Genomic DNA, 226939 nt, shown 5'->3' with positions numbered 1-226939 from the left:
GGTGGCTGCGCAAGAGGTCGCAAATGCGCCGAAACACCACGCAGATTTTGCCGTCGGTGAGACGAACCATGTTGCCGCTCCGCCCAGCCCGGTACAGCAAATTTCGCAGTTGGCCTCTGAAAACTCAACGCTAAGACAAAATGCAGGCTCGCCCGAAGCGGCTGCCCCAAGGCCTGACGCAAACGTGCTTCGAGCGCCAACCCAAGTTCCGATCCCTGATGTTAGCGGAAATGGATATCTACACCATAGGCCGGCCTCACACGCGCTAAATGCTAGCTTTTTGGGGGATACGTTTTCGAAACTGGAACCGCCAAGTCCCGAACCAGAGGTGCCACTCGTCGCACGCGCAGTTGAGCCTGTAGAGGCTCGAAAAACCCGGCAAACTGTCATTTCTGCCGCCTTGAAACCGCAGACAACAGCTTGGAATCTCGACCGGGCTCCGGGCGATGCTATTGCTGAAACGGCGATCAGCGCGGAAGTTGATGACCTCTTTGCTGTCAAAGACACAGCGGTGGGCCACACGATACGCGACACGACGCAAGCGATGCCCATCGCCGCAGCCCGCGCGGAAACGGCACGCACGATTGCGGGGCAACTGGCCGCTTCGATTTCGACCCGACCAAATACCGGTGGCGTTGAAATAGCCCTGAACCCCGAAGAGCTTGGGCGCGTATCAATCGCGCTCAACGGTCGAGAAGACGGGTTTCATCTATCGATCGCGGCCGAACGGCCCGAAACACTGGACCTGATGCGGCGACACATTGCGGTCCTGTCGGCTGAGTTGGAAAAGCTGGGTTATGGGGATCTGTCGCTTGACCTTAGCATGTCCGGGGACTCGTCCCAGCATGGTGACCCATCAGAGCCTGACCCTTCCTCAGAAACGGTCGAAATGGTTCGCGACGCGGACCATAAGGCACCCACACTTCCGGCTGGCCCTGAACGGGGTCTTGATATGAGGCTTTAATTGATGATTTCAGCGACCAATTCAGTGACCGCAACGGGTGCAAATCCCGGCGCAAACAACAATTCGGAACGCTCGGCACTGACGTCAGATTTCGAGACCTTTCTGCGCATGCTGACCGTGCAGGCGCGCAATCAGGATCCGCTTGAGCCACTGGATTCCTCCGAATACGCCTCTCAGCTGGCGCAGTTTTCGATGGTTGAACAACAGGTCAAAGCCAATGAGCTTCTGTCTGATCTGGCGCTGACACTTGGTGCTGTCAATCTGAACCAGCTTACCGGCTGGGTTGGGATGAATGTCAAAACCGACGCACCGTTTCGCTTTGAAGATCAGCCTGTTCCGATCTTTGCGCAGGCCGAAGCAACCGCAGATCGGGCCGAATTGGTCATTCGCAACGACCAAGGCACCGTTGTCGACCGCGTCCCTGTGCCTCTCGATAAGGCCGAATTCGAGTGGGCCGGGGTCAGCAGTGCCGGTGATCCCTTTCCCGCTGGCAGTTACTCAGCCACATTGGAGAGCTTCAAAAGAGGTGAGTTACTAACCAGCACGCCCGCATCTGCCTTCGGTCGGGTGGTAGAGGCACAGGTCAGCGAAGGTGGCATCATCCTGAAACTGGAGAGCGGTGCAGAGGTGTCCGCCGAAATGGTCACGCAAATCCGCACGGGCGCTTGATCTGGAAGGCAAGGCAGGCCAAAGCTTGGCGCATCGCGACTCGCCCCCTAACCCGGTATCTGTCCTGTCTGATCATCACCAACCTCCCCCGGGTCTTGTTGCCCAGCTCAGCACCCAAGGTTTGATCCGCCACGACGTGACCTTCGAGGTGTTGTACGGTGGGCGGACCAATCATGTCTGGAAGGTTTTGTCCGGCAATAGTGATGCCGTTCTGAAGTTATACAGCACCGGGTTTCAGAACCCCTTGTTTCGCAACGATGCCCGGCTTGAGTCAGAATGTCTGCGCACGCTCAACAGCTTTGGCTTCGTGCCCAATTTACGTGCCACGGGTTCCTTTGGAGACGACAGCTGGGTCTACTATGACCACGCACCGGGCGTCCCTTGGCAGGACGATGTTTCGGGCGTAGCCCATCTGCTTGGAAGGTTGCACCAAATTCCGGTCAATCTGGACCTCCCTAACGGCTGCAATGGCAGCGAAGATCTGGAACAGCAAGCGTGTCAAATTCTGGCTGATTGCCACGCGGAAGAGCGGCGATCGTTGCTTGCAAAAAAACCTCAGGCCCAAGTACCGCCATTATCCGCGCGGTGCTTGATCCATGGCGATCCGGTCGCGGGAAACATCCTGCAATCGAAAAATGGGCTGACGCTGATCGATTGGCAATGCCCGGCCTTCGGTGACCCATGTGAAGACTTGGCGATATTCCTTTCACCTGCGATGCAGCAACTCTATCGAGGCGCGCCCTTGTCCGACGCCGAAGAGACGCTGTTTCTTAAGGCCTACGACCAACCCGATATCACCGAACGCTATCTGTCATTGAGGCCTTGGTTTGCGTGGCGCATGGCCGCTTATTGTCTTTGGCGGGCCGAAAACGGTGCGGCTGATTATGCCAATGGGTATGAGTTGGAAGTTGAGGCCTTATAGGTCCGCCAGACCCAGATACGCATAGGCTGGCGGCATGACAGCGCGACGCCAACGGCCAAAGGGAAACCGCCCCGGCGCACCCGCAATAGGGGACGGAATGTCTGCGGATTGCCCCAGCACCAGTCGCGCCAAAGCACGTCCGCAATAGGTTCCCATCGCCACACCATTGCCGTGGTAAGCAAACCCTGCATACATCCCCGGATGCTCAGGAACCGGGCCCACAAAGGGCACAAGGTTCCGGGCAAGGCAAACCATGCCGGACCACTTATGTGTGACATCGACCGTGTCCCAGGCGGGGAACATCCGCCTGAAATCCCCGAAGGCCTTTTGCCGAATGCGCGCCTCAGCCCCAGGGGATGAAAGCAGCCCCCCTCGTGTCCCAAACAGAAATCGTCGATTGGGCATCAATCGGAAATAGTGCAGCAAATTACGCGTGTCATAGGCCATCTGATCCGACGTCCAGCCTTGCGCCTGCAGCTCGACATCAGTCAGAGGCCGCGTCACAAGAACCGTTGACTGTGCAGGCATATAACGCGCGGCCAACCAGGGCGGCAGATCCTCGCTTGAGTAGCCATTTGTGCACACCAGAACGTTCGAAGCACGAACGTGACCCGCAGGCGAGGTCAGCACGAAACCCGAGGCGGCCTGTTTGATCTGCGTGATCGGGCTGTTCTGGAACAGAGTTGCGCCCTTTGCCTGGGCGGAGCCAGCCAAACCGAACAGATACTTTCGGGGGTTCAGGGCAAAGCCAATTGGCGTTGTATAGCCGCCGAAAAACGCCCCACCCAGCCCGAGGCCCTGCAGATCGTCAATCTCATGTAATTGTCCGGCCGGATCGGCCGACCGGCGCAATCGTTCCATCGCGCGCCGTGAATGGGCCAGTTGAGTTTCACCCTTGGAATGCGTTTCGGCGTCGATTTGGTTATCACGCAGAAGGTCAGCAACCAGTGAAACGGCGTCTTCTTCCGCTTGGTAATAGGCCTGCGTTGCCACCTGACCATAGCGACGGGTCAGGCCAGCCTTGCTGAGCTTTGACCCGCCCAGACAACAAAAGCCCCCGTTTCGACCGGACGCCCCCCAGCCCGGTGTTTCCGCCTCGAACACAGCGACCGAAACCCCTGCCTCGGACAGATGCAATGCGGCGGACAAGCCGGTAAACCCGCCCCCGATGACGGCGACATCAACGCTGATATCGTCTTCGAGCTTTGGCCAAGCAGGGGTCGCGATCGTCTCATCCCACCAACACCCCGCGCGTGGCGCGGGGCCGTAGGCATAATCAGGAAATATACGCCTCATTCAGCGCTTGCCGCGGCCAACTCATCCTGTTTCTGCCTAACCATCGCCCGCTTGGTCACCAGGGACGCGGTAATAACACCCACCGTGACAACCGCGATCATTAATGTTGACAGCGCATTGATCTCGGGACTGACGCCCAAACGCACAGCAGAGAAAATCTTGATCGGCAAGGTGGTGGCAGAAGGCCCAGATGTAAACGAAGCAATCACTAGGTCATCCAGCGACAGGGTGAAAGCCAGCAGCCATCCTGAAATCACCGCCGGAGCGATGATCGGCAGGGTGACCAAGCGAAACGCCTGCGCAGGAGAGCAGCCCAGGTCCAGTGCGGCCTCTTCCAACGACCGATCAAAGGTCACAAGACGCGAGGATACGACGACCGAGACAAAACACATCGAAAACGTCGTGTGCGCCAGAACGATGGTCAAGATCCCCCGGTCCAATCCGATGCCAATGAACAACAACAGCAGCGACAGACCCGTGATCACTTCGGGCATCACGAGCGGGGCATAGATCATCCCGGAAAACAGTGTTCGCCCAAAGAACCGCCCACCGCGTACCAGAACATAGGCCGCTGCGGTGCCCAGAATCGTGGCCAGCGTTGATGAGAATACGGCAACGCGCAGCGTGACCCAGGCTGCATCAAGAAAGGCTTCGTTCTGCATCAACTCGCCGTACCATTTGGTCGAAAAACCGGCCCAAACGGTGACAAGCTTGCTTTCGTTGAAGCTGAAGATGATCAGGATGATCATCGGGATATACAGAAAGGCAAATCCCAGCGTCAGTGAGACAGTGTTGAACCAGCTCAGCCTGTTCATTGTTCTGCCTCCGTCTGCTTTTGCTGGTTGCGCTGGAACAGCACAATCGGGATCACGAGGATGAGCAACAGAACCACGGCCACCGCGCTGGCGACGGGCCAATCGCGGTTCGAGAAGAACTCTTCCCACAGCACCTTACCGATCATCAAGGTCCCCGATCCGCCCAGTAGCGAGGGGATTACGAATTCCCCAATCACCGGAATCATCACGAGGAAGCAGCCCGCGATAATACCGGGGCGCGACAAGGGGATTGTGATCAACCAGAATGCCTGCAGACGCGAACACCCAAGGTCTTCAGCGGCTTCGATCAGCGACCCGTCCATCCGTTCAAGCGACGAATAAATCGGCAGGATCATAAAAGGTAGGTAGGTATAAACGATACCGATATAAACTGCGGTATTCGTGTTCAGAATGGTCAGCGGCGCTGAGATGATGCCTGTCCAAAGCAAGAGCTGGTTCAGATAGCCTTCGTTGCTGAGGATACCCATCCATGCGTAAACCCGGATCAGGAACGAAGTCCAGAACGGCAGGATGACCAGCATCATGAATGTAGGTCGCCACTCTTCAGGTGCGCGCGCCATCGCATATGCGATCGGATACCCGACAATCAGCGTCAACACCGTTGAGATCAGCGCGATCTTTACGCTGGACAGATAGGCCTTCCAATAAAGATCATCTTCAGTCAGCCAGACAAAGTTTTCCAGATCAAGCTGGCTGAAGAAATCCCTGATACCCGCCCAACCTGCGGACAGGTCCAGCGTCGGAGTGTAGGGCGGAATGGCAAGTGCGGTGTCTGAAAGCGATATCTTTAGGACGATAAAGAACGGCACCAAGAACAGCGCCAGCAACCAGACATACGGGACAGCGATAAGAACAGCGCGGCGCATCAGTTTTCCAGCAGAACTGCGGCAGTCGCTGTCCAGGACAGCCAAACCGGGTCTTCCCAGGTGAACGAGCGGCGCGAGATGCGGCGGGTATTCGCTGTTTGCGCTTTGATAATCGTGCCGTTTGGCAGTTCGACATGATAGGTCGACAAGTTGCCCAGATAGGCGATGTCATGCACCTTGCCTTGAATGGCGTTGATCGCATCGACCGGGCGCTCGGCAGAGATCGCGACCTTTTCAGGCCGGATCGCCAGATGACAGCTCTGACCATTGGAAAGTTGGGTCGCGGAAGACGCCGCTAACGGGGGTTGCCCTTCTGCCCACTCGATCTGATAGCTTTCGTCGCCTGCTGCGGTGGCGCGTCCCTCAATGATATTCACATCCCCAATGAAATCAGCAACATAAACCGAGTTTGGCGTCTCATAGATGCGATCTGGAGTTGCCACTTGCATCAGTTTGCCCTGATCCATCACGGCCACTCGGCTGGCAACGGTCATCGCCTCTTCTTGATCGTGCGTCACGATGACAAAGGTCGTGCCGGTTTTTTCCTGAATGTCCATCAACTCGAACTGAGTATCCTGACGGAGTTTCTTATCCAAAGCGCCCAAAGGTTCGTCGAGCAATAGCAGTTTTGGTGCTTTGGCCAATGACCGGGCCAGCGCAACGCGTTGGCGTTGACCACCCGAGATCTGGTGCGGCTTGCGGCGTGCGAACTGTTCCAGCCGGGTTAGGCGCAGCATCTCATCGACCCGCTCTTCCAGATCGCGTTTGGGCATGTTGTCCCGGCGCAGGCCAAAGGCGATGTTGTCCCAGATGCTGAGATGAGGAAACAGCGCATACGACTGAAACATCATGTTTACCGCCCGTTTGTTGGGCGGGATCGGGTCGATATCCTGTCCACCCAGAAGGATGTGACCATCGGTAGGGGTTTCGAATCCGGCCAGCATCCGCATCATCGTGGTCTTGCCGCAGCCCGACGGGCCGAGCAGCGCAAAGAACTCACGCTCGTAGATATCCAGTGAAAGATTGTCGATTGCGGTGAATGCGCCAAAACGCTTGGTGACGTTCTGGAACTGGATCAAGGGTTTCGCCTGCGGGTCATCCCACGGCGCAAAGACTTCAGAATTCAAGGCGGCCCCCGTTTATCGGTCAGGATAAAAATGGCGCAAGGCAGTGGGCCCGCCTTGCGCTATGATCAGATCAGGTGCCTGATTTCACTTTGGTCCAGAGACGTGTCACCACTCGCTGGGTCTTTGCCGGATAAGGTGTGGTGATGTAGAGGTTCTGCATGGTCGCATCATCCGGATAGATCGCCGGATCACCGATCACGTCCTCTTCAAGAAACTCCTGCGAGGCCTTGTTGCCGTTGGCGTAGTACACATAGTTCGACGCCGCAGCCATGTTGTTGGCATCCAGGATAAAGTTCAGGAACTGGTGCGCGCCTTCGGGGTTTGGTGCGTCGACCGGAATAGCCATCTGGTCAAACCACATCAGCGAGCCTTCCGCAAAGGGATGGTATTCAATTTCCACGCCGTTATCCGCTTCCGCCGCACGGTCGCGTGCCTGCAAGATGTCGCCCGACCAGCCGACAGCAACGCAGATATCACCATTGGCGAGCGCATTGATGTATTCCGAACTATGGAATTTCTGAACATACGGGCGCACACTGGTCAGAATCTCTTCGGTTTTCCCAATTACGTCTGTGTCGTGGCTGTCAGGGTCTTCGCCGATATACTGCAGCACCATCGGAATGATCTCAGACGGTGCGTCGAGGAAATGCACCCCACACGAGGCCAGCTTTTCCATGTTCTCGGGCTTGAGCACCAGATCCATGCTGTTAAGCGCAACATCGTCGCCCAGCACTTCTTTGACCTTGCCGACATTCAACCCGATACCTGTCGTGCCCCACATATAGTTGATCGAGTAGGCGTTGTTGGGGTCATACCCTGCAGTTCGTTCCTGGATCACATCCCATAGGTTGCCTGCATTCGACAGCTTGGCGGCATCCAGTTCCTGGAATGCGCCGGCCTGGATCTGGCGTTGTAGGAACGTGCCTGAAGGCACAACCACATCATAGCCTGACCCACCGGCCAGCATTTTTGTTTCCAGAACCTCGTTGCTGTCGAACACATCGTAGATCAGGGTTAGCCCTGTTTCTTCTTCGAATTTGCTCAGCAGATCTTCGTCAATGTAGTCGGACCAGTTATAGACGCGCACTTCTTCAGCAAACGCGGCCGAAGTCCCCAATGCGACGATCGCTGTCATCCCCAGCGTTTTCAGTTTCATATTTTTCTCCCTGCAACTGTGCGGCCATTTTGACCTTTTTTTGGATTTGATCAAGTTTTGCGTTTCACGACGGTTTCACCTATGGTCGGAATAGGTGAAGATTCTGGCAAGACAGAAACACATGGATTGAGGCAAACCTTTTGGATTTGATCAAAAATAAAGCAGATACACCTCCGGTAGATGAAGAAAAACGCCCAGCGCACGAACAGGTCTATCGGACACTGAAATCCCAGATTCTGTTTGGCGATCTCGTGCCCGGGCAGCCGGTCACGATCCAGGGCCTGACTGATTCGCTTGGTGTCGGCATGACTCCGGTGCGCGAGGCAATACGCCGTCTGATTTCCGACGGCGCGCTCATTTTTCAGGGCAATCGTCGCGTGAGCGTCCCGCTGCTTTCAGCCAACGACATCGAGCAGATGATTTTCGCAAGAATTTCAATAGAAACAGAGCTTTCCAGGCGATCCACAAAGAACATATCTATAACCGAGATCGACTATCTTGAGCAGCTGGATCAACGATTGGACAATATGATCGCGGATGGGGACGTAGGGGGTTACCTGCGTTTGAACCACGCCTTTCACCAATCTTTGTATTCCCATGCGGACGCTCCGATACTTGTTGATCTAGCCGAACGGCTATGGCTGCGATTCGGCCCTTCTTTGCGCATCGTTTGCGGTCGCTTCGGCACTCAAAGCCTGCCCGACAGACACAAAGACATTATTGCCGCGCTACGTGAGCGAGATGCAGAAAAGGCCGCGTTAGCAACAGCGCAGGACATTGAGCAGGGTATGGGAATGATGGGCGATGCTTTGCCAAGCACCTAGAAACCAGCGATTCGATTGACAGCATAAAATTTGATCATATTCTATCTGGCAACGACGCTTGCTGGAGAATCCGAGATGTCCACCATCACCAATCACATGCCCACTGCCGAATTGCAGGCGCTGGACGCAGCACACCATTTGCATCCTTTTTCAACCAATGAGGCGCTGGCAGACGAAGGTGTCAGGGTCATCACCCGTGCCAAGGGCGTCTATCTGACCGATAGCGAAGGTCATGAAATTCTGGATGGTATGGCCGGATTGTGGTGCGTGAATATCGGATATGGCCGCGATGAACTGGCCGATGCAGCCGCACGTCAAATGCGCGAGCTGCCGTATTATAATACTTTCTTCAAGACGACCCATACGCCCGCCATTGCGCTGGCTGCAAAGCTGGCTGAGCTTGCGCCAGGTGATCTGAACCATGTCTTCTTTGCCGGAAGCGGGTCCGAGGCCAACGACACCAACATCCGTCTAGTGCGCACCTATTGGGCCGAAAAAGGTCAGCCGGACAAGAACATCATCATCAGCCGCAAGAATGCCTATCACGGTTCCTCTGTTGGATCGGCGTCGTTGGGTGGCATGGCAGGAATGCATGCGCAGGGCGGAATTCCAATCCCGAATGTCCACCATATCAACCAGCCGAACTGGTGGGCGGAAGGCGGCGATATGAGCCCCGAGGAATTCGGCCTTGCCCGCGCGCGCGAGCTGGAAGAAGCCATTCAGGAACTGGGCGAAGATCGCGTCGCTGCCTTTATCGCCGAACCTGTGCAGGGCGCAGGCGGCGTCATCATCGCACCCGACACATATTGGCCCGAAATTCAGCGCATCTGCGACAAGTACGATATACTGCTGATCGCGGATGAGGTGATCTGCGGGTTTGGCCGAACCGGCAACTGGTTTGGCTCGCAAACCGTCGGGATCAAACCGCATATCATGACAATCGCCAAGGGCCTTAGCTCAGGCTATGCACCTATTGGCGGGTCGATCGTCTGCGACGAAGTCGCCCGTGTCATCAGCGCCACCGAGTTCAACCATGGCTACACCTATTCCGGCCACCCGGTTGCCGCAGCAGTTGCGCTCGAAAATCTGCGCATCCTCGAAGAAGAAAACGTCGTCGATCATGTGCGCAACGTGGCCGCGCCCTATATGAAAAAGAAATGGGACGCATTGGTCGAGCATCCGCTGGTCGGAGAGGCAAAGATCGCAGGATTGATGGGGTCCATCGCATTGACGCCTGAAAAGGCAAGCCGAGCCAAGTTCGCATCAGATCCCGGCACGATCGGATATATCTGCCGCGAACATTGCTTCAAAAACAACCTGATCATGCGTCATGTGGACGACCGCCTGGTCATCTCTCCGCCGTTGGTCATTACCCCGGCCGAAATCGACGAGATGTTCGTGCGCATTCAAAAATCGTTGGATGATGCGTTGGTTGAAATCAACGAAAAAGGTCTGATGAAGCCTGCGTCCTGATCATTAGATCATGGGCGACCCAATTGGGCCGCCCTAATTATCAGCGCATCCTTTCCAGCAGGCCGAGCGACGGGTATCCATCCGGGATCAACCCCTGAGCAACCTGAAACGCGCGCACCGCGTTAATCGTATTTGGCCCGGTGCGCCCATCGATCCCTTGTGTATCGAAGCCCGCCTGAGTCAGCCGACGCTGTAGTTCTTTCTTTTCAGTAAAGCTCAATACGCGATCGCCACGCGGCCAATCGGCCTCAAACGGAGAGCCTCCTGCAAGCCGGTCGGACAGATGCCCGATGCCGATCACATAGGCATCGGCGCCGTTGTAGGCCTCGATCACTTTGAAATTATTGAAGATCATCAGGGCGACACCCCGACCACCCGCCGGTAACAAGATTGCTGCTTGCCCGTGATCGGGCACTGCCTTGCCCGAGTAAGCAAGAACCCCTCGGGCCGCCCATTCCGACGGCATCAGAGTGAAATCTCGCCGCGCGTTGGCGTAGTCAAAGTCGGATGGTAGTTGCACTTCGACCCCCCAAGGTTGGCCTTTGGTCCATCCATGTTTTGCCAAATAAGAAGCGGCTGATGCTAAGGCATCAGTTGGATTATCGGACCAGATCTCGCGACGCCCATCTCCATCGAAATCAACCGCGTAATCAAGAAACGAGGTCGGCATGAACTGTGTATGCCCCATCGCCCCAGCCCAACTGCCAACCATATTCTTAGGGTCGACATCCCCTGCCTGCAGTATCTGCAACGCGGCGATCAGCTGTTCCTCAAAAAAGCTTGCTCGTCGAGCATCAAAGGCCAAAGTCGCCAGCGACCGAATGGTTTGCTTGCTTCCTCGGTAGGTGCCGAACGAAGTCTCAAGACCCCAGATCGCGGTCACGACCTCTTTTTCGACGCCGTACTGGGCTTCGATCCGGGTCAAAGTCTCTCGGTGCTTGTCTAGCCCAGCGCGACCGTTGGATATCCGCGTTTTTGAAACCGCTCCGTCCAGATATTCCCAAATCGGTTTGGAAAACTCCGCCTGATTGCGATCACGTTTGATGATGTCACTGTCATAGGTCACCCCAGCCAACGCCCGATCCAGCGTATTGACCGAGATGCCCTGCTCTTGCGCCCGCTTGCGAAATGCCCCCAGCCAAGCCTGAAATCGGGCATTCCCGTCTGCCGATACACGTTGCACCTCGACCTTAGGCCGCAGCACGGGCCGTACCGAGACCGTCACGTCCGCCGAGGCCAGTTGCACATTGTCGACCATAGGTCGGGCCAGAGGCCGTATCGAATTTTCTGTTGTATCCGCCTGCACGATGGATGCCCATAATGCGGCGGTCATAACGCCACCTACACACTTACGCATTCCGTTTTATCCTGATTACTGCTCAGAGCCGATGATAGCGCACAATCGGGATTTCTCAAAACGCAGAACGTCAGGTTTCCTGATCCTGTTCCTCACGTTCCGCGCGAATACGCGCAATGGCATCACGCAACAGCGATACGCGATTGGGTCGGAAGCTATCCTCGGTCACATCCAAGCCGTGCATACGATCCAGCCGAAACACTCGGAAATCCTGTCGCAGGTGGCACCAACTCAGCAATACGCTGGCACGGTCCATATAGACGATGCTCAGCGGATTGACCCGACGACGGGTGTCTGCGCCTTTGGCATCGGTATAGGCGAACTCGATCACGCGTTCGTCCCACGCGGCTTGGCGCAGTTCGGCGACATCGATGGTTGGCACGGCCGGCCTGTCAAATCGCGTGGCGGTCAAAACGGCGTGGCTCAATCGGTGCGACTGGCGCTGCGGCAATCGGCCCTGCAGCTTGCGTAAGGCTGCGCTTGCGGCATCCGACAGCGCCGGGTCTCCGATCAATTGCACCTCGCGCAAGCCCAACACCAGCGCTTCGAGCTCATCATTGGTGAAACCCAACGGCGGTAGGGTGGCATCCTCGATTAGGGTGAACCCGAACCCGGCCTCTCCGTCGATTATCGCCCCGAGGCCACGCAATGCATCGATATCCCGGTGCACTGTGCGCGGCGAAACGCCTAAATCCTGCGCCAATTGAACCGACGTCCTGGGCGAGGGGCCAGATCGTAGGGCCTGCATCAACTGAAAAAGACGGGCGGTGCGGGACATAGTATATTCTACTCTAAGCCTAATGTCAGAATCTGTCATCAGTCCGGCGTATCCATCAGGCGTCCCAACTATGGAGCTGATGATGCTGACCCTTCTCACCTTCCCCTCCGCCTTTGGCCTGTTCAGCGCCAGCCCATTCTGTGTGAAAACGGCCCTGATGCTTCAAAACGCGGGCCTGCGCTGGCAACGGTCCGATCTGCTGGACCCACGCAAGATGCCACACCAGAAGCTGCCGGTTCTTCGCACGCCTGAACGTCTGATTCCGGACAGCGACCTGATCCGCGACTGGCTTGAGGCTCAGGGGGCCGATTTCGATGCTGGCCTGACCGACCTGCAAAAAGCCCAGTCCCGCGCACTGGTCCGCATGGCCGAGGAACACCTTTACTTTCATGTCGTGCAGGACCGTTGGGCCAATGATGAGGTTTGGCCAATCCTGCGCGATACATTCTTTACCGTCATTCCCGCACTGATCCGCAAGCCGGTTTCGAATTCGATCCGGAAATCCGTTCTCAAGGGGCTCGCTTTTCAAGGTGTATCCCGCTTTTCGCCTGTCGAACGACAAGACCGGCTGGAGCGCGACTTTGAGGCGATCTCGACCTATCTTTGGCAATCGCCCTACCTGATGGGAGAGAAACCTACCTCGGCGGACATGAGCGTTGGTCCAATGCTGGCGGCGATGCGCGCGACACCGTCAGACACCCCCTGACCCGACGGATTAAACAAGATAAGCTGCTCAACAGCTATATCGACCGAATGGAGCAGGCGATCCCGCTATCATGACAGCCTTTGAGGACAAAAAAGTCGCTGCAGCCTATGAGGCGCTACCGGAAGAGACGCGCAATGGGGCACTAGCGCTGCGCGAGTTGATCTTCGAAACTGCGGCCTCGCTGCCACGCGCTCAGCCTCTGGAAGAAGCGTTGCGGTGGGGCCAGCCCGCCTATCTGGCGCCCAAAGGCTCGACGATTCGTTTGGGCGGACACAAGGCTGCCTGCTTTGCGTTGTTTGTACACTGCCAAAGCCGACTGATGGGGGATTTTACTTCCGCCTTTCCTGGTGAGGATCGGATCGACGGCAATCGCGCAATTCTGTTCGACCGGCCCGATCAGATTGATCCTACGCGCCATGGCTGGCTGATTGCGCGCGCGCTTACTTATCACCTCTGACGGCGTTTGCGTTCGACCTTGCGCTTGATCTTGTCCTTCTTGCGTTTGGTGCTGGCGGCCTTGCGCCGCGTTCCGCGCTTGGCGGGGCCACGGCCGCGCGGCAGCGCCTGATCATCGATGGACAACAATTCCAATTCCAATCCGCCCGTCACCGGCGTCGCCTCGGTCAACCGCACCGTGACACGCTGGCCAATGGCGATGATCAGCCCGGTGTCCGAGCCCATCAGCGTCCCGGCCTCTCGGTCGAAATGGAAAAACTCTCGCCCTAGCGAACGCACTGGAACCAGACCGTCCGCTCCGGTCTCGTCCATCTTCACGAAGGCGCCGAACCGGGCAATACCGCTGATCCGGCCAGAAAACTCATTGCCGACCCGCTCGCTGAGATAGGCCGCCAGATAGCGATCAGTCGTATCGCGCTCGGCCATCATCGAGCGGCGCTCGGTATCCGAGATATGGGTCGCCGTTTCTTCCAACCGTGCAACCTCATCCTCGGTCAATCCGTCCTTGCCCCAGCCATGGGCTGAGATCAGCGCGCGATGCACGATCAGATCAGCATAGCGCCGGATGGGAGAAGTGAAATGTGCATAGTTCCGCAGAGCCAGCCCAAAATGGCCGAAATTTTCGGGGTTGTAATAGGCCTGCGCCATCGACCGCAGGGTCGTCAGGTTGATCAGCTCCGCATCCTCGGTACCAGCGGCGGCGTTTAGCAGCGCGTTCAGATGTCGGGTCTGCAATACCTGCCCTTTGGCGAGGTTTAATCCCGCCGCCTGCGCCGTCTCTCTCAGGCTTTCCAGCTTTTCGGGCGCGGGCTCTTCGTGGACGCGGAACAGCAGCGGGCGGCGTTTGGTGATCAGGGTCTCGGCAGCGGCGACATTGGCGAGGATCATGAATTCCTCGATCAGCTTATGCGCATCCAGCCGGTCACGGAACGCGACGCTGGTCACCTCACCCGCATCGCTGAGTACGATTTTGCGTTCAGGCAGGTCCAACTCCAGCGGCTGCCGCACGGAACGCGCCTTTTTCAGCGCAGCATAGGCGGCGTAAAGCGGATTCAGCACCGTATCCAACAGCGGCCCGGTGCGGTCGTTCGGGTTGCCGTCGATCGCCTCCTGCACCTCGTTATAATTCAGCGAGGCGGCAGAGCGCATCAGAGCCCGTACAAAACCGTGGCCGACCTTGTTGCCTTCGGCATCAATCTGCATCCGCACGGCAATACAAGCGCGCGGTACGCCTTCGTGCAGGGAACACAGATCGCCGGACAGGCGATCCGGCAGCATCGGCACTACGCGGTCCGGGAAGTAACTGGAGTTGCCCCGCTTGCGCGCCTCGCGATCCAGAGCCGTACCGGGTGTCACATAGGCAGCGACGTCAGCTATGGCGACCCAGATCACATGGCCACCCGGGTTCTTGGGATCGTCATCAGCATGGGCATAGCAGGCGTCGTCGTGGTCCCGTGCATCCGCAGGATCGATGGTCAGCAAGGGCATATCCCGCAGGTCTTCACGCCCTTTCAGTCCAACGGGTTTGGCCTTGTCGGCTTCTTCGATCACCTTGTCCGGGAAGTCGTCGGGAATACCGTGTTGGTGGATGGCGATCAATGAGACAGCCTTGGGCGCGGTCGGATCGCCGAGCCGTTCAACAATACGCGCACGCGGCAGACCCATGCGGTTCTTGGGTCCGGCCTGTTCGGCCTCAACCAACTCACCATCCTTGGCCCCCAGAACGGCCCCGTCCGCGACCAGCCATTCTGTCGGACCAGCCTTGTCGATGGGCACGATCCGCCCGCCTTCGGCCCCTTTGCGGAAAATGCCGACGATCTTGCGCGGGTTGGTGCCGATGCGGCGGATCAAGCGGGCTTCGTAATTGTGATCTTCCTCATGCACCACGGTCAGGCGGGCCAGAATGCGGTCACCCTCACCCAGCGCCGGATCGCTGGCACGCGTTACGAGCAGAACGATGGGCTCGACTCCCTCACCGTGCCATTCCAACGGGCGCGCAAACAGGTCGCCATCTACGTTCGGGGCCTTCACCTGCAACACGCTGACCGGCGGCAGACGATCCGGATCGCGATAGCTGCGGTTGCGTTTTTCCAGATGGCCGTCGGCCTCAAGTTCTTTCAGGATACGCTTCAGATCGATCCGATCCGCGCCTTTGATGCCAAAAGCCTTGGCGATATCACGTTTCGAGGTCAGGGTAGGGTTCGCCGAGATCCAGTCGAGGACCTCTTGCTTGGTCGGAATGCGTGTCATGAGTTTGGCCTAGCACGGGCATGCGACCGCGTCATGGTCAAAAAGCGGTGCCTCATGTCAGCCGTGCAGATCGGCCACGGTATCCACATCGCGCAGATTATCCAGCAACGCTACTCGGCACCCGCGAACCGAATTCAGTGTGTCTTTCAACGAGTGTTCCGTTGACCAGCGCACATCGCGGAATAACCCCGAAGGCAACGCGCCATAACGCTGAGCACCAACCAACCAATAGCCGCCATCCGGGGATGGCCCGAAAACCATCTCAGCCCGGCCCAACGCGCGAAAGGCCCGCGCAATGTGACCCCTTGTGATGCCCGGAATATCCGCACCGATCAGGCACACCGGACCATCGGGAGCACCGCGCAACATCCGCCCCATACGGTCGCCCAGATCTCCGCGCCCCTGAGGCTTCCGGGGTAAATCAACGGGCCAGACCCGACTGTTCATTCCCTCCCTATCCGGAGAGACCGCCAGTACAATCTGCCAGCGCGGATCGCGCAAACGCAGGATCAGGGAACGCGTTTGGTGCCGAAACCACCAAGCAGCTCCAACCATGCCGATATTGCGCCCCAAACGGGTCTTGACCCGCCCTGGACGTGGCTCTTTCACCATGATGACCAGCGTTTTCTGCATGGATCAGGCGAAGTAATCCGTCAGAATACGGGTGTAGATCGCCTTGAGTTGATGAATTTGCGCCACTTCGACACATTCATCGACCTGATGCATGGTGCGCCCGACCAGACCAAACTCGACCACCGGGCAATGATCTTTGATGAAGCGGGCATCCGAGGTCCCGCCGGTGGTCGAAAGCTCGGGGCGGATATTTGTTTCTGCTTCGACAGCGCAAGCTACCAGATCAGACAATGCCCCCGGAGGGGTCAGAAAGCTTTCACCCGAAATCTTGATCCGGGTCTCGACATCGACGCCAAACGCCTCGGCAACGGTGTCTGCCTCGGATTGCAACCAATCGCTCAAACTGGCCCCGGAATGCAGGTCATTGAACCGGATGTTCACTGTCCCAGAACATTGCGCCGGGATCACATTTGTCGCCGGATTACCGGTGTCGATCGTGACAACCGCCAAGGTCGAGGCGTCAAAGTGGTCGGTCCCCTGATCCAGTTCGTGACTGGCCAGCCGATCCATCAGCCGCGCCATCGCGGGCACCGGGTTCTTTGCCCGATGCGGATAGGCCGAATGCCCCTGCACTCCGGTCACAGTGAACCACGCGGTCATCGAGCCGCGCCGACCGATCTTCATCATTTCGCCCATCGTGTTCGGACAGGTGGGTTCGCCCACCAGACAAACCGACATCCGCTCATCCGTTGCGGCCATGTGATCCAGTAAAGCAACAGTGCCATCCAGTGCGTCGCCTTCTTCATCACCTGTGATCGTCAGGATCACCGCCCCATCCGGGGGCGTGTCACGCACAAAATCGATAGCCGCTGCCGCAAATGCTGCCACGCCCGATTTCATATCCGTCGCGCCCCTGCCGTACATCACCCCGTCCCGGACCTCAGCGCCGAAAGGGGGCATGGTCCAGGCCGCCTCATCCCCTACCGGAACTACATCCGTATGCCCGTTAAAGCCAAAGCTGCATGCATGACCCTTCTGCCCCCATCGGGCGAAGAGGTTGCAGATTCCACCACGATCTACGCGAGTGCAATAAAATCTGGCCTCCTCCAGCACTTGCTGCAGCAAGACCAAAGCCCCGCCTTCATCGGGTGTGACCGATGGGCAACGGATCAGATTTGCTGTCAGCTCAACTGGATCGGTCATATTGGGCCTCTTGTCCTTAGGGGTGCCTGTGTTCGTGCACAGATTCAACGAATTGCCCGGATTGCCAACCCCGAATAGTCGAATTCCGAGACCGAATGCCCAAGCGGCTTGATTTTGCACCCCAACAAAACATGAGCGTTGACCCAGCGGCTGCCTTGCCGCGCTGCCCTTAAGTGCGTTAGAGGGCCGCGAAACAGGTGATTCCACATGAAGCGTGTCTTCTTCGCATTGATCTGCCTGACTTTCGCGACTCTTGCGCAGCAAAGCCAGGCCCAGTCTCTTACGGTTACAACGGTAACCCGTCCTCCGTTCTCATTTGTCGAGGACGGTGCCCAGACCGGTTTCTCGATGGATCTTCTGGCGGCACTGTCTGAATCACTCGGCTGGGAATACTCGGTCAACGGCGTCGAGACATTTGGAGAAATGTTGGGCGCGGTTCAGGATGGTTCTGCCGATCTGGCGATCGCTAATATATCGATCACCGCCTTGCGCGAAACCCGAATGGATTTCACGCAACCGATATTTGAGGCCGGATTACAGATCATGGTCCCGTCAGAGGCCGCTCGCCAGCCATCGCTGTTGCACGCTTTGCTGTCTCGGGAATTGTTCATCGCCATCGGGCTGGCCTTTGCGATCCTGCTTGGTGGCGGCATGCTGATGTGGAGTTTTGAGAAACGCGCGCAGCCCTACTTTGATCGCAAATTGAATGAGGCGTGGTTCCCCTCGTTCTGGTGGGCCCTCAACCTGGTGGTGAACGGTGGCTTTGAAGAGCGGATGCCGCGCACCCCGTTTGGCCGCCTGTTGGGTGTAGTACTGGTGGTGTCATCCCTATTCATCGTCTCCGTTTTCACGGCCCGGATCACCTCGGTGATGACGGTGGACGCAATCACCGGCAGCGTCAATTCGGTCAACGACCTTTACGGCAAACAGGTCGGGACGATTTCCGATTCAACCGCCGCCAGTTTTCTGAACCGGCGCGAGATCGACTATACCGGCTATGGCGATCTGCAGGACATGCTGAACGCGTTTGAGAATAAGGATTTGGATGCGGTCGTTTTCGACGCTCCGATCCTGTCCTATTATGCAAGCCACGAAGGGCGCAGAATGGCGACAATGACCGGGGGCATCTTCCTGCGTGAAAACTATGGGATCGCATTTCCAACCGGATCGCCATTGGTCGAAGACGTCAATCAGGCGCTGCTGTCCCTGCGCGAAGACGGCACCTATGACGAAATCTATCGCAAGTGGTTCGGGGTAAGAAACTAAGCAGTTTCCTCGTCGCCGAAGAATGGCGTCATCTGTGCCACGATAACCGCGTTTTCATCCAGCGCCCGTTGCATCAATGCCCGCTCATCCGGATCGATATCATGTCCTTGCGCCTCACGCTCGGCCAGGGTGCCATAGCCGGTGACATCCAGCGGTGCAGTATCGGCCTGCTTCAGGATCGCTACTGTCTCGCGCACGGCTTCGGCCTCGTCCACGCCGCTGGCAAAACACATCAACGCCGCCCCGGTCGCGCCTTCGGGCAGGCCGTCGCCATCTTTGCGACCGATCTGAACCAACAACGTATAGACTTGCTGGCGCGAAGGTTTTTTCTGCTTTTCCATAGTGCCCGCAATACGCTGGCCCGATGGCACGGTCAACTCAGTCGCAGGTGCTGTCGTATAGGTGGTCCAACAGCATCTGCGCTGCCACGCGCTGCGTGTCGCGCCATTCCGCCCGGGGTCGCAATGGCATCACAGCATCCGTATTGAAATAAATTGCGGACATACCCGCTGCCACGGCTTGGACCCCTTGCATATTGGCAGCAGGCAGTTCGTTCATGATTTCAGCAGCGATCCTTGCCTCGAAGTCATAGACAAACCCAAGCAAGGGTTCTCGCAAATCCGCGTGTCTTTCTGAGGCTGCGACCAAAGCGGCAAACACCGCAGCACTTTCCGAAGAATAGGTGCCGCGTCCGAACAAAGCGTCCAGCATCGCTGCAACCCGATCAGTGCACGGCAGAGTGTCGAAGAGCGCCTCAACCTGATCCGCGAAGACTTTCAGGACGTGATCCAGCAGCTTGCGAACCATCTCATCCCGGTTGCCCAGATAGTGGCGCAGCAATGGCCGCCCGACGCCTGCCTCTTCTGATATGCGCGCCAGGGTCGAGCCATCCAGCCCGTACCGCGCGACACAACGCATAAATGCGTTCAGGATTTGCTCGGATCTGGCGTCTTTCATACTGGGACGGGGCATCAGAATCCGTTCGCAACTGGTGGAAAAACATCCGCCAGAACGTAGAGAACGCCCAAACCGATCCACAAACCCGTCAGCGACCAGAACAGTGCCGGATCTGTCGCGCGGTTTATCGGTTCGATCAAGAAGGCCTGCCCCGAGCGCACCGCCAAGAGCCCCCAAAATATGAACAACAGACCCCAAAGGCCGTAATACCCGGCGAAGGTCGAGACAAGAAGCGCCGCCAGAATTAGCAGTGTCATCCACCTTTGATTCCTCAGGGTTTGAATAAAAGTCATCCTGCCTCCAAGCGGGTTCAGAAAAATCTTAAGGTGAAATCTGGACATTCGAAGGTTTATTGTCAATATTGATGATTATCATTTTTGACAATAAACGGACTCGACAATGCCGCCTGACGCACTTCCGGATCAACCCAAGCAACAACTGCCGCGTGAGGCATATGTCTCGGACAGTTGGTATGAGGCCGAACAGAAAACCCTGTTCAGCAAGTGCTGGAGTTTTGCCGGCGTGACTATGGATTTCACCGAGCCTGGCGATTTCAGGACGATTCAGGCCGGGGCCTACGCTCTGATTGTCATAAGGGACGCAAATGGCGACTTGCGCGCCTTCCACAACCAATGCTGCCATCGCGGAACCGAGTTGTTGGAAGGTTGCGGCAACGCAGGCAAGACCATTGTCTGCCCTTATCACAACTGGGTCTACAATCTGGATGGCGCATTGCGCGGAGTACCAGCCCAGCGCGAGTGCTTTCCGGATCTGGACAAGAAGGCAACCGCGTTGTTCGGTGCCTCAGTCGGTGTCTTCCGCAACCTTGTTTTTGTTCACCCAGAACCGGATCAGAGCTTTGACGCGTGGCTTGGCGCTCTGGCTCAAATACCTTGGCCTCATGATCTGGCATCAAGCGAGCTACAAGAGAACCCCGACGACGTGGTCTATGAGATCAACTGCAATTGGAAGGTCTTCTTTGAAAATGCAATCGATGGCTATCATCTGGCCTATCTGCACAAAGACACGTTGGGCGGGCCAACCCATGACAAGAATCTTTGGGAGGTTTCTGGCCACAACATGGTCTGGTGGTCGACCGAGCGCGAAGGCGTCAAACATCGTATCCCTCAGTTTGTTGAAAACTCGGCCAAAGGGTCCGGCCTGAAAACGGTACGGAATGCCGAAACGCCGGGCTATGGCGGGGTCTACATGCTGTTTCCGACCACGATCCTGACGCCAAACCCCTGGGGGTTTTCGATATCGACCATGGAACCGGTCGACGCCAACACAACTCTGCTGCGGGTCAGAAACTGGTCGCCTAAAGGCTGGTTCACCTATACGCATCGCGCGGCGGACATACCCGGATACGACCCGGAATCCGGTCGGATCAAATCCTCTCACTGGACCCAGCACCCACTGGAGACGGGGGATTTTCAGACCGAGGATGTCTGGGTGTGCGAAAAGATGCAGCGCGCCCTTCAATCGCCCCGATATCAAGTCGGCCCTCTGGCCAAAGGGGCCGGAGGTGAGGCGGCGATTGATTTCTTTCAGCAAACAGTGCTGGAGTTCATGCCAAAATAAGAAAGGCCGCAGAGCATGCACTCTGCGGCCTATTCAAACTGAAACGAGGGGATCAGTCGCGCAGTAGCTCATTGATCCCAGTTTTCGAACGGGTCTTTTCATCGACGCGTTTCACGATGACCGCGCAATACAGGCTTACATTGTTCTTGGACGGCATCGAGCCCGCAACAACCACCGAATAGGGCGGAACCTCGCCATACATGACTTCACCGGTTTCGCGGTCCACGATCTTGGTGGATTTACCGATGAATACGCCCATGCCCAGAACCGAACCCTCGCGGACGATGCAGCCTTCGACCACTTCCGAACGCGCACCGATAAAGCAGTTGTCCTCGATAATGGTCGGACCGGCCTGCATCGGCTCCAGTACGCCTCCAATGCCGACGCCGCCCGACAAGTGCACGTTCTTGCCGATCTGCGCGCAGGAACCAACGGTGGCCCAGGTATCAACCATCGTGCCTTCATCGACATAAGCGCCAAGGTTCACGAACGAGGGCATCAGCACCACACCAGGTGCGACATAGGCCGACTTGCGGACCACACAGTTTGGCACGGCGCGGAACCCTGCCGCGCGCCACTGGTTCTCTCCCCAGCCGGCGAACTTGCTGTCGACCTTATCCCACCAGCCGCCGTCTTGCGGGCCTCCGGTCTGGATTTCCATGTCCTTGATGCGGAACCCCAGCAGAACTGCTTTTTTCACCCACTGGTTCACGTGCCAATCACCACTGTCGAGCTTTTCAGCCACCCTCAGCGAACCGCTGTCCAGCGCGCTCAGCGTGTCTTCGATTGCTTCTCGTTGCTCGCCGGTGGTCGCAGGGGTGATTGTGTCACGTACTTCCCAGGCGGATTCGATGGCGGCTTCCAGTTGCGCATTGGACATGGGGCGTCTCCCTAGAGAATCTGTTCACGTTGATGTGGCCTATACGCAAGCGAGACCCATGGCGCAATGCGACGCGGATACCTCGGTTTGCGTCAATCATCGGTAAGTGCGCTGAGTGCGGCAAACATATCCCGGTCATTTTGGGTTCCGGCATTGGGTGCGGTCAGCAACACATCGCCGTAGAAAACCGAATTTGCACCAGCCAGAAAGCACAATGCCTGCTCGGCAGTTGAAAAGTCCGACCGTCCTGCCGACAGGCGCACCCGTGTTTGCGGCATGGTGATCCGCGCGGTCGCAACCATGCGCACCAGATCAAAAATGCCTACTTTTTCTAGATGCGCCAGCGGCGTGCCTTTGATCGGGATCAGCGCGTTTATCGGTACGCTTTCGGGATGCGGGTCAAAATTCGCAAGGACCTGCAACAGCGAGGCACGATCCCGCAGGCTTTCACCCATACCGATAATGCCGCCGCAACACAGATCAATACCTTCGTCCCGGCAATAGCTGAGGGTCTCAAGACGATCCTGATAGGTACGAGTTCCAATAATCTCGCCATAGAATTCCGGCGAAGTATCCAGGTTATGATTGTACGCCGTAAGTCCCGCCTCGGCCAATCGTTTGGCCTGATGTGGCTTGAGCATGCCCAGGGTGACGCAAGCCTCCATGCCCAGATCACGCACGCCCCGCACCATGTCCAGCACATTGTCGAATTCTTCGCCGTCGCGCACCTGACGCCATGCAGCACCCATGCAAAACCGTTCAGCCCCCGCATCGCGCGCCCGTTTGGCAAGCGAGATGACATGCGCAGGGTTCATGAGCTTTTCCTTGGTCAGCTCGACCTCGCGATGATGGGCGGATTGCGGGCAATAGGCGCAATCCTCGGGACAGCTTCCGGTTTTTATCGACAGCAGGCTGGCTTTTTGGATGTCGTTTGGATCGTGATACGTCCGGTGAATTACATTTGCGCGACCTACCAGATCCAACATTGGGAGGCGCATCAGCGCCTCCACTTCATCCACGGTCCAATCGCTGCGGATATCTTGCCCGGTATCAAGCATCTGGCTGCGGCCCACGGATTTTCTGCATCAGACCCGTCGGCAGGCCAATCACGAGAACGGCTGCCAATGCAATCTTCACGAGATCACCCAGAATGAAAGGGCTGAAACCGTAAACCAGAACCTTGTCTGCAGGCACGAACTGAGCCAACCAACCCAGACCCAGCGCATAGATCACCGCAAGCCCAGCCAGCATCGCCGGAACCAGAAACAGTTTGCGCAGATTGTCCGCTGCCCATCCAACCATGACCGAGGCGACCACGAAACCCAGTAAATAACCTCCGGTTGCACCCATCATATAGGCCAGCCCGATGCCTTTTTCGGGCGTTCCGGCAAACACGGGCAAACCCACTGCCCCGGCGACCATGTAGCCGATCACGGTTGCAGAACCGAGACGCAGCCCAAATGCCGCGGCGACAGCCATGACAGCGGCGACTTGAAGGGTCATGGGCACAGGCCAAAATGGCACCTGGACTTTTGCACTGGCGGTCAAAAGAAGAATACCCAACGCGACACGAAGGATCTGACCCGCAGGGGTTATTACTCCGGCGGCCGGGAGGGTGGATTGCAGAGTGGCTTTCATCGTCATTCTCTTTTTATAGATAATATTGCATAGATTCGGAATTAATCATCATTTTTATCTATTAAAAATCAAGTCAAATCTTCTGAGGAGGCACAGATTGTAGTTTCAAAGGCAGAAAGTATCAGCTTGCACGACGGATATGGCGCAGAAGTATCGAGGTTGCGGCGGAAACGTCTTTGCTCTTCAGTGCCTGAATGATCGCAGCGTGATCCGAATCGACGCGCTGCACCCATTTGGGCCGCCAATGTGCAAACAGGTGCCTGGCACTGGCAATGTGCAGATCATCGACAGAATGCAAAAGACGGGGCAACCCGCAAGGTGTCAGGATGGCACGATGAAACACCCTGTTCCGCGCCTCCCACTGAGGCATGCTCTCTGCCTCATCACACGCCTTTCGTGCATCATCAGCAGCCTTCAGAGCAGCTGGGGTCATGTTTTGCACGGAATGCTGCATCGCCAGCGTTTCCAGCGCGACACGCATTTCGATCACCTCACGCACTTCGGCAGGGTCCAACGCGGTGACGCGCATGCCCTTTCGCGGCTCGCTTTTGGCCAATCCATGCGCCTCAAGCCGCAGCAGTGCTTCGCGCACCGGAACATGGCTGGTCTCAAAGTCGCGCGCGATATGGTCCTGACGCAGCTTTTCACCGGCAGGAAGATCGCCGGTGATGATTTTCTGGCTCAGGGCACTATAGATTGTGTCGGCAATGGTCGCGGTCATGAATTATAGATAAAATCCATGAACAACATCTACAAGCCGTATTCTCAACCTGTTAGCGGATCTGGCGCGATGTTCCCGCCGCAAATCAGCACTGCGACACGCTCACCCGGCTCCGGCTGGTAAGCGCCCGAAATCAGTGCGGCAAGCGCAGCAGCCCCTGCTGGTTCAACCAGTATTCGATGCGTCTGCCACAGAGTATTCTGGGCTTGCGCTATCGCATCATCAGAAACCAGAACCGAACTCATACCTTGGGCCAGCCCAAAGCAAATCTCACCAATTCTCCGTGCGCCCAGTGCGTTCGCTGCAATGCCCGAAACGGAAACATCAACCGGTTCGCCCGCAGCCAACGCAGCATTCAGCGCGCAAGAGGTTTCCGGTTCGACCGCCACGACTTTGCACGCACCCTGAAACCATGCCAAAGCTCCGGCAATCAGCCCACCGCCGCCCACGGCCACCAATACTGTGTCCGCCTGCAAGCCCTGCGCGTCCCATTCAGCAAAACATGTCCCCTGCCCTGCCACCGTCGCTGGCGCATCATAGGCGTGGATTTGCATGGCGCCGGTGCTTTCCTCATGCGCCTGCGCCATGGTCAGTGCATTGGCGTATTCACCCGAAACAACACTCAGATCAGCCCCAATCCGCTTGATCAGCGCAATCTTGGAGGGACCTGCAAGTTCGGGCACAAAAATCTTCGCTGGGTAGCCCAGTGATTGCGCGGCATAAGCCGCTGCCGCACCGTGGTTGCCACCGGAAGCCGCCACGACGCCTGCCGCAGGCACATCCATGCTGAGCAGGGTATTGAACGCCCCGCGCGCTTTGAAGCTGCCCGTGTGCTGCATATGTTCAAGCTTCATTTCAATCGGATAGCCCGGAATGTGGCTTTCCATCACCGGTGTGACCTGCGCGTGTCCGGCAATGCGGTCCCGCGCTGCCAATATTTCACTTTTCCAATCCATTCTTGTCTTTCCGTGACTGGCACTCTGCCCGCGAACCCTATAGCTGTTTTGGAAACACGCAAGCAGGGAACCCCGCATATGAGAGAAGATCGCCTCAGCCCCTTTCGCGACGCACAGACCGACCGCTCGACCGCAAGCGAGGTACCGGATACCCCGCAGACGCGGTCTTCGGCCTATCGCCTTGCCTTCGCTGATGATGACTTCCTGTGCCGGGATGAACTGCGCCCCGTGCGGCTGCAACTGGAGCTGCTGAAGCCCGAGATGATCATGACCGAGCGTGAGATCACCTCGACCATCGTCATGTTCGGTGGCGCGCGCATTCCGGAACCCGCTCAGAAACACACGGCACGGACCGAGACCTTGGCCGGGCTGTCGAAATACTACGATGAAGCGCGTGAGTTTGCGCGGCTGATGACCGAGAAGTCAAATCAGACAGGCTGCCGCGAAAATGTGATCGTCACCGGTGGCGGCCCCGGCGTGATGGAGGCGGGTAACCGTGGTGCACAGGATGCGGGCGGGTGTTCAATCGGCCTGAACATCGTGCTTCCGCACGAGCAGGCTCCGAACCTATACGTGACGCCTGATCTCAGCTTCAATTTCCACTACTTCGCCATCCGCAAGATGCACTTCCTTATGCGCGCTCGCGCCATCACCATCTTCCCCGGCGGCTTCGGCACCATGGATGAGCTCTTCGAGATCCCTGACTTTGATCCAGACCGGCCGCATGGACCGCGTCCCTTTCCTGCTGTTCGGGCGTGAGTTCTGGGAAAAGGTTATCAACTGGGAAGCGCTGGCCGATGCGGGCACGATCTCGGACGAGGATCTTGACCTGTTCCGCTTTGTCGACACTGCGCAAGAGGCAGTCGAGATCATCGAGAACTGGGAACCCGCGCCCCCACGCGATGAAATACCGGGGCGCTGAGCCATGAGCCCGAAGACCGGAGAAATGTTGCACCTGCGCGGGAATGCGCTGAACAAGGGCGAGCCTGTGGCCCTGCCGTTGACCCAAAGCAGCATGTACCATCTGCCCGGCGCGCCGGATGGGCATGCCAGCTATGGCCGGGTCGATAACCCGACCTGGGTGCATCTGGAACACGTTCTGTCGCATCTCGAAGATGCACCCTGCCTCAGCTTTCCTTCGGGTATGGGTGCGATTTCGGCGGCCTTGTTTGCGACGGTCCAAGCCGGGTCGCGGCTGCTGATCCCGTCCGACGGGTATTATGTGACGCGCCTTTTGGCTGATCGGTTCCTGTCAAATCTGGGCGTCTCGGTTATCGAACGCCCAACCACCGACTTTGCCGAAGGTGGCTTTGATGAATTCGATGTGGTGTTTCTAGAAAGCCCCTCGAACCCCGGTCTGGACATGCTTGATCTGCCAGTAATCGCCGAGGCCGTGCGCGAGGCCGGCGGCATCACCATCGCCGACAACACAACGATGACCCCACTGGGTCAGCGCCCATTGAACCTTGGCGTCGATGTGGTTGTGAGTTCAGATACCAAAGCGATGGGTGGGCATTCGGACCTGTTGATGGGTCATTTAGCCAGCCGCAATCCGCAAATCATGGAGCGAGTTGAGGAATGGCGCCGCGTCTCCGGTGCGATCCCGGGGCCACATGAAGCGTGGTTGCTACATCGGGGTTTGGAGACTCTGGATGTGCGGTTTGATCGGATGTGTAGCTCAGCACAAATACTGGCTGAACGGCTGGCGGCGCACCCGGCCGTGAAACAGATCCGCTATCCCGGACTGACCGATGATCCGGCGCACACATTGGCGACGGCTCAAACCACGCGCTTCGGGTTTCTGCTAAGCATCACGCTTGAGACCGAGACCAAAGCCGAACAGTTCATCAATAGCTGCCCACTGCTGCGTCCGGCTACATCCTTCGGCGGCGTCCACAGTTCGGCCGAGCGGCGCGCCCGTTGGGGGGATGCTGTCGATCCTGCTTTCATCCGCCTGTCCGTGGGGTGCGAACCGGTGGACGAGTTGTGGCAGGCCATCGAGGCCAGTTTAGACGCGATATGACTATTTCTTAGGGTCGCGCAGTTCGGGAAACACGTAGATCGGCAGCACAATACTGCCGATCAGAGCGCCCAACCATACAAGCAAGGTTGCGGCCAATAGATTTGAGATACCGCCAATGGTCAGACCCGATGTGATCAGATCGGTGACCAGAAGGCCAACAAAGGTTACGATCAAGGCAATTCCGCCCTTCAGCGCCGGCGCCTTCTTTTCCCCCAGCTTCAGGATCAGCGGTTCGGCTATCACCTGGACCAGGGTGAACACGACTACCACCACGATGAAGGAAATCGGTCGGATCGCAAACTCTGACAGCAGCAAACTGGCCAATAACAGCCCGATGGCGTTCCCAGCCAGCAATGCCAGCACCGATTTGAGCCTGCGCGTCATGGGGTGATCTCCGTCAATGATCAATCTGAAACATCTTAATATTAGCAGAGCTTGACAGATTTACGAGACAATTTAGCCACCTCTTCTTTTTGACCTGTTGAAATCAATTGATAAAATACCTTCATCAAGGCCAAACCCCACATAGACGAGAGGCAAGATGAGCGACGACCCCTATTCCGTACTTGGCGTCGCCAAAGACGCCAGCGATGCCGAGATCAAGAAAGCCTATCGGAAGATCGCCAAAGAATGCCACCCGGACCTCAAGCCGGGCGATGCCGAGGCAGAGGCCAAGTTCAAAGCCGCTGCTGCTGCTTATGACCTGCTGAAAGACCCCGAGACGCGCAAACGCTACGACAATGGCGAAATTGATGCGTCGGGTCAGGAACGTCCGCAGCAGCAGTATTATCGCGAATATGCCGAGGCTGCTGGCAACCCTTATCGCGGTCACGCGGCTGAACAGGACGATATGTCCGACATCTTTGCCGAATTCATGCGCGGGCGGGGTGGATATGGACAGCGCACGCAGGAGTTCCATGCACCGGGCCACAACCTGAACTACTCGCTGCAGATCAGCTTTCTTGACGCCGTTTTCGGAGCCAGCCAGAAATTGACCCTGCCAGATGGGAACCGGATTGAAGTGAAGATACCTGCGGGTATCACGACCGGGCAAACCATCCGCCTGCGTGGCAAAGGGGCCCCGGGGTACGGCGATGGGCCTCCCGGCGATGCGCTTGTGACGATCTCGGTTGCGGATCACCCGGTGTTCGACCGTCAGGGCGATGACATCCACATCACGCTGCCCATCACCATTGATGAGGCCGTTCTGGGTGGCAAGGTTCCCGCCCCCACCATCGACGGTGGCGTCAATGTCAGTGTCCCAGCGGGGACCAGCAGCGGCAAAACCCTGCGCCTGCGTGGCAAAGGGGTCAAGAAACGCGGCTCGTCCGAGCGGGGCGATCAGTTCATAGAACTGACCGTCGCAATGCCAGACAAGGTAGACGATGAATTGAAGCACTTCATGGAGACATGGCGCGAAACCCACGGCTATGATCCGCGCAAAGGAATGCCGTCATGAGCCGCACATTGACCGAAGCCGAACTGATCGACGCCATCGCCCGCCTGACTTCGGATCGCCTGACCGAATATCTGGCCGCTGAGATCGTGATCCCCGAGCAATCGGAGCAAGGTCTGCGATATCAGCGTATCGACGTTGCACGTCTGGAACTGGCATGCGAACTGCATGACCAGTACGACATGGAGGCCGATGCCCTGTCGATGATGATCTCTCTGATCGACCAGATGCATGGGCTGCGCGCCGAACTGCGCGAGGTATTAAACGCGGTCGAGGCGCAACCGGAACCGGTTCGCCAACAACTGATCGAAGTGATCGGAACAGCGCGATTCCGTCGCAGTTAACGGGGTTTTGGGAGCCGGGATTTTGGCGTAGAAGGCGCCCTTGATCCTTAGCCCGGTATCCCCATGACCCAGTCCAGATCCGAATTGCTGATGCCTGCGGGCAATCTGCGTAAGTTGAAACTCGCCATCCTCTATGGCGCGGATGCGGTCTATCTGGGCACACCGGATATGTCGCTGCGGACAAAGTCCGAGTTCTCGCTGGAAGAGGTGATAGAGGGAGTCGAGTTCTGCCACAACCATGGCCGGCGCGCGTACCTGACGCTGAACCTGTTCTCGCACAATAAGGACATTCCGAAGCTGGAGGAATACATCGACACTGTCCGCACGGTGAAACCTGACGGGCTGATCATCGCCGACCCCGGAGTGTTCCAATACGTCCGCGAACGCGCGCCGGAACTGCCGCTGCATATCTCGACGCAAGCCAATATCTGTTCGTGGTTGTCGGTGAAGTTCTGGCAGGATCAGGGGGCCGAGCTTGTGGTTCTGGCCCGCGAAGTCTCATACCCCGAATTGGTCGAGATTCGCGAGGAATGCCCCGATATCAAGCTTGAGGCGTTTGTGCACGGGGCCATGTGCATGACCTATTCGGGCCGCTGCCTACTGTCGAACTTCATGGCCGAACGCGGGGCCAATCAGGGCAACTGCACCAATTCCTGCCGCTGGAACTATGGTCTGAAACTGCGTCTGAAAGACGGAACGCATCAGGAGCTGCGCATTACCGATGAAAACGCCGACCTATTCGAATTCCTGCTGGAAGAAGGCTGTCGCCCCGGTGATTTGATGCCCATCGAAGAGGATGATCGGGGATCCTACATCCTCAATTCCCGCGACCTGTGCATTATGCCCAAGCTGGATGAATACTTGAAGATCGGTGTCGACAGTCTGAAAGTCGAAGGGCGCGGCAAATCGGAGTATTATGCCGCCATCGTCGCGCGCGCCTATCGTATGGCCATCGACGACTATCACGCCGACCCCGAGAACTGGGACCCGAAGCCCTATATGCGTGAACTCGAAACAGTCGGGAACCGCGGCTACACGCTGGCTTTCCACGAAGGCCGCCTGACCAATTATGCACATGATTACGAACACACAGCCTCGATTGCGCAGTGGGAATATGCCGGGATCGTCACCGAGGTGACCGAGGGTGCCTTTCTGGTCGAGGTGAAAAACAAGCTGGAACCGGGGGATGTATTGGATTTCGTCTCTCCGATTTCGCGCGAGACGGTTCTGCTGCGGGTCTATGACTTTGAACGCGCTCATGATGAGGCGCGGCTGGACGTTGTGCATGGCAGTACCAAAACCATGATCCGCCTTCCCTTCACCCTGTTCGATCACGAGGATATCGACGATCTGCGCGCCCGTTTCCCGGTCTACTCCGTCCTGCGCAAAGAACGTGCCCTGACCGACGAACATTGGAGTCGCATTCGGTTTGACAAGCTGGTTCAGGGGCTGGAAACCTCAGGTCGCGACAACCCTAAGGCCTATACCCGCCGCCGTGACGATCTGGTCGAGAAAATCGGCGAAGACGGCAATGAGCGCCGCTTCAAAACCAATCGTACCGGAACCGAGGGATGTTGCGGCAAAGGCTGCAACGGCTGTTTGATCTTCTGGCAGGATGAGAAATACGCGCTCGCCCGCGAGGTCCTATCCAAACGCAAACAGGGTGAGCAGCTGAGCCGTCAGGAAGCGACTGAGCTGAAGCTGCCTGATCCTGCGGCCTGAAGATCACTCTGCGACACGATACTCTTCGGGTACGTAAAACGTATAGTCCCGGTCCGCGACGGCCTCGTGGCAGACATGGCAATAATCGACCTCTGACGCGCGAAAGCCCATCGTATCACCGAACAGCGAACCGTCCGGCATCACCATGATATAACGCCAGTCGGCTGTTTCCGGGTTGGTGCCTTCTGGCAGTTTCTCCATCACGAACAGGGCACCGGGATGGATATTGCCCTCATCTGTGACAGTCATACTGTCTTTGGCCAGGACCGAGCCTGCAGGCAGCTCTTCGCCTTCTTGCAATGTGCCGTAGTTGTGGGCCATGCGGTTCGCATAGCTGTTGACATAGCGCTGCCCATGCGTGGCCGAGATGTAGGGCGCATCGTTGAACAAAGGCCAGTTCTGATAGTTTCGGATCAAGTCCATCTGTGCCGCCGCATAACCCCGCGACATGCGTCGTATCAATGACTGATAGTGTTTCTGCGCTTGCTCCTTGGTCAGATCGGCTGGGTTTTCAATCGCCAAATGCGCATCCTGATCTTTGGTCTGAGCAGATGCCGCGTGGAGAACAAATCCCGAGATCGCCAGAACAGCCGCGATACCCAAGAACTGCCGGTGACTTACAATCATATTGTGGCCTCCCTGACTGATCAGTTCGCCTAAATGCCGCTTTGCTTCAGAAAAATGGTAGCGGCCTTAATTGGTGTTACCAGCACCGCCCCGGCAATCTCACCACCTTGTGTCTGTCGGTGAGTTCCCCATCCAGAGCGGGTCTGCGCCGAAGATACCAAATTTTGAACAAGGAAACAGCACTCAATTCATTAAGTTTTTCGCGTGAAGCCACGGCGCATGCCCTTAGCGGTTTAGCCCGGCTTCAGCCTCGATCTGCTTTCGCGATTTCCGGGCCCGTTCGGTGGCCGATTTTAACTGGCCACAGGCCGCCATGATATCCTCACCCCGCGTTTTGCGGATGGGTGAGGCATAGCCCGCCTGATAGATGATGTTCGCAAAGGCGCGAATACGATTGTTCGAGCTGCGCTTGTAGGGCGCGCCCGGCCATTCGTTGAACGGGATCAGGTTGATCTTGGCCGGGATGTTATGGCGCTTGATATGTGCGATCAGGCGATGCGCGTCTTCGTCGCTGTCGTTCACGCCATCCAGCATCACGTATTCGAACGTGATCCGTTCAGAATTCGACGCGTTGGGATAGCTGGCCAACGCCTGCAGCAGTTCCTCGATATTCCAGCGCTTGTTGATCGGAACAAGTACGTCGCGAGTTTCATCAGTGGTAGCGTGGAACGAGATCGCCAACAGGCATCCAATTTCTTCAGCCGTGCGCGCGATCTCGGGTACCACACCCGAGGTCGACAGCGTGATGCGGCGACGGGACAGAGAAATCCCCTCGGGGTCCATCGCAATCTTCATTGCGTCACGGACGTTTTCAAAGTTGTAAAGCGGCTCGCCCATACCCATCAGCACAATATTTGACAGCAGGCGTGTTTCATCTTTGGGCGCACCCGGTGTTGGCCATTCCTCAAGATCGTCCCGCGCCATCATGACCTGCCCGACAATTTCGGCCGCTGTCAGGTTGCGCACCAATTTCTGCGTGCCCGTGTGGCAGAAGGAGCAGGTCAGAGTACAGCCCACCTGAGATGAAATGCATAGAGTTCCGCGATCATCTTCAGGGATATAGACAACCTCAACCTCATGCCCGCCCGCGATGCGGCACAGATACTTGCGGGTGCCGTCCTCTGAAACCTGACGGGTCACGACTTCGGGGATTTCGATTACGAACTGCTCGGCCAGTTGCGTGCGATAGGCCTTGGCCAGATTGGTCATCTCACCAAAATCACGCACACCCCATTGGTAGATCCATTGCCAAATCTGCCCTGTGCGCATCTTCGCCTGCTTTTCGGGCGTGCCGTGTTCAATTAGCGCCTCACGCAATTGATCGCGGGTCAAACCGACAAGGTTCATCTTCCCCTCGGGCAGTTTGCGGGGGATGGTCATGACGTCTTGAGTGATCGGCGCTTTGGGCGACATTGGCGTATCTCGGTGGATTCTGGCTTGGGATGCGCCTCTATATAGGAACACACGTAAAGATCAAAAGAATTCGTGCTTCAATTTGCGTAACGCAACAATTCGTCAACCCGCGCCCGGCCAAGGTCAACCCGACAGGCTGTGATGGCGATCCCCGTACCCGATCCTCCGCCGAACGAAGCACCTACCGCTTCGCACTGCGCATCGCGATAGGCCACCCACGCGTTTTGCGAGGCCTCCAGCGCAGGCACAGCCACGACCCGTCCGGTGACCTCGTCCAGTTCTTGTGCGGAGCCGAGCGCCAGCGAATAGCTGGAGTCTATCGCAGCGTTTACCCGCAATTCCATATCCGAAACACAAGATCCAATTTCCACCTGCGAAGCGGCGTCAATACACTCCATAGTTGGATCCGCACTTGCGGATATCGGAAACATCAAAAAAACAAACGCCCATCGCATCCATCAATCCTCCAGACAGAGATATCTGTCTATCACAGATCAAGATGCGCGCCCAATCAAGATGGGCCACTAAAGCAGAAACTTAAGCGGCCCATTGTTGTTAGTTTACTGCGGGCGGGATGTAGCAATCTTCTGCATCCAGGGTCTTTACGGGATCTTCCGGACCACATTGCTCACCCGTTATCGGATAGGTTTCCGATCCTTTCTCACAACCTGCAAGGATCACCGCAGACGTCATCAAGAGCACTGCCAGGTTTTTGCCTAAGTTCATTGCCGACTCCTCAACAAATTCTGAACTAATTAGTTCAGAAAACGGGGACGCAGGCTTTGACACGGATCAAGAAACACCGCTCTACGTGGCGTAAATTTCTGAAAACACACAGGATCGGACCAAACAAATAAAACCCCGCCGGAAAGCGGGGTTTCGGAATTTGATCTGCTTGTGGCTTAGTTCGTGCAGCGCGTTTCCGCGTCTTCAATCGCGGCCGTAAAGCCCAGCAACGAGAAGGTGTCCTTGGTCTGCGTACCACGTTCCGAACGGGCGGTCAGCACCGCCTCACTTCCGCGCTTCATCGCTGTGACGATCTTGGCATCGTCCGAGGCGGTCGCAGGCCATGCCCACTCACCATCGGTGAACAGCTCGAACTCGCTGCCATCGACAACCAGATTGACAGTAGAACCAGACGCAAACGGATAGCCGCCGGTAAAGGTCACCTGCCCTTTAACCTCGGCATTCGGGCGATAGAACACAAACAGCAGGATATCGCTGCGCCGAACGGAAACGACCCGGCCACCGCGTGTGTTCACGGTCTCTTTCGGGGCAGATACGCTCCAGCATTCGGTTGGGTCGTCCTCGACAAACACGCTCCAGTCCGTTTTTGCAGCGACGCGATTGGTACTGGTCGCCTGCTGCGCAATTGCCGTTGTCGCCATTCCTGCCATGCACAGGCCCGCGATCACGCGGACGAGCTTTAATCCCATCGGTTCAGCCTCCTAGCCCGACCTATTACCTCATACCCATCGGAAATACGTGCGAACTCTGCCGGTTCGTCTGTTCAGTTGCGTATTCCGATGATTGTCGACATACACACACTAACGCAGGTTTCGCCACAGGCGAAAGGGCGATTGGCAGATTTTTGCGCATGATTGATGGGGTGGACATGACACAAGCCGTACCAATGACAGAACTCTGGCGCGGGTCACTGTTGGAAAGCCTGCATATGGGCCATGCAGTGGTCTGTGACGATAGTGGTCAGATCGTGCGCAGCTGGGGTGATCCAAACGCGGTGATCTATCCCCGTTCCTCGGCCAAAATGATCCAGGCCCTGCCGCTGATTACCTCGGGTGCGGCTGCAAAATACGGTTTGAACAGCGAGCATCTGGCTCTGGCTTGTGCCTCGCACAATGGTGCACAAATCCATACGGATCGTGTTTCCGCCTGGCTGGATCACCTCGGTCTGTCCGAACCTGACTTGCGCTGTGGCCCGCAGGAACCGCAGGACATGGCGGCCCGCGACGGGCTGATACTGGCAGATGACACGCCTTGCCAGATTCACAACAATTGCTCAGGCAAGCATTGCGGTTTCCTGACTTTGACGCAGCATATGGGGGCCGGGCCGGAATACCTGGAAATAGATCATCCTGTTCAGCAGGCCTGCCTGTCTGCCATCGAAGAAACCACAAGCGAAACCAGTCCCACCTACGGAATCGACGGGTGCTCGGCGCCGAATTTTGCGACGTCTCTGGTGGGACTTGCGCGATCGATGGCCTGGTTTGCCTCTGCCGCAGACCGTTCGGACCGCTCCAGCGAAGCAGCGGTACAGCTCACAGAAGCAATGGTGAAACATCCCGAACTTGTCGCAGGTGAAACTCGCGCTTGCACCGAGTTGATGCGAGCGATGAACGGGCGCGTTGCAATCAAGACAGGGGCCGAGGCCGTCTTTGTTGCCATCATCCCTGAACAGCGAATGGGCGTTGCGCTAAAAATCACTGACGGCACTACCCGCGCCAGCGAATGCGCCATCGCCGCGATTCTAGTGCATTTAGGTGTGCTAGAGGCCGATCACCCGGCCACCCGCAAATTCATGAACGCCACGCAATACAGCCGCCGCGGGTTGGAATGTGGTGTAATCAAACCCTCACCGGGATTCCCCGGCTGAGGCTTACATCTCGATCTCGTGCACCTCGGCCACTTCGACCGAGCCCGAGCCATTCACGACCATCGGGCAGCCTTTGGCCATCTCGGTTGCAGTCTCAATGCTGTCGGCCTTCACCACCGTGAAACCTGAGGCCGGATTTGATCCGCCATTGTCTTCAACCCCTCCGCTGCTGACCGTGTAGGACTGGCCTACAGGATTTCCCGGAATCTCTAATGAGCCGCCGATTTCCTGAAACCAAGCGCCCCATGCGGCCATGGTCGCCTCGATCTCGGCGGGATCGGTTGGGGTGTGACCCCCGTGATAAACAAACAAATATTGGGGCATATCGCTCCTCCCTGATGAAAACCTATTTGCAAAGTGCTTCGAGTTTGCGCAGCGACGATGTCCAGCCTTCGTTGTGGTTCGTGGCCGATTCGGCATCGACAAGTTCACGGTGATCAACCACCAGCCGTGATCCGCTGTTGGTCGCGGTAACCGAAAAGGTCACATGGCTTTCCGCACCGCGCTGGTCCTGATCGTCATGCCAAGCCCACGTAAATCCAACAGATTTTGGTCGATCGATATGGGTAACGTGACCCGAGACTTTGAACTGCTGACCCTCGCCATTCTGCATAACCGAATACCAGGGACCAATGCGCGAAAAGTCGAGATCATGTTCCGGTACATGCAACCCTTCGGGCCCCCACCACTGCAGAAGTTTCGCACCATCGCTGACCCATGCGAACAGGACCTCGGGACTAACGGGAAAATCTCGTTCCAGTTTCAGGTCGGCCATGAATTTTCCCTTTCAATAAGCTCTTCCAAACGGTCGAGGCTGCTTTCCCAGAAATGTCGTTTCGAAATCGTCCATTCGGCTATCGCGCGCAGACCCTCGGGCTGCACCGAGTACATCCGTTGCGTGCCGTGTACCCGCTGCTGCACCAACCCGGCCTCGCGCAAAACCTTCAAATGGCGCGAGATCGCGGCCCCTGACATGCCCTTGCCTTCTATCAAATTACCGGCGGGCAGTTCGCCTTCGTCCATCAGTTGCTCGACAATCGAGAACCGAGTGGCATCAGACAAAGCGGAGAATGTGACCAGAAGCGTATTCATGGCTTTATTTAACACAATAGTTAAATTAAAGGAAGCCCCTTAGAGGCCTTGAAATTCTGACCTGCCATAGCCCTGCAAATACAACAACGCTGTCAGATCGCCGTGATTTATGCGGACATCACATTCGGCAGCGACCGAAGGCTTGGCGTGCAACGCGACACCCGTCCCCGCCCGACCCAACATTCCCAGATCATTCGCTCCATCGCCAACGGCAATCACGTCAACCTCGGAGATACCTAGGCGTGTTGTGATCTGCTCCAATGCCTCTATTTTGGCCTGTCGCCCAAGAATGGGCCGCTTCACGTCGCCGGTAAGCTTGCCATCCTCAGCCAGCAATGTATTCGCCCGGTTCTCATCAAACCCAAGCTCTTCGGCGACCTTAGCCGTAAAAGCCGTGAACCCACCCGAGACCAGCGCTGCATAGACCCCATTCGCGCGCATCGTGGCAAGTAACGCCTTGCCGCCGGGCATCAGCGTGATCCGTTCATTCAGAACCTTGCCGATCACGCTTTCATCCAGCCCTTTCAATAAGCCCACACGCTCAGTCAGCGCACCTTCGAAATCCAGCTCGCCGTTCATTGCTCGCGCGGTGATGTCCTTGACCCGATCACCGACACCAGCCTCATCCGCCAGTTCATCGATGCATTCCTGTTGGATCATGGTGCTGTCCATATCGGCCAGCAGCATCTTTTTCCGGCGACCGTCAGCTTTTTGCACGACCAGGTCCACGCCCATCTCTTGCAACTCGCCCCAAACGTCCCAGCGATTGTAGGGAATTTCTGGCAGGGAAAACTCGGCCGCCTCATCGAGGCTCAGCCAGTTCGCATCACCCCCGCCCCATGCATTCCGCAACGACTCAACCAGCGTCGCCTCTAAAGAAGGGGCCGCAGGGTTGGTCAGCAGAGTAGCTACATACATGTCAGGCCTCCGATTAGCGCACCTGCGGGATATCGCAGGTGCAGCATTTTCACCAGAGGCAGATTGATCTAACCGAGAATACCAGGCAGGCGCAGCCCATGTTCGCGAGCGCAGTCTTTCGCGATCTCATACCCCGCATCTGCGTGACGCCAGACCCCCGAGGCAGGGTCGTTCCACAGAACACGCTCCAATCGCCGCGCGGCATCTTCGGTACCATCTGCACAGATCACCACACCCGCGTGCTGACTAAAGCCCATGCCCACGCCGCCGCCATGATGCAGCGAGACCCAGGTCGCACCGCTGGCCGTATTGATCAGAGCGTTCAACAGCGGCCAATCCGATACTGCGTCCGAGCCGTCCAGCATCGCCTCGGTCTCACGGTTCGGGCTGGCGACCGAGCCCGAGTCCAAATGATCACGCCCAATGACAACAGGCGCTTTCAACTCACCATTGGCCACCATTTCGTTGAACGCCAACCCAGCGCGATGACGATCGCCAAGGCCGATCCAGCATATACGTGCGGGCAGACCCTGAAACGCAATGCGTTCCTGCGCCATATCCAGCCAACGATGCAGGTGTTCGTTCTCGGGGAATAGCTCCTTCATCTTGGCGTCGGTCTTGTAGATATCCTCGGGGTCACCCGACAATGCACACCAGCGGAACGGGCCGATGCCCTTGCAGAACAGCGGCCGGATATAGGCGGGCACAAAGCCGGGGAAGGCAAAGGCATTCTCCAAGCCTTCATCCTGCGCCACCTGACGGATGTTGTTGCCGTAATCCAGCGTCGGAACGCCCGCGTTCCAGAAATCGACCATTGCAGCGACATGCTGTTTCATCGAGGCACGGGCGGCCTTTTCAACCGCTTTAGGATCAGTTTCGCGCTTGTCCTTCCACTGCGCCATGCTCCAGCCAATCGGCAGATACCCATTGATCGGGTCATGGGCGCTGGTTTGGTCAGTGACGATATCGGGGCGCATGCCACCGGCCTGCATCCGCGCATAAATTTCGGGGAACACCTCAGCCGCATTGCCTAGCAGACCCACAGATTTCGCCTCGCCCGCCTTGGTCCAGCTGTCGATCATCTCAAGCGCTTCATCGAGAGTCTCGGCTTTTTCGTCCAGATACTTGGTGCGCAGGCGGAAATCGATCGAGTCCGGATTGCACTCGACCGCCAAACAACTGGCCCCGGCGAACACCGCCGCCAGAGGCTGCGCGCCACCCATGCCGCCCAGACCGCCGGTCAGAATCCATTTGCCAGTCAAGTCGCCGCCATAGTGCTGACGGCCAGCCTCGGCAAAGGTTTCATAGGTGCCCTGTACGATGCCCTGCGTACCGATATAGATCCACGAACCGGCCGTCATCTGGCCGTACATCATCAGCCCCTTCTTATCGAGCTCGTTGAAGTGATCCCAATTGGCCCAATGAGGCACGATGTTTGAGTTGGCGATCAGAACCCGAGGCGCATCCTTATGGGTGCGGATGATCGCCACCGGTTTGCCCGACTGGACGATCAGGGTTTCATCCTCTTCCAGATCTTTCAGCCCTGCGACGATCCGGTCGAAATCGTTCCATGTCCGCGCCGCGCGACCGATGCCGCCATAAACCACCAGTTCGTGCGGGTTTTCGGCCACGTCCGGGTGCAGGTTGTTCATCATCATCCGCAAGGGCGCCTCGGTCACCCAGCTTTTTGCGTTCAGTTCGGGGCCGGTGGGCGGATAGATATCGCGGGTATTCTTGCGAGGATCGGTCATGTCAAAGCTCCAATGCAGTGTCTTGGATGGCGTCGAGAATATCCACCAACCAGCGACGCAGGCGCTTGGCTTTCGCCTCGTCAAACGCCCACGGAGGGGTTTCGGCGGACAGATAGGTAGATTGCGCCAACTCCATCTGGATCGCGTGTTGGCCTTCATCAGGACGGCCATAGTGGCGGGTCGTCCAACCCCCTCGGAATCGCCCGTTCAGGACGGTGCTGTAAGGGGAGGAATGCGAAAATTCATAGGCCGCGGCCTCAATGCCGGGGGCACAGGTCGCGCCACCATCGGTGCCGATGTTCATATCCGGCAGGGTGCCTTCGAACAGGAACGGGATCTTGCTTCGGATCGAGTGGCAGTCAAACAGGATCGCAACACCGTGTATTGCCCGCACCCTTTCAAGCTCTTGCTCAAGCGCGTTGTGATAGGGCGCGTGGTAGGCGGTTCGACGTACCTCGATCTCATCGACTGAGGGCTCCTGCCCCTCGGTCCAGATCGGCTGACCGTCAAAATCGGTCAACGGCACCAGAGTTGTTGTGTTCTGCCCAGGATACAATGATACGCCCGCAGGGTCTCGATTAGCGTCAATGACATAGCGGTGGATATGGGATTGCACGACCGTCGCGTTGGCAACGAGCCCATCGTAGAGCTGATTGATATGCCAATCCGTATCCGCCAGCGCCTGCCCATTCGCATTCAGTCGCGCAGCAATGTCGTCGGGCACATACGTGCTGCCATGCGGCTGTCCCAGCACGATGGGCCCATCGCCACGCTGAACACTGAAAACCTGCATCACGACAGCTCCGGCATGGGCATTGCAGCTGCCTGCAAAATAGTTCCGCTTTCGACTAGGGACTTTGCGGTTTCCAATTCAGGCGCCAGATAGCGATCATCGCCAAGCGACGGGATATCGTCGCGCAAACGCCCAACCACGCTGGTCAGCGCTTTGCTGGTCGCAAGAGGTGCGCGGAACTCGATGCCTTGCGCGGCGCAGAGCAGTTCGATCCCCAGAATATAGTTCAAATTATCAACCATCCGGCCTAAACGCCGCGCCCCGTGGGCAGCCATCGAGACGTGGTCTTCTTGATTGGCCGATGTAGGTGTGCTGTCGGTCACACATGGGTTGGCCAGATGTTTGTTCTCGCTCATCAACGCAGCCGTCGTGACCTCGGCGATCATCAGACCCGAGTTCAGCCCCGGCTCGGGCGTCAGGAAGGGCGGCAGATCAAAGCTAAGCGCCGGGTCGACCATTAATGCGATCCGACGCTGTGCGATCGCCCCGATCTCTGACAGGGCCAAAGCAATCATATCGGCGGCAAAGCCTACCGGTTCGGCGTGGAAGTTCCCGCCCGAGACAATGGCATCCGGATCGGTCAGAACCAGCGGATTGTCGGTGGCGGCGTTGGCCTCAACCACAAGCGTTGCGGCGGCCTGCCGGATCACATCCATCGCAGCACCCGCGACCTGCGGCTGGCATCGGATGCAGTATGGGTCCTGCACCCGCGTATCCTCATCGCGATGGCTTTCGCGGATTTCCGAGCCATCCAGCGTGGCCCGCATTGCCGCCGCTGCCTCGATCTGGCCGCGATGGCCACGCAGCGCGTGAATTTCGGGCTGCAAGGGGGCGGTAGAACCCATGATCGCATCCGTCGATGCCGCCGAAATTACCAACGCGTTTTGCGCCGAACGCCATCCTTCGAACAGACCGGCCAGCGCATACGCGGTTGAAAACTGTGTGCCGTTGATGAACGCCAGACCTTCCTTGGGTCCGAGCTGTATCGGCTCTAACCCGGCGGTCCTCAAAGCATCAGCACCCGGCATGACGGTGCCGTTTACTTCGGCCTCGCCTTCACCGATCACAACCGCGGTCATATGGGCCAAGGGCGCCAGATCACCAGATGCACCAACCGAACCCTGCGCCGGGATCACCGGTGTCACACCGCGCGCCAGCATCTGCTGCAGCAATTCGACAAGCTCCCAACGGACACCTGACGCGCCGCGCCCGAAGGACAGCAGCTTGAGCGACATCATCAGCCGCGCCAGACGACGCGGCACAGCCGGCCCCACCCCGCAACAATGGCTGAGGATCAGGTTGCGCTGCAGGGTCGAGGTGTCTTTGGCCGCAATCTTGTGACTCGCCAGTTTGCCAAAGCCGGTGTTGACGCCATAGACGGGCTCGCTTCCTTCGGCAGCCTGCGCAATGCGTGCAGCAGCGACCTCAACCTTGGGTCGGCAGGCGGCGTCCAGCGAAATGGCGGCTTCGGTCCAGTAGATCTGAGCAAGCTGATCCAGCGAAACCTGACCGGGGACAAGCAACAGAGGTGTCATTCCTGACCTCCAAAAATACGTTTATGCAGAGGGTTGAAACCGATGCGATAGGACAGTTCTGCAGGATGAGTAGCATCCCAGACGGCCAGATCAGCGCGCAATCCGGGCGCGATCACGCCGGTATCATCCAGACCCAAAGCGCGAGCCGCGACGTGGGTAACACCTGCCAATGCTTCTTCAGGCGTCATGCGAAACAAAGTGCACCCCATGTTCATTGTTAGCAGCAGAGAAGTCAGGGGTGAGGACCCCGGATTGCAATCGGTCGCCAGTGCCATGGGAACATTCTTCTGGCGCAACAATTCAATCGGCGGAGCTTGCGTTTCATGCAGCGTATAGAACGCGCCGGGCAGCAGGACCGCGACCGTTCCGGCCCTGGCCATGGCGGCAACACCGTCGGCGTCCAAATATTCGATATGATCAGCGGATAGCGCTCCGTAAGCTGCCGCCAGCTTAGCCCCACCTAGATTTGAAAGTTGTTCAGCATGCAGCTTCACCGGTAGGCCAAGCTCTTGCGCGACAACAAAAACCCGTTCGATCTGTGTTGGATCAAATGCAATGCCTTCGCAGAACCCATCCACCGCGTCCACCAGCCCTTCGGCATGGGCCGCGCGCAGTGTCGGAATGCAGACCTCGTCAATATAGGCGTCATCCCGACCCGCATATTCTGGCGGAACGGCATGTGCGCCAAGAAAACTGGTGTTGACCCGAATAGGGCGCTCCCGCGCAATTCGGCGCGCCGCGCGCAACATACGCAGTTCGGTTTCGGTATCGAGCCCATAACCCGACTTCACCTCGATGCAGGACACACCTTCGGCCAGCAATGCGTCCACGCGCGAAAGCGCGCCTGCAAGCAGCTCTTCTTCTGTTGCTGCCCGCGTGCCGTTTACGGTCGACAGGATGCCTCCACCCGCGCGGGCAATTTCTTCGTAGGTCGCGCCCTTCAGGCGCATTTCGAACTCAACCGCGCGGTTGCCGCCAAACACAACATGAGTATGAGCATCAATCAGAGCAGGCGTGATCAAGCGGTCACCATAGTCGTTCTGCGGCCACTCGGCATATGACGGCGGCATTGCCGACCGAGCGCCAACCCAAACGATTTCCGACCCATCGATGGCAATCGCACCATCCTCGATCATCCCATAGGATTGGTCGCCCCCCATGGTGGCTACATGTTTGCTACGAAGAACAGTTTTTTTCGTCATGGCGATTCTTTTGGGCTCCCCCTGCGCTTGATTTTTTCGTATACGGCTAAAAATATAAAGTCTACACAAAATGGAATTACGATGACGGTTCATGCTAAAACGGCCCTGTTAGGCTCTGAGTGGGTGCACAACCTACGAGTCGAAATCGAAGACGGTCGGATCGCTGCGCTGAAATCAGGGACCGAGCCAAAACCCGAAGACACTCGGGTCGACGTGTTGCTGCCCGCTTTGGCGAACCTGCACAGCCATGCCTTTCAACGCGCCATGGCGGGCATGACCGAAACGCGCGTAGCAGGGCGCGAAAGCTTCTGGACCTGGCGTACCTTGATGTACCGATTTCTGGACCGCCTCACTCCTGCACAGATCGAGGCCATTGCTGCATTGGTCTATATGGAGATGCAGGAAGCCGGGTATGCTGCGGTCGGGGAATTCCACTACGTCCACCACCAACCCGGCGGCACGCCTTATGCGCAGTTGTCTGAGCTGAGTCAGCGCATCTTCTCGGCAGTCAGCCAAACCGGGATTGGATTGACACATCTACCGGTGCTCTACACCTATGGCGGCGTCGCGCAAGAGCCTCTGACCGGTGGTCAATTGCGGTTCGGCAATGATGTGGAAAGGTTCCTGCAGCTTGTCGAGGACTGTAAGCCGCTGATGCCTTATGCAGACAGCCAGATCGGCATCGCGCCGCACTCTCTGCGTGCGACCTCGCCTGATGATCTACGGCAAGTGCTGAACGCTACCCCACGAGGCCCGGTGCACATCCACATCTCTGAACAAGAGAAGGAGGTCACGGATGTAGAAGCCGCTCTGGGTCAACGACCGGTAGATTGGCTGCTGAGCAACGTGGATGTGAACGAACGATGGTGCCTGATCCATGCCACTCATATGACAGACGATGAAACCCGCGCTCTTGCCCGATCCGGGGCTGTGGCCGGTCTTTGCCCGATCACAGAGGCCAATCTGGGGGATGGTATTTTCAATGGTGCCGTCTACATCGAGCAGGGCGGTGCCTTTGGTGTCGGTTCAGACTCGAATGTGCGTATTTCGCTGCCCGAGGAATTGCGTACGCTGGAGTATTCTCAACGTCTGCGCGACAAGGCCCGCACTGTGCTGGTACGTGGCGAAGGCTCGGTCGGTCAAACGCTGTATACCGGAGTCGCCCGCGGTGGCGCACAGGCGCTGGGGCGCGACGCCGGAGAGATCGCAATAGGTCATCTGGCCGATCTGGTTGCGATCGATCGAAGTCACCCCACCCTGTGTACTTTGCGCGACGATCAATTGATTGACGGCCTGAGCTTTGCCGCGCCTGACGGAACAGTGACCGACCTTTGGTCTGCCGGGCGACATCAGGTGCGCGGCGGGCGCCATATCGCCCGCGATGCGATCCTGAACAATTATCGTGCCGCGATAAATGACCTTTTGGAAGACATCTGAACTTATATGACCCAAACCAGCGACACAACCAGCTACAAAGACATTAAGCAAACCGTCCTGCGCCGGATCCGCTCGGGCGAGTTGCAGCCCGACGCTCTGCTTCCCAATGAGCAAGAATTAGCGGTCGAGTTTTCGTGCACCCGCACCACAGTCAACAGAGCACTGCGGGAACTGGCGGATGAAGGGTTTCTTGAACGGCGCCGAAAGGCAGGCACCCGGGTCCTTAGCGCACCGCAGCGACAGGCGCGCTTCACAATTCCTCTGGTCCGAGATGAAATCGAAGCGGCGGGCGGAACCTATCGCTACGCTCTTGTGTCATGTGAAACGCAGATCGCCCCAGACTGGCTGGCGGCCCGGTTGGCCCTACGTGCTGATCAAAGTGTGATGCACGTGCGATGCATGCATTTCTCCGGCAATTCACCGTTTCAGTTCGAAGACCGCTGGATCGTGATAGACAGCGTACCTCAGGTCACGCAGGCAGATTTCACTAGCGTCGGACCCAATGACTGGCTGGTGCAAACAGTCCCGTTCACCAATGTCGAGTTGACCTTTCTGGCCAGCCGCGCAGATACCACTTTGGCCGGATTTCTGGACGTTCCCGAGGGTGAACCCGTTTTTACTGCCGAGCGTATCACATGGCTGCAGGGTCAGCCGGTAACGTTTGCCAAGATGTATTTTGCAGCCGGATATCGGATGACAACCGAGTTCTGATTGTCCGGGCTTTACGCTTCCCCAATTCCACGACAGATTTGCTGCAGAATGTGCGCGTCTGCTGGAAAGGATATCGGGATGGGCAACCCGCTTTATGATCGTTTGCTGGGCATCCATGCAGGCAAGGATACGCCGTTTTTGCACCTTCCGGATGGTCAGACTTTGACCCATGCCACGTTTCTGGACACGGCGGCCCGTCTGGCCAACACCATGACAGGACTGGAAATGGAACCGGGCGACCGCGTGGCGGTGCAGGTGGAGAAATCCGTTGAGGCACTGGCGCTTTATGCCGCCTGTGTCCAAGCGGGGCTGATCTTTCTACCTCTCAATACGGGCTATACGACGCAAGAGCTAAGCTATTTCATCGAAAACAGCGGAGCCTCACTGGTGGTGTGCGATGAGGCAAACGAGGCAGGGCTTGCCGAGATCGTGCAAAAGAACAATGCCCGGCTTGAAACGCTAAACGCCGACGGTTCAGGCAGCCTTATGCGGCGTGCTCTGGGGATGCTTCCGGCCTTTCAGCCGGCCCACCGATCCGAAGATGATCTGGCTGCGTTCCTATATACTTCAGGCACGACGGGGCGTTCGAAAGGGGCAATGCTGACGCAGGCGAATCTGCTGTCGAACGCGGAGACCCTTGTGCAGGAATGGCGTTTCACAGATGATGACGTGCTGTTGCACGCGCTGCCGATCTTTCACACGCATGGACTGTTTGTTGCGACAAATGTCGTCCTCGCATCGGGCGGGTCGATGATATTTCTGCCGAAGTTCGACTTGGAAGATATGTTACGCCTGATGCCACAGGCAACGGCGATGATGGGGGTGCCGACGTTTTACACCCGCCTGCTAAGCGACGACCGCTTCGCCCAAGATCTGACTCAGGATATGCGGCTGTTCATCTCAGGTTCAGCGCCTTTGCTGGCAGATACCCACGTTGAATTTGAAGACCGTACAGGTCATCGCATTCTGGAACGCTATGGCATGACCGAGACGAACATGAACACTTCTAACCCCTATGACGGCGAACGCCGGGCGGGAACGGTCGGATTTCCCCTGCCGGATGTTGAACTGAAGGTCACAGACCCCAAAACAGGTCAAACCCTAGCAGATGGTGAGATCGGCATCATCGAGGTGCGCGGTCCCAATGTGTTTCAGGGCTACTGGCAAATGCCCGACAAAACCGCCGCAGAACTGCGTGAAGACGGGTTCTTCATCACTGGCGATCTGGGTCGGATCGACGAGGACGGCTATGTCCATATCGTCGGGCGCGAGAAAGACCTGATCATCTCGGGCGGGTATAATATCTACCCCAAAGAGATCGAGCTGCTGCTAGACGAACAACCCGGCGTGCTGGAAAGCGCGGTAATTGGCGTCCCGCATCCGGATTTCGGAGAAACCCCGGTTGGCATTCTGGTCCCTGCCCCCGGTCACACGCCAGACATCGAGGCCATCATGGGTGCGGTCCGGGACGCGCTCGCCCGGTTCAAACATCCCCGCCAGTTGATCCTGCTGGACGAGCTCCCCCGCAACACGATGGGCAAGGTGCAAAAGAACATCCTGCGTGACCGCTGCAAAGACCTTTTCACCAAGACCTGATATTCAAGGCAAAAGCGCAACGCGACCCTTGTCTGTCAACAACCAGCAATCCTGTCCTTCGAACACTGCAACGCCAACCGGGCGGCCATACCCTGCGCCGCTATCCAGGTTGATGCGATTGCCGTAATGCGTTGATTGATCCACCGGCGTATGCCCATGGACGATCAGTTTCGGATGCGGACCTCGGTGGTTGTGAAAGGTTTGCCTGATCCAGACCAGATCATTTTCCCGTTGTTCGCTCAGCGGAATACCGGGCCGAATGCCCGCATGGACAAAAGCAATCTCGCGCGTTTGATGCATGGCGATGAGCCCTTGCAGAAATATCCGATGCGCATCGGGAACCGCACCCCGCGCCGTTGCATGCAGATCCTCGAGCCGTGTCTGCTGATCGAAGAACACGCCATAGCTTTGTAGTGTTTCGACACCACCCAACCGCTCGTGCAGCCAATGATACCCGACCAACATATGCGGATCGTGACGCGGGACATCTTCGAGGAACCATGAAAACATCCGGTCATGGTTGCCCAGCAGAGTGATCCACCGCTTGCCCGCATCGCGACCAGCGATCAGCCGATCCAGAACGCCCCGGCTGTCGGGGCCCCGATCAACGTAATCGCCCAGATACACGATCTCGGCATCGGGGCCGCCATCGCGTTCGATCAGCGCCAAGGAGCGCTCGAACTCATCCACGCGGCCGTGCAAATCTCCAATTGCGTAGATCGGATTGGTCATCAGCTTTCCCTCGGGCAATGGTGATTGCCGCACTTCTGGCGCAAAATCAGCACTTTGAAAAGGCGATGCCCACGCTTTGGACAAGCGCGGGCATCAATCTGTCACAGAAGTTCAACAGCGACCGTCAGGCCACGTCAAACTCCAACGGTTTGATCTGAGTAAACAGACCTGTCTCGGCGAGTTTGGCGCGCGCCTCGGCTGGTACCGGTTCATCAACATAAAGCAACGCAATCGCCTCACCGCCGGCTTCGGATCGTCCAAGAGTAAAGTTCGCGATGTTCACATCGTTCTCGCCCATGGTCTGTCCTAAAGCACCAATGATGCCCGGCACGTCTTCGTTAGTCGTATAGAGCATATGCGCCCCGATCTCGGCATCGATATTGATGCCCTTGATCTGAATAAACCGCGGCTTGCCGTCGCTGAACACCGTGCCACCGATTGAGCGTTCACGCTTTTCAGTCACCACAGTGACCTTGATATAGCCTTCGAACGCACCGGATTTGTCCTGATTGGTGGTCGATATCTGGATGCCACGCTCTCTCGCGACAACCGGGGCCGAGACCATGTTCACCTCGGGATTGAATTTCTTCATGATTCCGGCAACGACCGAACAATTCAACGCAGCCAGGTTCATGTTCGCAGCGACACCGTCATAGAGGATGTTGATTGCCTTGATCGGCTCATCCGTCATCTGACCAATGAAGCTGCCCAGATGCCCGGCCAGCTTGATCCACGGCCCCATGACCTTGGCCTCCTCTGCCGTCACACTGGGCATGTTCAGTGCGTTCTCGACCGCTCCGGTCAGCAGGTAATTCGAGATCTGCTCGGCCACTTGCAGCGCCACGTTTTCCTGCGCCTCAGTCGTGGCCGCACCCAAGTGCGGTGTGCAAACCACATTGGGTAGGTTGAACAGGGCGTTCTCCTTGGCCGGTTCCTCACTGAACACGTCAAAGGCCGCACCGGCGACATGACCCGATTGCAACGCCTCGGCCAGCGCGTCCTCGTCGACCAGACCGCCACGGGCGCAGTTGACAATGCGCACGCCTTTCTTGGTATTGGCCAGATTCTCACGGCTGAGGATATTGCGCGTCTGATCGGTCAGCGGCACGTGCAGAGTGATAAAGTCAGCGCGGGCCAGAAGCTCGTCCAGTTCGACCTTTTCCACACCCATCTGCGCGGCTTTCTCTTCGCCAAGATAGGGATCATAGGCGACGACCTTCATCTTCAGACCCAAAGCACGCTCGCATACGATGCCACCAATGTTGCCCGCGCCGATCACGCCCAGGGTCTTGTTGGTCAGCTCAATCCCCATGAACTTGGACTTTTCCCACTTGCCCGCATGGGTCGAGGTACTGGCCTCGGGGATTTGCCGCGCCACGGCAAACATCATCGCGATGGCATGCTCGGCGGTGGTGATCATGTTGCCGAACGGTGTGTTCATCACGATGACGCCTTTTTTCGAGGCCGCATCCTTGTCGATATTGTCGGTGCCGATCCCGGCACGACCAATAACTTTTAACTTGTCTGCCTTCTCCAGAATGGTTGGCGTGACTTTGGTGGCAGAACGGATGGCGAGGCCGTCATAATGACCGATCACCTCGGCCAGTTTGTCTTTGTCCTTTCCCAGATCGGGCATGAAATCCACGTCGATGCCACGGTCGCGGAAGATTTGTACGGCGGTTTCGCTCAGCTTGTCAGAGACGAGTACTTTGGGAGCCATATTTTTGGTCCTTGAACATTGTGGAAGGTCCGGGCCGGATGCGGCCCGGTAGAAAAGGTCAGGCAGCTTCGGTTTGCGCTGCAATCTCGGCTTCAAAAGCCCATGCAAGCCAGGGCAGCATCGCCTCGATATCTGATGTCTCAACCGTGCCGCCGCACCAGATGCGCAGACCCGCAGGCGCGTCGCGATAGGCACCGATATCAAGCGCAATGTTTTCGGCCTCAAGCCGTTTGGCGACGGCTTTGGCAAAAACGGCACCATCTTGAATGCGCGTATCGGTGAACTTCAGACAGACCGACGTATTTGATTGAGTTGTCGAGTCTTCGGCCAGATTGGCGATCCAGTCATTTTGGTCGCAGAACGCATGAACCGTGCCAGCATTGGCATTCGCACGAGTAATCAGCCCCTGCAAACCTCCGACTGAACGCGCCCAATCCAACGCGAAAAGGTAATCCTCAACCGCTAGCATTGAGGGTGTATTGATCGTCGCGCCGGCGAATATCCCATCAATCAGCTTGCCACCTTTGGTCAGGCGGAAGATCTTCGGCAAAGGCCATGACGGGGTGTAACTCTCCAAGCGCTCGACCGCGCGCGGAGACAGGATCAGCATCCCATGAGCCGCCTCTCCGCCTAGTACCTTCTGCCAACTGAACGTTGTCACATCCAACTTGTCCCATGGCAAGTCCATCGCGAACGCAGCGGATGTCGCGTCACAGATCGTCAGACCCTGACGATCATCGGCAATCCAGTCGCCATCTGGGACCCGCACACCCGAAGTCGTTCCGTTCCATGTGAACACCACATCGTTGGCGAAATCGACGGACGCGAGATCAACGATTTGCCCGTACTCGGCGGTTTTCACTTCAGCGTCGATTTTCAGTTGCTTGACCACATCAGTCACCCAACCCGCGCCAAAGCTTTCCCAGGCCAGCATTTCAACTTTGCGCTCACCCAGCAAAGACCAAAGCGCCATCTCAACCGCACCGGTGTCCGAGGCTGGTACAATGCCGATGCGATAATCCGCTGGAATGCCTAGAATCTCTCGCGTGCCTTCAATGGCCGCCTTCAGCTTGTCCTTGCCGACCGCAGCCCGATGCGAGCGGCCCAAGGCGGCATCCGCCAGTTTGGTCAGATCAAATGTGGGGGTTTGGCACAGGGGCCCGAGGAAAAACGCGGGTTGGCCGGCCGCGTCGCCGGTTGTTCGATAGTCATGTGTATTACCCTTCCAGATACACGCCCCTCGTTGGGGAGGGGTGTCCCACGCACAGAGGTATGGGTCGTTTGCACCTGCAGCAAGCGTAAAAGACGCTTCATCAGCGGAAAACGACACTGGAAATGGGCTCAGATCGGAACACAGGTTTCCGATGGGCGAAAACCCCCGCCAGTTGGCGGGGGTTTATTGATTGAGGTTTATTCTGCTGCGTCCATGTATTCGGTCATTGGCGGGCATGTGCAGATGAGGTTTCTGTCGCCGTATGCGTTGTCGACGCGGTTGACGGGGGACCAGTATTTGTCGACGCCCATGGAGCCTGGGGGGAAGCAGGCCTGTTCACGGGTGTAGGGACGGTCCCAGTCGCCGACCAGATCGCGCACCGTGTGGGGGGCGTTTTTCAGCGGGTTGTTTTCCGCGTCGATCTTGCCGTCGATGATGTCCTGTGCCTCGGAGCGGATGGACAGCATGGCGTCGCAGAAGCGGTCCAGCTCATCCATGGGTTCCGATTCCGTGGGCTCGACCATCAGGGTGCCGGCCACCGGCCAGGACATGGTGGGCGCGTGGAAGCCGCTGTCCACCAGACGTTTGGCAATGTCATCGACGCTGACATGGGCCGCCTCGTCCAGCGGGCGGGTGTCGAGGATGCATTCATGCGCCACGCGACCCGTTTCCGAGGTGTAGAGGATCGGGTAGGCATCCTTGAGCCGCGCCGCGATGTAGTTGGCGTTCAGGATCGCCACTTTCGTGGCCTGCGTCAGACCCGCGCCGCCCATCAGCAGCACATAGGCCCAGCTAACCGGCAAGATCGAGGGCGACCCAAAGGGCGCCGCCGAGACCGGACCCACGGCAGTGCCGTATTCCGGGTGGCCGGGCAGATGCTCGGTCAGATGCGCTTTGACGCCGATCGGACCCATGCCGGGGCCGCCGCCGCCATGGGGGATGCAGAAGGTCTTGTGCAGGTTCAGGTGGCTGACGTCACCGCCGATGTCTCCGGGACGCGACAGACCCACCATGGCGTTCATGTTGGCGCCGTCGATATAAACCTGACCGCCATGATCATGGGTGATCTGGCAGACCTCCTGCACGGTGGTCTCAAACACGCCATGGGTCGAGGGGTAGGTGATCATGCAGGCGGCCAGATGGTCCGAGTGCTTTTCGGCCTTGGCGCGGAAATCATTCAGATCAATGTTGCCCTTCTCATCCGCCTGCACAGGCACAACCTGCCAGCCCACCATCTGGGCCGAGGCCGGGTTGGTCCCATGCGCCGAGGTCGGGATCAGGCAGACATTGCGCTGCCCTTCGCCCCGGGCGAAGTGATAGTTGCGGATGGTCAAGAGGCCTGCGTACTCACCCTGCGCGCCCGAGTTGGGCTGCTGGCTGATCGCGTCATAGCCGGTGATCTGGCACAACTTGTCGTTCAGATCATCGATCATCTCATGATAGCCCTGCGCCTGATCTTCGGGGCAGAACGGGTGCAGGTTGCCGAACTCGGGCCAGGTGACCGGGATCATCTCGATCGTGGCGTTCAGCTTCATGGTGCACGAGCCCAGCGGGATCATCGCCCGGTCCAGCGCCAGGTCGCGGTCGGCCAGACGGCGCATGTAGCGCGTGATCTCGGCCTCGGCCCGGTTCTTGTGGAAGATCGGGTGGGTCAGGTACTCGCTTTCGCGCAGCGCGTAATCCGGCAGGCGATAGGCCACGTTCGAGCTGTCATCCTTGCGGTCGATGCCGAAGGCCCCCCAGACCGCCTCGATGGTCTCGGGCCGGGTCTGTTCGTCCAGGCTGATGCCCACTTTCGTGTCGCCGACCTTACGCAGGTTGACGCCCCGGGCCACAGCGGCCTCCATGACCGTTTTCTGCAGATGGCCAACCTCAACCGTGATCGTGTCGAAGAACACTTCCGGCTCCACAGCAAAGCCTGCCTCTTCCAGACCGGCGGCCAAACGCGAGGTCTTGCGGTGCACCGATTGCGCGATGGCCTTGATGCCGTCGGGGCCGTGATACACGGCATACATCGAGGCAATCACCGCCAGCAGCGCCTGCGCGGTGCAGACATTCGAGTTGGCTTTCTCACGCCGGATGTGCTGTTCGCGGGTCTGCAGCGCCAGGCGGTAAGCCTTGTTGCCCCGGCTGTCGATGCTGACACCGATGATCCGGCCCGGCATCGAGCGCTTCAGCTTGTCGGTGGTCGCCATATACGCGGCGTGCGGGCCACCATAGCCCATCGGCACACCAAAGCGCTGGGTCGAGCCGATGGCGATATCCGCGCCCATCTCACCGGGCGACTTCAGCAGCGCCAGCGACAGGATATCGGCGGCGACGATGGCAATCGCCTTGTGTTCATGCAGGGCCGCAATCTCGGCGGTGAAGTCGCGCACATGGCCATGGGTGCCGGGGTACTGGAAGATGGCGCCAAAGACCGCGCCCGCATCCAGCGTGTCCGGATCAGCCACCTGCACCTCGATGCCCAGAGGCTCGGCGCGCGTTTTAATCACCGCGATGGTCTGCGGGTGGCAGTTCTTGTCGACAAAGAAGGCTGCATTGTTGGCCTTGGACCGGCCGCCGCGCTTGGCCATCGCCATGGCTTCCGCCGCAGCAGTCGCTTCGTCCAGCAAGGACGCGTTGGCCACGTCCAGCCCGGTCAGGTCGCTGACCATGGTCTGGAAGTTCAAGAGCGCCTCAAGTCGGCCCTGGCTGATCTCGGGCTGATAAGGCGTGTAGGCCGTGTACCAGGCCGGGTTTTCCAGAATGTTGCGCAGGATCGGCGCCGGCGTGGTGGTGCCATAATAGCCCTGACCGATCAGCGAGGTCAGAACCTTGTTCTTGCTCGCCACCTCTTTCATGTGAAAGAGCGCATCGCGCTCGGTCATCGCCGGACCCCAGTCCAGCGGCTCTTTCTGCCGGATCGCCGGCGGGACGGTGGCGTCGATCAGCTCGTCCAGCGTCTTGAAGCCGATCACCTTGAGCATGTCGCGCATCTCGGTCGGGCTGGGCCCGATATGGCGGCGGTTGGCGAAGTCATAGGCTTCGTAATCGGTCAGTTTGAAGGCCATGTGTGCGCTCCTCAAGGATAGGTCAGGCCCGGCGGAGACGGCAGGAGCCTCCGGCGGAAGTATTTGGAAACAGATGAAGGGGCGGGGCCGCGCACGGACCCGCCGCCTGAGTTAACCGATGAAGGCCTTGTAGCCGGCCTCGTCCATCAGGTCTTCGAGCTGCGAGGCGTCCGCGATCTTGATCTTGTAGATCCAGGCCTCGCCTTCGGGGTCTTCGTTCAGCGCGCCGGGATTGTCGGCCAGTGCCTCGTTCACCTCGGTGATCTCGCCGTCGACCGGTGCGTAAAGCTCGGACGCCGCCTTGACGGATTCAATCACGCCGATCTCGCCGCCTTTTTCGAACTCGTCGCCTGCTTCCTGCTGTTCCACGAACACCACGTCACCCAACTGCTCGGCGGCGTGTTTGGTGATGCCCAGCGTGGCGGTGTCGCCGTCAACGCTCAGCCATTCATGCTCTTCGGAATAATAGGTTGCCATGTCTCTCTCTCCTGACTTCAACGCTTGTAATTCTGTTTGACGAAGGGCAGCGCCACGATCTCAGCCGGTTGCGGCTTGCCCCGGATGATCAGGTTCACCTTCTCGCCCGGCTCGCCATGGCCTTTGCTCACATAGCCCATCGCCACCGGTCCACCCACCGTGGGGCCAAACACGCCCGAGGTGATCTGACCGATGCTGTTGCCCTCAAGGCACTGCACTTCCACGCCCTGACGCGCAGGCGCACGGCCTTCGGGCTTGATGCCCACCAGCTTTTTGGCGGGACCTTCGGCCAGTTCCTTCTGCACGCGGTCCGCGCCCGGGAAACCGCCCTCTTCCTTGCGGCGCTTTTGCATCGCCCAGCCCAGCGAGGCCTCGACCGGCGAGGTGCTTTGGTCGATGTCATTGCCATAAAGGCACAGACCTGCCTCCAGCCGCAGGCTGTCGCGCGCGCCCAGACCGGCCGCTTCGCAATCCTCATGCGCCAGAAACGCCTTGGTGATCTCGATCGCCTTGTCCTCGGGGATCGAGATCTCGTAGCCATCCTCGCCGGTATAGCCCAGCCGCGAGATACGGCACTCAACACCGTTGATATCGGCCACCGTGGTTTCCATGAACTTTAGATCACGCGCGGCGGGGCACAGTTCGCCCACAACGTTTTCCGCCGCAGGGCCCTGAACCGCCACCAGCGCGCGGTCGAAAATCTCGATCACTTCAACGCCTTCGAGGTGCTCACGCATATGCGGAATGTCCTGATGCCGCAGCGCCGCGTTCACCACCACAAAGTAATGATCCCCCGCGTTCGACACGATCAGGTCATCCATGATCCCGCCTTCTGCGTTCGTAAAGAACCCGTACCGCGCCTTGCCTTCCTTCAGCGTCGCATAAGCCTGCGGGCAAAGCGCTTCCAGCTTCTCACCCACATTCTCGCCCCGCAAAATCACCTGACCCATATGGCTCACATCAAACACCGCCGCCTTCTCACGGCACTGCTTATGCTCCCCCATAATCCCCAAAGGATACTGAACAGGCATCTCCCATCCCGCAAAATCAACCAACTTACCCCCCAACTCAACATGCAAAGCGTAAAGAGGCGTGCGTTTTAAGGATGAAGTCATGGTGGCCACCTGCTTTGTATCAGTTACCCAGAAACGTTCCTGTCAGTCTGACCCAAGCTGCACAGATTGCAACGATTCAGCCCAGGATTTCAGCGGATCGCCTCGATTACGGCAGAACAGTATACGGGTGCATGCATCAATAATGTTCCTATAGGAAACTTTTTTCCGTTAGGCAACACTCCTTGTTCGGAGTCAGTAAAACTGTGCCGAGCACCCGCCCATAGCTGGTGGACATCCCCGATAGTAACTTGGTTTCGCGTGGAAAATCATGAAATGGTCTTCAACTTACCTTCATTCCTCAAGGGAATGAACTGCGCGATCAAGCACCCTGAGACCCGCAACCAAATCCTCTTCGGCTGTGTCTTCGGCAAAATCGTGGCTGATTCCGTCAATCGACGGGACAAAGAGCATCGCAACCGGCATCAGGCGCGAGACATTGGTGGCATCGTGGAGCGCTCCGGATGGCATATTGCGCCAACGCCCAGGCGCAATGGCCTGCGCGCCGCTTTCCAGCGCACCGCGCAAAACCGGGTCCATGCTGACGGGCTCTAACCCCAGCATCGGGCCGTAGGTTAGTGTTATGCCCTGCTCTTCGGCAATCTGCTGTGCGGTCGCGCGAATGATGTCTTCCATACGCACCAGACGCTCAGGATCGCCGTCGCGCCATTGCATCGAAAACCGCACCCGTCCCGGCACGATAGAGGACGCATTGGGGTGAACATCAACACGCCCGATGGTCCAGACGGTTTGCGGCGTGACCACATTACGGAACCGGTCATTGAGGCGCGTGTTGAACAGCGACAGGGCCTGAAACGCGTCACGTCGCAAATGCATTGGCGTGGTTCCAGCATGGTTTTGCTGGCCTTGGAAGGTGATGACCATATCGCGGATGCCGACGATATCGGTAACAATGCCGATCTGTTCACCGGCTGCATCCAGTGCCGGGCCCTGTTCGATGTGCATTTCGATGAAGCCGCTGAACCGGACTGGATCAACAAAGCCTTGCGACTTCTTTGCCATTTCAGCCCGCGCGCTGCCAAAGGTGACGCCTGAGCCATCAATCAGCACGTCCGCCTGTTCCAAAGATAATCCACCTGACCAGACCGCCGATCCGGTGGTGACGCCGAACCGCCCCTCCTCGTCCTGAAAACTGACGATCGAGATGGGTCGATCACTGGAACGCGCGATTTCCAGTGCCGCAATGACGCCCAGGGCTCCGTCCAGCCAACCGCCCTCGGGCTGGCTGTCGGAATGCGAGCCCATCAGCAGCGAGGGTCCATCAGCCAACCCGAACAGGTTTCCAACCGGGTCGACATGCGGAGTCAGGCCAGCCTCGGTCATGCGCCCGGCGAGCCACTGGCGCGCGGCGATATCAGCTTTGGAATAAGCGGGGCGGACGACGCCCTTGCCGACGCCCGAAGCCCCGAATGAACGCAGCGTGTGTAGATCGGTCAGAAACCGTGTGTGATCGACAGCCATGGGTCCTCCTTGTCGGGGTGACCATAGCGGTAAACTTCGCCTGATATAGGAGTTTTTCGGGCCCGCGTGAAAGCCCTCTGGTCCCGGCCCCGAACCTGCCCTAAGACGTCAACGCAAGAGGGATCATCATGTCACATATCACATTAGTGCGCCACGGGCAGGCCAACACAACCGCACGGGATGAGCTGAGCTATGACCGGCTGAGCGAACTGGGTCACCAACAGGCCCGTTGGCTGGGCGCGCATTTGCGCGATACCCGCCTGCATTACCCTCGAGTCTATTGCGGCACACTCAACCGGCACGTGGAAACTGCGGCCAGCATGGGGCTGCCGCAGCCAACTCGGGATGCGCGGCTGAATGAGATCGAGTATTTCACCCTCGCCCAGTTATTCCAACAGCAGCACGGGGTTGAAATACCAACCGACCGCGAAGGCTTTGTCGAGCACTTGCCCCGCACCTTTGCCGCCTGGTCCCGGGGCGAGATCGAAGATACGCCGGAATCCTTTGAAGAGTTCGAGACTCGCGTTCGCGACGCTCTGCGAGAGATAGGTACCGAAGGCGGTCCGGCAATTGTCGTGACCTCGGGCGGGCTGATCTCGATGGTGGTGCGGCAGGCGATGGGCTTGGATATCCCATCAATGGCGCGGGTGGCGCTTGCCATCATGAACACGTCGATGCATCGTCTGCACCCGATTGGCGCGCAGCTAAGTCCGGTTCTGTTCAACGCAGTGCCCCATCTGGAAGCGCCAGACCGTCAGTTCGCGCAGACCCATCTGTAAGGAGGCTACAATGCAACTTTATTATGCCCCCCGCACAATCTCGGTCGCCGTGGCAATTGCGCTGGAAGAGGCCGGGCTTGAGTATGAGGCCATCCAACTGGACTTTGCCGGAGGTGAGCAAACCAAACCCGCCTATAAGCAGATCAATCCAAAAGGTCGGGTCCCGGCACTGGTTGTGGATGGTGGCATTCTGACCGAAACCGGAGCGTTGCTGGAATACATTGCCGCTAAAGCGCCCGAGGCGGGATTGGTGCCATCAGATCCGGTTATGGCAGCGCGGATGCGAGAGGTGATGTTTTATCTCGCCTCGACAATGCATGTGAACCATGCCCACAAGATGCGCGGGCCCCGTTGGGCAGACAAGAAATCCAGCTGGAAAGACATGAAGGACAAAGTCGCGCAAAACATGACTGAGTCCTGCGCATATATCTCGTCGAACGGGTTGCGTGGGCCGTTTGTTTTGGGCGAGGCGTTCTCGCTGGCCGACGCGTACCTGTACGTGGTTTGCAGCTGGCTGGAGGGCGACGGTGTTGACGTCTCGGCCTTTCCAAAGATCATCGCCTTCCGCGAAGCGATGGAGGCGCGTCCCTCGGTACAGGCGGTACGCGCTGCCGGTATGCTCTGACAAAAGGAATTGGAATGACACATCTCTGGGTCCGGGCAGAACAGCGCCCGAACGAGGAACGGGTCGGGCTGACCCCCGAAGGCACTGCCGCGTTGATCGCGGCAGGCATCCGCGTGACGGTCGAGGAAAGTTCCGTCCGCGCCATCGCAATTGATGGCTACAAGGACGCGGGCTGTGAAATCGCGGCTGAGAATTCCTGGCCCAATGCCCCGCTGGACGCGATCATCTTTGGCCTCAAGGAGCTGCCCGAGGACGGCACGCCCCTGCCCCACCGCCATATCATGTTCGGCCATGCCTATAAGGGGCAACATGCAGGACGCGCGCTTTTGCAGCGGTTCAAGGCTGGCGGCGGCACACTTTATGATCTGGAGTATCTGGTCGAGGAAAACGGCCGCCGGGTTGCCGCTTTCGGCTATTGGGCTGGGTACGCGGGGGCTGCCGTGACGCTCAAGACATGGGCGGCCCAGCAACGAAATGAAGAATGCCCGCCGGTTGGTGTTTATAAGAACAAAGACACGTTGAATGCCGAATTGCTGGCCGAGCTGGACTCCACCGGCGCCGACCGTCCCCGCGCCATCGTCATCGGTGCGTTGGGCCGTGTTGGCACAGGCGCGGCTGATCTCTGCGAGGCAATGGGCGTCAGCGTTACCAAGTGGGACATGGCCGAAACCGCCCGCGGCGGACCATTCCCAGAAATCCTCGACCACGACCTGTTCCTGAACTGTATCTTCGCTCGTCCCGGCACACCGGTCTTTGTCCCACGGTCAGCGCTGACCACCTCGCGGAACCTTACAGCTATCGGCGATGTGGCCTGCGACCCGGATAGCGATTACAACCCAGTGCCGGTCTATGACCGCGCGACCACATGGGATGCCCCCGCCTTGCGCGTGGCCACCGATCCGGTGATGGATGTTATGGCGATCGACAACCTGCCGTCGATGCTGCCTGTCGAAAGTTCCGAGGACTACGCGGCGCAATTACTTCCGTCGTTGTTGACCCTCACCGATCTGGATAGCGGCGTCTGGGGCCGGGCAGAAGCAACTTACAAAACTCATATTGAAGGGATCTGAGCGATGACGATTCACTGGTGCGGCACCGGCCTGTCGGCCATCCCCGGCCTGCGCCGTCTTATTGAAGGCGGGCACAAAGTCACTGTCTGGAACCGGACCATTGAGAAGGCCAAGACAGAGGTCGGTGACCTCGCCGACGACATCCGCGCCTTCGACATCGATGCATTGGGTGAGGCGCTGGGAAAAGGTGACGTCATCGTATCGATGCTGCCTGGTGACTGGCATGTACCTTTGGCAGAGTTGGCAATCACGAAAGAAGCCAACTTTGTCTCTTCCTCATATATCGCACCTGAGATGCGCGCGCTGGACGGCAAGGCCCGCGAGGCCGGGGTTGCACTGGTTAACGAAGTTGGGTTGGACCCGGGCATCGACCATCTGATGGCGCACGCTCTGGTTGCCGATTACCGCGCCTCGGACGCGTTTGATCCCCAAAACCACCTGAGCTTTATCTCTTATTGCGGAGGCGTTCCCAAGAATCCCAACCCGTTCCGCTACAAATTCAGCTGGTCGCCTCTGGGTGTGCTCAAGGCGTTGCGCTCTCCATCCAAGTCAATCCGGGACTACGCGCCGCTGGATGTCGCCCGACCTTGGGACGCGATCACCAGCTACATCGCGCCGCTGCCCACTCCGGAAAGCTTCGAAGTTTACCCGAACCGCGACTCGATCCCCTTCAAGGCCGAGTACCAGTTCGAGGATCACTGGCCGGTCAAAGAATTTGTCCGTGGCACCCTGCGCCTGAACGGCTGGGCTGAGGCGTGGTCGGATGTGTTCACCGAAATCGAAACGCTGTCCGGCCCCGAAGGCGATGCGCGCTTGAAAGAGATGTCGGATCAGTTCTGGGCCGAGAACGCCTATGACAAGGGCGAGCCTGACCGCGTGGTTTTATGTGTGGGCCTGAAGGCGGAAAAGGACGGCGTTGAAGTTTGGCACAAAACCTATGTCATGGATGCCTGGGGCGACGCGCGCGGGACGGCGATGGCGCGGCTGGTTTCGATCCCGGTTTCACTGGCCGTCGAGGCCGTGCTGAACCGCGCTATTCCCGCAGGAGTTCACGCTGCACCCAGCGACCCGAAGCTGGTGCAGGACTGGATGCGTGAGATCGACACGCTGGCGCAGCACCTGCAGATCGTGGACCACACGGCCTGAAACACAAACAGCCGCTCCGGTATCTTCGGAGCGGCTGCGTTCTTAATGCGGCTTAACCCGCCATCGTCAGATGTATTGCGCAATCACCGCTTCAACATCACAGCGGTTGATGCCCAGTTCTGACAGATCGGAATCAGAAAGCCGGTTCAGTTCCTGGGCGGCGCAAACGATATCCGCTCTGATGGCGTGTATTCTCATCGCCCGGTCAAACAGCATCAATGCGCTTTTTGAAGGGGTTTGTTTCGGGGTTGGGTTGGCATCTAGCATACTCGTTACCTCAGCAAAATTTAAAATGGACCGATATCCGTTCAGCGCCGGAAAGGCTTAAACGCCGTTCAGATAGGGTATGTTCTGATAGACGTTCCGATATACGCGCCGCCTGATCTCACCACGCGGAATGCCGATATCAAAAAGCTGACGATCGCTGAGTTCTTCTAGCGCCCGGATCGTGTTCTTGTAGACCTTGCGGCGCTGCCATCCTGACTTTGGCACTGTTTGGTTCACAAGTTGGCCAAAAAGCAGATCCCGATGATCTGCTCCGGTTGCATTGACATGTGCCATGACGGTTCCTCCTAGATTCATCGCTGTGTTTGATGAACCTGATCAAAGAACTCGACATTAACCCCGACGGAAGGCCGCATTAATTTTGATTCATACGCTAGGATAAGCTGACCCGTCGCCAAATCACCGACTACATCAGATCGTTTTCAACGTCCTCGGCTGAAATTCCCAGCGCATCCAACCCGTTTTCCAGATGGTCCGACAGATGCGGTGTTCCGATCAGATAATCCGCGCAAGGCGTCGAGGCTTCGGACTTAGCCGTCGCGATCGCTTCGGCCAAATCCTCGGCAAAAAAGCTTTCTCGGCCGATCCACATGACGGCTACCAGCTCTGCTTGCTCATCCTCACCCATACGGTCGATGAATGCGCGCAATTCGCCCTCGGCCCGGTCCAGTTCACGCCCCATCATGGCGACCTGGGCGATCTTTCTTGCCGAGATTTCCAACATCTGTCTCAACTCCTCGTGTTCGCGGTCCAGGCATTTCTGCACGATCCCACAGGTGACCGTCTTTGATCTTGCGCAAAGCGGAGGGCTTTAGTGCCGCGACCGGGATACAGGCTGATCGGGAACCGGCGCGGTGCGAAACGGGCTGAACCGCGCCCGTTTGAACCACAGCTTCACCGCCTGCCAGTGGATCAGGAATACCGCCCGGCGCGCGCCGAACGGACGCCGCCAGAGAGACTTTAGAATGATCCGGTTGCTGTACGGCTGGCGCGGACCGGTCAGCGTGGCAATCAAACCGCCTCGGGCACGCCCATAATCGATCCAGACACCAACACGTTCGTCCTGATAGTCAAAGCGGAAGGTATAGGTGCCCTCGATCTTCTGAAACGGAGAGACATGCATCAGCTTGTCCGCAAGTATCCGATCGGTAGGTGCAATCGGTGAAAGATCGGGTTTGTGGCACAAGTAGCTATGGCGTGTGCCATAAGTGTTGGTCACCTCGGCCACCACAGCATAAAGCTGGTTATCTTTATCAAAACAGAACCAGAAACTGACCGGATTGAACACATGCCCTAACACACGGGGTTGTGTCAGCAAGGTCATCCTGTCCGGTTGTGGAATATCTTGCGCCTCAAAGCATTCACGCAGCCAGATCGCCCCGCGACCCTGACCAGGTTCACCCCCATGATCGCAATCTCGCCAGCTTGTCAGGTTCGCGCCATTGATCGAAAACAGGGATGGAGTCTTGGGGTGGGCCTCGGGGTCTAGCAAGATGTAATCGACGGAATAGCGAAACGCATTCTCGACCGCACCTTTGCGCCCGTGAAAGGTATGGCCCGCGATATAATCAATTCTGTTCATGAAACAGATTTTCCGTCCTGCCCGCAAATCATTCAATTGACATGCATTTCCGCATATCTGGTATCTCACAATACGATATTCAGCCGGTTTTGGATGAAATTTATCCAACCGACTGATCCACCTTGGGTGTCCCCACGTATTGTGGTTATGTTTACCGAGACTGACACCGCGACATTGGACGAACCGGCGGCAGAAGCTGCTGGAAGAATTGTTTGGCGCGGACCTAAGCGTTTTAAGGGCAACTCGGTGAACGGACAGAATAATACTTGCGACGCCAGAAAGGATTGGGTGGAACACGTCCGTCGAATCCGAGACGCTCAGGATCAGGCGGCCTTCGCCGAACTGTTTCAGCATTTCGCGCCTCGTATCAAGGCGTTCCTGATCAAGTCCGGTTCGGATGCCGCCCTGGCTGAAGAATGCGCGCAGGAAGTCATGGCGACCTTGTGGCACAAGGCGCATCTGTTTGACCCGACAAGGGCAACGGTTGCGACCTGGGTGTTCACGATCGCAAGGAACAAGCGCATTGACGTATTGCGCAAGCAACGCCGCCCCGAACCCGAAGACCTCGGGTGGGGGCCGGAGGCGGAGCCGGAACAGGAAGACGTTCTAGCGCTGCAACAGGAAACCGCGCAGCTGCGTGATGCCATGGCGGCATTACCTGAGGCGCAAAGACAGCTGATCGAGAAGGCCTACTTCGGAGATCTGAGCCATCGAGAAATCGCATCTCAGACCGGGTTGCCCTTGGGAACGATCAAATCACGGATACGGCTGGCGCTGGACCGCTTGCGCCACGCGATGAACTGAGATGACGAGCATGAAAAACGAGATTAAACATCACCTGACAGACGACCTGCTGATGGCCTATGCCGCAGGCAATCTGCCCGAAGCGTTTGACCTGATGGTCGCAACGCATCTGTCTCTGTGCGACCACTGCCGCGCCCGCGCTGAAAGCTTTGACGCAGTTGGCGGATGCGTTTTGCATGAACAAGATGCGTCAGCAAGCATGAGTGACGGCTCACTGGCGGCAACAATGGCATTGATTGCTCAGGGCGCACCAAAGGTGAAACCCGCGCACCCGTCTTGTGCAGTTCTTCCGACTCCGCTGCAGGACTATGTCGGTGGCGACGTGAACGCGATCAAATGGAAGCCCGTCGGCATGGGTGTCAAACAGGCAATCCTGCCCACGACCAGCGAAGCCACCGCCCGGTTGTTGTTTATCCCCGCCGGGGCAGCAGTGCCGGATCACAGCCATAATGGCATAGAACTGACGATGGTCCTGCAGGGTGCATTCTCTGACGAGATCGACCGCTTCGACCGCGGCGATGTCGAAATCGCTGACCAGTCTATCCATCATACCCCTACGGCAGATATCTCTGAAGACTGCATTTGCCTGGCCGTCACTGATGCTCCACTGAAGTTCAGCAAGCTGATGCCACGCCTGTTCCAGCCATTCCTTCGAATCTGATCCGTCGTGGTAGGGTTGTTTATCGACGCTAACTAAATCGGGGTTTTAAATGTTCTTAAGGATGGCAGTCACAGCGCTTTTGCTGACTTTTGGAGCCAGCGTTTCCGCACAGATGTCCGCAGACGTTAAATTCCAACCGGGCAATTTCGGCACGATGGTTAACGGTACTGTCACCGGCGACGAATATTTCGACTATAAACTGGGCGCCAAAGCGGGACAGGAGATGTTCGCCGACCTTACGGTCAGTGACACCAATGGCAACGGCGTGATCTACTTTAACATCTTGCCGCCGGATAGCGACGGCGTCGCAATTTATAACGGCTCAATCGATGGAAATACCGCCCGGATCGAGCTTCCCGATGATGGCGACTACACCATACGTGTTTATCTGATGGGTAACGATCGCGACACAGGCAAGACGGTTGGTTACAATTTGGACCTGTCGATCCAATAACGCTTACCCTTCGGTTTTGCCCAGCGGTACGACGTTTGTTTGGTCATCCGGCGCAAGCTCTTCGAAATCGAAATTGTCCAACCGTTGCGCCCGGCGACCCGCCTTCTCCGCGCTGATCTTGATTTCCGAGATATCCTTTGCAGCCTGCCCGAAATGACGGTCGAGGTTCGACACCCGGTCGCCTAAACGTTCCACATCCTTATGCAGCAGCCCCAATTCCTTGCGGATCGCACCGGCCTGTTCGCGCATATGCGCATCTTTAAGGATCGCCCGCATGGTGTTCAGCGTCGCCATGCAAGTTGTGGGTGAAACGATCCAAACGCGTTTCGAGAAACTCTCTTGCACCAATTCAGGGAACTTGGCGTGCAGCTCGGCATAGACTGCCTCAGAGGGTAGAAACATCAGCGCACCATCTGCAGTTTCACCGTCCAGAATGTACTTCTCGGCAATATCGTTGATGTGCTTGCGCACGGTACTGCGGAACATCTGTACCGCTGCTTTCAGCTCCATGTCGTTGGTCGATCCGATCAGCGCCTCATAGGCTTCCAGCGGGAACTTACTGTCGATCACGATCGGTCCGGGAGGGTTCGGCAGGTTGATCAGGCAATCAGCGCGCCGTCCGTTCGATAACGTGGCCTGCAGCTGAAAACTATCTGATGGCAGCGCCTTTGAAACGATATCGTTCAGCTGGATTTCCCCGAATGCCCCGCGCGTCTGCTTGTTCGACAGAATATCCTGCAATGACAGCACGTCGCCTGAAAGCTTGGTGATATTGTCCTGCGCCTTGTCGATGGCTGCCAGACGTTCCTGCAATTGCGTCAGCGAGGTCGCCGTCTGTTTCGACGAACCATGCAGCGATTCCTTCATCCGCTCCTGCATCTCAGCCAGAGCGCACGCCGATTTCATCGCGTTATCGGCCAGCCGGTCATTCATCTGCTGTTGCACCGATGACAGGCGGGATTCAACGGTCTGGATCACCTGCACCTGCGCGTTGGCTTGCGTGTCCGAGACATGCTGTAGGCCACCCCGCAGTTGTTCCTGCCCCTGGCCCAGTTGCTGCACATGCTGCCCAAGGTGCGCCATCTGCCGGGCCAGCGGCTCCGCCATCCGAGCTGAACGCTGTGACGCTCGAAGTGACAGAAACAGAAGCAGCAGAATCAACACCACCACCCCGCCTGCAATCAGGATGATAGGGTCATTCAATGCATATTGGGTTCCAGCAATCTCGATCATATCGCCTCAGATGTTCTTGTTTTATTCTTCATAGCCCGAGCGGGCCAGCGGATCAACTGCGGCCGAACAGGCGTTCGATATCGCTCAGCTTCAGTTCCACATAAGTTGGCCGCCCGTGGTTGCACTGCCCGGAATGGGGCGTCGCCTCCATCTCACGCAGCAGGGCATTCATCTCTTCGGCCCGCATCCGACGGCCAGACCGAACCGAGCCATGGCAGGCCACGCGGCTCAGGATCGCCTCGATCCGCGCTTGCACCATCTGGCTTTCGCCCTGATCGGAGAGCTCATCAAGGATATCGAGGATCATCGCGCGGGCATCGACCTCGCCAAGAATGGCCGGAGTTTCGCGCACGGCGATTGCCCCGCCACCAAAGGGTTCGATGGTCAATCCAAAGCGCGACAGGTCCTCTGCAACGGCCATCAGACGTGTGCAGTCACCGTCTGTCAGTTCGACGATTTCGGGGATCAACAACGCTTGTGCGGCAACGCCATTTTCGGCCAACTGGGACTTGAGCTTTTCGTAAACCAGCCGTTCATGTGCAGCGTGTTGATCCACGATCACCATGCCGTCTGCCGTTTGGGCGATGATGTAATTCTCGTGCACCTGCCCGCGCGCCGCCCCCAAGGGCAGGTCTTGCGGCTCATCCACCGGTGCAGTTTCGGGCACCGGTTCCATGATGCGTCCGCTATAGTCCTGCGACAGTTCCGCAAAGCCCGGAGACTGCGCCCGATAGGCCGCCTGACGCGCCGCGGGTGACGGGCGATCCATTTGATACACCCGCGCCGGGGTTGCAGGTGCCGGCTCGGGCCGCATCGCACCCAAGGTTGCGTTGGCCACGGTCGAAGATGCCCGGTGCCCGGCCTCGGCCAACGCGTGACGCAGGCTGGACACGATCAAGCCACGCGCGAGGCCCGGATCGCGGAACCGAACCTCGGATTTTGCCGGATGTACATTCACATCCACCAGCGTTGGATCGCAATCTATGAACAGCGCCGCCGCCGGATGCCGGTCGCGGCTGAGGAAATCGAAATAGGCCGCTCGCAGCGCACCGGTCAGCATCTTGTCCCGCACGGGTCGCCCATTGACGAACAGATACTGCGCCACTGCAGCCCCGCGCGAATAGGTCGGCAGCGCGGCATAGCCATAAAGCCTGAGCCCTTCGCGTGTGGCATCGATCTGCAAAGCATTCTCAGCGAACTCACGGCCAAGAACGCGCGCCAATCGGGCATGCAACGCATCAAACAGATCGCCATTCTCGCGGTCGGCGCGGAAGGTCACGCGCCCCTCTCCCCCGCCCGAGACATCGCGCAGGGTGAACGCGACCGAAGGCTCGGCCATCGCCAAACGTTTCACAATGTCTGAAATCGCCTGCGCCTCGGCCCGGTCCGTGCGCATGAACTTCAGCCGTGCCGGGGTGGCGTAAAACAGGTCTCGCAACTCAACCACAGTCCCAGCGCGCAAGGCTGCTGGCTTCACTGCATCCATTTTGCCACCGGACACCTGGATCGAGGCCGCATCAGCACCCGAGACACGGCTGGTGATGGTCAAACGCCCGACAGCCCCCAGCGAGGGCAGTGCTTCACCGCGAAATCCAAATGTGTGGATATTCAACAGATCTGACCCGTCGATCTTCGATGTCGCATGGCGCGACAGCGCCAGAGGCAAATCCCCCGCTGCGATCCCACACCCATCATCGGTGACACGAATCAGGGTCTTGCCGCCATCCGCGACCTCAATAGCGATACGTGTGGTCCCGGCATCGATGGCGTTTTCGACCAGTTCCTTGACGGCAGAAGCAGGCCGTTCCACGACTTCACCCGCCGCGATCCGGTTGATCGCTGCGTCATCCAGCTGGCGGATTACCGGACGATTGTCGCTGATATTGGGGTCTGCATACATCATACCGCTAGACCTAGCATATGTGCACGCGATTCGACCACCGGTTTGAATTGTGAAGAGCGGGCTTTAAACGAGGTATCCGGCCAGTTTGACCGCGCCGTTAAGGGGGTAGCGACTAAGGTCAAAACTGGCCGGATATACCAGAGTGAGTGGTGGTCTTGTGGTTTCCAATTGAAAGTTTGGTACCACCGAAAATGGAATAAATCTTGTTAAGAATTCGTGATTGTTTCCATTTGGCGAAGTTCAGCCGAAACTGCGTGATGGGCGTTGGCGTGAATACGCCAAGTCAAGCCTGACTGGGCGCTCCGCTGCGGGTTCGGCATGGGCCAAAAGCAGCGGTCAGCGCCAGAATCAGGCCTGATATCGTGGCGATCATTCCTGCGGCGCTGACAGCATCCGCAGCCCCCAACCACAATGGGCCATAGCCCGCTAAAACATAACCGGACACGGCGGAAAGGGTTGCGAACAGGACACTCCAGACGATCTGGACTTCCAACCGGTTGGTCATCATCCGTGCCGCAGCTGGCGGGCAGATGAACATTGCAATCACGATGATCGACCCCACTGCATCAAATGCCGCGACAGCAGCAATCGCAGCTATGATCACCAGAGCCATCCCTAACGCACCAGTGCGGATACCAATTGTGCGCGCAAAGCCTTCATCGAAGGTCGATATCTTGAGCGGTCGCCAGAACAACCACGTGAACAGCAAGACCCCCGTCAGTGTCAGCGCAATGCGCGGCAATTCAGGTGGCAACCCTGCCAATGCCTGTAGATCCAGCAGCGACGACCAGTCCGTTGCATCCAGCCAGATCAAGCTTTCCAGATTGCCGTAAAGCGCATGTTCAACGTCCAAATGGACGGTCGAAGTGTCAGTCTGCTCAAGCAGTAGGACACCACCGGCGAACATGGTCGTGAATACGACACCCATCGCTGCCCCCGGCTCGATCTGACCCAATCGCCGGATCGCTTCGATCATAACCACGGCGACCACAGCAGCCCCTGCTGCGCCAAGCATCATCGGCCAAGTTGAAATTGCGCCTGTGAGCAGAAACGCGACGACAATACCGGGCAACACCACATGGCTGATCGCGTCGCCAATCAGCGCTTGCTTGCGCAGCACCAGAAAGTTGCCGGGCAGAGCGCATGCGATGGCCGCGAATGTCCCAATCAACAAAGGCGTCAGCGACAGGGGTACGAACTCTTCTCCGCTCATGGCGTGACCTCCTGCGGACCGCCGATACGACGATCGATCTCGGCGATCTGATCGCGAGTCAGCACAGTCTCGATATCGCGCAGCCCATCGTACAGCGCCGCAGTGGCCTCATGCGCCTGATCCGCGCGGACGATCTCCCACCGCTTTTCGTCTCGTAGGGCCTTGGCCGCACGCGCCCTCCCTTCCTCCGTTGCAACTCCATCGGCGCGCACAAGGCCGGTGCGGCGTAACAGGCGAATGGTTAGGGGTTCATAGATTTGCTGCCCCTGCGCCAGTGCAAGCAGTCCCTGCCGAATGTGCACTCGACGCTGGAACCGAAGGTGGCTGAGAATAGCTGCCAACACACCCCGAACCGGCGCGAACAGGAGCGACAGGGCAAAGAACCCAAAGCTGACCAGAACGATGATCGGTCCGGTCGGCAGGTTCGGAGCCGAGGCCGAAATGCCTGCCCCCAGATACCCTGCAAGACCTCCGGCCAAACCGGCCAGAACGACCACGCGGTCGGATCGCTCCGTCCAGAACCGCGCTGTCACAGGCGGGATGATCAGCAGAGCAACAATCAGGATCAGACCAACGATCTTTAGCCCGACCACGGTCACCGCCATCACGAGCCCCATCATCGCCAGATCAATCCGATGCACGGGCAACCCGCGCGCAGCGGCATATTCAGGATCGAAGGCGACCATCGTCATCGGGCGGCGGATGATCATCACCAGTACCAACGTTGCCACGCCACCGATCGCGATGACCAGAGCATCAGCCCATAGCATCCCAGCAGTAGAACCCAGCAAGAATCCTTCCAATCCTGCCTGGCGTCCAACCCCCATGGTTTGAATAACGGTCAGCAGTACGACCCCAAAACCGAAGAACACCGATAACACTGCGCCGATCGCTGCATCTTCTGCCAAACGTGTGCGACTGGTCAGCCAGTTCATACAGAGCAAACCAACCCATGCGGATATTGCCGAACCTGCAAGCAGTCCGATCAAGTTACGCCCATCACCACCGAGGGCCACCAGCACCATGAAGGCAAGGCAAACGCCCGGTAGGGTCGCGTGGCTGATGGCATCGCTAACCAGCGCGCGTTTACGCAGGAATAAGAACGTGCCCGTCACACCTGCTGATACGCCCAGTAACGTCGCACCAATAGCAACCAGCGTGGCGTTATAGCCAAGCTGTAACGTCAAAGCCTCCCAAAGCATGACTACCCCAGCGCGCGCGAAATCTGATCGATTTGAGCCGTTGCAAGACGTCCGCCATAAGCGGCCTGCAGCGTTTCAGCGGTAAAGGCCTGCTCCACCGGTCCCTCGGCCACTTTGCGGGTGTTGATCAGGAACACATGATCGAAATAGTCGGTGACCGTGGCCAGATCGTGATGCACTACAACAACGGTCTTGCCAGCCTCTTTCAACGATTTCAGCACGGCGATGATCGCCTTTTCAGTCGCGGCGTCCACGCCTGCAAAAGGTTCGTCCAACAAATACATGTCGGCATCCTGTGCCAAAGCGCGCGCAAGAAAGACCCTCTGTTGCTGACCACCAGAAAGCTGCCCGATCTGACGGTTGGCAAATTCCCGCATCCCGACACGGTGCAGACAGTCCATGGCACGGGCGGTATGGCGGGCACGAACACGACCCAGCAGGCCCAATTGACGCGACAAGCCCATCAGCACCACATCAATCACGCGCGTCGGGAAATCCCAGTCCACGCTGGCGCGCTGTGGTACATAGGCGATGCGTGCCCGCTGGTCCTCGAGCGGCTGACCAAACACGGTCACATGACCCGACAACGGAGACACGATCCCCAAAGCAGCCTTTAGCAAGGTTGATTTGCCCGCCCCATTTGGCCCGATAATTGCCGTCATGGCGCCGGGCTGCACCGTCATATCGACCGAGAAAACCGCTGGCTTCTGACCGTATGAGACTGTCAGACCACGAATGGCGAGAGGGCAAAGATCGATGTCCTGCCCGTCGACAGAAACGCCCTGAACTGTTGCGAGTTCAATCATGGTTTAGAACCCCGCCGACAGTTTGCCGTTCATGCCACGCTCGGGAACATCCGCGCCCAGCGCGCCGGCGATAACGGTAATGTTGTGATCAAGCATGCCGATATAAGTACCCTCATATGTGCCCGGCTCGCCCATCGCGTCGGAATACAGCTCTCCGCCAACACCCACTTTGTGACCTTCGGCCGAAGCACCCTCGATCAAGGCACGCATGGATCGATCTGAAACGGAACTCTCCACAAACACGGCGTTCAGCTGACGCTCTACCAGAGTTTCGACCAACTCACCGATCCGGTTCAACCCTGCCTCGGATTGGGTCGAGATGCCCTGAATACCCAGCACCTCATAGCCATATTCATCACCGAAATAGCCAAATGCATCATGCGCAGTCACCAGCACGCGGTTGTTTTCGGGAACGGCCGCCAAAACCTGCTTGCCATAGGCGGCCAGCAGATCGATCTCGGCCAGAAAAGCTTGTGCGTTGGCTGCGAACTCATCTGCCGCTTCGGGTCGGGCTTCGGTCAGAGCTTCCTGCACTTCGATCACGACATCGCGCCACAGAACCGGGCTCATCCAGACATGCGGGTCAAATTTGTCAGCGTAGTCGTCATGGGCGCGCAGTTTCGATGTGTCGATGCCATCCGCCACGGCAACCACTGTCCGCTTGCGGCCCAGATCGTCAAAGAAACCTTCCATCTGAGCCTCTAGATAGAGGCCGTGCCACAGCACCAGATCAGCTCGGGTCATCGCAACAATATCGGTGCGGGTCTGGCGATAAGCGTGAGGGTCGACACCGGGTCCCATCAAGCCCTTCACGTCGACCTGTTCACCGCCGACCTGGCGCGCAGCGTCTGCAATCATGCCGGTGGTGGCGACGACTTTCAGCGGCGCTTGAGCGATTGCGGCAACGGGCCACACAAGCACGAGAGCCAATGCCGTAAGTAGCGATCGACGAATCATTTCAGACTCCGAACGGTTATCCTGTTAAGTCAAAATATGAGAACCATTCGCAACTAAGTCAATGCAAATGCGAATTACTCGCAAGAAAACGACTATATTTGTCCATTTGGTCAAAAATTTGCCCCTTACGACGCTGGCACACCTTCCCTTTCGCTGCGACCCATGCGATTTTGACGCGAACCTCCAAAAGGACGGAATAATGGAAACGCAGAGCTCAGAAAGCACCGTGCGCACCCCGCATCTGCCGCAAGTGACCGAGCCCCGGAACCCAGGAATGGATCTGGATCTGGATTGGGTGCGGGCCGTGCAGGCCAACACTTCGGCCATCGAGCGCCGCGCAGCGACGCTGCCCGGTCGGCGGTCAGTGAAAAAAGAATACCAGGCCGCATGGCTGCTCAAAGCGATCACAATGATCGACCTGACCACGCTATCGGGCGATGACACGGTTGGGCGGGTTCGTCGCCTGTGCGCAAAGGCTCGTCAGCCTGTCGCGTCTTCAGTTCTGCAGGCGCTGGACATGCCGCCGATCACAACCGGAGCGGTGTGTGTCTACCATGACATGATCGAAACGGCTGTGGACGCATTGGAAGGCACTGGTATTCCGGTTGCGGCGGTATCCACTGGCTTCCCGGCTGGGCTCTCTCCGTTTCATCTGCGTGTGGCAGAGATCGAAGAAAGCGTGAAGGCCGGAGCCGAGGAGATCGACATCGTCATCTCGCGCCGTCATGTGCTGTCTGGCGACTGGCAGGCCCTGTATGATGAGATGAAGGCCTTCCGCGTCGCCTGCAGCGATGCACATGTCAAAGCCATTTTGGCGACCGGAGAGCTGGGCAGCCTGCGCAACGTCGCGCGTGCTTCGCTGGTATGCATGATGGCGGGCGCTGATTTCATCAAGACCTCGACCGGCAAAGAAAGCGTCAACGCCACCTTGCCTGTGTCGCTGGTGATGATCCGAGCTATTCGCGACTATTATGACCGTACCGGCTATCGCGTAGGCTACAAGCCTGCGGGTGGGATTTCGAAAGCCAAGGATGCGCTGGTCTATCTGTCGCTGATCAAGGACGAGCTGGGCGACCGCTGGCTGGAGCCGGATCTGTTTCGCTTTGGTGCCTCATCATTGCTGGGCGACATTGAGCGGCAGTTGGAACACTATGTCACCGGCGCATACTCCGCCGGTTACCGTCACTCCATGGGCTGAGGACAAAAACAATGACAGTCAAAGAGATTTTCGAGACCATGGACTACGGCCCTGCCCCCGAAAGCGCAGCCGAGGCACTGACCTGGCTGGTCGATCAGGGCGACAAGTTCGGCCACTACATCGATGGCGCGTTTACCAAACCCGGCAAAGGATTCGACAGCCGCAACCCATCAACCGGAGAGGTTCTGGCCAAGCTGACACAAGCCAAACAGGCTGACGTGGACGCCGCCGTTTCTGCGGCGCGCAAGGCGCAGCCGAAATGGGAGAAGCTGGGCGGTGCCAGTCGTGCGCGCTACCTCTACGCGATTGCGCGCCTGCTGCAGAAGCACTCGCGTTTGTTTGCCGTGCTCGAAAGCCTCGACAACGGTAAGCCGATCCGTGAATCCCGCGACATCGACATCCCCCTGGCACAGCGGCATTTCTACTATCACGCGGGCATGGCGCAGTTGATGGAAAGCGAATTGCCCTATGCCGAAGCACTGGGTGTTTGCGGCCAGATCATCCCGTGGAACTTCCCGCTGCTGATGCTGGCGTGGAAGATCGCGCCTGCAATTGCAATGGGCAACACGGTGGTTCTGAAGCCGGCCGAGTACACCTCGCTGACCGCGCTGCTGTTTGCAGATATCTGCTCTCAGGCCGGGTTGCCGAAAGGCGTGGTCAACATCGTCACAGGTGATGGTGCCGTTGGTGAGATGATCGTGTCTTCGGACGTCGACAAAATCGCCTTTACCGGCTCGACCGTCGTGGGCCGTCGCATCCGTGAAGCGACCGCTGGCTCTGGCAAAGAACTGACGTTGGAACTGGGCGGCAAGTCCGCCTACATCGTCTTTGACGACGCCGATATTGATTCAGCGATCGAAGGCTTGGTCGACGCGATCTGGTTCAACCAGGGCCAGGTCTGCTGTGCGGGCTCGCGCCTTCTGGTGCAGGAGGGTATCGCTGATCGCTTCCACGACAAATTGCGTGCCCGGATGGACAATCTGCGTATTGGTGATCCGCTGGACAAGTGCATCGATGTGGGCGCGGTTGTGGACCCCGTGCAGTTACAGACCATCAAGGGCATGGTCGAAAGCAACACGGTTGGGCATGTTCATCAGGCGGCCTGTGAGCTGCCCTCGAATGGCTGCTACTATCCACCAACTTTGATTTCAGGACTCGAAACCTCCGATCCGCTGATGCAGGAAGAAATCTTTGGCCCGGTTCTGGTTTCTTCGACCTTCCGCACCCCGGAAGAAGCGGTCGAGTTGGCCAACAACACCCGCTACGGGCTGGCCGCGACTGTGTGGACCGAGAACGTGAACCTCGCGCTGGATATCGCGCCCAAGCTGGTTGCGGGCGTGGTCTGGGTGAACGCAACTAACCTGTTCGACGCTGCTGCCGGGTTCGGCGGTGTACGCGAAAGCGGCTTTGGCCGTGAAGGCGGTTGGGAAGGGCTGACGGCCTATACCAAGCCCAAAGCCAAGGCCAAACCGCTGGCGAAGATTGAGGCGGCAATGGGCGAAGGCGCTCCAGTCGATCCTATTGACCGCACCGCCAAGATGTATGTCGGCGGTAAGCAGGCGCGGCCCGATGGCGGCTATTCGAAACCCGTCTGGGGCAAATCCGGCCTACTTGGCCATGTGGGTCTGGCCAACCGTAAGGACGTGCGCAACGCGGTTGAGGCTGCAGCGGGTGCAAAAGGCTGGTCCAAGACCACCGGCCATCTGCGGGCTCAGATTCTGTATTACATCGGTGAAAACCTCTCGGCACGTGCGGGTGAGTTCGCTGCTCGTATTGATGCGATGACCGGTAAGAAAGACGGCGCGAAAGAGGTTGAGGCCTCGATCCAGCGACTGTTCACCGCCGCCGCCTGGGCGGACAAGTATGATGGTCAAGTACATGGTGTTCCGATCCGGGGCGTCGCCATTGCCATGAAAGAGCCGGTTGGCGTGATCGGCGCCCTGTGTGCTGACGAAACACCCCTCTTGGGTCTAGTTTCGGCCATGGCGCCAGCGATTGCGATGGGCAACCGGGTGGTTCTGGCGGCAAGTGAGCCCTACCCGCTGGCAGCAACGGATTTTTACCAGATCCTAGAAACCTCGGACGTGCCCGCCGGTGTGGTCAACATCCTGACCGGCAGCCACGCAGAGCTGGCAAAGCCGCTGGCCTCACATCTGAACGTGGATGCGGTCTGGTCGTTCTCGTCCACCGATCTGTCTAAAGAGATCGAGGTCGTCTCGGCCGGAAATCTGAAGCGGACTTGGGTCAATAACGCGACGGCATTTGACTGGAGCGTGGACCATTCGCGCCGCTTCCTGCAGGCTGCGACCGAAGTGAAAAACATCTGGGTGCCCTACGGAGAGTAAGGCCCCCGTACCACCGGAGGCCTAAATGGATTTTTCAGGTAAGACCGTCATCGTCATTGGTGGCACCAGCGGTATCAATCGCGGCATTGCCGAGGCCTTTGCGGCCTCGGGTGCTAATCTGGCTGTCGCCAGCCGGTCGCAGGAAAAGGTCGATGATACCGTGGCTGCGTTGAAAGCAGCAGGCGCATCCGACGCCATCGGCGCGGCGTTCGACGTTCGCAATCCAGAGGCCGTAGCCGAAGGCCTTAAGCAATTCCACGACGCTTTTGGAGATTTCGATGTCCTGATTTCTGGTGCTGCCGGCAACTTCCCAGCGCTGGCATCTGAAATGTCGGTCAATGCATTCAAGGCGGTCATAGATATCGATCTGATGGGCACGATCCACGTCATGAAAGGGGCCTACCCCTATCTCAAACGTCCCGGTGCCAGCATTATCAACATTTCGGCCCCGCAATCCTATCTGCCTTACGAAGGGCAGGCCCATGTTTGCGCCGCCAAGGCGGGCGTTGATCAAATCACCCGAACCCTTTCAATGGAATGGGGCGTCGAAGGGATCTCGCGTGAATTCGGTCGTTCCGGGTTTTATCGAAGGAACCGAGGGCGCAAAACGGCTGGCCCCTACCGAAAATGCCCATGAAGAGCTGCGTCGGGACGTCCCGCTGGGTCGCTGGGGTCAACCCCAGGATGTGGCAAATGCCTGCCTATTCCTTAGCTCTGATATGGCGAGCTATATCAGCGGAACAGTCATGGCCGTTGACGGGGCTTTGTATCAGCGCGGCTCGGGCAAGTTTGGCCAGATGATGGGTCAGATGCTGCGCGCAGCGAAAAAGGGCCAGGCTTAGGTTAGAACACAGGAATCCGATTGGTGGCAAACTTTTCAGTCGCTGGGCTTTATTTCCAACCCACCAAATTCAAGAGCTTCTGAAATAGATACCCGCTGCTAACAAAAGCGATGTCAGCGTACCGGCCACCACGTAGAGTGCAAAAGCGCTGAGCAGAGATTGACCGACAATCAAAGCGGCAGCAAAGGTTAACAACCCTGCAAGTATTCCCGATCCCATTATCGCAACTATCATGGTGCCGCTATCCGTCCCAAGCCTCGTCTCAGGAGATGTTGATCTTCTGAATCCCATCTCCGTTCCCGACTAACATAGAATTCTCGACATTTCTGGCCAAAGTATGGCCAAGACGAGTTAACGATTACTTAAGGCGGAGAATTGCCGATCTTCTGTCTGGCGCTGCGCCCTGCAAGAGGTCACAAACTCATTGTTTTCGCCAGTGGTTCGCATCACCCACTGCCGTCAATTCCAAGAAAAATTATTCAATAACAACGAATAATTCTGTTCGGCAGCGGGTAGATGGACGACGTCAGCCGTCCACCCCTTCCGGTTTGCCGACGATGGTGAAATGCAGACCCTCGGGGTCCAGCAGTTCAGACGCCACCCGGTTCACATCCTCCAAGGTCACTGCATTCACCTTGTCGTTGCGAGTCGCAATGTAGTCGATAGGCAAATCTTCCATCTGCATCCCGACCATGATTCCGGCAATCTGGCCATTGCCGTCAAAACGCAGCGGATAGGCCCCGGTCAAATAGGTCTTGGCGTCATCCAATTCTTTCTGCGTCACACCTTCCGCAGCCGCGCGCGCCCATTCCTGTCGGATCACTTCGACCGCTTCGGCGATACGGTCATTGGCAGATGAGACCGAGCCCAGATACACTGACGCCAGATCCTTGGGTACCAGATAGGTCGCCACGCCATAGGTCAAACCACGTTTCTCACGTACTTCCTGCATCAGGCGACTTTCGAAACCGCCGCCGCCCAGAATGTGATTCAGGATATAGGCCGCAAAGAAATCGGGATCATCGCGATCAATGCCACTTTGCCCGAACAGGGCGACGGATTGCGGAGTGTTGAAGTCCACTACGCTGACACCGCCGTCAATGGTGACCTTCGCCTTCTCTGGAATGGGTTTCCCGGTTGCTGGCAGATCCAACAGCAATTCGTCCAACAGTACGCCCAGCTCTTCTGCCGTGATGTCGCCAACAGCCCCGACATACAGTCTGTCCTTGGCAAAGACATTGTCGTAGGCAGCGACGATGTCGTCGCGGGTCAGGCTTGAAACGCTTTCAATCGTACCTTTACCGTCCGACGCATAAGGATGATCCCCATATGCCATTTCAGCAAAGCTGCGTCCGGCAATATCGCTTGGATCAGTCTGGTCGGACTTCAGACCCGAAATCACCTGAGCGCGCACCCGATCGATCGCATCCTCATCGAAACGCGGTTCATGAATTGTGGTCTGCAGCAAATCAATCACTTCATCCCGGTTCTCAGTCAGGAACCGCGCCGAAATGGAGACCGTATCATCTGTTGCCCTGTAGCTGAAGGACGCAGCCAGAGATTCAAGTTCGCGTGCATAGGTGCGGGCATCCATGTCGCCGGCGCCTTCCTCAATCAGGCCGCTCATCAGATAGACCGCGCCGCGTTTATCGGGATCATCCAGCGACGTTCCTCCACGAAACCGCAGTTCCAGCGCAGTGAAGGGGATCGAATGATCTTGGACCAGCCAAGCGGTAATACCACCGGGCGAGGTTACCTCTTTGATCTTAATCTCGGCCCAGGCGGGAAGGGCAATGATCAGCGCAATTAGCGTTGCGGCAAACCGTTTCATTGTGTCACCTCATCGTCACGCATCAGCCAGCCAGTGACCGAGGTTTCAGGTTGCAGCACTTCACGGGCAGCCGCGATGATCTCGTCACCCGTCACAGCCTGCAGGATGTCGGGCCAGGCCTGCACATCCTCGACCGTCAACCCGCTGGTCAACGCACGACCATAGCGGTTTCCAATACCGTCCACGTTATCGCGCGCATAGGTCTGCGCGGCGCGGAGCTGCATCTTAATGCGCTCCAGGTCTTCATCCTTGACACCTTCCGCGATGAAATCCGCAACGGCCTGATCCATGGCATCCTCCGCATCCTGAAGCGAAACGCCCTCAGCCGGCACAACGATCAGATCAAAGGTCGTGTCATCCAATGAGACCCCCTTGTAGAACGCACCGGTATAGACCACCTTCTGCTGCTCAAATTGCAGCTTTTCATTCAGATATGAGGTTGTGCTTCCTCCCAGCAATTCCGCCAAAAGGAACAGGGCGGCGGCCTTCTCCTGCTCACCGGCGTCCCGTTCAGGGGCCAGATAGCTGCGCTGCACGTAGGGTTGTGCGACACGCGCATCCTTGAAGGTCAGGCGACGTTCGGCAGTCTGGGGTGGTTCTTGCGAGCGTACCCGCTCGGGCAAATCAGGGTTGGCTGGGATAACACCGTAGTACTGATCGGCCAACGCCCTGACTTCGTCCGGGTCAACATCTCCGGTGACGACCAATATGGCGTTATTGGGTGCATAATGGGTCTGGTAGAAGGACAGGGCGTCGTCCATATCCAACGCCTCCATCTCGTGGCGCCAGCCGATAATCGGCGCTCCGTAACGGTGGTTCAAATATTGCGCTGCATTCATCTGTTCTCCGAACAGAGCGCGTGGATTGTTTTCGGTCCGCTGATTACGCTCTTCCAGAACCACGTCGCGTTCAGTGATGATATCATTCTCAGTCAGGCGGATGTTGCGCATGCGATCTGCCTCCATCCGCATCATCAGTTCCAACCGGTCAGCGGCGACGCGCTGAAAATAGGCGGTGTAGTCGTAAGAAGTGAAAGCGTTGTCATTGCCGCCATTGGCCGCGACAGTGGCTGACAACTCGCCCGCCTCCATTGTGTCGGTGGCTTTGAACAGCAGATGTTCCAGGAAATGCGCAACGCCAGAGGATCCGATCGGTTCATCGGCGGATCCGGCCCGGTACCAGACCATATGCTGCACAACAGGAGCGCGATGATCCTCGACCACTACGACGTCCATGCCGTTTTCCAGCGTAAATGTGGTGACAGCCTCTTGCCCCTCTTTCGCGAACAAGGGGGTGGCGGCGATCAGGGCAGCCGACAATGCCAGGGCCCGAACCATGGGGCATCCTCCGTTTCATTTCTGATATTCAAACTACGGTGGTGCCGCCGGGGTTCAAGGCCAATGACGGAAAGTTAAGAAGAATTCATTCCAGCGGCGGGGCCGACGGCGTTTCGATCCCACGACGACGCGCCGCTTCATTGGTCGCGTTCGCATCGATTGACTGACGTTCATAGACCTGCGAGTACCGATCAACCGGGAACAGGCGCAGACGGGTCCAGCGACCGCGATTTTTGCGGAAAGCCGCATCCTCTTCGGCCGTTATCTGACGCGTATTGGCAGGAACGCCATATCTGCTTGAGGCCGTCACAAGCGCCGCATCGCTGGCCGGTATTGAGGTATTCGGGTTCAGCGCTGCCTCACTACCACCCAGCGCCACAACGGCGTCCGCTTTGGGGTTAGGATCGGTCAGGTTTGCACCGCCGGGAGTCGGCGCTGGAAGAAAGGCGTAGTCCTTGGGCTGGGTCAGCGGCTTGACGGGCAATACCGAAAATTCATCCGGCCCCGCTCCGGGCGGATCAAGATTGCGCAAACCAATATCGGAACAGCCCGCAACGACAACGGCGAGTGTCAGAACAAGAATGGCGCGTGGCATACGCATCAGTGTCTCCAGCCAGTTTCAGGCGCTTTTATCGCATATCGACCGGCAGGTCACGAGGGCTTTTTGCCATCGAACAGGACCAATCCCAAAGCTCCCGCAAATATGAACACATCCGCCAGATTGAACACAAAAGGGTTGCTGATCCCGCAGCAGGACATGTTCAAAAAGTCGAGAACATAGCCGTAAAGCACCCGGTCCACGACATTTCCCAGCGCACCGCCGATCAGGAGACCCCCGCAGAATTGTTGAAGCTTCGTAGGAGCGATGCGGCCCAGCCAGATCAGGACGCCCAGGCAGATCGCCACGGAAACCCCGATCAGCACCCAGCGGGCGGCGTCACCGTCGCCCTGAAACAGGCCAAAATTGATGCCGCGATTCTCGCCGTATCTGAAAACCAGAAGCGGTGGCAGCACGTCGATATCGCCCTGCGCCACGCGCATTACGTGGACGACCAGATACTTACTGATCTGGTCGATCAAAAACGCCGCCAATCCGGCCCATAGGATGAACGAACCGCGCATCAGTGACGGAAATGCCGCATGCCGGTGAAGACCATGGCCAGACCGGCTTCATCCGCCGCCGCGATCACTTCATCATCACGCATCGAACCGCCGGGCTGAATAACGCATGTTGCGCCTGCCTCGGCGGCCTCCATAAGCCCATCGGGGAAGGGGAAGAATGCATCAGAAGCTACGGCCGAACCGATGGTCAGCGGCTGGGGCAAGCCCAGCGCATCAGCCATACGCTCGGCTTTCTTTGCCGCGATCAGTGCCGAGTCAACGCGGCTCATCTGCCCCGCGCCGACACCCACGGTCGCGCCGTCTTTGACATAGACGATGGCGTTGGATTTGACATGTTTCGCCACTTTCCACGCGAACAGCAGGTCGCGCATCTGCTCCTCAGATGGCGCTTTTTTGGTGACCACCTTCAAATCATCCATACCAACAAAGCCGTTATCCTTGTCCTGCACCAGCAGGCCACCGGCCACCTGTCGCACAGTTTTACCACCGGCGGTCAAATCCGGCAGAGCTTCGGTCGTCAGCAGGCGCAGGTTCTTCTTGGCGGCGAAGATCGCCTTGGCCTCGTCTGACGCCCCTGGAGCGATCACAACCTCGGTGAAAATCCCCGTGATCTCCTGCGCGGTTTCCGCGTCCAGCGGTTGATTCAACGCCACGATACCGCCAAATGCCGACGTCCTGTCGCAGTCGAACGCGGCTTTATAGGCCTCAAGCAGCGTCGCACCTTTCGCTACACCACACGGATTGGCATGCTTGATAATCGCACAAGCTGCCCCTTCGACCGGGTCGAACTCAGCGACCAACTCAAAGGCGGCATCGGTATCGTTGATGTTGTTATAGCTCAGTTCCTTGCCCTGATGCTGTACCGCCGTCGCCACGCCCGGACGACCCGAGCCATCTACATAGAACGCTGCCGACTGGTGGCTATTCTCGCCATATCGTAAGGTCTGTTTCAGCTCACCGGCAAAGGCGCGGCGTTTGGGCGCCTCAAGCTCCAGCGCATCGGCCATCCAGTTGGACACGGCTGTGTCATAGGCGGCAGTGCGGGCATAGGCCTTTTGCGCCAACCACTGACGGAAGCCCAGAGAAGTCTTACCGTAATTCTCTTCCAGCTGATCCAGCAGCGACGAGTAATCTTCGACATCCACAACCACGTTTACAAAGGCATGGTTCTTGGATGCCGCCCGGATCATGGCTGGGCCGCCGATATCGATGTTCTCGATGCACTCATCATAGGCAGCGCCTTTAGCCACGGTCGCTTCAAACGGGTAGAGATTTACCACAAGCAGGTCGATTGCGCCGATACCATGTTCGTTCATCGCGGCGACATGGGTGTCATTATCGCGCAGAGCCAGCAGCCCGCCATGGACCATCGGGTGCAGCGTTTTGACCCGGCCATCCATCATCTCGGGGAAGCCGGTGATCTCGCTGACATCTTTCACCTCCAACCCCGCATCGCGTAGCGCCTTCGCGGTACCGCCGGTCGAAAGCAGTTCAACCCCGCGTTCGGCCAACGCCGTTCCCAGCTCGATCAGCCCGGTTTTGTCGGAAACGGAAAGCAACGCGCGGCGCACGGGGTGAAGGTCGGTCATGGGTTCAAAGGTCCTTTTGGCGTCAGTCGAAAACGGGCTCGTCCCGGTGCGTATCCCGCACGGCATAGGCTGTATCCTGAGCCTTGCTGAGCGTCCACCGGATGCGCGTCGCATACTCCATTGCGCGCCCAGATAGAACGATCTGTTTTGTCGCGCGTGGCTTCAAACGGCCTTTTTCAAGGTAAACGCTTGGTTCAACTGACAACTTTCCAACGCCATCATGGCGGAAAACCCAGATCTCACCGCTCTTGAGCGCCATCGACACCGCAGCGCCACCCAGATCAAGTGCCGCATCAACGTCAGGATGCAGGTGAAACCGGATGTCAAAGGCTATCCCCTGCAGACCTGCCCCGTCCATCGCGCGATCGAACTGCCGTTTGGCTTTATCGGTTGCGGTCAGCAGAATATCCTCGCCCACCAGCTCACGCCCGTCAAAGCGCAGTTCAAGCGTGCGGGCATGGGTCAGGCCAAACACTTTGGCGTAGCCGTCATGACCCACCATAAAGCGGGTGCCTTCGAATGCATCCTCGAAATCCACGGGCACATCCTGCGGGCCATCCACCAATGCTTCCTGCGACGACCCATTTGCGCCTTCTGCAAGCCGGGCGCTGGAATACCCTTCGACGCATAGGGTCGAATGCGACGGGGTCGCGCGCCCTGCCCTGCGCCATTCCTGCCCAAAACTGCCGCCTGATCCACAGTTCACGATCAGAGGACGGCGCCCCGAGGTCAGCTCAAACGCAAGCGAGGATGCGTGGGCGTTGAACGACGCAGCACCTTTGGGAGGCGCGCTGGCATCCACCAGAACCGTGGTTCTCGAGGCGGCAAGCCGTGCATAACCCATTGACAGGTCCGAATGCTGCTGCGGCTTGACACCGCTTTGTGCCAGTGCCTGATCCAGCCGCCCTTCAAGCCCACGCCCGCCCCCGTGAAATCTGGCCAGAGATCCATCTGCATGACGCAGATTTCGCAGAGTAGGTGCAATGCGCTTGATCGCCCCGGTCTGAGAGGCAGGCGTGCCTCGGCCAACTTCACCAAGTGCAGCAGAGGTCCAGGCCAGCAGAGTGAAGACCTCCAGCAATTCCTCAGGGTTGCGGGTGAGAATGCCGCCCTCGGCATCGATCTGGCGGTCGCATTCCCGGGCCAGTGCGCGCAATGCGGGATCAGCCAGTTGCTCCAACCCCTCCAGGGCCAAACCAGCCTGAACCAGCCCTGCGAGCGCTTCGAATCTCGGCAATCCTGGTGTTGCTGCTGTCCAGCGTTTGGAAAGAAACCATGTTTGTTGTGCCAAGGAGCGGAAGAAAGCTCTGCTTTGCGCCTCATCAGCGCCGCGTAGCAGAAATTGCGCGTGGTTGATCCAGCGCATCACCCGACGCCCGGTCAGGTCCGGCGCCCAGCCGGGTCCCTTCCCGCGCCCATGTGCGGTGATCCAGCCCCAGACCCATCGCTGCGCCTTTTCACGGGCGCGCATATCGCCGACGGCTGCCAGATCATCCAGCCAGATGCAACCGTGGCGTTCATCATCAAAATCCGGACTGGGCGCAGCAACATCCCAGAGATCGGTGTCATCCGCCTCGACCAGATATCCAGCGAAAAGGAGATTCCCGGCCACCAGTTGTCGCCCGCGTGCATACGAACCGACGGTGCGCGGCTCAGGCTGGCTGACGAATCCCGAAACCGCCTTCCGCCTTTGGCTCAGGCGCGCGTAAAGGCGGTTCTGAAACCGCATCCAGCGATTGGCCATTGTGTCCGATTCTGACATGACGCTTGCGACTCTGCCCCTTGCGCTCTGCGGGCGCTTGAACACACGATAGACCGGTCCGCGCGTCAAGTCATCGAAAAGCGTCGCCTCAAGCGGATTTGTTCAGACAGGCGATATAGAACCCGTCCATGCTACCCTTGTCCGGCCAGAAATCCGGGCGCAGACGCAAGCCACCTTCTTCTGTAATCCAGTCCGGTTCAACGCCCGCAATCTCAAGCGCCGCACGGTCAATCTGCATATCCGGGTATTGATCCAGCGCCTCTTCGATCTGCACCTCTCCTTCGTCCGGCAACAAGGAACAGGTGCAATATACCAATCGGCCTCCGGGTTTGAGCAGGGTCCAGGCATGGGCCAGCATACGGGCCTGTAGCTCGATCAATCCCCCGAATTCCGAGCCATCCTTGGCGAAGGGTAAATCAGGATGGCGGCGAATCGTGCCCGTGGCCGAACACGGCGCGTCGAGCAGGATGGCATCATACTGGCCCTGATGGTCCAGCGCATCACCAGCGATCACCTTAGCCTTCAAACCTGTCCGTTTCAGGTTCTCGCGCACCCGCTCCAACCGTGTTTCGGAGATATCCAGCGCCGTGACTTCTGCCCCTACCACAGCCAATTGCAACGTCTTGCCACCGGGCGCGGCGCAAAGGTCCAACACCTTTTCCCCGGCTTTCGGGGCCAGCACGCGCACAGGCAGCGCCGCTGCCGCATCCTGAACCCACCAGTTTCCACGCTTGTAGCCCGGCAAAGCCGACACCTGCCCCGCATCCTGCAAACGGACTGAGCCGGTGGGCAGGGCTTCTCCGCCCGGCGCCTCAGCGCCCGGTTTCAGCGTCACGTCCAGCGGTGCACCATTGAAATGGGCCTGTTCCATACCCTTTACCGCGTCATCGCCCCACGCCATGATCAGAGGATCGCGCAGCCAGTCGGGCAGACGGGGCACGCGCATCTTGGGCCAAGCATCCGGCCCATCGGCGGCAATCTTGCGCAAGACTGCATTCACCAACCCCTTGAGCCGCCCATGCTTGCGCGAGCGTCCCACGATCTCGACCATCGAATTGACCACGCCATGCGCGGCCTCGCCCTGACACAACTCGACCGTTCCAAGCCGCAGCGCGTTATGCACCGTTAGCGCCGGTGTCTGCCGCAAGTGATCGGCCAACAGCCGGTCGGCACGCTCAAGCCCGCGTAGGGTTTCAATAGTCAGACGCTGCGCGCGCGCGCGATCCTCGGGTACCAGACGATCCAATGCGCCCGCCGCCAGACATTCAGGTAACAGCCGCCCCTCGCCCAATATCTGATCCAGCAGATAGATTGCACTGCGCCGCGCGGCGGTTGCAGAGTTTGACATGATGCTGAGTGCCTCTCGTGACCTTTGCCGCATTGCCTTGGGCGGACGAGGGCGTATATCAAGGCCCTGAACAGAAAGGAACCCGATGTCATGAGTGACGAGCGCAAAGACCTGCCCCCCGCCGCTCAGCGCGCATTGGCCGAGGCTGAGGAACGTCGCAAAAAGGCCGAAGCGGAAGCCAAGGCGCAGCCCAAGGAACTGGGTGGGCGCGACGGTCCCGATCCGGCCCGCTATGGCGATTGGGAGAAAAAGGGCATCGCCATCGACTTCTGATCAGGCCGCGCCCCGAAGCGCCTGCAGAAAGTCGTCTATCAACGCTCTTTGCCGTTTCGACCTTGCCCGATCCTCGGGCCAGGTCAGCCAATAGCCATCCTTTGTCCGAAGCTCGGGCATATCCAATCTGTGTAACTGACCAGTCTTTAAGCCGCCCGAAGCCAACGGTAGTGAACCCAACGCGATCCCCATGCCCTGACGCGCGGCCGTGATCGCGTGACCTACCGAGTCAAAACTGATCCGACCAGCCGGTAATTCATCAACCCCCGCTACCTGCGCCCAGTCCTTCCAACCCGGGCGTTCTCCGCGCAAATCAATCAGCGGCGCACCCCACTTGATGCCAGATGCGGCCATCGGTGCCAGAACTTCAGGCGCAATTAGCTTTGCCTTTCGTCCAGGCCAAACGCCTCTGCCATAGCGGATCTGCAGCCAGGTACGCTCTTCCTCCAGTGAGGCTCGGCGCGCCATCGAATCTGTCATTACACGCACATTTGGCTGCGCCTCAAGGAACGTGGGCAAGGCTGGCAGAACCAGCGCGTGGATATGCGACGAAAGTCCCGCGACCCGAAGTTCGCGCGGAGTTTTGCCGAAAAGATCCTCGGTATTGCGTTCCAGTGCTTGCAGGCTGTCCTGCACCAATGGCAGATAGCTTTCGCCTTCGATGGTCAGCGAAACACCGCGGGCTTCGCGCACAAACAATGACCGGCCCAGCCACGCCTCAAGATTGCCTATCCGTTGACTGACCGCCGCCTGCGTCAGACCAAATTCACGCGCGGCAGCAGAAAAACCGCCCAATCGCCCGGCGGCTTCGAACACGCGCAGCCAGTCCAAAGGGGGTAAACCGATCTGCTTCTTAGCCATAAGTATTTCCAGCCCTCAGTGGCAATAAGGTTTAATTGTAGTAATGCCACGGAGCACGTATCTCCTCAAGCAAAGCCCGCGCCGAACAGGAGAGACCCCATGCTGCGCTCAGCCACTTTCGACCCATCTGTGGTCACTATCGCGTTTTCCGATGGTACCCAGGCCAGATTTCACGCCATTTGGCTGCGCGACAATGCGCTGGACCCCGAGACCCGCGCCCCCGGAAACGGGCAGCGCCTGATTACCATCGGCGATATCCCCACCGATATCTCGGTCAGCACCGCCGAGATCCAAAATGGCGATCTGAGTGTTACCTTTCAGCCCGAAAACAAATCCGTGATGTTCCCTGCCGATTGGCTGGCCGATCACGTTTATGACCGCGAACAGGTGCAAGACGTTGGCCGCACCGCATCCGGCGTCACCACATGGGAGCGTGGTATCAGCGCCCCCAGCGGTGACTGGGAAAGGGTGCACACCGACCCTGAGGCCAAGCGCAGCTGGCTGGCTGCCGTCGCGGAGTACGGCTTTGCCAAGCTGACAGGTGGCCCAACCGAGCCCGAATCGCTACTGAAAGTTGCCGATCTGTTCGGCTATGTGCGTAAGACAAATTATGGCCCCTATTTCGAGGTTCGGACCGAGGTGAACCCGACCAACCTCGCCTATACCGGGTTGGGGTTGCAGGCCCATACCGACAACCCTTATCGCGACCCGGTGCCGACACTGCAAATCCTCTACTGCCTTGAGAATTCGGCCGAAGGCGGCGATTCCATCGTTGTCGATGGTTTCCGCGCGGCTGAGCGACTGCGCGATCTGAACCCCGAGGGCTTCGCCTTGCTTGCAGGCTATCCGGCGCGGTTCGAGTATAAAGGTTCGGACGGGGTCTGTTTGCGGTCACGTCGCCCGATGATCGAGCTTTCCCCCGATGGCGAGTTGATCGGCATTCGCTTCAACAACCGCTCGTCTGCGCCGTTCGTGGATGTACCCTTTGTCAAGATGGAAGCCTACTATGCGGCCTATCGCCAGCTGGGCGAGATCATTGACGATCCCGCTATGGGCGTGTCTTTCAAGCTGGAACCGGGCGAAAGTTTCATCGTCGACAACACTCGCGTAATGCATGCACGGCTGGGCTATTCCGGGGCCGGGTCTCGCTGGTTGCAGGGATGCTATGCTGACAAGGATGGGCTGCTTTCGACACTGGCCGCCATGCAGATGACACAACCGGAGGCGGCGGAATGAAACCCGATTTCTCGACCTTAAACCGGGACAATATCGTGGCCTTTATCGGTGACATCTTCGATCGTCGGGGGGTGAGGAATATCTGGGGGAACCCGTCACCATGGCCCAGCACATGCTGCAGGGTGCCACGATTGCGGAACAGAACGGACAGTCTGAAGAAATCATCGTCGGTGCGCTGTTGCACGACATTGGCCATTTTACGTCGGAATTCGGCACTTACCATCCGGACGATACCGAGGACCGGCATCATGAAGATGCAGGTGCAGAGGTGTTGGAGCAGTTCTTTCCGTCGGTCATCACCGATTGCTGCCGGTACCACGTGGCAGCCAAGCGGTATCTCTGCGCCACCAAGCCGGAGTATTTCAATCGCCTGTCCGCAGCCTCAGTCCATACGCTGGAACTGCAGGGTGGTCCGATGAGTGCCAAGGAGATAGCCGAGTTCGAGGCAAATCCGAACCTGAAAGAGATCATTCAGGTCCGTTATCTGGACGAAGCGGGAAAACGCGCTGATATGGAGACTCCGGATTTCGCCCATTTCGCACCGATGGTACAACGGATGGTCGACCGGCACATTCAGGCAAGCTGAGACAGCTTTCATCCGCCCGATCGATAGAGCCAAGAAAATTCGTCGAATTTTCTTGGCTATTAATCCTGAAGCCTACAGCCCCAGAACATCCACCATGTCATACTGGCCCGGCGCCTTGCCTTGACCCCACAACGCGGCTTTGAGCGCCCCACGGGCAAAGATCGCACGGTCAGTAGCCAGATGGCGCAACACGATACGCTCACCGGGTGCCGCGAACAGGACATCGTGTTCGCCGACAATATCTCCGCCACGAATCGCGTGGAAGCCGATATCGCCGCGTTTTCGCGCACCGGTAATACCGTCGCGGCCCCTATCGGCCACATCCGACAACTTGACACCGCGCCCTTCTGCGGCGGCTTCGCCCAGCATCAAAGCCGTGCCTGAAGGCGCATCGACCTTGTGATGGTGATGCCCCTCGATGACCTCGATATCGAAATCCTCATCCAGCGCGGCGGCAACCTTTTTGGTGAGCTGCACCAACAGATTGACCCCAAGGCTCATATTCCCGGCCCGCACAATCACAGCATGGCGCGCGGCAGGTTCCAGCGCGGCGATCTGTTCGTCACTCATGCCGGTAGTGCCAATTACGTGAACGCACCGCGCCTGCGCGGCCAGTGCGGCAAATTCCAGTGTCGCTTCGGGCGCAGTAAAGTCGATGACGGCCTGCGCCTGTGCAAATGCCTCCAGCGGATCGTCAGTAACGGTAACACCGATCGCCTGCCCGCCCATTGCCTGACCCACATCCTGACCGATCCAGTCATGACCCTTACGCTCGACCACACCAACCAGACGCGCCTGATCGCTCTCAGACACGGTCTTGATCAGCATCTGCCCCATACGGCCCGAAGCCCCTGTGATAACGATCCCCGGAATATGGGTCATTGCGCTGTCCTTTCTAAAGTCGGCTCAAAGCCTCCTAACCCGTTCGCGCCCGCTTGGCAAAGCCCCGCTTTGGGCTTAGATCGGGGGCATGGCAAAGAACAAATTCCACGATGGCCCCGGCCCATCCCAACGACAGCTGCGCGTCGGTGAACTGATCCGCCGCACCCTGTCCGAGGTTCTGGCGCGCGGAGATGTCCACGACCCCGACCTGAACCGCATGTCGATCACCGTGGGTGAGGTGCGCACCTCGCCCGATCTGAAGATCGCCACCGCCTATGTGCTGCCCTTGGGCGGCAAGGGGCAGGAGGACGTGATCGAACTGCTCGCTCGAAACAAGGGTGAGCTTCGGCGCGCAGTGGGCAAGAAGGTGGGCCTGAAATTCTCACCCGACCTGCGGTTCCGTTTGGACGACACGTTTGATCGACTGGACGACACCCGCCGTATGTTTAATCAGGACGCGGTACGCCGCGATCTGGACGAGTGATCCGTACCCTTGTCACGCTGTGTGCTGTCCTTTGGGCCGCGCAAGTCTCTGCAGTCACTTGCGAGAAGCTGACTCATGAGGACAAACGATATACGGTTTGCGAGGTGGATACCTCGGAAGATTTGCGCCTGTTTCTGAACGATGAAAATGGCGATCTGCTGGGTCATTTCTCTTCGGTGAATGAGGCGTTGGAGCCTCAGGGGAAAAGGCTCGTCTTTGCGATGAATGCGGGCATGTACCATGACGACCGCTCGCCCGTCGGCCACTATGTCGAAGACGGGGAAGAGCAGATGCGCGTGATACCGAATGCCGGACCCGGCAATTTCGGCCTGCTGCCCAACGGTGTGTTCTGCATCCGTGAAAACCGTGCCGATGTGTTCGAGACTTTGGATTTCGTCGATCAGGCGCCGCAGTGCCGCTTTGCGACACAATCGGGCCCCATGCTGGTGATCAACGGAGAGTTACACCCTCGCTTTCTGCCGGATTCAACCTCGCGCTACACCCGAAACGGAGTGGGCACCAGCGCCGATGGCACGCGTGTGGTGTTTGCGATCTCGGACGATTACGTCACTTTCTATGAATTCGGCAGCCTATTCCGCGATGTATTGAAAACACCGAATGCGCTGTTTCTAGATGGCAACATTTCCCGCATGTATGATCGCGCCAGCAATCGGTCGGATATCGGGTTTTCGCTGGGACCCATCGTGGGTGTCGTCGAGGATGTTCCGGCAAATTGACAGCATCGAAACGATCCGCTAACTCGCGCGCCTCAGCAAGACTCAAGGTGTAGAATGGGACGCAAACGCAAGGGCCGCGACATTTCCGGTTGGCTGGTGGTGGATAAGCCCGCTGGCATGACTTCGACCGCGGTGGTCAACAAGGTGCGTTGGGCGATGGACGCCAAGAAAGCGGGCCATGCGGGCACGCTGGACCCAGAGGCAACCGGCGTTCTGGCCGTTGCGCTGGGTGAGGCAACCAAAACCGTTCCTTACATCACCGATGCGCTGAAGGCCTACACCTTCACCGTGCGGCTGGGGCAGGCCACCAACACCGATGATGCTGAGGGTGAAGTCATCGCTGAGAGCATTGCGCGCCCCTCGGATGAGGATATCAAACAAGCGCTCGGCCCGTTTCTGGGCGATATCAAACAGGTGCCGCCCAAGTTCTCGGCCGTGAAAATCGACGGTCAACGCGCCTATAAGCTGGCCCGCGATGGCGAGGATGTAGAACTGACCGCCCGCCCTCTTTGGGTAGAGGAACTGGTGCTGATCGACCGCCCCGACGAAGACCACGTCGTGCTGGAGATGACCTGTGGCAAAGGTGGCTATGTCCGTTCCATTGCGCGTGATCTGGGCGAAGCGCTCGGCTGCCACGGCCACGTGAAAAAACTGCGCCGCATCTGGTCCGGCCCGTTTGAGGCCGAGGATGGCCTGACCATCGAACAGATCGACGAGATGGCCAAAACCACCGCATTGGATGATTATCTGCATCCGCTGGAAACCGGCTTGTCGGACCTACCCGAGCTGAAATGCACCTCTGAAGGAGCCACCCGTCTGCGGAATGGCAATCCGGGCATGGTGCTCGCCTCTGACGTGGAATACGGCGACGAGGCCTGGGCCTCGCTGGATGGCAAGGCCGTGGCCGTAGGAATTTACAAGTCGGGCGAATTGCACCCAAGCCGCGTCTTTGCCGCCAACTGATGACTGTTCAGGCGGCGATACGCAATTTGTGACCCAGTCGAAGTATCTCGGACACCAGTAGATCCAGATCCTGCTTTTGCGTGCGGTGATTGTTGACCGCCACCCGTAGGCAATGCGCTCCCTGAACCGTTGTATCCGATAAAACCGCTGTGCCTTCCTCTTGTAGGCACAACATGATTTCGCTGTTAATCGCACGCAGAGTTTCGGGGCTGAGATCGCCCGGGTCATAGCGGAAACAAACGATGTTTATGTTGGTGGGGAACATCAAGGTGAGGTCATCCTCTGCCTCGATCAGCGAAGTCAGATAACGTGCCTTTTCGATATCCTGATCAATGAGCCTGCCGAATTTCTGAACGCCGTGCTCCTTCAAGGACATCCAGACCTTGAGCGCTCGAAACCCACGCGAAGTTTGAATGCCGTAATCGTGCAAAAACGCCGCCCCGGCGACGCCTCGGGATTGCGGTTCCAGGTATTCCGGGGTCAGAGTAAATGTCGCGTGGTGGGCATCATGGCTTCGCACCAATGCGCAACCCACTTCGAAAGGCGCATGTAACCATTTGTGTGGGTCGAGCGCGACGGAATCCGCGCGTTCGATGCCGGACACGCGCCAACTGTTATCATGGGCGATTGCAATTAACGCACCGATACAGCCGTCAACATGAAACCACAGGCCTTCCTCGCGGCAGAAATCGGCAATCGCCGACAAGTCGTCGATGGCGCCTGTGTTCACGGTTCCGGCGGTGGCAATCACACAAGCGGGTTTAAGGCCGTCTGCGCGATCCTGCGCGACCATGCCGGCAAGCGCTTCAAGATCCATCGTCAAATCGTCTTGCGTAGGAATGCGCCGCAGCGCCTTGTTGCCCAGACCCAGTGTTTCGAGCGACTTTTGGTGACAACTGTGCATCTGATCCGATCCGTAATACCGCATCGGCTTATCCATGGCGGCGATGCCCTCTTCGCGCATGTCGATCCCGGATTTGACGTTGCGGGCCACCGTCAGCCCGATCAAGTTTGCCACGCTGCCGCCGCTGACCAATGTCCCACTGGCCCCTTCCGGCAGACCGATCATCTCGCGTAGCCAGTCGACGACTTGTCGGTCGATCAGGGCTGCCGCATGATTCCCACCCCTAGGTTCGATCCCTGAACCGCAGCCAGAAAATCCGCCATCGCGCCTGTGAAATTGCTCGCGCCCATATACCAGCCCCAAAACCGGGGATGAATATTGCCCATTGGATACTGCATGACCTGAGATTGGACATCATCCATCAAATCACCCAACGGCATACCCTGCTGAGGTGCAGGCGTTTCGAACCCGTTGCGTATCGCAGTCGGCATATCTTTCCATATCGACCTGTCACGCACATCACGCGTATGATCCAACGCCATATCCAACATCTCATGTGCTAATTTGCGGGTCTGCTCCCAATCCGCCGGATCCAATGTCTCGAATGTCATGTCTTCCCCCAGAATAAGCCGTTCAAATGAAGGCAGGTATAGCACAAGTTAAGGATCAGGACATCGCCCCTTGTAAACGGGCCTAATTCCAGCCAAACCCGACTGCATGATCACCCGTTCTCATACCAAGGGCGACGCGCCCTCGACTGCTATCTACTCCGATTGCGAAAAATACCGCTATAGCCTGACCCGTATCTGGAACCCGGCGGGCCGCAAGGCGTTGTTTGTGATGCTGAATCCGTCGACGGCGACCGAGGTGCAGAACGACCCCACGGTGGAACGTTGCGAGCGTCGCGCACGCACACTGGGTTTCGGAGCTTTTCAGGTCACCAATATCTTTGCCTGGCGCGACACTGATCCGCGCAAGATGCGTGCATCTGCAGATCCGGTGGGGCCTGAGAATGACGCAGCCATCCTGGACGGCGTGGAATGGGCGGATCAGGTCATCGCCGCCTGGGGCACCCATGGCGCACATCTGGAACGCGGCCCCGCAGTTGAGGACTTGCTGCGCGGCACGGGCCAGCCCTTGTTCCACCTTGGGCTGACCAAGGACGGTCATCCGAAGCATCCTCTCTACATTGCGTACACTCAGCAGCCCGAACCCTGGTGATAAAGGATTAACCACGCTCTCAGCTTCGCTTTGACCAAGCCATTGTTTGCATGAGATGTTTTACACTCGGAGCCATTGTGCTTGCGGAGGGTAGATATGTTTCTGATCGGATTATTCGGAATGGCCGCCATGGGTGGTGCCGCCTACGCAATCAGCGACGTACTTGTGCCAGAAGACAAAGGCGATGACGAGGATGAAGACGATCGCATCGAGGAAACGGCCGACGACGACCTGTCGGAAGGCAATTTGCTTGACGCGGACGAGAATGTCGACGAGCCCAGCTCTGCCGAGGAAACCGACTCTGACACTGGTGAGATTGTGTCCGAGTATGAAGGCGATCTGGTCATTGCGGGCGATGAGGATGCGGATGTTCTGACCGGGCAGGAAGGCAACGATCAGATCAACGGATATGGCGGGGACGACTGGATCGACGGCGGCGCCGGCAACGACGTGTTGTATGGCGGAGGTGGCGGGGACGTCCTGTTTGGCAACCTCGGGAATGATGTGCTCCATGGTGAATATGGTGACGACGCGCTGGACGGAATGTCAGGAAATGACGACCTGTATGGTCATTTCGGAACAGATGATCTGAGCGGCGGTGATGGGAATGACCGGCTTTTTGGTGGTCAGGGCGATGACACGTTAAGCGGCGATGACGGCGACGACGCGCTACAAGGCGGAGATGGCGACGACTACCTCGTTGGGGGTGCCGGTGAAGACGCCCTGTTTGGCGGAGATGGTGATGACATCTTGTCCGGAGAAGATGGTCCGGACGAGCCTGCGCGCGACTTCCTAAACGGGGGCTCTGGGGACGACGTCATTCTTGCCGAAGACGGCGATGTGGTCACCGGTGGAGAGGGCGAGGACGAGATCGTTGTACAGTCCGACCCCGAGCAGGAAGCCACGACAATCATGGATTTCCAGATCGGTCACGACAAGCTTCTGATCACCTGGGACAACCCGGAAGAACCGGAATTGACGATCGAACAGGACAGTGAAAACAACAGCTTGACCCATGTTCGGGTCAATGGCGAAGACGTCGCTCAGCTTTTTGGCGCAGAGGGTCTGACTGTTGAAGATATTCAGTTTGTGACCGAAGCCCAGTTGGAGCAGTACGCCTTCACCAGTTGAGCCTGCAGAATCCCTTTGCCATTTGCGGTGAATGCGCCTATACGCGCCCATCCGCATCGGAATCGGTGCGGTTTTCTCCATGGGCCTGTGCTGGACGACATCCCGGCCTGCGCCATCAACTCTAACCTTTAAAGGAGACCCCGATGTCGATTACTGCCGCTGATAAAGCACGCGTCATGAAAGAATTCGCAACCAAGGACGGCGACACTGGTTCGCCTGAAGTCCAGGTTGCTATCCTGACCTCGCGCATCAACACCCTGACCGAGCACTTCAAAACCCACAAGAAAGACAACCACGGTCGTCGTGGTCTGCTGAAGATGGTTGCTCAGCGCCGTAAGCTGCTGGACTATCTGAAGGGCAAAGAAGAAGCACGCTATCAGGACCTGATCAAAAAGCTGGGCATCCGCCGCTAAACGCGTTTTGTTCATGTTGTACAGGCGCTGAGGCCCTGTTCGTACAAATAGTACATCTTGTACGCCCGCCATTTGGTGGGCGTATTTGTTTTGGTCACTGTCTAATCTAGTGAACTGTGCGGCGCGCGAATTTCCCGCCATGTTCATGAGAGACGGCACACACATACCTGCGGCCCAAACCTTACCGCTACGCAAAGAAGCGCAAACTTTTTTAACTTCCTGTGAACCACTTCACTGAACGCGGTCAAAGATTGCGCCATTCTGAGGATGTTAGTGAGTAGGCGCTTCTTTTGTTTCGAGCGTCAGGTTTTTCATAGTCCTCCCTTTTTTACTGGGCGTGCCTGTAGCGGGCGCGCCCATTTTCGTTCGGGACACACTGATGAAACCTACTTGCCTTTGGTATCAAGCGCCTGAACGCCGGGATGGCGAAACAGTTTCGCCATCGCAATCAATGCCAGTACACCGCAGATGACCGCGAGCACGAAAGGCATCCGCAAATTGATAGCCATGAGGGACCCGCTGAGGGCCGTAATGGTCCCGGAGCCCAACGCGTAGATGGCGACTGTCACACCCATGACCCAACCTTGCTCGGTTGGGCCGACGCTCGCGGAAAACAACGAAAGCATGGTCGGGTACATGATCGCGAACGCGATGGTTATCGGAACAATCAGGACATAGGTCAGATCGGCCATGGGGTTCAGCATGAAGGCCAATATCCCAAGTGCCATCGCTGCAATGGAGACATACAGAATCGGAAACTTTTTGTACCGCTCGTGCAGCGGCGCGGTGAGGTAGGCACTGCCAAAGGCCATGGAGCCTCCGAACACGGCGAGGGCCATGCTGTTTTGAAGCGTACTGAACTTGAACCGGGTCAGCAGATACGTGTCGATGAAGAAGAAAAACGCATTCAGGCACATCAGCGAGAACAACATGACGACCGAAAGCCGCAAAACGACCGGGTGCGAGAAGACTTTCCACAGGTTCAAAACAACATCTAAAAGCCCGAAGTCAATTTTTTGTCTTTTGAAACCGGGTTCGGAGAAGAAGAACAGAATCAGTGCCATGTTGATCAGGATCAGGGCAATGGCGACGTAGAAAGGCAGTTCCAGTGACGCAAATGATCCCATCAGGTTTTGGTCGCTGAGCAATCCTGAAATCAGTGGCCCCCCGAGCAGGCCCAGCGCGGATGCCGCAACAATCATCCCGAGGTTTTTTGATTTCTCCTGATCGTCATGGCTGATGTCGATCAATGCGGCCTGCGCAATGGGTTGGTTGGCCGTCGTAAACCCGGAAATGGCGCGCCCCAAAAGTAACAGCCAATAGCTGGACGTCATGATCGCGGCCACAGTCAAAACATAGCCGATCAGGGCACCGGTAAGGCAAATCATGATGCCTGTTTTACGCCCGATATAATCCGACAACTTGGCGATAAAGGCCGCCCCGAAAAAGTAGAACAGAAAGAAGACGACAATCAGAATCGTATAGTCGAGCTGGCGGATATTCGTCGCTGTTCCATGTGCGAGGAAAGCCTGGTGTGGATCCAGCAGGATCGTGTTGAAAATCGGCACGATCAATCCAAAACCCATCACGTCAATGAATACGACCAGCAACAGAGACAATCGTGAAAGGTTCATAACAGCTTCCTCATTACGGTCCCGGAATAATCCAATTTCAAAACGTCGAGGGGGCCGGCCACATCACAAGAAACACGCGCTGCGCCAAGATTTGCCCGGAGTCAGGGTATGGGCTCTTTTGTTTTCTGTCCAATTTGGCGCGGCGACGGGCGGTATCCGGGTGGCTGACCTTGGGTTTCGAATTGTGACGCCGCGTCGCGAAAGCCGGGCCCTAGGTTAGAAGGTTGACGTAAGCGTAAGCAGTGCCGTGATTTTTTTCCAAGCGGTCAAAAAAATGATGCAAACAGCAGATTTCTTCCCCCTTTCTCGGCACCCCATTTTTCTTACATGGACGGTGTCGCTGCGGGTTCACACTCACGGAAGTTGGTCTTTGAGCCCTTCCCTCAAGTGGCTTGGACCTGACCCGCAGCGGCAAGGATTTGATGACCATATGTTACGGGAGTTGAATGATGCCATTGAAGACAATTCTGAGCCGGGTGTTTGCAACCAAGATGTCTGAGACGTCCAACGCCACAAATGCGCGGTCGATTTTGAATAATCCCTACGACCATAAGAAGGCAATTTCGAAGGTTGAGACAGCGGCGGTTCTTCGCGGGATCCTAGAAGATGAAAAGATGGAATATCCAACCCAAGGCAAACGCAAGGATTCGCTGCACTGACCGCCGTTTGGTACGCTCCCGACGACTTCTGCATGGGCACGCGCTACAGGGGCCGCTCCGGACCAAAAACGCCCGCCGAATTGGCGGGCGTTTCGTTTTTCTCAGGATAATCCCAGTTACATCTTGGCCTTTTCTGATTTAAGCGCCAGCCACAGGCAGTAGCACATGATCAGAACCACCAAGGTAAACGGAATTCCAGTCGACACCGCTGCCCCTTGCAAGGCAGAGAGACCTCCGCCCAGCAGCAGTGCGATTGCGACGAGGCCTTCAAGCGTGCACCAGAACACGCGTTGCACAACCGGTGCGTCCATCTTTCCGCCTGCCGTGATCGTGTCGATCACCAGCGAGCCTGAGTCCGACGATGTGACAAAGAATACAACGATCAGGATCAGAGCGATCGGGGCAATGATGCCGTAAAGCGGCAGTTCCTTCAGGAACCCGAACAGCGCACCTTCTGGGGCGTAACTGTCGATCACCGTGGCGCGGACACCTTCTGCGCCGCCTGCGTTCAGCATGTCGATGGCTGCGCCGCCAAAGGTCGACATCCACAAGGCACATACCGCAGTGGGTGCCAGCAAGGCGCAGATCACGAATTCACGCACTGTGCGACCTTTGGAGATACGGGCGATGAACATGCCCACGAAAGGCGACCATGCGATCCACCAGGCCCAGTAGAAGGTTGTCCAGCCGTGGAAGTAACTGGTGTCTTCCCGACCGAACGGATTGGACAGAGCAGGCAGGTGCGTCACGTAATCCACCATCACGTTGAAGTACCGTGCAATGGCGGTGCCGACACCGGTAACTACAATGACGAAGATGAACAGTCCTACGGCCATGATCATGTTGATCTCACTCAACCGTTTGACTCCTGCATCCATGCCCATCAGGACCGAGCCCAGTGCGATCATCGTAATGCCTATGATCAGCAGGACGGTGACGGTGGGGCTTGGTTCGATGCCAAAGACCTCATAAAGCCCGGCGGCCACCTGTTGTGCGCCCAAACCCAATGATGTGGTCAGGCCGAAGAGGGTCGCGAATACTGCCAGAGTATCGATGATGTGGCCCCACCAGCCCCAGACGCGCTCGCCCAAGATCGGATAAAAAGCCGAACGCAGGGTCAATGGTAGCCCGAGATTATAGCTGAAGATTGCAAGCGCCAGACCAACGGCCGCATATACCGCCCAGCCTTCGAGACCCCAATGATGGATCGTGCCGACAATGCCGATGTATTCGTTACCCGGCACAGCGATATCGATGCCCAGCGGGCGGGCGTTGCCGTCTTCTGCAAAGTTGTAATAGACCGGCTCCATCACGCCGAAGAACAACAGCCCGATGCCGATCCCGGCCGCGAACATCATCGCGATCCATCCGGCGTAGGAATAGTCGGGTTTGGCGTCCTTGCCGCCGATCCGCACCTTGCCCACCGGCAAGATGATCAACACCAGACAGAACAGGGTGATTGCGTCAACCGACAGCACCAGAAACCAGTCAAACGTGCTGGTCAGCCATGGTCGGAGCCAGCCAAAGAACGTGGCTGCGGATTCCTGATTTGCCAGCGCGATCAGGACGAACGCAAAGATCAGGATACTAGAGATCAAAAAGACCGGGTTATGGATGTCCAGACCGAAAGGCCGGACATTGTCCTGCCCCAGCTCATATTCGGTCTCAAAGTCATAAATCCGGGGATCCGGATCCAGCATTTTCTTGGTTTGTGCCATGCGTCTGCCCTTCTGTTCGCTACGTGCAAACGCCAAGGTATTCGACCGGCGGACGGAGGTGATATTCGTATTCCCTTGGCGCGTTTCCGTCGTTTCGACCGCAGGTATGGTGGTTTCAGCCTATACGGATACTAAATTTTCACCAAATATATTCGATTTCGCGAATAATTAGGCGGTGGGAGCGACCGAATTAGCTTTCAGAGCTGCAAATATCCTGTTATTCAACCAAATGGTTGACTGAAGCAGGAAAGGCATGTAATTCATCCAAATGGTTGAACGAGAGAATCGCTATGACCTAAGCGCTATATTGAAGGCCGCGTCCGACCCAACCCGCCGCGTGATCCTAACGATGCTCGCGCAGCAGGGCCCCTTGCGGGTGACGGATATTGCGCGGCAATTCGATATGAGCCTCAACTCGGTGTCCAAGCACATCAAGGTGCTGGAGAATGCCGGGCTGGTGCGGCGTCGGACGGAATGGCGCGAGCATCTGATCGAGGTGCAGATGGCCCCCTTGTCAGCCGTGGATGACTGGTTCGCCGGGCTGCGTTCGATCTGGGCGCTTCGGCTGGACGCCTTGGAAACTGCTTTGGAGGACCCAGAAGATGACGGAACTGTCCCTTGAAATAACCCGCGCCATTCCGCACCCGCCGGAAAAGGTGTTTGATGCTTGGCTAGACCCGGAAATGTTGGCCAAGTTCATGCTGCCCGGTCCCAACATGTCAGTGCCCGAAGCTTATTCTGACGCCAAAGTAGGGGGCCGGTTCAAGATCATCATGCGCGCGCCCGAGGCCGGGGACCTGCCGCATGAGGGCGAATACAAAGTGATCGACCGGCCCAATCGGCTGCAATTCACTTGGAACTCTCCTTACAGTCAGGACGATTCCACCGTGACGCTAGATTTCACGCCCACCGATAAGGGTACGGAATTGCGCCTGCACCACATCCGCTTCCCTTCGGAAGAAAGCCGCAACAATCACGAAGGTGGCTGGACCCGAATCCTTGAGACGCTGGAGGGTGCGCTGTGATCAACTGGCTCGCCCTTGGCGTGGGTGTGATCGCGGCCTTTCTGCTGGGCTGGCTGGTCTACGGACCCGTCGGCTTTCAGAAACGCTGGGCCGAGGGAACACGGATCGACCCCACCCCGCCCGAATCTCCACCCCTGCCGCAGATGGCGGCCCAGATCGTTTTCCTGATCCTGCTAGCCGCTGTGATCGCGGTGACCGAGACCAACAACAGCCTTGGCGTTGCGGTGCTGGCGATCCTCGCAGTGGCTGCTCAGGCCGCATCGGTCGGGGCATGGGCACAGAAAAGCGGCTTCGCCATCGCAGTCGACACCGGATATGCGCTGGGCTGCGGCGTGGTGATGATATTGGCGCACGCTATCCTTTGATACATCGGCCCCTGCCCAGCTTGGGCGGGGGTTAGGCAATCCCCTGCCCCCCAAAAACTCCCGACTTTCCAAAGCTTGCAAACTGATGTATGGGCCTGTCATCTGAGACGTTGTGCCCTGACCCCGGCACTCGAATGGAAGATAAAGTGGGGTCGGCGGCAATGGGGCCGCCATGCAAACCGGAGACCCGCAGGGGCGGGAGTGCTCCGTTCTAGGATACGCATATGTTTGATGTAACAAAGAAATCGATTCAGTGGGGCGAAGAGACGCTGACACTGGAAACCGGCAAGGTTGCCCGTCAGGCCGACGGCAGCGTGATTGCCACGCTGGGCGAAACCAGCGTCATGGCAAACGTGACCTTTGCCCGTGCTCAAAAGCCCGGTCAGGATTTTTTCCCGCTGACCGTACACTATCAAGAAAAATACTATGCCGCCGGTAAGGTTCCGGGTGGCTTCTTCAAGCGCGAAGCGCGCCCGACCGAGAAAGAGACGCTGACCGCGCGTCTGATCGACCGTCCGATCCGCCCGCTGTTTGTTGACGGCTTCAAAAACGAAGTTCTGGTGATGTGCACCGTGCTGTCCCACGATCTGGTCAACGACCCCGACATCGTTGCGATGATCGCAGCCTCTGCCGCACTGACCATTTCCGGCGCGCCGTTCATGGGTCCGATCGCCGGTGCCCGCGTTGGTTTCGAGGATGGCGAATACGTTCTGAACCCGACCGTCGACGACATGCAGGACCTGCGCCTGAACCCTGAACAGCGTCTGGACCTGGTTGTTGCCGGTACCAAAGACGCCGTGATGATGGTGGAATCGGAAGCTTACGAACTGTCCGAGGCGGAAATGCTGGGCGCGGTAAACTTCGCGCATGAGCAAATTCAGCCCGTGATCGACCTGATCATCTCGCTGGCCGAAGAAGCCGCGAAAGAGCCGTTCGAATTCGTCGCCCCCGATTACTCGGAGCTGTCCGCCGCTGTTTCGGCTGCCGGTGAAGAGAAGATGCGCGCCGCGTTCGCGATCACCGACAAGCAAGAGCGCACCGCCGCTGTTGCCGCGGCCCGTGAAGCGATCAAGGAAGCGCTGACCGAAGAGCAGCTGGAAGACGGCAACCTCGGCTCCGCAATGAAGAAGCTGGAAGCAGGCATTCTGCGCGGCGACGTCGTCAAAGGCGGCAAGCGTATCGACGGTCGTTCGACCACCGATATCCGTTCGATCGTTGCAGAAACCTCGATGTTGCCGCGGACCCACGGTTCTGCCCTGTTCACCCGTGGTGAGACTCAGGCATTGGCCGTGACCACGCTGGGCACCGGTGACGACGAACAGTTCATCGACGCGCTGCACGGCAACTTCAAATCCAACTTCCTGCTGCACTACAACTTCCTCCCTACTCGGTGGGTGAAGTTGGCCGCGTGGGTGGTCCGGGCCGTCGTGAGATCGGCCACGGCAAGCTGGCATGGCGTGCCCTGCAGGCGGTTCTGCCTGCGGCGACCGACTTCCCCTACACGATCCGCATCGTGTCGGAGATCACGGAATCCAACGGCTCCAGCTCAATGGCGTCGGTCTGCGGCGGTTCGCTGTCGATGATGGATGCGGGCGTTCCGCTCAAAGCACCGGTTGCCGGTGTGGCCATGGGTCTGATCCTGGAAGATGACGGCGAATACGCCATCCTGTCGGACATTCTGGGTGACGAAGATCACCTGGGCGACATGGACTTCAAGGTTGCGGGTACCGAAAACGGCATCACCTCGCTGCAGATGGACATCAAGGTTGCGGGCATCACGCCTGAGATCATGGAGAAAGCCCTGGCGCAAGCCAAGGACGGCCGGATGCACATTCTGGGTGAGATGGGCAAAGCCCTGTCCGAAACCAACGAATTCTCGGTCCACGCGCCGCGCATCGAGACCATGAACATCCCCACCGACAAGATCCGCGAAGTGATCGGCTCGGGTGGTAAGGTCATCCGCGAGATCGTCGAGGTTTCGGGTGCCAAGGTCGACATCAATGACGACGGCGTCATCAAGATCGCGTCGCCCGACGGTGAATCGATCAAGAAGGCCTATGAGATGATCCACTCGATCGTGGCCGAGCCGGAAGAAGGTCAGATCTACACCGGTAAAGTGGTCAAGATCGTCGACTTCGGTGCCTTCGTGAACTTCTTTGGCAAGCGCGACGGTCTGGTGCACGTGTCCCAGATCGAAAACCGACGCCTGAACCATCCGTCGGATGTTCTGAAAGAAGGTCAGGAAGTAAAGGTCAAACTGCTGGGCTTTGACGATCGCGGCAAGGTGCGCCTGTCGATGAAAGTTGTCGATCAGGAAACCGGCGAAGAGATCGTTCCCGAGAAGAAAGAAAAGAAAGAGGAAAGCGCAGAGTAATCTGCCTCTTTTGCAAGAACGAAGGCCCCGGTAATCCGCCGGGGCCTTTTTCTTTGGGCGAATGTGGAGTGCCGTAGCGATGCTGTGGAATGTGCCGACCATCAGCTGGTGCTGGGGCAGGCTTCAATTTAGATGAGGATACAGTTTTAATCGCTGAGTGCATTGCCCTGAAACAGAGCCTCGCAACCACTTAAAACGTTGGCTTTACAGCCCCGAGGCATCTACTTGGGCGTTCTTTTCTACTCATTGTCGATAAATGAATGAATTTACGACGATATCCGATCGTTTCTTGGTTTATTTCTTTTCTTCGATCAAAAGCTCTTCTATGAGCGCGCCCAACAGTTGCGTCCTCGATTTGACCTTGGCTTTTTTGTAGATTGAATTGTTCTGGGACTTGATTGTTCCCTCGCTGGTCTCGCGCAGTTTAGCTATTTCTGCGAGGGACAGGCCCTTTACGGTGAGAAGTGCAACATCTCGTTCCGCAGCACTAAGGCCCCAACGGTCGAACTGTAGTTCCAGCATTCGAAAAAACTCGCCTTGAGCCTTCCGCAGGTTCTGTTTGACTTCTTGGTGACGTCGCAAAAACAGCCTGTGGCTTTGCCAAATCAAAAGCCCCCCAAGAATAAACCCAAATAGGGTGATGAGAGCCGTGATTTCATGGACCACCCAACTCGCGGAAAAAATGTAGTACCCTGTTATTTCGCCAATCAATTCGATCACAAACGTCAAAGCAGAGATCGCATATACAGCGATCCCCGCTTTGAACATGGCTTCTTTTTTAAACCATTTGTTCAAACCCCAATCTCGCTTGGGCTCAAGTTGGAAGCTGAATTAATCATCGTCGCCTTCGTCATCCCCTTCGCCATCGTCACCTTCACCGTCGCGCTCGCCATCGTCGCCTTCGCTATCGCGTTCGCCGTCATCGCCTTCGCTATCGCGTTCGCCGTCATCGCCTTCGCTGTCGCGCTCGCCATCGTCGCCCTCGCTGTCGCGCTCACCATCGTCGCCTTCGCTATCGTTTTCCCCATCGCCTTCGTCATCGTCACCTTCGTCATCAAATCCTTCGTCGTCATCTTCGTCATCAAAATCTTCGTCGTCATCTTCCTCATCGTCGAACTCATCGTCTCGCTCTGAACGATCCCGAACGATGGTTCCGTCTTTCCCCAGCACCACTTCTCTCTCGATTCCAGGTCCAGTCGCTTCAAAGCGAAGATTCCCAAACAGCGTGTTGGTTATTTCGATTCGTTGGAAACCTTGTTCTGTGAGTTCGTCGATGATGTCTTGCTTGGTGGTTTGCGAAAGCGCCGTGGTGGCCATCAGAACGAAAGTTGATGTCAGACCGATAGTTTTCTTGTTCATGTTCCCATCCTCAAAGGAATTGCCAATTGAACTAAAACATCGGCGCTTTGCGATGGGAATATAACTTAGGTTGGTTAGGCCAGACTTGAACCAAAGAACTATATCCTCAACGGTACTGGGTAATGCGCGCAATGTGCGGGAACGTGGATTTGGAGAGCGCCGAAAAATTTTTCAGGAGCAAATTCCTGAATTTGATCTCGGACCGATCTGAATTTACAGCCATGTAGTTTTTGAAGGTGACACCGAGGATATGCCCGAAGCCAAGAAATTCGAAAAGCTCTTCTCTACTCCAATGATGCGATTTGTGGTGCCTAACAGTGCAGCGCTTAATGCGGCGATTCTGTTTGAGGCCGAAAAGATGCGTGAGGAAGACGAGGGTGCCTCAAAATCCAATCGCGGCGGATGGCACTCAAACGGAAACCTCTTTGATCGCGATACGCCCGCTATTCAGAATTTGCGAGACGCGGCCGAAGATGCGGTGTTTCAAATAACGCGAAAGGTCTCAGACAAAGTTGAACTGGATAAACTTCGCCTGAAACTGTTCGGGTGGATAAACGACAATCCTTCCGGCGGGTACAATGCGCCGCATACTCATCCCGGCGCGCATTGGTCTGGAGTGTACTATGTTTCTCAACCCGAGATCGAAGAAGGTTCGTCTGGAATGATTGAGTTTCTCGACCCTCGAAACGAGTTGCCTCACTGGCGCATACTTCAGGCGAGTGCTTTTCGGAACAAAAAGAAGCTGCGCCCGGCAGCCGGCGAAATGATCCTTTTTCCATCCTATCTGACTCATTGGGTCCACCCAAACCAAAGTAAAGAAAGCCGCGTCACGGTTGCCTTCAACGCAACCTTTCGACGTCCAAAATCGGATCCCAGTTAATCGCCTCGAGATACGCAGCCTCTGTGGTATCGAACATCATGGCAATGTTTCGCCTGGTCAACGCAGTCAGCGCAGCTTTCAGTTTCCATCAGAAGCTACAATCCTTTGGCAGCGAGACCGCGTTCAACTGACGTATCCGATCCCAACCACCGCCTCGGCGGGCGTGCCCACAGTCGATCCAACCATAGCCAATCTGCCTTTTTCGATCAGTGCCGCTTTCGAGCCCTGCGCGTCACAGTAAACGATATGTTAACACTTCTAAGTTGAGTTAGCTCAAAGTTAAGGAAATCCAAATCATCTGGGACGTCGCCGCGCTTTGGCCTCTATCACCATCTTTGAGATCGACGGAGATCCGTTTGGCAACCCCAGTGTGACGGTGACCCAGGGGTTTCAGGTCACCATTACTGATGATGATAATTTTCTCGAAAATCCGGACAACAACGGCAGCCAACAGTTCGATACCCTCCCAATCCCCGGGCTGAACAACTCCGGCAGCTTTCAGATATTTGAAGGCTACAGCGCGACGGTCCGAGGTGCACCGGTCACCTACACACTGCTGCAATTCTCGGGTACGCAATATATCGTTGTGACCTCGGGAAACGTTGCTGTTAACGATGTACTGACAGGCAACTCACTGGCCCAGGGTACTGCACCTGCGGTCGAATATGATAACCTTCCCAGCTTTGTCTGCTTTACTTCGGGATCACATATTCTGACACCGTCGGGCCAGCGTCTGATCGAAGAAGTCAAAGCAGGCGATCATGTGATCACCGCAGATGGCACCGGTCGGGCCGTGCGCTGGGTGGGTCAGCGACGGCTGAGTGAGGCGGATCTGAGACAGACCCCTAAGCATTGCCCGATCCGGATCAATGCGGGCAGTCTTGGGCCGCAGACACCATCGCGAGATCTGCTGCTGTCACCTCAACATCGGGTTGTCGTGTCCTCACCTGCATTGGAATTGCATCATAGTTACCCGATGATGTTGGCGACGGCCAAGTCTCTGCTCAACGGCAAATCTATCACGCAAGTTCCGCCAAGCGGGGGCGTCGAGTACATTCACATTCTATTCGACCAGCATGAGCTGGTGAATGTCGAAGGATTGTGGTCGGAATCGTTTTATCCCGGCGGATATACGCTGGACGCGATGAGCAATGCAGTGAAGGAGGAACTATTCGAGCTGTTCCCTGAGCTTCATTCCGACACAGGCGGCTATGGTGATACGGTGCTGCCGGTTCTGAAACCGTACGAAGTGCAGATGCTGCGCCCGGAGCTATGTGCCCCTTGCGGCGCAGCCTCGGCGTTTGCGCATTAGAAGAAGCCGGGGGCTTTCGCCCCCTGCCCGTTGATCCGATTACGACGGCGCTTTGGTTTTGCGCAGATAGGGGAAGATCGTCTCGAACTCGCCGAACTTCTCTTTTGCCTCATCGTTGGAGACCGCAGGTGGAATGATCACATCCTCACCCGGCACCCAATTTGCGGGGGTTGCCACGCCCTTGGCGCTCATCTGCAGGCCATCGAGTGCACGCAGAATCTCGGCAAAGTTGCGGCCCACGGTCATCGGGTAGGTCATGGACAGTTTCAACTGCTTATCGGGTCCGATGATAAAGACAGAGCGTACAGTTGCGCTGTCGGCAGGCGTGCGGCCGTCGGGCAGATAGGCCTCGGCCGGCAGCATGTCGAAGGCTTTGGACACAGCCAGACCGTCATCGGCGATGATCGGGAAGCCGGGGTTGGCGTTGCCATAGGCCTCGATATCTTTTTTCCACTTCTTATGATCTTCGACACCGTCCACGGACACGCCGATCACTTTGGTGTTCCGCGCCGCCCATTCATCGTTCAACTGCGCAACTGCCGAAAACTCGGTCGTGCAAACAGGGGTGAAGTCCTTGGGGTGTGAGAACAGGATGGCCCAGCTATCGCCAATCCAGTCATGAAACTGGACGGTGCCCTGATCTGTCTCTGCGGTGAAATTCGGGACCGTATCATTGATGCGCAAACCCATTGGGAAACTCCTTTCCTGTGAAAAATCGCGAGTCGATTGCTGCCAACCTAATCACTTTGCGCAGAGGTTAAACCATTCATGTTGCGCTGTCAGAAGATTCAGTAGGTAGATAATTTGATCAAATTATGTTTTACCCTTGCCCGACACCCGGGTGGGTGACAGAGTGCGAATGAAAACCGACCGTTCGGTCGATTGATTCCTGATCCGGAGGATGAGCCATGATCGAAAAACGCGATTTCTATATCAACGGCAAATGGGTCGCCCCATCAGAGCCGAATGATTTCGAAGTGATCGACCCGTCGACCGAAGAACCATGCGCGGTGATCTCATTGGGGTCAGAGGCTGACACTAACGCAGCGGTCGCCGCGGCCAAAGCTGCTCTGCCTGGTTGGATGGCAACCCCGGTGGACGAGCGCATCGCTTTGGTAGAGAAACTGGTCGATATTTACGCCACCCGCTCAGAGGATCTGGCCCAGGCGATGTCGATGGAGATGGGTGCACCGATCGATATGGCGCGCAGCCAGCAATCGGGTGCGGGGATCTATCACTTAAAAAACTTCATCCGTGCCGCCAAGGCGTTCCAATTCGAACGCCCACTGGGCGATCATGCGCCGAATGACCGGATCATCTATGAAGCGGTGGGTGTGGCAGCCCTGATCACCCCATGGAATTGGCCGATGAATCAGGTCACGCTCAAAGTCGGGGCCGCCGCGATTGCGGGCTGCACGATGGTGCTGAAACCGTCCGAGCAAAGCCCGCTGAACGCGATGATCTTTGCTGAGATGATGGATGAGGCTGGTTTCCCGGCTGGTGTTTTCAACCTGGTAAATGGCGATGGCGTGGGCGTGGGCTCTCAGCTCTCGGGGCACGCAGATGTTGATATGGTCAGCTTCACCGGTTCGACCCGCGCGGGCACGGCGATTTCCAAGAATGCGGCGGATACACTGAAGAAAGTGCATCTGGAACTGGGCGGCAAAGGGGCCAATGTGGTCTTCGCCGATGCCGACGAAAAGGCGGTGAAACGCGGCGTCCTGCACATGATGAACAACACCGGTCAAAGCTGTAACGCGCCCAGCCGGATGCTGGTGCAGCGTCCGATCTATGATCAGGCGGTTGAGACAGCCGCCGAAGTGGCAAACAAGGTCACCGTCGGCAGTGCCACCGAGGAAGGCCGACATATCGGACCGGTGGTGAACGAAGTGCAGTGGACCAAAATTCAGGACCTGATCCAGAAAGGAATTGATGACGGCGCGCGTCTGGTGGCCGGCGGTACCGGTCGCCCTGAAGGACTGAACAAGGGCTACTATGTGCGTCCTACGGTCTTTGCAGATGCCAACAACCAGATGACCATCGCGCGCGAGGAGATTTTTGGCCCGGTTCTGACCATGATCCCCTTCGATACCGAAGAAGAAGCCATCGAGATTGCCAATGACACACCTTACGGGCTGACCAATTATGTTCAGACCCAAGACGGTGCACGCGCCAACCGAATGGCTCGCGTCTTGCGGTCGGGCATGGTTGAGATGAACGGCCAGTCGCGCAGCGCTGGGTCCCCGTTTGGTGGGATGAAACAGTCCGGCAATGGCCGCGAAGGCGGGGTTTGGGGCTTGGAGGACTTCCTTGAAGTCAAAGCCGTTGGCGGTTGGGCCGCCGAATAACCCGGTTTTGGTGGTATCAAAATGTGAGGCACCCTAAGGGTGCCTCGCTTTGTTTCTTAGGCAGGTCGGACGATAAGCTGCGGCTCTCCGTCCGACGTGTGACGGGTGGATCGACCATCCCAGCCAATCTCACCTGTCACCCGCTGGCGAAGGGACGAAAAACTGTCGAACCGGACCACATCTACGGGCACGTCGAACTGAAGGGTCACCCGGCGATGTCCGCCATCCCCAATCATGGTCAGACCGCGGATTTCGGCGGTGAAGGGCTGACCCAGATATCGGCCCTCAACCCGGTCACCAACGCGCAACTGCACTCGATTTCCTGCCATCGCGTGCAACGTGTTCCAATCCCACGCACCGAGTTGATGCGCCAACAGTTCCAGCGCCTCGCTATGCGATAGCTTCACTCCGGCGTCCTGCAGGCGTTTGCGCAGGCGTTTTGCCTGCTCTTTCAGCTCCGCAACCGGAGCGATGTTCTGAATATGTGTCATGGTGTGCCTCGTTTCCTGAAACGGGCGCGAAATCTGGACGGGGTTCGCATTGCCATCCGCGCGCCTGGAAAGGGCAACAGATGTGATTCAATCGGGTTTCACCAAAGCCTAAGGCCGCGAACGGCAGGGGACCCGAACCTGCCGTGCATATGGCAACGACGCGCCAGAATGTCAATCAGGCGTCGGCCTGCGCCGCCTCATAGGCCAGCATGGCGCGCTTGACGGGCAATCCCCAGTGGTAGCCACCCAGGCCGCCCGATTTGCGTAAGGCACGGTGGCAGGGGATCAGCCAACTGACCGGGTTGCGCCCAACTGCGGTGCCCACGGCGCGCACCGCTTGGGGTGAGCCGACCCGCTGCGCGATCTCGGAATAGGTGGTGACCTGCCCCGAAGGGATGTGCATCAGCGCTTCCCATACCTTGATCTGCAGTGGTGAGCCGATCAGGTAGAGCGGGGTCGGCTCCAACCGGTCGCTGGCCGCACCGAAGGCGCTGAGCACCCAAGGCCGCAGGCGCATCGGGTCCTCGACAAAATCAGCATTGGGCCAACGAGAGATCATGTCTTCCATCGCCGCCTCCTCGCCTGTCTCGGCCCCAAAGGCGATTCCACAGATTCCCTTGTCAGTTCCCATAACCAGCGCAGGGCCAAAGGGGCATTCGAACCAGCCCCAGTAGATCGTGAGACCTGCGCCTTTGCGGGCATATTCACCGGGGCTCATGGATTCCCATTTCAGGAACAGGTCATGAAGCCGCCCACTGCCGGACAGCCCCACATTATGAGCGGTTTCCAGCGTGGTGAAACGCTCGTGCAACAGAGCTTTGGCATGGCCAAGGGTCAGGTATTGCTGGTATCGCTTCGGAGAGACCCCGGTCCAGCGTGAGAACAGACGCTGAAAATGGGCAGGGCTCATATCCATCTGGCGAGCCAACTCATCAAGACTGAGACTCTCTCCGCCTTGATCGATCAATTCGATCGCGCGCCGCATGACGTTATAATGATATCCGCTTTCTGCTGTCTGGACGTTCATCGGTCACCTCATCAGTTACAGGAACAGTAACTTGCCCCTGTCGATCTTGCGACCCGGAACCTGCGCTTTATCTTGTCAACTGAGTTGACGAATCAAATCGATTTCTCCTACCATTCAGGTATGGGACACAGGTTGGATCAGATTTATCAGGCAGTTCAGGCCACCCGGCCTTTGCTGCGGAACATCACGGCAGCAGTTGAGCAGGGCAGCCAGCGCAAAGGCGTGACCGTCGGGCAACGTGCCCTTTTGGAAGGTCTGTCGCTATCTCCCGGCGCGACAGCCCCAGTGCTATGCGCCGAGCTGCAGCTGAAACGACAATATGTCTCGCGCATCTTAAAAGAGCTGATGGGCGCACAGCTGATCGAAAGCCAGCCCAATCCCAAACGTGCTGGCACCTACTGCTACCGGCTGAGCCCTGCGGGCGAAGAGACGATCACGGCAATCAGAGCGGATGAGATGGCCAAGCTGACACGCTTTGCACAGGATTTTTCTGCGTCAGAGCTTGCCGCCTATCACAAGGTTCAGCTGGCCCTGACCCGCTATTTCGCAGAACTCGCCAAGGAGGCCTGACATGACCGTCTTTTGGATAATGGCGGCAAGCATCATGATCGCCGTGTTGTACATCCTCTTGCAAATCCGAAAAATTGGCACTCCGACAACCGGAGCCAAAATAGACCTGGCATCGCGGCCTGAAACGGCGCTGCTGGTGATCGATATGCAAACAGATTTTACCTCGATACCCGCCTGGGATGACGCGCAAATTGAGGGTGCCTTGTCGACGATCCGGTCAACGACGGACAGCGCCCGCCAGTCTGACTGGTCCGTGATTGCCATCCGTCATGAATTCAAGGGACGGCTGGCGAACTTGCTGAACGGGTGGTTCAATCAGGGGCGCGGCAACGCAGGTTCCGACGGAGTTGGGTTGGATCCGCGTCTTACGCTGAATCCCGATGCCGAGTTTGTAAAATCCGTAGGTGACGCCTTTTCTTCGCCGGGTTTTGAACAGTTCCTGCGAGACAAACGGATCGGAACGCTGGTTCTGACAGGGTTGGACGGGTGTCATTGCGTGAATAAGACCGCGCAGGGCGCGCTCAATCGAGGATACCGGGTTCAGATCAATTCGGCAGCCGTTCTGGCGGCTGATCCGAACCGGTGGCAGGGGATCAGGGATCAACTTGCAACGGCGGGGGTGGATTTCCGACTGCAGAAGTGAGGCATAGGGATAAATCGACCAAGACCCGCGCCTAGGCAAAATCAAAACGCACCTTTTCAATTGCGACCGCTTGTCTGGCAGGGCATTAAGGCTCGGATGGCCAAACAAATCGGATACCACAAGATCCGCGAGATCTTTACGCGTTTTCACGACGCCGACCCTGAACCCAAGGGCGAGTTGGAGCATGTAAACGTCTATACTCTGGTCGTTGCCGTCGCACTGTCAGCGCAGGCGACCGATGCCGGCGTCAACAAGGCTACGCGCGCGCTATTCAAGATCGCCGACACGCCACAGAAGATGCTGGATCTGGGCGAAGAAGGTCTGATCGAACATATCAAGACCATCGGCCTGTTCCGCCAGAAGGCCAAGAACGTAATCAAGCTGAGTCGCATTCTGGTCGAAGACTATGGCGGTGAGGTGCCCAACTCCCGCGCGGCGCTTCAATCGCTACCGGGTGTGGGGCGCAAGACAGCCAATGTTGTCCTAAACATGTGGTGGCGATATCCGGCGCAGGCCGTGGACACGCATATCTTTCGCGTCGGCAACCGCACCGGCATCTGCCCGGGCAAGAATGTGGACGCCGTCGAACGCGCCATCGAAGACAACATACCGACCGACTTTCAGCTGCATGCGCATCACTGGCTGATCCTGCATGGCCGCTATCACTGCAAGGCACGCAAACCGCAGTGCCCTACCTGTATCATCCGCGATCTCTGCGAATTTGAGGACAAGACTCTATGAAAACCTACCAACTGACCGGCATCGGAAACGCCGTTGTGGACGTGATTTCCCAAGCCGATGACAGTTTCCTTGAGCTGATGGGCATCGAAAAGGGCATCATGCAGCTGATCGAACAGGAACGCGGCGAGGTACTGTACGCCTCGATGGAAGGCCGGGTGCAGACTCCGGGTGGCTCGGTTGCCAATACCATTGCGGGTGCGGGTGCACTGGGTCTGGATTCGGCGTTTATCGGGCGGGTGCATGATGATGCGCTGGGCCGTTTCTATGCCGATGCGATGAACGAAGACGGGGTGGATTTTGTGAACCCGCCGGTGCCGGGGGGCGAGCTGCCAACCTCGCGTTCGATGATCTTTGTCTCACCGGATGGCGAGCGGTCGATGAACACCTATCTGGGTATTTCGTCCGAGCTGTCTTCTCGGGATGTCTCGGAAGACGTCGCGGGCAACAGCCAGATCATGTTCCTCGAGGGCTATCTGTTCGACAAGGAAAAGGGCAAAGCCGCGTTCCTTGAAGCCGCGCGCAACTGCCATAAGGGTGGCGGCAAGGCGGGCATCGCCATTTCTGACCCGTTCTGTGTAGAACGGCACCGGGTCGATTTCCTGCTGCTGATCGAGAATGAGCTGGATTTTGTAATCGGCAACGAGGCCGAGATCAAATCGCTGTTCGAAACCGACGATCTTGAGGAGGCGCTGGCGAAAACGGCCGAGATTTGCCCTCTGGTCGTCTGCACCCGGTCTGGCGACGGGGTGACCGTTCTGAACGGCAACGCGCGCATCGATGTACCGGTTGAAAAGGTCGTACCCGTGGACGCGACCGGCGCGGGCGATCAATTCGCCGCCGGGTTCCTTTATGGCATGGCAACAGGCCGCGATTACGAGACCTGTGCGCGGATCGGCAATGTCTGTGCCCGCGAGGTGATCAGCCATATCGGCCCGCGCCCTGAGGCGAACATGCAGGAGTTGCTGCAGGCTGAGGGATTGCTCTGATCCCGCGAAACGCAACGTAACGCTGGTGCGTCACATTTCGGAATGGCTACCCTTTTTTTGGATGTAAGGGGGAGCCAATTCATGTTGGGCAGAGCACTCAGGATCACCGCAGGAACATTGGCGTTGGGGCTTGTGGCCGGCGTTGGGTACTTGCTGATCTCTCCGCCCGACCTGTTGCGAGTCGGGACCAACTATTCTGCCAAGATCGTCTGTTCTAACGTTTTCATCGCCAGGCGGGATGCGCAGGAGGTACTGGCGGTTGATGTGCAGGCGCCCGGGCATCCGTTGCTGAAACACGTCTCGGTCTCGGTAGACCCCGAGGCGCAATCAGTATCCGCAAAGCTACTCGGGATCTTCGCCCCTGCGACCAGCCAATATCGCGAGGGGCTTGGATGTGCGAATACGCATGAGGCCCAACCGGTCAACGCCCAGCTAAACACTCTGCCCGCGCTGTCTGATGCACTTTGGCCGGAAGGCACCACCGTGGCCCCAGCGCAGAACTCCAAATTGGCAATGGTTCTGTCGGACCCGACCATTCTGGGAAAGGGCTTCCGCGCCGTAGTTGTGGTGCATGATGGCCGGATCATTGGTGAGGCTTATGCGGATGGATTCGACGAAAATACCCCTCTTCTGGGTTGGTCAATGACCAAAACCATAACCTCTGGATTGATTGGAACGCTGATAAAATCCGGTCAGATGAAGTTGACGGATACACTGGTCGATTCATTTCCCGATTGGGCAGAGGACAACCGGCAGCACATTACCGTCGAGGATATGTTGACCATGTCCAGCGGCCTGCGATGGAACGAAGGCTATGGTGACGTCTCGGACGTGACTCGGATGTTATATCTGAGCGACGACATGGCGGGGTTTGTCACTTCGCTTGAGGCCGAGGCTGAGCCAAATACTGAATTCAACTATTCGTCGGGCACATCCACCGTCTTGGCGCGGGTCTGGCAGGATCAGGTCAAAGATGACAGCTTGTCCTATCCGCAGCGCGCACTCCTGCTGCCACTGGGCATGACCTCGGCCATACTTGAAACTGATGTTTCTGACACCTTTGTCGGCTCAAGCTATATGTACGCCACAGCGCGGGATTGGGCACGATATGGGCAATTCCTGCTGCAGGGCGGCACATGGGACGGGCAGCAAATTCTGCCCGAAGGGTTCACTGACTGGATGTTCGAACCGGTTGCTGTCTCGGGCGGGGCATATGCCAAAGGTCACTTGTGGCGCGACGTGCCGGGTGGAGAACCCCCGTTCGAAGATGCGGTCTGGATGGCCGGACATGATGGGCAATCGGTCGGGATATTCCCTTCGCGTGATTTGGTGATCGTGCGATTGGGGCTTACACCGTCCGATACCGGTTATTCCCCGCTGCCGCTGGCCAAAGCGGTGATTACGGCGCTTGGTTCCTAACCCGAACTACCCGAAATGCGGCTGAAACGCAGAAAGCACCTGCTGGTAGACGTCCTTTTTGAACGGCACGATCTCATCGACCAGCCGCGTCGTGGTCTGCCATTTCCAATGGGTGAACTCGGGGTGCTCGGTGGCGATGTCGATCTGATCATCCCGGCCCAGAAACCGCATCAGGTACCATTTCTGCTCCTGCCCGCGATACCGGCCCTTCCAGATTTTCGGCACAATGTCATGCGGTAGGTCATAGGGCAGCCAGCCGTCGGTCTCGGCGATGATTTCCACAAGATCAGCGGTCACTCCAGTTTCTTCCCAAAGCTCGCGCAGGGCCGCATCGCGCGGGTCTTCGCCCTTGTCCACGCCACCCTGAGGCATCTGCCAGGCGTCCTTGTGGCGATCATTGCGCTGACCGACAAAGATCTTGCCTTCGGCATTCATCAACATCAGCCCCACGCAGGGGCGATAGGGCAGTTTGGCGATTTCATCAGGGGTCATGCGCGGCCTCGTGATTAAGCTTTGCTGCGTCTCTAGCAAGCGCCGCAGTAAAGGCAAAGGGAATGACGTTAGGTTTCGCGTGACAAAGGTGACGCGAAGGTCAATCTGACGGTCAAAGTCGGGAGGGAGAGTTTGCCATGACTGCGTACCCAAACATGCTGGCCCCGCTGGATCTGGGCTTTACCACGTTGAAGAACCGCGTGCTGATGGGCTCGATGCATACCGGGCTGGAAGAGACTGGCGATTGGAATCGGGTTGCTGAATTCTACGCAGACCGGGCGCGCGGCGGTGTGGCGCTGATGGTGACCGGTGGGATTGGCCCAAACCTTGAAGGCTCGGTGCTGCCGGGGGCTTCGATGATGACCAACGATACAGAGGTGGCGAACCATTCCATCGTCACCCGACGCGTGCATGAGGCTGGCGGCAAGATCGCCATGCAAATCCTGCATGCGGGGCGCTACGCCTATGGGCCGAAATGCGTCGCCCCCAGCCCAGTGAAATCTCCAATTTCTCCGTTTCCGCCGCATGAGCTGGACGAAGAGGGCATCGAGAAGCAGATCGGCGATATCGTCAACGCGGCTGTTCTGGCCCAGAAGGCGGGCTATGACGGGGTCGAGATCATGGGCTCCGAGGGGTATTTCCTGAACCAGTTCCTCGTGACCCACACCAACAAGCGCGAGGATCGCTGGGGTGGGTCATACGAGAACCGGATGCGTCTGCCCATTGAGGTGGTGCGCCGCACGCGGGAAGCCGTGGGGAGCGATTTCATCATCATCTATCGCCTTTCGATGATTGATCTTGTGCCCAATGGGTCGACCCATGACGAAGTCGTTGAACTTGCGCAGCGGATTGAGCAGGCCGGGGCAACGATCATCAACACCGGTATCGGCTGGCACGAGGCGCGGATTCCAACGATTGCCACCAGCGTTCCCCGTGCTGCATTTGCGTGGGTTACCAAGAAGCTGATGGGTAAAGTCGGGATTCCGGTGATCACCTCGAACCGGATCAACACGCCTGAGGTTGCCGAAGAAGTTCTATCGACCGGTTGCGCCGATATGGTGTCTCTGGCGCGGCCGATGCTGGCCGATGCGGATTTCGTGAACAAGGCGATTGCAGATGAAGCCGCGAAGATCGCCCCGTGCATCGCATGCAATCAGGCCTGTCTGGACCACACTTTCAGCGGTAAGCTGACCTCATGCCTGGTCAATCCGCGCGCCTGTCATGAGACCGAATTGGTGATCGGCAAGGCCGAGACACGCAAGACAGTGGCCGTTGTCGGCGCTGGCCCTGCAGGTTTGTCCACCGCGATGACAACTGCCCAGCGCGGCCATGATGTAACCCTGTTTGATCGCGCCGCCGAGATTGGCGGGCAGTTGAACATGGCCAAACAGGTGCCAGGGAAAGAAGAGTTCTGGGGACTGGTCGACTGGTATCGCACCATGATGGACGACCTAGGCGTGACGGTCGAACTGAACCGCGAAGTCACCGCAGATGATCTGATCGGTTATGATGAGGTGGTCATCGCCACCGGCGTCACTCCACGTGATCCACAGATTCCCGGCCAGGATCGGGACAATGTGCTCAGCTACATCGACGTGCTGCGCGACAAGGCCGAGGTCGGCAGCACCGTCGCCGTGATCGGGGCCGGAGGCATCGGGTTCGATGTCTCCGAATTTCTGCTGGAAGACGGTCACAGCCCAACCACGGACCTTCCATTGTGGATGAAGGAATGGGGCGTAACCGACCCCGCAGAACACCGCTCGGGCCTGGCCCCCGAGGGCCCGCAGCCCGAAGCACCAGCACGGCAGGTCACGCTGCTGCAGCGCAAGGCGCAGCGTCACGGCAAGGGGCTAGGAAAGACAACGGGCTGGATCCACCGCGCGACGCTAAAGATGAAGGACGTCAGTTTCGTTGGTGGTGTGAATTATGAGCGCATCGACGAGGACGGCCTGCATGTCAGCTTTGGCGAAACCCGCGATGATCCAACCGTGATCGCAGCCGAGTCGATCGTCCTATGTGCCGGGCAGGTCTCGGACCGGTCGCTGGCGGATGAGCTGATCGAACGTGGAATGACCCCGCATGTGATTGGTGGAGCAGATGTGGCAGCTGAGCTGGACGCCAAACGTGCGATCAATCAGGGCACACGTCTGGCGGCAGCGTTCTGACGTTGTAATGCCAGTGCGCTGGAGAAAGCCGCCCCGGAAGAGGCGGCTTTTTTCGTTTTCCTTGACTCAGTTGTTATCAATATACATATGTACCACATGAGTCAGAAAATAGAACGCACCCAAACAGGAATTCGAATCGAGAAGCGGCTTCTGAAAGTTCTCAAAGGGCTGGCAGAATCGCTGGACATGACCCTTGGCGACCTGATTGAGGGCATCGCGCTGCACAGCTTTGAGAACAAGCCAGCCTTCTCTGAAGAGACACTGAAGAAGATCAAACAGCTCAAAAGTGTCTACGACTTCGATTGGACAGCTGAAGACAGCCACCGTTTCAAGGAGGATGAAGAATGAGCGCATCGCGATACGCCGACGTCACCATCGCATTTGAAGCACACGCAATCGACAACGCAAGGTTCGGACACGCCGAACATGTGCAAGTCGCTTATGACCTGCTACGCAAGTATGATTTCATCGATGCCGCAGCGATCTACGCCAAGGGAATTCGCACGTTAGCAGCGAACGCAGGCGCACCGGACAAGTTCAATCTGACAATCACCTACGCATTTATGAGCCTGATCGCAGAGCGGCTGGCCAACACGCAAGCTACTGACTTTAAGAGTTTCGCACAGGAAAATTCCGACCTGATGGCCAAGTCAGTACTCAACCAATGGTATTCTGCGGAACGTCTCAACACGCAGCTTGCCCGCGATATATTCCTTCTGCCTGCCGCCGCATAATCGCGTTTTGCGGCGGAGGTGAATTGTTACTCCACTGTGATCGTAATCACCTCGGACACAATGGGCGTCGCATGAGGGACGTGGCCTGCATCCCCAAGCACCAGCTGCAAAGTATGCTCACCCGGAGCAAGTTCCAAAGTCACCTCAGTCTGACCGCCACCGAAATGAATGTGATTGTCGTCTGCGGGCAGACCGTATGACAGTTCGTCCGCACCGTCTTCTCCCTGCCCAAGTGGTGGGCGATCAATCAGGAGGTGATGGTGCCCTGTATTTTCCTTCTCGGTTCCAGCGGGGGCAACGCCCATGCCGCTGAGGCCAAAGACTACGGTCACAGGTGATTGCACGGTGTCACCGTCAGACAGGTTGACGAAATAGACCTTCGCATCTGGATTCGATGGTGTTTCCCCTCCGGCCCACGCAAGGCTGGCGGTCAGACACAGGGTAATGACAGCAAATAGGGCTTTCATAGTCTCCTCCGTGGTCACAAAAATGCCATTCTCATCATAGCACGATTGGAAAAAAGTCCAGAAAACGGGGTTTTGTATCGAAAGGCATGGTCCGCGGCATATAGGCCCGGGCGTTTCCTAGTTGCAAACGATCCGATTCAAAACCCTGATATTATCCCATGTCTGCCCAGTTCTTGCCCAGATTGATCGCGATAAAGAGACAACGAACGGAAGACCTGGGGAACGAGAATGGATCGACTAACTGAAATGGAGGCCTTTTCCAACGTGGTGGACCAGGGTGGTTTCACCGACGCGGCCAAGAAAATGGGCATCTCCAAATCAGCCGTGTCTAAACACGTCTCGAGCCTCGAGGCGCGGTTGGGGGCAAGGCTTTTGAACCGGACAACGCGCCGGGTTTCGCCAACCGAGATCGGGTTGGCCTATTATGATCGCGCCCGTCGCGTGCTGAACGACGCAGGCGAAGCGGATGCGCTGGTGACTTCGATGCAATCTGCGCCTTCTGGTCTGCTGCGGATCTCTGTGGCAACAGATTTTGGCGTCAATCACCTGTCGCCGGTCCTGTCGGACTTCCTGTCGGCCTATCCGGACATCACCGTGAACATGGTTCTGAACAACCGCTATGTTGAGCTGATTTCCGAAGGCTTTGACGTGGCCGTGCGCATTGGCGAGCTGGAAGACAGCACGCTGCGCGCCCGCAAGCTGACCGAAACAGTGAAACGCATGGTCGCGTCGCCGAGATATATCGAGCAGTTCGGACGCCCGCAGAAGATCGACGATCTGAACGAACACAAACTGCTGCATTACTCCAGCCAATCCTCGGGCAGCGTGTGGAAGCTGACGGCGCCTTCGGGCGAGAAGCGTCAGGTCCGCACTGCTGGCTGGCTGAGCGTGAATGACGGGCAGTCGCTGCTGAACGCCGCGATCTCGGGGCTTGGGATCGCGCATCTGCCCAGCTATCTATATGCCGAAGCACTGAAATCGGGCGAGGTGGTAGACGCCATGCCATCGCTACCGGATGAGGTTCAGGGCGTCTATGCGGTCTACCCGCCGGGCCGGTTCACCCAGCCCAAGGTGCGGGCGTTCATTGATTTTCTTGTCGAGTCCTTTGCTGAAAAGGGTCCGATGGATTGGTAGAATTCTCCCTGTGGCACCTAAACGGCCCGTGCTGAATGGCACGGGTCTTTTTTTGTCTAGCGATGCATCAGTTAGTCTCTGGTGATACGGCCCGCTGATACAGGTGCCACGTGGTGTGGCCCAGGATCGGCAGCGTGAAAATCAGCCCCAGAAACGCCGGAACCAGCGACAACAGCATGGTAACCGAGATGATCGCCGCCCAACTGAGCATTACCACCGGGCTTTCAGCGACCACGCGAATGGAAGTGAGCATGGCGGAAACAAAGTTGGTTTCCCGATCCAGAAGCATGGGCATGGCCACCACAGTCACCGAGTACAGGACCGCCGACAAAAAAGCGCCGATACAGGTGCCGACCGCCAGAAAGGTCCAGCCTTGCGGTGTGAAGAAGATGGTGTTCATGAACCCTTCGAAATCCGAGAAGGACGCCTTTTGCAGGATGATCGCCAGCCAAAGGCGGATTTGGTAGGTCCATACCCAGAAAATGAACAGGGTGACAAAGGCCATCCAACCCATCTCGCGCTTGCGTTGATGGGCCATGACGCTGAGGATTTCGGACCAACCGAAGCTTTCCCCTTTCTGCATCCTACGGGACATTTCATAAAGCCCGGCGGCCGCAAATGGGGCAACCAGCGGAAAGCCTACGGCGGCAGGAATGATCATCCAGATCTTGCCAAGCCCGACAAGGCACCAAACGAACAGGATGCCGAAAACCGCGTAGAACAGGCCGAAAAAGCCGCTCATGACCGGGTGTGCGAGGAAGTCGGAAAACCCGGCCTTCAGCGATGCGGTAATATCCTCGGCCGTCAGCCTGTTAACCTCGGGCATGGATTGCTGTGGGACCGTGTTATCCGGCGGAGTGGTATCTTCGGTTTTGGATGCCATGACGCATTCCTCCCAAAGCATGGTGACTGGTGGGACAGCCTGCCAACAGGCCTGATGGCAAGACAGACGCACCGATTAGCTGCAAGTGTGCATCAGGCCGCGCCATCAGGGCAAGGGGGACACAGGGCGTCCGCGGTGCTCGCGCCTGTTAGTTGACCAGCAACACCGCCTCGACCCGGCGATTGAGATCGCGGCCCTCGGGCGTAGCGTTAGAGGTAATGGGCGCAAGATAGCCTACGCCCTGCGCCTCGATCCGGTCGGCGGCAACACCGTGCGCTTCGATCAGGCGCGCACGCACGGCTTCCGCCCGTTTGGTGCTGACCGCAATATTGGCCTGCAATGCGCCCGTATCATCCGTGTGCCCTACCAGCGCCAAACGGGTCGAAGGATTGTCGGCCAGATAGCCCGCAAGCAGCGCAAGCGAGGCAAACGGCCCTTCGCCCAGCGCGACTTCGCCGGTGCGAAAGTGCAGGTCATCAAGGATAACATGTCCGGTACTGCTAAGATCGTTTAGCAACCCGGCAGGGCCCTCAACGGTTTCCTCGATCACAAGTGGCTGCGCAGGCTGCGTACCTTGCGGGGTCACCCGGATCATCTGCACATAGCCATCCGGCGGGTTGCGGCTGACCAGCAGGCTCAGCACTTCGTCACCGCGGGAGGCGGATAGAAAACGGTAATCGTGGATCGCCACATACATGTCAGGCGTCGGCACCACTTCGGTGCCAAAGCGGAAATCGAAACCGCCACAATTGCGTGCCTCGCATTCAAACGCGATCTCGAAACCTTGCGCCTGAAGCTGATCCCGAAGCGGTGCAAGAATTTGCAGCGTCGTGCTGGACCCGGCCTGCAGACGCCATGTTAGCCGCTCGACACGCCCTTCGACAGTGCGGGATGGAACTGCGCCGTCGGCAAACACGCCGGTTGGCAGGTCGTAGCTGTCCAATGCACTGGTGCGATCCGAAATCTGCCGGGCGCTGGCGGGCAACGTCAGTTCCTGCGCCTGCACAGGCACGGCCAAAAGGAGGCTAAGGAACAGGAAACGGATCATCGGAACTGTGCGTGATACTCGTGGTTCGGGACCATGGCAGTGGCACTGGCCACGCGGTTGGTCATATTGAAGAAACCGGTGACATTGGCAATGTCCCAGATATCGCGATCCGAAAACCCGACATCGCGTAAAAGCTGGCGATCGGGCTCTTCGATTGTGGTGCTAGCGGTGGTCATCTTGGCTGCGAAATCCAGCATTGCACGTTGGCGCGCGTCCAATTTGGCGACGCGGTAGTTCATGACCAGCATCTCACCCAGCTGCGGATCGCCCGAAAGCTGCCGCACCGCTGCGCCATGAGCCACGAGGCAGTAGAAACATTTGTTGATCGAGGACACCACGACCGCAATCATCTCGCGTTCAAGCTTGGTCAGCCCGCTATCGGCCAGCATCAGATCATTATACATCGAAGTGAAGGCATTCAGCTTGTCGATATCGAAGGCGTAGGCGCGCAGGACATTCGGCACCATTCCCAGTTTCTCGACACATATATCGAAGTATTTCTGCGTCTCTGACGGTAGTGGGTCCACCATTGGCAGATCCAGGGCAGTAGGCATGTCCTGTTTGGTCAATTCGTCCTCCTCAGACGCGCTGGCGATAGTGGTATTCTCCGACGATCTTCATCCCAAGCGAGTGGTAGAGGCCATTGGCCCCCGCGTTCGCCTTGGTACAGATCACGCTAAGCGTCTGCGCGCCATTGTCCAGCGCCCAAAAGGCCGCGGCGCGCATGGCCCACTGGCCCAACCCCTTGCGGCGGTGATCCGGCAGGATTTCGAGCGCGTGAACCATCGCGATACCTTCATGGATCGCCACGAAGCCTGTTCCTGCGGGCTGATCGCTGTGGCGCAACAAAAGGCCGGTCTTTGGGCCCGGTGCCCGGTACATGATCGCAATCCGTTCGGGGCCGATACCGCCCTGCGCCCAGATCTCACGCATGATGGCCAGCGGTTCCCAGATGTTGAAAACAGTCACGCGCGGGATCGGGATATCGGTCAACTGCTGCGCCGGGCAGGAATAAATATTGACCGGATCAAGGATGTCGTAGCCGCGTTGCGCAAGCATTGCATCCAGCGCCTCATCCCCCGGACGCAGGCAGAAGATGCGTTTTTGACCCATCGCCTGCATGGCGCTTTCGGCCGCATCGATATCGGCGCTGGTGACGTCCCCGGTGCGATTGGCGGCAGAAACGCGTGAACCTCCGCCCTGTCCTTGCCGCAGTCGAAGTGGGCCTTGCGTTTGATAGCCGGCGGCAGGCCATGTGCCATCGACAACAGCGGCCCAATCGGGATTCAAAGCTCGATCTCTTTCGCAAGGCGGGTCATGGCGGCATCGATCCGTCCACCCTCGGTGCCGCGCACGACGACGTTGGCTCCGAAGACGCCATTCGTCTGAAACGGATAACAGCCGATCGAAAGATCGCCGAAGTCTTTGGCCAGTGCGGCCAAAGTTGCTGCAATATCGCCTTCACCCCGATCCACACGCAGCGTCTGCGACAAAAGCGGGCTACCTCCGATGAGCGAAGGCAGAACACTTGCAACCATGGCCTGAAAAACCAAAGGCACCCCGGCCATGACATGGACGTTGTTGATGGTAAAGCCGGGCGCGGTCGAGACCGGGTTGTCGATCAATTCGGCCCCTTCCGGAATACGCGCCATGCGCAGGCGAGCGTCGTTCAGCTCCAGCCCGGATTTCTCGTAATGCGCCTCAAGCAATGCACGCGCGTCGTCGCGAACATCGATATGCACGCCAAAGGCACGGGCGATGCAGTCAGCGGTGATGTCGTCATGGGTCGGACCAATACCACCACTGGTAAACACATGGTCATAGGCCTCTGATAGCGCCCTTACGGCTGCCTCAATCGCGGGTGCATCATCGCTGACAATGCGCACCTCTTTCAGGTCAATGCCGTGTTTGGTCAGCTCTCCAGCCAGATAATGCATATTGGCATCGCGGGTGCGGCCCGAAAGGATCTCATCCCCGATCACCAACATTGCAGCGGTTGGATTGGCCATGACGCGCCCTCCCTCTTGATCGACCGTTAGGGCAGGTATAGGCCCTTGGCCATGCGATTTGAAACCCCCTTGTCCCCGCTCGACTGATCCGCCGCTACAAACGCTTTCTGGCAGACTGCAGGCTGGAAGACGGGCGCGAGGTGACAGCCCATTGCGCCAATCCGGGCTCAATGATGGGGCTGGCAGAACCGGGTGAGAAAATCTGGCTGGAGCCCAACGACGATCCGAAGAAAAAGCTGAAATACGGCTGGCGGCTGGTCGATCATGAGAACGGGCATTTCACAGGGGTCGACACATCAGTCCCCAACAAGGCGCTTCGGGTGGCGCTCGAGGCGCGTGAAATCCCCGAGCTGGCCGCCTATGAAACCGTGCGCCCCGAGGTCAAATACGGTGAAAACAGCCGTATCGATTTCCTGCTGACTGGGCCGGGCCTACCCGATGCTTATGTCGAGGTCAAAAGCGTCACCCTCTCACGCCAAGCGGGCCTCGCCGAGTTTCCCGACAGCGTCACCGCACGCGGCACCAAACATTTGGGCGAACTGGCAAAGATGGCCGTACAGGGCCACCGGGCGATCATGCTTTATTTGGTGCAAAGGACCGATTGCAATCGGTTTGCACTGGCCGATGATATTGACCCAGCCTATGCGGCGGCGTTTGAGGCGGCGATAGGGGTTGAACGCTTTGTCGTTGGAACTCGGATCACGCCCGAAGGCGTCTGGGTTGAGCCCGCTCGGCAATGGGGCACGGGCTAGAAACTTCTTTGATAGACCCTATTTACTAGTTGAAAACCGAGCCCTCTGGTACTTTCTGCACAAGCAGCGTAAAAGAAGTGCTGCGTGAAATATTTGGAGTCCCGCACCGATGAAAGAACATCGTGGCCGTCTGACCAAAGACGGTATCCGCATCTATGAACAGAGTGACTTTGCCGGCATGCATGCGGCAGGGGCGCTGGCTGCGCGGATATTGGATGACATTGCTAAACATGTTTTTGTCGGCCAGACCACCGGTGCGATTGACGGGCTGATCACTCAGATGGTCGAGGATGCAGGTGCGGAATCGGCAACCATTGGCTACAAGGGTTATCAGCACGCCAGCTGCATCAGCGTGAACCACGTGGTGTGTCACGGCATTCCGGGTGACAAAAAGCTGAAGGATGGCGACATTCTGAATATCGACGTGACCGTCATCGTTGATGGCTGGTTCGGTGATACGTCGCGCATGTATGTGGCGGGTAAATTGCCGCGCAAGGCCGAACGGCTGATTCAGGTGACCCACGACGCACTGTTCAAAGGTATCGAGATGGTCAAGCCGGGCAATACCTTCGGCGATATCGGCCACGCCATTCAGGCCTATATCGAGGCGCATCGGATGAGCGTTGTACGCGATTTCTGCGGCCACGGTCTGGGCCGGGTGTTCCACGCGCCACCAAATGTCCTGCACTATGGTCGTCCGGGTACCGGAGCTGTGTTGGAAGAGGGCATGTTCTTTACCATCGAGCCGATGGTCAATCTGGGGCGTCCTGAAACCAAGACACTGTCCGATGACTGGACTGCCGTGACCCGCGACAAATCGCTGTCGGCGCAGTTCGAGCATTCGGTCGGTGTGACCGCAGATGGGGTTGAGATTTTCACCTTGTCACCGGGCGGCAAATATCACCCGACCTATTCGTCCTGATCGGTCGCCTGATCGCGTAATAGCTTCAGCAGCAAGGTTTCATCCCGCCACGGGATGACCGCGTCGTGAATGAACACCGGCGCGCGCATCGGTTTGGGCGGAGGCCCAGTTGTGGTGTCGGCGTCTTTCGAAAAAGCCCAGAGCGGAGGTGTGATAGCGCGGTCCATGGACCAAGCATAACACGTTTATGGCTCAAAGTCCCAAAAGCTTGGGCGCATGTAACATGTCGGAGAACACTTCGGCCCCTAGTTCTTCCAATCGCGCACCATCATCATGGGCCGCATAGCCCAGGCAGCGCATATTGGCGCGCATTGCTGCGGTGACACCGTTTTCGCTGTCTTCGATCACAACCGGCACCGTTGCGCCGAAATGCTGGGCAGCGGTCAGGAACAGGGTCGGGTCGGGCTTGCCCGTTCCAAGCACCTGAGCCGAAAACATCACATCTTGAAAACGCTCCCAAAGACCATTCTGGCCCAAAGTGATCTTCATTTTCTCAGGCCGCCCATTTGAGGCGACACAGTAGGGAATGTCGCTTGCATCCAGTTGCGCCAGCAATTCACGGATACCCGCGACCAGAGGCGTGCCTGCTTTCAGCGTCTCGTAGATTTCCGCATAGATTTGATCAGTCCAGTCATCCGGCAGATCAGCCCCCAGCTCGCGCGCCTTGTCGCGCACACCGGTCATGGTGCCGCCAACAAACAGGGACATGCATTCGGCTAAGGACAAGTGCAGGCCATGGCCAGCGAGATTGTCGACCATGACCTGATTGGACAAAACCTCGCTATCGACCAGAACGCCGTCGCAATCAAAGATAACCAGATCGTGCATCTCAGCCCCCTGTGCGCCACATTAGCGAGATATGCGTGTCGCCATATTTCCGCGTGTCGTGCAGCGTAAAGCCCTCGGGCGCGAGCATGGGGGTGCTTTCTTCCCAGACGATCAGAGCGTCATCAGACAGCCAACCACCTTGGGTAGCCGCGGCCAGTGCCCTTTGACCCAGAGCTTTTCCGTAAGGCGGATCCAGAAAAACCAGATCACAGACAGCGCCCGGGTTTTCGCCCAAACGGGTCGCGTCCCGCCGGATCAAAGTGGCCTGGCTAGCGCTTCCGGTCAGGCCGATATTCTTGCGGATCAGACCCTGCGCGACCCTCCCATCATCGACAAACGTGACGTGGGACGCGCCGCGAGACAGCGCTTCTAGTCCCAATGCACCGGTGCCCGCAAAAAGGTCGAGAACCTGCAAGCCGTCGAAGTCGATCTGATGATTCAAAACGTTGAACAGGCTTTCCCTTACCCGGTCAGTGGTCGGGCGAAGATGCGCACCGGCATCGCCTTTGCCAACCGAAGTCAGAGCCCGGCCCCGGAAGTCTCCGGCGATGATCCTCACGCTTTGAGCAGCGGTTTCAGGTCCGCTTCTGGGTCGGCAACAACAGCCGGATCAGCGGTCTTGCCCGCATCAATCAGGCGTTTGCCGACCATATAAGCGCGCGGGTCATTCATCGCGTCGACCGCAATCAGCTGATCGCGCTTGTAGTACCAGAAGGACACCGTCGCGCCCTCACCCTTGCGAGTCACCACACGGTCATAGCCGGTATTCAGCCCGGCGATCTGCAGCTTGACGTCATACTGATCGGACCAGAACCATGGCGTTGCAGTGTAATCCTTAGCCGCGCCCAACATGTTCTGGGCCACGATCTCGGCCTGATCAATGGCGTTCGGCACGCTTTCCAGGCGGATACGGCCTTCGCCATGCGGGAACGACGCGCAATCGCCCGCCGCCCAGATCGACGGATCTGAGGTGCGGCCATGGGCGTCGGTCTTGATGCCGTTATCCAGCTCTAACCCGGCCATTTCAGCCAGTTGAGTCGACGGCGCGATGCCGACGCCGACGACAACAAAATCCACCTCAAGTTGGGTGCCATCGGTCAGGACGGCGCCCGTCACCTTGCCACTTTCACCAACCAGACGATCCAACCCGACGCCCTCACGAATGTCGGCCCCGTATTCGGTGTGCAGCGTGCGAAAGTAGTCGCTTGTCTCTTTGGCCGCGACACGCTGAAGGATGCGGTCGGCCATCTCGACCAAGGTCACCCTGACCCCGCGCTTGGCACAAACGGCGGCGGCTTCAAGCCCGATATAGCCGCCACCAACGATCAGCGCGCGGGCGCCATCCGATACCCGAGGTTCCATCTCGTCGATATGGGCGAGATCTCGCACCACATGGACACCCTCAAGATCGCCCCCGATCGCTGCGGGCAGGCGGCGTGGGTCGGACCCAGTGGTCAGCGCCAGTTCATCATAGGTGATCACCTCATCGCCGAGGGTCACCGTCTTGGCCTTTGGATCAATCGCCGTCACACGTTGACCCAACCGTAGGGTGATATTGTTTTCGGCATAGAAGCTCTCGGGCCGCAGGAACAGGCGCTCCAGTTCCATCTCGCCCAACAGGTAAGCCTTGGACAAGGGCGGGCGTTGGTAGGGCAAATGCGGCTCGGCTCCGATCAGGGTGATGTCACCTTCGAACCCGTCCTTGCGCAGCCGTGCTACCAAAGAAGCACCGGCCTGCCCTGCCCCGATCACGACAATATGGCTCATGTTTCGCTCACCCTGCAGAATTCACGTGGTTACTTTGTTTCGACCACCTATATTGCGGCAAAGCCCGACTCTGCAAATCCAAATGACAGGAGCGTAAAAATGATTGCAACAGGTGACATGCTGCCCGAGGCCACGCTGATCCAGATGGGTGCCGAAGGCCCCGAGGAGGTTCGGATTTCAGACAAGACCAAAGGGCGCAAGGTTGTGATCTTCGCTGTACCCGGTGCGTTCACCGGAACCTGCACAACCGCTCATGTACCAAGCTTCATGCGGACCAAGGACCAGTTCGATGCCAAGGGTGTAGAAGAAATCATCTGTATCTCGGTCAACGACCCTTTCGTGATGGGCGCCTGGGGAGAAAGCACCGGTGCAACAGCGGCCGGGCTGACCATGCTGGCCGATGCGGCGTCCGAGTTTACCAAGGCCATCGGCATGGATTTCGACGCCCCGCCCGTAGGCCTGATTGCACGCTCCAAACGCTATGCAATGCTGGTTGAAGACGGCAAGGTAGTGGCGATGAATCTGGAAGAAAACCCCGGTGTCTGTGAGGTCTCGGCTGGTGAAGGCCTGCTTGATAGTATCTGATCCCTGTCGGCCCCGGTTTGACCGGGGCCACGTGAAACGCATTTAACTTGATGCAACGCCCCGATGCGCCAATACTTGGCCCATACAACTGGGGAGTTCATTGATGCGACTGAAATTGCTTACATTGTTTCTTGGCACCGCCGGGGCCCTGGCGGCGTGCGGACCTGCACCCACACCCCAACAACAGGCCGCCCGACAGCACGAGATCGCCTGCCTGAGTGGTACCATAGGCGGCGCCCTGATCGGTGGAGTGATCGGCAATCAATTTGGCGGTGGTTCAGGCAAGACCATCCTGACGGCAGCGGGCGCCGCTGCGGGTGGCGTGTCTGGCGAACGTTACGCGTGCTGAGGAGATTTGAGATGAAACGAGTATTGATTATCACCACCGTATTCGTGATGGCTGCTGCTGCAAACGCAGAGACTGTCGCAGAACTGCACGAGGCCGAGTTGAACAACATCGACACCAACAATGACGGCTTCCTGTCCAAGGACGAATTCAACGCCTTCTCGGACTATGCATTTCAGGCAATGGACGAAGACAAGAACGGCACTCTGGGCCTGAGCGAAGCAAAACCGTTTTTGGATATCAAACAGTTCGAAGCCGTTGACCGGGATGGCGACAGTCTTATCTCAAAGGCAGAGTATGTCAGCCAGATGCAGAGCGATTTTGACGCTGCGGATAAGGATGGCAACGGTCTCTTAGATTGAACGCCAACTTGGTTGGCAGGAGCGTGTCATGAATAAATGGATCTGCCTCGGTAGCCTGGTGGCTTTGGCCGCATGTGACGTACAGCAATCCCCGGTGATCAGCGGCCCTGATGGTCAGGTGCAGATTCAGATCAATACCAGCGGTCTGACCTGTTATGAAAATCGGTGTCTCGACATCAATCCGTCGGCCCGCAGCGTGCGGTCCGTCGGCACCCGTACGATCAGAATTCCGGGCAATATCAATGTCAGCGACGGCACGATCACCCCGGCAGAATTCAAGCAGCTGGGAACGGCAACATTGCTGGCCGGTGGGACGGGTTCACGCGGAGACCGTTAGCAGGCTGTCCATCTTACGCGCCAGCTTGGCGTCTTGTGCAGACAGACCGCCAACATCATGGGTCGACAGGACCACCTCGACCGTGCGGTAGACATTCGACCATTCGGGGTGGTGGTTCCATTTCTCGGCCCAGATCGCCACCTGCGTCATCCAGCCAAAGGCGGCGACAAAATTATCGAAGATGAAGGTCTTGGTGATCGCATCGCGGTCTTCGACCATGGTCCAGCCATTTCTGAACAGCGGGTCCAGCAGCGGGCCGCGGGTCTCGGTTGACAGAAGTTCGGTCATTGCTGTTCCTCCGGGTTCGATTTCCTGAACGGACCAAAATCCGTCAGAATCTCGATCTCTTCTCCCACTGCGTGGGACTCGGCGTCCAGATATTTCTGAACCGCATCAGCAAAACCCGGATCGCCAACCCAATGCAAGCTATGCGTGCGGGTTGGCAGATAGCCGCGCGCCAGCTTGTGCTCGCCCTGCGCACCGGCCTCAACCCGCGCCAGACCTTCCGCAATGGCAAAGTCGATCGCCCTATAATAGCACAGTTCGAAATGCAGGCAGGGGTGATGTTCGACACAGCCCCAATACCGGCCATACAGCGTTTCCCGCCCGACAAAATTTAACGCACCGGCGACGGGGTATCCATAGCGTTCGGCCAGCACCAAGGCGATGTCATCCGTCATGGTTTCCTGAGCGATATCAAAGAATTGTCGCGTCAGGTAGGGCGAGCCCCATTTTCGCGCGCCAGTATCCTGATAGAACCGCCAGAACGCGTCCCAATGCTCGGGTCGCAGATCATCGCCGGTGATTGTTCGAATCTGCCCACCGAAATCACAGGCCTGCGTGCGTTCCTTCTTGATATTCTTGCGTTTGCGCGAGGACAGCGCAGCCAGAAACTCGTCAAAATCGGCGTAATCATCATTGAGCCAGTGAAACTGCTGCGAGTGGCGGACCATCAGGCCCATCTGCTCACCTGCCAGCGCTTCGGCCTCGGTGCAGAAAGTAGCGTGCAGCGAGGAAATTCGATTCTCGGCGGCCAGTTGCACCGCTCCTTGCACCAGCGCCGAGATCCCGACAGCATCGTAGCCGGGTCGCACCAAAAAACGCCTGCCAGTCGCGGGTGTGAAGGGCACCGCGATCTGCAGCTTGGGATAATATCGCCCGCCCGCGCTTTCATAGGCATGAGCCCAGCTATGGTCGAAGATGTATTCACCTTGGGAGTGCGACTTGGCAAACATCGGGGCTGCCGCAATCAGCATCCCGTCCAGATAGGCTGTCAGGTATTGCGGCTGCCAGCCAGTACCGCGCCCGACCGAGCCGCTTTCTTCCAGGGCAAGCAAAAACCGATGTGTCGTGAACGGATCAAACGGTCGCCCGCCATCGGCAACCTCGGGGCAGGCGCAACTGTCCCAGTCGCTCGCGGAAATCTGCGAGACCGATGTCAGAACCCGAACCTCAATCTGTGCCTGATCCATATCCCCTCCGCGCTGCACCTTTATCTGTGATCGCGCGCGCCGGGATCAAGCGGGATGTTCGGCCAGATAGCCTTCGAACGTAACATTATCGGCAACCTTGCGTGCCTCTGCTTCTTGTTCAAGCGAGCGCACGGTCCAGCACAGGATCGGCACACCCTGTGCCTTCAACTCAGCGACCCGGGGGCGGTCAAGATCGATGACTTCATGGCTGATAAAGCTGGCACCAACACGATCGAAATCCGGGATGTTGCGCAGATGATCGCAGACGGCTTGCGGCAGAAGCTCGACCTTGGGCTCGTAAGAGCTGGTAACGAGACCGCGCGGCAAATGTGGCGCAAGGCGTGCAATCTCTGCGACTGAATGCGGGTTGAACGACATCAGCGCGACCGGGCCTTCATAGTCTTTCAGTGCACTTACAACATCTGCTTCCAAAGCACCGATATCGGGGCCCATTGCACCATCTTGATCCTTCAGCTCGATGAGCAAGGGCACCCGTCCTGCAACAATGGCCAGCACCTCTTCGAGCGAGGGGATACCTTCACCGTCAGAATGCAGAAGCGTCTGGGCCCGCGCTTGTGTCTCGGTGATCTGTTGGATCGGTCCGGGCTGCCCGGTCAGACGTGTCATGTCATAGTCGTGAAACACCATGGCCCGATTGTCACGGGTGCGTTGCAGATCAATCTCGACCCCATAACCGGCGTCAATTGCGGCACGAATGGCGGCCCGGCTATTCTCGGGCCGCTGATCAGAAATGTCATGCAGCGCGCGATGTGCTATCGGGCGCTGCAGGAACTCAGACGGAAGGGACGGTTTCATTGAACCTCGAAAATACCCTCGATTTCAACGGCAACACCCAAAGGCAATGAGGCTGCGCTGACGGCCGAGCGCGAATGACGACCGGCGTCGCCCAGCGCTTCGACCAGGAAGTCGGAGGCCCCGTTGATCACCTTCGGCTGTTCTGTGAAATCAGCGGTCGAGTTTACAAAACCGGTCAGCTTGATCACGCGCACCAGCTTGTCGATATCGCCACCACAAGCCGCTTTGACCTGAGCCAACAGGTTGATGGCGCAGACTTTGGCTGCAGCGGCGCCTGCCTCAACATCCATATCATCACCGAGCTTGCCAGTGATCAGATCATCCGCCTTGGAGATCTGGCCCGACACGTAGACAATGTTGCCGATGCGCACGAAAGGAACGTAGTTCGCTGCCGGAGCAGGTGCGTCCGACAGGCTGACACCCAGGCTGTCCAGTTTTGCTGCGATGCTCATATGATTGATCCTCATCTCGTAGTGATTCAGCGCGGACGCTACCCGGGAAAACCTGTTTCCGAAAGCGGGAAAGCGGGATTTTTCCCATTGCCTGCAAACTGGGCAGGTCTTCTCTTATTCAGGAAGTGTTGAATTCGTGTCACTTTACGTCGCCCCATCGGCTGAGGTAAACGCGAGTTGTTGTTTCAAATCCTGCGCGAAACCTCTATGTGAGACCAATTGCGCCACCAAGGGTGCAAAGGCTGTATTGATTGAAGGCCCGGATACCGCTGGGCAATTTTCGGAGTAACGAAGACAGTGCCAAGTTACATTCGTCTGAAGCACCTGATCATATTCGGCATCCTGACGGTCCTATCGGCATGCGCGACGCAGCCTCAGGACGCAGCGGCGCGGGGTGAGATTTTTGACCCCTATGAAGGGACCAACCGGGGCATTCACAAGTTCAATCTGGGTGTGGACCGATTCCTGTTCCGACCGGCCTCGAAAGGCTATGTGAAGATCGTACCAGATCCGATGGTTACCAGTTTCAATCACTTTGCCGAAAACCTGACGATGCCCGGGCAGGCGCTGGACTATCTGCTGCAAGGCAATCTGAAACAGTCCGGCAATGCGCTGCTGCGCTTTCTGATCAACTCGACCGTGGGCGGCTTTGGCCTGTCAGCCCCGGCGGATGAGCTGAACCTGCCGCCTGTTGATACTGATTTCGGCGAAACCCTGCATGTCTGGGGCGTGGGCGAAGGTGCTTATGTGGAACTGCCCTTCTACGGCCCGTCCACCGCGCGCGATGCGGTCGGCGTTGTGGTCAACCTGTTCTCGAATCCGATCAACTTTAGCCCGACCCGCCCGGTCGACAATATCGGTGTTTATGCCGAGGTCGTGCGGCGGATGGGAGATCGCGGTCGGTTCTCGGATACAGTTGATTCGATTCTGTACGAAAGTGCAGACAGTTACGCGCAGGCGCGCACGATCTACCTGCAAAATCGCCGCTTTGAACTGGCAAGGGATGATGAAGACGCCTATCTGGGTCTGTATGACGATCCCTACGCCACCACCGGGACCGACCCTGTCAGAGACCCCTATCTTGACCCGTACGAGGACCCCTATGCCGAATAACCTGTTGAACCGACGCCGTTTTATGGCCACCGCCCTGACCGGGATGACAGTTGCCGCATTGCCTCTGCCCGCGTTCGCACTGACCGAAGCGCAGGCGAAACAGCTGGTCAACAGCGTTGTGGCCGATATCACGCGTATCATTGACTCGGGTAAATCCGAAAATGCCATGCTGCGTGATTTTCAAAAGATCTTTGTGCAATACGGTGATGTGCCGATCATGGCCCGCTATGCGTTGGGGGCGGATGCACGTACAGCCTCATCCGCACAGCTGCGTCAGTTCACCAAAGCATTCGAAGGTTATATTTCGCGCAAATATGGCCGCCGGTTCCGCGAGTTCATCGGCGGTGAGGTCACCGTGCGTAACGCGCGCAAGATCAAGACCGGATACGAGGTCAGAACCTCGGTAAAATTGCGCGGCTCATCCCCGTTCGAGGTGACATTCCTGGTGTCCGACAAATCGGGTCGTGGAAAGTTCTACAACATGTTCATCGAAGGTGTGAATTTGTTGCTGACCGAGCGCACAGAGATTGGCGCAATGCTGGATGCGCGCGGCGGCGACCTGAATCGCCTGATCAAGGATCTGAAAAAGACTGGCTGATCAGAGGTATTACCCTACGCCGGCCACCGCTCGACCCGTTCGCGCGGTGGCTTTTTTGTTCAGGTTGCAGGCTTGCGCGCGATCTGGCTGACATAAGACATGTAGCCAAAAAACGTGTTTGCAGACACACGCGCCAGGGCCTCGGATTTCAGCGCCTGTGCCGTTTCAGGCGCCAACAACCCGGTCTCGGCCATTCGATCCGCACCACGGTCGATAACGGTCAGAAAGTAAGTCGCCTCTCCTTCGGCCACATAACCGTGTCCCCGGCGACGGCCCAACTCAAAACCTGCTTGAGAAAGTGCACCGCCAATCTGGCGCATGATCCAGAGGTTTGTGACGTTCTGATTGATCATGAACCGAATGAGTTGATCCAGAGGATCAAAATCGGCAATCTGAGCTGTGGCGGTATCGTAGTCCCCATCGCAAATCGCGAATATCCCGCCCGGTTTCAGTATCCGAAAGGCCTCGGAAACCACATCCTCGGGGCCGGGTACATGGCACAACAGTGTATGCGCCAGAACAAGGTCTGCTGAGCTATCTTCAAGCCTGGTTGCCTTTGCATCGCCGGTTTCAAAAACAAGATTGCTCTCGCTGGCGAAGCTGTTTCTCGCACGTTCGACCATAACCGGTGAGGGCTCAATGCCGAGCGCGCGCTCCACCCCGCCGACAGACAGCAGCTCTTGCGTGATGTGCCCGGTGCCTGAACCCAGCTCAACCGCGAACCCGCCCTCAGGGACAATCAAATCACTTAGATAGCTATCCCTGATCTCTTTCTGCGCTGGCTCCAGACACCGCGCTTCCATAGCTTCGGCGATACGCTCTTGGACCGAGGTATCCTGCCCGGCCAGATCGGAATACGGATCGGACATAGCGCGCCTCCCTTCGCTACGTCCCAAGATAGCATATTTCAAATTTACCGGCCAAAACCGACTGTGATTGGTATGGCCCACCCCGGGTTGGTGCGGGCCAACGGCAACTTAATTCAGCCGTTCACCCGTTTCCTTGGCAAAGTAGGACACCTTGCTCATGTCGAACGCCAGGTTCAGCAATTGACCGGCCTGCGCGCTGGTTTCAGCATGCAGCCGCGCCGTGACCTGCATGCCACCCAATTCCGACACCACATAGGTATCTGCCCCTGCGGGTTCGACCATATCGACCATGCAGGCGGCTTCCTGCACGCCTGCGCCAGCGCGGAACCCCGCCTCGGCGATATCTTCAGGGCGTAGACCAAGGATGACATCCTGCGGCAGAGACAAGTCGCGTGCATCGTTCAGAACCAGCGTTTCACCGGATTCGCGCGCGATCGAGATTTGCGTCCCCGAGCCATTGTTCGATGCCTGTGCCGGGATCAGGTTCATCGCAGGTGAGCCCATGAAATCCGCCACAAACAGGTTGGCCGGGTTGTTGTAGATCTCAGCCGGAGTACCGATCTGCTGCACGACCCCGCCTTTCAGGACTACGATCTTGGTGGCCAGCGTCATCGCTTCGATCTGGTCGTGGGTAACATAAACTATGGATGCGTCCAGTGTCTGGTGCAGCTTCTTGATCTCGGTCCGCATCTCGACCCGCAGCTTGGCGTCAAGGTTCGACAGCGGTTCATCGAACAGGAACAGCTTGGGATCGCGCACCAGCGCCCGGCCCATCGCCACCCGCTGACGCTGACCACCCGACAGTTGGCTGGGGCGGCGGTTCAGCAATGGCTCGATCTGCAGCAAGGAGGCGACGTCTTTCAGCTTGGCTTCCTGCGTGGCCTGATCAACCCCACGCACTTTCATGCCGAAGGTGATGTTCTTGGCCACGGACATGGTCGGGTACAAAGCGTAAGACTGGAACACCATCGCGATGTCACGATCCTTGGGGCTGACATGGGTCATATCGTTGCCGCCGATGGACAATGTGCCACCGGTGATCTCTTCCAGTCCCGCAATGCAGTTCAGCAGCGTAGACTTACCGCAGCCCGAGGGGCCGACAAGCACCAGGAAATCGCCCGGTTCAATCGAGATGTTGATGTCTTTCAGAATCTCGGTCGCGCCGTAATTCTTGTAGAGTTTGTTGATATCAAGGATGGGAGCCATGGGTCTTATCCCTTCACTGAGCCAGCGGTCAGGCCGCGGATGAAATACTTACCGGCAACGACATAGACGAGCAGCGTTGGCAGCCCCGCGATGATCGCGGCGGCCATGTCGACGTTGTACTCTTTGACGCCGGTGGTGGAGTTTACGATGTTGTTGAGCGCAACAGTCACGGGCTGTGTCCCTGCCTGGCTGAACGACACGCCAAACAGGAAGTCGTTCCAGATCTGCGTGAACTGCCAGATCACAGTCACCACGATGATTGGTAGCGACAGCGGCAGGAAGATCGACCAGAAAATCCGCATGAACCCAGCCCCATCAACCCGCGCCGCCTTGGTCAGCTCGGCCGGAATGGTGACATAGTAGTTGCGGAAGAACAGCGTGGTGAAGCCCAGCCCGTAGATCACATGGACAAAGATCAGGCCCGGAATGGTTCCGGCAATCCCCATCATACCCAGCAGACGTGCCATTGGCAGCAGAACAACTTGGAACGGGATGAAGCAACCGAACAGCATCAGCGAGAAGATGATATTGGCCCCTTTGAACCGCCATTGCGCCACGACATAGCCGTTCAGCGCACCCAACAGGGTCGACAAAAATACCGCAGGCACCGCGATCAGAACCGAGTTCCAGAAATAGGGTCGCAAACCTTCACACTGGATACCGGTACAAGCGCCGGACCATGCGGTTTTCCAAGCGTCAAAGCTGACCTCTCGCGGCAGTGAAATCAGGCTGCCGGTGCGGATTTCCTCAAGGCTTTTCAATGATGTCGTCAACATCACGAAGAGCGGCATCAGATAATACAGTGCAAACAGGCCAAGCAGGACATAAAGCAACCAACGCAGGGCAATCTTGCCCGTAGCGCTTTGGGTGCGGGTTTGTGTTTGGGGCATCGACAGATCAGTCATTTTTCGCCCTCAGCTCTGAGTAAAGATAGGGAACCACGATGGCAAAGACGACCAGCATCATGATCATCGCGGACGAGGCTGCTTGACCAATATCGCCGCGCGAAAAGGCCATGGCGTACATGTAAGTAGCGGGCAGATCGGTTGCGTAGCCCGGACCGCCACCAGTCAGGGCGATGACAAGGTCGAAGCTTTTGATTGCGAGGTGCGCCAGCACGATGAAAGCAGACAGGAAAATCGGGGCCATCGAAGGGATGATGATCGCCGTATAGATGCGCCACGTGGGGATACCATCGACCTGTGCGGCCTTGATGATCTCGCCATCGACCGAACGCAAACCGGCCAAAAACAACGCCATGACGAAGCCGGAACTCTGCCAGATCGCGGCGATCACGATAGTGTAGATCGCATAATCAGGGTTCACCAGCCAGTCGAATTCGAAATTCGGAAAGCCCCAGCCCTGCACCATGGATTCGATGCCCAGGCCCGGGTTCAAAATCCACTTCCACGCCGTACCGGTCACGATCATCGACAACGCCATCGGGTACAAGTAGATCGTCCGGATCGCGCCTTCGACGCGGATCTTCTGATCCAGCAGGATGGCCAGCAACAGGCCCAGTACCATCGCGATCACGATGAACAGCACGCCAAAGATATACAGGTTGTTGATCGCCGTATCCCAGCGGGGTGAGTCGAACAGGCGTTCGTACTGAATGAAGCCTTTGATCTCGTATTTCGGCAGTAGTTTCGATCGGGTTAGCGACACCCATGCGGTCCATCCGATAAATCCGTAGACAAAGATCAATACGGCGATGAACGACGGTGCCAGCACCACCTTGGGCAGGTGGTTTTCCAGCCATTCGGACATTTTAGCCTCCGGGGAAAGATGCTCTGCCCCTCACTATAGGGGGCAGAGCGTATTGGATCAGTAGCTGTTTGCTACCGCGTCCGCCAGTTGCTGAACCGCGTCAGCCGAGGACATATCCGAGTTGAAATGTGCGGTTACAACATCCGTAATCGCACCGGCCTGCGACCCGCGCAGCGCCATGCCATGGGCATAAGACGGCAGCAGCGAACCGCCTGCCGAGGTCGAACCCATATCTTCGGCCGAGATTTGCGCGCAGATGTCGAACGCATCCAGCGCCACATCAGTCCGCGCAGGGATTGAGCCCTTGTTCAGGTTGAACACTTCCTGGAATTTCGGCGCGACGATCAGCTTGGCCAGCAATTCCTGACCAGCGCGGTTGTCGTCACCTTCCACTTCGAACATGGCGAAGCTGTCGACGTTGTACAGATATCCGTCGCCGGGGGTCGAGGCACACAGGAAGTCTTCGCCGGGCTTCTTGCCAGCCGCCAGGAATTCGCCCTTGGCCCAGTCACCCATGATCTGGAAAGCTGCCTCGCCATTCATAACCATAGCGGTGGCAAGGTTCCAGTCGCGGCCTGAGAAGTTTTCGTCCACATAACCGCGCAGGGTGCGCATCTGGTCAAAGACCTGCACCATGGTGTCCGAGGTCAGCGCCTCGGGGTCGAGATCGACAAAGGCTTTCTGATAGAACTCGGGGCCACCCAGACCCAGCGCAACCGCTTCGAACACTGTGGCGTCTTGCCATGCCTGGCCACCATGGGCCAAAGGGATCACTCCGGCAGCCTGCAGTTTTTCGGCAGCGGCGTTGAACTCTTCCCATGTTGTGGGCATTTCAATGTCGTTGGCGGCCAGAACGTCAGCATTGGCCCAGATCCAGTCGATGCGGTGCACGTTCACGGGTGCTGCGCACCAAGTACCTTCGCACATCATGTGGCCTGCAATCGATGCTGGCAGGACATCGGCCCAGCCTTCGGCTTCTGCCACGGATGAAATGTCAGCCAAAACGCCCTCTTCATACCATTCCTGAATGGCAGGTCCTTTCAGCTGAACAGCAGTCGGCGCGTTACCCGCAAGAACCCGGGCCCGCAGCGCAGTCATGGCCGCATCGCCGCCGCCACCTGCGACCGGCATATCGGTCCATGTGCCGCCGTTCGAGGCGAACTCTTCCTGCAGAACCGCGACCGATTTCGCCTCACCACCGGATGTCCACCAGTGCAGAACTTCGGCCTTTGGTTCAGCCACAACAGCCGACCCGGCCACTACGGCCAATGTCGACACGGTGGCAAATGCAAAACGCTTCATTTTTTGTTCTCCTCCCTGAGAATTCGGTGCCACCCCAAGGGCGGCCATACGCGATATAGCGCTAACGAATTGCTGCATGGCAACGCAGAATGCAGTGCAATATCCTGACAAGGTGGAAATTTTCACCGCTTTTGTTACCCCGTGTTACGTTGGCCTTGAATCCGTTTCCATTCGTTACAATTGGCGGCGACGGAGAACCCTGAGGAGGAGAAACAGAGTGGGCATTCCCCGGCTCCTGGTGGTGGACGACGATTCGGAGATGCGGTCGATGATGACCCAGTTCTTTCAGCAGAACGGGTATATTGCTCTGCCTGCCAGTTCCGAAAGTGAAATACGCACGCATCTAACCTCGGGGCGGATCGACCTGATCCTGTTGGACGTGATGCTGGGCGATGAAAACGGCGTCGAGATCTGTGCCCGGTTGCGGGCCGAACAGGATGTACCGATCATTCTGGTATCGGCCCTGTCGGCGGATCATCAGCGCATGGCAGGATATGAGGTTGGAGCAGACGATTACATCGCCAAACCATTCAACCCGCAACTGTTGCTGGCCCGCGTCCGTGCGGTGATGCAACGCGCCCGACGCACGCCTTCACTGGCATACCGCCGCCGCACGCGCACCTTTCACTTTGACGGCTGGGTCTTTGACGGCAAACGGGACGAGGTGCATTCGCCCGAAGGCTATCTGGTTTCCCTGTCCCAACGGGAGACCGCCCTGCTGAAGGTTTTGCTGGCGAACCCGCATATTCCGCTGACCCGTGATGAGATCGCCGCCGCACTGGATGTAACCGGTGAGGCCGACAAGCCCGAGGCGCAAGGCCGTGCCATAGATATGCTGGTGGGGCGGTTGCGGTCGAAAATCGAGGCCAATCCAAAAGACCCCCAGATGCTGCGCACCGAGCGCGGTGTTGGCTATCTGTTTACCGCTGACGTTATGGTGGATGAGGACGCATGACCCTGCGCCTGCGCAGTATTGGGTGGCTCTGGACCCTGTCCGCCTTTGTCGCGGGGCTGGTGGCTGCCGGGATGTGGTTCACCTCGGCACAGGCTTGGAACCGGTATCAGACCGCAGCATTTGTTGCCGGTTTCACCATATACGAAGACTTGCGAACGGGGATGGCGCCGCCACCCGGCCTATTGATCAACCCATTGCCAACCGAGGCAGCCGCGCTTGCTGACAGGGGAGCGTTCCAGCAAATGCCCGGCTTTGCGGATCGCCGCTTTGTCACCAATCTTTCGATTCTGACCGATAGTTCAGCCCCCCTGAGTGGCCGCGAATTGACGCTTGCGGTGTTATCGGATCGACTGGTCTATCCGGTTTCAGACATCGTATCCGGCAGCGATCAGACCGGCCCCGAGAAGATGGGGAACCTGACCCGTCTGTTGGCCACATATTGCAGCGAACCTATCCTGATCGCACAATTCGGGCGCGGGGTCTGGCAGCAAGTCGACGGCACCGAAATCTGGGGCTGTAAGGCTGCGCCGGTTGATCTGCGTTTGCCCGCAATATTGCTGGGCATTGTGTCCTTGGCGGTGCTTCTGACCTCGGTCGGGAATGTTTCTGACAGTTTCGCACGCTTTGCTCAGGCACTTGGTGACCGCCGACGTCGCGGCGGGCCGCAAAGCTATGACGCGGACGGGCCTGAAGAGCTGCGCGATATCGTGACTGCGGTGAATGATCACCTCGATGCCGAACGTGCGCAGCTTGAGAAACGCGCCATTGTACTGTCGGGTGTCAGCCACGATCTGGGGACCCCTGCAACCCGCGTCCGGCTGCGTGCGGCGCTGATTCCCGATGGCGAGTTGCGCGAAAAGCTCGAGGCCGATGTGGACCAGATGACCGGCATGATAGAAAGCGTGCTTACTTACACGCGATCGGAACTCAGCGTCGAGGAACCGCGCCAGATATCGTTGACCTCGCTGGTTGAATCGCTTGTGGCCGATTATCAGGATATGGACCGGCCTGTGTCGTTGAAAGCCGTTGATCCCGTTGCCGTCGAAAGCGCGCCGTCTGTTTTCATGTCACGCCGTGGGCATGCGTCGCTGCCGGAAACGCGGCGCATCCTGGTGACGGGTCAACCGATCGCATTGAAACGAGCGTTGTCCAATCTGATCGACAATGCGCTGAAATACGGTCGTCACGCCGAGGTTGAACTGGAAACTGATGCTCAGACCGCCACGATCATCGTCGAAGACAAGGGCACCGACCTATCGGTCGCGGATATCGAGGCGCTGTTGGCACCGTTCCAGCGCGGATCAAACATCGGATCTTCGGACGGGTTCGGATTGGGCCTGACAATTGTCAGCACCGTTGCCGAACAACATGGCGGAACGCTGAGTTTCGAGGCCGGAGATCAGGGTCTGCGCGCCCGACTACAGATCACACGGCGATAGTCATGGCGCATAGCTGCGCACCAAGGCGCTGGCGATCAAGGCCCAGCCATCTGCGATGACGAAAAACGCCAATTTGAACGGCAGCGAGACCGTAGCCGGGGGCACCATCATCATTCCCATCGACATCAAAACCGCTGCGACAACGAGATCGATTATCAGGAAAGGCAGGAAAATCAGGAACCCGATCTGAAAGGCCCGCGCGATTTCCGACAACATGAAGGACGGCATCAGCACGGATAACGGGGCTTCGGGCGATAGTTGGATCGCAGCACCATCCGGGCGCAGGTCTGCCATGGCCTGAAACGTGTCTGCATCAATACGCGCTGCCATAAAACTGCGAAACGGCACCAGCGCGCGTTCCAGCGCAGGCTCTACGTCAAGCGTTTCCTCGACCATCGGCTGAATCCCTGTCTCCCACGCCTCGGTAAAAACCGGCTCCATGACGAAATAGGTCAGAAACAGCGCCAAACTGACGATCAACATGTTTGGTGGTGACTGCTGCAAGCCGATTCCTTGCCGCAGGATCGCCAAAACCGTGATCAAAAACGGGAAACAGGTGATCATGATCGCCAGTCCCGGTGCCAGGCTGAGCACCGTGATCAGCAAAATCAACTGGATGGTCCGGGCCGAGATCGACCCGCCCTCGCCAAGGGACAGCGACAGTTCTTGCGCCGCGCCACCGGAGGGTATGACCAGCAAAAATGCCAGCCAAAACAGGTGGCGCATCATCCGATCCCGTTCTGCAGATCCGAGATTTCGGTCAGCCGTACCGCCAGTTGCCCGGACTGATCGCCCTCCATCTCTTCCAACAGACCGCGCGCGACCAATTGATCCCCGACATAGAGGTCAACCGGATCCTCGATCCGCTTGTCCAGTGTCAGTACGGCATTTTCACCCATGCTCAACAGGTCACGGATCAAAGGCCGCGCACGCCCGACCGAGACGGTGACTTCGATCGGAACAGTCTCGAACGGGTTGGGTTTTTCGGGTTTCGGTGGTTGAGGATCACTCATTTGACAAAGCCTCTTTTGCTTCAAACAGATATGCGTCGAACGCTGCAGCAATGGATGAGAGCAAGGCAGCGCAGTCCACCTCGCGTTGGGCGATCCCCACCTGCAATCGCGCCTGTCCCGGCTGGAGCGAGACATCCTCGATAACCTGGGGACGCGGCGAGATATCCTGCGGCAGCATCGCCTCGACCTGATCCGAAGTGCCCGCCGGAACAGTCAGCTGCAGTGGCTGGCCGACCTGCTCACGCGCCATGTCGCAAAGCTGCTCGGTCAATCGCTTCGCAAAGCCATGCTCGATCGTCTCAGGCAGAATAGTCTGAACCAGGCTGTGGAACATCGGTTCCAGCGACAGGGTCATGCGGGTCAATGCTTCTTGATAGGTAAAGGACAGGTCGGATAACGTCGCCGACAGATCGGAGCTTAGCTGTGTGCCAGTCTGTTCCTGCGCCTGAACCGCATCTTCCCAGCCCGCCCCATAGCCTTGTTCAAATGCAGCAAGCCGCTGTTCTTCCAGTGCGTCTTCATCCAGTAGATGTACGGCCACCCCAGCCGCAGGGGCGGTGAAGTCTTCAAGAAGATGAGCGATCGACATCACACCTTCTCCTCGCCTTCTTCAAGCCAGCTGCGCAGGATCTCAACCGTCTCTTCCTGCTTGTCGCCGATCATGGCGCGCAAACGGTCGACAGGATCTTCCCCACGCGCAGCGGCAATCGCCGGAACATTCGGCTGCGCCGCATCCGCGAGCGGTGCAAAGTCCGGCGCATCTGCGGTCGCAATTTCCCCGGTCAGGGAAGGCGCTGGGGCGACCTCGACCGGTGCACCTGCTGGCAGCAGCGCCGATGCCGCAGATTTCGTCAGAATTGGCCGTATGACAAACAGACCCAAAACAAGGGAAACCAGCGCCAAAACCACCATCTGGATTAGCGACATAGCGTCGATATGCATGTTCTGCCAGATCGACCCGGACACCAACGTGCCCTGGGGTTCAACCATGGGCAAGTCGAGCGATTTCAGTGTGATGACGTCGCCGCGTTCAGCATCAAACCCGACCGCAGAAGCCACAAGCTCTTGCAGTGCATCAAGCTCGGGCTGCGGCATGGGTTCAAAAATCTCGACGCCATCTGTACCTGCCGCTCGAACACCATTGACCAGCACCGCGACAGTCAGACGTTTGATCGCACCTGGCGCGCGATGAACTTCCAACTCGGTCTCTGACACCTCATAATTCACCCGTTCGCGGGTCTGAGTGGCATTCGAATTGGATTCATCGCCTCCTGCCCCGTCGCCATCCGGCAGATTCGACGCCACTGTCACATCCGCCGACTGATTACGCGCACTGTCCGACCGTTCTTCAACATCCGTGCTGATCGCAACACGGCCTTTGGGGTCAAAGCGACGTTCCCGTATAGACTCGGTTTCGGTCACCGTATCTACGCTGACCTCAACCACCGCGTTGCCGGCCCCGACCCGGGCTTCGACCAGACGTAGAACTTTCTCACGCAATTGGCGCGCCTTATCATCTGCAGAATCGGCTGCCACCGCCGTGTCCTGCGCGCCAATCACGGCCCCGTTCGAATCAATCACAGTGACGTTTTCCGGTGCCAGCCCGCTAACCGCCGACGCCACTAAAAACCGGATCGCCTTTGCCTGATCTCCGTTAATCGGTGCACCCGACGGGACCAGATAAACCGAAGCGGTTGGCGCTATGCTGCGCTGAAACGGGTTGGAGGAGCTGTTGGCGATGTGCACCCGGGCCTTGCTGACATGCGGGCTGCCCACGATCGTGCGCGCCAGCTCTCCTTCTTTTGCGCGCCAATAGGCGGCATCAAACATCTGCGACGTAGTGCCAAAGCCGCTGAGCGAATCCAGCAGTTCGTAACCGCGATTGCCGTTCGCAGGCAGGCCCTCGCTGGCCAAAGTCATCCGCAACTCATCCCGCTGAACGCCGGGGACGTAGATCGAGCCACCCCTTATTTCATAGGTCACACCACGCTGGTCCAGCGCCCGCACGATATCCCCGGCTGCACCGCTTTCGAGCCCCGCATAAAGCAGCGTCATCGACGGCGCTGTCACAATCCGTGACATCGCAAGCACACCCAGAAACACCAGTGCCACGGCTCCGGCCACGATAATTTGTTTGCGCCTGTCCAAACTAGCCCAGACAGTTCCGATCTGCTGCACGCTTACCTCCGACTCACCGACATTCTGTGCGGCTCTGCCCTTGTTTGGACGATTGCCCTTAACAATCGGTTAGTCCCTGAGGGGTTATGACGGTTGCTGAACAGATTCATGAGGACGGCATGACCGACGCAACTGCGGATGAGGCGGAAGCCCCTAAAAAATCAGGGAAAAAAGGCCTTCTGCTTGGGCTGATTCTGGCTATCGCGGGCGGTGTTGGCGGCTATTTCATAACTGCATCCGGCCTGCTTCCCATAGGTGGGTCCGAGATGGTGAAAGAGGCCAAAAAGAAAGGCGAAGACGCTTCCGTAAAGGCACTTCCCGATGTGAAATTTGTCGATCTTCCGCCGGTGATAATCTCGGTCAAGTCAGATGATTCGCGACATTTGAAATTTCACGCGCAGCTTGAAGTGAACGCGGGCTACGCCGCCGAGGTTGAAAAGATGCAGCCGCGAATCATGGACGTTCTGAACAGCTATTTGCGCGCCCTTGAGTTAACCGATCTGGAAGATTCTCTGGCTTTGATGAGGATCCGCGGACACCTGCTACGACGCATTGGGATCGTCGTGGGCGAAGGCCGCGTGCGTGACGTTCTGGTCATGGAATTTGTACTGAATTAGGAGGCGATGGTGGAGTTGATTGCCGATATTCTTCTGGTTGCGGGCGCTCTTGGGGCTGGTCTGTATTGTTTCGTTCTGTCGCGACGCCTGAAGCGGTTTACCGATCTTGAGAAGGGTGTGGGTGGCGCCGTTTCCGTGCTGTCCTCGCAAGCAGAAGAGTTGCGAAAATCGCTGGATAGCGCGCGTCAGGCTTCGGATGATTCCGGCACCGCGTTGCAGACGCTGACCGAACGGGCGGAAACCGTCGCACAACGGTTGGAGCTTATGATGGCCTCGATGCACGACGTCGTTCAGGAAGAGCCCTCTGAGCCGGAAGTTCCCATGGATCAGCCAGATGACGCACCTGCTGAGGGCAGGTCTGAGCAGCCCGGCGAAGCACAAGAAACTGTATCCGATCCGTCTGGTGAACCAACTGAGGTCTCGACTGAGCCATCGGAAGCACCACCAGAGCCGCCCGCAAAGAAACCAGAAGGCCTGATGTTCTTTCGGCACGCCGCACCATCTGACGGAGCAGCGAAATGAGTCGCAACCGGGCAAAAGCGCCTGATCGCCGAGCGCGCGGCGGTGTTCTGACCGTCATTTCCTTGCTGATGGTCGGCTCTGCGATTATTCGCATCGGGCTTGAGGCCGGGCCTGCACTTGCCCGCGGCGCGGAACCAAACATGGCCTCGCCCGTCGGTGGTGAACGCAAAGAGGCGAATGCGGCAGATCTACAATTGCTGCTTACGGAACTATTGCGCCGTGAAAAGACTCTAAACCAGCGTGAAAGCACGATTTTGGACCGGGAACGGGCGCTCGACATTGCCGATCAGGCCATCGGAACCCGGCTCACCATGCTGGAGGACGCCGAGAACGCTCTCCGTGAAACGGTGGCGATTGCCGAAAAGGCCGCCGAAAACGATCTGACACAACTGACTGACGTGTATCAGAGCATGAAGCCCAAAGATGCCGCCGCGTTGTTCGAAACGATGGACGCGGTATTCGCCGCTGGCTTCCTGTCTCGCATGCCACCGGAAGCTGCCGCTGAAGTTATGGCCGGTCTCAGCCCCGAGGCTGCTTACACCATCAGCGTGATCATGGCCGGGCGCAATGCACGTGCCCCTCAGGAATGACCCTCATGGCCATATCTATCTGCACCCTCAACGCTGGAGACCTTTCATGATCGGGCTCATCGGAATTGCCGTCATCTTTGTCATGGTATTCGGCGGCTACCTTGCCGCAGGCGGCAAGATGGCCATCATTATGAAATCACTGCCCTTCGAGATGATGATGATCGGAGGGGCAGCAGTCGGCGCATTTCTGATCAGCAATGATATCGGCGGCGTAAAACACACCGCCAAGGATATCGCGAAAGTTTTTAAAGGACCCAAATGGAAGCCCGAGGATTATCGCGATCTGTTATGCTTGTTGTTCTCTTTGATCCGGATCGCACGCGCGAACCCGGTCGAGGTAGAGCAGCACATTGAAGAGCCAGGAAGCTCATCGCTATTTTCCGCATATCCCAAGATTCAAGCCGACAAAGAAGCGGTGGACCTGATCTGTGACACCATGCGCTCGGCGGCGATGAACTATGACGACCCGCACCAGGTTGAGGAGGTGCTGGAAAAGCGGATGGAGGCGAACTTCCACCATGCCATGCATTCAAGCCACGCGCTGCAAACCGTTGCTGACGGGTTGCCCGCCCTGGGGATCGTGGCCGCCGTTCTGGGTGTGATCAAGACGATGGGATCAATCGACCAACCACCGGAAGTCCTAGGTAAGCTGATCGGCGGCGCGTTGGTTGGGACGTTTCTGGGGGTTTTTCTGGCTTATGGATTGGTGGGTCCTTTCGCGGGCAAGCTGAAATCTGTTGTTGAAGAAGACAACCACTTTTACCAACTCATCAAAGAGGTTCTGGTGGCTAATCTTCACAACCACAACGCGGCCATGTGTATTGAGGTCGGCCGCCAGAACACACCGACCCACAACCGGCCCGGTTTCTCGGAACTTGAAGACGCGCTTAAGGAACTCAAGCAGGCTGCAGCATGATCCGCGCATTGTCTTTGGTCTTGCTCACATGGGGCACAAGCGCGTCAGCACAGGCTTTGACCGTGCGATCGGGCGAGCATGAGGGATACACGCGTCTGGTGGTACAGGTCCCCTCTGGCACCGGTTGGATGTTGGATCCGGTCGAGAACGGCGCGCGGCTGAGCATTGGCATCGATAATGCGACATTCAACACTGCAGCTGTCTTCGACCGCCTGTCGGGGAACCGTCTGCAATCGCTTCAACAGGTCGGGCCAGGTGCAGCGTTGGAGATGACATTTGGGTGCGACTGCGTGGCAACGGCATTTCTGCATCGCCAAACTATGGTGGTCATAGATATCGCACCCGACCAGGGTACACCTGCAAATGACCCGGTAGAGCCAGAGGCACTTCCCAGGACTGCAAGTATCCCGGCCCCAAAACCCTTACCTACTGATATTCCAGCCACCGAACTGGCCTTGCCTTTGCTGCAGTTAAATCAACGAAATTTTGAGGAGCAGTTGGCATCACGTATATTGCAAAGCGCTGATCGAGAGGTTGTTGATCTTGAACTGGCAGGTGTCGGACGCAGGGAATCGTCCAGTTTTGGTCCGCTGCGATCTTCGGAAAAGCTGGTGCCAAATCTGCGACTGTCTTCAGTGCTCAATGAGGTTTCGGGGCTGGGCAATCTGGCAGTTCCTCAGATTGATAGCAAACCGGAATGTATCACGGACAGCGAACTGGGTTTTGAGACATGGTCGGGCGCTCGATCATTTTCCGAGGATGTGGCCGAATTGCGGGTCGGGCTATTTCAGGAATTCGATCGTGTCGACCAGGCGTATGCAATGGATTTGGCGAAGCTCTATACGTATTTCGGGTTCGGTGTAGAAGCGCACCAAGCCCTGTCTTTGTTGTCGGAGACCTCGGTTGAGCAGCGCAGAGTAGCGGCCATCGCATCAGTGATGGACGAGTTGCCTGCACCGACGCCGAACCCTTTGGAAGGGCAGCAAAGATGTGATGGTGCCGCCGCACTCTGGGCGCTTTTGAGTGAGGGTAAACTTCAATCCGATGCGCATGTGAAAGCGATCGAACGCAGTTTTGGTCGGCTGCCGTGGCATCTCAGGCAACATCTCGGCCCGGATATCGCCGAGATGTTTGTCTCGGCAGGCCGGCTTGAAGCATCGCGCCGGATCTTGCGTGCGGTCGATCGGATCTTAGAGGACGAACCCGCTGATGTAACCTTTGCCCAAGCTAAAATCGCGGATGCTGCAGGGGATACCGATACCGCAGAAACGCTGTTGACCGAGGTCATATCGGCGCCCGATGCCGCGACCGATGCGCCGTTGGCACTTGCGCGGTTGATCGAAAAGCGGTGGTCGGACCGGGGTACGGTCTCGCCCCGCGACCTCGATTTAGCTGCAAGTTATGCGCGCGAGCTTCGGAAGTCCGAACTTGGCCCGATGTTGGCGCGTGCACACGCTTTGGCGATGGCTTTGTCGCAGGATTTTACCGGAGCTCTTGCCAGTTTTGAGGATGTCTCAGATTCCGACGAATGGCAGAGGACACGAGATCAGGTGTTCCAATTGCTGGCGGAGCGGGCGGACGACATTACTTTCCTGCGCCATGTGATGGAATTGAAGGACAGGCGACGCAACGCGCTGACGGTCGAAACTGCCGTGTCCATGGCAGAGCGATTGGCTGACCTTGGGTTTTCAGCGCAGGCTTACGCGCTGGCAAACCGACCGCAAGATCGGGAACGCAGCCGTGATCGTGCTCGGCTTCGGGCAAAGGCGGCTCTGTTGGGCAACCGTCCCCGTCAGGCGCTGCTGGAAATCGCGGACGATTCCTCGGACACCGCACAAGAGTTACGCGCCCAGGCCATGATGCAAACACAGGATTTCGATGCCGCCGCGCACGCATTACAGGCAGGCGGGAAGCACGAGATGGCCGATCGATACAACTGGTTGGCGGGCTCCGGCGGTGCGGATGAAGAGAGGTCAAACACCTTCACCGATTTGTCCCGCATCCGAACGTCCCTGATCAAGCCCGTTGCGCGGCAGCCGGACAAGCCGTTGTCGGACGCCGCAACGCTATTACAGGACAGCACCAACGCACGCGCGCAGATCATTGAAATGCTTGAGACAGTGCGCGCAATTGACCCGAACTGAACCTTGGAAGTCTGTTCTTGCAGGGACAGGTGTAACTGATTTGGCCTGTAGGCTGATAGACGCCAAAATCAGCCTCTAACAAAGGTATTGAATTCATTTGGACTTCCTATGCGTTAATCCATGATGCCCATGGGACAGTGGCGGTAAACTCAGTGAACGTGTCGAAGATCTACAGCTGGCTCAATGATCATTCAGGACCACCGCACGCGTTCAAGTGTGCTGGTTCTTGGACAACTCTATCTGAAATTACGATCACCACATCTGCCCTTGGTAAACCAGGCCGAGTGACTCAGACGTTCTGAAACCGTATTCCAGGGCATTACGGTTGCCACATCGGGATCCTGCAGACCCGCCCCAGAGATTTGTTCAGCCCAGATGTGAACATGCACCGCCAAAACAGCCGCTACAATTGGCATTGCGTATTGTGCCGGGGACATGGTCTGGGGTTGGCCCCAAGTTAGCTCGCCCTTTCCAGCATCGCTACGTCAATCCAACCAAACTTGGCCAGTTGATGAAGGATCAAACTGCTCCGATCACAAAAGCTCGGGTGTGAATTTTCACAGGCTGATCTCCGGTTTGCGGACGAGTCGTCTTGAGGAATTTAGCCATATGTACGAACCGGCATGTGCTCTGCCCCCGACGTGAACTGTCAAGAACAGAGACTATTTAACCGGATTTATTCAGTATGGGGCCTCCACATCATTCATCGAGACGTAGACTGTCTTCATCTCGCTGAAGTGGTTGATTGCCAGTTTCGAGTTCTCGCGACCGACACCCGACATCTTAGATCCGCCGAACGGTGCCTCTACCGGGGCCAGGTTATAAGTGTTGATGTAACAAGTCCCCGCCTCAAAACCTGCCACGATGCGGTGGGCGCGGGTTAGGTCGTTGGTGAAGACGCCGGCGGCCAGACCGAATTCGGTGTCATTGGCACGGGCCAAAACCTCTTCTTCGGTGTCGAAGTCCAGCACCGACATCACGGGGCCGAAAATCTCTTCGCGCGCGATTGTCATATCGTCCTTAACATCGGCAAAAACCGTGGGCTGCATATAGAAACCATCGCCTTGGACCCGTTCGCCGCCATAGATCAGCCGCGCGCCTTCGGCCCTCCCCTTTTCGACATAGCCAAGCGCGATATTCATCTGGTTTTCGCTGACCATCGGGCCAAAGTTGACCTCTTCATCCATCGGGTCGCCGATTTTCGCCGTAGCAAGGCGTTCAGACAGGCGCTTAAGGAACGCTTCCTTGATTCCCTTTTGCACAAAAACTCGAGTGCCGTTGGAACAGACCTGTCCCGAGGAGTAGAAATTTCCCAGAATGGCGCCTGACACGGCATTTTCGATGTCGGCGTCGTCGAACACGATCATCGGGGACTTGCCACCCAATTCCATGGTGACATGTTTCATGCCATCGGCGGCAGCAGCGTACACCTTGCGGCCCGTTGGAACCGACCCTGTTAGCGAGACCTTGGCCACTCGGGGGTCGGTCACCAGGCTGGCGCCTACATCACCGTAGCCCTGAACAACGTTATAGACGCCTTTGGGTGCACCTGCCTCGATCAAAATCTCGGCTACTTGCAATGCCGACAGTGGAGTAGTCTCGGAAGGCTTGAAGATCATTGTGTTTCCGCACACCAACGCCGGGGCACCCTTCCAGCAAGCAATCTGCGTCGGGTAGTTCCATGCCCCAATGCCCACACAAACGCCCAGCGCCTCGCGGACGGTATAGACAAAATCCCCGTCTGCCAGAGGGATATGTTCGCCGGTCAGCGAGGCCGCCAGACCGCCAAAATACTCCAGCGCATCCGCGCCGCTGGTAGCGTCGGCCACCAGCGTTTCCTGCAGAGGTTTGCCGGTATCATGGGTTTCGATGATCGATAAGTCACGATTGCGATCCCGCATGATGTCGGCCGCGCGTCGCAGCACACGGCCTCGCTCGGTGCCCGATAGGGCAGCCCAAGCCGCTTGGGCCGATTTTGCGCTGTTTAGAGCCTTTTCAACAATCTCAGGCGTGGCGGAATGTAGCCGTGCGATGACCTCTCCGGTGGCGGGGTAGATAACGTCGATGGGCGCGCCATTGGTGTCCTCGACATACTCGCCATCGATGAAATGGCTGGCCTTAGGTTGAAATTTCATGCCGGTTCCCTCTGTGTTCAGAAATCTCTTTAGGCAAAAAGATCGCGTGCGTTGAGGATCGAATTATCGATTATTGACTGATCAGTCAATCAAGCCGCGGATTGGCAGGTTCTCGCCTAATCCAAAGGGTCTTCCCTTGAAACGAAAGGTTAATGTTCTATTTATGTTCTACATAGTCAGAGGATTACCCGATGGCCCAGAACATGCGAAATTCCGCCCTGAGCGGCCCGACAAACGACTATCACCTGCTGCCAGTTACAGATCGGCAGATGCGCTTTGCCCGCGCCATCGCGCAACAATCAGCGCTTGAGATTCCGGTCGAGGCGCAGCGTGACCGCAAATCCCTGTCGGACTGGATTTCAGCCCATAAGCCGCATGATCCGTCGCCCTTTGCAAACTACCCAACAGGTAAGCAGGTTGCTTTTGCCGAACGTATCTCGCGCAGCAAGCGTCGCCCGATCCCGTCCGAGTGTTTCCGCGACAAACAAATGATGTCGCGCTGGATCGATCATAATAAATAGATCCCTCTATTTGCCGTGGTTGCGCGCGTATAGCGCGACGGCGGCGGCCACAAACATGCCCAACAGGATGTAACCCGTCACAGCCTCGGCCACAGCCAGCCCACGGCAAAAGCCGGTTGGGGACATGTCCCCATATCCGACCGTTGTGAAGGTGACGTATGAGAAATACAGAATATCGGCTGGCCCTTCAGCGCCGATCACACAATGATCGTTATATCCAAACGCGCCGTAGACGGCTGCGAAAAGGAACGGCACGACCTGAATGAAGGACACCCCCATCAGGAACAACAACCTCCGGGGAGATTTCACCTGGGTCATGTAGTACCAGGACTGCGAGGCGATCCAGATCAGAAGGCCTACCGAAGAAAGAGTGCCAATGGTGTCGCCTGCAGTAGCTTCGTTCAGGCGCGACAGACCGTACCACGCAAGAAAGCTTGCCAAGACCAGCCCAAGCGCCGCCAGCAAAGTTGATTTCCATTCTTCCAGGGTTCTGGGTTCGTGGGTCATGAGCGCTCCGTCGGTTGGGCTTGCGCACAATCATCCGATTTCAAACGTGGCCTGCAAGCTGATTTCAGTCAGAACCCAGATGTTCCTCGCCCCGCGCGCGGGCCAGCTGTATCTGCTTTTGCCGCTCGCGAAACCGCGCCTTGTCCTGTTCTGAAGTCTCATTGATACACCGATGGCAGGATACGCCATGCTCGTATTCAGGGCGTTTCACATCTTCGGGCAGGATCGGGCGACGGCAACCATGGCATAGCTTGTGCGGCCCCTCGACCAGACCATGACCAACTGAGACGCGGTTGTCGAAGACAAAACACTCACCCTGCCAAGTGCTGTCTTCGGGTGGCGTTTCTTCCAGATACCTAAGGATGCCACCCTTCAGGTGATAGACATCCTCGACCCCTTGCCCCAGCAGATAATTGGTGGATTTTTCGCACCGGATGCCACCCGTGCAGAACATGGCAACGCGTTTGTTGTGAAAGCGGTCCTTGTTCTGTTCCCACCACGCCGGGAAATCGCGAAAACTGGCTGTATTAGGGTCTATTGCACCCTCGAATGTGCCAATCGCCACCTCGTAATCGTTGCGGGTGTCGATCAACACCACATCATCTGATCGGATCAGCGCGTTCCAGTCCTCAGGCTCGACGTAATTCCCGACATTTGCGCGGGGATCGACATCGGGCTGGCCCATCGTCACGATCTCTTTCTTCAACCGCACCTTCATCTTGCCGAAGGGCGGATTGTCCGAGGTCGCCTCTTTCCACTCAAGATCACTGCATCCTGGCAACGCACGGATATGCGCCAGAACCGCATCGATACCTGCGCGGGGTCCGGCGATGGTGCCATTGATCCCTTCTTGCGCCAGCAGCAAGGTGCCTTTCACCGACTGCGCGCGGCAAAGCTCGTGCAAAGCCGGGCGTAGCGCATCGGGGTCGGGAAAACGCGTGAAATGATAGAGGGCAGCGATTGTGTACATGTGGGCGATCTAATGCCCTTGGCAAAAACACACAAGAGACCGCATTGACGATACCCGCTGCGCACCATACCGATAACACGACTTTAGGAGGCCAGCATGTCCCACGCCCTGCTCGTTATCGATGTTCAGAATGACTTCTGCCCAGGCGGCGCGCTTGCCGTTGCCGGAGGGGACGAGATCGTCGCACCGATCAATGCGATCATGGATACGTTCGATACGGTGATCCTGACACAGGATTGGCACCCGGCGGGGCATTCTTCATTCGCCAGTTCTCATACTGGCAAAGCGCCGTTCGAGATGATCGACATGCCTTATGGCCCTCAGGTCTTGTGGCCCGATCACTGTGTTCAGAGCAGCGCAGGCGCGAACTTCCATCCGGATTTGCGAACAGATGGCGATCTGATCATCCGCAAGGGATTTCGCAGCGCTATCGACAGCTATAGCGCGTTTTTCGAAAACGACCATTCCACGCCCACTGGTCTAAAAGGCTATCTTGAGACGCGCGGGATCACGCAGCTGACCATGGTCGGTTTGGCGACAGATTTCTGCGTGCATTATTCGGCGGTAGATGCGGCACAGCTGGGGTTTGATGTCACTGTCTTAAGCAACTTGTGCCGCGCCATTGATATGGACGGATCTTTGGCTGTCGCAGAGCAGGCCATGCGCGCAGCAGGTGTGACACTGGCCTGAGGATCAAAGCGCGGCACCATGCTCGGCCAGCAGTTTCAGAAACACAAACAGGATCACGGCAAGACCTAACGCGAAACCGATACGCCCAGAAACCGTGCGACGCTTTGGACGCACTGGTCTTGGGCGTGGCGCTTGCAATGGTCGCTCGGGCATTTTCCGGTTCACGGTCCCGGGCTTTGCGGTCCTGATATGGCCCAAGAAGTGATGGAAATCGAACTCACCACTATACTCTCCCTGGACACCCATATTCCGGATATTCGCAAAAAGACGCTTTAGGATCAGGAGGCGATCTTCAGCCTCTTCTGGCCGAAAATAACCTCGGGCAAGATGCCCATCCGACTCGTCCAGGCTAAATCCTGATTCCAGAAATATTCTGCGAATCTTGGGCGATGCAGCGCGCAAAGCGTCTGCCGTCTTGATATCCCTGAACCGCGCCCGCACCGGGGGCCGCCCAGTTATCGATGTTTGCCCATGCTCAGGATCAACCTCATCCGGAGCTATTGCAACAATGTCAAAATCGTACTCGAGACTCATTCACTAACTTCAACCTTCAGTTCCATCCCCAGCCCTCACTAAAGCGTGAAGGAAACCCACAATAAGCCCGTAATGTGTTCTGTCGTGGGCATTGTTCCCAATTCCGCGACTCTTGCCATTTCGTGCTCCGATTGATCTAACAACGGAAATTGCAGGAGGTCCCCATGGTCGATATCGCGACGCGGGTCTACAATCATAAATGGAAGATTGACCCGATTATCCGGTCATTGATCGACACAGATTTCTACAAACTGCTGATGTGCCAGTCAGTGTTTCGAAATAAGCCCCAAACCGATGTGGTGTTTTCGCTGATCAACCGGTCGAATCACGTGCCATTGGCCCGTTTGATCGATGAAGGCGAGCTACGCGAGCAGTTGGATCACATCCGCTCGCTAAGTCTGAGTCGTGGGGAAAGCACGTGGTTGCGGGGCAATACATTCTACGGCAAGCGTCAGATGTTCCGCCCGGATTTCATGGAATGGTTCGAGAACCTGCGCCTGCCCCCTTACCATCTGGAGCGTAAGGGTGATCAGTATGAGCTGACCTTTGAGGGTAAGTGGCACGAGGTCATGCTATGGGAGATCCCGGCGCTGGCCGTACTGATGGAATTACGCTCACGCGCGGTTCTGAACGATATGCGCCGGTTCGAACTACAGGTGCTCTATGCCCGTGCAATGACACGCGTATGGGAAAAGATAGCCCAGCTTCGCACTATTGAGGGGCTTGGGATCGCGGATTTCGGTACGCGGCGGCGGCATTCCTTCCTTTGGCAGGACTGGTGTGTGCAGGCCATGATTGAAGGTTTGGGTTCGTCCTTTACCGGAACGTCCAATTGTCTGATCGCAATGCGACGCGAAGTTGAGGCTATTGGCACCAACGCACATGAACTACCTATGGTGTATTCTGCGCTCGCCGAAGACGACGCCGCGCTTGCGCAGGCGCCCTATGACGTCCTTAGCGACTGGCACGAGGAACATGATGGAAATCTGCGCATCATTCTGCCCGACACGTATGGCACCAAAGGGTTTCTGGACCGCGCGCCTGACTGGCTGGCAGGCTGGACCGGCATTCGCGTTGACAGCGGCGACCCCGCAACCGGCGCAAAAATCGCAATAGACTGGTGGAAATCACGCGGCGAAGACCCGACGCAGAAGCGAGTTATTTTCTCGGACGGGTTAGATGTGGACAAGATACGCGAATTGCACGCTCAGTTCGCGGATCAAACCAATGTCTCGTTCGGCTGGGGTACGTTGCTGACCAATGACTTCCGCGAACTTGTACCGAATGACGCATTGGCTCCCTTTTCGCTAGTCTGCAAGGCGGTCTCGGCCAATGGCTACCCGACGGTCAAACTATCTGACAACCCGGAAAAGGCGATGGGACCCGCCGAGCAGATTGAGCGGTACAAGCGCGTCTTTGGCGTTGGAGCGCAGGAGCCGATCGAAGTGATCGTTTAGCCGTGGTAGGCCGCAACCGTCTTGAGCTGCGAGAACCCATAAAGCGCCTCGAACCCTTTTTCGCGGCCGTGGCCGGATTTTCCAACGCCGCCAAAAGGCAGCTCGACACCTCCGCCCGCGCCGTAGTTGTTAATGAACACCTGCCCCGAACGCAAACCCTTGGCCAGCCGCATCTGCCGCCCACCATCTCGGGTCCAGACGCTGGCAACAAGGCCATATTCGGTGCTATTTGCTATGGTTAGAGCCTGTTCTTCGGTGTCAAACGGGATCAGAACCTGTACGGGGCCAAAGATCTCATCCCGCGCCAAGGCATGATCGGGCGGCACATCCGAGAACAATGTGGGCCTGACATATGCGCCGGATTCGGGTGCGCCAGCCGCAATCTGGCCCTCGGCGGCAATCGCCAAGTCCGAGCCTTGGTGAAGGAAACCGGTCACGATTTCTTTTTGCCGTGTTGAGATCAGCGGACCAACGCGCAAGTCCTGGACCGCCGGTCCAACGGTGAGTTCTTGATAGGCAGTCGCCATACGGGATTTCACCGCAACATAAACACCGCGCTGCACCAGAATGCGCGAAGAGGCCGAGCAGGTCTGGCCCGCATTCTGTATACCCGCATTCACCAGATACGGCAGCGCGGCATCCAGATCGGCGTCATCGAAAACCAGTTGCGGCGACTTGCCGCCCAGTTCCAGTGTCACCGGAACAACGTTTCGACCCGCCGCCTGCTGAACCAACGCGCCTGTCGCGACCGAACCGGTAAATGAGATGTGATCCACACCCGGATGTGCCGACAAGGCCGCGCCCGCCTCTGCCCCCAGACCAGGTACCACGTTCAAGGCCCCGGGCGGCAAGCCCGCTAGTATCGCCAGATGCGCGAAGGCCAGTGCGGTCAGGCAGGCCTCTTCCGCCGGTTTCAGAACACAGGCGTTACCCATTGCCAGCGCCGCCCCGACAGAACGGCCAATGATCTGCATCGGATAATTCCACGGCACGATGTGGCCGGTCACACCGTGCGGCTCGCGCAACGTGTAGACGGTATAGCCATCCAGATAGGGAATGGTCTCGCCCATCACTTTATCCGCAGCACCACCATAAAATTCGCAATACCGCGCCAATGCTACCGCATCTGCCCGCGCTTGGGTCAGCGGTTTGCCGACATCCATCGCCTCTAGCTGTGCCAGTTCATCCACTCGGTCCAGAACCAGTTGCCCTAGTCGGGTGAGAATACGCCCTCGCTCCAGGGCCGTCATGCGACCCCAATCGCCATCGCACGCGGATCGGGCGGCCCGCACTGCAGCGTCGATATCGGTTTCGCCACCTCGAGCGATCTGGCAAATTTCGGAACCGTCCGAGGGATTCACCAGCGGCAAGGTTTGACCTGACACGGGCATTTTCCATTCTCCGCCGATCAGGCAAAGGTTGGGATCGAACCAGAGGGGGTTAGTCATCGGAAGCTCCAATATCAGGCTCTATACAAGGGTTTTTCATGCAGCGCCTCGTCCAGTCTCCGGCAATTTCGGTGCCGCATTGATCAGAGTTCTTGTGTAAGGATGCTGAGGCTCTGTGAAGACTTGCTCGGTTTCACCCTGTTCCACAATCTTGCCGGCCTGCATCACCAACACACGGTCGGTGATGGTTCGAACCACGCTCAGGTCATGGCTGATGAACAGGTAAGTCAGATCGTAAGCCGCACAAAGCTCGGCCAGCAGGTCGAGAATTTGGGCGCGGACCGAGACATCCAGCGCCGAGACAGCCTCATCAAACAGGATCAACTCGGGTCGAATAATCAGAGCGCGCGCAATAGCGATACGTTGCCGCTGCCCACCTGAGAATTCGTGAATGTAGCGGCCCGCATCATCGGGGCTTAGGCCAACGGCGGGAAGCATCTCAGCGACGCGATCCTGCCGTTCAGAACCGGTTGGCGGGGTGTCCAGCAAATGAAATGGCTCGGTGATCAGGCGCGCGACCCGGTGGCGAGGATTGAAGCTGCCATAAGGGTCCTGAAACACCACCTGCATCTTGCGTCGCACTGCCAGATTGGGTTTGTGGCCGGTGAAAACAGGCTGACCATCAAGGGAAATGCGGCCTTGCTGCACCTCCTCCAAGCCCAAAATAGCTCGTGTTAGGGTCGATTTTCCACAACCGGACTCTCCAACCAGCCCTAAACGCTCCCCCCGATTCAGGGTAAAGCTGACATGATCGACGGCCCGATGATGACCGGGCGTGGCAAACAGGCGCGTTCGGGGCAGACGGTAGTCCCGCACCACGTTCTCGACCTCAAGCAACGCTCGCGGTGCAGGAGAGGTCGGCAGGTTGACTTGATGCCCCGAAGCTTCGAACAGCATACGGGTGTAAGGGTGCTGCATATGGCGCAGGAGATGATCTGTTGCGCCCGTTTCAACAACATCCCCATGCCGCATGACCACAATCTGATCCGCCATGTCTGCAACCACCGCCAAATCATGCGTGATCATCAGCAGACCCATGCCGTACTCCGACACGAGCCCTTTAAGCAGATCAAGGATTTGCGCCTGCGTGGTCACATCAAGCGCCGTTGTCGGCTCATCCGCGATCAACAGTCGGGGGCGCAATGCAATCGCCATGGCGATCACCACTCGCTGGCGCTGACCGCCTGACAGTTCGTGAGGATAACGCTTCAACGGAAACCTGTCGGTTGGCAATCCAACCCGGGCTAGAACCTCTTCGGCCCGAGCGCGCGCTTTGGCCGGGGGCATGGCCTTGTGGATCAGGATAGTCTCCATAACTTGATCGCCGATGGTCTTCACCGGATTCAGGGCAGTCATCGGCTCTTGGAAAACCATTCCGATCGCAGCGCCCCGCAGCACACAAATCTCGGCCTCAGACCGGTTCAGCAGGTTCTGGCCCTCTAACTCTAGCACCCCATCTACTTCGGCATCGTTTGGCAGCAACTGCATCACGGCAAAGGCTGTCATTGATTTGCCCGAACCGCTTTCTCCGGTCACAGCCACGATCTGCCCAGGGGCAATCGACAGGTTGATCTTCTTTAAAATCGGCGTGCCGTGGATAGCCAACGAGAGGTCCTTGATCTGCAAAAGACTCATGCGCGGGCCACCCGTATCCGAGGGTCCAACCAATCGCGCAAGCCATCACCCAGAAGGTTCAGGCCAAGAACCGTCACGATGATGGCAAGACCCGGAATCAGAGCCAAATGCGGGGCAAAACTAACCATCGTCTGCGCATCGGCCAGCATTCTGCCCCAGCTTGGCGTAGGGGGTTGCGCACCAAGACCGACATAGGACAGCCCAGCCTCGGCCAGAATGCCAAGTGAGAACTGGATTGTTCCCTGAACAATCAGCAGATTGGCGACATTGGGCAGGATATGTTCAGCCGATATCCGTGCCGCGCCTTTGCCTGACACGCGGGCGGCAAGGATAAACTCGCGCTCCCAAAGAGACAAAGCCGCGCCTCGGGTGATGCGGGCAAAAACGGGGATGTTGAAGATACCGATGGCGATGATCGCGTTAATGGCCCCGGCACCAAAGACGGCAGTGATCAGAATGGCGATGACGAGAGAGGGGAATGCAAAGACCAGATCATTGCCGCGCATGATGAATTCATCTAGCCACGATCCACTGCGCGCAGCGGCTGCCAGACCCAAGGGAACGCCCAGCGCCATACCAATCCCGACCGCGACCAGCGCCACCGCAATCGAGGTGCGCGCACCAACCATGATCATCGAGAACATGTCGCGTCCGAAATGATCGGTACCGAACCAGTGCTGCGCGCTGGGTGGCTGCAGCTTGGCCGGAATGCTCAGCGCGGCGTGGTCGTATGGGGTCCAGACAAAGGACACCAGCGCTGCCAGCACCACCAGTGAGGACAGCGTCGCGCCAAGGATCAGGTTGCGGCTCATGTCCTGCTCCTCAGCCTTGGATCGACTGCGGCATAGGCCAGATCGACAAAAAAGTTCACCATGATGACGGCAAAGACCAGCAGCATAACGACCGATTCCACGACGATCAGATCGCGCGCCGATATGGCCTGAAAAACCAGCCGCCCGAGGCCGGGTAGATAAAACACCTGTTCGATGATGATCGAACCCGCCAGCAGGAAGGAAAATTGGAGTCCAATGATCGTCAGTACCGGGATCAAGGCATTCCGCACTCCGTGTCGCCAAAGCGCCTGCCGACGCGAAAGGCCCTTGGCGCGTGCAGTGCGCATAAAATCCTCGGCCAGAATATCCAACAGAGCCGAGCGCATGACCCGCGCAAGGATCGCCGCTTGCGGCAGGGCCAGGGCGATGGCTGGAAGGGTCAACGAATGTAGACCGGTCCAAATGCCGTTCTCCCAACCCGCGAAACCGCCGGCATTGAACCAGCGCAAATTGATGGCAAAGACCAACACCAGCATCATCGCGAACCAGAAATTCGGCACCGCGATACCAAGCTGAGTCGCACCCATCACGGTCAGATCACCCGGTTTGCCGCGCCGTGAGGCTGCGTAGATACCGGCGGGGAAAGCAATCAGCGTGGAAAGGGTCAGCGCGTACAAAGCCAGCGGCAATGACACCCACAATCGATCTGCGATCATCTGCGACACGGGTGTGCGATAGGTGTAGGACGTACCAAAATCCCCAACCAGCATCCCGCCGACCCAGTTGAAGTACCGCTCGATCTTCGAGACATCGAGGCCCAGTTCAGCTCTCAGCGCAGTCAATGTATCGGCCTGCGCGTTCACGCCCAGCATGAACGACGCCGGATCACCGGGCGCGACCTCGATCACTGCAAAGATGACAACCGAGGCGACGGCCAGGCTCAGGATCAGCGACAGCAGACGTTTGAGGGCGTAGCGGAGCATTTGGAAACGTTAGGGTCACATCCCGTGTGGGTCCAGCGCCTAAGGCACGAGAAGATAGACAAAAAGAAACCCGCCAAGCCAGAATCCTTGTGGGTTTCATGGTGCAACAGTTCGCGCCGGGGCGCTGGCCATCGCCCCGGTCCAACTCTGTTCTTCTATTCGGACCAACTGATCCCGGTCAGATCGATCGCTGCCGTGGGTGCGTTTTCCCATAGCCCCTCAACACCGGCCTTGGCCACGCCAAGCTTGGCAAGTTGAAACAGGTACCCGTTGACGTAATCGGTCGAAATCAAGCGCTGTGCCTCACCCAGCAAACGTGTGCGCTCATCAGGGTCCGTGGTCGAATTCAGCGTGTCCATCAATGCCTGAAAGTCGGTGCTGTCATATTGGAAGTAATAGTCGGGCCGGGCATAAATACCGATATCCATCGGCTCGGTATGGCTGACGATGGTCAGGCCAAACTCCTTGCCCTTGAACACGCTTTCCAGCCACTGCGCCCATTCCACATTGATGATCTCGGCGGTGATGCCAATATCAGCCAGTTGCGCAGCGATGATTTCACCCCCGCGTCGGGCGTAGGAAGGCGGCGGCAAGTGCAGCGTGGTCTCGAACCCATCGGGATACCCGGCCTCGGCCAGCAGCGCCTTGGCTTTTTCCGGGTCATAGGCCGAATTGCCGGTCAGATCGACGTAAGCCGGGTTATGCGGAGCAAAATGCGTACCGATGGGTGTGCCATAGCCGAACATAGCCCCATCAATGATGGCCTGCCTGTCAATCGCGTGGGCCAATGCCTGTCGGACCAATATGTCATCAAACGGGGCTTGTTTGTTGTTGGTCGACAGAATGGTTTCCCCCTCGGTCGAGCCGACAAGAACCTGAAAGCGCGGATCAGCCTCGAATTGCGGCAGATTCTCGGGTGCGGGAAAGTTGTCGAACACGTCTACATCCTCGGCCATCATGGCGGCAAAGGCGGCGGTCGGATCCGAGATAAACTTAAACGTTGCGGTCTCTAACGCGGGCTGTTCGCCCCAATAGTCGGGGTTGCGATTCAGGATGATGCTGTCACCCTGCAGCCAGTCAGAGAAGGTGAAGGCCCCCGTGCCAACCGGGTTGGTCTTGATATTCTCGATGCTTTCGGGCGCAACGATCACCGCGTCACCCCAGGCGAGATTGAAAAGGAAGTTCCCGTTCGGCTCATTCAACGTCACCTGAACGGTCAGGGGGTCCACTACCTCGACACTTTTAATGCCCGCAAACAAAGCCTTCTGCGCATTGGCGCTGTCTTCTGCCGTGGCGCGATCAAGGGTGAACTTGACGTCCTCGGCATCCATCGTTGTGCCATCGTGAAATGTCACACCGTCGCGCAGCTTGAATGTGTAAACGGTACCGTCATCCGAGATTTCCCAGCTTTCGGCCAGCCCCGGCACCACCGAGCCATCCCCCATGAACCGGGTCAGGCCTTCGAAGATATTGGTGTAGACAACCGAATCGATAGCCTGCGCCGCAGCGCTGGTCGGGTCCAGATGCGGTGGCTCAAGCTGCATGGCGATGGTGATGTCAGATTTGGCCATGGCCTGCGTGGCAAACAGGCCCGCGCCAAGGGCTAGGGCCGACGCGAACGAGCGAAAGCGCTGCTTTGTCATGAAAATCTCTCCCCACTGAAATTGGCTAGCCCTGCTTTTTTCGGGCCGATCTGCGACCAATGTCCTCGCAAACCCGAGGTCAATCAAGGAATTGTTGGCGCAACCGGGGTTTCTTTGCGCCTGCCGCATCTGCTATGCCGCGCTGCAACATGAAACCTGCGAGGAGCGAGCATGAGCGCCACCGCCCGCAAGAAAGCCCCGAACGCCGAGGATATCCGCGCCCGGAAAGGTACTGATCCTCTGGTCTCGTTGACCGCCTACACAACACCGATGGCGCAGTTGATGGATGCGCATTGTGACTTCTGTTCTGGTCGGTGACAGCGTCGGCATGGTGTTGCACGGGTTGACGTCGACTCTTGGTGTGACGATGGAGATGATGATCATGCACGGCCAGGCCGTTGCCCGTGGTCTGGACAAGGCAATGATGGTGATCGACATGCCTTTCGCCAGCTACGAGCATGACCCGGCTCAGGCATTCCGCAACGCAGCCCGGCTGATGTCGGAAACAGGAGCTGGGGCGGTTAAGCTGGAAGGTGGCTTCGAGATGGCTGAAACCATCCGGTTTCTGGTCAAACGCGGGATCCCGGTGATGGCACATATTGGCCTGACACCGCAGTCGATAAACACTTTGGGTGGCTATAAGGTACAAGGGCGCGACGAACAGGCCGATGCCGTATTGGCCGACGCCCGGGCCGTCGCCGAAGCAGGCGCGTTTTCGGTCGTGTTAGAGAAAGTTCCGCAGGGTTTGGCAAACCGAATTACCGCTGAGATTGCGATCCCCACAATTGGCATTGGTGCCTCGGCCGGGTGCGACGGGCAAATTCTGGTGGTGGACGATATGCTTGGCTTTTTCACCGCCTTCAAACCGAAATTCGTCAAACGCTATGCTGATCTTGGCCCGTTGGCCGAAGCCGCCATTGCTGAATACGCAGCCGAGGTTCGTGCGCGAAGCTTCCCGGCAGACGAACATGTCTTTGCCGATGCCGTACCCGTCAAAGGACCCAAGTCATGACCGCGCCTATTCTGCGTCGACTGGCAGACTTGCGTGCGCTGACTCGTGATTGGCATCTGAATGGTGAGGTGATCGGAATTGTCCCCACCATGGGTGCGCTGCACCAGGGGCATCTGTCGCTGGCCGAAGCCGCGAAGACGGCTTGCGACCGGGTGATCGTGACGATCTTTGTAAACCCCAAGCAGTTCAACAACCCCGAAGACCTCGCCAACTATCCGCGCACCGAACAAGAAGACGCAAAAAAACTCACGCCTTACAACGTCGATGCGATTTACACGCCCGACCCGGATGAGATTTACCCAGATGGCTTCGCCACCACAGTCTCGGTCTCGGGTCTGACCGTCGCGATGGAGGGAGAATTCCGCCCGGGTCATTTCGATGGTGTGGCAACAGTTGTCGCCAAGCTGTTCCTGCAAACGCAAGCGGATCGAGCCTATTTCGGGGAAAAAGACTATCAGCAGCTTATGATCGTCCGCCGGATGGCCCGCGACCTCGATATTCCGATCGAGGTGATTGGTTGCCCAACGGTGCGTGAACCTTCGGGCCTCGCAATGTCTTCGCGCAATCAAAGGCTATCCGAGGATGGTCTGGCCATCGCAGCCGAAAAACATCGTATCATGCGTGCAGTTGTTCAGGCGCTGGAAAACGGCGAAGAATTCGAAGCTTTGGCTTCTCAGGCACAGGCCGATCTTTTGGCCGCCGGCTTCAACGAAGTGGAGTATCTGCAACTACGCTGCGCTGAAACGCTGGAGCCTATGACCCATGCCAAACGACCCGCACGACTGTTTGCGGCAGCCTTGGTCGACGGCGTGCGGCTGATCGACAATCTACCGGTGTCTCCGGTCTGATTTCCCCTCTGGCACGTTTGGTTGTGTTTGCGCTAAAGTCCTGCAAAACCAAAGCGGGAGGGGCGCAGGAATGACCTATATTCTGGCAATCGATCAGGGCACCACATCGTCTCGTGCAATCCTGTTTGACGCGCAAATGCAGCGCGTCGGCACTGCGCAGCACGAGTTTACACAGCATTTCCCACAGGAAGGCTGGGTTGAGCATGATGCCGAGGAGATATGGGACAGCGTTCTGACGGTTTGCCGTGAAGTGATGCAAACGACAGGTGTATCCGCGGCACAGATCGCTGGTATCGGGATTACCAATCAACGCGAAACCACTGTCATCTGGGATCGCGCCACTGGGGCCCCCATTCACAACGCAATCGTCTGGCAGGACCGTCGCACCGCTGAGATTTGCGAGCGTCTTCGCAAAGCGGGATGCGAGGATGACGTAACTGCCCAGACCGGTCTGCTGCTAGATCCTTATTTTTCAGGCACCAAGGTCAAATGGTTGCTTGATACCGTCCCCGGCGCACGCGACCGTGCCGCCGCCGGAGAGCTGCTGTTCGGCACAATCGATACCTTCCTGATCTGGCGACTGACAGAAGGGCGCGTGCACGCCACCGACGCCACCAATGCGGCCCGCACATTGCTATTCGATATTCACAAAGGGGAATGGAGTACCGAGATCTGCGACTTGCTGGACATCCCCCAAGCTTTGTTGCCCGACGTGCGCGATTGCGCCGCAGACTTCGGATCGACCTCCCTGTTTAGCGGTAATATTCCAATTCTCGGCGTGGCGGGGGATCAGCAAGCTGCCACCATCGGACAGGCCTGTTTCCAGCCGGGCATGATGAAATCCACCTATGGCACGGGCTGTTTCGCACTACTCAACACCGGTACGCAGCCAGTTGAATCGAAAAACCGGCTGCTAACGACAATTGCCTATCAGTTGGACGGGCAGAAAACCTATGCGCTTGAAGGCTCGATTTTCATTGCCGGTGCGGCGGTGCAATGGCTGCGCGATGCGTTGCAAATCATCGAAACCGCACCGCAAAGCGGTGAACTGGCCGCCAAAGCTGATCCGAACCAGCACGTTGTTCTCGTCCCTGCCTTTACTGGGCTGGGCGCGCCTTATTGGAAACCCGATTGCCGGGGCGCAATCTTTGGCCTGACTCGCAATTCAGGCCGCGCCGAAATCACGCGCGCCACGCTGGAAAGCATCGCGTTCCAGACCCGCGACCTGTGGCACGCCATGCAGGGCGATTGGGGCGCAGAGACTGACGTGATCCTGCGCGTCGACGGCGGAATGAGCGCCTCGGACTGGGCCATGCAGGGGCTTTCCGACATTCTGGGCGCCCCGGTCGACCGCCCGGTGATGCAGGAAACCACCGCGCTTGGTGCCGCATGGCTGGCGGGCATGAAAGCGGGTGTCTACCCGGATCAGGCCGGATTCGCCGAAACCTGGGATCTGGACCGGCGGTTTGAGCCTGCAAAACCCGTAGCTGACCGAGACGCGGCCTATGCACGCTGGCAACGCGCGGTTCAGGCGGCCATGGCGTTCTAACTGTGGTCCTTCATCAAGCGCTGTTTCTGCCGTGACCAGTCGCGCTTGGCCTGCGTTTCGCGCTTGTCGTGCAGCTTCTTACCTTTGGCGATGCCGATCTTCAGCTTCGCCCGACCCTCGTGATTAAAATAAAGCACCAGCGGCACCAGCGTCATGCCTTTGCGTTGGGTCGCGTTCCACAGGTTCGACAGTTCCTTGCGTGACACCAGCAGTTTACGGCGGCGGCGTTCTTCATGTTTGAAGACCTTGGCCTGCTCATAGGGCGCGATATAGCTGTTGATTAGCCATAGCTCTCCGTCATCAACCGACGCATAGCTTTCAGCAATGTTCGACCCACCGGCACGCAGGGATTTGACCTCGGACCCTTCCAGGACAATACCGCATTCGAGATCGTCTTCGATCGCATAATCGAAGCGCGCACGCCGGTTTTCGGCGATCACTTTGTAATTCGGGTCAGTATTCTGCTTCTGCTTGGCCATGACGCGTTGATTTAGGCCGCTTGCGTCCGCCTTGCAAGGCAGGGTTACGAATTGGCCGAGATTATCAGGTCAGGTCCAAATATCGTGTCAGCGTGATTGTGCAGATAAATCTTGAGCCACGGGGTAAAACGGTCGGGGTGCCGCTTCACCTCGGCCAGCAGATCGTGGTAATCGACCCAGCGGATATCCATCACTTCTTCCGGGTTAGGCTCGATTTTCAAGGCTCCACGCACATGGGCCAGAAAGACGTCGACCACCTCGTTCTCGACCATTCCGTTGCCGACATCGGCGTGATACTCCAATCGATGCCGGTATTCGGGGTAAAGTCCGGTGATGCCCAATTCTTCGCGCAGGCGCCGGACGGCACAATGCGAAGCGCTTTCGTCCCAATCCGGATGCGTACAACAGGTATTCGCCCATAGACCCGGCGTGTGGTATTTGCCCATCGCCCGGCGTTGCAGCAATATCTCGGTCCCGCGCACGGCAAACACGGACACAGCCTTGTGTCGCAGCCCCTTTTCATGCGCCTCCAGCTTGTCGACGGGTGTCAGTTCGCCCTCAACCCAAGCCGGGATCAAGATTCCCATCTGTCGTCTCCTGTTGGCGATCTCCGGTGCACATGGCCTTACCGGTTTTCCCCAAAGTGGCGCTGATTACAATGTCAATCAATCGCACGAAAGGCCGCAGGGGCTGCGGCATTTCGAAGTTCGTCTGTAAACCTGTTGGCGGAGTTACTCTCCCGAAACGCTCACGATATAGGCGTAAACGTCTTCGGCGCCCTTCTTCAGCTTGAAGGTCATTTTCGACTTGGCCGAGGTTTCCCCCAAATAGTCTTTCAAGAATGCTTTGGGGTCTTGGGCGTAGGCCACGAAAGTCTCTTCATCCCAGACCAGCCCATTTTCGCCCGCGGCCACGATGCTGTCGCCGTATCTGAAGCCTTCTTCAGTGCCGGCGGTGCGGCCTGCGATTCCGTACAGGTTCGGACCCGTCTTACCGCCCTTAACGATAACTTCACCCGCAGGGTCAGCAATCATGTGACAGGATTTGCATTTGTTGAAGGTCTTCTTACCCGCTTCGGCATCACCTTCTGCATAGACAGGAAGGGCCAGCAGACCGGCAATTGCGGTGGCAAGGATACGATTCATAGCTTTTGCTCCGATATGAATTGGCTGCACCGAATGGATCGCTGGCACAGCAGAGAGTCAACGCGCAGATTGCCGCGCGACGGCACTGTGTCACAGGCGATCGGTGTCGTACTTAACCGAAGTCATGTAACTGCGACCAGCAGGGCAGCAGGTCGCCAGCGCGGGGGGAAGCCAGATAGATAGCCCGTGCAATCGCGCGCGCAAGACAGATCGAGGCGGCATGGCCGATCATCGCCATCGCCTCGGGGCCAACCGTGCGCGCGCCGGTGCTGAGACCGAATACCAGATCTCCATCGCCAGGCGTGTGCGCAGGCACGATGGCGCGGGCGATGCCGTCATGGGCTGCTACCGCCAGACGCTGGCATTGCGGTTTGGTCAGCGCTGCATCAGTTGCAACTATAGCAATCGTGGTGTTTGCGCGATCTGGCGGAACAGAATGCATCATTTGCGCCTTGCGGCTGACAAGAAAGGAACCAAGGCCCGAGGCCGGGTCTGGCCCCAATCCACCGAACTCGTCATCGATCTCAAACGGCGCAGCCCAAAAATGCCGATCACCCGGTGTGGTTACGCTGCCAAGCGGATTGGCCGCAACCAGCGCACCGACGGTTACGCCACCCTCAAGCTTTAACGAAGCCGAGCCTAAGCCACCCTTGTGCATCGCGGCCAATGCGCCGGTACCAGCCCCCACCGAGCCCAGTTCAAATTCTGGTGAGGCGGTGAGATACGCAGACTTCCCCAGATCGCGATAAGGATTTTCGGTCCAGTTCTTATCTCCACCATTGAGTAGATCGAACAGAATCGCGCCCGGCACGATGGGCACGACGGCCGAACCGACCTGAAATCCGCGCCCCTGAGCGCGCAATGCGTCTGAAACGCCCGAGCACGCATCCAGTCCAAAGGCCGAGCCGCCGGACAAAGCAATCGCGTCGACCCGATCAACAGTTTTGTCGACCGCCAGAAGGTCGGTCTCACGCGTGCCGGGGGCGCCGCCCATCACATGAACCGAAGCTGTGAACGGGTCGTCCGCCGTCAGGACAGTTGTGCCTGATTTAAGCGTATCATCGTGCGCATTGCCAACCTTGAGGCCAGCGACATCAGTGATCAGGTTTCTGGGTCCGGGGTTCATTTTCGTCTCGCACACTGGGCCGGAAATCGCGCTGGCGCGCGCTGCCTCCGGCGGAGATATTTATGGCCAGATGAAGGGCGGATCAGATGCATCGGCCTCCGTCCACTTCCAGGGCTGTGCCGGTGATCATGCTGGCCTCGTCCGAGCAGAGGAAACAGGCGGCGTTTGCCATATCTTCGGGGGTTGAGAAGCGACCAAGCGGGATCGTCGACAGGAATTTGGCGCGGATTTCCGGGGTGTCTTCACCCATGAAGGATTTCAGCAGCGGGGTTTCACCCGCCACCGGGCAGATCGCGTTGACGCGCACGCCCGAAGGGGCAAGTTCGACGGCCATCGTCTTGGTCGCGGTGATCATCCAGCCTTTGGAGGCGTTGTACCAGTTCAGATTGGGCCGCGGCGATAGGCCTGCTGTTGAGGCCACGTTCAGGATCGCCCCCGCGCCACGTGCCTTCATCTGCGGAACAAAGGCGCGCGCGGTCAGGTAAACGGATTTCATGTTCACGGCGAAGACGCGGTCGAATTCATCGTCATCGACGTCCTCAAGTGGGGCCGGCAAGTGCGTCACGCCCGCATTATTCACCAGAATATCAAGCTTTCCGAATTCTTCCGACACCGCATGTGCCATGGCCTGAACCGATGCCGCATCCGAGACGTCAACGCGCTGTGCGATGGCATTCGTGCCGACCGCAGACGCCATGTTGGAAGCCGCTTCGCCATTGATATCTGCGATCATCACGCGGGCACCTTCGGCCAAGAATTTTTGCACAATCCCTGCGCCGAACCCGGATGCGCCGCCGGTTACGATGGCGGTTTTTCCCTCAAGCCTCATGGCTTTACCTCCCCTGCGTCTTGCACCGGCAGAGTAGCAACGTGCAGCGAAACTGCCAGATCAATCTTCGGACACTTTGCCTCGCAGGGCTTTGACATCCGCGCGGGCTTTCTTTGCCGCCAACCGCCTTTTGACCGAACCGTACGTAGGTTTGGTCGCGATCCTACGCTTGGGTTTGACCAGTGCGCGCGTGATCAACTCGGCCAACCGGTCACGCGCAATCTCGCGGTTGCGGGCCTGAGAACGTGTTTCTTCACATTGAATGATGATCGCGCCGTCCTTGGTCCAGCGACGTCCGGCCAGCCGTTTCAGACGTGTCTTGACCGGATCAGGCAAGGAGGGTGAGCGCGCGGCCTCGAACCGCAGCTCAACGGCGGTGGAGACCTTGTTGACGTTCTGCCCACCCGGACCAGAGGACCGCACGAAGCTTTCGGTCATTTCCCAGTCTTGCAGGGCGATATCGTCGGTGATGCGCAACATGGATCGGACCTTACAGGGCGCAGTTGAAAACAAAAAGGGCCGCCCCGGCGGGACGGCCCTTCGAAAGTTCAGGAGGTTGGGTCGGTTAGATCAATCGACCAGCCGGAGCGAGCGCTCCGCCAAGGGCTGCCTTAACAGGCGATCCCCCCGGTTGTTCCAACACCTCTCTCCAATCTCTTTCTCGACACTGGATCACCTCCTTTTCTATCTGTTGCGGTTAACTCTGAGCCTGACACAAGATGCGCCAATCTCAAAGCACTTTTTTATGCAGGCTGCGCGGCGGTCAAACGGGCAACAATCACCTTGAAGGGAATCAGGGCGATTAGCGCCAGCGACAGTTTCACCAGCCAGTCGGCGAAGGCCAGCGTTACCCAGAGCGGGGCCATCGGGCCGCTTAGCATAAACGGCACAGGCTCCCACGCCCAGTTGATCGCTGAATCTGCATTGGCACCAAAGACGGTAACTGAGGCCGAGAACGCAAGGGTAAAGAAGATCGCGGTGTCCAGCGCCGAGCCAACCAGTGTCGACACCAGCGGTGCGCGCCACCAGCGGCCACCACGCAGTGAGTTGAACACAGTGACGTCGGTCAATTGCGCAATCAGGAAGGCGGTGCCCGAAGCCACAGCAATGCGCAGCGGTACGGCTGCATAGGTAAACCCGTCACCCTGCAGCATGATCTGGCTGCCGATCAGCGAGCAGATGATACCGGTGACAAAACCGGCGAATACGACCTTGCGGGCCGGACCCACGCCGTAGACACGGTTCATGATGTCCGTGACCAGAAAGGCCAACGGATAGGTGAAGGCACCCCAGGTCAACAGGCCGTCAAGGATCAGGAACTGGACCAGGATGTTTGAGGCCACGACGATCGAGGCCATGGCAAGGATGCCGGGAATAAAGCTGCGTTGCATTTTCAGATGCCCGTTTTGACAAGGTAGCGGCGACTTGGCCTCAGGCTCATCCCGAGGCAGGCCGTGCGTTTAGACCTTTGTCTGCCGCCTGTCAATCGGGCAGCAAATATTCCACCAGCTCGGTACGTTGCAAGGAACGAAAATTGTCGTCCGATACCATGGTTGCGCGCAACCGCCCGTCCTGATCGCGCCAGACCGAAAGACCTTCCAGATTATCATGGGTCCCGGTAGCGGTTTCAAACAGCGTTTCTTCGGCCTTGGGCACGTCGCCAGAGATCACCCAGCGTCGCAGGCGTGAGCGGAAGCCGATGAAAGCCACTGCACGCTCTAACACATAGAGCCTCCCGTCGGGCCCGAAATCCGCTGCAACCGGTAGGAACTTTCCACGGGGCGGCAGCACAAAAGGCGCTGACCAGCGTGCGCCATCCCAGCGATAGACCGGTATATCGCCCCGAACAGTGCGGGTCTTTTCGGTCAGCGTATACAACCGCCCGCGACCATCTATCGCCAGCGCTTCAAATGAGCCGTTGAGGTCCATATTCAGGAACTCTCGCGGGCGCGGCAGAACCCGTCCATTGGCGTCGGGGGCAGTGTAATGCACGACTCGGTGAACGCCTTCGAACGAGACGTAAACGCTGCCATCTGCAGCAACGGCGAGCCCTTCGGAATCCCCTGCCCTCCCCTTCAAGATACGGCCTTTGCTGGACAGAATCGGCCACTGGTCAAGGATTTGGATGTTTCTGATCGTATCTTGATCTCGTTCAATTCGCGCGGTGATCAGTGTTGACCGGTCACTGATAGCGACCATGTTACGCCCGTTTTCGGAGATATGAATCGCCGAAAATCCACCGAACCAGTTGGCGTTGTCGCGCCAGACATAGCTGTCCAGCAGCGAAGCCTGCTTAAGCTCCATCGCCTGAACAGTCCCTGCCAGCAGAAGCGCCGTGATCAGTTGGATTGCAGAACGGCGGTACATTGCTGGGGTAGATCAGCCAGACGAAACTCACGACGCTTTTTCGGTGCTGGCGCATTTGGATCAGGTGGCGGTGGGTTCAGAATATTGCGCACCCATTGCTGCGCTTCGGCGCAACCATCACCCTTGGGAGGCGGGTCCTGATTTACACAACCTTTCGATCCTTTCGGGCATTTCAGCCGCACGTGGAAATGATAGTGATGTCCCCACCACGGCCGGATCTTGCGCAAGTAGGCTTTATTGCCCTTCTCGTCATTGCACATCTGCACCTTTGCACCCGGGAATACGAAGATCCGGGCAACGCGCTTGTCCTTAGCGGCTTCGCGCAATACCGCATGGTGCTGCTTGGTCCAGTTGCCGTTTACATACGCGCCGTTCGCGCGGCGCAAGGATATAGACGAGATATTCTCGCGTGCTTTGCGGCTTAGGCGCATGTTATCGCCCGGCAGCATCCAGATATCGATATCCAAACCCAACTGGTGCGAACGATGGCCCGAGGTCATCGGCCCCCCCGCGGTTGGCTGATATCCCCGATATAGAGACCATTCCACCCCGGTTGTTTCGCGGCAAACCGGCTGAGATCCTGCACATAGTCGATCGCCTGAGGATGCCCCCAATTGCGATTGCGCGACAGGCGCATGGCTTGCCAAGTTGGCCCGGTTTCAGGGAGTTGCACCGACCCGGCGGCGCACCCGCGCGAATAACTGCCGAATGCGGCAGATTTTTGCTGCGACCCAACCTTCTGGGCTCCGAATAACTGTTTGGCCAAGGGCTGTGCCGTGGCCGCGCCTGCCAGTGCTATTGCGGCCAGAACGGCCAAAAAACGTAGTAAAATCATCTGCTCTGATCCCCTTCCGGTTTCACCCAGCGCATCAGGACTAGGCCCAGAATAAACAACAGAATGATCGGTGACACCCCCAGTCTTGCACTACCGGTTGCTGCTGTTGCTATTCCGATCAATAGCGGCGCTGCAAAGGCGGTCGCCCGACCCGAAAGCCCGTACAGCCCAAAACTCTCGACCGGGGTGGCGGGATCAGTATGGCGTACCATCATTGAACGGCTGGCGGATTGCAGAATACCTCCCATGCCGCCGATCAGAACTCCGCACCCGAAGAACGCCATGTCCGGCAGACCCGAGCCTAAGGGCAATGAAATTCCGTAGATCTGTGTTCGATCCATCGATACAACCGTTACGCAGACAAAGATCAGAACCCAAATCGCAACCAATATCACCGGTTTAGGGCCGTATTTACGATCCATCTTGCCTCCGATCCAGGCAAAGATGGCCGAGGCCAGAACGCTGACAATTCCGAACACGCCGATCTTGATCAAATCCCATTCAAGCACCAGCCGTGCATAGACGCCTCCGAAACTGTATAGCCCGTTCAGCGCGTCGCGATAGAACATAGAAGACCCCAGATAGGTCGCCAGACTGACCCGGTGACGCAAAGCCGCCACGGACTTGCCCAGCAAGCGCAGCGCCTCACCCACGCTACCCTGTTTGTTGGTCTCAGGATCATCCCGAACCCACAGGAAATACGGCACCATGAACAACACGAACCATCCAGCGGTGAAGGGGCCGACAAACCGCGTCCCTTCACGCGTTGCCGCATCCAGCCCGAACAACGGATCCATACCAATCAAGGTCTTGCCGTTGGGCTGTTCAACAAACAGCGCCAGCATGATGGCCAGCGACAGCAGGCCTCCGAAATAGCCGAAGGCGAAGCCCGAACCTGAAATCTCGCCCACTTCTCTATCGTCACCCAGATCGGGCAGCTGAGAGTTGATGAAGATCAGTGCATATTCTGCGCCCACAAAGCCCAGACCAAAAGCCGACAGCATCAACCACATGTTCGAGCCATCGGGCATCGTGTACCACAACGCGGCAGACCCCACCGCGTACATCACCGAAAACCCGAGAATCCACGGGATGCGCCGACCCGAAACATCCGCCATCGCGCCCAACAGGGGCGCTCCGAACGCGATGATCAGCCCAGTTATGGTCAGGCAATTCGCCCAGACGGTCTGCGCCTGCGCCGCCGCAGCATCGGTGTCTAATCCGGTATTCGCATAGTATTGAGCCGCCACCCCGGCGAAATAGGGGCCAAAGACAAAGGTCACCAGCAATGTATGGAACGGCTGGCTGGCCCAGTCGAAAAACCACCAGCCCCAGATGCGCTTACGCTTGGAAATCTCCGCCATCTCTGCCCCATATTATTATTGTTGCGATCATAAGACGGGGCTTTGGGTCAATTCGCAAGCGTTCTGTTGGGGCGCACTTGCTCTTTGCGGCTGTGACGCTTAGGTCTCAGGACAATTGACGAACGGAGTGCCCATGCTGTCGCTGATCCAAATCCTTCTGCTGATCCTGGACATTGTCTGGTTCATCATCCTTGCCCATGTGATCATGAGCTGGCTGATCAACTTCCAGGTGCTGAACCTGCACCAGCAACTGGTGGCGCAAATCTGGTACGGACTGAACCGTTTGTTAGAGCCGATCTACGGCCCCATTCGCCGCATTCTGCCCGCCATGGGCGGTCTGGATCTGACCCCTCTGGTGGTGCTGATCGGGGTCTATGCGTTGCGGATCATCCTGATCAACAACGCGGTCTATTTCTACTGACCTCTTGTTCACCGAATCTTAGTATGTGATGGTCCTGTCTTAAGAGCAGATAAACCATAAAACAGGACCCTCCGTCGCATGTTCGACTCCGCACCCTTGTTGCGAGACGTTTTCGGATTCGACGACTTCCGCCCCGGTCAGGAAGAGATCGTCGACGCCGTGACCGCAGGTGAAAACGTGCTGGCGATCATGCCCACTGGTGGGGGCAAGTCCTTATGTTTCCAATTACCTGCGTTGCTGCGAGACGGCGTGACTGTTGTGATCTCTCCGCTGATCGCCTTGATGCGCGATCAGGTGCGTGGGCTGCAGGAAGCCGGTGTCGAGGCGGGCGCGCTCACCTCGGGCAACACCCCCGAAGAAACTGATGCGGTGTGGGACGCATTAGAGGCTGGGCGGCTCAAGCTTCTGTATATGGCGCCCGAGCGACTGGCCGCCGGGTCGGCGCTGGGGATGCTGCGTAGGATTAACGTCAATCTGATCGCGGTGGATGAAGCCCATTGTGTCAGCCAATGGGGCCACGATTTCCGCCCTGATTATCTGCGGATCGGAGAGCTGCGGCGCGCTTTGAATGTTCCCCTCGCCGCGTTCACCGCGACAGCGGATGCGGAAACGCAGGACGAGATCGTCGAAAAACTGTTCGACGGTGTCGCGCCGCGCAAATTCCTGCGGGGGTTCGACAGGCCCAATATCCATCTGGCTTTTGCCGCCAAGGATGGACCGCGCAAACAGATCCTCGATTTCGCTGCCGCGCGCAAAACCCAGTCCGGCATCGTCTATTGCGGGACCCGCAACAAGACCGAGGTGCTGGCGCAAGCCCTGCGCGCCGAAGGTCACACGGCCTGCCACTATCACGGCGGGATGGAGGCCGAGGATCGCCGCATCGTGGAAGCTCGCTTTGCGCGCGAGGACGGGCTGATTGTCGTCGCTACGGTCGCCTTTGGCATGGGTATCGACAAGCCGGACATCCGCTGGGTCGCCCATGCGGATTTGCCGAAATCGATCGAGGCCTATTATCAAGAAATCGGTCGCGCCGGACGCGATGGTGGACCAGCCGAGACCCTGACCCTGTTCGGGCCAGATGATATCCGTCTGAGACGCTCACAGATCGACGAAGGGCTGGCCCCACATGAACGGCGCATGGCTGATCATGCGCGCCTTAACGCGCTGCTGGGGTTGGCCGAAGCCCTGAAATGCCGCCGCCAGACCCTGCTGGGGTATTTTGGGGAACAGGCTGAACCCTGCGACAAGTGCGATCTCTGCGACAACCCGCCTGAAGTCTTCGACGGCACAACGCCCGTCCGCATGGCTCTGTCCGCCATTCTACGCACCGAGGAATGGTTCGGCGCAGGTCATCTGATCGACATTCTGCTTGCCAACGAGACTGATAAAATTCGCGCACGGCGACACGACAATCTGTCCACCTACGGCATCGGCAAGGACTGGTCGCGCCCACAATGGCAAGCGATCTTCCGGCAGATGATGGGCCATGATTTGGTGCGCCCCGACCCTGAACGCCACGGCGCGCTGCGTATGACAGAAACCGCCAAACCCATCCTGAAAGGTGAGGCGTTGATCGATCTGCGCAAGGATACCATCCGCAAAGCCACCCGACGACCCGCTGTCAAAGCGATGGTGTCCGAGGAAGACGCGCCGCTGCTCTCGGCGCTCAAGGCCAAGCGGCGCGCACTGGCCGAGGCCGCTCGGGTCCCGGCTTATGTCATTTTTCCTGATCGCACCCTAATCGAGATGGCAGAAACCCGACCTGCAAATCTGGATGACATGGCGCGGATCAGCGGTATCGGGTCAAAGAAACTGGAACGCTATGGTTCCACTTTCCTTGAGGTGCTGACCGGCGCGGTAGAAGAATTGCACCCGGCGCGGCGCAAACTTGCCGGCCGCAATCAGGGCGACATTTACGATCAGTTGCTTGAGGTTCAATCGCAATTGTCGCGTGGCCCCGACGGGATCGACAAACCGCTAAGCTGCACGGCCTCGCAATTGGCGAAAGTGGCGCAACTGCACCCGGATGATCCACGAGCGATGGAGCAGGTTCTGGGTGACCGTCGTCACGAAAGGTTTGGCGCGGCGTTTCTGGACGTGCTGCAACAGGCGGGCTAGATACGCCTGAGCAGGCGAGAAACGAGGGCGGATATGCTGGTAGTGATTTCCCCGGCCAAGCGGCTGGATTGGGCTGAACGAAACGTCGAAGTGACACAACCCGATTTTCAGGATGACGCGATCCGCTTGTCGAAGACCGCACGCAATCTGACATTGGGCGATCTGAAAAAATTGATGGATCTGAGCGATGATCTAGCTCGCCTGAACCGCGACCGGTATCGTATGTTCTCGGACGCGCCCGATGCGGAGACGACGCGCCCTGCCGCACTGGCTTTTGCGGGCGATACCTATCAAGGGCTTGAAGCCGCATCGCTGGATGCCGACGAAATGGCCTGGGCACAGGATCACCTGCGCATTCTGTCCGGGCTTTATGGCGTATTGCGCCCGCTGGATGCCATACAGGCCTACCGGCTTGAGATGGGTAGTAAACTGAAAACCAGACGCGGAAAAAACCTGTACGAATATTGGCGCGATCAGCTAAGCAAGGTGCTGAACGCGCAGGCCGCCGAAACTGACAGCACGGTTCTGGTGAACTGCGCCAGTCAGGAATACTTCGGTGCGGTCGACCTGAAGGCACTGAAGCTGCCCGTTGTGACCCCGGTCTTCATGGAGGACAAGGGCGGCACCCCCAAGATCGTCAGCTTCTTCGCCAAGAAAGCGCGCGGTGCGATGGCACGCTACATCATCCAGCACCGCCTGACCGATCCCATTGGCCTGCTGGATTTCGACAGCGGTGGTTATGAATACAGGGCAGATCTGTCTGACGACTACAAACCTGTGTTTGTTCGCCCCTATCAGGCCTGATCGAGCAGTGAAGGGTCGTAGGCTACAAGCTCAACGGTGTTCCCTTCGGGGTCTTGGGTGAAGATACCGCGCCAGCCGATCCAGCCAAAATGCTCGACCCGATAAGGCTGGTCGATCTGGTCGTACCAGCGCATGACAGCATCCTGTTCGACAAAGGGCAGCGACAGCGCGATATGGTGCAGGGCCGAGGCGCCCCCTGTTACTGGCACTGCCGCGCCAGTCTGGCCCGATCCACGCTCAGAGCCAACAGACTGGTGAAACAGGGCCAGCACCTGTGTATGTCCACCAAACCCTTCGGCAATCCGAAAAAAGGTGATGGCGCTGTTATGGTCGCCTTGCAATCGCTGCAACCCGATCACCTTCTCATAGAAATACACCATTGCCGCCATATCGGCGCAGCGAATTGCAATCTCACCCAATCCCCGGGGGCGAAAACCGCGCTCATCTGACATAAATCGATCCTATTCCGTACTTTCACCTTCTGCACCGACCACACAGGCTTCGGCCGGACGATGTTCCAGTATCATCTTGTGGATCAGTTTCTTGTGCAACGGTTTGGTCATGTAATGATCAAGCCCGGCTGCCAGTATGCCTTGATCATCCCCTGTCATGGCATGGGCCGTCAGGGCCACTATGGGAACATGTCGATCCGTGCCGATCTCGCGCCGCCGGATTTCACCCGTCGCCTCTTTCCCATCCATCTTGGGCATCGAGATATCCATGAAAATCAGGTCCGGGTCGAAACTGGCGAAGGTTTCGACCGCCTCCAACCCATTGGAGACGAATTTCAAATCGATATTCAGATCTTTGGTCATCTTTTGTAGGATCAGTTGATTGGTTCGATTGTCCTCGGCTGCCAGAACCCGCATCAGCCTCTGATTCTGCGGAACTCGCGCATGAGTCTCGGGATCAGCGACGCGGTCGTCACTGCGATCCGATTTGAATACAGGAGCACCCAGCGCCATCAGCCGTGAATACAGCTCGGCGCGAGGAATGGGCTTTTGCAACACGCCGTCAATCAAGCGATGGGCCGGGTCGGCATGAATCACACCCGGATTGGCCGACATCACCACAATTGGCAGATCACCCCATCCTTTATCGCGCAGTGTTGTGGCGAGTTCCAGACCGTCCATGTCCGGCAGATCGTGATCGCACAGCACCAGATCAATAGTTTTGTCCATTGCAGAAAGCGCTTCAGCCCCTGTTGAACAGGTGAGCGCCTGAGACCCAAGGCGACTCAGTTGCTTGGTCAAAATGGCGCGGTTGACGGCCATATCCTCGACCACCAGAACACGGCCCAACTGCCCCGCCAGATCAGGCGGAACGGGCTGCGGACCCTCAGCCGTGGGCAGTGTGATACGGAACCCAAAGCAAGATCCTTTGCCCGCGTCACTTTCGACCCAGACGGCACCGCCCATCATCGAGATCAGCCGCTTGGTGATTGCCAGCCCCAAACCCGTGCCTTCGAATTGGCGGTTCTGGGCATCCTCAACCTGATTGAATTCACCAAAGATGTGCGGGACCTTGTCGGCTTTGATTCCGATACCCGTATCCTCGATGGCCACGTGGATGTCGCAGGTTTCAGTTGTCGCGTCAGGAACACCGGTCACCCGGATAAGGACATGGCCCTGCGCGGTAAACTTCACTGCATTGCCGACAAGGTTGGTCAGAATCTGCCGAATCCGCCCCGGATCACCCACAAAAAGCGTCGGCAGGAACAGGTCATAGTCCACCAGCAAGGTCAGGCCCTTGTCGCGTACGCTGGGTTGCAACAGCATCGCGACCTCAAGGATACAGCGCTCCAAATCGAACAGTTCGGGGTGCAGCGTCAACTTGTCGGCCTCGATCTTGGAATAGTCGAGAACATCGTTGATGATGACCAGCAAAGCCTCGCCCGAATTGCGAATTGTGCTTACATAGAGCCTTTGTTCTTCGTTCATCGGGGTTTCGGTCAGCAGTTCGGTCATACCGACGATCCCGTTCATCGGCGTGCGAATCTCATGGCTCATATTGGCCAGAAAGGCGGATTTGGCGCGGTTTGCGGCCTCGGCCCGTTCACGTGCAGCGTTTAGCTCGGCCTCATGCCGGACCGAGGCTGTGATGTTCAACGCCAGGCTCAGCACGTCACCGCCGTGGCCCCGCTGATCAATCAGCCGGATATACTGGCCGTTCCACAACTGGATCACCTCGGGTTCGGGGTGCGGTTGCACCCAGCGTGCAAGCATACGCGCCTGCCAGTCCGCGATATTTTCTGCGCCGATATCCACGATCCCTTCATGGGTCAGAATTTCGAGAATACGCGTGTAGCTGATCCCCGGCGCGACCTCTTCCAGCCCATCGAATACGCTTAGGTAAGCGGCGTTGGCACCGATCAGTGTGTTGTTGCCGTCGAAAAAGGCAAACCCGTCAGGGATGGTCTGGATCGAATGCCACAGGCGGCGTTCAGCCACTTCGATCTTGGCATTGGCCACGGTCAGATCGGATTTGACCTTTTCGTTTTCATCGCGAACCGTCGCAACCTCGGCCTGAGTCTCATCGATCTGACGTGTCAATGCGATAGCATGACGTCCCAATTTGCGGTTGGCAGCAGACAACTCGGCCTGTTTCAGATGCAACAGCCGTTCGGCCGCCAGTCGCGCGCGCCGTTCCTGCGCCAGTTTCTCAGCAAGACTCATGTAAAGTTTTCCCGCGGTAATCTGCTCAAAGCATCGCGGTAGAGCATGAAAAAGTGCTTAAGCAGCGTTAGCGACGTCCCTCGCGCAACCAACCGGCCAAGAGGAACCCACCGGCCAGCAACAGCACCAGCCAGGGTGGAAGCAACCCGGCCTGTGTAACATCGCGGGTTTCATAGGCGTCGCGCGGGGTCAGTCCGATCCAGCCCCGACCTGCTGCCGGTCGGCCCGCACGGACATTCCGGATTGAGGGCAGACCCTCTTCCAACCGGATCGTTCCCCCGCGCAGGCTGGCCAGAACGGGGCTTAGAATCTCATCGGTCGCGATCGTGCGCTCGAATTCCTTTGGTGCAGCAGGACCAAGACCGATCACGGCAGAATGCGCACCCTCTTCCAGACGGTACAGGCCAATTTCAGGGCCGAAGTACTGCGCCTCGAACCGACCGGGCGAGACTTCGTTTAGCGTAATCTCCAAGGTGTCGCCGTTGGGGAGGGTGACGGTGACCGGGCCAACCTCATCCTCCAGCGTTTGACGGATAATACGCATGGACTGGCCGTTCGCTTCGGCCCACAGCGCCTCTTCCTCAAGCTCGGGTTCTTTCATCATCCAATGCGCCAGCCTGCGGAGTAGTTCCAACTGCGGGCCACCGCCCTCAAAGCCGCGGCTCCATAGCCAGGCGTGGTCTGATGCCATCAGCGCCACACGGCCTTCACCCACGCGATCCAACAGCAGCAACGGACGATCATCCACGCCGGTCATGAGCATATTGCCGGACAGCTGGCTGACATCGATCTGGCGCAGCCAAGCGCCCCAAGTCTCAGCATCGCCCAGATCAGCGGTAACCGGATGACGCTGGCCCAGATCGGTGACCATGGGCACGTACCGTTCCTCGTAAACCCGCGCACTGGGTTTTGCGGGCAGGACCGGCCCAAGCGGGGATCGGTACAGGCTGTCAGCCGTGGCAAAATCAGGGCCAGCAGCGACCAGCACCGCGCCACCATTGACGATATAGTCGCCAACATTGTCCAGATAGATCGCAGGCAGGATGCCGCGCCGCTTGTAGCGATCAAAGATGATCAGGTCGAAATCATTGATCTTCTCCAGAAACAACTCTCGCGTTGGGAAGGCAATCAGTGAGAGCTCATCCACCGGTACGCCATCCTGTTTTTCCGGCGGCCGGAGGATGGTGAAATGGACCAAATCAACCGAGCTGTCAGATTTCAGCAGGTTGCGCCAAGTACGCCCGCCCGGATGCGGCTCGCCCGATACCAGCAGAACACGCAGGCGATCCCGCACACCGTTCATCTGGATCAGAGCCGTGTTGTTGCGGTCGGTCAGTTCGCCCTCGGCCTGCGGGACCGTGAACTGGATGACGTTCCGACCACCATGCGGCAGCGTGATCGGGAGCTCGACGTCCAGACCGATTGGAATGGTGAACTGCTCGGGTTCACCTCCATCGACGGAAATCTCAAGCGGAGCGTTAGTAACTCCAGCAGGCGCAGCGCCAGTATCTTCGACGCGCAGGGTCAGGGTCACGGGTTCACCGATAATGGCGAAGGCTGGGGCGTTACGCACGATCAGGCGCCGATCCCAATCGCCTTCGCGCCCGGTCTGTAACAGATGCATTGGAGCAGGCAGGTCGGGTGCCAGGTCTGCATCATGAACGATGCCGTCTGACACCACGATAATGCCCGCAATCCGCGCACGGGGTTCTTCGGCCAGTGCCGCGTTCAGCGCAGCCATGACCTGCGTGCCCTCGTCACCATCGCCGTCACCAACCTGGATGCGGCGCAGCTCGGTATTGTCTCGGGCTTCGATCTCGGTCGCGAGGTCGTTGGCAGCCTGAGCAGTCTGTTCGGCACGATCCGATAGGGTTTGACTGGCGCTTTCATCTTCGATCATCAACACGATGTCGGTAAGCGGCGCGCGATCTTCGACCTGATAGACAGGACCGCTAAGCGCCCCGAGGATGACCAAGGCCGCCAAGCCGCGCAGGGCCCAGCCCGACAGACCGCGCCAAAGCGCCAGAACCACACCTGACATGGCAATCAATGCCACGGCTGCCAGAAACGGCCAAGGGATTAGCGGGTCAAAGATGACGGTTCCGGTCATTGTCCCAACCTGTCCAAAAGCGCGGGCACGTGAACCTGATCGGATTTGTAATTCCCGGTCAGCACATGCATCACCAGATTAACCCCAAACCGATTGGCCAACTCGCGCTGCCGTTCTCCGGCATAACCGCGACCCACGGGCAATAGGGACTGACCGTTGCGATCCACCGCCCAGGCCCCGGCCCAGTCATTACCGCCGATCACCACCGGGGTCACGTTATCGTTGAGGTTTCGGAAGGGCATTCCTTCGATCTGCTCGGCATCGGGTGGCGCGGCTTCGACCCAAACCTCGGTGCCAGAATATCGTCCGGGGAAATCCTGCAGCAGATAAAAGGCGCGGGTCAGGACATGATCACGCGGGACAGGCTCTAATGAGGGGATATTCAACGGGGCGGCCAGTAGTTGCAGCTTGCGCCCATTGGGGCTGGACGCCCCGAAACCGGCGATATCGGCGTCGCGCGTATCAAATAAAATCATCCCGCCCGAACGCAGATAGGCGTTCAGCTTTGCATAGGCTTCAACCGAGGGCTGCGGCTGGTCCGGAGTAACAGGCCAATAGAGCAGCGGAAAGAATGCAAGCTCATCACGTTCAAGGTCGATGCCAATCGGGTCGGCGGGTTCGACCGAAGTGCGAAAATGCAGCGTCTGCACCAACCCACGCAGCCCGGCCAGCGCGATATCGTCGACCTGAGCATTCCCGGTAAGTACATGGGCCAGCACAAGCTCATGCGTCGCGTTCAATGCAAAATCGGTGTCTTCAGGGGTCTGTGCCCGCACCTCGGGGGCAAGGAACAGGGCAGCAAGCGCAAATGCAACAGGGGTTGCCTTGGCCAAACGCCCCGACAACGCCAAAGACGCAATCACATCGATTGTCAGCAACAACAGTGCAACGCCAAGCAACAGCCCTTCCAACGGAGTCTCATTGCTGATCTCCTGACCCCGGATTGGGACGTCAGTCGGCCAGACCACCGGGGATAGTACAGCATCCTCGGCAAGAACATTCCGCGCCAGTTTCTGCTTGCCGTTTTCATAAAGCCCCGGGCGCAGGTCCGGCCCGATTTGCCCAGAAACCAGTTCGACTCCATCGACACCGGGCAGCGTTCCTGCGTCAGTCAAAACACCGAAGCCATCCATTATTTGAATCGGCTCCCATACGGTGCCCTGCATCTGAGCCTCTTGACGCGATTTGGCAGCAGAGGCAACGGCAAGCCGGTCGAGCATTTCGACAAACAGCCCGGACAGCGGCAGGCTGGACCATTCCGCATCAGCCGTGACATGGAACAGAACCACCTGCCCCAGCCCCAGCGGTTTTCGGGTCACCAATGGTGTGCCATCCGACAGTGACGCAATGACCCGATCCGCCAAATTAGGATCTGGTTGTGCCATGACTTGAGTGGTCACAGAGACGTCCGCAGGAATCTCCAACCCATAGAACGGCGAGTTTTCAGTGAACGGAGCAAGCCCCTTCGCTTCACCCCAGCTCATGGCGCCGCCGACCGAGCGGCCACCGCTACGAAGTCGAACCGGCAACAGTGCATCCTCAGTATCGCGCCCCAGATCGCTGGCGGCCATGCGTGGGCCGGCAAAGCGCAGCAGTAGGCCGCCCTGTTCAACCCATTCGACGACTTCAGCCTGTTCCGACTCGGACAGCTTGGCCACATCCGCCAATACGATCACATCCGGGTTCGCGGGGAGAACCTCGGCCAGGCCGCCTTCGACAAAATCAGCGGTCGGAATCAGCACCTGTGTCAGGTAGTGAAGCGGCGACAGTAACTCTAACCCTTCGCGGTTCAGGGTGCCTGCGATCAACGCCACTTCGCGCCGACGCAGGCTGTCATCTGTCAGTGTAATGGCACCGGCAGAGCGCTGGCCTTGAATCTCGAACCGTGTAAAGCGTGCGCGCAGTTCCGATGGAAGCGCAAGATCAATTTCCGCCTGCGTAGAGCCGTTTTCGAACTCAAGATTGGTCGATTGCAGCACCCGCATTGCTCCTGCCGGGTCGCGTCCTTGCGCCAGAACGGTGACTGTTTCCTCTGGTCCTGGATTAGCGCGCTGTACGCTGAGTCGGATTGCGCCGTCCTGATAGGTGGCGGGCAAGATCGCGGTAACGGGTGCAGAGGATTGGTAGACAATCACGTCCCCACGCGCTTGTAGGGCAGAAGTCAAACGATCATGGCCGACATAGGACAGACGGTCGCTGAACCAATGGGTGTCGAAGCCACCTTCGACCTGTCCCAACGCGATCAGAGTTTGGTCAATCTGCGCTTGGGTTGGTTGCCACGGCATCGGTGTAAGGCCCGGCAGACGCCCACGCCACGCCTCGGCGGCCTGAAACACAGGTGCCTCAGGCTCAGTCAGACGCAAGATCGACACAGGACGACCCGCCCGCCCGGCTTCCGTCAATTGCGCATCAATCTGATCAAGCGTCGAGGACCAACGTGTCGCGCCCCCCAGCTTGCATCCAGCACCAGCAGAAGGGGCCCGGATCCGGTCTCATCGCGTGAGGGGTTCAGCACCGGCCCTGCCAGCCCGATGATGATCGCTGCGGCTGCCAGCATCCGCAGTAGCAGCAACCACCATGGTGTACGGTCCGAAACGCTTTCATCATCCTTCAATCCCAGCAGCAAGGTGACCGCCGGGAAAAGACGTCGGATCGGTGCAGGTGGGACGGCACGCAGGATCAACCACAAAATCGGAAGGGTCAGAAGACCCAGCAGCACCCAAGGCGCGGTAAATCCGATTCCTGCAAGAACCGTCATTGCGCACCCCCATCCAAGGCGCGATAAAGCCACAACAGAGCCGATTGAGCGCTGTCATCGGTGTGATGGAGGCCCATCTGCCAGCCAGTCGCGCGGCACAGGTGGGTCAGCGCATCCTTGCGCGCCGCTAAGCGATCCAGATAACGATCGCGCAAATCAGCGGCCTTCAAGGTTTCATGTCGAGCGGTGCCACCAACACTTTCAAAAATGGTACGTCCCGAATAGGGAAAGGACTCCTCGCTGGGGTCCAGAACCTGCAGCAACACGCCGCGCACGCCCCGGTCAGCGGCTTTGGTAAGGGCCAGCTCGACCTCGTCCAGCGGCCCAAGAAAATCCGAGATAAACACCGCACGCGCATGCGGGATCATGGCGCGGTGTTCGGGTGGCGCGTAATCGGTTTGCGCATCTTCAGACCAGGCTTGGGCCAGCCGAATGATCTGAGCATTCCCCCTGCGCGGGGGCAGCGTCGTGCCAGTCAGACCAACGCGCTCGCCGCCACGCACAAGCAGGATAGCGGTCGACAGCCCCAGCAGGCGCGCACGATCGGCCTTGGTCGGCAAGTTCTTGTCCGAAGCAAACCGCATCGACGCGCCCTGATCGACCCAAAGCATGATCGACTGAGCAATCTGCCATTCGCGCTCACGTACAAACTGCTGATCACCACGGGCCGAACGGCGATGGTCGATCAACCGGCGACTGTCGCCAATCTGCGCAGGGCGGTACTGCCAGAAATCATCCCCCAGACCCGAGCGTCTCCGCCCGTGATCGCCCAATAACACGGTTCCGGCCAGATGCTCGGCACGCGCCAATAACGGCGGCAACCGGGACGCCTCGGCCTCGGAGCGTTCGCGTAGGGTCTGGGCGGCGCTCACGCCGCGGCCTCAGTTCGGACCAGCCCAGTAGCGGTGGACTCAATCAGGTCAGAGAGGCTGTCACCACGTGCCCGCGCCGCGAAGTTCAACGCCATACGGTGGCTGAGAACCGGACGGGCCATGGTCAAAACATCCTCGGCATTGGGGGCCAAACGGCCTTCCAGCATCGCATTTGCGCGCACGGTCATCATCAGAGCCTGCGCAGCGCGCGGTCCGGGACCCCAGGCAACAGTTTCCTTCACCCGCTCTGACACACCTGCCTCATCCGGGCGGAAGGCGCGGACCAGATCGAGGATCAGTTCGACAACCGACTCTCCTACAGGCATCCGGCGCAACAGAACCTGTGCAGCCAGCAATTCTTCTTTGGTGAAAATCTGATGCGCCTCGGCTTCCTCAACACCCGTGGTAGCCAGCAGAATATCACGCTCGGTCTGGCGATCCGGATATTCCACGTCGACCTGCACTAGAAACCGGTCCAGTTGAGCTTCGGGCAATGGATAGGTCCCTTCCTGCTCAATCGGGTTCTGCGTTGCCAGCACATGGAACGGTACGCCCAATTCGCGGTCTTCGCCCGCGACTGTCACCGTACGCTCTTGCATCGCCTGCAACAGTGCCGATTGAGTCCGGGGACTGGCACGGTTGATCTCATCCGCCATCAGCAACTCACAGAAAATCGGGCCGGAGATGAAGCGGAAATGGCGGCTGCCATCTTCGGCAGTATCCAGCACTTCCGAGCCCAGAATATCAGCAGGCATCAGGTCCGGCGTGAACTGGATGCGGTTGCCATGCAGGCCCATCACGGTCGAAAGCGTCTCGACCAACCGCGTCTTGCCCAGCCCCGGCAGACCGATCAGCAGCGCGTGACCGCCGCACAAAAGCGCGGTCAGGGTCAGGTCCACGACCTTCTCCTGCCCGATAAAGCGGCGGGTGATCGAGGATTTGGCCTCTTGCAGCTTGTTTTCCAGCGCTTCGATCTCGGACACGAGGTCGGCAGGTTCGGACATGAGGTTCCCTTCCGTGGACTGTTATGATTGAAGTGTATCGCGCTGAGAGGAAATGGCAAAAGCAATGAGCGGACAAAAACCCGTGACCCCTTCACCAGACGGTCTGGCGGCTTCGGTCAAAGCGGCCAAAACGCGGGGTTTGCCGCCCGTTCACCTATGGAATCCTCCGTTTTGTGGCGATCTGGACATTCGGATCGCCAAAGATGGTACTTGGAGTTATCTAGGGTCACCGATCAACAGGGTCGAGCTTGTTAAGCTATTTTCCTCAATTCTTAAGAAAGAAGAGGGTAGGTACTTTCTCGTCACTCCCGCTGAAAAGGTGGGAATCACCGTCGAGGATGCGCCGTTTGTTGCCGTTGATTTTGAGCATGAGGGACAAGGCGAAGCCCAACGTCTGACTTTTACGACGCAAGTGGGCGATACAGCCATCGCCGGGCCCGATCACCCGATACGCATTGTCCTAAATACGGAAACTGATGAGCCCTCACCCTACATATTGGTGCGCGCGAATCTTGAGGCGCGCATTGATCGCAAGAGCTTTTACCGGTTGGTCGAGATCGCCAGACATCACGACGGTTGGTTTGGTGTCTGGTCGGACGGCCAATTTTTCCCACTGATCGCATCCGATGTGCTAGAGGATTGAACCGGTCGCGGTTTGCGGTCCTGCGCCAGCACGACCGCAAGCGCCACCAGCGACGCGCCCAGCGCGCGGGTCCAGTTCCAGTCCTCGCCCAGCGCCATCATGATCACCATCACATAAAATGGTGCGATATTGATGTGGAATGACGCCAGGGCGACCCCTAGTTTTCCCACTGATGCTATGAAGAAAAATTGGCTCAGGCCCAGTGAGAACAGTGCGTAGAACACCAACATACCCATCTGCGCCACATCTACGGGGCGTGTAGGCATGACCTCTAGCCCCAGCAATCCGGCTAACGGTACTAGAATGGCTGCGGTCGACAATCCTCCGACCAAGGTAATGGTGCTACGGCCCAACTGGCTAAGCTCGGGGAAGTCGCGCGCAGTGGCCATGCTGGCCCAACAGAACAGCGCGGTAGACACCACTGCGCACATCGCACCCAGTCCTAATTGTGCCGGTGCCACCGCGCTGGTGGCAATCAGGCCGCCAATGATTGAAATCACCAATCCCAGCGCAAAGCTCCAGCGCAATCGCCGCGTTCCCGCCACAAGCTCCATGATCGTAGCGATCAAAGGCGCACACGAGGCGATAATGGCAACGGTAACTGGGTCGGTCAGCTTCTGCGCCACAAGGATCAGGAACATCCCCGACCCTAGCCCCAAACCGCCGACCACGAGGGCATGGCCCCAACGGGCGCGCAATACCTGAGCCGGTCCGTCCAGAATCAGCCAGATTGGTACCATGACCAACACCGCAAGAGACATCCGTGCCGCGAACAGGGCGATCGGTGGCCAGCTTTGCAATAGGATCTCAGCCGCCGGGAAACCCGCCGCCCACGTCAGCATCGAAGCCACCGCCAGCGTATTTCCGGTGAACGCGGTCTGTCGACCGTCAGATACAGCTATAGCGGTCCCGCGCGCGGGTTCAGGGCTCATGGCCATCGTGATCAGACCTTATTGTTGGCGCGGCCCTCGCAACGGGATACCGCTTGAGCCTGATGGTCCCTGATTCGAAAGCCTTTATCTGGCCGATTTTCGACAATCTGTCGTTTTCAGTCTCTTTCACGTGGCCGTCGTGATCGCTAGGCTCTGCAAAGTTCGACACCGGATGCCCGATGCCCAGATTTGCCGCCAATCTTTCACTGCTGTTTGCAGAACTGCCCTATCTCGACCGGTTTCAAGCCGCCGCGCAGGCCGGGTTTACGGCTGTTGAAATTCTCTTCCCCTACGACCTCGCGGCCAAAGAGACCCGCCGCGCGCTGCTGTCCAGCGGGCTTGATCTGGTGCTGATCAACGCCCCGCCCCCGAATTATACCGGCGGTGAACCGGGTTACGCCGCCATGCCCGGCAGCTCTGACAGGTTTAAGTCCGATATCCGGCGCGTTCTGCGCTACGCGGATGTGCTGCGGCCAGAGATGATTCACGTTATGGCAGGATACGCTTCCGGCCCCGAGTCCCTGCGTTGTTTTGTCGAGAACCTGCAATGGGCCGCCGACCTCGCGCCGGCACAGCGGTTTACAATCGAACCGCTCAACCCCGTATCGCAACCCGGTTACTTCCTGAACAATTATGATCTGGCCGCCGAAGTGCTGGACCGCGTCGACCGCGCAAATGTCGGCCTACAATATGACAGTTTTCATGCGCAGATGATCCACGGCGACGCGCTGGCGATTTGGCACCGTTTTCAGCCCCATATTGTCCATGCACAGATCGGGGCTGCGCCGGATCGCTCGGAACCCGGGCTGGGTACAATGGACTTTGCCGCGTTGTTTGCTGCGATGGACCAGTCGGATTACAGCGGCTGGGTCAGCGCCGAATACAACCCCTCAACCCGGCGGACTGAGGACTCACTGGCTTGGATACAGTATTAAACCCTGCATGAACGCTGGATTTTCAGACTGAAATGGCGCAATTGAGGGCATCGACACGCCAAGGATGCCTCGCATGATATCTGCCCGCTATGCCAATGCCCTGTTCGCCTTGATCATGTCCGGCCTGATGTCCTGCGTCGTCACCGGCATAGCCACGCTCAAAGCTATCGGCTTCAGCGCTTCAACACTCGGAGACTGGATGGCCTCTTGGGCCTTTTGCTGGCCTATCGCCTTCACCGTCATCCTGACGCTGGGCCCTTTCGTAAAACGCCTGATCACCCGCCTGGTCAGGCCAGAAGCCTGACCCGCTGCAAAGAGGGCCCGTAGGGCTTGATGAGCAGCGCCGCCCCTAATGGGCCTCGGCCCAGTTCGCGCCTTGTCCGGCATCCGCGACCAGCTTGATATCCAGCTTCACTGCCGGATCTGCTGCCCCTTCCATCACCGCGCGCGCGACCGAAATGGTTTGATCCACAGCCTCTTCAGCCACTTCGAACAGCAACTCGTCATGCACCTGCAACAGCATCTTGGCGGGCAAGCCGTTGATCGCATCCGGCATCCTCACCATCGCGCGCCGGATTACATCTGCTGCCGTCCCTTGGATCGGAGCATTGATCGCAGCACGACGCGAGAACCCCGCATGCGGCCCCTTGGCATTGATCTCAGGTGTATGGATTTTCCGGCCGAACAGGGTCTGGACATAGCCATTCTCTTTGGCAAACGCGATCGTGTCGTCCATATAGCGCCGGATGCCCGGGAAACGTTCGAAATAGCGATCGATGAAACCCTGCGCATCCGCCCGGGGAATGCGCAGATTGCGCGCCAGCCCAAAGCCCGAAATGCCGTAGATCACACCAAAGTTGATCGCCTTGGCCTGACGACGGATATCCGGCGTCATCTCGTCCAACGGAACATCAAACATCTCGGACGCCGTCATTGCGTGAATGTCCAAACCATCCGCAAACGCCTGTTTCAGGGTCGGAATATCGGCGATATGGGCCAGAATCCGAAGCTCAATCTGGCTGTAATCAAGGCTGACCAGCACATTGCCCGGCTCGGCAATGAACGCCTCACGTATGCGCCGACCTTCCTCAGTCCGCACCGGAATGTTTTGCAGGTTGGGGTCGGTCGAGGCCAGTCGGCCCGTATTCGCCCCAGTGATCGAGTAAGACGTATGCACTCGGCCCGTATCAGGATTGATATGGGTCTGCAGCGCGTCCGTATAGGTCGATTTCAGCTTGGAGAGTTGCCGCCAGTCCAGCACCCGGCGCGGCAGTTCATGTTCGGTCGCGAGGTCCTCAAGAATGTCCGCCCCTGTCGAGTACTTCCCGGTCTTGCCCTTCTTGCCGCCCTCAAGCCCCATTTTGTCGAACAGGATTTCACCCAGTTGCGCCGGCGAACCGACGTTAAAATTCTCACCCGCCAATTCGTGGATTTCAGCCTCTAACCCGGCCATCTTCTGCGCAAATGCATTTGACATTCGGCTGAGAACATCGCGATCGACCTTGATGCCATGCATCTCCATTTCTTTGAGAACCGGCACCAATGGTCGTTCAAGTGTTTCATACACCGTCGTCACCTGCACCTGATGCAACTGCGGCTTGAATAATTTCCACAGGCGAAGGGTGATGTCCGCATCCTCGGCAGCGTAGGCCGTGGCCTCGTCAATCGGCACCTTGTCGAAAGTGATTGCAGACTTGCCCGAGCCAAGCAGAGGTTTGATGGGAATCGGCGTATGGCTCAGATAGCGTTCAGATAGCGTATCCATGCCATGCCCATGCTCACCGCCATGCATGGCGTAGGACATCAGCATCGTGTCGTCGATGGGGGCGACGTCGACGCCATATCGCTTAAAGATTTTGGCATCGTATTTCATGTTCTGTCCGATCTTCAGGATCGACGGATCCTCAAACATCGGTTTCAGCAAGTTTAGAGCTGCATCCAGCGGCATCTGTCCATCGGCCAGCGCATCCGATCCGAACAGATCATCGGTCGCGCTTTCACGGTGAGTCAACGGGATGTAACAAGCCTCACCCGCCTCGACACATAGCGAAATCCCGACCAAATCGGCGATCATCTCATTCAGGCCAGTGGTCTCGGTATCCACCGCAACCCAGCCGCGCTCGTAGGCCTGATCGATCCATTTCTGCAAAGCCGCAGCATCGCGCACGCATTCGTATTTCGTTGCATCAAATGGGACGTCTTCGGCCTGTGACTCCGCCTCGGGCGTGGATATATCGGGGATGACAGGGGAATCGACGCCCAGCTTGTCAGCAATGCGTTTGGTGAGCGTCCGAAATTCCATCTCTGCCAGAAACTTCATCAAAGTCTCAGCATCGGGATCCTTCACCTCAAGGTCATCCAGAGTGAAATCCAACGGTGTGTTTTCATCCAATTGCACAAGTTTCTTCGAAAGCTCGATCTGGTCGCGCTTTTCGATCAGAGTCTGGCGGCGCTTGGGCTGTTTGATCTCTTCAGCGCGATCCAGCAGGGTTTCCAGATCGCCATATTCATTGATCAACAGCGCTGCCGTCTTCACACCAATGCCCGGAGCGCCCGGTACGTTATCCACCGAATCCCCGGCCAAAGCCTGCACATCGACAACCCGCTCGGGCCCGACGCCGAACTTCTCAACCACCCCATCGCGATCGATCCGCTTGTTCTTCATCGCATCCAGCATCTCGACACCGCCGCCCACAAGCTGCATCAGGTCTTTGTCAGAACTGACAATGGTCACCCGCCCACCGGCCTCACGTGCCTGAACGGCGAGGGTCGCGATAATGTCGTCGGCTTCATAGCCTTCAAGTTCTTTGCAGGCGATGTTGAACGCTTTGGTGGCTTCGCGCGTCAGCGGCATTTGCGGGCGCAAATCTTCGGGCATCGCTTCACGATTGGCCTTGTAGAGATCATACAGATCATTACGGAACGTATGCGAGCCCTTGTCGAAGATCACCGCAACATGGGTCGGCGCATCCGGCCCGGCGTTCCCTTCGACATATTTCTGCAGCATATTGCAGAACCCCGATACCGCCCCAATCGGTAGCCCATCTGATTTCCGCGTCAACGGCGGCAAAGCGTGATAGGCGCGGAAGATAAAGGCTGATCCATCAATCAGATGCAGATGGCAGCCTTTTCCGAATTGGGTGGTGGTCATATGAGGCTCCTGCGCTGGGTTGCGCCAAGTTGTACATAAGGGCTGCACGAAAGACGAGGCCACCTGGCCAATTCGTTGCGACCTAATTTGCCCGTGGTCTGGTCTTAGCTATTCGAAAAAGTGCGCTTATCCGCATTCCAAGCCAAACCTGCTTTTTGCGCGATCAACGCGAATTGTTTGTTCAGCGAGCGATCATTCAGACGTTGGGACAGGCTGCGCAGTGGGATGAGGTTCCGCTCACCATATCCATCGATCAGGAAACAGGCCGGACCAGCGCCCCTTGTCCCGAAGACAATATTCGAACTTTTGACGTCGCGGGCGACGATGTGAAGGTCAAACATCTGCCCGACGAATGCATTCAGCGCATTCAAAACCGGGGCGTCCAATCCACTACGGCAGACTTCATACAGCTTTGGTGCAAGCCCGCCATCAAGGCCAGAAATGCGCTCAACCACAACCCCCGCCCCATGCGTCGTCTGAACCACGCCCAACATCCTGGACAGGGGTGAACGCTCAATTTCTGTCCCGAGTTTCAGCGATACCCGCAGCTCGCATTCCAGCTCTTTTAGCGTGCTGCGATACTGCGCCTCGGGGAACAGTTTCCATGCCAGTCGCTTGCCAAGCCTGTGCGAGACACGATCTTGGGACCGGGTAAAAACTTTGATCAGTAAGTCAGGATGACCGGGAAAGTCATAGACACTGCGCACAGTCCCGTTCGCGATTGGCTGGCTGTCGGAAAGGTCAATCGTTTTGGCTGTGAACAGCATTATCCATCCTCGCCAGTTACGACCGCCTGCCGTCCTGGTCGCCCTTACGCGTCCTGACCAGAGTCCTCACCACGCAGCACGTATTTGCAATCGCAATAGGGGCACTCGACCGAACCAGTGTCTTCGGGAATCTGCAGCCAGACGCGCGGATGACCCAGCGCACCCTCGCCACCATCGCAGGCGACGCGGGTATTTTCGACAATCTTGGTTTCCGGCGCTTCGATGGTCACGGCTGGCGATCCTTCTTTGGTTGTCGGCCTCGCGGGCATGTATTAGGTGCGTTTATGGGCGATGAGCAAACCGGGGGCAAGGGCCACATGTCCGATGCGGCAATCACAATCAGATCACTGCGCAAGACCTATCGCGGCGGCAAGGGCCAGCCCGAGAAACAGGCTTTGAAAGGGATCGACCTGACGGTACCGCAGGGGTCCGTTTTCGGTCTGCTTGGCCCGAATGGAGCCGGCAAATCGACCCTGATCAACATTCTGGCGGGGCTGGTGGTCAAAACGTCTGGCAGCGTCTCGATCTGGGGCTTCGACCAGGATCAAAACCCGCGCCAATCCCGCGCCGCCATCGGCGTGATGCCTCAGGAATTGAACCTTGATCCGTTCTTTACACCTCGAGGCGCATTAGAAGTTCAGGCCGGGCTGTACGGTGTTCCCAAGTCTGATCGGCGAAGCGATGAGATCCTCGACCTCGTTGGCCTTGCCGACAAGGCCGAGGCCTACGCGCGCACGCTTTCGGGCGGAATGCGGCGGCGTCTGCTGCTGGCCAAGGCGCTGGTGCACCATCCCAAGATTCTGGTGCTCGACGAACCCACGGCGGGTGTGGATATCGAACTGCGACAGATGCTTTGGGCCAATGTGCGCAAGCTGAACGAACAGGGCATGACCATCATCCTGACCACGCACTATCTGGAAGAAGCGCAAGAGATGTGTGACGAGATCGCCATTATCAATCACGGCGAAAAGATCGCACAAGACAGCACGGCCAATCTGCTGGGCCGCATGGACAGCCGAACCATGGTGATCGTGCCGGATAGCCCCATACAGACTCTGCCTGTAGCGGATAACGTGATTGCAGCGCAACGTGAGAACGGCGACCTTGTGCTGCAATACCACAGCAACTTAACTACAGCCGAGCAGGTGCTGGAATCTGTACGTCAGGCCAATATTCGCATCCAGGACGTCCGCACTGAAGAAGCTGATCTTGAGGATGTGTTCCTTGCGTTGACCTCCAGTCGGGTCGACGACGCAACTGTCAACGACCCGAACCAACCACATCGGGGGATGCACCGCGTCAAGCTTTAGACACGATCGATCCGTGCGTGATAACAGTTGTTCAGAGCAGATCGGATGTGGATGTAAGCGACATCAGCGCGGGAGAATATTTTTTTAGCCGCCTCATGCAACAGCGCCTGTGGGGTGATGATCCCGGTTCCATAGACGATTCGGTCGTCCGGACCATACCCTTTGATCAGGTATTTGGGCGAGTCGGTCAACGCCTCGGGCAGCACATCCTCACTTTCATAGCGCGCGCAGGGGTCGGCACAAAGGAAGATCGGTCCAGTCTCTGCATAAGGCTGCGTTTCCGGGAAGGGTCGGTGCGCCAACACCAGCATCTCTTTACCTTCCGGTATGTATTTCAAACAATGACGGCATGGGTTGCCCGCCCCATTGGAAATCGCACGCTCTGGTGGGTTTCCATATCCATCCGGCGCACCGGCGCGATATGCCTGAACCTGCTGTGTTGGTAGGGCTGAAATTCCGTGCATGATGTTTCTCCTTGATTTGAGATGATCATGGCAATCGCTTGTTTTGGACTCGACCCGTTTCCTGCGTATTGCAAAATCTGCAACCCTGCCTGCAAAAGAATGTTAGCGATAAAATAAGGGCTACCCGTCAGACCAATTTGGGTCTAAGCAAACATCAAACACCCCAAACGATCCATCTATGATTGAGGCTTTTGTCATGAGCGCTCAGAACTCCACCCTTCGTGGGCTTGCCTTTGCGTTCTTAGGCTTTGCCGTCTTCGCGACGCATGACGTGCTGATCAAGGTGCTGGGTGGCACCTATTCGGTTTTGCAGATCATCTTCTTTGCGACGCTGTTTTCCTTTGTCCCTATGGCAGTAACAATTCTGGCCGATCGGACCACTGGGAATTTCCTGCCGCGGCATCCGTGGTTGGTGCTGTTGCGATCAGCGACGATGATCATGGCCATGTCTTGTGCCTTCTACGCTTTTTCGGTGCTGCCGCTGGCCGAAGTCTATTCCCTGCTATTTTCCTTCCCGCTGATCGTAACTGTTCTGTCGATTCCGATTCTGGGTGAGGTGGTCCGTGCCCAAAGGTGGGCGGCCGTGGGCGTCGGCCTGATCGGCGTCCTGATCGTCCTGCGCCCTGGCGCGACCGAAATCACCCTGGGCCATTTAGCGGCTCTGGCAGCAGCCTTCTGCAGCGCATTTGCTTCGGTTCTTGTCCGCAAAATCGGGAATGAAGAACGCTCTGCCGTCCTAATCCTTTATCCTATGCTGCTGGCCATCGCCGTCATGAGCGTCGCCCAACCGGCAGTTTATCAACCACCATCATTGCTGCATCTGGCGATGATGGCGTTTGTCGGGGTGTTCTCGGTAATCGCACAGCACCTGATCATCCTTGCTTATCGCGCCGCCCCCGCCGGCGCCATTGCCCCTAGTCAATACAGCCAGATCATCTGGGCCACGATCTTCGGCGTGATTTTCTTTGGCGAGCACCCGGATATCTGGGTCGCCGTTGGCGCAAGTATCATCATCGCATCAGGTGTTTTCGTGGTTTGGCGAGAGAGCCGATCAAACACTACCTCTGCTAATACGCCTGTGCTGCGCGTCAGGTCGCCGCGGTCAGATACTGGAGCGACGAGGCCCGGAGAATAATAAACGGCGCGCATTGCAGCGCGCCGTGCAATCCATTTCAGCCGGTATAGAGCCTTAGTAGACGACCACCGACCGGATACTCTCGCCCTTATGCATCAGGTCGAAACCGTGGTTGATATCGTCCAGGCCCATGGTGTGGGTGATCATCGGGTCAATCTCGATTTTGCCATCCATGTACCAATCGACGATTTTCGGTACATCAGTCCGACCACGCGCGCCGCCAAAGGCAGTACCACGCCATGAACGACCGGTGACCAGTTGGAACGGACGGGTAGAGATTTCAGCGCCCGCAGGGGCCACACCGATGATGATCGATTCACCCCAGCCCTTGTGAGCCGATTCCAGCGCCGCGCGCATTACGCCGACATTGCCTGTGGCGTCAAAGGTATAATCCGCGCCGCCCTTGGTCAGGTTGACCAGATACGGCACCAGATCACCTTCGACCTCAGAGGGGTTCACGAAATCCGTCATGCCGAACTTGGTCGCCATTTCCACCTTGGCTGGATTCAAATCAACGCCCACGATCTGATCCGCGCCAGCCAGACGCAGGCCCTGAATCACGTTCAGGCCGATACCGCCCAAGCCGAACACGATGGCACGGCTGCCAATTTCTACCTTGGCAGTGTTGATCACCGCGCCAATTCCGGTGGTCACGCCGCAGCCGATATAGCAGATCTTGTCAAAGGGCGCGTCCTCACGCACTTTGGCGAGCGCGATTTCAGGCAGAACCGTATGGTTCGAGAAGGTCGAGCAGCCCATGTAGTGCAGGATCGGATCGCCATCCAACGTAGAAAAACGCGAGGTGCCATCCGGCATGAGGCCCTGGCCTTGGGTTTCGCGAATTGCCTGGCACAGGTTGGTCTTGGGATGCAGGCAGTATTCGCACTCACGACACTCGGGCGTGTAAAGCGGGATGACGTGATCGCCGGGTTTCAGGCTGGTTACACCCGGGCCGACCTCAAGCACGACACCTGCGCCTTCATGGCCCAGAATGGCGGGAAACAAGCCTTCAGGGTCGGCGCCCGACAGGGTGAATTCATCGGTATGGCAAATGCCTGTCGCCTTGATCTCGACCAGAACCTCGCCCGCTTTGGGGCCTTCAAGGTTTACGTCCATCACTTCCAAAGGTTTGCCTGCCTGAACGGCGACGGCGGCACGGGTACGCATGGTGCTTGTCTCCCTGTCTGTTTTGCCCGACCCTGCGTCAAATACAGGGTTTTTTCAACTGCGCTTTCATGACAGGTTGGCTAAATCTTTGATATTTCAGAAACGACATCACCAGAAAGCCCTGCGCCAATGTACCGTTTATTTCCGATCCTAATTCTTCTGACCGCATGTTCTGAGACCTCTGCACCGCAGGACGCGGCGCTTGAACTAGAGGAGGCACCGGTTGATCTTGCATTTTGTAAGGGAGAACCGTTTGCGAACACCATTGGTGAGCCGGTTTCAACCATACAAGCCCAACTGCCTGAACGGTCGCGCGTTCTGGGCCCGGATGATATTGCCACGCAGGATTATCGCATCGACCGGCTGAACGTTTATGTGAACGGCGCAGGCACAATTCAGAGGCTTACCTGCGGATAGGGTCACTTTCCCCGGTACACCAGAATATCGGGCAAATAATCGATCAGGCGCACAACCCATGAGAACGGTGCCGGGAAATCGGTTCGAAACCGGCGACGGGACATGGCGCGCACTACGCGATCGGCCGCATCTTCGGGTGTCATCAGCATCGGCATTTTGAAACTGTTCTTGTCGGTCAGACGGGTCTTGATGAACCCCGGATTGACAATGCGCACCGTCACGCCTGACCCTGCCAGATCGTGCCGCATGGTCTCGGCCAGCGAGATCAGCGCAGCCTTGCTGGCCCCGTACGAGATCGCATTGGGAAGCCCATGATACCCGGCAAGCGACCCGATCAGCGTGATATCACCACTGCCTGAGCCCACAAATCCTGGGACGGTTTCACCCAACACCCGAAGCGCACCGGAATAGTTCACATCGCTGATCGCCAAGGCGGCATCGGTGTTCCAATCTGACGTACTGATCGGCTCATAGGCGCCTGCGTTGTAGACAAGCGCGTCAATTGAGCCAGCCTCCACCACAGCGCGGCGCACAGTGTCGAGATCAGTCACATCCATCGGTACAGCACGTGCATTAGGCAAGGTGCCACAGATTTCATCCAATCGCTCGGCATTGCGAGCAGAAAGGATCAGATGTGCGCCTTCGCGGCTCAGCTTTTCGGCCAAGCAACGACCCAGCCCTTCGCTGGCGCCAATGATCCAATAGGTTTTTCCGTCAAAACTGCTCATGCGTAAGTCTTTTTTCGTACTACTAGGTCGAATACGTTCTGAAAGCAGCAATGGATCACGCCCAGCGCTCGTAGCATTCGGCCAGATAACACTACATAGAGCGTCGGAAAAAAACTTCTAACGCGGTTGATCCAAAGCCTCATTCCCTGCGTATCTTGTTGTAAATACCGAATAACGAGGATGGAATGTTCGACGAAACCCGGGGCGTACGCAAGAAAATCGCAGTCATAGGCGCAGGCATTTCAGGTCTCTCCGCAGCTTATTACCTTTCCGAAGACAACGATATAACCGTGTTCGAGGCTGAACCTCGACTGGGCGGCCACGCCCGCACGGTGATGGCCGGAAAGAACGGAGATCAGCCGGTAGATACCGGTTTCATCGTCTTCAACTATGTCACATACCCCTATTTGACCCGGCTGTTTGATGAGCTGAACGTGCCGGTCACCAAAAGTGAGATGAGCTTTGGTGCAACTATCGACAATGGCCGCATTGAATATGGGTTGAACAATCTGCGCACTTTGACCGCGCAAAAGCGCAACCTCGCGCGTCCAGCCTATTACAAGATGATCGCCGATATCCTGCGGTTTGGCAAAGAGGCCCCCGAAGCCGCGCAGGACGACGACACCACGATCGGTGAGCTTGTGGATCAACTGCGTCTCGGCCACTGGTTCCGGCACAATTATCTGATGCCGATGTGCGGCGCGATCTGGTCAACTCCGGTCGAGTTCGTCGATCAGTTCCCAGCCCGCTCGCTGGTGCAGTTCTTCCGCAATCACGCGCTGCTGGCCTCGGGCCGTGCCAATCAGCACCAGTGGTACACCGTGAAAGGCGGCAGCATCGAGTATGTCCGCCGGATCGAAACTGCGCTACGTGCGCGCGGTGCTGACATCAGACTGTCCGCACCCGTGCAGCGGATCGAGCGGCATGATCTGGGCGTCACCGTCCATGCAGGAGGTGAGGCCGCTCTGTTTGACGAAATCATACTGGCAACCCATTCCGATCAGTCTCTCGCCATTCTGGGTGATGCAGCGACCGAAGCGGAAAAAGCGGCGCTCGGCGCGATTAGATATCAACCGAACAAAGCTATCCTGCACTGTGATCCCCGCCAAATGCCCAGGCGGCGTGCTTGCTGGTCCAGTTGGACCTATCGATCGCAAAAGGGCAATGTTGGGGTCACATATTGGATGAATCGGCTTCAGAATATCCCCGACAGTGACCCGCTGTTTGTGACCCTGAACGCCGCATCAGACATTCCCGCGGACAAAATCTATGACGAGGTCGAGTTCGCCCATCCGGTGTTCGACAAAGCCGCCCTGCGCGCGCAAGGGCAAATCCGCGAGATGCAAGGACAGAACCGAACCTGGTTTGCCGGGGCGTATAACCGGCATGGTTTCCACGAAGACGGGATTGCCAGTGCAATGCATGTTGTCGAGCGCCTCACCGCCATCCCGCAGAGCATCGGAGCTGACAATGGTATCCCTGAAACGGACCTCGCTGTTTCGGCCAGCGTATAGAACCTGTTGCGCTGCGCTGCTGTCACTGGCGCTGATGGTCCCCGGCGGACTGGCGGCTTCGCCTTTGTCGGATGCAATCAAAGACCCTAAGCTGCGCGGCACCGGGACATTCCGTTTTCTGGGGCTGCCGCTCTATGACGCCAAGCTTTACACGCCCGGCGGTGCCGCATTCAGCTGGAACGAGAATTTCGGCCTACAATTGACCTATCGAAAAAACCTGAAACAAAAAGCGCTGGTCGAGTCGACCCGGGAAGAGATGGCCCGACAAGGCAATCCTGCGCCGACGGAAGCCCAATTGCAGGGCTGTTTTCAGGCGGTCAGCAAAGGCGATAGCTACCTGGCCATCGCGCAAGGCCCCAACAACGTCAGCTTCTGGCGCAACGGAAGCAAAACCTGCACCCTGACAAATCCGGGTATCACACGCAGCTTCATGTCAATTTTTCTGGGTAACAATACACGATCCGCCTCGTTCACACAGCAGTTGAAGGGGCAGTGATGCTGTACCCGCGTGTCAGCCTCTATGCGCTGATGCTTGCTGCAGCAGGTATCCCGCTTTACATCCACCTGCCGCGCTTTGCCGCCGTGAATCTCGGTATCGGGCTGGGGGTCATTGGCACCATTCTGCTGGTCATTCGGCTCGTCGATCTGGTGCAAGATCCACTGATTGGCTGGGCCATTGATCGCTGGCCCGGTGGGCAAATGTTGTTTGCCGCCGCCTCTGCGCTGGGTCTGGCGATTGGATTTCCATTGCTGTTTGGTTTGCCAGAAGGGACAAGTATCGCTGTATTAGTGTCTATTCTGATCCTGTTATTCTCGGCCTACAGCCTCGGGACCATCTTGCTTTATGGCCGCAGCGCCACCCTGGCGAAACAGGCTAGCGCGAAGGAACTGATGACACTGGCCGCCTTCCGCGAAGGCGGACAACTGACCGGAGTTATCATAGCAGCCGCAGCACCCGCTGTGTTCGTGGCGCTTGGCGCAGCCGCGCAGGGGTATCCGGCCTTTGGAATGTTTCTCGGGCTTCTGAGCGTTGTGACTCTGGCTGTTACCCTGCCAATGTGGCGACGCACGCCGATCACCGGTCAAGGGCTGTCCTTTGCAGGCCTAAGACAGGCTGGGGCTTTACGTCTGCTTGCCCTTGCGTTGGTCAACAGCCTGCCCGTCGCCATCACCTCGACCCTGTTTCTGTTCTTTGTTGAAGATCGGCTGCAACTGCCAGGCAAAGCGGGGCCATTGCTGATCCTGTTCTTCCTCAGCGCCGGGCTCAGCGTTCCGTTCTGGGCCAGGCTCAGCAATCGGATTGGCCCGAAACAGACTCTGATGATCGCCATGCCGCTGGCCATTCTCGGCTTTGTCGGGGCCGCTCTTCTAGCCCCTGGGAATCTCATCGGTTTCGCAATCATATGCCTCGCATCCGGCGCGGCGCTTGGGGCGGACATGGTTGTCCTGCCTGCAATGTTCTCGGTCGTTCTGACCCGGGCCGGGCTGAACGCATCTGCTGCGTTCGGCATCTGGACTTTCGCAGGTAAGCTGGGTCTAGCTCTGGCCGCCTTTTTCACACTGCCGCTACTGGAACGCAGCGGCTTTACACCTGGACAGGCCAATTCTGCCGAGGCTTTGAATACACTCACCCTCGCCTATGCGGTGCTGCCCTGCATCTTGAAACTCGGAGCGTTTGGCATGGTCCTGACCCTCCCGACAGAGGTCTCTGCCAAATGAAAACGCTCCTGATCTGTCTGCTTGCGATTTTTGCGCTGTTTGCTGTGAAGAACCGGTTCCTCAGTTTCCGCTCGCAATCACCTTCCGACTACAGCGGAACCGGGCCTGAGTTTTCGCTGAAGAAGAACCTGAATGGAGAGATCCTGTCGGAAGGGCTGATCTATGGCCCTAACGGCAAGATGTCGAACAGCTTTGTCGCGCGTATGGTCGGCGAATGGGATGGCAACACCGGTACGCTTTCCGAGTATTTCACCTATTCCAACGGCAAACAGATGACCCGCAAATGGCATCTGACGTTGGGCACGGGCAACACTTTCACCGCAACAGCGGACGATATTGTCGGCGAGGGCAAAGGCGTGATTTCGGGCTCAACCGTCAAGCTGACCTATCGCATCATCCTGCCCGAGGACGCGGGCGGGCATACACTGGATGTGACCGACTGGATGTATCTGACGGAGAACGGTGTAATCATGAACCGGTCCGAGATGCGAAAATTCGGGATCAAGGTGGCCGAGCTGGTCGCCACGATGCGCCCTGCGCCTGAAGTGAAATCCACCCATCTGCATGGCGCAAACGGCCACGATGCAGACTCTGAGCTGAGGGTTTTGCAATGATCGCCCGCCGTACCCTTATTGCAGGTGTCGCGATCGCGGGGTTGGCCATCCTCGCCGCATGCTCGGCCAAACCGCGTATACCAAAATCGTTTCTGTCAGATCGTCAGCTGAACCTTGAAGAGTTCTTCGAAGGTAAGACTGTCGCTTATGGTCAGTTTCAGGATGTACTAGGTAATGTCCCGCGTCGCTTCCAGGTCGATATTGACGGCACATGGGACGGAGAGACTCTGACGCTTGTCGAAGATTTCGTCTATGACGATGGTGCGACCGAACAACGGATCTGGACCCTGACCAAGACCGGCGATGACACCTGGACCGGCACCGCTCCCGGTGTGCTGGGCACAGCCAGTGGGGTCGAAAGGGGCGATACGTTTAACTGGAAGTACAAAATCGACCTGCCCGTCAAAGACGGCACCATGCGTGTCAATTTCGATGACTGGATGTGGTTGTTGTCGGATGACCGGTTATTGAACCGAGCCTATGTTTCGCGTTTTGGCGTAAGGCTGGGTGAAGTCATATTGTACTTCGAGAAGAAGTAGTCACCCCGCCAGCACAGCCAGCGGGGCAAAAAAGTATCAGACGGTTCCGCCCAGACTGCCTTCAAGCTCGACCATCTCCTGACCACCGGCCATCAGGTCCTGCAGCTCTTCCGGGGTGATCTGGCCACGCTGCGCCGTACCCAGCGTTTGACCGCGGTTGAGTACCGTGAACCGGTCCCCCACTGCCAACGCATGGCGGACGTTATGAGTAATAAAGACCACTGCAATACCCTGCTTGCGCACCTTGTCGATGGTCGCCAGAACGTTGGCTGTTTGGCGCACCCCAAGGGCCGAGGTCGGTTCATCCAAAATCAGAACCTTCGCCCCGAAATGCACCGCCCGCGCGATGGCGACGGTCTGGCGTTCACCACCTGACAGCGTGCCCACCGCCTGATCAGGGCCGCGCAAGTTGATCCCCATTTTCTTCATCTCTTCCATCGTGACCTTGTTGGCATAGTCATGATCAAAAAAGTGAAGAGGTCCGACCTTCTTTACCGGCTCATTGCCCATGAAGAAATTGCGCGAGACCGACATCAGCGGGATCATGGCCAGATGCTGGTGTACGGTTGCGATCCCGGCCTCGATGGCATCACGCGGGTCGGCGAAATGCATGGGGTGGCCTTCGAACAGAATTTCTCCGTGGGTGGGCTGGTGCACGCCCGACATGGTCTTGATGAAGGTCGACTTTCCCGCACCGTTGTCGCCGAGAAGGCAGTGACATTCACCGGGAAACACGTCCACCGAGACACCCGCCAGCGCGATCACGCTGCCGAAGTGCTTTTCGATGTTTTTCATCTGGATGATGGGTTCATTTTCGGGATTCATATCAACGCTCTCCCGTGATGATGCGGCGAATATAGGTGTTGAGGATCACAGCCCCCAGCAGGATCACCCCAAGGAAGACCCGGAACAGCGAGCTTTCGACACCGGCAAAGAACAACCCCTGTTGCACCACGCCAAAGATCAACGCGCCCAGCGCCGCGCCCAGTACCGAGCCGTATCCTCCGGTCAGAAGCGCGCCGCCGATGACCACGGCGATGATCGCTTCGAACTCTTTTAGCAAACCCCGGTCGGCACCAGCCGATCCGAACTCCATCACCTGACAGACCGCAAAGACGGTGGCGCAGAAGGCCGTGAACATAAACATCAGAATCTTGACCCGGTTCACAGGCACACCCGAGTTGCGCGCCGCCTCAGCATCCCCGCCCGAGGCGAAGATCCAGTTGCCGAACCGCGTTTTGGTCAGCAGCACGTGACCAAAGATGATCAGTGCGATCGCCCAGACGATCAGCATTGGAATACCATCCACAACTGGCTGACCGGCGCGGGTGCCACGCTCGAATACGGCGATAATCCCGGCATCCCCGAGCCATTGGAACAATCCCTGCAAAATTTTACCACCAAAGATCGGCGCCAGCCAATCGCCTTCGGCTGCGTCTTTCACACCGCCGATAATAGTTTTGCGCTCGATCACCTGCGGCAGGAAGATTGTAAAGCCGCGCAAAATGAACAGAAAGGCCAGCGTTACGATAAAGCTGGGCAAACCAGTCCGGATCACGATCCAACCGTTCAGCGCGCCGATTGCCACCGCCATTGCAAACGTGACGAGAATTGCCATCCAGACCGGCCACGCCAGCGTGACCGAAAAAATTGCGATCATCATGCCCGAAAAGCCGATCATCGATCCGACTGACAGGTCAAACTCACCCGCGATCATCAGAAGGCAGGCACCCACGGCGATGATCATGAACTGCGCCGAGACAACCGACCAGTTCATCATGCCCTGTGCGTTGAACATGCCGCTGTCAAAAGCGAACAAAAGAAAGAAGGTGAAGACGGCAACGGTGCCAACCATCCCGCCGAGTTCAGGCCGGATCAAGGCCTTGCGCAGCGGCGATATTTCTTTAATCCGTTCGTCGGTTACAGCCGTGTTTTGAGCAGACTCGCTCATTAGAACGCCCCTCCGAGTTAAGCAGTGATTTTGCGTCAGATAGTTGTTGGCGGGCGCCGCTTTGGCGGGGCGCCCGCGCTGTAAGAATCAGCGGTACTCGCCAGCAAATTCTTCGATCTTGGTCAGACCATCAGCAGTTACGAAGCCGGGACCCGAATTGATGTTGTTGCCCGGCAAAACGCCATAGCGGTGGTAGTTGGTCATCACAACAACCGGCAGGTAAGCCTGCAGGAAGGGCTGCTGATCAATTCCCCACTGGATCACGCCAGACTTGATGCCTTTGACAATCTCACCACCCAGATCGAAGGTGCCGAAATAGATGTCACCGGCCATACCATTTTCTTCCAGCGCCAGAATTGTCGGATCAGCCGAGGTTGGACCCAGTGTCAGAACCGCATCAGTATCCGGGTTCGCCGACAGATAGGCCAGCACGCGGTTCTTGATCTCGGCTGGGTCCTGACCGGCGTCGATCATCTGATCCCCCAGTTCAATGCCCAAGCCGTCTGCAAAGCCCTGACAACGTTCCTGGCTTGAGGGCTGAACGATATAGTGGTTCACACAAAGGAACGAGCCGATGCCGTCACCCTTGGCGCGCTGGCCTGCAGCAAATCCGGCATCATATTCGGGCTGACCCACATACATCAGGGCACCAACTTCCCGGGCCTGATCCGGCGTACCAGTGTTCATGATGATGACATCAACGCCCGCATCGACCGCTGATTTGATCGGTCCGCTCAGCACATCATAATCCGCCAACGTGGTAATGATCCCGTTCGGACCCGAAGCAGCCGCCTGATCGATAATCCGCGCCATATCGGCAAGGTCGCCAGTGGGCGGATTGCGGTATTCGACTTCGACACCCATCTGGTCGCCTGCCAGCGCGATGCCGTTCTTGATCGTGTTCCACCAGCTATCGCTGTCTGGCGCGTGGCTGACCAGAATGTATTTCTCACCTTCCGCCGCAGCGCCCGTGGCTGCGATCAGAGGCGTCGCAGCTACCGCCGCCGCCAGCGCCAACTTCTTCGTCAGTGAAGTCATGATGTCCTCCCAAAACTCATGTTATCGCGGATTGAGGCAGTCCTTCGCACCTCTCCGACTCGAGTTAGAGCATATCTGTCAAAATTTTGCAACCGGTTGCAAACGGTGTCAGATGTGTTTCATACTGTATCTGCCAAAGAATACAGGTAAAAGGACTGCCACTAAACGCAGGAAGGTCAGACGGATCATGGCTGTCACATTGAAAGAGGTTGCAGAACGCGCCGGCGTTTCACGCTCGGCGGTGTCGCGCACTTTCACCGATGGGGCCTCGGTTTCCGACAAGATGCGCCGAAAAGTCGAGAAGGCCGCGCGTGAGCTGGGATACAGCCCAAATGCACTGGCTTCATCTCTGACCACAGGCCGAACTAAGCTGATCGGGCTGGTCTCGAACAATTTCCACAACCCGATATTTCTTGAAGTGTTCGACCTCTTTACCCGAGGGCTGCAGGACCGAGGCCTGCGCCCGTTGCTGGTGAATCTGACCGACGAGGTTGAACCCGAAAATTCGGTACGAATGCTGCGCCAATATTCGGTCGATGGCGTTGTCGTAGCGTCGTCGACCTTGCCGCCCGGCTTTGCAAAAGCGTTTCGGGATGCTGGCGTACCAGTGGTGCACAGCTTTGGCCGGTCATGCTCTTCACCGCAGGTTCATGTGGTCGGGATCGACAATGTGGAATGCGGACGCATGGCGGCCCGCGAGCTGGTCGCGCGTGGTTATACTAAAGTAGCCTTTCTAGGCGGGCCCGAAGCGGCGACCTCGACTCAGGATCGCCATGCGGGCTTCATGTCAGAGATGGCCCGGCATCCTAGCATTGATGTGACCTGCTCGTTTGCTGAGGCTTACTCATTCGATGCAGGTCGTCAGGAAATGCTACGCTTGCTGCAATCTGAGCGGGCTGATGCATATTTCTGCGGCGATGACGTGTTGTCCATCGGGGTGTTGTCCGCAATTCTGGATAGTGGCCTAAGGGTGCCCGAAGACATCGGCATTATCGGCCTGAACGACATGGAAATGGCACGGTGGGAGAATATTGATCTCACCACCATCCATCAGCCGATCCGGCAAATCGTGAGTTCTTCGATCGAGCTGATGGTGGCAACCCTGAACGAACCCGACCGATATCCGGAGGCACGGATATTCCCATGCTCGGTGGTGGAACGGGGCACATTGCGCCCCGTATCTGAGAGTTAACGAAACATCGGTGGCCGGGCATCCATCCACGCGCTGCCCTGTTTCGCCGACTCGACCGCTGTATGCACAGCCGCCATCGACCGCACGCCGTCTGCCGCATTGGGCAAGCCGTCGCGGGTTTCCCCGGCAATTGCATCTGCGAGATCGCAATAGATATTCGCAACTGCCAGCGGGAACCCTTCGGGATGCGCAATCGCCACGCGGCTGAGACGTTGCGCGTCTTCATGCAGCCCGCCTTCGCCTTTTTCTATGATCTGCAGGCGACCACCAACAGGCGTGTAGATAAGCTGGTTCGGCTGCTCCGACGCCCATCGCAGACCGCCGGTTTCTCCGAACACCTGAATGTCGAACCCGTGCTGCCGACCGATGGCCACCGAAGAGGTCCACAGCCGGCCAACAGCGCCTTTTGTCGTGCGGAAGTTGACCATGGCATCATCTTCAAGTTCACGGCTGCCAATGGTTGAAGCAAAATCTGCAGACAGGGTCTCAACCTCATCATCCGCAATGAATCCGGCCATGTGCATCGCGTGGATACCGCAATCAGCGAACTGCCCGGAAACACCCGCCATCGCAGGATCATAGCGCCAGCGCACGCGTGGATTGTCAGCATCGGTGGCGTCTCCGTGATGGCCGTGGCTGAAATTGGTAACGACCAGACGGACTTTGCCGATCTCACCTGCGCGCACCATCGCACGAGCCTGACGCACCATCGGATAAGCCGAGTAACAGTAGTTTACCGCGCAAATCTTCCCTGATTTCTCGGCGACTTTGACAATCTCTTCGCCCTCTTCCACCGTCATGGTCATGGGCTTTTCGCACAGCACGTTGAACCCGGCCTCAAGGTACGCTTTGGTGATCTCGAAATGCGTCGCATTTGGAGTGGCTACAGTGACCAGATCAATCCGATCCTCGCGCCCGCGCTCACCTTCCAGCATCTCGGTCCAGTCGCCGTAGGCTCGGTCTGCCGCGATACCCAATCGTTGGGCGTATTCGCGACCAATGTCAGGCCTGTGATCCAGCGCTCCGGCGGTGAATTGGAAATGCCCGTCCGCCAGCGCCCCCAGCCGGTGCGCCGGTCCGATCTGGCTACCTTCGCCGCCTCCGATCATGCCCCATTTCAGCTTGGTCATGGTCTGGACCTCCTTAACTGAAACCAATGGATTCAAGGTATTCACGATTCTTCCGCGCGTCCCCTACAGGATCAGGGTCGAGCGTTGGGTCGCAATCCTGCTCGACCGTGCACCATCCTGTGAAACCTGCGTCCAGCAGCACCTGGCGAACGGTTGGAAAGTCTACGTCGCCTTCACCCAGATTGCAGAAAATCCCCTGCCCGCAAGCATCATAGAAGCCCGTCCGATTGGCAATTACATCCGCTTTCACTGTCGGAGAGATATCCTTGAAGTGCATGTACGAGATCCGATCAACGTAGCGCTTCATGAAGCCGACCGGATCGAACCCGGCATAAGAGTGATGCCCCGTATCGAAGCAAATTTTCAAAAGGCTTTCATCGACCTCGTCCAGCAAACGGATAAGTTCAGGTTCAAAGTCCATGAAGCCCGCAGCATGAGCGTGCATCCCAACGGTCAGCCCGTATTCCTCGGACCCGATCCGCGCGCTTTCAGAAAGGCGATCCCGGAACGCCGTCCACTCGGCCTTGTCCATCTGCTCAGCCTCATCGGCGCGACCAGCGGTTGGCGCGCGGCGGGGTGAGATCGCATCGATCAGCACCATATGCTGCGCCCCATGCGCTTTCAATGCGCGAGCGGTGCGGTGGGTGGCGTCCAGCACGTCTTCCCACGCGTCGGGGTCGTGATAGTTGCGGAACACAACGCCGCCGATCAGTTCAAGATCATGCTCGGCCAGCGCATCGGCCAGCACCGCAGGGTCTTCGGGCATGAAACCCACCGGGCCGAGTTCGATACCCTTATACCCGGCCGCAGCGCATTCGCTGAGAACTGTTTTCCAATGCGGATTGCGCGGGTCCTGCGCAAATTCCACGCCCCAGGAACAGGGCGCATTGCCAATTCTGATGCTCATCTTGTCTTGTCTCCGATGCTCAGAAATCTTCGATATTTTTCCAGCTTTCATCCGCTGACGATGCCAATGCCGCAGCGACGACCCGGTTGACCTCATGCCCGTCGTGGAAGGTCGGCCAGACCGGTTTACCTGTCTCGATCGCGCGCAGGAAATCTCGCGCCTCGATGATGATCTGATCCTGATAGCCCGTGCCATGGCCCGGCCCTTGACAGAACGGCTCATAGTCCGGGTGCGCAGGGCCGGTCAGGATCTTACGAAAGCCACGCTCAGCTTCGGGACCCTCCATACGGTAGAGCCACAAAACGTTCTGGTCTTCCTGATCAAAGCGGATCGCACCCTTGGTGCCACTGATCTCATAGGCATAGCCCATCTTGCGCCCAGTCGCGATTCGACTGATATAGATCGATCCCATTGCTCCGTTCGCGAACCGCACCATCATCTGAGCGTGGTCGTCATTGTCAACTTCGCCACCCGGGCGGCTATTGTGCACGGTTTCGACCTCGGCCATCACGCGTGAAATCGGGCCGATCAAAGCCAGTGCGGCATTGATCATATGAGGCGCAAGATCACCCATCGTTCCGTTCGACATTCCTGTTGTACGCCAGGTTGCCGGGGCTTGAGGGTGCGCGTAGAAATCTTCGGTATGCTCACCCCGAAACCATGTGATGTCGCCGATCTCTCCTTCGGCTATCAGAGCGCGAGCGTATTGGCTGGCCGGGGTGCGGATATAGTTGAAACCAACCATGTTGGCCAAGCCCGAGGCCTCGGCCGCTGCTGACATCGCCGCACCATCCTCCAGCGACGCGCCCAAAGGCTTTTCACACAGCACAGGTTTGCCCAGCGCAAACGCTGCCTGAGCGATCTCGCGATGTGTTTCCGGAGGCGTGGCGATCACAACGGCCTCGACCTTCGGGTCGTTCACCAACACACGCCAGTCATTCGTCGAGCGCGCGAATCCATAGGCCTGACGATACCGCTCAGCGCTTTCCGGTGACGAGGCGCACACCATCTCTAACCGTGGTCGCAAGGCCGTGTTGAACACCGCCCCAACCGAGGACATGGCGACCGCATGGGCCTTGCCCATATATCCGCCGCCTAGAATGCCAATGCCGATCTCTGCCATTCCGACGTCCTCCCTCGCTTTTTCTTGAAAACCATTTGCAACCGGTTGCAAAACTTGTATCGTGAGAATAGGACTCTCGCAAGCTGCATTCGGCACTGCATCATAATTTTCCTAAAGGAGCCCGCAGACATGTCCGCGCAACACGAAACTGTTTACCTGACAACGGCGCAGGCGATCATTCGCTGGCTGTCGAACCAGTTCATCGAGATCGACGGGCAGGAATATAGCCTATGTGGCGGGGGTTTCGGGATTTTTGGTCATGGCAATGTGACCTGCCTGGGCGAGGCACTGAATACTGTCCGGGATGAGCTGCCGTTGTATCGCGGGCAGAATGAACAGAGCATGGGATTCGCCGCCGCGGGCTATGCCAAGCAATGGCTGCGTCAGCGATTCATGTTCTGCACCGCTAGCGCAGGGCCCGGTACTGCGAATCTGTTGACTGCTGCTGGACTGGCCCATGCGAACCGACTGCCAATGCTGATGTTGTGCGGGGACACGTTCATCACCCGCTTGCCGGATCCGGTTCTGCAGCAGATGGAGAACTACTATGACCCGACGTTTGGTGTGAATGACGCCTTCAAACCGGTCAGCCGCTATTGGGATCGCATCACGCATCCGGCACAGGTCATTCAATCTCTGCCCGCCGCTATAGCGACAATGCTGGACCCGGGCGATTGCGGGCCGGCGTTCCTTGGGTTGCCACAGGATGTGCAGGGTTGGACCTATGACTACCCGGTGAAGTTCTTTGAGAAAAAAGTGCATCGCATTCGCCGCCAATCTCCCGATGCGGATGAAATCGCCGATGCTGCTACCGCGTTGGCAGGGGCGAAACGCCCGATGATCATCGCGGGTGGCGGCGTGCAATATTCGCAAGCCGTGGCCGAGCTGACCGAATTCGCCGAAAAGCTTCAGATCCCGGTCGTCGAAACCATCGCAGGCCGCGCCAATATGCTGGCGACCCATCCGCTGAACATTGGCCCGATCGGCGTCACTGGATCGGACAGTGCGAACGCAATTGCGGAACAAGCCGATGTGATCGTCGCTGTTGGCACGCGGCTGCAGGATTTTACCACCGGATCGTGGACCGCCTTTGCCAAAGACGCTCAGTTCATCTCGATCAATGCTGCGCGGCATGATGCGGGTAAGCACATGTCCTTACCAGTTGTTGGGGATGCCAAGCTTTCAATTCAGGCTCTAACACAGGCAATTGACTACACGGCTGCATCCGATTGGGTTTCACTGGCGCAGGACGAACGGCGTAAATGGGATGCCTATGTGGCCGAGAATGTCGCGTACGGGAACCGCCCAAGCTCCTACGCGCAAGCCATCGGCGTTGTGAACGAGCTTTGCGACCCGCGTGACCGTGTGGTCGCCGCTGCCGGAGGTTTGCCCGCCGAGGTCACTGCCAATTGGCGCACGCTGGATATTGGCACCGTTGATGTCGAGTTCGGATTCTCCTGCATGGGCTATGAGATCGCGGGCGCTTGGGGCGCGCGCATTGCCCAATCTGAGCGTGAGCCGGATAAGGACACGATTACCTTCTGCGGTGATGGCTCATATCTGATGCTGAACTCGGACATCTATTCCTCGGTTCTGAGCCGTAAGAAGATGATTGTTCTGGTGCTGGACAATGGCGGTTTTGCAGTAATCAACAAGCTGCAGAACAACACAGGCAACGAAAGCTTCAACAACCTGCTGGAAGACTGCCCCACCATCCCCGAAGCCTTTGGCGTTGATTTCGCGGCCCACGCAGCCTCGATGGGGGCCACCAGCGAAAAGGTCGCGAACCCGGCAGAGCTGGCCGAAGCGTTCAAGCGCGCCAAGGCCAGCGACAAGACTTATGTGATTGTGATGGACGTGGACGCCTATGAAGGCTGGACCACTGAAGGCCATGCATGGTGGGAGGTTGGAACACCCCACACTTCGGCTGACGAGAGGGTTCGTGATGCCCATGTCGAATGGGAATCGACCCGTGAAAAACAACGCAAGGGCATCTGATGAAACGGTTCAAGGCAGAAACGGCTGACCCAGACGTCATTGTGGATGAATTGCTGAACGGTGACGGAGTCGTCGCAATCTCGGGCCTTTTCACCCCTGAAGAGATCGCCGAGGCACGTGCCATCGTCATGGCCGAATCCGAAACAGCGGCCGAGAAAGTGACCCATTTCCAAGGCGCTGCGGAAGAAGATGGCAAACTGAACCTGCAGCGGCGGGTCTGGAACCTGTTGGCCAAGGGCGACGTGTTTTCACGCATGGCTGCACATCCGGTTCTGATGAAGATCCTCCGCAAGTTTCTGGGGACCGAGTTCATCATGGGCTCGATCGCTGCCAATCGCATCCTGCCGGGCGGGCCGGGGCAGGAGCCGCATGTCGACTATCCCTATTGGGACTTTCACAGCCCCGAAACGCATCCCGTCGGTCTGAATGGATCATTTCCAATGAATGCACAGGTCTCGGTTTTGCTGGACCCGTTCACCAAGGAAAGCGGCGCGACCGGCTATGTACCCGGATCGCAGAAAGAGCTTCGTTATCCCACGCCCGAAGACAAGTTCTATGACAAATGCGAGCAGATGACCGGTGAGCCTGGCGATGTTGCTCTGTTCTATGGCGTAACGTGGCATTGCGCGATGCCGAACAAAGCGGATCACGACCGCAGCGCGATCCTGATCCAGTATCTGCCCAAATGGGTTAAACCGATGGAAGATATGCCCGCTGCGCTACCGCAGGATTTCCTTGATCAGGCAAGTCCCGATCTGCGGCAGTTGCTGGGCCTGAATTATCCCTACCCCGAGGTGCTGGATGCCGCGCGGGCAGGCAATACCGAGGGGCGCACGTGACTCTGATCGAAGGTATAAAAGGTAACCGCTTTGCCGTGTTCGGCAGGGCCGGAATGGACATGTTTGCGGATCCGGTCGGAACCAAAAGCGAAGACGCACAAGTGTTTCGCGCCGATCTGGGCGGATCAAGCGCCAATATCTGCGCCGGACTGGTGAAGCTGGGATCGCAAGCGGCGCTGGTCACCTCGGTCTCGGATGATGCCGTGGGGCGGTTTTGTGTGAACCGGCTGCGCGACTATGGCGTTGAAACGAGATATGTCCGAGCTGTGGGTGGCGAGGCGCGTACGTCTTTGGCTGTCTACGAAAGTTGCATCGAAGACTTTCAGAATGTCATCTACCGCAACGGCGCCGCTGATTTCCAGGTAACCGAGGCGGATATGGATGAGGTCGACTACAGCGCCTTCTCAGCCCTGATCACGGCGGGCACGGTGTTTGCTGCGGAACCCTCACGCTCGGCCACCTTCCGCGCGTTTGAAAATGCGCGCGCCTCAGGCCTGCCGGTGATTTTCGACATCGATTACCGCCCCTATAGTTGGCCATCACCCGAAGTTGCCTCAGAGGTTCTGACCCGCGCAGGGAATGAAAGCGATCTGATCGTAGGCAATGATGAAGAGTTCGGCTTTATGGCGGGCGGCATCGAAAAAGGTTTAGACAAGGCCCGCGAATTGGCGGCCAATGGCAAGATGGTGATCTACAAGATGGGCCATGAGGGGGCCATTACGCTGGCAGACGGGCAAGAGGTCCGCACCGGCATCTACCCGGTTACCGCCGTGAAGCCCAACGGCGCGGGTGACAGTTTTCTGGCCGGTCTTCTGGCCTCGGTCGCTGCGGGGCATGACCTGCGCGATGCGGTGCTGCGCGGTTCGGCCTGCGCGTCGATCGTCGTGTCGAAACCCGGCTGCGCCGGGGCCATGCCAACCACGCCCGAACTTGACGAATTTCTGGCCCAACACCCGGGCTCCACGGATACCTGAAAGGAGACGCAGATGCATATTGCGCCCCATGACAACCAGAACAAACCTATCGTCGATGCCGACCATGATCTGGTGCCGCTAAACTATTTCAACATCGTCAAACTGAAAAAGGGCGAGGTGTTCGAATATGCCGTACCGGGCTATGAGACCTGCATCGTGCCCGCCACCGGTACCGTGGATGTCGATGTGGACGGCGCGATCTATACCAACCTTGGCAACCGCACCATCGACGTCTGGGATGGCGAGCCCGAGGGCGTATACGTTCCCGTCGGCGCCAAGGTTCGAATAACCTGCATGACGGATGAAACCGAAACCTTCATCGCGGGCGCAAAATTCGACCGTGTGCTTGAACCCTTTGATGTCCGCGTACCCGAGCTGGATCTGGTGCAGTATGGATCGGACGACACCAAAACCCATCGAAAAATCAAACACATTCTGGGCGCGAACCATCACGACAAGGTCGGCCGCTTGCTGGTGTCTGAACTTTATACCGTGGGTCAGGGCGGCTGGTCCGGCTTTCCCAGCCACAAACATGACACCGACCGCAAAAGCGACGATGGCGAAATGATCGAAACCCGCCATGACGAAACCTATAATTTCCGCTTCCGGCCCAACTATGGTTCTGGCGTCCAGATGCTGCAGCGCGAAGACAACAAGCCGGGTGATGCCTATCACATCATGGATGGCTCGACGATCCTGCTGGACAAGGGCTATCACCCCTGCGCAGTTTTGCCGGGGTATGAAATGTACTATTTCACCATCCTCGGCGGGCTCAGTCAGCGCTCGCTGAAGCAGTATTTCCAACCGACCCATGCAGCCCAGCTGCATACGATCCCGGGCATTATGGACATGGTGGCCAAGTTCAAATGAGCCTTGTGACATTATCGGACGTGCTGCAACCCGCGCTGCGTGACGGCTATGCCGTGGCCGGGTTGGTGACGCTGGGCTGGGAGGATATGCGTGCCTACGTGGCCGCTGCCGAAGCCGAAGGCGTACCGATCATCCTGCAAGCCGGCCCATCATGCCGCGAACACACGCCGCTGCCGGTTCTGGGCAAGATGTTCCGCCATCTGGCCGAATGTGCCAGCGTGCCCGTCGTGGCGCATCTGGACCATGGCTACACCCATGACGAATGCCACATCGCCATCGACAGCGGCTTCACCTCTGTCATGTTTGACGGCTCACGCAAGCCTTTGGAACAGAATATCGCCGAGACCACTGCAATTGCCGAGATGGCCCATGCCGCTGGTGTCTCCTGCGAGGGTGAAATCGGTTTTGTCGGCTATTCGGGTGGTGAAGGTTCGGACGGAACCGACCCGGCGGAAGCCGCGCAATTCGCCCGAGAGACCAGCGTGGATGCAATGGCGATCTCGGTCGGCAACGTCCACTTGCAGCAGAACAAAGAGGGCGGTCTGGACGAGACCCGTATCCGCGCCATCGAAGCCGTGACCGAGATACCTCTGGTGATCCATGGCGGCTCGGGCGTGCCGGTTGCGCAACGTGCTGCGCTGGCGCGCGGATCGAAAATCTGCAAATTTAACATCGGGACCGAGCTGCGAATGGCCTTTGGGAATGCCCTGCGAACGGCCGTGAATGCCGATCCGGACAGGTTCGACCGCGTTCAAATACTGAAAGATACACATGAACCGGTGGTCGAGGCGACGCGCCGAGTACTGAAAGCGTTCAAAGGGGCATGACATGCTGAATATTGGGCTATTGGGATGCGGGCGGATCGGTCAGGTTCATGCGCGCTCGATCGGGCAGATTGATGGCGCACGGGTGAGCGCAGTGGCGGACGCATTCACAGAACCGGCTCAGATGCTGGCCGACAAAACTGGCGCACAGATCCTGTCGGCGGACGAACTGATCGAAAGCAAAGATGTCGATGCTGTCGTCATCGGTACTCCGACCGACACCCACTACGATCTGATCCATAAAGCGGCGAATACCGGCAAAGCGATCTTCTGCGAAAAGCCGGTGGACATGTCCGCTGACCGCATCCGCGACTGCATCAAGGTGGTCGAAGCCACCGGCGTGCCCTTCATGACGGCCTTCAACCGCCGCTTTGATCCGAGCTTTGCCAATATTCAATCCCGCATCGCCGAAGGTGAGATCGGCGCGGTCGAAATTGTTACCATTCTGTCCCGCGACCCCTCGCCGCCACCGATCAGCTATATCGAAAGCTCAGGTGGGTTGTTCCGCGATATGATGATCCATGACTTGGATATGGCACGTTTCTTACTGGGCGAAGAACCTATCAGCGTTTACGCTGTTGGATCATCGCTCGTCGATCCCGAGGTCGGCAAAGCCGGAGACGTCGACACCGCAGCCGTAACCCTGACGACGGCCAGTGGCAAGATTTGCCAGATCTCCAACTCGCGCCGCGCCAGCTACGGCTATGATCAGCGCATCGAGGTGCATGGCGAGAAGGGCATGTTGCGGGCTGAAAACATGTTGGAGAATGCGGTTGAGGTCGCGACTCCGTTGGGTTTCCGCAAAGCCCCCGCCCAGCATTTCTTTCTTGAACGCTACGAAGGCGCCTATCAAGCCGAGATGGCCCATTTCATTGCCGCTGTGTCCGGATCAGGACAACTTGCACCAGGTATCATCGATGGGCTGCGGGCTCAGTTGCTGGCCGATGCGGCGGACGCGTCCTTGAAGCAGGGCATCGTTATCAGCCTCGCTTGAGGTTTTTGGGAAATCATCGAGGTTCAAGGTACGACGCGCCAAACTCGTACCCCCTCAAGAAATCATCAGACATCTTCTAGGCGCGCCGTATCGTTTTGGTATCTGGGCGAGATGTCCGGAATGTGTCTGAAAGATTAATTTTCCCAACTACGGGGAACCCCCAATATACGGGCCTACACGCATCGCATAACCTGAGCTCAACGGACCACTTTCACTGTTCCGTGTATCCCCTTCAGAGGGGTTGGCTCGACCCCCTCGCCAACCCCTCTGCTAGGTGGAATGTGAGGCGACGCTTTCAATCTAATACCGCCACCGCGAGATTTGGACGAAGCGGGCTTGTTTTCGGGCCCTAGACCTGTTCACTTTGGGTGACGACGGCGTCAACGATGAACGAAAAAGAAGTACATGGTGTTTCTTTAATTTTTTAGTTTCAATGTCTTACTACAAAGCCACCGACACCCCGAGAGAACAGTTGTCACGAGCGCGACAACATGCGCCTAAAGGCCCTACAACTTTGCGGTGCTACATTAGATCGCTGAAACAAGCGCATTCACGGCTCCGGCAAAACCAGCCACTGCCACAACACTTGCCAAAATGACGCAAAGGATTTCCAACGCACTAAGTTTCATATCGGCCCCCACCGGAATGCTGCACCCGGCATAGAGCAAGTCTTGAAAGGCGAAAAGTGAGCTTATGTTTACGTTGCGGAAACTTGCTATCCAGGCAGCGCTTACTTGCTCAGATACCGCTCTCAGGACGTTAGTTGGGGTCGTTCTGATGGCATTTCTATCTTGACCTGTTGCACCTCTGCATCGCCGATTGCACATCATTCAGCGCGCAACGATCAATGGAAAGATACCTGAAACTGCGCACATAGAATCTAATGGCGCTGTCGAGGTACACCATAACTACACCCAGTTGCGCGATACAAATGGTTTGAACGCGCATTGTATCAACGCCACCGAGAATGCGCTTCATTCATTGGACGATCAGAAGATTGCTCGTGGGGCGGCATATCGAACTAGGTAACCCCCTCAAATCCAGTTGGAAAAACTAGAAAGTGCTAAAAATAAAGACATGCCGCCCACTGTGCCAGGATGGCATTATGGCAAAAATGTGTCCACGGCTAAATTCGAAACTCTTAGTTCGTGAATTGGAAACAAGATGTTTCGGAAAGACTCTCGGGGCCACTGAGAACCCTGCACTTCGAAGGTGCTCAGTGATGAGAGTTTGAATTCGAAAGATAACTCTATGACGTCACTCTCTCCACCTATGAAGATGGCTCGATAAGCGGACCATCGCTGCATGGTGTCCTTCTCAGCAGAAACTACGATACCTCTCATTGGATGAGGGATAGCCTCATCAAGCTTCAACCAAATAGCACGGCCAACACTGGATGGGCACTTCCCGAGCTACTGAACTGACACTTTAAACTGGAATGCATCTTGCTTCCCCATCTGTGCCCATCGCGCATCCTTCGTTCCAGAGAACGGTTCAAGTCATCAAACCTTGGGAGCAAAATTTGTTCTAAACAAAAAACGGGGGAGTTCTAGGTTAGTTCAATATACTTCAACTGATAAGCATCCATTTTGACGAAATATAGTACAATGCTTCAATTGGTAGAAATCCAAAGATCTAATTCAATTGTAACACGACCCTTGGGTTTTACCGTTGTGTTGTCATAGAGAAAGATGAATTAGCAGCGCTTGAAGTCTTGGTACGTGTTGATGCAAAAATTGAAGCCAATGACAAGATGTCAAGAAACGCCTTTTGTCGATATTCAAGTGGCATTCACTCTTTGACCTCTTAATGTGCATCCTTATCTCGCGCTGCGACGGTGCGTTTCATTCTTATTCACCGGAATCAAGCACTTATGAAGTAATGCGGAAGCTTTCCCTCTTTGACACCTACCAATGACCGGAAAGTATCAGTTCATATCACCCACCACTAAATTTATTTATTTATATCTGGAACTTAACAAATACCTGCGTTCTCAATTGCAAATGTCGAGCGCGTTTAATGTCGACGAGTTACTGAGATTAGTGTACTACTGACCCTAACTGTGGGGTTATTTTTATTTAAAACAATCGATCAGGGTGTCGAATTTTAGGCATTAGAAACATTTAATCTATTTACTTTGAGGTCAAGATATGGGGTAGACCAGACAAAGTTTTCGAAGACTAAAACACCAGAAGCCCGCCTAATGGCCATCGTGTTCATTGATGCATGTGGGTACTCGTTAGCGGTTCGCGAAACTGAAATGCGAACCCTATCCACTATTCGCGCGGATCTGAATTTAGCCAGTGAAGTAGTGGTCGCTCTTGGAGGTGAAGTCACGGGTATTGCTGGTGATGGTTTTTGCGCGACATTCAGAAGTGTTTCAGTCGCGGTAGAAGCCTCGTTGAGGGTACAGGAAACTCTTTCCGCACAAGTCGGAAACTATGATCGCGGGTTCAGGATCGGTGTACATGTTGGTGATACATTTGAAATAGACCGCCAAATCATAGGGAACACCGTGAACACTGCGGCCCGTATCGAAAGTGCTGGATCGGCCGGTGACGTCCTGGTCTCCAGTGCGGTCCGAAATTCGCTTCGGGGTGGAAACGACTTTCGGTTTGTCTCCATCGGCTACCCAACACTAAAAAATTTGGGAAACTCTCTCGAGTTATTCAAGGTGATCAGGGTTTCGGACCAAGGGTCGCTGTCAAAGGCCCGTCTCGAATTGATTGGGTATCCGAAGTATTGGGGCTCCCAAAACACTTTGCTGGACCTAAGCAACGAGCAGACAATGCTTCTCTCGCTCCTAGCTTGCTCTCAAGGTGTTTTTTCAGCGCATCGGGCTGGCGAAATTATTTGGGAGGACCAGTCTACTTCTGAAAGGTCTGCTTTATTGGAGCGGCTCGTCGACGCCACCAATGAACACACGGGTTTGGCAACCCTAATCAGTGTAGTTCGCGACAAAGATCTCATTTGCCTCAATCAACAAGAATTGGAAATAGACCTAACGGAGCCAACAGTAGAACTATCGAATAATAGGCTGTTGGAGGGTTTCAATTGCCGCAATGCTGCTTTCATGGATTGGCTCCAGCATCAACGGTCTGCGGTTCGATGCATCAACCAAGATGGTGCTAATCTAGTAAGTAAAACCGATCTCACAACTCAGCCAACGCCTAATGCGTCATGGGTAGAAACTACGAGAACAAATTTCGTAATTGGCCTTCTAGCCTCAGATGTGGGAGCGGGATCGGAAAAAGCCTCTTTCGTAGCAAATATCGTCGCAGAGCAGCTATCAAAATCTCTTTCGGAAACCGAGGCCCTGATTGTTCAGGACTATCGCACCCCGAACGTGCCCGGGCCATACAACTCCAGCCCCAGCCACGGTGTTGGTCCCGACTTGTTTCTTCAGTGCAGAGCGTCAGCCTGCGAAAGCATGCTTCAAGTTTCTGTCACTGCAATGCGCCCCGAGGACCGGAAAGTTATTTGGAATCAGAATGTGGTGGCTGATCAGGGCGACTTTCTTGGGCTCTCAACCTCCAGCGTTGCAGCTTTTGTAAGCTACGCTACTGATGCGCTCCTCACGGCATTGGTGAATGGGCGTCATATGCGAGACCCCGCTGCCCATCATGCTGCAAAGACGGCGATCTCAGCAGTCCATCACTTGCTAACAATGTCCGGACCCGGTTTGGACCATTTGCAGGCAGACATATTGGCGGCCTACGAAATCGACCCCAAGCCTGTTTACTTGGCCTGGCTAGCATATTTTACGACGTTCCAAATCGGCGAACGTTACGGAACGTGGGACATTGAGCTTGAAGAAAGAGCACGAGAGCTAGCGAGGCGAGCAGTCGAAGCTGACGCAGATAACGGGACCGTTTTAGGGCTTGTCGCTCACGTCTATTCCTACGTGTTCCGCGAGTTTTCGATTGCTCAGGACCTTTCTGACAGAGCCCTGGAGTTGAGCCCATATCGTGCAATGTGTTGGGATTCTGCTGCGATGCTCTATTGCTATACCGATCGTCCGAGGCTTGCAGTGGAGGCCGCGAACAAAGCTAGGGTTATCGGACGGCACAGCCCTTATCGTCATCTATTCGACGGCGCAAGCTGCGTAGCTTCGTTGGTAAATGGCGACTTCGAACAAGCCGTCAAATTTGGCGAAAACGTAATGGCGGTACAACCACAGTTTAAAGCAGTTATGCGCTATCTGGCGGCATCATACGGTCACTTGGGCGATCACACCAAAGGTGAGAAAGCGTTACATCGACTTGTCGAATTGGAGCCAGACATGTCTCTCACAAGTATTCGAGAAGACTGGTTTCCGGTTCCGACCCGCTTCAGCGCAAAATTAATGGAGGATGGTCTGAGCCGTATCGGGCTACCAAAACAAATTTAGTATTTGGATTTAGGGAGGGGAGTTCATTGGACTACGTTAAGTTTCTCAACGACTACGGTATGCTTGTTCGGCGCGGAGAATTGATTTCGTGTAAGATTCTGAAGTTCAGTGCGAGCCTGTTGAATGCGAAGAAGATGTTTCATCCAGAAGGAAAAGAACTATCAACTAAATATCTGGAGCTAGCTTTCGAGGCACTCGATGAAAAGGACGAATCCCGAATTCAGTTCTTTGGCGAACTGCTCAGCGAATTGAATAAAATCACTTTCGACACAGTCAATAGAGATACCGAAGGAAGTAAGATACTTAAGGGTATGGTCGAGCGCCTTTCTGCTGCCGGAGTGGCTACAATTGCAATGGGTCAGTCTTCATCTTTTGCGCTTAACCGCAACAGAAATAGAAACCGCAATAGGAACAGGAATCGAAATCGGAACAGAAACAGGAATCGAAATCGGAACAGAAACCGTAGTGAATTCGGATTTGATGGTAGTGAAGCGGCATTTGGCTGGCGCGAAATGCGTGATCTCTGTAAGATTGGTATTCCCATTGATACCAGTATTCTCGGGAAAATCTGGGAGAATATTGATCTTCTTCCACCTCCAGGACCCGATGAAAGCCTGATTGAAACCACTCATCTGCTGGAGCTTCAAGAACAGCTGAAACAGCCAGATCAAGTGCGTCGCCGCGACGAAATTGTTGCACAAGCGCAGTTCGGAATTGACGATTACCTGACTCCTTTGGGGATAGACGAGCAAGGCGGCTTTGATGCGACGAAGGCCTTGATGGTCATCTTGCTGGAAATCACCAACGAGATCGGCCTTACTTACAAGAATAGGTTCAGCCGACCTCGACCAAACATCGTGCAGCCACTTATCCGTCCTTACATCCCCGTACCCTTTCACGCTGCATATCCATCCAACCATTCTTATCAATCATTCGCGATTGCCGAGCTGTTCTCTCGGCTGGTTCCCGAGCATCCGGGAACGATAGCGCTTTTCCATCGCGCCCAGCGTATTGCCGAGAACAGAGAGTGGGCAGGTGTACACTACCCAAGCGATACAGCTGCAGGACGAAGTCTCGCAAAGAAAACAGTGGTTTATCTAACAGAAGCTCTCGATGAACTGATGGATGAAGCCCAGGACGAATGGCTGGGATAGCTACAAAGGGGAGGTGAGCCAATGCCTGTTGGCGATGAGTTATATAAACGTTACTACTATCTTTGGCATCTGGTGGCGATCAATGCGATTTCCGTACCAACTGGCACCTCATCTGGTGAGGTTTGCCCGACGATAACTGGTGTCGAATGGGATTTTGCAGGACGGGATATAAAAATCGGCCTCATTGATATGGGGGTGGCCCGGCATCATCCAAACTTAGAAGCGCCAGAGGCCCCCCTTCCCCCTCCAGATCAGGTTATTTGGAATGACGCAATTGATTTAGCGAGCCACCCGTATGGAGCAAAGTACGAGGAGTTATCGGCATATCCTGCAGCAAACAGACACCGCGAGCTACCAGAACAACATTTGACCGGTATCAGCGCTTTGGTCATACCTGGGCTCGACCCTGAAGAAACAGAGATAATTAACAGAATTAGTAACGGTTTTGGCGTCAAGCGTTACGTCGATGCCTATGATGATCGGTATGCCGCTCACGGGACTGGATGTGCCGGCCTGACGAGCGGTACCAGTTATGAATTGGATCAGTTCGGCAATACGGGTAATGTTGCCCCTTACTTTGGCGTAGACCCGCTAAGCAAAGTAGTTCCTATCACAACTTCAATATCTCCTAGCCCTGAGGAACTGATAGCGGCCTTTCTTTATGCAGAAGCGAAAGGTGTGGATGTCATTCTATTTCCGCGCGATGCCGCTGACCCTTCGTATTGGCCCGGCTATCCAACATCTTTTGACGATGATGAAGAGACCCGCCTTCACAAAAGTAAGGCGGGAGAAGTTCATGAAGATATTTTGGATATCCAAAAATCCTGGGCTCTACTTGAGAAAGTCATAGAATGGGTAAGCAAGCAGACGCCTGTTGTATGCGCCGCAGGTAATGAGGGCAGGAGTGAACTGATTTACCCGGCCAGTTTGTCATCGAATTCCGCAAACGGTGTCATTTCAGTAGGCGCCGTCAATTACAACGGCTACCGATCGGGTTATTCCAACTACTCGGGTGATCTGACCGTAGTCGCACCTTCAGATGACGGAGAAGTATATAACAGATACCAAATCCGATTGGACCGTCGCGCTGCTTCAGCAGGCGACTTCTGGGTAGAGAACGTGCACAAAAAGCGCGAACCACCTTATGATGATATCCCTGAAATTTCATTTGCCTCACAACGGTTACTTTCCTTGGATGTTCCAGGACCGCGGGGCTACGTGGAAGGAACATTCGCTGGCCCTGTGAAGAAACGAGAAAGTGCGCGCGACGATCCTTCGGGATTATATGCTGAATTTGGAGGCACATCGGGTGCTGCTGCCTTGGTCGCCGGAGCAATCGCGATGATGCAGCGCAAGTCGACTTCAAAGGTGTCAGGTGTTGACGTCAAGAACATTTTCGAAGGTTTTTCGGCTGATACCAATAAACTAAATCTAGACCACTGGTATTGGTTAGATGCAGGGTCATCTTTGCAGCCAGATGCCATGAACTCATATACTACACCGAGCACTGATGAGCTTTTTGGGCAGGCAGGACTATTGGACGTTGCAAAACTACTTTTGCAGGTTTGAACAAACTAGTACGTGTGATTGGTTGATGCCGCTCCTTTCAAGGCATTTTGCCGCAATGGAGATTGAATATGGGAATGAAGCGCACGGATTGATTCGTCTCTGCTGCGGGACGGATCAAGCTGATCATAGGGCTTTCACGCCAACAGACTGCGCATGAACGCGGCATTGGCCTTAAGCGATCGGAACGCTTGGTGAAGAATATCAATATCGCGCCATTAATGGGTTGGGATCAGAAGCACGTAGAGCAATAGATTCAGGGTCATCCCTATTCTCCCATTCTTCCTCACGCGTCGATTTAAGGGCGTGGCGCTATAAAGTGCTTGATCGTTAATCGAACAGTCCGGTGGACTGTTTGTAGTCTGCGCGGGCTGCTCTGGGATTTTCTAAAGTTGGTTGCGGGAGCAGGATTTGAACCTGCGACCTTCAGGTTATGAGCCTGACGAGCTACCGGGCTGCTCCATCCCGCGACACTTTAAGTGACCTATCGCTTACGCTACTTGAGGTCTTGTGTTGGTCTAGCGCCTATTCGGCTACTTGAGACCGGGTAGTGTTCTTTTCATCGTGTTAGAGAGATGTGGGCTTTTTCTAGGTTTGGCGGTGACCTACTCTCCCGGGGCTTAAGCCCAAGTACCATTGGCGCGGCAGTGCTTAACTTCCGGGTTCGGGATGGGACCGGGTGTTTCACTTGCGCTATGACCACCAAACCGAGGAAAAGCCCATGTCGACTTTCCTGCGTTGCAGGAAAGCGACGAGGTGGCAGGCAGCGCCTTTTGCTTGCAAAAGGCGCGTTGCCACTCGGTTATAGTATCAACCAACATCGCGGCTTGGCGCTGCGACGTTATCCAACTCAAGGTCAGTGTATGCTTTTGGTGATTTGTCTTTCCATTACTGGATCAAATCAAGCCTATCGGGCGATTAGTACCGGTCAACTGAACGCATTACTGCGCTTACATCTCCGGCCTATTGACGTGGTGGTCTTCCACGGCCCTCAGGGAGACCTTGTTTTGAGGGGGCTTCCCGCTTAGATGCCTTCAGCGGTTATCCTGTCCGATCATAGCTACCCAGCACTGCCGTTGGCACGACAACTGGTCCACCAGTGGATCGTTCACCCCGGTCCTCTCGTACTAGGGGCAACTCCTCTCAAGTCTCCTACACCCACGGCAGATAGGGACCGAACTGTCTCACGACGTTCTAAACCCAGCTCACGTACCTCTTTAAACGGCGAACAGCCGTACCCTTGGGACCTGCTCCAGCCCCAGGATGAGATGAGCCGACATCGAGGTGCCAAACACTGCCGTCGATATGGACTCTTGGGCAGTATCAGCCTGTTATCCCCGGCGTACCTTTTATCCGTTGAGCGATGGCCCTTCCACTCGGGACCACCGGATCACTATGGCCGTCTTTCGACTCTGCTCGACTTGTCAGTCTTGCAGTCAGGCTGGCTTCTGCCATTGCACTCAACGAGCGATTTCCGACCGCTCTGAGCCAACCTTCGCGCGCCTCCGTTACGCTTTAGGAGGCGACCGCCCCAGTCAAACTACCCGCCACGCAGGGTCCCGGATCCGGATAACGGACCGCGGTTAGACATCAAGAGTGCGAAGGGTGGTATCTCAAGGGAGGCTCCACGGATACTTGCGTTTCCGCTTCAAAGCCTACCACCTATCCTGCACATCACAATCCTGATGCCAGTGCGAAGCTGTAGTAAAGGTGCACGGGGTCTTTCCGTCTAACCGCGGGAAGCCTGCATCTTGACAGGCAATTCAATTTCGCTGAGTCGATGTTGGAGACAGCGGGGAAGTCGTTACGCCATTCGTGCAGGTCGGAACTTACCCGACAAGGAATTTCGCTACCTTAGGACCGTTATAGTTACGGCCGCCGTTTACCTGGGCTTCAATTCAAGGCTCTCACCTCTCCTTTTAACCTTCAGGCACCGGGCAGGCGTCAGACCCTATACGTCGTCTTGCGACTTCGCAGAGCCCTGTGTTTTTAATAAACAGTCGCCACCCCCTGGTTTGTGCCCCCAGCCCCTAGTTGCCTAGGAACCGGGCCTCCTTCTCGCGAACTTACGGAGGTATTTTGCCGAGTTCCTTCAACATCGTTCTCTCAAGCGCCTTGGTATGCTCTACCAGTCCACCTGTGTCGGTTTAGGGTACGGTCTGATGGAGGGCTATTTCCAGGAACCACTCAGCAGCCCAATCAATCCGATAAGATTGAACTACACCTGTGATCCGTCACATCCTCCTGGCCTAGGAATATTAACCTAGTTCCCATCGCCTACGCCTTTCGGCCTCGGCTTAGGGGCCGGCTTACCCTGCTCAGATTAGCTTTAAGCAGGAACCCTTGGACTTTCGGCGAGAGTGTCTCTCACACTCTTTGTCGCTACTCATGTCATCATTCTCACTAGTGATCTCTCCACGGGATCGCTCACGCGCCCGCTTCATCGAAAGCACTTTATCTTGCGCTACCGCCTATTCGGCTACTTGAGCGCGATTACTCGCACCAAATGACCGGCGATAATACAAGATAAGTGCTATGTCACACTACGCTCTGCTACCGATGCTTACGCATCCCTAGACTTCGGCTCATGGCTTGAGCCCCGTTACATCTTCGCCGCAGGACAACTTATTTAGACCAGTGAGCTGTTACGCTATCTTTAAAGGATGGCTGCTTCTAAGCCAACCTCCTGGTTGTTTTGGTCGTCCCACCTGCTTTCCCACTTAGCCATGAATTGGGGGCCTTAGTCGTAGGTCAGGGTTGTTTCCCTCTCCACTACGGACGTTAGCATCCGCAGTGTGTCTGCCATCTAGTACTCCCGGGTATTCGGAGTTTGGTTAGGATCAGTAAGCCTGTGGGGCCCCATTACCCATCCAGTGCTCTACCCCCGGGGTATTCGGATGACGCTCTACCTAAATAGATTTCGCAGAGAACCAGCTATCTCCGAGTTTGATTGGCCTTTCACCCCTAGGCACAGCTCATCCCGATCCTTTTCAACGGATGTGGGTTCGGTCCTCCAGTAAGTGTTACCTTACCTTCAACCTGGCCATGCCTAGATCACTCGGTTTCGGGTCTGATCCCACGAACTCATTCGCCCTATTAAGACTCGCTTTCGCTACGCCTACACCTAACGGCTTAAGCTTGCTCGTAAGACCAAGTCGATGACCCATTATACAAAAGGTACGCCGTCAGATCTCGAGGATCCTCCGACTGATTGTAGGCGTTCGGTTTCAGGTACTGTTTCACTCCCCTCGTCGGGGTGCTTTTCACCTTTCCCTCACGGTACTGGTTCGCTATCGGTCAGCAAGGAGTACTTAGCCTTCGAAGGTGGTCCTCCGATCTTCAGACAGAATTTCACGTGTTCCGCCCTACTTAATACGTCCATCAAAGCTTCCTATACGGGGCTGTCACCCGCTATGGCCACGCTTCCCAACGTGTTCTAGTCACTTATCTGGCTCGGCTGGTCCCCGTTCGCTCGCCGCTACTAGGGGAGTATCAATTGATTTCCTTTCCTCCGGGTACTTAGATGTTTCAGTTCCCCGGGTTTGCTCTTAAAACCCTATGTATTCAGGTCTTAAGTACCTGTTTAAACCCCATATTGAGTATCAAAGATAACAATATGAAGCTTTCAGGTGGGTTGCCCCATTCAGAGATCCATGGATCAAAGCTTATTCTCAGCTCCCCATGGCTTATCGCAGAGTATCACGTCTTTCATCGCCTCTTGCTGCCAAGGCATTCACCAAACGCCCTTCTCGCGCTTGATTTGATCCAGAAAGAGAAAGACTTGA

General features: G+C 57.4%; 222 protein-coding genes, 1 tRNA gene, 2 rRNA genes and 7 pseudogenes (1 of these 232 running past the window's edge). 100 read left to right on the top strand and 132 right to left on the bottom strand.

Annotated elements, in window-relative coordinates:
- The 3 genes in view from AC1DFB_RS17175 to AC1DFB_RS17165 are tightly spaced (at most 3 nt apart) and all read left to right on the top strand, a layout consistent with a single transcriptional unit that may run on beyond the window.
- On the top strand, positions 1-964 hold the 3' portion of the coding sequence (locus tag AC1DFB_RS17175; RefSeq protein WP_480921740.1) for a flagellar hook-length control protein FliK. It extends 266 nt beyond the left edge of the window; only the last 964 of its 1230 coding nucleotides appear in the window; its start codon lies beyond the left edge, outside the window; the stop codon is at positions 962-964.
- 3 nt (positions 965-967) lie between these two features.
- On the top strand, positions 968-1633 hold the full coding sequence (locus AC1DFB_RS17170) for a flagellar hook capping FlgD N-terminal domain-containing protein (protein WP_480922627.1): 666 nt from the start codon (positions 968-970) through the stop codon (positions 1631-1633).
- Positions 1584-2555 carry a phosphotransferase family protein gene (locus AC1DFB_RS17165; RefSeq protein WP_480921739.1) on the top strand — a complete coding sequence of 324 codons (972 nt, stop codon included), beginning with the start codon at positions 1584-1586 and terminating at the stop codon, positions 2553-2555. The genes AC1DFB_RS17170 and AC1DFB_RS17165 overlap by 50 nt, the downstream gene beginning before the upstream one ends.
- Here the strand turns inward: AC1DFB_RS17165 and AC1DFB_RS17160 are convergent.
- The 5 genes from AC1DFB_RS17160 to AC1DFB_RS17140 form a co-directional block, all read right to left on the bottom strand.
- On the bottom strand, positions 2550-3851 hold the full coding sequence (locus AC1DFB_RS17160; RefSeq protein WP_480921738.1) for an NAD(P)/FAD-dependent oxidoreductase: 1302 nt from the start codon (positions 3849-3851) through the stop codon (positions 2550-2552). The genes AC1DFB_RS17165 and AC1DFB_RS17160 overlap by 6 nt on opposite strands.
- Positions 3848-4666 carry an ABC transporter permease gene (locus tag AC1DFB_RS17155; RefSeq protein WP_170398984.1) on the bottom strand — a complete coding sequence of 273 codons (819 nt, stop codon included), beginning with the start codon at positions 4664-4666 and terminating at the stop codon, positions 3848-3850. The genes AC1DFB_RS17160 and AC1DFB_RS17155 overlap by 4 nt, the downstream gene beginning before the upstream one ends.
- The gene (locus AC1DFB_RS17150; protein WP_170406776.1) at positions 4663-5553 is read right to left on the bottom strand and encodes an ABC transporter permease subunit; all 891 of its coding nucleotides are present in this window, start codon (positions 5551-5553) and stop codon (positions 4663-4665) included. Before AC1DFB_RS17150 ends, AC1DFB_RS17155 begins: the two co-directional genes overlap by 4 nt.
- A complete protein-coding gene (locus tag AC1DFB_RS17145) occupies positions 5553-6680 on the bottom strand; it encodes an ABC transporter ATP-binding protein (protein ID WP_170425908.1) in 1128 nt (375 codons plus the stop codon). The genes AC1DFB_RS17150 and AC1DFB_RS17145 overlap by 1 nt, the downstream gene beginning before the upstream one ends.
- A 70-nt stretch (positions 6681-6750) precedes the next feature.
- Positions 6751-7836, bottom strand: a complete 1086-nt coding sequence (locus AC1DFB_RS17140) for a polyamine ABC transporter substrate-binding protein (protein WP_170398992.1) — start codon at positions 7834-7836, stop codon at positions 6751-6753.
- Positions 7837-7976: 140 nt separating this feature from the next.
- On the opposite strand from AC1DFB_RS17140, the gene AC1DFB_RS17135 reads away from it, so the two are divergent.
- Together AC1DFB_RS17135 and AC1DFB_RS17130 are read left to right on the top strand one after the other, a co-directional pair.
- Positions 7977-8660, top strand: coding sequence for a GntR family transcriptional regulator (locus tag AC1DFB_RS17135; protein ID WP_170406782.1), 684 nt, complete (start codon positions 7977-7979; stop codon positions 8658-8660).
- Between the two features lie 75 nt (positions 8661-8735).
- The gene (locus AC1DFB_RS17130; RefSeq protein WP_170406785.1) at positions 8736-10133 is read left to right on the top strand and encodes an aspartate aminotransferase family protein; all 1398 of its coding nucleotides are present in this window, start codon (positions 8736-8738) and stop codon (positions 10131-10133) included.
- Between the two features lie 40 nt (positions 10134-10173).
- Here the strand turns inward: AC1DFB_RS17130 and AC1DFB_RS17125 are convergent, their stop codons facing one another.
- Both AC1DFB_RS17125 and AC1DFB_RS17120 read right to left on the bottom strand, forming a co-directional pair.
- Complete coding sequence (locus AC1DFB_RS17125; protein WP_480921737.1) at positions 10174-11490, bottom strand: lytic murein transglycosylase; 1317 nt, start codon at positions 11488-11490, stop codon at positions 10174-10176.
- A 70-nt stretch (positions 11491-11560) separates the two neighbouring features.
- Positions 11561-12268 (bottom strand): helix-turn-helix transcriptional regulator, encoded by a 708-nt coding sequence (locus AC1DFB_RS17120; RefSeq protein WP_170801520.1) that lies wholly within the window; start codon positions 12266-12268, stop codon positions 11561-11563.
- 82 nt (positions 12269-12350) lie between these two features.
- Between AC1DFB_RS17120 and AC1DFB_RS17115 the strand changes: the two genes are divergently transcribed.
- Together AC1DFB_RS17115 and AC1DFB_RS17110 are read left to right on the top strand one after the other, a co-directional pair.
- Positions 12351-12974 (top strand): glutathione S-transferase family protein, encoded by a 624-nt coding sequence (locus tag AC1DFB_RS17115; protein ID WP_480921736.1) that lies wholly within the window; start codon positions 12351-12353, stop codon positions 12972-12974.
- Positions 12975-13044: 70 nt separating this feature from the next.
- Positions 13045-13431: a DUF1801 domain-containing protein gene (locus tag AC1DFB_RS17110; protein WP_170406797.1), complete on the top strand. Its 387-nt coding sequence runs from the start codon at positions 13045-13047 to the stop codon at positions 13429-13431.
- Here the strand turns inward: AC1DFB_RS17110 and rnr are convergent.
- From rnr to dapE, 3 genes are read right to left on the bottom strand one after another with little or no spacing between them, the layout of a single operon-like run.
- Positions 13422-15680 carry a ribonuclease R gene (gene rnr / locus AC1DFB_RS17105; RefSeq protein WP_480921735.1) on the bottom strand — a complete coding sequence of 753 codons (2259 nt, stop codon included), beginning with the start codon at positions 15678-15680 and terminating at the stop codon, positions 13422-13424. The two genes, AC1DFB_RS17110 and rnr, sit on opposite strands and share 10 nt — an antisense overlap.
- A 57-nt stretch (positions 15681-15737) precedes the next feature.
- A complete protein-coding gene (locus AC1DFB_RS17100) occupies positions 15738-16313 on the bottom strand; it encodes a TIGR04282 family arsenosugar biosynthesis glycosyltransferase (RefSeq protein WP_170801523.1) in 576 nt (191 codons plus the stop codon).
- 3 nt (positions 16314-16316) lie between these two features.
- On the bottom strand, positions 16317-17456 hold the full coding sequence (gene dapE, locus AC1DFB_RS17095; RefSeq protein WP_480921734.1) for a succinyl-diaminopimelate desuccinylase: 1140 nt from the start codon (positions 17454-17456) through the stop codon (positions 16317-16319).
- A gap of 207 nt (positions 17457-17663) precedes the next feature.
- On the opposite strand from dapE, the gene AC1DFB_RS17090 reads away from it, so the two are divergent.
- On the top strand, positions 17664-18722 hold the full coding sequence (locus AC1DFB_RS17090) for a transporter substrate-binding domain-containing protein (protein ID WP_480921733.1): 1059 nt from the start codon (positions 17664-17666) through the stop codon (positions 18720-18722).
- Here the strand turns inward: AC1DFB_RS17090 and AC1DFB_RS17085 are convergent.
- Genes AC1DFB_RS17085 through AC1DFB_RS17075 form a run of 3 tightly spaced genes read right to left on the bottom strand, consistent with a single transcriptional unit; the run spans position 18719 to position 19936 of the window.
- Positions 18719-19063, bottom strand: coding sequence for a hypothetical protein (locus tag AC1DFB_RS17085; protein ID WP_170399025.1), 345 nt, complete (start codon positions 19061-19063; stop codon positions 18719-18721). The genes AC1DFB_RS17090 and AC1DFB_RS17085 overlap by 4 nt on opposite strands.
- 37 nt (positions 19064-19100) lie before the next feature.
- Positions 19101-19694 (bottom strand): TetR/AcrR family transcriptional regulator, encoded by a 594-nt coding sequence (locus AC1DFB_RS17080; RefSeq protein WP_170406810.1) that lies wholly within the window; start codon positions 19692-19694, stop codon positions 19101-19103.
- The gene (locus AC1DFB_RS17075) at positions 19694-19936 is read right to left on the bottom strand and encodes a hypothetical protein (RefSeq protein ID WP_255611946.1); all 243 of its coding nucleotides are present in this window, start codon (positions 19934-19936) and stop codon (positions 19694-19696) included. Before AC1DFB_RS17075 ends, AC1DFB_RS17080 begins: the two co-directional genes overlap by 1 nt.
- Positions 19937-20078: 142 nt before the next feature.
- Between AC1DFB_RS17075 and AC1DFB_RS17070 the strand changes: the two genes are divergently transcribed.
- Entirely contained in the window at positions 20079-21260 is a 1182-nt protein-coding gene (locus tag AC1DFB_RS17070; protein WP_480921732.1) for an aromatic ring-hydroxylating oxygenase subunit alpha, read from the top strand.
- 52 nt (positions 21261-21312) lie between these two features.
- Here AC1DFB_RS17070 and dapD read toward each other — a convergent pair whose 3' ends face one another.
- The 5 genes from dapD to AC1DFB_RS17045 all read right to left on the bottom strand — a co-directional run bounded on the left by dapD (position 21313) and on the right by AC1DFB_RS17045 (position 25455).
- Entirely contained in the window at positions 21313-22140 is an 828-nt protein-coding gene (dapD, locus tag AC1DFB_RS17065) for a 2,3,4,5-tetrahydropyridine-2,6-dicarboxylate N-succinyltransferase (protein ID WP_480921731.1), read from the bottom strand.
- Positions 22141-22232: 92 nt separating this feature from the next.
- Positions 22233-23198, bottom strand: coding sequence for a biotin synthase BioB (gene bioB, locus AC1DFB_RS17060; protein WP_480887421.1), 966 nt, complete (start codon positions 23196-23198; stop codon positions 22233-22235).
- Positions 23191-23778 (bottom strand): biotin transporter BioY, encoded by a 588-nt coding sequence (locus AC1DFB_RS17055; RefSeq protein ID WP_480887443.1) that lies wholly within the window; start codon positions 23776-23778, stop codon positions 23191-23193. Before AC1DFB_RS17055 ends, bioB begins: the two co-directional genes overlap by 8 nt.
- 121 nt (positions 23779-23899) lie before the next feature.
- Positions 23900-24499: a GntR family transcriptional regulator gene (locus tag AC1DFB_RS17050; RefSeq protein ID WP_480921730.1), complete on the bottom strand. Its 600-nt coding sequence runs from the start codon at positions 24497-24499 to the stop codon at positions 23900-23902.
- 44 nt (positions 24500-24543) lie between these two features.
- Positions 24544-25455: a threonine/serine dehydratase gene (locus AC1DFB_RS17045; RefSeq protein WP_480921729.1), complete on the bottom strand. Its 912-nt coding sequence runs from the start codon at positions 25453-25455 to the stop codon at positions 24544-24546.
- Between the two features lie 78 nt (positions 25456-25533).
- Between AC1DFB_RS17045 and AC1DFB_RS17040 the strand changes: the two are divergent.
- Together AC1DFB_RS17040 and AC1DFB_RS17035 are read left to right on the top strand one after the other, a co-directional pair.
- A pseudogene (locus tag AC1DFB_RS17040) lies at positions 25534-26377 on the top strand (LOG family protein).
- Positions 26378-26380: 3 nt separating this feature from the next.
- Positions 26381-27478: a cystathionine gamma-lyase gene (locus tag AC1DFB_RS17035; RefSeq protein WP_480760529.1), complete on the top strand. Its 1098-nt coding sequence runs from the start codon at positions 26381-26383 to the stop codon at positions 27476-27478.
- On the opposite strand, the gene AC1DFB_RS17030 is transcribed toward AC1DFB_RS17035, so the two are convergent.
- Positions 27479-27862: a hypothetical protein gene (locus AC1DFB_RS17030; protein ID WP_170399056.1), complete on the bottom strand. Its 384-nt coding sequence runs from the start codon at positions 27860-27862 to the stop codon at positions 27479-27481.
- 157 nt (positions 27863-28019) lie between these two features.
- Between AC1DFB_RS17030 and AC1DFB_RS17025 the strand changes: the two genes are divergently transcribed.
- The 3 genes from AC1DFB_RS17025 (at position 28020) to AC1DFB_RS17015 (ending at position 31000) form a co-directional block, all read left to right on the top strand.
- On the top strand, positions 28020-28937 hold the full coding sequence (locus AC1DFB_RS17025; RefSeq protein ID WP_170399059.1) for a DnaJ C-terminal domain-containing protein: 918 nt from the start codon (positions 28020-28022) through the stop codon (positions 28935-28937).
- Complete coding sequence (locus AC1DFB_RS17020; RefSeq protein WP_170406831.1) at positions 28934-29278, top strand: hypothetical protein; 345 nt, start codon at positions 28934-28936, stop codon at positions 29276-29278. Before AC1DFB_RS17025 ends, AC1DFB_RS17020 begins: the two co-directional genes overlap by 4 nt.
- Before the next feature lie 63 nt (positions 29279-29341).
- Positions 29342-31000: a U32 family peptidase gene (locus AC1DFB_RS17015; protein ID WP_480921728.1), complete on the top strand. Its 1659-nt coding sequence runs from the start codon at positions 29342-29344 to the stop codon at positions 30998-31000.
- A gap of 3 nt (positions 31001-31003) precedes the next feature.
- On the opposite strand, the gene AC1DFB_RS17010 is transcribed toward AC1DFB_RS17015, so the two are convergent.
- From AC1DFB_RS17010 to AC1DFB_RS16990, 5 genes are all read right to left on the bottom strand, one after another.
- Positions 31004-31627 (bottom strand): cytochrome P460 family protein, encoded by a 624-nt coding sequence (locus AC1DFB_RS17010; RefSeq protein WP_480921727.1) that lies wholly within the window; start codon positions 31625-31627, stop codon positions 31004-31006.
- A 225-nt stretch (positions 31628-31852) separates the two neighbouring features.
- Positions 31853-33040, bottom strand: a complete 1188-nt coding sequence (gene rlmN / locus AC1DFB_RS17005; RefSeq protein ID WP_170562225.1) for a dual-specificity RNA methyltransferase RlmN — start codon at positions 33038-33040, stop codon at positions 31853-31855.
- Between the two features lie 77 nt (positions 33041-33117).
- Positions 33118-33438 (bottom strand): lysozyme inhibitor LprI family protein, encoded by a 321-nt coding sequence (locus tag AC1DFB_RS17000; RefSeq protein ID WP_170425943.1) that lies wholly within the window; start codon positions 33436-33438, stop codon positions 33118-33120.
- Positions 33439-33595: 157 nt separating this feature from the next.
- Positions 33596-33766 (bottom strand): hypothetical protein, encoded by a 171-nt coding sequence (locus tag AC1DFB_RS16995; RefSeq protein ID WP_480921726.1) that lies wholly within the window; start codon positions 33764-33766, stop codon positions 33596-33598.
- A 176-nt stretch (positions 33767-33942) separates the two neighbouring features.
- Entirely contained in the window at positions 33943-34476 is a 534-nt protein-coding gene (locus AC1DFB_RS16990; protein WP_170399079.1) for an invasion associated locus B family protein, read from the bottom strand.
- 179 nt (positions 34477-34655) lie between these two features.
- Here AC1DFB_RS16990 and AC1DFB_RS16985 point away from each other — a divergent pair, with 179 nt between their 5' ends.
- Entirely contained in the window at positions 34656-35654 is a 999-nt protein-coding gene (locus AC1DFB_RS16985) for an asparaginase (protein ID WP_480921725.1), read from the top strand.
- A gap of 3 nt (positions 35655-35657) precedes the next feature.
- On the opposite strand, the gene AC1DFB_RS16980 is transcribed toward AC1DFB_RS16985, so the two are convergent.
- The 8 genes from AC1DFB_RS16980 to hutI form a co-directional block, all read right to left on the bottom strand.
- Positions 35658-35978, bottom strand: a complete 321-nt coding sequence (locus AC1DFB_RS16980) for a YciI family protein (RefSeq protein WP_170406852.1) — start codon at positions 35976-35978, stop codon at positions 35658-35660.
- A gap of 22 nt (positions 35979-36000) precedes the next feature.
- Positions 36001-36429: an SRPBCC family protein gene (locus tag AC1DFB_RS16975; protein ID WP_170399086.1), complete on the bottom strand. Its 429-nt coding sequence runs from the start codon at positions 36427-36429 to the stop codon at positions 36001-36003.
- Positions 36417-36746: an ArsR/SmtB family transcription factor gene (locus AC1DFB_RS16970; RefSeq protein WP_480921724.1), complete on the bottom strand. Its 330-nt coding sequence runs from the start codon at positions 36744-36746 to the stop codon at positions 36417-36419. Before AC1DFB_RS16970 ends, AC1DFB_RS16975 begins: the two co-directional genes overlap by 13 nt.
- A 39-nt stretch (positions 36747-36785) precedes the next feature.
- Positions 36786-37664, bottom strand: coding sequence for a phosphoserine phosphatase SerB (gene serB, locus AC1DFB_RS16965; RefSeq protein ID WP_170406855.1), 879 nt, complete (start codon positions 37662-37664; stop codon positions 36786-36788).
- A gap of 68 nt (positions 37665-37732) precedes the next feature.
- A complete protein-coding gene (gene hutU, locus AC1DFB_RS16960; protein ID WP_480921723.1) occupies positions 37733-39415 on the bottom strand; it encodes a urocanate hydratase in 1683 nt (560 codons plus the stop codon).
- Position 39416: 1 nt separating this feature from the next.
- Positions 39417-40208 carry an N-formylglutamate deformylase gene (gene hutG, locus AC1DFB_RS16955; RefSeq protein WP_480921722.1) on the bottom strand — a complete coding sequence of 264 codons (792 nt, stop codon included), beginning with the start codon at positions 40206-40208 and terminating at the stop codon, positions 39417-39419.
- A complete protein-coding gene (gene hutH, locus AC1DFB_RS16950) occupies positions 40208-41743 on the bottom strand; it encodes a histidine ammonia-lyase (protein ID WP_480921721.1) in 1536 nt (511 codons plus the stop codon). Before hutH ends, hutG begins: the two co-directional genes overlap by 1 nt.
- Positions 41740-42945: an imidazolonepropionase gene (hutI, locus tag AC1DFB_RS16945; RefSeq protein WP_480921720.1), complete on the bottom strand. Its 1206-nt coding sequence runs from the start codon at positions 42943-42945 to the stop codon at positions 41740-41742. Before hutI ends, hutH begins: the two co-directional genes overlap by 4 nt.
- Before the next feature lie 81 nt (positions 42946-43026).
- Between hutI and AC1DFB_RS16940 the strand changes: the two genes are divergently transcribed.
- The 3 genes from AC1DFB_RS16940 to AC1DFB_RS16930 all read left to right on the top strand — a co-directional run bounded on the left by AC1DFB_RS16940 (position 43027) and on the right by AC1DFB_RS16930 (position 46689).
- Positions 43027-44382 carry a formimidoylglutamate deiminase gene (locus AC1DFB_RS16940; RefSeq protein ID WP_480921719.1) on the top strand — a complete coding sequence of 452 codons (1356 nt, stop codon included), beginning with the start codon at positions 43027-43029 and terminating at the stop codon, positions 44380-44382.
- Between the two features lie 6 nt (positions 44383-44388).
- Positions 44389-45093: a UTRA domain-containing protein gene (locus tag AC1DFB_RS16935; protein ID WP_480921718.1), complete on the top strand. Its 705-nt coding sequence runs from the start codon at positions 44389-44391 to the stop codon at positions 45091-45093.
- A 78-nt stretch (positions 45094-45171) separates the two neighbouring features.
- Complete coding sequence (locus AC1DFB_RS16930) at positions 45172-46689, top strand: malonate--CoA ligase (RefSeq protein ID WP_170801541.1); 1518 nt, start codon at positions 45172-45174, stop codon at positions 46687-46689.
- Positions 46690-46692: 3 nt separating this feature from the next.
- Here the strand turns inward: AC1DFB_RS16930 and AC1DFB_RS16925 are convergent, their stop codons facing one another.
- The 7 genes and pseudogenes from AC1DFB_RS16925 to AC1DFB_RS16895 all read right to left on the bottom strand — a co-directional run bounded on the left by AC1DFB_RS16925 (position 46693) and on the right by AC1DFB_RS16895 (position 56478).
- Positions 46693-47421, bottom strand: a complete 729-nt coding sequence (locus tag AC1DFB_RS16925) for a metallophosphoesterase family protein (RefSeq protein ID WP_170509011.1) — start codon at positions 47419-47421, stop codon at positions 46693-46695.
- Between the two features lie 124 nt (positions 47422-47545).
- On the bottom strand, positions 47546-49141 hold the full coding sequence (gene serA, locus AC1DFB_RS16920; protein WP_480921717.1) for a phosphoglycerate dehydrogenase: 1596 nt from the start codon (positions 49139-49141) through the stop codon (positions 47546-47548).
- Between the two features lie 58 nt (positions 49142-49199).
- Positions 49200-50353: pseudogene (locus AC1DFB_RS16915) on the bottom strand (phosphoserine transaminase).
- Positions 50354-50551: 198 nt separating this feature from the next.
- On the bottom strand, positions 50552-53407 hold the full coding sequence (gene gcvP, locus AC1DFB_RS16910; protein WP_170393730.1) for an aminomethyl-transferring glycine dehydrogenase: 2856 nt from the start codon (positions 53405-53407) through the stop codon (positions 50552-50554).
- Positions 53408-53518: 111 nt separating this feature from the next.
- On the bottom strand, positions 53519-53884 hold the full coding sequence (gcvH, locus tag AC1DFB_RS16905) for a glycine cleavage system protein GcvH (RefSeq protein WP_170393732.1): 366 nt from the start codon (positions 53882-53884) through the stop codon (positions 53519-53521).
- A 17-nt stretch (positions 53885-53901) separates the two neighbouring features.
- On the bottom strand, positions 53902-54999 hold the full coding sequence (gene gcvT, locus AC1DFB_RS16900) for a glycine cleavage system aminomethyltransferase GcvT (RefSeq protein ID WP_480921716.1): 1098 nt from the start codon (positions 54997-54999) through the stop codon (positions 53902-53904).
- A gap of 291 nt (positions 55000-55290) precedes the next feature.
- Positions 55291-56478 (bottom strand): Zn-dependent hydrolase, encoded by a 1188-nt coding sequence (locus AC1DFB_RS16895; protein ID WP_480921715.1) that lies wholly within the window; start codon positions 56476-56478, stop codon positions 55291-55293.
- A gap of 128 nt (positions 56479-56606) precedes the next feature.
- On the opposite strand from AC1DFB_RS16895, the gene AC1DFB_RS16890 reads away from it, so the two are divergent.
- The 4 genes from AC1DFB_RS16890 to AC1DFB_RS16875 are packed head-to-tail and all read left to right on the top strand — an operon-like array spanning position 56607 to position 60098.
- The gene (locus AC1DFB_RS16890; RefSeq protein WP_170513888.1) at positions 56607-57257 is read left to right on the top strand and encodes a histidine phosphatase family protein; all 651 of its coding nucleotides are present in this window, start codon (positions 56607-56609) and stop codon (positions 57255-57257) included.
- A gap of 10 nt (positions 57258-57267) precedes the next feature.
- Positions 57268-57882 carry a glutathione S-transferase family protein gene (locus tag AC1DFB_RS16885; RefSeq protein WP_170626796.1) on the top strand — a complete coding sequence of 205 codons (615 nt, stop codon included), beginning with the start codon at positions 57268-57270 and terminating at the stop codon, positions 57880-57882.
- A 14-nt stretch (positions 57883-57896) separates the two neighbouring features.
- Positions 57897-58952 (top strand): saccharopine dehydrogenase, encoded by a 1056-nt coding sequence (locus tag AC1DFB_RS16880; protein WP_170408473.1) that lies wholly within the window; start codon positions 57897-57899, stop codon positions 58950-58952.
- Positions 58953-58955: 3 nt separating this feature from the next.
- Positions 58956-60098 carry a saccharopine dehydrogenase family protein gene (locus AC1DFB_RS16875; protein WP_480921714.1) on the top strand — a complete coding sequence of 381 codons (1143 nt, stop codon included), beginning with the start codon at positions 58956-58958 and terminating at the stop codon, positions 60096-60098.
- A 66-nt stretch (positions 60099-60164) separates the two neighbouring features.
- On the opposite strand, the gene AC1DFB_RS16870 is transcribed toward AC1DFB_RS16875, so the two are convergent.
- The 4 genes from AC1DFB_RS16870 to AC1DFB_RS16855 form a co-directional block, all read right to left on the bottom strand.
- Positions 60165-60365: a DUF1127 domain-containing protein gene (locus tag AC1DFB_RS16870; protein ID WP_480614420.1), complete on the bottom strand. Its 201-nt coding sequence runs from the start codon at positions 60363-60365 to the stop codon at positions 60165-60167.
- A gap of 57 nt (positions 60366-60422) precedes the next feature.
- Positions 60423-60659, bottom strand: a complete 237-nt coding sequence (locus tag AC1DFB_RS16865) for a DUF1127 domain-containing protein (RefSeq protein ID WP_170394595.1) — start codon at positions 60657-60659, stop codon at positions 60423-60425.
- 130 nt (positions 60660-60789) lie between these two features.
- Entirely contained in the window at positions 60790-61107 is a 318-nt protein-coding gene (locus tag AC1DFB_RS16860) for a DUF3775 domain-containing protein (RefSeq protein WP_170408475.1), read from the bottom strand.
- Between the two features lie 87 nt (positions 61108-61194).
- On the bottom strand, positions 61195-61965 hold the full coding sequence (locus tag AC1DFB_RS16855) for a DUF1365 domain-containing protein (protein ID WP_170802569.1): 771 nt from the start codon (positions 61963-61965) through the stop codon (positions 61195-61197).
- Positions 61966-62112: 147 nt separating this feature from the next.
- Between AC1DFB_RS16855 and AC1DFB_RS16850 the strand changes: the two genes are divergently transcribed.
- The 3 genes from AC1DFB_RS16850 to AC1DFB_RS16840 are packed head-to-tail and all read left to right on the top strand — an operon-like array spanning position 62113 to position 63884.
- On the top strand, positions 62113-62769 hold the full coding sequence (locus AC1DFB_RS16850) for a sigma-70 family RNA polymerase sigma factor (protein ID WP_480922626.1): 657 nt from the start codon (positions 62113-62115) through the stop codon (positions 62767-62769).
- Positions 62770-62779: 10 nt separating this feature from the next.
- A complete protein-coding gene (locus AC1DFB_RS16845; RefSeq protein ID WP_170802570.1) occupies positions 62780-63430 on the top strand; it encodes a ChrR family anti-sigma-E factor in 651 nt (216 codons plus the stop codon).
- Between the two features lie 49 nt (positions 63431-63479).
- On the top strand, positions 63480-63884 hold the full coding sequence (locus AC1DFB_RS16840; protein WP_480893851.1) for a hypothetical protein: 405 nt from the start codon (positions 63480-63482) through the stop codon (positions 63882-63884).
- Positions 63885-63887: 3 nt separating this feature from the next.
- Here AC1DFB_RS16840 and AC1DFB_RS16835 read toward each other — a convergent pair whose 3' ends face one another.
- The 6 genes from AC1DFB_RS16835 to AC1DFB_RS16810 all read right to left on the bottom strand — a co-directional run bounded on the left by AC1DFB_RS16835 (position 63888) and on the right by AC1DFB_RS16810 (position 71198).
- The gene (locus AC1DFB_RS16835; protein WP_170408478.1) at positions 63888-65117 is read right to left on the bottom strand and encodes a DNA recombination protein RmuC; all 1230 of its coding nucleotides are present in this window, start codon (positions 65115-65117) and stop codon (positions 63888-63890) included.
- A 52-nt stretch (positions 65118-65169) separates the two neighbouring features.
- A complete protein-coding gene (mutL, locus tag AC1DFB_RS16830; protein ID WP_480921713.1) occupies positions 65170-67020 on the bottom strand; it encodes a DNA mismatch repair endonuclease MutL in 1851 nt (616 codons plus the stop codon).
- A 283-nt stretch (positions 67021-67303) separates the two neighbouring features.
- Positions 67304-68233 carry a metal ABC transporter permease gene (locus AC1DFB_RS16825; RefSeq protein WP_170426196.1) on the bottom strand — a complete coding sequence of 310 codons (930 nt, stop codon included), beginning with the start codon at positions 68231-68233 and terminating at the stop codon, positions 67304-67306.
- Positions 68230-69435: a metal ABC transporter permease gene (locus AC1DFB_RS16820; protein ID WP_480921712.1), complete on the bottom strand. Its 1206-nt coding sequence runs from the start codon at positions 69433-69435 to the stop codon at positions 68230-68232. The genes AC1DFB_RS16825 and AC1DFB_RS16820 overlap by 4 nt, the downstream gene beginning before the upstream one ends.
- A 2-nt stretch (positions 69436-69437) precedes the next feature.
- Complete coding sequence (locus AC1DFB_RS16815) at positions 69438-70241, bottom strand: metal ABC transporter ATP-binding protein (RefSeq protein WP_480921711.1); 804 nt, start codon at positions 70239-70241, stop codon at positions 69438-69440.
- 3 nt (positions 70242-70244) lie between these two features.
- The gene (locus tag AC1DFB_RS16810; protein WP_170408483.1) at positions 70245-71198 is read right to left on the bottom strand and encodes a metal ABC transporter solute-binding protein, Zn/Mn family; all 954 of its coding nucleotides are present in this window, start codon (positions 71196-71198) and stop codon (positions 70245-70247) included.
- Between the two features lie 199 nt (positions 71199-71397).
- On the opposite strand from AC1DFB_RS16810, the gene deoC reads away from it, so the two are divergent.
- The 4 genes from deoC to AC1DFB_RS16790 are packed head-to-tail and all read left to right on the top strand — an operon-like array spanning position 71398 to position 75583.
- Positions 71398-72396, top strand: a complete 999-nt coding sequence (deoC, locus tag AC1DFB_RS16805; protein WP_480751126.1) for a deoxyribose-phosphate aldolase — start codon at positions 71398-71400, stop codon at positions 72394-72396.
- 11 nt (positions 72397-72407) lie between these two features.
- A complete protein-coding gene (locus AC1DFB_RS16800; protein WP_480921710.1) occupies positions 72408-74741 on the top strand; it encodes an aldehyde dehydrogenase family protein in 2334 nt (777 codons plus the stop codon).
- 25 nt (positions 74742-74766) lie between these two features.
- Positions 74767-75378 (top strand): SDR family NAD(P)-dependent oxidoreductase, encoded by a 612-nt coding sequence (locus tag AC1DFB_RS16795; RefSeq protein ID WP_480921709.1) that lies wholly within the window; start codon positions 74767-74769, stop codon positions 75376-75378.
- Complete coding sequence (locus tag AC1DFB_RS16790; RefSeq protein WP_480921708.1) at positions 75302-75583, top strand: SDR family oxidoreductase; 282 nt, start codon at positions 75302-75304, stop codon at positions 75581-75583. Before AC1DFB_RS16795 ends, AC1DFB_RS16790 begins: the two co-directional genes overlap by 77 nt.
- A gap of 526 nt (positions 75584-76109) precedes the next feature.
- On the opposite strand, the gene AC1DFB_RS16785 is transcribed toward AC1DFB_RS16790, so the two are convergent.
- The 7 genes from AC1DFB_RS16785 to AC1DFB_RS16755 all read right to left on the bottom strand — a co-directional run bounded on the left by AC1DFB_RS16785 (position 76110) and on the right by AC1DFB_RS16755 (position 84572).
- Positions 76110-77414, bottom strand: coding sequence for a M16 family metallopeptidase (locus AC1DFB_RS16785; protein ID WP_170626781.1), 1305 nt, complete (start codon positions 77412-77414; stop codon positions 76110-76112).
- Positions 77411-78751 (bottom strand): M16 family metallopeptidase, encoded by a 1341-nt coding sequence (locus tag AC1DFB_RS16780; RefSeq protein ID WP_170513933.1) that lies wholly within the window; start codon positions 78749-78751, stop codon positions 77411-77413. The genes AC1DFB_RS16785 and AC1DFB_RS16780 overlap by 4 nt, the downstream gene beginning before the upstream one ends.
- A gap of 85 nt (positions 78752-78836) precedes the next feature.
- A complete protein-coding gene (locus tag AC1DFB_RS16775; protein WP_170566971.1) occupies positions 78837-79352 on the bottom strand; it encodes a DUF3035 domain-containing protein in 516 nt (171 codons plus the stop codon).
- A gap of 50 nt (positions 79353-79402) precedes the next feature.
- Positions 79403-79873, bottom strand: a complete 471-nt coding sequence (gene lspA, locus AC1DFB_RS16770) for a signal peptidase II (protein ID WP_170394647.1) — start codon at positions 79871-79873, stop codon at positions 79403-79405.
- The gene (purH, locus tag AC1DFB_RS16765) at positions 79873-81462 is read right to left on the bottom strand and encodes a bifunctional phosphoribosylaminoimidazolecarboxamide formyltransferase/IMP cyclohydrolase (RefSeq protein WP_480921707.1); all 1590 of its coding nucleotides are present in this window, start codon (positions 81460-81462) and stop codon (positions 79873-79875) included. Before purH ends, lspA begins: the two co-directional genes overlap by 1 nt.
- A gap of 22 nt (positions 81463-81484) precedes the next feature.
- Positions 81485-83224, bottom strand: coding sequence for a heparinase II/III family protein (locus AC1DFB_RS16760; RefSeq protein WP_480921706.1), 1740 nt, complete (start codon positions 83222-83224; stop codon positions 81485-81487).
- 88 nt (positions 83225-83312) lie between these two features.
- The gene (locus AC1DFB_RS16755; RefSeq protein WP_170408491.1) at positions 83313-84572 is read right to left on the bottom strand and encodes an RsmB/NOP family class I SAM-dependent RNA methyltransferase; all 1260 of its coding nucleotides are present in this window, start codon (positions 84570-84572) and stop codon (positions 83313-83315) included.
- Positions 84573-84662: 90 nt separating this feature from the next.
- Between AC1DFB_RS16755 and AC1DFB_RS16750 the strand changes: the two genes are divergently transcribed.
- The gene (locus AC1DFB_RS16750; RefSeq protein WP_170394659.1) at positions 84663-84845 is read left to right on the top strand and encodes a DUF1674 domain-containing protein; all 183 of its coding nucleotides are present in this window, start codon (positions 84663-84665) and stop codon (positions 84843-84845) included.
- Here AC1DFB_RS16750 and AC1DFB_RS16745 read toward each other — a convergent pair whose 3' ends face one another.
- Positions 84846-85706, bottom strand: a complete 861-nt coding sequence (locus AC1DFB_RS16745; protein ID WP_480921705.1) for a LysR family transcriptional regulator — start codon at positions 85704-85706, stop codon at positions 84846-84848.
- 99 nt (positions 85707-85805) lie between these two features.
- On the opposite strand from AC1DFB_RS16745, the gene tmpA reads away from it, so the two are divergent.
- On the top strand, positions 85806-86942 hold the full coding sequence (gene tmpA / locus AC1DFB_RS16740) for a 2-trimethylaminoethylphosphonate dioxygenase (protein ID WP_480921704.1): 1137 nt from the start codon (positions 85806-85808) through the stop codon (positions 86940-86942).
- Positions 86939-87528: pseudogene (tmpB, locus tag AC1DFB_RS16735) on the top strand ((R)-1-hydroxy-2-trimethylaminoethylphosphonate oxygenase). Before tmpA ends, tmpB begins: the two are co-directional and overlap by 4 nt.
- Before the next feature lie 72 nt (positions 87529-87600).
- On the opposite strand, the gene dapB reads toward tmpB, so the two are convergent.
- On the bottom strand, positions 87601-88410 hold the full coding sequence (gene dapB, locus AC1DFB_RS16730) for a 4-hydroxy-tetrahydrodipicolinate reductase (RefSeq protein WP_480921703.1): 810 nt from the start codon (positions 88408-88410) through the stop codon (positions 87601-87603).
- Positions 88411-88498: 88 nt separating this feature from the next.
- Between dapB and rbfA the strand changes: the two genes are divergently transcribed.
- The 3 genes from rbfA to truB are packed head-to-tail and all read left to right on the top strand — an operon-like array spanning position 88499 to position 90594.
- A complete protein-coding gene (gene rbfA, locus AC1DFB_RS16725) occupies positions 88499-88894 on the top strand; it encodes a 30S ribosome-binding factor RbfA (protein ID WP_170408494.1) in 396 nt (131 codons plus the stop codon).
- Positions 88891-89631, top strand: a complete 741-nt coding sequence (locus tag AC1DFB_RS16720) for a phosphodiester glycosidase family protein (protein ID WP_480706461.1) — start codon at positions 88891-88893, stop codon at positions 89629-89631. Before rbfA ends, AC1DFB_RS16720 begins: the two co-directional genes overlap by 4 nt.
- A 54-nt stretch (positions 89632-89685) precedes the next feature.
- Entirely contained in the window at positions 89686-90594 is a 909-nt protein-coding gene (truB, locus tag AC1DFB_RS16715; protein WP_170426161.1) for a tRNA pseudouridine(55) synthase TruB, read from the top strand.
- Positions 90595-90601: 7 nt separating this feature from the next.
- On the opposite strand, the gene AC1DFB_RS16710 is transcribed toward truB, so the two are convergent.
- Complete coding sequence (locus tag AC1DFB_RS16710) at positions 90602-91663, bottom strand: pyridoxal phosphate-dependent decarboxylase family protein (protein WP_480921702.1); 1062 nt, start codon at positions 91661-91663, stop codon at positions 90602-90604.
- A 32-nt stretch (positions 91664-91695) separates the two neighbouring features.
- Positions 91696-92049: a hypothetical protein gene (locus AC1DFB_RS16705; RefSeq protein ID WP_480921701.1), complete on the bottom strand. Its 354-nt coding sequence runs from the start codon at positions 92047-92049 to the stop codon at positions 91696-91698.
- A 106-nt stretch (positions 92050-92155) separates the two neighbouring features.
- On the opposite strand from AC1DFB_RS16705, the gene AC1DFB_RS16700 reads away from it, so the two are divergent.
- The 3 genes from AC1DFB_RS16700 (at position 92156) to rpsO (ending at position 94203) form a co-directional block, all read left to right on the top strand.
- Positions 92156-92659: a DUF1643 domain-containing protein gene (locus tag AC1DFB_RS16700; protein WP_170513974.1), complete on the top strand. Its 504-nt coding sequence runs from the start codon at positions 92156-92158 to the stop codon at positions 92657-92659.
- A 96-nt stretch (positions 92660-92755) separates the two neighbouring features.
- A complete protein-coding gene (locus AC1DFB_RS16695) occupies positions 92756-93790 on the top strand; it encodes a calcium-binding protein (protein WP_170408499.1) in 1035 nt (344 codons plus the stop codon).
- Between the two features lie 143 nt (positions 93791-93933).
- The gene (gene rpsO, locus AC1DFB_RS16690) at positions 93934-94203 is read left to right on the top strand and encodes a 30S ribosomal protein S15 (RefSeq protein WP_050605082.1); all 270 of its coding nucleotides are present in this window, start codon (positions 93934-93936) and stop codon (positions 94201-94203) included.
- Positions 94204-94589: 386 nt separating this feature from the next.
- Here the strand turns inward: rpsO and AC1DFB_RS16685 are convergent, their stop codons facing one another.
- Positions 94590-95837: an MFS transporter gene (locus AC1DFB_RS16685; protein ID WP_170408500.1), complete on the bottom strand. Its 1248-nt coding sequence runs from the start codon at positions 95835-95837 to the stop codon at positions 94590-94592.
- 449 nt (positions 95838-96286) lie between these two features.
- On the opposite strand from AC1DFB_RS16685, the gene AC1DFB_RS16680 reads away from it, so the two are divergent.
- On the top strand, positions 96287-96496 hold the full coding sequence (locus AC1DFB_RS16680; protein WP_170566948.1) for a hypothetical protein: 210 nt from the start codon (positions 96287-96289) through the stop codon (positions 96494-96496).
- A 116-nt stretch (positions 96497-96612) separates the two neighbouring features.
- On the opposite strand, the gene AC1DFB_RS16675 is transcribed toward AC1DFB_RS16680, so the two are convergent.
- Positions 96613-98214 carry a BCCT family transporter gene (locus tag AC1DFB_RS16675; RefSeq protein WP_170513982.1) on the bottom strand — a complete coding sequence of 534 codons (1602 nt, stop codon included), beginning with the start codon at positions 98212-98214 and terminating at the stop codon, positions 96613-96615.
- Positions 98215-98482: 268 nt separating this feature from the next.
- On the opposite strand from AC1DFB_RS16675, the gene AC1DFB_RS16670 reads away from it, so the two are divergent.
- The 4 genes and pseudogenes from AC1DFB_RS16670 to pnp all read left to right on the top strand — a co-directional run bounded on the left by AC1DFB_RS16670 (position 98483) and on the right by pnp (position 101978).
- Positions 98483-98836: an ArsR/SmtB family transcription factor gene (locus AC1DFB_RS16670; protein WP_170426150.1), complete on the top strand. Its 354-nt coding sequence runs from the start codon at positions 98483-98485 to the stop codon at positions 98834-98836.
- Complete coding sequence (locus tag AC1DFB_RS16665; protein WP_170394703.1) at positions 98817-99239, top strand: SRPBCC family protein; 423 nt, start codon at positions 98817-98819, stop codon at positions 99237-99239. Before AC1DFB_RS16670 ends, AC1DFB_RS16665 begins: the two co-directional genes overlap by 20 nt.
- Positions 99236-99604: a DUF1761 family protein gene (locus tag AC1DFB_RS16660; protein ID WP_170513987.1), complete on the top strand. Its 369-nt coding sequence runs from the start codon at positions 99236-99238 to the stop codon at positions 99602-99604. Before AC1DFB_RS16665 ends, AC1DFB_RS16660 begins: the two co-directional genes overlap by 4 nt.
- A 224-nt stretch (positions 99605-99828) precedes the next feature.
- Positions 99829-101978: pseudogene (pnp, locus tag AC1DFB_RS16655) on the top strand (polyribonucleotide nucleotidyltransferase).
- Between the two features lie 294 nt (positions 101979-102272).
- Here the strand turns inward: pnp and AC1DFB_RS16650 are convergent.
- Together AC1DFB_RS16650 and AC1DFB_RS16645 are read right to left on the bottom strand one after the other, a co-directional pair.
- Positions 102273-102773, bottom strand: a complete 501-nt coding sequence (locus tag AC1DFB_RS16650) for a helix-turn-helix transcriptional regulator (protein WP_170394711.1) — start codon at positions 102771-102773, stop codon at positions 102273-102275.
- A gap of 36 nt (positions 102774-102809) precedes the next feature.
- Positions 102810-103337, bottom strand: coding sequence for a hypothetical protein (locus tag AC1DFB_RS16645; protein WP_480895707.1), 528 nt, complete (start codon positions 103335-103337; stop codon positions 102810-102812).
- Between the two features lie 250 nt (positions 103338-103587).
- Here AC1DFB_RS16645 and AC1DFB_RS16640 point away from each other — a divergent pair, with 250 nt between their 5' ends.
- Both AC1DFB_RS16640 and AC1DFB_RS16635 read left to right on the top strand, forming a co-directional pair.
- Positions 103588-104217 carry a TIGR02466 family protein gene (locus tag AC1DFB_RS16640; RefSeq protein ID WP_170426142.1) on the top strand — a complete coding sequence of 210 codons (630 nt, stop codon included), beginning with the start codon at positions 103588-103590 and terminating at the stop codon, positions 104215-104217.
- A 316-nt stretch (positions 104218-104533) separates the two neighbouring features.
- Entirely contained in the window at positions 104534-105529 is a 996-nt protein-coding gene (locus AC1DFB_RS16635; protein WP_480921700.1) for a Hint domain-containing protein, read from the top strand.
- A 39-nt stretch (positions 105530-105568) separates the two neighbouring features.
- On the opposite strand, the gene AC1DFB_RS16630 is transcribed toward AC1DFB_RS16635, so the two are convergent.
- Entirely contained in the window at positions 105569-106219 is a 651-nt protein-coding gene (locus AC1DFB_RS16630; protein ID WP_170408508.1) for a peroxiredoxin, read from the bottom strand.
- Positions 106220-106437: 218 nt separating this feature from the next.
- On the opposite strand from AC1DFB_RS16630, the gene AC1DFB_RS16625 reads away from it, so the two are divergent.
- Entirely contained in the window at positions 106438-107877 is a 1440-nt protein-coding gene (locus AC1DFB_RS16625) for an aldehyde dehydrogenase family protein (protein ID WP_480921699.1), read from the top strand.
- 56 nt (positions 107878-107933) lie between these two features.
- Here the strand turns inward: AC1DFB_RS16625 and AC1DFB_RS16620 are convergent, their stop codons facing one another.
- Together AC1DFB_RS16620 and AC1DFB_RS16615 are read right to left on the bottom strand one after the other, a co-directional pair.
- Positions 107934-108368, bottom strand: coding sequence for a glyoxalase superfamily protein (locus AC1DFB_RS16620; RefSeq protein ID WP_480921698.1), 435 nt, complete (start codon positions 108366-108368; stop codon positions 107934-107936).
- A gap of 175 nt (positions 108369-108543) precedes the next feature.
- Positions 108544-109395, bottom strand: a complete 852-nt coding sequence (locus AC1DFB_RS16615) for a bifunctional helix-turn-helix domain-containing protein/methylated-DNA--[protein]-cysteine S-methyltransferase (protein ID WP_170394731.1) — start codon at positions 109393-109395, stop codon at positions 108544-108546.
- Positions 109396-109527: 132 nt separating this feature from the next.
- Between AC1DFB_RS16615 and AC1DFB_RS16610 the strand changes: the two genes are divergently transcribed.
- The 5 genes from AC1DFB_RS16610 (at position 109528) to AC1DFB_RS16590 (ending at position 113754) form a co-directional block, all read left to right on the top strand.
- Complete coding sequence (locus tag AC1DFB_RS16610; RefSeq protein WP_480921697.1) at positions 109528-109965, top strand: MarR family winged helix-turn-helix transcriptional regulator; 438 nt, start codon at positions 109528-109530, stop codon at positions 109963-109965.
- A gap of 1 nt (position 109966) precedes the next feature.
- A complete protein-coding gene (locus AC1DFB_RS16605; protein WP_480921696.1) occupies positions 109967-110608 on the top strand; it encodes a cysteine hydrolase family protein in 642 nt (213 codons plus the stop codon).
- Positions 110609-110704: 96 nt separating this feature from the next.
- Complete coding sequence (nth, locus tag AC1DFB_RS16600; protein WP_170466604.1) at positions 110705-111349, top strand: endonuclease III; 645 nt, start codon at positions 110705-110707, stop codon at positions 111347-111349.
- Positions 111346-112335, top strand: coding sequence for an adenosine kinase (locus tag AC1DFB_RS16595; RefSeq protein WP_170802601.1), 990 nt, complete (start codon positions 111346-111348; stop codon positions 112333-112335). The genes nth and AC1DFB_RS16595 overlap by 4 nt, the downstream gene beginning before the upstream one ends.
- An 81-nt stretch (positions 112336-112416) precedes the next feature.
- The gene (locus AC1DFB_RS16590) at positions 112417-113754 is read left to right on the top strand and encodes a serine hydrolase domain-containing protein (protein ID WP_170408515.1); all 1338 of its coding nucleotides are present in this window, start codon (positions 112417-112419) and stop codon (positions 113752-113754) included.
- A gap of 6 nt (positions 113755-113760) precedes the next feature.
- On the opposite strand, the gene AC1DFB_RS16585 is transcribed toward AC1DFB_RS16590, so the two are convergent.
- Entirely contained in the window at positions 113761-114246 is a 486-nt protein-coding gene (locus tag AC1DFB_RS16585) for an RNA pyrophosphohydrolase (protein ID WP_480921695.1), read from the bottom strand.
- Between the two features lie 137 nt (positions 114247-114383).
- Between AC1DFB_RS16585 and AC1DFB_RS16580 the strand changes: the two genes are divergently transcribed.
- From AC1DFB_RS16580 to AC1DFB_RS16570, 3 genes are all read left to right on the top strand, one after another.
- Complete coding sequence (locus AC1DFB_RS16580) at positions 114384-116411, top strand: 2,4-dienoyl-CoA reductase FMN-binding domain-containing protein (protein WP_480921694.1); 2028 nt, start codon at positions 114384-114386, stop codon at positions 116409-116411.
- Positions 116412-116507: 96 nt separating this feature from the next.
- Positions 116508-116759 (top strand): hypothetical protein, encoded by a 252-nt coding sequence (locus tag AC1DFB_RS16575; protein ID WP_170394756.1) that lies wholly within the window; start codon positions 116508-116510, stop codon positions 116757-116759.
- Positions 116756-117145 carry a hypothetical protein gene (locus AC1DFB_RS16570; protein WP_480921693.1) on the top strand — a complete coding sequence of 130 codons (390 nt, stop codon included), beginning with the start codon at positions 116756-116758 and terminating at the stop codon, positions 117143-117145. The genes AC1DFB_RS16575 and AC1DFB_RS16570 overlap by 4 nt, the downstream gene beginning before the upstream one ends.
- 26 nt (positions 117146-117171) lie before the next feature.
- Here AC1DFB_RS16570 and AC1DFB_RS16565 read toward each other — a convergent pair whose 3' ends face one another.
- On the bottom strand, positions 117172-117612 hold the full coding sequence (locus AC1DFB_RS16565; protein WP_170648822.1) for a DUF4399 domain-containing protein: 441 nt from the start codon (positions 117610-117612) through the stop codon (positions 117172-117174).
- A gap of 228 nt (positions 117613-117840) precedes the next feature.
- Here AC1DFB_RS16565 and AC1DFB_RS16560 point away from each other — a divergent pair, with 228 nt between their 5' ends.
- Positions 117841-118746, top strand: coding sequence for a LysR family transcriptional regulator (locus tag AC1DFB_RS16560; RefSeq protein ID WP_170394766.1), 906 nt, complete (start codon positions 117841-117843; stop codon positions 118744-118746).
- 67 nt (positions 118747-118813) lie between these two features.
- Here AC1DFB_RS16560 and AC1DFB_RS16555 read toward each other — a convergent pair whose 3' ends face one another.
- The 5 genes from AC1DFB_RS16555 to AC1DFB_RS16535 all read right to left on the bottom strand — a co-directional run bounded on the left by AC1DFB_RS16555 (position 118814) and on the right by AC1DFB_RS16535 (position 122686).
- The gene (locus tag AC1DFB_RS16555; protein WP_480921692.1) at positions 118814-119629 is read right to left on the bottom strand and encodes a DUF2189 domain-containing protein; all 816 of its coding nucleotides are present in this window, start codon (positions 119627-119629) and stop codon (positions 118814-118816) included.
- 148 nt (positions 119630-119777) lie between these two features.
- Positions 119778-120677, bottom strand: a complete 900-nt coding sequence (locus AC1DFB_RS16550; protein WP_170514039.1) for an OmpA family protein — start codon at positions 120675-120677, stop codon at positions 119778-119780.
- Positions 120674-121246, bottom strand: a complete 573-nt coding sequence (locus AC1DFB_RS16545; RefSeq protein WP_170802607.1) for a peroxidase-related enzyme — start codon at positions 121244-121246, stop codon at positions 120674-120676. The genes AC1DFB_RS16550 and AC1DFB_RS16545 overlap by 4 nt, the downstream gene beginning before the upstream one ends.
- Before the next feature lie 10 nt (positions 121247-121256).
- On the bottom strand, positions 121257-121967 hold the full coding sequence (locus AC1DFB_RS16540; protein ID WP_170408523.1) for a GNAT family N-acetyltransferase: 711 nt from the start codon (positions 121965-121967) through the stop codon (positions 121257-121259).
- The gene (locus AC1DFB_RS16535) at positions 121964-122686 is read right to left on the bottom strand and encodes a competence/damage-inducible protein A (RefSeq protein WP_480921691.1); all 723 of its coding nucleotides are present in this window, start codon (positions 122684-122686) and stop codon (positions 121964-121966) included. Before AC1DFB_RS16535 ends, AC1DFB_RS16540 begins: the two co-directional genes overlap by 4 nt.
- A gap of 83 nt (positions 122687-122769) precedes the next feature.
- On the opposite strand from AC1DFB_RS16535, the gene sfsA reads away from it, so the two are divergent.
- Positions 122770-123438 (top strand): DNA/RNA nuclease SfsA, encoded by a 669-nt coding sequence (gene sfsA, locus AC1DFB_RS16530; RefSeq protein ID WP_480922625.1) that lies wholly within the window; start codon positions 122770-122772, stop codon positions 123436-123438.
- A 109-nt stretch (positions 123439-123547) separates the two neighbouring features.
- Positions 123548-124360, top strand: a complete 813-nt coding sequence (map, locus tag AC1DFB_RS16525; protein ID WP_480921690.1) for a type I methionyl aminopeptidase — start codon at positions 123548-123550, stop codon at positions 124358-124360.
- Here the strand turns inward: map and AC1DFB_RS16520 are convergent.
- From AC1DFB_RS16520 to AC1DFB_RS16505, 4 genes are read right to left on the bottom strand one after another with little or no spacing between them, the layout of a single operon-like run.
- Positions 124348-124527, bottom strand: a complete 180-nt coding sequence (locus tag AC1DFB_RS16520) for a hypothetical protein (protein ID WP_170394788.1) — start codon at positions 124525-124527, stop codon at positions 124348-124350. The genes map and AC1DFB_RS16520 overlap by 13 nt on opposite strands.
- A 25-nt stretch (positions 124528-124552) precedes the next feature.
- Complete coding sequence (locus tag AC1DFB_RS16515) at positions 124553-125188, bottom strand: HAD family hydrolase (RefSeq protein ID WP_170408526.1); 636 nt, start codon at positions 125186-125188, stop codon at positions 124553-124555.
- A gap of 1 nt (position 125189) precedes the next feature.
- On the bottom strand, positions 125190-125747 hold the full coding sequence (gene rsmD, locus AC1DFB_RS16510) for a 16S rRNA (guanine(966)-N(2))-methyltransferase RsmD (protein ID WP_480921689.1): 558 nt from the start codon (positions 125745-125747) through the stop codon (positions 125190-125192).
- Positions 125744-126955: an NAD(P)/FAD-dependent oxidoreductase gene (locus tag AC1DFB_RS16505; protein WP_480921688.1), complete on the bottom strand. Its 1212-nt coding sequence runs from the start codon at positions 126953-126955 to the stop codon at positions 125744-125746. Before AC1DFB_RS16505 ends, rsmD begins: the two co-directional genes overlap by 4 nt.
- A 99-nt stretch (positions 126956-127054) precedes the next feature.
- On the opposite strand from AC1DFB_RS16505, the gene AC1DFB_RS16500 reads away from it, so the two are divergent.
- From AC1DFB_RS16500 to AC1DFB_RS16485, 4 genes are all read left to right on the top strand, one after another.
- The gene (locus tag AC1DFB_RS16500) at positions 127055-127540 is read left to right on the top strand and encodes a peroxiredoxin family protein (RefSeq protein ID WP_170408529.1); all 486 of its coding nucleotides are present in this window, start codon (positions 127055-127057) and stop codon (positions 127538-127540) included.
- Between the two features lie 103 nt (positions 127541-127643).
- The gene (locus AC1DFB_RS16495) at positions 127644-127889 is read left to right on the top strand and encodes a glycine zipper 2TM domain-containing protein (RefSeq protein WP_170394802.1); all 246 of its coding nucleotides are present in this window, start codon (positions 127644-127646) and stop codon (positions 127887-127889) included.
- Between the two features lie 11 nt (positions 127890-127900).
- On the top strand, positions 127901-128248 hold the full coding sequence (locus AC1DFB_RS16490; RefSeq protein WP_170566910.1) for a CREC-EF hand family protein: 348 nt from the start codon (positions 127901-127903) through the stop codon (positions 128246-128248).
- Positions 128249-128276: 28 nt separating this feature from the next.
- The gene (locus tag AC1DFB_RS16485) at positions 128277-128585 is read left to right on the top strand and encodes a hypothetical protein (RefSeq protein ID WP_170394808.1); all 309 of its coding nucleotides are present in this window, start codon (positions 128277-128279) and stop codon (positions 128583-128585) included.
- On the opposite strand, the gene AC1DFB_RS16480 is transcribed toward AC1DFB_RS16485, so the two are convergent.
- The 4 genes from AC1DFB_RS16480 to AC1DFB_RS16465 are packed head-to-tail and all read right to left on the bottom strand — an operon-like array spanning position 128568 to position 131325.
- Positions 128568-128873 (bottom strand): 4a-hydroxytetrahydrobiopterin dehydratase, encoded by a 306-nt coding sequence (locus tag AC1DFB_RS16480; protein ID WP_170394812.1) that lies wholly within the window; start codon positions 128871-128873, stop codon positions 128568-128570. The two genes, AC1DFB_RS16485 and AC1DFB_RS16480, sit on opposite strands and share 18 nt — an antisense overlap.
- A complete protein-coding gene (locus AC1DFB_RS16475; RefSeq protein ID WP_480921687.1) occupies positions 128870-130057 on the bottom strand; it encodes a GNAT family N-acetyltransferase in 1188 nt (395 codons plus the stop codon). The genes AC1DFB_RS16480 and AC1DFB_RS16475 overlap by 4 nt, the downstream gene beginning before the upstream one ends.
- A 45-nt stretch (positions 130058-130102) precedes the next feature.
- Positions 130103-130873 carry a glycerophosphodiester phosphodiesterase family protein gene (locus AC1DFB_RS16470; protein ID WP_170515125.1) on the bottom strand — a complete coding sequence of 257 codons (771 nt, stop codon included), beginning with the start codon at positions 130871-130873 and terminating at the stop codon, positions 130103-130105.
- Complete coding sequence (locus AC1DFB_RS16465; RefSeq protein ID WP_170394820.1) at positions 130870-131325, bottom strand: RidA family protein; 456 nt, start codon at positions 131323-131325, stop codon at positions 130870-130872. Before AC1DFB_RS16465 ends, AC1DFB_RS16470 begins: the two co-directional genes overlap by 4 nt.
- A gap of 297 nt (positions 131326-131622) precedes the next feature.
- Between AC1DFB_RS16465 and AC1DFB_RS16460 the strand changes: the two genes are divergently transcribed.
- Both AC1DFB_RS16460 and AC1DFB_RS16455 read left to right on the top strand, forming a co-directional pair.
- The gene (locus AC1DFB_RS16460; RefSeq protein WP_170408533.1) at positions 131623-132438 is read left to right on the top strand and encodes an MlaA family lipoprotein; all 816 of its coding nucleotides are present in this window, start codon (positions 131623-131625) and stop codon (positions 132436-132438) included.
- Positions 132428-133036 (top strand): MlaC/ttg2D family ABC transporter substrate-binding protein, encoded by a 609-nt coding sequence (locus tag AC1DFB_RS16455; RefSeq protein ID WP_480921686.1) that lies wholly within the window; start codon positions 132428-132430, stop codon positions 133034-133036. The genes AC1DFB_RS16460 and AC1DFB_RS16455 overlap by 11 nt, the downstream gene beginning before the upstream one ends.
- Before the next feature lie 59 nt (positions 133037-133095).
- On the opposite strand, the gene AC1DFB_RS16450 is transcribed toward AC1DFB_RS16455, so the two are convergent.
- From AC1DFB_RS16450 to AC1DFB_RS16430, 5 genes are all read right to left on the bottom strand, one after another.
- Complete coding sequence (locus tag AC1DFB_RS16450) at positions 133096-133905, bottom strand: methyltransferase domain-containing protein (RefSeq protein ID WP_480921685.1); 810 nt, start codon at positions 133903-133905, stop codon at positions 133096-133098.
- A gap of 108 nt (positions 133906-134013) precedes the next feature.
- Positions 134014-135111 (bottom strand): ABC transporter ATP-binding protein, encoded by a 1098-nt coding sequence (locus AC1DFB_RS16445; RefSeq protein WP_480921684.1) that lies wholly within the window; start codon positions 135109-135111, stop codon positions 134014-134016.
- 5 nt (positions 135112-135116) lie between these two features.
- Positions 135117-136016 carry a carbohydrate ABC transporter permease gene (locus AC1DFB_RS16440; RefSeq protein ID WP_170408537.1) on the bottom strand — a complete coding sequence of 300 codons (900 nt, stop codon included), beginning with the start codon at positions 136014-136016 and terminating at the stop codon, positions 135117-135119.
- The gene (locus AC1DFB_RS16435; RefSeq protein ID WP_480921683.1) at positions 136009-136881 is read right to left on the bottom strand and encodes a carbohydrate ABC transporter permease; all 873 of its coding nucleotides are present in this window, start codon (positions 136879-136881) and stop codon (positions 136009-136011) included. The genes AC1DFB_RS16440 and AC1DFB_RS16435 overlap by 8 nt, the downstream gene beginning before the upstream one ends.
- Before the next feature lie 57 nt (positions 136882-136938).
- On the bottom strand, positions 136939-138183 hold the full coding sequence (locus AC1DFB_RS16430; RefSeq protein ID WP_170514081.1) for an ABC transporter substrate-binding protein: 1245 nt from the start codon (positions 138181-138183) through the stop codon (positions 136939-136941).
- A 217-nt stretch (positions 138184-138400) separates the two neighbouring features.
- Between AC1DFB_RS16430 and AC1DFB_RS16425 the strand changes: the two genes are divergently transcribed.
- A complete protein-coding gene (locus AC1DFB_RS16425; RefSeq protein WP_170408540.1) occupies positions 138401-139138 on the top strand; it encodes a response regulator transcription factor in 738 nt (245 codons plus the stop codon).
- On the top strand, positions 139135-140577 hold the full coding sequence (locus AC1DFB_RS16420) for a sensor histidine kinase (protein ID WP_480921682.1): 1443 nt from the start codon (positions 139135-139137) through the stop codon (positions 140575-140577). Before AC1DFB_RS16425 ends, AC1DFB_RS16420 begins: the two co-directional genes overlap by 4 nt.
- On the opposite strand, the gene fliP is transcribed toward AC1DFB_RS16420, so the two are convergent.
- The 4 genes from fliP to fliF are packed head-to-tail and all read right to left on the bottom strand — an operon-like array spanning position 140578 to position 143768.
- Positions 140578-141306, bottom strand: a complete 729-nt coding sequence (gene fliP / locus AC1DFB_RS16415) for a flagellar type III secretion system pore protein FliP (protein ID WP_223117223.1) — start codon at positions 141304-141306, stop codon at positions 140578-140580.
- Positions 141303-141590: a FliM/FliN family flagellar motor switch protein gene (locus AC1DFB_RS16410; RefSeq protein WP_170394848.1), complete on the bottom strand. Its 288-nt coding sequence runs from the start codon at positions 141588-141590 to the stop codon at positions 141303-141305. Before AC1DFB_RS16410 ends, fliP begins: the two co-directional genes overlap by 4 nt.
- The gene (locus AC1DFB_RS16405; RefSeq protein WP_170802617.1) at positions 141583-142179 is read right to left on the bottom strand and encodes an ABC transporter ATP-binding protein; all 597 of its coding nucleotides are present in this window, start codon (positions 142177-142179) and stop codon (positions 141583-141585) included. The genes AC1DFB_RS16410 and AC1DFB_RS16405 overlap by 8 nt, the downstream gene beginning before the upstream one ends.
- Complete coding sequence (gene fliF, locus AC1DFB_RS16400; protein WP_170802618.1) at positions 142179-143768, bottom strand: flagellar basal-body MS-ring/collar protein FliF; 1590 nt, start codon at positions 143766-143768, stop codon at positions 142179-142181. Before fliF ends, AC1DFB_RS16405 begins: the two co-directional genes overlap by 1 nt.
- A 119-nt stretch (positions 143769-143887) precedes the next feature.
- Here fliF and AC1DFB_RS16395 point away from each other — a divergent pair, with 119 nt between their 5' ends.
- Genes AC1DFB_RS16395 through AC1DFB_RS16375 form a run of 5 tightly spaced genes read left to right on the top strand, consistent with a single transcriptional unit; the run spans position 143888 to position 148557 of the window.
- Positions 143888-144385: a flagellar basal body-associated FliL family protein gene (locus AC1DFB_RS16395; protein WP_170408545.1), complete on the top strand. Its 498-nt coding sequence runs from the start codon at positions 143888-143890 to the stop codon at positions 144383-144385.
- A gap of 9 nt (positions 144386-144394) precedes the next feature.
- Positions 144395-144907: a DUF6468 domain-containing protein gene (locus tag AC1DFB_RS16390; protein WP_223117225.1), complete on the top strand. Its 513-nt coding sequence runs from the start codon at positions 144395-144397 to the stop codon at positions 144905-144907.
- Entirely contained in the window at positions 144904-145497 is a 594-nt protein-coding gene (locus AC1DFB_RS16385) for a MotE family protein (RefSeq protein ID WP_480921681.1), read from the top strand. Before AC1DFB_RS16390 ends, AC1DFB_RS16385 begins: the two co-directional genes overlap by 4 nt.
- A gap of 46 nt (positions 145498-145543) precedes the next feature.
- A complete protein-coding gene (motA, locus tag AC1DFB_RS16380) occupies positions 145544-146413 on the top strand; it encodes a flagellar motor stator protein MotA (protein ID WP_170408548.1) in 870 nt (289 codons plus the stop codon).
- Entirely contained in the window at positions 146410-148557 is a 2148-nt protein-coding gene (locus AC1DFB_RS16375; protein WP_480921680.1) for a tetratricopeptide repeat protein, read from the top strand. Before motA ends, AC1DFB_RS16375 begins: the two co-directional genes overlap by 4 nt.
- A 680-nt stretch (positions 148558-149237) precedes the next feature.
- Here the strand turns inward: AC1DFB_RS16375 and betB are convergent.
- Positions 149238-150692: a betaine-aldehyde dehydrogenase gene (betB, locus tag AC1DFB_RS16370; protein ID WP_170802621.1), complete on the bottom strand. Its 1455-nt coding sequence runs from the start codon at positions 150690-150692 to the stop codon at positions 149238-149240.
- Between the two features lie 191 nt (positions 150693-150883).
- Here betB and AC1DFB_RS16365 point away from each other — a divergent pair, with 191 nt between their 5' ends.
- Entirely contained in the window at positions 150884-151213 is a 330-nt protein-coding gene (locus AC1DFB_RS16365) for a hypothetical protein (protein WP_170394874.1), read from the top strand.
- Between the two features lie 6 nt (positions 151214-151219).
- Here AC1DFB_RS16365 and AC1DFB_RS16360 read toward each other — a convergent pair whose 3' ends face one another.
- Positions 151220-151720 (bottom strand): potassium channel family protein, encoded by a 501-nt coding sequence (locus AC1DFB_RS16360; protein ID WP_170394876.1) that lies wholly within the window; start codon positions 151718-151720, stop codon positions 151220-151222.
- A 64-nt stretch (positions 151721-151784) separates the two neighbouring features.
- Positions 151785-152690 (bottom strand): oxygen-dependent tRNA uridine(34) hydroxylase TrhO, encoded by a 906-nt coding sequence (gene trhO / locus AC1DFB_RS16355; protein ID WP_480921679.1) that lies wholly within the window; start codon positions 152688-152690, stop codon positions 151785-151787.
- Between the two features lie 96 nt (positions 152691-152786).
- On the opposite strand from trhO, the gene pncA reads away from it, so the two are divergent.
- Positions 152787-153380: a bifunctional nicotinamidase/pyrazinamidase gene (gene pncA / locus AC1DFB_RS16350; RefSeq protein ID WP_170408552.1), complete on the top strand. Its 594-nt coding sequence runs from the start codon at positions 152787-152789 to the stop codon at positions 153378-153380.
- 3 nt (positions 153381-153383) lie between these two features.
- Here pncA and AC1DFB_RS16345 read toward each other — a convergent pair whose 3' ends face one another.
- Positions 153384-153914 carry a hypothetical protein gene (locus tag AC1DFB_RS16345; protein WP_170514119.1) on the bottom strand — a complete coding sequence of 177 codons (531 nt, stop codon included), beginning with the start codon at positions 153912-153914 and terminating at the stop codon, positions 153384-153386.
- Between the two features lie 164 nt (positions 153915-154078).
- Between AC1DFB_RS16345 and pncB the strand changes: the two genes are divergently transcribed.
- Positions 154079-155371 (top strand): nicotinate phosphoribosyltransferase, encoded by a 1293-nt coding sequence (gene pncB, locus AC1DFB_RS16340; protein ID WP_170394888.1) that lies wholly within the window; start codon positions 154079-154081, stop codon positions 155369-155371.
- Here pncB and AC1DFB_RS16335 read toward each other — a convergent pair.
- The 5 genes from AC1DFB_RS16335 to AC1DFB_RS16315 form a co-directional block, all read right to left on the bottom strand.
- Positions 155368-156819 (bottom strand): aldehyde dehydrogenase family protein, encoded by a 1452-nt coding sequence (locus AC1DFB_RS16335; RefSeq protein ID WP_480921678.1) that lies wholly within the window; start codon positions 156817-156819, stop codon positions 155368-155370. The two genes, pncB and AC1DFB_RS16335, sit on opposite strands and share 4 nt — an antisense overlap.
- A gap of 36 nt (positions 156820-156855) precedes the next feature.
- Positions 156856-158454 carry an ABC transporter ATP-binding protein gene (locus AC1DFB_RS16330; RefSeq protein ID WP_480921677.1) on the bottom strand — a complete coding sequence of 533 codons (1599 nt, stop codon included), beginning with the start codon at positions 158452-158454 and terminating at the stop codon, positions 156856-156858.
- Positions 158451-159266, bottom strand: coding sequence for an ABC transporter permease (locus AC1DFB_RS16325; protein WP_170408556.1), 816 nt, complete (start codon positions 159264-159266; stop codon positions 158451-158453). The genes AC1DFB_RS16330 and AC1DFB_RS16325 overlap by 4 nt, the downstream gene beginning before the upstream one ends.
- Positions 159263-160210: an ABC transporter permease gene (locus AC1DFB_RS16320; RefSeq protein ID WP_170426057.1), complete on the bottom strand. Its 948-nt coding sequence runs from the start codon at positions 160208-160210 to the stop codon at positions 159263-159265. Before AC1DFB_RS16320 ends, AC1DFB_RS16325 begins: the two co-directional genes overlap by 4 nt.
- Before the next feature lie 155 nt (positions 160211-160365).
- Positions 160366-161853 carry an ABC transporter substrate-binding protein gene (locus AC1DFB_RS16315; protein WP_170626742.1) on the bottom strand — a complete coding sequence of 496 codons (1488 nt, stop codon included), beginning with the start codon at positions 161851-161853 and terminating at the stop codon, positions 160366-160368.
- Positions 161854-162024: 171 nt separating this feature from the next.
- On the opposite strand from AC1DFB_RS16315, the pseudogene panB reads away from it, so the two are divergent.
- The 3 genes and pseudogenes from panB to glpK all read left to right on the top strand — a co-directional run bounded on the left by panB (position 162025) and on the right by glpK (position 165262).
- Positions 162025-162865, top strand: a pseudogene (gene panB, locus AC1DFB_RS16310) (3-methyl-2-oxobutanoate hydroxymethyltransferase).
- Complete coding sequence (gene panC, locus AC1DFB_RS16305) at positions 162862-163713, top strand: pantoate--beta-alanine ligase (protein ID WP_170408560.1); 852 nt, start codon at positions 162862-162864, stop codon at positions 163711-163713. The pseudogene panB and the gene panC overlap by 4 nt, the downstream one beginning before the upstream one ends.
- 70 nt (positions 163714-163783) lie before the next feature.
- Positions 163784-165262 (top strand): glycerol kinase GlpK, encoded by a 1479-nt coding sequence (gene glpK / locus AC1DFB_RS16300; RefSeq protein ID WP_170626739.1) that lies wholly within the window; start codon positions 163784-163786, stop codon positions 165260-165262.
- Here glpK and smpB read toward each other — a convergent pair.
- The 10 genes and pseudogenes from smpB to AC1DFB_RS16250 form a co-directional block, all read right to left on the bottom strand.
- Complete coding sequence (smpB, locus tag AC1DFB_RS16295; protein ID WP_480921676.1) at positions 165259-165741, bottom strand: SsrA-binding protein SmpB; 483 nt, start codon at positions 165739-165741, stop codon at positions 165259-165261. The genes glpK and smpB overlap by 4 nt on opposite strands.
- A gap of 44 nt (positions 165742-165785) precedes the next feature.
- Positions 165786-166328, bottom strand: coding sequence for an isopentenyl-diphosphate Delta-isomerase (gene idi / locus AC1DFB_RS16290; RefSeq protein ID WP_170394917.1), 543 nt, complete (start codon positions 166326-166328; stop codon positions 165786-165788).
- A 144-nt stretch (positions 166329-166472) separates the two neighbouring features.
- Entirely contained in the window at positions 166473-166886 is a 414-nt protein-coding gene (locus AC1DFB_RS16285) for a c-type cytochrome (RefSeq protein ID WP_170394920.1), read from the bottom strand.
- 112 nt (positions 166887-166998) lie between these two features.
- Positions 166999-168012, bottom strand: a complete 1014-nt coding sequence (locus tag AC1DFB_RS16280) for a P1 family peptidase (protein WP_480921675.1) — start codon at positions 168010-168012, stop codon at positions 166999-167001.
- 82 nt (positions 168013-168094) lie between these two features.
- Entirely contained in the window at positions 168095-168841 is a 747-nt protein-coding gene (locus AC1DFB_RS16275) for an SDR family oxidoreductase (protein ID WP_170408563.1), read from the bottom strand.
- A gap of 60 nt (positions 168842-168901) precedes the next feature.
- The gene (arfB, locus tag AC1DFB_RS16270; protein ID WP_170566874.1) at positions 168902-169321 is read right to left on the bottom strand and encodes an alternative ribosome rescue aminoacyl-tRNA hydrolase ArfB; all 420 of its coding nucleotides are present in this window, start codon (positions 169319-169321) and stop codon (positions 168902-168904) included.
- A gap of 263 nt (positions 169322-169584) precedes the next feature.
- The gene (locus AC1DFB_RS16265) at positions 169585-170232 is read right to left on the bottom strand and encodes a queuosine precursor transporter (RefSeq protein ID WP_170514144.1); all 648 of its coding nucleotides are present in this window, start codon (positions 170230-170232) and stop codon (positions 169585-169587) included.
- Between the two features lie 91 nt (positions 170233-170323).
- Positions 170324-171208 (bottom strand): esterase-like activity of phytase family protein, encoded by an 885-nt coding sequence (locus AC1DFB_RS16260; RefSeq protein ID WP_170664308.1) that lies wholly within the window; start codon positions 171206-171208, stop codon positions 170324-170326.
- A pseudogene (mepA, locus tag AC1DFB_RS16255) lies at positions 171181-172043 on the bottom strand (penicillin-insensitive murein endopeptidase). Before mepA ends, AC1DFB_RS16260 begins: the two are co-directional and overlap by 28 nt.
- Complete coding sequence (locus tag AC1DFB_RS16250) at positions 172040-173407, bottom strand: MFS transporter (RefSeq protein ID WP_170802638.1); 1368 nt, start codon at positions 173405-173407, stop codon at positions 172040-172042. Before AC1DFB_RS16250 ends, mepA begins: the two are co-directional and overlap by 4 nt.
- Positions 173408-173540: 133 nt before the next feature.
- Here AC1DFB_RS16250 and AC1DFB_RS16245 point away from each other — a divergent pair, with 133 nt between their 5' ends.
- From AC1DFB_RS16245 to yaaA, 3 genes are all read left to right on the top strand, one after another.
- A complete protein-coding gene (locus AC1DFB_RS16245) occupies positions 173541-173828 on the top strand; it encodes a YggT family protein (protein WP_170394943.1) in 288 nt (95 codons plus the stop codon).
- A gap of 78 nt (positions 173829-173906) precedes the next feature.
- Entirely contained in the window at positions 173907-175946 is a 2040-nt protein-coding gene (recQ, locus tag AC1DFB_RS16240) for a DNA helicase RecQ (protein ID WP_480921674.1), read from the top strand.
- Positions 175947-175979: 33 nt separating this feature from the next.
- Positions 175980-176750: a peroxide stress protein YaaA gene (gene yaaA / locus AC1DFB_RS16235; RefSeq protein ID WP_480921673.1), complete on the top strand. Its 771-nt coding sequence runs from the start codon at positions 175980-175982 to the stop codon at positions 176748-176750.
- Here the strand turns inward: yaaA and AC1DFB_RS16230 are convergent.
- From AC1DFB_RS16230 to AC1DFB_RS16205, 6 genes and pseudogenes are all read right to left on the bottom strand, one after another.
- Positions 176741-177202, bottom strand: coding sequence for a VOC family protein (locus AC1DFB_RS16230; RefSeq protein WP_170733948.1), 462 nt, complete (start codon positions 177200-177202; stop codon positions 176741-176743). The genes yaaA and AC1DFB_RS16230 overlap by 10 nt on opposite strands.
- 9 nt (positions 177203-177211) lie before the next feature.
- Positions 177212-179425 (bottom strand): response regulator, encoded by a 2214-nt coding sequence (locus tag AC1DFB_RS16225; RefSeq protein WP_480921672.1) that lies wholly within the window; start codon positions 179423-179425, stop codon positions 177212-177214.
- A 67-nt stretch (positions 179426-179492) separates the two neighbouring features.
- Positions 179493-181535 (bottom strand): hypothetical protein, encoded by a 2043-nt coding sequence (locus AC1DFB_RS16220; RefSeq protein WP_480591611.1) that lies wholly within the window; start codon positions 181533-181535, stop codon positions 179493-179495.
- Positions 181532-184293: pseudogene (locus AC1DFB_RS16215) on the bottom strand (DUF4159 domain-containing protein). The gene AC1DFB_RS16220 and the pseudogene AC1DFB_RS16215 overlap by 4 nt, the downstream one beginning before the upstream one ends.
- Positions 184290-185165, bottom strand: a complete 876-nt coding sequence (locus AC1DFB_RS16210; RefSeq protein ID WP_170408573.1) for a DUF58 domain-containing protein — start codon at positions 185163-185165, stop codon at positions 184290-184292. Before AC1DFB_RS16210 ends, AC1DFB_RS16215 begins: the two are co-directional and overlap by 4 nt.
- Complete coding sequence (locus AC1DFB_RS16205; RefSeq protein WP_170394959.1) at positions 185162-186169, bottom strand: AAA family ATPase; 1008 nt, start codon at positions 186167-186169, stop codon at positions 185162-185164. The genes AC1DFB_RS16210 and AC1DFB_RS16205 overlap by 4 nt, the downstream gene beginning before the upstream one ends.
- 52 nt (positions 186170-186221) lie before the next feature.
- Between AC1DFB_RS16205 and AC1DFB_RS16200 the strand changes: the two genes are divergently transcribed.
- On the top strand, positions 186222-186812 hold the full coding sequence (locus AC1DFB_RS16200) for a DUF1285 domain-containing protein (RefSeq protein WP_170514178.1): 591 nt from the start codon (positions 186222-186224) through the stop codon (positions 186810-186812).
- On the opposite strand, the gene AC1DFB_RS16195 is transcribed toward AC1DFB_RS16200, so the two are convergent.
- Positions 186737-187744, bottom strand: coding sequence for a DMT family transporter (locus tag AC1DFB_RS16195; RefSeq protein WP_480921671.1), 1008 nt, complete (start codon positions 187742-187744; stop codon positions 186737-186739). The two genes, AC1DFB_RS16200 and AC1DFB_RS16195, sit on opposite strands and share 76 nt — an antisense overlap.
- A gap of 179 nt (positions 187745-187923) precedes the next feature.
- Between AC1DFB_RS16195 and AC1DFB_RS16190 the strand changes: the two genes are divergently transcribed.
- Together AC1DFB_RS16190 and AC1DFB_RS16185 are read left to right on the top strand one after the other, a co-directional pair.
- Entirely contained in the window at positions 187924-188679 is a 756-nt protein-coding gene (locus AC1DFB_RS16190; RefSeq protein ID WP_480921670.1) for a hydroxypyruvate isomerase family protein, read from the top strand.
- A 73-nt stretch (positions 188680-188752) separates the two neighbouring features.
- Complete coding sequence (locus AC1DFB_RS16185) at positions 188753-188983, top strand: DUF2798 domain-containing protein (RefSeq protein WP_480921669.1); 231 nt, start codon at positions 188753-188755, stop codon at positions 188981-188983.
- Positions 188984-189028: 45 nt separating this feature from the next.
- On the opposite strand, the gene polA is transcribed toward AC1DFB_RS16185, so the two are convergent.
- The 3 genes from polA to AC1DFB_RS16170 form a co-directional block, all read right to left on the bottom strand.
- Complete coding sequence (gene polA / locus AC1DFB_RS16180) at positions 189029-191830, bottom strand: DNA polymerase I (RefSeq protein WP_170408577.1); 2802 nt, start codon at positions 191828-191830, stop codon at positions 189029-189031.
- 104 nt (positions 191831-191934) lie between these two features.
- The gene (locus tag AC1DFB_RS16175; RefSeq protein ID WP_480921668.1) at positions 191935-192597 is read right to left on the bottom strand and encodes a YrbL family protein; all 663 of its coding nucleotides are present in this window, start codon (positions 192595-192597) and stop codon (positions 191935-191937) included.
- A 44-nt stretch (positions 192598-192641) separates the two neighbouring features.
- Positions 192642-192827, bottom strand: a complete 186-nt coding sequence (locus tag AC1DFB_RS16170) for a zinc-finger domain-containing protein (protein ID WP_480921667.1) — start codon at positions 192825-192827, stop codon at positions 192642-192644.
- A gap of 87 nt (positions 192828-192914) precedes the next feature.
- Here AC1DFB_RS16170 and AC1DFB_RS16165 point away from each other — a divergent pair, with 87 nt between their 5' ends.
- Complete coding sequence (locus AC1DFB_RS16165) at positions 192915-193907, top strand: ABC transporter ATP-binding protein (RefSeq protein ID WP_170426214.1); 993 nt, start codon at positions 192915-192917, stop codon at positions 193905-193907.
- Here AC1DFB_RS16165 and AC1DFB_RS16160 read toward each other — a convergent pair.
- Entirely contained in the window at positions 193904-194371 is a 468-nt protein-coding gene (locus AC1DFB_RS16160; RefSeq protein WP_480921666.1) for a DUF1203 domain-containing protein, read from the bottom strand. The two genes, AC1DFB_RS16165 and AC1DFB_RS16160, sit on opposite strands and share 4 nt — an antisense overlap.
- 196 nt (positions 194372-194567) lie before the next feature.
- Between AC1DFB_RS16160 and AC1DFB_RS16155 the strand changes: the two genes are divergently transcribed.
- Complete coding sequence (locus tag AC1DFB_RS16155) at positions 194568-195506, top strand: DMT family transporter (protein ID WP_480921665.1); 939 nt, start codon at positions 194568-194570, stop codon at positions 195504-195506.
- Positions 195507-195560: 54 nt separating this feature from the next.
- On the opposite strand, the gene AC1DFB_RS16150 is transcribed toward AC1DFB_RS16155, so the two are convergent.
- The gene (locus AC1DFB_RS16150) at positions 195561-196673 is read right to left on the bottom strand and encodes an S-(hydroxymethyl)glutathione dehydrogenase/class III alcohol dehydrogenase (protein ID WP_170394983.1); all 1113 of its coding nucleotides are present in this window, start codon (positions 196671-196673) and stop codon (positions 195561-195563) included.
- 129 nt (positions 196674-196802) lie between these two features.
- Here AC1DFB_RS16150 and AC1DFB_RS16145 point away from each other — a divergent pair, with 129 nt between their 5' ends.
- Positions 196803-197090 (top strand): I78 family peptidase inhibitor, encoded by a 288-nt coding sequence (locus AC1DFB_RS16145; RefSeq protein ID WP_170394986.1) that lies wholly within the window; start codon positions 196803-196805, stop codon positions 197088-197090.
- 2 nt (positions 197091-197092) lie between these two features.
- Here AC1DFB_RS16145 and AC1DFB_RS16140 read toward each other — a convergent pair whose 3' ends face one another.
- A complete protein-coding gene (locus AC1DFB_RS16140; protein ID WP_480568946.1) occupies positions 197093-197818 on the bottom strand; it encodes an SDR family NAD(P)-dependent oxidoreductase in 726 nt (241 codons plus the stop codon).
- Positions 197819-198003: 185 nt separating this feature from the next.
- Between AC1DFB_RS16140 and AC1DFB_RS16135 the strand changes: the two genes are divergently transcribed.
- From AC1DFB_RS16135 to AC1DFB_RS16115, 5 genes are read left to right on the top strand one after another with little or no spacing between them, the layout of a single operon-like run.
- Positions 198004-199332: an NAD(P)/FAD-dependent oxidoreductase gene (locus AC1DFB_RS16135; RefSeq protein ID WP_480895749.1), complete on the top strand. Its 1329-nt coding sequence runs from the start codon at positions 198004-198006 to the stop codon at positions 199330-199332.
- Positions 199289-199828: a hypothetical protein gene (locus tag AC1DFB_RS16130; RefSeq protein ID WP_170394996.1), complete on the top strand. Its 540-nt coding sequence runs from the start codon at positions 199289-199291 to the stop codon at positions 199826-199828. The genes AC1DFB_RS16135 and AC1DFB_RS16130 overlap by 44 nt, the downstream gene beginning before the upstream one ends.
- Entirely contained in the window at positions 199828-201051 is a 1224-nt protein-coding gene (locus AC1DFB_RS16125) for an MFS transporter (RefSeq protein ID WP_480921664.1), read from the top strand. Before AC1DFB_RS16130 ends, AC1DFB_RS16125 begins: the two co-directional genes overlap by 1 nt.
- Positions 201048-201665: a DUF3833 domain-containing protein gene (locus AC1DFB_RS16120; protein ID WP_170426000.1), complete on the top strand. Its 618-nt coding sequence runs from the start codon at positions 201048-201050 to the stop codon at positions 201663-201665. Before AC1DFB_RS16125 ends, AC1DFB_RS16120 begins: the two co-directional genes overlap by 4 nt.
- A complete protein-coding gene (locus AC1DFB_RS16115) occupies positions 201662-202204 on the top strand; it encodes a DUF3833 domain-containing protein (RefSeq protein WP_170395003.1) in 543 nt (180 codons plus the stop codon). Before AC1DFB_RS16120 ends, AC1DFB_RS16115 begins: the two co-directional genes overlap by 4 nt.
- A gap of 36 nt (positions 202205-202240) precedes the next feature.
- Here AC1DFB_RS16115 and AC1DFB_RS16110 read toward each other — a convergent pair whose 3' ends face one another.
- The 3 genes from AC1DFB_RS16110 to AC1DFB_RS16100 form a co-directional block, all read right to left on the bottom strand.
- Positions 202241-203029: an ATP-binding cassette domain-containing protein gene (locus tag AC1DFB_RS16110; RefSeq protein WP_480921663.1), complete on the bottom strand. Its 789-nt coding sequence runs from the start codon at positions 203027-203029 to the stop codon at positions 202241-202243.
- Position 203030: 1 nt separating this feature from the next.
- Positions 203031-204155, bottom strand: a complete 1125-nt coding sequence (locus AC1DFB_RS16105) for an ABC transporter permease (RefSeq protein WP_170408588.1) — start codon at positions 204153-204155, stop codon at positions 203031-203033.
- An 87-nt stretch (positions 204156-204242) separates the two neighbouring features.
- Positions 204243-205193 carry a sugar ABC transporter substrate-binding protein gene (locus tag AC1DFB_RS16100; RefSeq protein ID WP_170395010.1) on the bottom strand — a complete coding sequence of 317 codons (951 nt, stop codon included), beginning with the start codon at positions 205191-205193 and terminating at the stop codon, positions 204243-204245.
- Positions 205194-205380: 187 nt separating this feature from the next.
- Between AC1DFB_RS16100 and AC1DFB_RS16095 the strand changes: the two genes are divergently transcribed.
- Positions 205381-206385, top strand: a complete 1005-nt coding sequence (locus tag AC1DFB_RS16095; protein WP_480921662.1) for a LacI family DNA-binding transcriptional regulator — start codon at positions 205381-205383, stop codon at positions 206383-206385.
- Here the strand turns inward: AC1DFB_RS16095 and AC1DFB_RS16090 are convergent.
- The 3 genes from AC1DFB_RS16090 to AC1DFB_RS16080 are packed head-to-tail and all read right to left on the bottom strand — an operon-like array spanning position 206382 to position 209545.
- The gene (locus tag AC1DFB_RS16090; protein WP_170514214.1) at positions 206382-207515 is read right to left on the bottom strand and encodes a Gfo/Idh/MocA family protein; all 1134 of its coding nucleotides are present in this window, start codon (positions 207513-207515) and stop codon (positions 206382-206384) included. The genes AC1DFB_RS16095 and AC1DFB_RS16090 overlap by 4 nt on opposite strands.
- 13 nt (positions 207516-207528) lie before the next feature.
- Positions 207529-208422 carry a TIM barrel protein gene (locus tag AC1DFB_RS16085; RefSeq protein WP_480921661.1) on the bottom strand — a complete coding sequence of 298 codons (894 nt, stop codon included), beginning with the start codon at positions 208420-208422 and terminating at the stop codon, positions 207529-207531.
- A 19-nt stretch (positions 208423-208441) separates the two neighbouring features.
- Complete coding sequence (locus tag AC1DFB_RS16080) at positions 208442-209545, bottom strand: Gfo/Idh/MocA family protein (RefSeq protein WP_170566823.1); 1104 nt, start codon at positions 209543-209545, stop codon at positions 208442-208444.
- A gap of 129 nt (positions 209546-209674) precedes the next feature.
- Here AC1DFB_RS16080 and iolD point away from each other — a divergent pair, with 129 nt between their 5' ends.
- From iolD to AC1DFB_RS16035, 9 genes are all read left to right on the top strand, one after another.
- Entirely contained in the window at positions 209675-211543 is a 1869-nt protein-coding gene (iolD, locus tag AC1DFB_RS16075; protein WP_480921660.1) for a 3D-(3,5/4)-trihydroxycyclohexane-1,2-dione acylhydrolase (decyclizing), read from the top strand.
- Positions 211543-212382, top strand: a complete 840-nt coding sequence (locus AC1DFB_RS16070) for a phytanoyl-CoA dioxygenase family protein (protein WP_170395022.1) — start codon at positions 211543-211545, stop codon at positions 212380-212382. The genes iolD and AC1DFB_RS16070 overlap by 1 nt, the downstream gene beginning before the upstream one ends.
- The gene (iolC, locus tag AC1DFB_RS16065; RefSeq protein WP_480921659.1) at positions 212379-213356 is read left to right on the top strand and encodes a 5-dehydro-2-deoxygluconokinase; all 978 of its coding nucleotides are present in this window, start codon (positions 212379-212381) and stop codon (positions 213354-213356) included. The genes AC1DFB_RS16070 and iolC overlap by 4 nt, the downstream gene beginning before the upstream one ends.
- Before the next feature lie 12 nt (positions 213357-213368).
- Positions 213369-214226 (top strand): 5-deoxy-glucuronate isomerase, encoded by an 858-nt coding sequence (locus AC1DFB_RS16060; RefSeq protein WP_170395026.1) that lies wholly within the window; start codon positions 213369-213371, stop codon positions 214224-214226.
- Positions 214223-215053, top strand: a complete 831-nt coding sequence (locus tag AC1DFB_RS16055; protein ID WP_480568970.1) for a class II fructose-bisphosphate aldolase — start codon at positions 214223-214225, stop codon at positions 215051-215053. Before AC1DFB_RS16060 ends, AC1DFB_RS16055 begins: the two co-directional genes overlap by 4 nt.
- 1 nt (position 215054) lies before the next feature.
- Positions 215055-216044 (top strand): inositol 2-dehydrogenase, encoded by a 990-nt coding sequence (iolG, locus tag AC1DFB_RS16050; protein WP_480921658.1) that lies wholly within the window; start codon positions 215055-215057, stop codon positions 216042-216044.
- Positions 216045-218247: 2203 nt separating this feature from the next.
- Positions 218248-220434 (top strand): adenylate/guanylate cyclase domain-containing protein, encoded by a 2187-nt coding sequence (locus AC1DFB_RS16045; protein WP_480921657.1) that lies wholly within the window; start codon positions 218248-218250, stop codon positions 220432-220434.
- Positions 220435-220460: 26 nt separating this feature from the next.
- Positions 220461-221588 (top strand): phosphatase PAP2 family protein, encoded by a 1128-nt coding sequence (locus AC1DFB_RS16040; protein WP_480921656.1) that lies wholly within the window; start codon positions 220461-220463, stop codon positions 221586-221588.
- Between the two features lie 21 nt (positions 221589-221609).
- A complete protein-coding gene (locus AC1DFB_RS16035) occupies positions 221610-223157 on the top strand; it encodes a S8 family serine peptidase (RefSeq protein WP_480921655.1) in 1548 nt (515 codons plus the stop codon).
- Positions 223158-223547: 390 nt separating this feature from the next.
- Here the strand turns inward: AC1DFB_RS16035 and AC1DFB_RS16030 are convergent.
- From AC1DFB_RS16030 to AC1DFB_RS16020, 3 genes are all read right to left on the bottom strand, one after another.
- Positions 223548-223624 (bottom strand) — tRNA-Met (locus AC1DFB_RS16030).
- 122 nt (positions 223625-223746) lie between these two features.
- Positions 223747-223861: ribosomal RNA gene (gene rrf / locus AC1DFB_RS16025) — 5S ribosomal RNA — on the bottom strand.
- Positions 223862-224051: 190 nt separating this feature from the next.
- Positions 224052-226915, bottom strand: a 23S ribosomal RNA gene (locus AC1DFB_RS16020).
- Between the last annotated feature and the right edge of the window lie 24 nt (positions 226916-226939).

Source organism: Ruegeria sp. S84, from assembly GCF_056583445.1.
The sequence above is the reverse complement of the archived record's forward strand: the minus strand, read 5'-3'. Positions and strand labels throughout refer to the sequence as shown.

Excerpts from the sequence above, each read along its gene's own strand:
- AC1DFB_RS16480 (WP_170394812.1), bottom strand. The coding sequence starts at position 128,873 with ATGACCGAACTTCTGTCAACCGAGACCCGCGGCCCGCTGCTGGACCCG.
- AC1DFB_RS16645 (WP_480895707.1), bottom strand. The coding sequence starts at position 103,337 with ATGAACAAGAAAACTATCGGTCTGACATCAACTTTCGTTCTGATGGCC.
- AC1DFB_RS16100 (WP_170395010.1), bottom strand. The coding sequence starts at position 205,193 with ATGACTTCACTGACGAAGAAGTTGGCGCTGGCGGCGGCGGTAGCTGCG.
- AC1DFB_RS17155 (WP_170398984.1), bottom strand. The coding sequence starts at position 4,666 with ATGAACAGGCTGAGCTGGTTCAACACTGTCTCACTGACGCTGGGATTT.
- hutG (WP_480921722.1), bottom strand. The coding sequence starts at position 40,208 with ATGCAGGTTTTCAGTGTTCAGCGTGGCGATGGGCCCATCGTGCTGGGA.
- AC1DFB_RS16145 (WP_170394986.1), top strand. The coding sequence starts at position 196,803 with ATGTACCGTTTATTTCCGATCCTAATTCTTCTGACCGCATGTTCTGAG.
- AC1DFB_RS16140 (WP_480568946.1), bottom strand. The coding sequence starts at position 197,818 with ATGAGCAGTTTTGACGGAAAAACCTATTGGATCATTGGCGCCAGCGAA.
- AC1DFB_RS16885 (WP_170626796.1), top strand. The coding sequence starts at position 57,268 with ATGCAACTTTATTATGCCCCCCGCACAATCTCGGTCGCCGTGGCAATT.
- tmpA (WP_480921704.1), top strand. The coding sequence starts at position 85,806 with ATGCTGCGCTCAGCCACTTTCGACCCATCTGTGGTCACTATCGCGTTT.
- AC1DFB_RS16980 (WP_170406852.1), bottom strand. The coding sequence starts at position 35,978 with ATGCCCCAATATTTGTTTGTTTATCACGGGGGTCACACCCCAACCGAT.
- AC1DFB_RS16325 (WP_170408556.1), bottom strand. The coding sequence starts at position 159,266 with ATGAGCCGCAACCTGATCCTTGGCGCGACGCTGTCCTCACTGGTGGTG.
- motA (WP_170408548.1), top strand. The coding sequence starts at position 145,544 with ATGATCGGGCTCATCGGAATTGCCGTCATCTTTGTCATGGTATTCGGC.
- AC1DFB_RS16405 (WP_170802617.1), bottom strand. The coding sequence starts at position 142,179 with ATGTCGATCGCTCATCTTCTTGAAGACTTCACCGCCCCTGCGGCTGGG.
- AC1DFB_RS16080 (WP_170566823.1), bottom strand. The coding sequence starts at position 209,545 with ATGGCAGAGATCGGCATTGGCATTCTAGGCGGCGGATATATGGGCAAG.
- AC1DFB_RS16410 (WP_170394848.1), bottom strand. The coding sequence starts at position 141,590 with ATGAGTGATCCTCAACCACCGAAACCCGAAAAACCCAACCCGTTCGAG.
- dapB (WP_480921703.1), bottom strand. The coding sequence starts at position 88,410 with ATGACCCATATTCCGGGGATCGTTATCACAGGGGCTTCGGGCCGTATG.
- AC1DFB_RS16420 (WP_480921682.1), top strand. The coding sequence starts at position 139,135 with ATGACCCTGCGCCTGCGCAGTATTGGGTGGCTCTGGACCCTGTCCGCC.
- rpsO (WP_050605082.1), top strand. The coding sequence starts at position 93,934 with ATGTCGATTACTGCCGCTGATAAAGCACGCGTCATGAAAGAATTCGCA.
- AC1DFB_RS16875 (WP_480921714.1), top strand. The coding sequence starts at position 58,956 with ATGACGATTCACTGGTGCGGCACCGGCCTGTCGGCCATCCCCGGCCTG.
- AC1DFB_RS16430 (WP_170514081.1), bottom strand. The coding sequence starts at position 138,183 with ATGAAGCGTTTTGCATTTGCCACCGTGTCGACATTGGCCGTAGTGGCC.
- AC1DFB_RS16345 (WP_170514119.1), bottom strand. The coding sequence starts at position 153,914 with ATGAGTCTCGAGTACGATTTTGACATTGTTGCAATAGCTCCGGATGAG.
- AC1DFB_RS16195 (WP_480921671.1), bottom strand. The coding sequence starts at position 187,744 with ATGAGCCCTGAACCCGCGCGCGGGACCGCTATAGCTGTATCTGACGGT.
- AC1DFB_RS16225 (WP_480921672.1), bottom strand. The coding sequence starts at position 179,425 with ATGAGTCTTGCTGAGAAACTGGCGCAGGAACGGCGCGCGCGACTGGCG.
- AC1DFB_RS16535 (WP_480921691.1), bottom strand. The coding sequence starts at position 122,686 with ATGGCCAATCCAACCGCTGCAATGTTGGTGATCGGGGATGAGATCCTT.
- AC1DFB_RS16855 (WP_170802569.1), bottom strand. The coding sequence starts at position 61,965 with ATGAACAGAATTGATTATATCGCGGGCCATACCTTTCACGGGCGCAAA.
- panC (WP_170408560.1), top strand. The coding sequence starts at position 162,862 with ATGACCGCGCCTATTCTGCGTCGACTGGCAGACTTGCGTGCGCTGACT.
- AC1DFB_RS16745 (WP_480921705.1), bottom strand. The coding sequence starts at position 85,706 with ATGGCTAAGAAGCAGATCGGTTTACCCCCTTTGGACTGGCTGCGCGTG.
- AC1DFB_RS16665 (WP_170394703.1), top strand. The coding sequence starts at position 98,817 with ATGACGGAACTGTCCCTTGAAATAACCCGCGCCATTCCGCACCCGCCG.
- AC1DFB_RS17015 (WP_480921728.1), top strand. The coding sequence starts at position 29,342 with ATGACCCAGTCCAGATCCGAATTGCTGATGCCTGCGGGCAATCTGCGT.
- hutU (WP_480921723.1), bottom strand. The coding sequence starts at position 39,415 with ATGACCGATCCTCGCAAGAATACCCGCGATATCTATCCGCCCACCGGC.
- AC1DFB_RS16120 (WP_170426000.1), top strand. The coding sequence starts at position 201,048 with ATGAAAACGCTCCTGATCTGTCTGCTTGCGATTTTTGCGCTGTTTGCT.
- AC1DFB_RS17000 (WP_170425943.1), bottom strand. The coding sequence starts at position 33,438 with ATGGAGTGTATTGACGCCGCTTCGCAGGTGGAAATTGGATCTTGTGTT.
- AC1DFB_RS16785 (WP_170626781.1), bottom strand. The coding sequence starts at position 77,414 with ATGAAACGGTTTGCCGCAACGCTAATTGCGCTGATCATTGCCCTTCCC.
- AC1DFB_RS17170 (WP_480922627.1), top strand. The coding sequence starts at position 968 with ATGATTTCAGCGACCAATTCAGTGACCGCAACGGGTGCAAATCCCGGC.
- hutI (WP_480921720.1), bottom strand. The coding sequence starts at position 42,945 with ATGACGAAAAAAACTGTTCTTCGTAGCAAACATGTAGCCACCATGGGG.
- AC1DFB_RS16565 (WP_170648822.1), bottom strand. The coding sequence starts at position 117,612 with ATGAAAGCCCTATTTGCTGTCATTACCCTGTGTCTGACCGCCAGCCTT.
- AC1DFB_RS16990 (WP_170399079.1), bottom strand. The coding sequence starts at position 34,476 with ATGGGATTAAAGCTCGTCCGCGTGATCGCGGGCCTGTGCATGGCAGGA.
- AC1DFB_RS16220 (WP_480591611.1), bottom strand. The coding sequence starts at position 181,535 with ATGACCGGAACCGTCATCTTTGACCCGCTAATCCCTTGGCCGTTTCTG.
- AC1DFB_RS16710 (WP_480921702.1), bottom strand. The coding sequence starts at position 91,663 with ATGATCGGTCTGCCGGAAGGGGCCAGTGGGACATTGGTCAGCGGCGGC.
- AC1DFB_RS16280 (WP_480921675.1), bottom strand. The coding sequence starts at position 168,012 with ATGAACCCCGGACCCAGAAACCTGATCACTGATGTCGCTGGCCTCAAG.
- AC1DFB_RS16045 (WP_480921657.1), top strand. The coding sequence starts at position 218,248 with ATGGCCATCGTGTTCATTGATGCATGTGGGTACTCGTTAGCGGTTCGC.
- AC1DFB_RS16265 (WP_170514144.1), bottom strand. The coding sequence starts at position 170,232 with ATGCAACGCAGCTTTATTCCCGGCATCCTTGCCATGGCCTCGATCGTC.
- AC1DFB_RS16815 (WP_480921711.1), bottom strand. The coding sequence starts at position 70,241 with ATGATTGAACTCGCAACAGTTCAGGGCGTTTCTGTCGACGGGCAGGAC.
- AC1DFB_RS16175 (WP_480921668.1), bottom strand. The coding sequence starts at position 192,597 with ATGCTGTTCACAGCCAAAACGATTGACCTTTCCGACAGCCAGCCAATC.
- AC1DFB_RS16485 (WP_170394808.1), top strand. The coding sequence starts at position 128,277 with ATGAATAAATGGATCTGCCTCGGTAGCCTGGTGGCTTTGGCCGCATGT.
- AC1DFB_RS16550 (WP_170514039.1), bottom strand. The coding sequence starts at position 120,677 with ATGATCCGTTTCCTGTTCCTTAGCCTCCTTTTGGCCGTGCCTGTGCAG.
- AC1DFB_RS16895 (WP_480921715.1), bottom strand. The coding sequence starts at position 56,478 with ATGGCTGTCGATCACACACGGTTTCTGACCGATCTACACACGCTGCGT.
- pncA (WP_170408552.1), top strand. The coding sequence starts at position 152,787 with ATGTCCCACGCCCTGCTCGTTATCGATGTTCAGAATGACTTCTGCCCA.
- AC1DFB_RS17030 (WP_170399056.1), bottom strand. The coding sequence starts at position 27,862 with ATGACGCGCAGGCTCAAATCGGTGCTGGCATTGCTGGCTGGGAACGCC.
- AC1DFB_RS16375 (WP_480921680.1), top strand. The coding sequence starts at position 146,410 with ATGATCCGCGCATTGTCTTTGGTCTTGCTCACATGGGGCACAAGCGCG.
- dapE (WP_480921734.1), bottom strand. The coding sequence starts at position 17,456 with ATGACCGATCCAGTTGAGCTGACAGCAAATCTGATCCGTTGCCCATCG.
- rlmN (WP_170562225.1), bottom strand. The coding sequence starts at position 33,040 with ATGTCGCCCAAAGCGCCGATCACTCAAGACGTCATGACCATCCCCCGC.
- AC1DFB_RS17140 (WP_170398992.1), bottom strand. The coding sequence starts at position 7,836 with ATGAAACTGAAAACGCTGGGGATGACAGCGATCGTCGCATTGGGGACT.
- AC1DFB_RS16315 (WP_170626742.1), bottom strand. The coding sequence starts at position 161,853 with ATGACAAAGCAGCGCTTTCGCTCGTTCGCGTCGGCCCTAGCCCTTGGC.
- AC1DFB_RS16190 (WP_480921670.1), top strand. The coding sequence starts at position 187,924 with ATGCCCAGATTTGCCGCCAATCTTTCACTGCTGTTTGCAGAACTGCCC.
- AC1DFB_RS16135 (WP_480895749.1), top strand. The coding sequence starts at position 198,004 with ATGTTCGACGAAACCCGGGGCGTACGCAAGAAAATCGCAGTCATAGGC.
- AC1DFB_RS16520 (WP_170394788.1), bottom strand. The coding sequence starts at position 124,527 with ATGGACCGCGCTATCACACCTCCGCTCTGGGCTTTTTCGAAAGACGCC.
- AC1DFB_RS16130 (WP_170394996.1), top strand. The coding sequence starts at position 199,289 with ATGGTATCCCTGAAACGGACCTCGCTGTTTCGGCCAGCGTATAGAACC.
- truB (WP_170426161.1), top strand. The coding sequence starts at position 89,686 with ATGGGACGCAAACGCAAGGGCCGCGACATTTCCGGTTGGCTGGTGGTG.
- AC1DFB_RS16555 (WP_480921692.1), bottom strand. The coding sequence starts at position 119,629 with ATGGCATCCAAAACCGAAGATACCACTCCGCCGGATAACACGGTCCCA.
- AC1DFB_RS16115 (WP_170395003.1), top strand. The coding sequence starts at position 201,662 with ATGATCGCCCGCCGTACCCTTATTGCAGGTGTCGCGATCGCGGGGTTG.
- AC1DFB_RS16570 (WP_480921693.1), top strand. The coding sequence starts at position 116,756 with ATGAGCGCATCGCGATACGCCGACGTCACCATCGCATTTGAAGCACAC.
- AC1DFB_RS17130 (WP_170406785.1), top strand. The coding sequence starts at position 8,736 with ATGTCCACCATCACCAATCACATGCCCACTGCCGAATTGCAGGCGCTG.
- AC1DFB_RS17075 (WP_255611946.1), bottom strand. The coding sequence starts at position 19,936 with ATGACACTGCTAATTCTGGCGGCGCTTCTTGTCTCGACCTTCGCCGGG.
- AC1DFB_RS16110 (WP_480921663.1), bottom strand. The coding sequence starts at position 203,029 with ATGAATCCCGAAAATGAACCCATCATCCAGATGAAAAACATCGAAAAG.
- deoC (WP_480751126.1), top strand. The coding sequence starts at position 71,398 with ATGGAAACGCAGAGCTCAGAAAGCACCGTGCGCACCCCGCATCTGCCG.
- AC1DFB_RS16820 (WP_480921712.1), bottom strand. The coding sequence starts at position 69,435 with ATGCTTTGGGAGGCTTTGACGTTACAGCTTGGCTATAACGCCACGCTG.
- pncB (WP_170394888.1), top strand. The coding sequence starts at position 154,079 with ATGGTCGATATCGCGACGCGGGTCTACAATCATAAATGGAAGATTGAC.
- AC1DFB_RS16850 (WP_480922626.1), top strand. The coding sequence starts at position 62,113 with ATGTTTACCGAGACTGACACCGCGACATTGGACGAACCGGCGGCAGAA.
- AC1DFB_RS16580 (WP_480921694.1), top strand. The coding sequence starts at position 114,384 with ATGACTGCGTACCCAAACATGCTGGCCCCGCTGGATCTGGGCTTTACC.
- gcvH (WP_170393732.1), bottom strand. The coding sequence starts at position 53,884 with ATGGCAACCTATTATTCCGAAGAGCATGAATGGCTGAGCGTTGACGGC.
- hutH (WP_480921721.1), bottom strand. The coding sequence starts at position 41,743 with ATGACACCTCTGTTGCTTGTCCCCGGTCAGGTTTCGCTGGATCAGCTT.
- iolD (WP_480921660.1), top strand. The coding sequence starts at position 209,675 with ATGTCCGCGCAACACGAAACTGTTTACCTGACAACGGCGCAGGCGATC.
- AC1DFB_RS16995 (WP_480921726.1), bottom strand. The coding sequence starts at position 33,766 with ATGAACTTAGGCAAAAACCTGGCAGTGCTCTTGATGACGTCTGCGGTG.
- AC1DFB_RS17025 (WP_170399059.1), top strand. The coding sequence starts at position 28,020 with ATGAGCGACGACCCCTATTCCGTACTTGGCGTCGCCAAAGACGCCAGC.
- AC1DFB_RS16360 (WP_170394876.1), bottom strand. The coding sequence starts at position 151,720 with ATGACCCACGAACCCAGAACCCTGGAAGAATGGAAATCAACTTTGCTG.
- AC1DFB_RS16615 (WP_170394731.1), bottom strand. The coding sequence starts at position 109,395 with ATGAACGTCCAGACAGCAGAAAGCGGATATCATTATAACGTCATGCGG.
- AC1DFB_RS16835 (WP_170408478.1), bottom strand. The coding sequence starts at position 65,117 with ATGATCGAGATTGCTGGAACCCAATATGCATTGAATGACCCTATCATC.
- AC1DFB_RS16775 (WP_170566971.1), bottom strand. The coding sequence starts at position 79,352 with ATGCGTATGCCACGCGCCATTCTTGTTCTGACACTCGCCGTTGTCGTT.
- betB (WP_170802621.1), bottom strand. The coding sequence starts at position 150,692 with ATGAAATTTCAACCTAAGGCCAGCCATTTCATCGATGGCGAGTATGTC.
- fliP (WP_223117223.1), bottom strand. The coding sequence starts at position 141,306 with ATGATGCGCCACCTGTTTTGGCTGGCATTTTTGCTGGTCATACCCTCC.
- AC1DFB_RS16800 (WP_480921710.1), top strand. The coding sequence starts at position 72,408 with ATGACAGTCAAAGAGATTTTCGAGACCATGGACTACGGCCCTGCCCCC.
- AC1DFB_RS16260 (WP_170664308.1), bottom strand. The coding sequence starts at position 171,208 with ATGTACCGCCGTTCTGCAATCCAACTGATCACGGCGCTTCTGCTGGCA.
- rnr (WP_480921735.1), bottom strand. The coding sequence starts at position 15,680 with ATGACACGCATTCCGACCAAGCAAGAGGTCCTCGACTGGATCTCGGCG.
- AC1DFB_RS16625 (WP_480921699.1), top strand. The coding sequence starts at position 106,438 with ATGATCGAAAAACGCGATTTCTATATCAACGGCAAATGGGTCGCCCCA.
- AC1DFB_RS17020 (WP_170406831.1), top strand. The coding sequence starts at position 28,934 with ATGAGCCGCACATTGACCGAAGCCGAACTGATCGACGCCATCGCCCGC.
- AC1DFB_RS16925 (WP_170509011.1), bottom strand. The coding sequence starts at position 47,421 with ATGACCAATCCGATCTACGCAATTGGAGATTTGCACGGCCGCGTGGAT.
- AC1DFB_RS17090 (WP_480921733.1), top strand. The coding sequence starts at position 17,664 with ATGAAGCGTGTCTTCTTCGCATTGATCTGCCTGACTTTCGCGACTCTT.
- AC1DFB_RS16385 (WP_480921681.1), top strand. The coding sequence starts at position 144,904 with ATGAGTCGCAACCGGGCAAAAGCGCCTGATCGCCGAGCGCGCGGCGGT.
- AC1DFB_RS16630 (WP_170408508.1), bottom strand. The coding sequence starts at position 106,219 with ATGGGTTTGCGCATCAATGATACGGTCCCGAATTTCACCGCAGAGACA.
- AC1DFB_RS16250 (WP_170802638.1), bottom strand. The coding sequence starts at position 173,407 with ATGGCGGAGATTTCCAAGCGTAAGCGCATCTGGGGCTGGTGGTTTTTC.
- AC1DFB_RS16575 (WP_170394756.1), top strand. The coding sequence starts at position 116,508 with ATGAGTCAGAAAATAGAACGCACCCAAACAGGAATTCGAATCGAGAAG.
- AC1DFB_RS16440 (WP_170408537.1), bottom strand. The coding sequence starts at position 136,016 with ATGACTGATCTGTCGATGCCCCAAACACAAACCCGCACCCAAAGCGCT.
- AC1DFB_RS16760 (WP_480921706.1), bottom strand. The coding sequence starts at position 83,224 with ATGTCAGAATCGGACACAATGGCCAATCGCTGGATGCGGTTTCAGAAC.
- AC1DFB_RS16515 (WP_170408526.1), bottom strand. The coding sequence starts at position 125,188 with ATGCACGATCTGGTTATCTTTGATTGCGACGGCGTTCTGGTCGATAGC.
- AC1DFB_RS16395 (WP_170408545.1), top strand. The coding sequence starts at position 143,888 with ATGACCGACGCAACTGCGGATGAGGCGGAAGCCCCTAAAAAATCAGGG.
- AC1DFB_RS16590 (WP_170408515.1), top strand. The coding sequence starts at position 112,417 with ATGTTGGGCAGAGCACTCAGGATCACCGCAGGAACATTGGCGTTGGGG.
- AC1DFB_RS16930 (WP_170801541.1), top strand. The coding sequence starts at position 45,172 with ATGGGCAACCCGCTTTATGATCGTTTGCTGGGCATCCATGCAGGCAAG.
- AC1DFB_RS16335 (WP_480921678.1), bottom strand. The coding sequence starts at position 156,819 with ATGACTAACCCCCTCTGGTTCGATCCCAACCTTTGCCTGATCGGCGGA.
- AC1DFB_RS16640 (WP_170426142.1), top strand. The coding sequence starts at position 103,588 with ATGCCCGAAGCCAAGAAATTCGAAAAGCTCTTCTCTACTCCAATGATG.
- AC1DFB_RS16450 (WP_480921685.1), bottom strand. The coding sequence starts at position 133,905 with ATGTCCGATCCGTATTCCGATCTGGCCGGGCAGGATACCTCGGTCCAA.
- AC1DFB_RS16200 (WP_170514178.1), top strand. The coding sequence starts at position 186,222 with ATGGCAAAAGCAATGAGCGGACAAAAACCCGTGACCCCTTCACCAGAC.
- AC1DFB_RS16935 (WP_480921718.1), top strand. The coding sequence starts at position 44,389 with ATGACCCAAACCAGCGACACAACCAGCTACAAAGACATTAAGCAAACC.
- AC1DFB_RS17125 (WP_480921737.1), bottom strand. The coding sequence starts at position 11,490 with ATGCGTAAGTGTGTAGGTGGCGTTATGACCGCCGCATTATGGGCATCC.
- AC1DFB_RS16035 (WP_480921655.1), top strand. The coding sequence starts at position 221,610 with ATGCCTGTTGGCGATGAGTTATATAAACGTTACTACTATCTTTGGCAT.
- AC1DFB_RS16880 (WP_170408473.1), top strand. The coding sequence starts at position 57,897 with ATGACACATCTCTGGGTCCGGGCAGAACAGCGCCCGAACGAGGAACGG.
- AC1DFB_RS16490 (WP_170566910.1), top strand. The coding sequence starts at position 127,901 with ATGAAACGAGTATTGATTATCACCACCGTATTCGTGATGGCTGCTGCT.
- serB (WP_170406855.1), bottom strand. The coding sequence starts at position 37,664 with ATGTATGTAGCTACTCTGCTGACCAACCCTGCGGCCCCTTCTTTAGAG.
- AC1DFB_RS16320 (WP_170426057.1), bottom strand. The coding sequence starts at position 160,210 with ATGCTCCGCTACGCCCTCAAACGTCTGCTGTCGCTGATCCTGAGCCTG.
- polA (WP_170408577.1), bottom strand. The coding sequence starts at position 191,830 with ATGACCACCACCCAATTCGGAAAAGGCTGCCATCTGCATCTGATTGAT.
- AC1DFB_RS16470 (WP_170515125.1), bottom strand. The coding sequence starts at position 130,873 with ATGAAACCGTCCCTTCCGTCTGAGTTCCTGCAGCGCCCGATAGCACAT.
- AC1DFB_RS16275 (WP_170408563.1), bottom strand. The coding sequence starts at position 168,841 with ATGAGGCTTGAGGGAAAAACCGCCATCGTAACCGGCGGCGCATCCGGG.
- AC1DFB_RS16160 (WP_480921666.1), bottom strand. The coding sequence starts at position 194,371 with ATGCACGGAATTTCAGCCCTACCAACACAGCAGGTTCAGGCATATCGC.
- AC1DFB_RS16495 (WP_170394802.1), top strand. The coding sequence starts at position 127,644 with ATGCGACTGAAATTGCTTACATTGTTTCTTGGCACCGCCGGGGCCCTG.
- AC1DFB_RS16085 (WP_480921661.1), bottom strand. The coding sequence starts at position 208,422 with ATGAGCATCAGAATTGGCAATGCGCCCTGTTCCTGGGGCGTGGAATTT.
- AC1DFB_RS17080 (WP_170406810.1), bottom strand. The coding sequence starts at position 19,694 with ATGCCCCGTCCCAGTATGAAAGACGCCAGATCCGAGCAAATCCTGAAC.
- purH (WP_480921707.1), bottom strand. The coding sequence starts at position 81,462 with ATGACCGACCTTCACCCCGTGCGCCGCGCGTTGCTTTCCGTTTCCGAC.
- AC1DFB_RS16860 (WP_170408475.1), bottom strand. The coding sequence starts at position 61,107 with ATGTTGGAAATCTCGGCAAGAAAGATCGCCCAGGTCGCCATGATGGGG.
- map (WP_480921690.1), top strand. The coding sequence starts at position 123,548 with ATGAAAGAACATCGTGGCCGTCTGACCAAAGACGGTATCCGCATCTAT.
- AC1DFB_RS17010 (WP_480921727.1), bottom strand. The coding sequence starts at position 31,627 with ATGATTGTAAGTCACCGGCAGTTCTTGGGTATCGCGGCTGTTCTGGCG.
- AC1DFB_RS16865 (WP_170394595.1), bottom strand. The coding sequence starts at position 60,659 with ATGGCACATGTCAATGCAACCGGAGCAGATCATCGGGATCTGCTTTTT.
- rbfA (WP_170408494.1), top strand. The coding sequence starts at position 88,499 with ATGGCAAAGAACAAATTCCACGATGGCCCCGGCCCATCCCAACGACAG.
- gcvP (WP_170393730.1), bottom strand. The coding sequence starts at position 53,407 with ATGGCCTTCAAACTGACCGATTACGAAGCCTATGACTTCGCCAACCGC.
- AC1DFB_RS16060 (WP_170395026.1), top strand. The coding sequence starts at position 213,369 with ATGCATATTGCGCCCCATGACAACCAGAACAAACCTATCGTCGATGCC.
- AC1DFB_RS16970 (WP_480921724.1), bottom strand. The coding sequence starts at position 36,746 with ATGAATACGCTTCTGGTCACATTCTCCGCTTTGTCTGATGCCACTCGG.
- AC1DFB_RS16675 (WP_170513982.1), bottom strand. The coding sequence starts at position 98,214 with ATGGCACAAACCAAGAAAATGCTGGATCCGGATCCCCGGATTTATGAC.
- AC1DFB_RS16780 (WP_170513933.1), bottom strand. The coding sequence starts at position 78,751 with ATGGTTCGGGCCCTGGCATTGTCGGCTGCCCTGATCGCCGCCACCCCC.
- AC1DFB_RS17115 (WP_480921736.1), top strand. The coding sequence starts at position 12,351 with ATGCTGACCCTTCTCACCTTCCCCTCCGCCTTTGGCCTGTTCAGCGCC.
- AC1DFB_RS16825 (WP_170426196.1), bottom strand. The coding sequence starts at position 68,233 with ATGAGCGGAGAAGAGTTCGTACCCCTGTCGCTGACGCCTTTGTTGATT.
- AC1DFB_RS16465 (WP_170394820.1), bottom strand. The coding sequence starts at position 131,325 with ATGAGCATCGCAGCAAAACTGGACAGCCTGGGTGTCAGCCTGTCGGAC.
- iolG (WP_480921658.1), top strand. The coding sequence starts at position 215,055 with ATGCTGAATATTGGGCTATTGGGATGCGGGCGGATCGGTCAGGTTCAT.
- AC1DFB_RS16595 (WP_170802601.1), top strand. The coding sequence starts at position 111,346 with ATGAAAACCTACCAACTGACCGGCATCGGAAACGCCGTTGTGGACGTG.
- recQ (WP_480921674.1), top strand. The coding sequence starts at position 173,907 with ATGTTCGACTCCGCACCCTTGTTGCGAGACGTTTTCGGATTCGACGAC.
- AC1DFB_RS16435 (WP_480921683.1), bottom strand. The coding sequence starts at position 136,881 with ATGTCCGAATGGCTGGAAAACCACCTGCCCAAGGTGGTGCTGGCACCG.
- yaaA (WP_480921673.1), top strand. The coding sequence starts at position 175,980 with ATGCTGGTAGTGATTTCCCCGGCCAAGCGGCTGGATTGGGCTGAACGA.
- lspA (WP_170394647.1), bottom strand. The coding sequence starts at position 79,873 with ATGCGCGGTTCGTTCATCCTATGGGCCGGATTGGCGGCGTTTTTGATC.
- AC1DFB_RS16455 (WP_480921686.1), top strand. The coding sequence starts at position 132,428 with ATGCCGAATAACCTGTTGAACCGACGCCGTTTTATGGCCACCGCCCTG.
- serA (WP_480921717.1), bottom strand. The coding sequence starts at position 49,141 with ATGGCTCCCAAAGTACTCGTCTCTGACAAGCTGAGCGAAACCGCCGTA.
- nth (WP_170466604.1), top strand. The coding sequence starts at position 110,705 with ATGGCCAAACAAATCGGATACCACAAGATCCGCGAGATCTTTACGCGT.
- AC1DFB_RS16105 (WP_170408588.1), bottom strand. The coding sequence starts at position 204,155 with ATGAGCGAGTCTGCTCAAAACACGGCTGTAACCGACGAACGGATTAAA.
- AC1DFB_RS16975 (WP_170399086.1), bottom strand. The coding sequence starts at position 36,429 with ATGGCCGACCTGAAACTGGAACGAGATTTTCCCGTTAGTCCCGAGGTC.
- AC1DFB_RS16505 (WP_480921688.1), bottom strand. The coding sequence starts at position 126,955 with ATGAGCCATATTGTCGTGATCGGGGCAGGGCAGGCCGGTGCTTCTTTG.
- AC1DFB_RS16070 (WP_170395022.1), top strand. The coding sequence starts at position 211,543 with ATGAAACGGTTCAAGGCAGAAACGGCTGACCCAGACGTCATTGTGGAT.
- AC1DFB_RS16330 (WP_480921677.1), bottom strand. The coding sequence starts at position 158,454 with ATGAGTCTTTTGCAGATCAAGGACCTCTCGTTGGCTATCCACGGCACG.
- AC1DFB_RS16155 (WP_480921665.1), top strand. The coding sequence starts at position 194,568 with ATGAGCGCTCAGAACTCCACCCTTCGTGGGCTTGCCTTTGCGTTCTTA.
- AC1DFB_RS16940 (WP_480921719.1), top strand. The coding sequence starts at position 43,027 with ATGACGGTTCATGCTAAAACGGCCCTGTTAGGCTCTGAGTGGGTGCAC.
- AC1DFB_RS16985 (WP_480921725.1), top strand. The coding sequence starts at position 34,656 with ATGACACAAGCCGTACCAATGACAGAACTCTGGCGCGGGTCACTGTTG.
- AC1DFB_RS16795 (WP_480921709.1), top strand. The coding sequence starts at position 74,767 with ATGGATTTTTCAGGTAAGACCGTCATCGTCATTGGTGGCACCAGCGGT.
- AC1DFB_RS16810 (WP_170408483.1), bottom strand. The coding sequence starts at position 71,198 with ATGATTCGTCGATCGCTACTTACGGCATTGGCTCTCGTGCTTGTGTGG.
- AC1DFB_RS16095 (WP_480921662.1), top strand. The coding sequence starts at position 205,381 with ATGGCTGTCACATTGAAAGAGGTTGCAGAACGCGCCGGCGTTTCACGC.
- AC1DFB_RS17110 (WP_170406797.1), top strand. The coding sequence starts at position 13,045 with ATGACAGCCTTTGAGGACAAAAAAGTCGCTGCAGCCTATGAGGCGCTA.
- trhO (WP_480921679.1), bottom strand. The coding sequence starts at position 152,690 with ATGTACACAATCGCTGCCCTCTATCATTTCACGCGTTTTCCCGACCCC.
- AC1DFB_RS16445 (WP_480921684.1), bottom strand. The coding sequence starts at position 135,111 with ATGGCTCCCATCCTTGATATCAACAAACTCTACAAGAATTACGGCGCG.
- smpB (WP_480921676.1), bottom strand. The coding sequence starts at position 165,741 with ATGGCCAAGCAGAAGCAGAATACTGACCCGAATTACAAAGTGATCGCC.
- AC1DFB_RS17160 (WP_480921738.1), bottom strand. The coding sequence starts at position 3,851 with ATGAGGCGTATATTTCCTGATTATGCCTACGGCCCCGCGCCACGCGCG.
- dapD (WP_480921731.1), bottom strand. The coding sequence starts at position 22,140 with ATGTCCAATGCGCAACTGGAAGCCGCCATCGAATCCGCCTGGGAAGTA.
- glpK (WP_170626739.1), top strand. The coding sequence starts at position 163,784 with ATGACCTATATTCTGGCAATCGATCAGGGCACCACATCGTCTCGTGCA.
- AC1DFB_RS16205 (WP_170394959.1), bottom strand. The coding sequence starts at position 186,169 with ATGTCCGAACCTGCCGACCTCGTGTCCGAGATCGAAGCGCTGGAAAAC.
- AC1DFB_RS16090 (WP_170514214.1), bottom strand. The coding sequence starts at position 207,515 with ATGACCAAGCTGAAATGGGGCATGATCGGAGGCGGCGAAGGTAGCCAG.
- AC1DFB_RS16285 (WP_170394920.1), bottom strand. The coding sequence starts at position 166,886 with ATGAATCGTATCCTTGCCACCGCAATTGCCGGTCTGCTGGCCCTTCCT.
- AC1DFB_RS17045 (WP_480921729.1), bottom strand. The coding sequence starts at position 25,455 with ATGGATTGGAAAAGTGAAATATTGGCAGCGCGGGACCGCATTGCCGGA.
- AC1DFB_RS17100 (WP_170801523.1), bottom strand. The coding sequence starts at position 16,313 with ATGCAGAAAACGCTGGTCATCATGGTGAAAGAGCCACGTCCAGGGCGG.
- AC1DFB_RS16890 (WP_170513888.1), top strand. The coding sequence starts at position 56,607 with ATGTCACATATCACATTAGTGCGCCACGGGCAGGCCAACACAACCGCA.
- AC1DFB_RS16475 (WP_480921687.1), bottom strand. The coding sequence starts at position 130,057 with ATGGATCAGGCACAGATTGAGGTTCGGGTTCTGACATCGGTCTCGCAG.
- AC1DFB_RS16125 (WP_480921664.1), top strand. The coding sequence starts at position 199,828 with ATGCTGTACCCGCGTGTCAGCCTCTATGCGCTGATGCTTGCTGCAGCA.
- AC1DFB_RS16150 (WP_170394983.1), bottom strand. The coding sequence starts at position 196,673 with ATGCGTACCCGTGCCGCCGTCGCCGTTCAGGCAGGCAAACCTTTGGAA.
- mutL (WP_480921713.1), bottom strand. The coding sequence starts at position 67,020 with ATGATGTATGCAGACCCCAATATCAGCGACAATCGTCCGGTAATCCGC.
- AC1DFB_RS16185 (WP_480921669.1), top strand. The coding sequence starts at position 188,753 with ATGATATCTGCCCGCTATGCCAATGCCCTGTTCGCCTTGATCATGTCC.
- AC1DFB_RS16230 (WP_170733948.1), bottom strand. The coding sequence starts at position 177,202 with ATGTCAGATGAGCGCGGTTTTCGCCCCCGGGGATTGGGTGAGATTGCA.
- AC1DFB_RS16845 (WP_170802570.1), top strand. The coding sequence starts at position 62,780 with ATGAAAAACGAGATTAAACATCACCTGACAGACGACCTGCTGATGGCC.
- AC1DFB_RS16695 (WP_170408499.1), top strand. The coding sequence starts at position 92,756 with ATGTTTCTGATCGGATTATTCGGAATGGCCGCCATGGGTGGTGCCGCC.
- AC1DFB_RS17150 (WP_170406776.1), bottom strand. The coding sequence starts at position 5,553 with ATGCGCCGCGCTGTTCTTATCGCTGTCCCGTATGTCTGGTTGCTGGCG.
- AC1DFB_RS16750 (WP_170394659.1), top strand. The coding sequence starts at position 84,663 with ATGAGTGACGAGCGCAAAGACCTGCCCCCCGCCGCTCAGCGCGCATTG.
- AC1DFB_RS17070 (WP_480921732.1), top strand. The coding sequence starts at position 20,079 with ATGCCGCCTGACGCACTTCCGGATCAACCCAAGCAACAACTGCCGCGT.
- AC1DFB_RS16705 (WP_480921701.1), bottom strand. The coding sequence starts at position 92,049 with ATGACATTCGAGACATTGGATCCGGCGGATTGGGAGCAGACCCGCAAA.
- AC1DFB_RS16165 (WP_170426214.1), top strand. The coding sequence starts at position 192,915 with ATGTCCGATGCGGCAATCACAATCAGATCACTGCGCAAGACCTATCGC.
- AC1DFB_RS16755 (WP_170408491.1), bottom strand. The coding sequence starts at position 84,572 with ATGTCAAACTCTGCAACCGCCGCGCGGCGCAGTGCAATCTATCTGCTG.
- AC1DFB_RS16840 (WP_480893851.1), top strand. The coding sequence starts at position 63,480 with ATGTTCTTAAGGATGGCAGTCACAGCGCTTTTGCTGACTTTTGGAGCC.
- AC1DFB_RS17120 (WP_170801520.1), bottom strand. The coding sequence starts at position 12,268 with ATGTCCCGCACCGCCCGTCTTTTTCAGTTGATGCAGGCCCTACGATCT.
- AC1DFB_RS16680 (WP_170566948.1), top strand. The coding sequence starts at position 96,287 with ATGCCATTGAAGACAATTCTGAGCCGGGTGTTTGCAACCAAGATGTCT.
- AC1DFB_RS16055 (WP_480568970.1), top strand. The coding sequence starts at position 214,223 with ATGAGCCTTGTGACATTATCGGACGTGCTGCAACCCGCGCTGCGTGAC.
- AC1DFB_RS16500 (WP_170408529.1), top strand. The coding sequence starts at position 127,055 with ATGATTGCAACAGGTGACATGCTGCCCGAGGCCACGCTGATCCAGATG.
- AC1DFB_RS17050 (WP_480921730.1), bottom strand. The coding sequence starts at position 24,499 with ATGACCGCGACCATTGCCGACACAATCTATAGTGCCCTGAGCCAGAAA.
- AC1DFB_RS16365 (WP_170394874.1), top strand. The coding sequence starts at position 150,884 with ATGGCCCAGAACATGCGAAATTCCGCCCTGAGCGGCCCGACAAACGAC.
- AC1DFB_RS16685 (WP_170408500.1), bottom strand. The coding sequence starts at position 95,837 with ATGAACCTTTCACGATTGTCTCTGTTGCTGGTCGTATTCATTGACGTG.
- arfB (WP_170566874.1), bottom strand. The coding sequence starts at position 169,321 with ATGTTGCGCATCACCGACGATATCGCCCTGCAAGACTGGGAAATGACC.
- AC1DFB_RS16870 (WP_480614420.1), bottom strand. The coding sequence starts at position 60,365 with ATGCTAGATGCCAACCCAACCCCGAAACAAACCCCTTCAAAAAGCGCA.
- AC1DFB_RS16700 (WP_170513974.1), top strand. The coding sequence starts at position 92,156 with ATGATCACCCGTTCTCATACCAAGGGCGACGCGCCCTCGACTGCTATC.
- gcvT (WP_480921716.1), bottom strand. The coding sequence starts at position 54,999 with ATGACTTCATCCTTAAAACGCACGCCTCTTTACGCTTTGCATGTTGAG.
- idi (WP_170394917.1), bottom strand. The coding sequence starts at position 166,328 with ATGGGAATCTTGATCCCGGCTTGGGTTGAGGGCGAACTGACACCCGTC.
- AC1DFB_RS17035 (WP_480760529.1), top strand. The coding sequence starts at position 26,381 with ATGAGCCCGAAGACCGGAGAAATGTTGCACCTGCGCGGGAATGCGCTG.
- AC1DFB_RS16670 (WP_170426150.1), top strand. The coding sequence starts at position 98,483 with ATGGTTGAACGAGAGAATCGCTATGACCTAAGCGCTATATTGAAGGCC.
- AC1DFB_RS16620 (WP_480921698.1), bottom strand. The coding sequence starts at position 108,368 with ATGACACATATTCAGAACATCGCTCCGGTTGCGGAGCTGAAAGAGCAG.
- AC1DFB_RS16585 (WP_480921695.1), bottom strand. The coding sequence starts at position 114,246 with ATGACCCCTGATGAAATCGCCAAACTGCCCTATCGCCCCTGCGTGGGG.
- bioB (WP_480887421.1), bottom strand. The coding sequence starts at position 23,198 with ATGCTTGATACCGGGCAAGATATCCGCAGCGATTGGACCGTGGATGAA.
- AC1DFB_RS16560 (WP_170394766.1), top strand. The coding sequence starts at position 117,841 with ATGGATCGACTAACTGAAATGGAGGCCTTTTCCAACGTGGTGGACCAG.
- AC1DFB_RS17055 (WP_480887443.1), bottom strand. The coding sequence starts at position 23,778 with ATGAAAGCCACTCTGCAATCCACCCTCCCGGCCGCCGGAGTAATAACC.
- AC1DFB_RS16245 (WP_170394943.1), top strand. The coding sequence starts at position 173,541 with ATGCTGTCGCTGATCCAAATCCTTCTGCTGATCCTGGACATTGTCTGG.
- AC1DFB_RS17085 (WP_170399025.1), bottom strand. The coding sequence starts at position 19,063 with ATGGAAAAGCAGAAAAAACCTTCGCGCCAGCAAGTCTATACGTTGTTG.
- AC1DFB_RS16605 (WP_480921696.1), top strand. The coding sequence starts at position 109,967 with ATGACCGTCTTTTGGATAATGGCGGCAAGCATCATGATCGCCGTGTTG.